This window comes from Polaromonas sp., from assembly GCF_029945895.1.
Taxonomy (GTDB): domain Bacteria; phylum Pseudomonadota; class Gammaproteobacteria; order Burkholderiales; family Burkholderiaceae_C; genus Polaromonas.
Window position 1 is genome coordinate 1 of sequence record NZ_JAQSDL010000043.1, and the last position, 227936, is coordinate 227936.

Consider the following 227936-nt stretch of genomic DNA (forward strand, 5'->3'; position numbering starts at 1 on the left):
TCGGCGTGATGCAGGCGCAGCCGCAAGGCAGCATGGACGAGTGGGTGGCCGCCGCCTATGACGACGTGAACCCGCGCATCTGGCCGGTGGCCAAACGTTCGCTGCTGGCGCATGTGGAGCGGATTCAGGCGCAGGGTTTGTTTAATTTGTAGGGTTTGCACAGCACGGTGTTGGCGCCGGTTTCAGAATGGTCGAAAAGACTTGCGATTGATGCTTGCCCGCACAGGACACGGCCGGTCGAAAGGACAAGTCTGCGCTGAAACCGCGACCGGTGCGACCCGGGGGCGGACGTCCCATGGCGAAGGCCGGTCGCCGCTAGGGCGTGAACTTCCTGCGCGCGAAGTCGGTGATGGCCGCCACGCAGGGATGTTTGATTCGTCGCTCCAGAGACACCGCAAAAAAGTGCTCAATGATTTCCTCGGTGTGGCCGACGACTTCCACCCCGTATTGCGCAATGGTTTCAGCCTCCAGAACGCTGGCGCCCATGAACACGCCCCGTCCTTCGCGGCCAAAAGACTTCATCAGCGGCAGATCGTCGAATTCACCAATGATCTCTGGCGTGATGTGGTGTTTGACCAGCCAGCCTTCGAGGGGTTCGCGTATGGATGCCGAGCGCCCCATGACCAGCATGGGCGCACCGTCCAGGCATTGCGGAAATTTGCCCTTGAGTGATCGCTTCAGCGTTGGGGCACAGAAAAAGCTCATGGCCGTGCTTCCGATCGCATGGTTGAACGCCTTGATGTTCGCGCGGCTGGTGACAGGCTCATCGGAAAGCACCATGTCAATCCGGTTCAGTCCGAGTTGCCCGAGCAGGTCCGGAAATTTGCCCTCACTGCACGCCAGCCGTACCGGCTGCTGCAGCGACAAAGCGGGCTCCAGCAGGCGATAAACCACAGCCTTGGCGAAGGAGTCGGTCACGCCAACACGAAATTCCAGCACGCTTTTTTTGTCCCTGGCCTGCCGCAAGGCGGATTCCATCTCGGCGCCCAGCCCAAAAATCTGCTCGGCGTAGCCCAGCGCCAGTTGCCCCTCGCCTGTCAGCTCCAGTTGCCGGCCGTTCTTGCGAAACAGCTGCAAACCCAGCGATTGCTCCAGCAGCTTGATCTGCCCGGACAAGGTCTGGGGCGTGGTGTGCAGTTGCTTGCCGGCCCGGACGATGCCGCCGGCCTTGGCCGTGACCCAAAAATAATGCAGGTGTTTGAAATTCATTGTTTTCCCCGAAGCGGGTGGAAAAAGCCTCGTCCGCCGGCCCGCTTCCAGATAGTTCGCGTTTTTCGAAATAAACCGCTTCCAAATACGAATTTACACGAGGTGACGACTCGCCTACGCTCCCCCTTCCAGTCGTGCGCAGCGCGGCCTGCCTGCCAAGCTGCTTCTGCACACCCGTTCGCCGGTCGCGACCCGCGCAAAGCAGGTTGATCGCCGCGCTGTCGTCTGCCACTTCACTGCTGCCCTTCATGCCGCCGCCCCTGTGGCGCGGTGGATCGGCGTTGATCAGCATTTTTTTACACAGGAGACAAGCCGTGACCCTCAGAATCAAAAGCCAGCCCGACTTTTACTCAGGACTCATGTTCATGGGGGCAGGCATCGCGTTTGCCTGGGGTGCCACCAACTACACCGTTGGCGAGGCTGCGCGAATGGGACCGGGGTATTTCCCCCTGATGTTGGGCATCCTGATGGCGCTGGTAGGCGTCGTCATCACCTTCAACGCCCTGGGGCGCACGGCACCCGGAGAGGAGAAGATGGGCCCCTGGGCCTGGCGACCGCTGTTCTACGTGATCGCCGCCAACGTGGTTTTTGGCGTGCTGCTGGCCGGCGTGCGCGGCTTCGGCGTGCCGGCTTTCGGACTCATTGTCGGGATCTACGCCCTGACCTTTGTGGCCAGCATGGCGCAGGCTGACTGGAGATTCAAACCGACGCTGATTCTGGCCACGGCGCTGGCCATCGGCAGTTATCTGGTTTTTGTCCTGGCACTGCGGCTTCAGTTCCCGGTCTGGCCCGAATTCATCACAGGCTGAGGATCACCATGGAATTGCTGTCACATTTGTCCCTGGGATTTGGCGTGGCCTTCACGCCCATCAACCTGGTTTATGCGTTTGTAGGCTGCCTGCTGGGCACACTGATTGGCGTGTTGCCGGGCATCGGTCCTGCGGCAACCATCGCCATGCTGCTGCCTGCGACTTACGCCTTGCCGCCGGTGTCGGCGCTGATCATGCTGGCCGGCATTTATTACGGCTCCCAGTACGGCGGCTCGACCACGGCGATTCTGGTCAACCTGCCGGGCGAGTCTTCGTCTGTGGTGACCTGTATCGATGGGTACCAGATGGCCCGAAAAGGCCGGGCCGGGCCGGCCCTGGCCGCGGCCGGGCTCAGTTCATTTTTTGCAGGTTGCGTGGGAACGGTCATGATCGCCGCCTTTGCCCCGGCGCTGACCGAGGTGGCTTTCAAGTTCGGGCCCGCCGAATATTTCGCCCTGATGGTGCTGGGCCTGATTGGCGCCGTGGTGCTGGCCTCAGGCTCGCTGCTCAAGGCCGTCGGCATGATCCTGCTCGGCCTGCTGCTGGGCCTGGTGGGGACGGACGTGAACTCCGGGGTGGCGCGTTTCAGCTTTGACGTGCCGGAGCTGACCGACGGGATTGGCTTTGTCGCCATCGCGATGGGCATTTTTGGCTACGGTGAAATCATCAGCAACCTGGCGCAACGCGAGGAGCAGCGCGAGGTGTTTGCGGTCAAGGTGCAGGGACTGTTCCCGACCCGCCAGGATTTCAGGGACATGACACCGGCGGTGCTGCGTGGCACCGCCCTCGGTTGCGCCTTGGGCATTCTCCCGGGGGGCGGTGCCTTGCTGTCTGCATTTGCGGCTTACACCATCGAAAAGAAGGTCAAGATGCGCGCAGGCGAAGTACCCTTTGGCGAGGGCAACATTCGCGGTGTTGCCGGACCGGAAGCGGCCAACAATGCAGGCGCACAGGCATCTTTTATCCCCTTGCTGACCCTGGGCATCCCGTCCAACGTGGTGATGGCGCTGATGGTCGGCGCGATGACCATCCACAACATCCAGCCGGGGCCGCAGGTGATGACCAGCAACCCCGAGTTGTTCTGGGGCCTGATCGCGTCGATGTGGATCGGCAACGCCATGCTGGTGATCCTGAACCTGCCGCTGATCGGCATCTGGATCAAGCTGCTGACGGTTCCCTACCGCTACCTGTTTCCTGCCATCGTGCTGTTCTGTGCAATCGGCGTCTACTCCACCAACAACAACACCTGGGACATCTGGGTGGTGGGTGTGTTCGGGATCGTCGGTTATGTCTTCCACAAGTTGCGGGCAGAACCCGCACCCTTGCTGCTGGGGCTGATCCTGGGGCCGATGATGGAGGAAAACCTGCGGCGGGCGCTGCTGCTGTCGCGCGGGGACTGGAGCGTGTTTGTGACGCGTCCGCTGTCAGCCGGATTGCTGGTGGCCTGCGTCCTGCTGCTGCTCGTCGTGCTGCTGCCCTCGGTCAGGAAGACGCGCGAGGTGGCCTTTGTTGAAGAGTAGCCACCGGGCCTGCGATGGCAGTCGCCGCCGCCTTGAATAAAGTGTGAAGCCCGCCGATAGGCCGGATTTTGTGCGGAACGGTTTCCTTGCGGTTGCCGCCCCGTGACTGCCATTAATCTGGGCCGTCTGTCACCAGACGGCTCGGTGCTACCTACCCGCACACTCCGGGGGCCCCGTCAACGTGTGCCTACTTGGTATTGCTGCGCGTAGAGATTGCTCGTTTCACCCGTCCCGGGTTGCCCCGGTCCGACTCGTCTCTGTAGCTCTGATCCTCACCTCACGGTGGACAGCTGTTAGCTGCTACGCTGCCCTTTGCAGTCCGGACCTTCCTCCAGTGCGGTGTTTCCACCCTTGCACCAGCGGCAGTCTGGCGTGCTTCACCCCCCTATTATCCCGGCAAATCGTTCGCTACTGATTTGATAGCTGCTTGCGCCCGCGATATATGGGCCAGGAGGCTAAAATGCTTCATAGATCCGAAATACAGATCCACGAGGTAACCCCCCATGATCCGCCTGACCGAGCTCAAGCTGCCGCTTGATCACCCCGAAGATGCGCTGCCCGCGCTGATTGTCAAGACGCTGGGCATCCAGCCTGCCGAGCTGCTGCGCCACAGCATCTACAAACGCAGCTACGACGCACGCAAACAGAAGCTGCTGCTGGTCTACATCGCCGATGTCGAAGTGGCCAGCCCCGAGCTGGAGCAAACACTGCTCAGGCACTTTGAAGGCAACCCCCACATCCGCCCCGCCCCCGACCAGAGCTACCACCTGGTGGCCAAGGTGGACAGCGCACCGGCTGTGCGCCCCGTCGTTGTCGGCTTCGGCCCCTGCGGCATTTTTGCGGCGCTGCTGCTGGCACAGATGGGTTTCAAGCCCATCGTGCTGGAGCGCGGCAAGAAGGTACGGGAACGCACCAAGGACACCTGGGGCCTGTGGCGCAAGGGCGTGCTGGACCCGGAGTCGAATGTGCAGTTCGGCGAGGGCGGTGCCGGCACGTTTTCCGACGGCAAGCTCTGGAGCCAGATCAAGGACCCGCGTTTCCTCGGCCGCAAGGTCATGACGGAATTCGTCAAGGCCGGCGCGCCGGAGGAAATCCTGCTGGTCAGCAAGCCGCACATAGGCACCTTCAAGCTGGTCAAGGTGGTGGAACACATGCGCGAGCAGATCACGTCGCTGGGCGGCGAGATCCGCTTCCAGCAACGCGTCAGCGATGTGCAGATTGAACAGGGACACATTCGCGGGCTGACCGTGCAGAACCTGCAGGACGGCAGCAGCTACGAGCTGCGCGCCGACCATGTGGTGCTGGCACTGGGCCACAGCGCACGCGACACCTTTGCCATGCTGCATGAACGCGGCGTCTACATGGAAGCCAAGCCTTTTTCGATCGGCTTTCGCATCGAACACCCGCAGGGCCTGATCGACCGCGCGCGGCTCGGCCAGCACGCCGGCCACCCGCTGCTGGGCGCGGCCGACTACAAGCTGGTGCACCACGCGGCCAACGGGCGCTCGGTCTACAGCTTCTGCATGTGCCCGGGCGGCACCGTGGTCGCCGCCACCTCCGAGGTGGGCCGGGTCGTGACCAACGGCATGAGCCAGTACTCGCGCAACGAGCGCAACGCCAACGCCGGCATCGTGGTCGGCATCACCCCAGCCGACTACCCGGGCGGGCCGCTGGCCGGCATCGACTTCCAGCGTGCGCTGGAATCACACGCCTTCACGCTGGGCGGCGGCACGTACGCAGCGCCTGGCCAGCTGGTCGGCGACTTTGTCGCTGGCCAAGCCTCGACGCAGCTTGGCAGCGTAGAGCCTTCCTACAAGCCCGGCGTGCTGATGACCGACCTGGCCAGCGCCCTGCCCGCCTATGCCATCATGGCCATGCGCGAGGCGCTGCCGGCCTTCGGCAAGAAGATCAAGGGTTTCGACATGCACGACGCCGTGCTGACCGGCGTTGAAACCCGCACTTCGTCGCCACTGCGCATCACGCGGGGCGACGACTTCCAGAGCCTGAACGTCCGGGGCCTGTACCCGGCCGGCGAAGGCGCCAGCTACGCGGGCGGCATTTTGTCGGCCGGGGTGGACGGCATCGAGGTGGCCGAGGCGGTGGCGTTGAGCATCACGGCTCAAGCTGCGAAGGCATAAAAAAAGCCGCTGCACCTGCAGCGGCTTTTCTGGTTCGTGACCCTGACAGCTCAGACCTGACCAGGCTGTGCGTTCTGCAGCGCGGCAATACGCTCTTCAATCGGCGGGTGCGTGGCAAACAGCTGGCCGATGCTGCCGGTGATGCCCATGGCTTCCACCGCCTTGGGCAGCTGGCCGGGCACCATGCCGCCCAGACGGGCCAGCGCGTTGATCATGGGCTGTTTGCGGCCCATCAGCTGGGCGGCGCCGGCGTCGGCGCGGAACTCGCGGTGGCGCGAGAACCAGGCGACCACGATGGCGGCGGCAAAACCGAGCACGATGTCGAGCACGATGGTGCTGACGTAATAACCGATGCCGGGGCCGGAGTTGCTGTCGCTGCCCTTGCGCAGAAAGCTGTCCACCGCATAACCGATGACGCGGCTCAGGAACACCACAAAGGTGTTCATCACGCCCTGGATCAAGGTCATGGTCACCATGTCACCGTTGGCCACGTGGGCAATCTCGTGCCCCAGCACGGCTTCAATCTCTTCACGCGTCATGCCCTGCAGCAGGCCGGTGGAGACGGCGACCAGCGCCGAGTTCTTGAAAGCCCCCGTGGCAAAGGCGTTGGGCGCGCCTTCGAAAATGCCGACTTCGGGCATGCCGATGCCGGCGGTGGTCGCCAGCTTGCGCACGGTTTCGACAATCCAGGCTTCGTCGGCATTTTGCGGTTCGTTGATCACGCGCACGCCAGAACTCCACTTGGCCACGGGCTTGCTGATCAACAGCGAGATGATGGCGCCGCCAAAACCGATGACCGCGGCAAAACCGAGCAGCATGCCCAGGTTCAGCCCTTGCGGCGTGAGGTAGCGGTTGACGCCCAGCAGGCTGGCGACAATGCCCAGCACCACCACAACGGCGAGGTTGGTCATGACAAATAAAACAATACGCTTCATGGATGCTCCGTAGAGAACGATAACGAACAGATGCTGCTGCAGGAAAGACTCATGCGGCACATGGGGAGGCTTCCGCCCAAAATCAAGATGGCGGGGCTGACCGTGGCGCAGGATTTTTTACTGGGTGTTGTTCACCGGCGCGGGCGGAATACGAAAGAGTCATCATAAAAGGAAAAGTTCTCGTTCTCCGGCCACCAGAGCGGCACACCGAGCACCGGCAAGGGCAGAAAGGGTTTGGCCGCCAGCCTTTCCGCACTCAGGTCGGCCGCCACCCAGGCGTCCAGATCCGCTATGGAATTCATAGCTGGCTGCGCCCGGTAGATATGGGCTGTGATCGGTTTTCGTGGGTAAACCAGCTTTTCCAGCAAGGCATGGCCAAACAGCACCAGCTGCGCCTGCTGCCAGAGCGGGCGCAGGTCAATAAACAGGCGCTGCCAGTGGCGTCCGGCCAGCGCATCCCACAGCGGCGCCGGTGCCGACAGAAAGGCCGCGTTTTCGTCGAACACCGTCAGTGCGTCGCGCACCGGCCCGCGCAGCGGCGCCACACCGGCCGCGGCGATTTCTGCCGCCTGCAGCTGGTTGAGCTTTTTCTTGGTCAGCGGAAAGCGCATCCAGCACAGCCCGTTGAAAAAGTCGTGCAGGTTGTCGCGTGTCGGAACGGTGCCGGTGTCAAAAATGAACTGCTCGTAAGCCTGCCCGTCGGGCAAGGCCGACTGCGGCACAAAACGCCGTGGCGCAGCTGGTTCGCGGTTCAGGGCTTCATGACACGACACACCGGCTGCAATGGCCTGGGCCACGCGCTCCCCGGGCTCGCGCCAGACGTTCAGCCAAGGCTGGGACCAATCAATCTGGACTACCGATACTGTCCCTGTCGCCGACGCTCGCACCTACAGACCGTTCAAAAGTTTCACCTTGTTCGGCTGTTTATCAGGAGTCAGCTCAAACCAACCTGGATACTTTTTGAAAAACTTGGTGGAAGTCGCATTCTTTCCCAGAAGTTTGGCGTCATGCAGCAATTTGACGACATCTCCGAGGGGCTGTGGCCGTCCAGTTTTCAATGTCGGCACAGCAGCGAGAATGTGCTGAACCTCAATTTTCACAGCGACATCAGCTTCTTTTCCCTTTACCGCCGCCACGGTCTTTTTAGCTGCGGTCTTCTTGGAAGGCGCATTTTTTTTTGCGACTTTCTTCGCTGAAACTTTTTTGGCAACTACTTTTTTGGCAGGCGAAGGGGCTAAAGATGCAGTTGGCCCGCTTAGCTCTGAGCTTGGCGACGACATCTCATGCGAGGCAGATTCTCGTCCAACCAAAATCACTTGGTCATACCAGTGTTCGGCTTCTGGAGACATCTTTCCCGGCTCCGAAACACAAACCATCCGGATACCGCGTTCGCGGAGCCTGACTACCAGAGGTACGAAGTCGGCATCTCCAGAACCGATAACAACTGTCGTGGGCATCGGCAATTGCCAAGACAGTTCCATGGCATCAACGGCTAGGGCAACATCGGTTGTATTTTTCGACATCGAGAGATTGGCGAATGGCCGTATCGCTCGAGCATGAAGCACCGAGGACATGCCTTTGAGCTTCTCAGCGCTACCGTAGGCTCGCCTAACCGAAATTCCACCTTCGGCTTCTTCAAGCTTCTGAAACGCCTCTTCGATCCATGCTGATGCACATAGATTGTCCGCGTCTATCAAGAATACGATCATGCTTTGCCTTTCTTGTCTTTGCATTCGTCAGAGCATTGTGACGTAAGCATTCAGGTCACCAACCTCCAGGCCAGCGCTTCGCCCGAACGCAGCGGCTTGAGTTCGGCCTCGCCAAAGGCAAAACTCTCGGGTGGCGTCCAGCGTTCCTTCTTCAGCGTGACGGTGCCCTGGTTGCGCGGCAGGCCGTAGAAGTCGGCCCCGTTGAAGCTGGCGAAGGCCTCGAGCCTGTCCATGGCGCCCACGGCATCAAAGGCCTCGGCATACAACTCCATCGCCGCGTGGGCGGTGTAACAGCCGGCGCAGCCGGTGGCGTGTTCCTTCAGGTGGGCCGGGTGCGGGGCGCTGTCGGTGCCCAGAAAAAACCGGGGGTTGCCGCCGGTCGCGGCTTCCACCAGCGCCACACGATGGGTTTCGCGTTTGAGCACCGGCAGGCAGTAATAGTGCGGGCGGATGCCACCGGTGAAGATGGCGTTGCGGTTGTAGAGCAGGTGGTGCGCGGTGAGGGTGGCCCCTAGAAAGCGGCCAGCGTCGCGCACATAATGCGCGGCCTCTTTCGTCGTGATGTGTTCGAACACGATTTTCAGCTCCGGAAAATCGCGGCGCAGCGGGATCAGCTGGGTGTCGATGAACACCGCCTCGCGGTCGAACAGGTCGATCTCGGGCGAGGTCACCTCGCCATGCACCAGCAGCAGCAGGCCTTCGCGCTGCATGGCTTCCAGCGTCTTGTAAGTCTTGCGCAGGTCGGTCACGCCGGCGTCGCTGTTGGTGGTGGCGCCGGCCGGGTAGAGCTTGAGCGCGACCACACCGGCGTCCCGGGCGCGTTTGATTTCGTCAGGCGGCAGGTTGTCGGTCAGGTACAGCGTCATCAGCGGCTCGAAGGCCACCCCTGCCGGCACGGCCGCCTGAATGCGCTCGCGGTACGCCATGGCCTGCGCCGCAGTGGTCACCGGCGGGCGCAGGTTGGGCATGATGATGGCGCGGCCGAACTGAGCCGCGGTGTGTGGCACCACGGTGCTCAGGGCATCGCCGTCACGCACATGCAGGTGCCAGTCGTCCGGTCGGGTCAGGGTCAGGGAAGTGGGGGTCGTGGGGGCGGCTGAGGTCATGACCTGAATTGTCTCACCGGCGGCCCTTGCTAGGCACATCCGCAGGCCCGGCACGGCCCTGACGCGGCTACAGCAGGTAGTCGCCGCTTTCTTCCGGCTGGAACAGGATGTCCACGATTTTCGCCGTAGCCGTGCCGCCGTCCGGCGTGGGCCAGCGGGCCATGCGTCCTTTCTTCAGGCCCAGCAGGCCTGCACCGACCGGCGACAGCACCGAAACAAATCCGGCCGCTGGATCCGCGTCGTGCGGGTAACACAGGACCAGCTTACGCTGTTCACCGGTCCGTGCATCCGCAATCAGGACCTGGGAATACATGGTGACGACGTTGGCGGGCACCTGGTACGAGGAAATCAGTTCTGCGCTGTGGATCAGATCCTCCACCTCGGCCTCCGTCTCCGGTGAGGCGCCCGGGCGCTGGAGCAGCTTGCTGATACGGATGTGGTCAAGCTCGGTCAGCAGACGCGCCGGCTGGTTGGAAAAAAACATGGGAACTCCTGAATCAAACGCCCGGGTCAAGGCTGGCCGGGCACGCCGCGCGGAAGGCGAGGGGCCCGGTGATCCAGAAATGCGCTAAAAGAAAAGGAAGGGGAGGGAGTTGGATCGCCGGGCTCAGGAATGTGCGACGGGCTGATGCGGCCACTGCACGTCCAGACCCGCGCATGCACCGGCCGCCACGGACACAAGGCCGGGCAACAGGCGCGCAAAACGCGGGAGGCGGTTCAAAGAGGCGGACATGGCTATACCGTACACCGGGGACCAGCCCCGGGTCAAGGCAAGACCTTTTAATGCTGCAGGATTTTGTTGAGGAAGTCCCGCGTCCGCTCCTGGCGGTTCTCGGGGTGGCTGAAAAATTCGTCCTTCGTGCAGTCTTCCAGGATCTTGCCGCCCACGTCCATGAAAATCACGCGGCTACCGACCTTGCGGGCAAAACCCATCTCGTGCGTGACCACCATCATGGTCATGCCTTCGACGGCCAGGCCCATCATGCAATCGAGCACCTCGCCGACCATTTCAGGGTCGAGCGCCGAGGTTGGCTCGTCGAACAGCATGGCAATCGGGTCCATGCTCAGCGCTCGGGCAATCGCCACACGCTGCTGCTGGCCGCCCGAGAGCTGGCCGGGGAACTTGTCCTTGTGCGCCATCAGGCCCACGCGGTCGAGGTACTTCAAGCCGTGCGTTTTGGCTTCTTCGGCCCCGCGGCCCAGCACCTTGATCTGGGCCAGGGTCAGGTTTTCCGTCACGCTCAGGTGCGGGAACAGCTCGAAGTTCTGGAACACCATGCCGACACGCGAGCGCAGCTTGGGCAGGTCGGTCTTGGGGTCGTGCACGGCCTGGCCGTCCACGTAGATCTCGCCCTTCTGGAAAGGCTCGAGTGCGTTGATGGTCTTGATCAGCGTCGACTTGCCCGAGCCGGACGGGCCGCAGACCACCACCACCTCGCCTTTCTTGATGCTGGTGCTGCAGTTGTTGAGCACCTGCACGGCGCCATACCATTTGGAAACTTCTTTGAGTTCGATCATCTTGTTTCTCCGGGAGCGGGTGCGATGGGTTGTTAGCGAATGATGGCGATCTTGTTTTGCAGCTTCTTGACGATGTACGACAGGCCAAAACAGATCACAAAATAAACCACGGCGGCCAGCAGGTAGGCCTCTTCGGGTCGGCCGTAGATCTTGCCCGCCGTCGTCAGGCCCTTGAGCAGGTCGTAGGCGCCGATGGCGTAGACCAGCGAGGTGTCCTGGAACAGGATGATGGTCTGCGTCAGCAAAATCGGCACCATGTTGCGAAAGGCCTGCGGCAGCACGATCAGGCGCATGTTCTGTGCGTAGGTCATGCCCAGCGCGCGCCCGGCGTTGACCTGGCCGCGCGAGATCGACTGGATGCCGGCGCGCATGATCTCACTGAAATAGGCGGCTTCAAACGCAATGAAGGTGATGATGGCCGAGATTTCGGAACGGTTGTTGGCGCCGCCGGGAATCATGTCAAAAAATGCGGCGGGCATCAGCAGGTAAAACCACAGGATCACCATGACCAGCGGCACCGAACGCATGCCGTTGACGTAAAAAGTCGCGGGAACCGTCAGCAGCCTGGTGCCCGAAAGCCGCATCAGCGCCAGCAGCGTCCCCAGAATGATGCCGCCTATGGTCGCAATCACCGTCAGCTCCACGCTGAAAATGAAACCCTTGATGACGAACTTGGAAATGATGTCCCAGTTCAGGAAGCTCATGTCGAGACCCAGCATGTCAGTGCCCCCCACCGGTGCTGCCGGCCACGATGTAGCCCGGAATCTGGACTTTTTTCTCGACAAAAGCCATGACGCGGTTCACGGCAAACGCCGATACCGCATACAGCACGGTCACAGCCAGGTACACCTCCACACCGCGCGAGGTTTCTTCCTGCGCCTGCATGGCGAACATGGTCAGTTCCGCGATCGACACCGCAAAGGCGACGGAGGAGTTCTTGAGCAGGTTCATCGACTCGCTCGTCAGCGGCGGAATGATGATGCGAAACGCCATGGGCAGGATCACGTAACGGTAGGTCTGGGCTGTCGTGAAGCCCATGGCCATGCCGGCATAACGCTGACCACGCGGCAGGGCCTGCACGCCGGCGCGGACCTGCTCGGCAATCCGTGCCGAGGTGAAAAAGCCCAATGCAAACACGACCAGCAAAAAGCTGGGTACCTGCTGCATGAAAGGGAACATCTTGGGAACAACGAAGTACCAGATGAAGATCTGCACCAGCAAAGGCACGTTGCGAAACAGTTCGACCCAGACATTGGCCAGCCGCACCAGCCACGGGCTGTTGGGCAGGGTGCGCAACGTGCCCATCAGGCCGCCAGCCAGCATGGCCACCACCCAGGAACTGCCCGCCACCGCCAGGGTCCAGCCCCAGGCGTCGAACATCCATTGCAAATACGTCCGGCCGCTGCCGTCGTCATTCAGAAAAACCTGCCAATCCCAGTTCATGTTCTCTCCCGCCAGGAATTTTTCAATCAATCCACCGGCAGCCGGCGCTGCATCGCATTCGCCAGGGCTGCCACCAAACAACAAACCCCGCCAGCAAGATCACAGACGGGGTTTGAGGTTCAGCTCAAGCCAGGATTACTTCTTGGCGTAGTCTTCCATCGGCTTGTCGTTCGGGTTGGCCCAGGCCGCCTTGGTGCTTTCGCTGGCTGCCAGACCGACACGGCTGTTCTTCGGGGGGATGGGCTGCATGAACCATTTGTCCCAGGTTTTGGCCATGTCGCCGGACTTGATCATGGCGGCGATGGTCTCACTACCCACCTTCTTGAGGCCGGCGTCATCCTTGCGGATCATGATGGCAATCGGCTCAACGCTCAGCACTTCACCGACGATCTTGAAATCGGCCGGATTTTTGGAAGTGGCGATGTTGCCGGCCAGGATGGAGCCGTCCATCACGAAAGCGTCGGCGCGGCCGGACTCGAGCAGCAGGAAGCTGTCAGAGTGGTCCTTGCCGAACACTTCCTTGAAGTCGATGCCGTTGGCGCGCTCGTTCTTGCGCAGGGTCTGCACGGACGTGGTGCCGGTGGTGGTAGCCACGTTTTTGCCATTGAGCTGGGCGATCGAGGTGATGCCGGAGTTGGCTTTCACGGCAATTCGGACTTCCTCAACAAAGGTCGTTGGCAGGAAAGACACGTCTTTCTGGCGCGTGGCATTGTTGGTGGTCGAGCCGCACTCGATGTCCACCGTGCCGTTTTGCACCAGCGGGATGCGGTTTTGCGAGGTCACCGGCAGGTACTTGATCTCGAGCTTGCGGCCCACGGCTTTTTCAACGTCGGCAATGACACGCTGACAGATTTCCACGTGATAACCGGCGTACTTGCCGTCACCCAGGGTGTAGGAGAGAGCGCCCGAGGAATCACGGACACCCATGGTGATCACGCCGGAAGCCTTGACTTTGGCGAGCGTGTCGGAGGCCTGGGCAAATGCGCCGCTGGATGCCAGCAATGCGAGAGATAAAGCGGCCAATTTGAGTTTCATGGGGAGTTTCCTTCGGGTTAAGTGAAAAGTTGGTGAATACCATTCTAAGGAGGGGGTACTGGGGCGAACCCCTTGGTTTACCCCAGCACTGGAAGTGGCATCGAATGGACGGACTCGTTCCAGAAAGAGGTCAACGCAGAGGAAGCTGGCAACACGTGGGAAAAGTCCGAAAGGTCCGGAAAGTGGTAAGTCATCAGCGGATCAAACAAAAGGCAGTCCCCAAGATAGTGCGTACGTTGATTCAACGGAACATGGACGAGCTGACTAGCAGTCTTTGTGCCACCTCCGACTGGCCTTCGCAGGTCTCGCCAGAGGTGACGCCAACTGCCTCGGCAGAACGTGACGGACTGTAAATTTACGGTGTGTGAAAAGCCAATGCTGTTTGGGCGAACCATTATGCATATTATTTATAACCACTAAGGGTTGCCCCCAAGGCGTGGTTTGCCTGTCACCTTCGGCTGGGCCTGGCTTTCCAGGAATTGCCACAGCGCCTGCGCGGGGTTTTTGGCTGCCGCCTTGCCGGTCGGCCGCTCACGGTAGACGCGCACGTCCATGGTCATTTCCAGTCCCTCGCCGGCACTGACCAGCTTTTTGGCCCGCAACTCCTTCTTGACGGCGCTGAAGGGCAAAAACGCAATGCCGTGGCCCTCCAGCGCCATGGCTTTCAGACCCTCGGCCATGTCGGTCTCGTAGACCCGGTCGAGGTGGATGGCGGTGTTGGACTGCTTGAGGATCAGATCCACCATGCGCCCCAGGTAAGCCCCGGGGGCATAACCCAGGTAAGGCAGGGGCTGGCCGGCGCGGCCTGGCAAGCGAAACAGCGGCGCGCCGTCGGCCTCGGCTTTCACGAAAGGCGCCAGCACCTCCTGCCCCAGGCTGATCATCTCGTAACGGTCAGCGTCCAGCTGGAAGGGTTGTGAGTCATGGTAGTAGGCAATCAGCAAATCGCAACTGCCTTCCACCAGACGCAGCACGGCGTCGTGCACATTGAGCGCAATCAGCCGGCTTTTGATGGGACCGAACTTCTCGCGCAGGCTGCTGACCCAGGCCGGGAAGAAGGTGAAGGCCAGCGAATGGGGCACGGCGAATTCAATGACGTCATGCGCAGCCGAGTTGTGGCCGCGCAGCATGGCACGTGTGGACTGCAGACCCTGCAGCATCTCCAGCGACTGGCTGTACAGCGTTTCGCCAGCGGGCGTCAGGCGCGTGGGATAGGAGCTGCGGTCCACGAGGTCGGTCCCCGCCCAGGCTTCCAGCGCCTGGATGCGGCGCGAAAACGCCGGCTGCGTCACGTGGCGCAGCGTGGCCGAGCGGCTGAAGCTGCGGGTTTCAGCGAGACTGACAAAATCTTCCAGCCATTTGGTTTCCATGCTTTTTATTATGCGAGCGCGGCGTGCGCTTGTGTCTACGGGAATCCCTCATGAACGGGAACAATGGCAAGGCGGTCTGACTTCGCTACCAATTTGATAGCTGTCAGCGCACGCCCGACAAGGGCTACAGGCCTAAAACATTCACAAATTACTCGGAACTCTGCTGCAATGCCCACATCGAGGCGTAGCGCCCGCCCAGGGCCAGCAAGGCAGTGTGGGTGCCCCGCTCGATGATCTGGCCGGCTTCCATGACCAGGATTTCATGCGCCTCCACCACGGTGGACAGCCGGTGCGCCACCACCAGCGTGGTCTTGTTTTCGGCGATGCTGCGCAGTTCGGCCTGGATGGCCCGTTCGTTGGCCGAGTCCAGCGCCGAGGTGGCCTCGTCAAAAATCATGATGGGCGGGTTTTTCAGCAGGGTGCGGGCAATCGCCACGCGCTGCTTCTCGCCGCCCGAGAGTTTCAGGCCGCGCTCGCCGACCATGGTGGCGTAACCAGCGGGCGTGGAGCTGATGAAGTCATGGATACGCGCCGCGCGCGCAGCCTCTTCCACCTCCGCACGGCTGGCGCCGGGCTTGCCGTAGGCGATGTTGTATTCGACCGTGTCGTTGAACAGCACGGTGTCCTGCGGCACGATGCCGATGGCCTGGCGCACGCTGGCCTGGGTCAGCTGCTTGATGTCCTGGCCAGCGATGGTGATGCGGCCCCCAGCCACCGAAGGCCGGCCTGGAATGCCCACGTCGTAGAAACGGAACAACAGGCGCGCCAGGGTGGACTTGCCGGCACCTGACGATCCAACCACGGCCACCGTCTTGCCCGGCGGTATCACGAAGCTGATGTTGTGCAGGATGGGCCGGGACGCCTCGTAGGCAAAACTGACATTTTCAAAACGCACTTCCGGCGAGGCCTGCAGGACGAGGGCCGGCGCGCCGGGCTGGTCGGCGATCTCGCGCTCGCGCTCCATCAGGTTGAACATCTTGGACAGGTCGGTCAGGCTTTGCTTGATCTCGCGGTACAGCACGCCCAGAAAGCCCAGCGGAATGTAGAGCTGGATCATGAAGGCATTGACCATGACCAGGTCGCCCAGCGTCATGCGGCCGTCCACCACACCTTGCGTCGCCCGCCACAGCATGGCCACCAGGCCGGTGGCAATGATCAGCTGCTGGCCGGTGTTGAGCAGGCTCAGCGTGGTCTGGCTCTTGACGGCGGCGCGGCGGTAACGCTTGAGGTTTTCGTCGTAGCGCTGCGCCTCGAACTCTTCGTTGTTGAAGTACTTGACGGTTTCGTAGTTGAGCAGCGAGTCGATCGCGCGGCTGTGCGCCGAGGAGTCGAGCTCGTTCATCTCTTTGCGGAACTTGGTACGCCATTCCGTCACGGTCACGGTGAAGGTGATGTAGAACACCAGCGCAATGATGGTGATGCCGGCAAACCAGACATCAAACTTGACGGCCAGCAGCGTCAGCACCAGCGTGACTTCGATCAGTGTCGGGATGATGCTGTACAGGGAATAGGAAATCAGCGAATGCACGCCGCGGGTGCCGCGCTCGATGTCGCGTGTCATGCCGCCGGTCTGGCGTTCCAGGTGAAAACGCAGGCTCAGCGCGTGCAGGTGGCGAAACACCTCCAGCGAGATGCGGCGCGCTGCGCCCTCGGTGGCCTTGGCAAACACCAGCTCGCGCAGCTCGGTGAACAGCGAGGTCGACAGCCTGAGCAGCCCGTAACCCACCAGCAGCGCGACCGGCACGATCAACACGGCCTCCACCGCGCCGGGCTTGAAACTCATGGCGTCGACCAGGTTTTTCAGCAGCAGCGGAACGCCGACGTTGGCGAGTTTGGCGCCCACCATGAAGGCCAGCGCGGCCATCACGCGCCACTTGTAGTCCCAGAGGTAGGGAAACAGGCGCCGCAGGGTCGCCCAGTCAGAGCGGTTCAGTTCGGGTTTGGGAGCTGCGCCCGGGGCGGGCGGCGTTTCGGTGGCGGGGGCATAGGAGCGCATCGGAGACAATTGTCCTGTTGTTTTACTTTTCCACTACCGATTGTGCCTATGTCCATCGAATCCAGCCTTCCCAATGCCCCCTTGAGCGTCAAGTTGCCTCTGGACAAGGAACTGGTACTCAAGGTGATCCCGATGCCGGCGGACTGCAACGCCAACGGCGACATTTTTGGCGGCTGGGTCATGGCCCAGGTCGACCTGGCCGGCTCGGTGATTCCCGCGCGTTACGCTGGCGGCCGCATGGCCACCGTCGCGGTCAACGAGTTCATTTTCAAGCAGCCGGTGCGAGTTGGCGACATCCTGTCCTTTTATTCCGAGCTCACGCGCATAGGCCGCACGTCAATGACGGTCAAGGTCGAGGTGTATGCCGAACGTTTTGGCTCGCAGGGCAGCTACATCAAGGTGACCGAGGCCAGCGTGACCTATGTGGCGATCGACGAACAGGGCCAGCCGCGTCCGGTGCCGCCGTCGTCGCTACCGCGGCCCTAGGATCGCTACAATTTTTATAGCTATTTCCGCTCGTCCTGCATGGACTGGCAGCCGATTTGACTCCTAGAATTTGCCGTGCCGGCCCTGGCCATCGGCAAACCGGGCCGCGCCCTGCAGACCCTCGCCGATACACTGCATGCCGCGCTCCCACTCCTGCTTGAGCGCCTGGGGCAGGGGCAAATCCCACTGGGTGTAAGCGCTCTGACGATCGGCCAGCATGGTCTTTTGCGGAAAGGCCGCGAGTTGGCGCGCCAGCACCAAGGCCTCCTCGCGTGCCGTGCCTTTGGGCACGACCCGGTTGCACAGGCCCATTTGCAGCGCTTCAGCGGCCTCGACCTTGCGCCCAGTGAGGATCAGGTCCATGGCATGGCCCATGCCGACCAGGCGCGGCAGGCGAACCGTGCCGCCGTCGATCAGCGGCACGCCGAAACGGCGGCAATAGACGCCGAAATAGGCGTCGTCGTCCATCACCCGCATGTCGCACCACAGGGCGAGCTCCATGCCGCCGGCCACAGCCGCGCCGCTGACGGCCGCAATCACCGGCTTGGACAGCAGCAGGCGCGACGGGCCCATCGGGCCCAAGGGGTGCTCGTCTTCCGGCTGAAAGTCCAGATCGGCAAACACACCCGATTCGCCGCCCCGGGTTTCGCGCAGCATCCTGGCGCCGAACTGCAAATCCCAGCCAGCGCAAAAATGCCCATGCGCGCCATGAAACACCGCGACTTTCGCGCTGTCATCGGCATCAAAAGCCAGAAAAGCGTCGTACAGCGCACGCGCATGGTCGCTGTCCACCGCGTTTCGCACGTCAGGGCGGTCCAGCGTGATGACCGTGATCTCGCCGTCCTTGTCTACATGAATACTCATGGTTTGTCTCCCCACCAGCCGACTCGCGGCGCAGCTACACAAGCGGCGAGCTCATCGGCGCTGACATCAATGTCCATTCGCAGCAGCGCCGCCGCCATGGACTTGCCCAGGTTGTCCAGACGCAGGTTGCGCGCGCCGCCGCCCTGCAACGCATCATGCAGCACCAGCTTGATCGCCAGGATATTCGGTAAATACCAGCACTCGACTTTGCCCGGCAGCCAGGGGGCAAAGTGGGCCTGCACGCGCTCTGCCGTGACCTCGCGCGCCAGCACGGCGTAACCCGCTTCATTCCAGGCAAACAGGCCGAAGTCCACCCAGTCGGCCTTGTCGCCGCTGCGTGCATGGGCCAGCCGGACGAGCTGGATTTTTTGAGTGGGCGTTGTCATGTCTGCAACAGCTCCACACGGGTGTTGGGCTCCACCAGGCGGCGGTCGATCAGGGCTGGCCAGATGCCCAGCAGCTCGCTGGTGTTGTGCAGGCCGTGAAAGCCGCAGGTGTAGGCCGGCCCGCTCAGTCCCATCCACGGAAACAGCCGGCCGAAACCATCGGCCGCTTTTTTGTCGCGCGTGCGCAGCACCATGCGCACCCAGACCTCGTTGAGCTCGGCCAGCGCCTGTGCATCGGGCAGGGGCGCCAGCGCGCCGTGCGCCGAATTCAGACCCGGGAACTCGACAAAGAGGGCCTCGTGTGGCACCGCCTTGTCGGCCAGCTGGCTCTTGACCATCTCCACCGCCGCCAGCGCCTTGTCATAAGCGTCCGGCCAGCTGAAGCCCCAGGTCACCTCGGCCTTGAAGCCGTCCCGGTAGCCACCGACGACCTTGAGCTGGTCGGTGCGTGGCCGGCCGGTGGCGCCCGTCAAACGCACACGGTCCTGGCCCAGGTCCTCGAGATGGATGGTGGACAGGTCCAGCACCACATCGGGCGAGACATAGGCATGCGGGTTATGCACTTCGTACAGCAGTTGCTGGCGCACCGTGTCGAAGTTGATGCGCCCGCCGGTGCCCGGCGCCTTGGTGATGACTGCGCTGCCGTCCTCGCTGACCTCGGCGATCGGGTAACCGATGTGGGCCAGGTCGGGAATGGCTTTCCAGGCCTGGGCGCTGCCGAAGTTGCCGCCACTGCCCTGGCCCGAGCATTCAAGCAGATGCCCGACCGCAAGGCCTTGCGCCAGACGGGTCAGGTCGGCCGGTGTCGGTGCATCTTCTGCGTCGCCGAGATTCCAGTTGAACTCGTGCACCAGCGGCGCAAGGAAGAGCGCGGCATCGGCAACGCGGCCGGTGATCACGATGTCGGCCCCCTGCTGCAGCGCAGAAACGATGGGGCGCGCACCGAGATAGGCATTGGCAAACACCATGCGCTCACGCACGGCATCAAACGGGGCGCCGCTGAACATGTGCGCCGGCGCCAGCCCGCTGACCTGTTGCAACACCTCGTCACCTGTCACAACGGCGACGCGGGCAGTCCACCCTTTTGCCGAAAAAGCCTCGCGGACGGCCGCCGCGGCACCGGCCGGATTGAGCCCGCCGGCATTGCAGATGAAGCGCACTTTTCGCTGCACCATCGCAGGCCACAAACGCAAAAGCATGGGCACCACGTCCCTAGCGTAGCCAAGGGAAACATCACGCTGCAGATCCTTCTGCAGAATGGCCAGTGTGAGCTCCGCGAGGTGGTCGCTGGCGATGTACTGAACCCCTCCGCGCTCGATGCTTGCGAGCACCGGTTCCCATGCGTCTCCGTAGAAACCCAACCCGGCACCAATCCGGATTGATTTTTTCATTGAATGCAGCTCATGATCACTCCCGTCAGATTCGAGTCAGAAAAAAGCAATGGGTTCCGCCGGCGGCCTGTTGCTTTATTTTTACCAAGCACCTGCTTTGTAAAATTTATTGTGGAGTAAAAGTGCAGTTATTGCAATTGATCATCAGCGGCATCGCGCAAGGTTGCATCTACGGGCTCATTGCCCTGGGTTTTGTCCTGATTTACAAGGCCACCGAAACCGTGAGCTTCGCCCAGGGCGAGCTCATGATGCTGGGCGCGTTTGGCGGCCTGGCCTGCATGACCATGCTGGGTTTTCCGTTCTGGCTGGCCATCCTCAGCGCCATCGCCGGCATGGCCCTGTTCGGTGTGCTGCTCGAGCGGCTGGTGATACGGCCGATCCTGGGTCAGCCGGCGTTTTCCATCGTGATGCTGACCATTGGTGTCGGCTACGTGGCGCGCGGCCTGATCACCATGATCCCCGGCATAGGCACGGAAACCCACACCCTGCCGGTGCCCTACAAGGACATGATCTGGCAAATCGGCGGCGACGCCAATGCAAAGGGTGCCCTGATTCTGAATGTTGAGCAGATGGCCGTCATCGGCAGCACCGCGGTGTTGTGCGTGCTGCTGTTCGCCCTGTTCAAGTACAGCAAGCTCGGCATCGCCATGCAGGCGTCCTCGCAGAACCAGCTGGCCGCCTACTACATGGGCATTCCGGTCAAGCGCCTCAACGGCCTTGTCTGGGGCCTGGCTGCCGCCGTGGCGGCGGTCGCCGGTCTGCTGCTGGCCCCCATCACCTTTGTGCACGCCAACATGGGTTTCATTGGCCTGAAGGCTTTTCCGGCGGCCGTGGTCGGCGGCTTCGGCAGCCTGCCCGGCGCCATTGTGGGCGGCCTGATCATCGGCATTGTCGAATCGCTGGCGGGCTTTTACGCGCCTGACGGCATCAAGGACATCGCGGCCTACGTGGTGGTGCTGATCATGCTCATGGTCAAGCCCAACGGGCTGTTCGGCGAAAAACTGCGGAAGAAGGTATGACCCCCACGCCTGTCGCTTCGCGTACTGCGCTGCACCCGGAGGGGGCCGCTGCGCCTGCGGCCCGGCCAAGCCGGACCCGCGGCCCCTGCTTGAAAAGTCAGTTGCCCCCCTGCTCGCTCGCTGCGTGCAATTCACTGCAACCAGAAAAATAAAATTCATGAGATTCATTTTTAAAACTGACTACGGGCAGGACATCAATCTTGCCAAACACGGCGGCCACATCTTCTGGTACAGCGCCCTGATGCTGTTGCTGGTGGCAGCACCGTGGCTTTTCGCCGAATATTGGCTGGCACAGCTGACCTTCATCCTGATTTATTCAATCGCTGGTCTGGGGCTGATGCTGCTGGCCGGATTCACCGGTCTGTTTTCGCTGGGGCATGCGGCCTTTCTCGGAGTGGGCGCCTATACCCAGGCGGTGATGACCAACGCCGGCGTGCCCTTCCCGATTGCACTGGCGTGTGCGGCGGGGCTGTCCGCTGCCGTAGGTCTGGTGGTCGGGCTGCCGGCGCTGCGCGTCAAGGGCATCTATCTCGGCATTGCCACACTGTCCTTCGGCTTCATCGTCGAAGAAGTGTTTGCGCGCTGGGAGTCCGTCACGGGAGGCAACTCGGGCATCCACATCAAGGCGCCCGACCTGTTCGGCTGGAAGTTGAACAGCGGGGAGGAGTTCTATTTCCTCTGTCTGGTGATTGCCATTGGCGCCACGCTGGCGATTCTGAACCTGCTGCGCTCGCCGACGGGCCGCGCCTTTGTTGCCATCCGCGACTCGGAAATCTCGGCACAAAGCATGGGCATTCACCTGGCCCGGTACAAGACGCTGTCGTTCGCGCTGTCCGCCGCACTGGCCGGAATTGCGGGAGCGCTCTACGCCCACAAGCTGCAGTTCATTTCGCCCGACCAGTTCAACATTCTGCAATCGATTGACCTGCTGCTCATGATTGTGGTCGGCGGCCTGGGGTCGGTGCACGGCGCTTTCCTGGGCGCCATCTTCCTGATTTCCATGCCGCAGGCCATTGCGCTGGTCAAGGACTACCTGCCAGCCTTCATCGGCCAGGCGCCCGGCCTGCAGGGCCTGGTGTACGGCCTGGTGCTGATTGGGTTTGTCCTGTTTGAACCCCTGGGTCTGTACGGGCGCTGGCTCAAGATCCGTACCTACCTGCAGACATTCCCGTTCTATCGAAAAGGCATGTTCAAACGCCAGAAATCCTTTCAAAAATCGGATCGACTCAAATGAGCGCCCTACAACCATCCGCCATTCAGCCCCTGCTGTCCGCAAAAAATCTAAGCGTCCGTTTTGGCGGCGTGCTGGCGGTCAACAATGTCAGTTTTGATGTCAAGCAGGGCGAGGTCTTTACCCTCATCGGTCCCAATGGTGCCGGCAAGACCACGGTGTTCAACCTGATCAGCCGCATCTACACGCCGACCTCCGGCGAGATCGACTACCTGGGAAAAAAGCTGACCGACCAGCCGCCGCACAAGATTGCCGCGCTAGGCATCGCCCGCACCTTCCAGAACATCGAGCTGTTCGAACACGCCACCGTTCTGCACAACCTGCTGATTGGCCGGCACACGCACCGGCAAACCGGTTTGTGGAGCGAGATTTTTTTCACCAAAAAAACCCGCGAAGCCGAAATTCAGGCGCGAGAAAAAGCCGAGCAGATCATCGACCTGCTGGACCTGCAGCATCACCGCGACTCCTATGTCGCCGGCCTGCCCTATGGCGTGCGCAAGGTGGTGGAACTGGCGCGTGCGCTGTGCACCGAACCCAAGCTGCTGCTGCTGGACGAACCTTCATCCGGCCTCAACGTGGAGGAAACCGACGACATGGCCTTCTGGATTCAGGACATCAAGAACGAACTCGGCATCACCGTGCTGATGGTCGAGCATGATATGACACTGGTCTCCAAGGTGTCCGACCGCGTGCTGGCCATGAACCAGGGGGAGGTGCTGGCCATGGGCACACCCCGCGAGGTACAGAACGACCCCGGTGTCATCGAGGCCTACCTTGGGTCCATCGACGATGTGTCCTCACTGCGCCGGCAACACAAGGCTGTCGACTTGCACGCAGAGGTCCGCTCATGAGCGCTGTGCCACCCCCCGTGAGCGACCAGCCCGTGCTCAAGCTGCTCAACGTCGAAAGCTCCTATGGCCCGATCAAGGCGATACGCGGCGTGAGCCTGCAGGTGCGTCGCGGTGAAATCGCCACCGTGCTGGGCTCCAACGGCGCGGGCAAGACCACCATTCTGAAAACCATCTCCGGCATCATTGATCCGCGCAAGGGCTCCATCGAATTCAAGGGCGGCAACATCACCGCGCAGGACCCGGCCTATATCGTCCAGCAGGGCCTGAGCCATGTGCCCGAGGGCCGCGAAGTGTTTCCACTGCTCAGCGTCCGCGACAACCTGTTGATGGGCGCCTACACGCGCAAGGACCGCGACGGGGTGGCACGGGACATTGAGGTCGTCTTCGGCTACTTTCCCATCCTGCGCGAGCGTGCGCTGCAGGACGCCGGCCTGCTGTCCGGCGGCCAGCAGCAGATGTTGTCGATCTCGCGCGCCCTGATGGCCTCGCCGGACCTGATCCTGCTGGACGAACCCAGCCTGGGCCTGTCCCCCAAGCTGACCAAGGAGATCTTCGAGATCGTGGTGCGCATCAACCGCGAGCGCGGCACCACGATATTGCTGGTGGAACAAAACGCCAACATGGCCCTGAACGCCTCCGACTACGGCTACGTGCTGGAAAACGGCCGCATCGTGATGGAAGACACCTGTGCCCGGCTGCGGGAAAAGGAAGACATCAAGGAGTTCTACCTGGGCATGAAGGAAGACGGCGTGCGCAGCGAGCGCCGCTGGAAGAAAAAGAAAACATGGCGGTAAATAGGACGCCCCCCCAAGCGGCCTTCGGCCGCCTCCCCCCACTGGGGGACGCCGCTGGCGGCCCGGCAAAGCCGGTTCCGCGGCGGCCTGGAATTAATTCAACTGCCGCATCTGGCTGTGGAGCTCGAAATGTCTAATCTTTGGGACTTGTCCCACATCCAGCCAGAGACCCGCGTGGTGCTCGAAGGCCAAACCATTCCCGAACTGTTCTGGAACGGCGTGGCGCAGCGGCAGGACCAGGTCTGGATGCGCCAGAAAAAACTGGGCATCTGGCGCAGCTGGTCCTGGAACCAGACCGGTGAAGCCGTGCGCGAGATCGCCGGCGGCCTGATCAGCCTGGGCTTTGCCCCCGGCGAATGCGCCTCCATCCTCTCGAACACGGTGATCGAATGGGTGCTGGCCGACCTCGCCGTGCTCAGCTGCGGCGGTGTGGCCAACGGCATTTACCCGACGGACGCTGCTTCCCAGGTGCATTACCTGTGCGAAGACTCGCGCACCACCCTGCTGTTTGTTGAAGACGACGAGCAGCTCGACAAGGCCCTTGAGGTGCGCAGCGCACTTCCCGGCCTGCGCAAGATCGTGGTGTTTGACATGGAGGGTTTGCGCGACCTTGACGAGGCTGATGTCATCAGCCTGTCTGCCCTGCGCGAGCTGGGACGCAGCTACCTCGCCGCTCACCCCGGCGTGGTGGATGAACGTGTCAAGGCCTGCCGGCCCGAAGACCTGGCCATTCTGGTCTACACCTCGGGCACCACCGGAAAGCCGAAGGGGGCCATGCACAGTCACCGGGGCCTGGTGTTCACCGCGCGCGGCTACAACACCCTGGTGGCGCAGGACGAAAACGACGAACGCATGTGTTTCCTGCCGCTGTGCCACATCGCAGAACGCATGGGTGGCGAATACTTTGCCATGTATACAGGCGCCAAGCTCAACTTTGTCGAGAACCCCGAAACCATTCCGGAAAACGTGCGCGAAATCGCGCCTACCGTGTTCACCGCGGTGCCGCGCGTCTGGGAAAAGTTCTACTCGGGCGTGATGATCGCGCTCAAGGAAGCCAGCCGCCTGCAGCAGGCGGCCTACGCCTGGGGCATTGGCGTGGGCAGCGAGATCGCCGAGCTGGTCATGGCCGGCCAGCCGGTCAGCAGCTGGCTCAAGCTGAAATTCACCATCGCCCGGTGGATCGCGCTGGACAACGCGCGCAAGCTCATAGGCATCCACCGCGCCCGCTTTTGCGTGACCGGCGCAGCACCCATCTCCCCGGAGCTGGTCAAGTGGTACATGGCGCTGGGTGTGCCAATGCTGGAGGTCTGGGGCATGACGGAAACCTGCGGCGCTTCGACCGGTGTTCCTGCCAGCCGCATCAAGCCGGGCTCCATCGGGCCGGCGGCCGGCTACAACGAGATGAAGCTCGATCCGGCCACCGGTGAAATCATGGTGCGCGGCACCAATGTCTTCATGGGCTACCTGAACCTGCCTGAGAAGACCGCAGAAACCATCGATGCCGACGGCTGGCTGCATACCGGCGACGTCGGCCTGGTGGACGGGGAAGGTTTTTACCGGATCACCGACCGCATGAAAGACATCATCATCACTGCCGGCGGGAAAAACGTGACCCCCAGCGAACTGGAAAACGAGTTGAAGTTTTCGCCCTACATCACCGATGCAGTGGTGATCGGCGACAAGCGCCCTTACCTCACTGCCATCATCATGATCGACCAGGAAAACGTCGAAAAATATGCGCAGGACCATGACGTTCCCTTCAGCAACTACCAGAGCCTGACGCGCTCGGCGGAAGTCCAGGAGCTGATTCAGGCGGAGCTGGACCGGGTCAACAAGAAGTTCGCGCGGGTCGAGCAGATCAAGAAATTTTTCCTGCTTGAAACACAGCTGAGCGCGGAGGACGAGGAACTGACGCCGACCATGAAGCTCAAGCGCAAGCTGGTCGAAAAAAAATACGCCGACACGATCGAAGCGATGTACCGCTAGGCCGAACCCACCGCCTCGCAGAGGCCTTCCCCCCTTCTTTTTAACCGTCGCCAGAAGAACCCAGCTGGCGGCAATGGCTTTGCCATGCCCATTTTTTTAGAGACGCCCCTTTTAGCTGCTGCATCCTGATCTGACTGCTGGCGTCAGGATGCCAGGCGTGACCGCGCCTGACACGTGCCAGCGATAGACCATTCATCAAACGGAGACCTCAATGAATTTCAGAACCACCGCAACCCTTGCCCTCCTGGCGCTCAGTGCCGGCCATGCCATCGCCCAGCAGGGCGTCACCAAGACCGAAATCACCCTCGGCTCCATCCAGGACCTGTCCGGCCCCCTGGCCGGCTTCGGCAAGCAGATCCGGCTGGGGATGATGCTGCGTGTGGACGAACTCAACGAGCAGGGCGGCGTCAACGGACGCAAGGTCAAGCTGCTGATCGAAGACTCCGGCTATGACCCCAAGAAGGCCATCCTGGCCGCGCAGAAACTGGTCAACCAGGACAAGATTTTCATGATGGTCGGTCACCTCGGCACGGCCCAGAATCTGGCGGCCATGCCGGTGCAGTTCGAAAAGAATGTCATCAACTTCTTTCCAATCACCGCCGCACGCGAGATGTACGAGCCACTCGACCGGCTCAAGTACGCCTTCGCCGCGACCTACTACGACCAGATCCGCATCGCAACGCCCAAGCTGATGAAGGACAGAAACATCAAGAGCGCCTGCATCATTTACCAGGACGACGACTTTGGGCAGGAGGTTCTGCGCGGTGCTGAAGCGGGCCTCAAAACCATAGGCGCGACTTTTGTTGAAAAGACCTCGTACAAACGCGGTGCAACTGATTTTTCATCCCAGGTTGCCAGAATGAAAGCCTCCGGTTGCGAAATGGTTGTGCTGGGCACCATCATCCGCGAAACCATAGGCACCATTGGGGAATCTCGCAAGACCGGTTTCAACCCCGTCTTTCTCGGCTCCAGCGCGGCCTACACCGACCTGATCCACAAGCTCGGCGGCAAGGCCATGGACGGACTGTTTGCCACCATGACATCCCAGCACCCCTACCTGGACGCCGCGGAGCAGCCAGTGCGCTTCTGGGCCAACAAGTACAAGACCAAGTTCAACGATGAGCCGACAGTTTTCTCGGTTTACGGCTACGCCGCCATTGATGCTTTCCTCCGTGGGGCCCAGAAAGCCGGGACCGATCTCACCACCGACAGCTTCATCAAGGCCATGGACACCATGGTGATCCCGCGCGACATGTTCGGCACGGCAGAGGCCAGCTTCAGCCCGACCAAGCGCCTGGGCAACAACTTCTCACGGCTTTCCCAACTGCAGGAGGGCCGCTGGAAAGTGGTGTCCGAATACGTGGCGTTCAACGGTCTGCGCCCCGTGCTGCAGAAAAACGGCACGTGGAAGATCAGCGCCGACCAGTTCAAGGACTAGGAATTGCTTCCGACACAGCCCTCGGATCAGGAACAACCCTGACAGGGTCGCGCATGTGACAAGGCCGCCCTCGGGCGGCCTTGTCGTTGATGAAGGCACGAACAGTGATGGCAGGGCTGCCCCCTAAGTGAATACGCCAGCTTGACAGGCGCGGGCGAAGGTTAAGAATGCCAAGCTGCAAGCACCTTCGTTTTACAGGAGACATCCATGAAATTCAAGACCACTCTGGCGCTGGCCGTCCTGGCACTCGGCACCAGCTACGCCACCGCCCAGCAGGGCGTGAGCAAGACCGAAATCACCCTGGGTTCCATCCAGGACCTGTCCGGGCCGATCGCGGGTTTCGGCAAGCAGGCTCGGTTGGGCATGCTGCTGCGGGTGGACGAGATCAACGAACAGGGTGGCATCAATGGCCGCAAGCTGAAGATCATCGTGGAAGACTCGGCCTACGATCCAAAGAAAGCCGTGCTGGCGGCCCAGAAGCTGGTCAACCAGGACAAGATTTTCATGATGGTCGGTCACATCGGAACAGCGCAGAATCTGGCAGCCATGCCGGTGCAGTTCGACAAGAACGTCATCAACTTCTTCCCGATCACCGCCGCGCGTGAAATGTACGAACCCTTTCACAAGCTCAAATACTCTTTCGCCGCCACCTATTTTGACCAGATCCGGAATGCCGCACCCAAGCTGGCCAAGGAAAAAGGCATCAAGAAAGTGTGCACCATGTACCAGGACGACGAGTTCGGCCTGGAGGTGATGCGCGGCGGTGAGGCGGGCCTCAAGACCATTGGCATGGAATTCGCCGAAAAAACCTCATACAAACGGGGCGCAACCGATTTCTCGTCGCAGGTGGCGAAGATGAAAGCGTCCGGCTGCGAAATGGTGGTGCTCGGCACCATCATCCGTGAAACCATTGGCGCCATCGGGGAATCGCGCAAGACCGGCTTCAACCCCGTGTTTCTCGGCTCCAGCGCGGCTTACACCGACCTGATCCACAAGTTGGGCGGCCCGGCCATGAACGGCCTGTACGCCACCATGACGGTGCAGAACCCCTACCTGGATGAAGCTTCGCAGCCCATCCGCTTCTGGGCCAACAAGTACAAGACCAAGTTCAATGAAGACCCGACCGTCTTCTCGGTCTATGGCTACAACATCATCGACACCTTTGCCAAGGCGGCACAGAAGGCTGGTCCCAACCTGACAACCGACAGCTTCATCAAGGTGATGGACACCATGACCATTCCGCCCGACATGTTCGGTAGCGCCCAGGCGACTTTCTCGCCGACCAAGCGCCTGGGCAGCGACGTGTCACGGCTGTCGCAGATTACCGATGGCAAGTGGAAGCCCGTGTCCGAGTACATCAGGTAAGCCGCAACGGGCCATCCCAACAAGCCACCTTCGGGTGGCTTTTTTCATGACACGATGTAGGCGCCCGCCCCGGTGGACAACAGCTTGCCGTCCGCACCGAGAAACTCCATACGGGTGGACGCAACGCGCGAACCCAGGCGCAGGACCTCAGCGCGCAGTTCGAAAAACTCGCCGATGGCAGGGCGCAGGTAATCGACTCGCAAGTCAATGGTGCCCAGTTTGGAGAAGCGGTGCATGCGCTGCTCCGGCGACTCACCCATGTGGCGCGCACCTATCGCAGCCATGATGGCCAGCCCCGCCATCGCGTCCAGCCCCGCGCTCACCACCCCGCCATGGATGCGGTTGTAGGCGTAGTGACCCACCAGCGATGGCCGCATGTCGATGCGGCCAACAACACCTTCGGGGCGAACCGACACCACCTTCAGACCCAAAGCCTGGTTGAAGACAATTTTTTCTTCAAAAAGTGTTTTCAGGGCAGCGATGAACTCGGGCTCGAATTCAACGATGGCGGCCGGCGGTGGGGTGGTTCGGGTCATAGGCCCAATTGTCGTGCAGCCAGGTCCTTCATGATTTCTTCGGCGCCTCCGCCAATCATCATGACCTTGACTTCACGGTAGATGCGTTCGCTTCTGGTGCCGCGCATGAAACCCATGCCGCCGAGAATCTGCACCGCCTGATCCGCGCAGAACTGCATGGTCTGCGTTGCGTGGTTCTTCAGCATGCAGACATGGGCCACCCAGTCGGCGCCGTGGTCGCCGGCATCGGCACGGTCGGCCACCGCCTCGACCCAGGCCTGGGTCGAGGCGATGCGCATCTGCATGTCCACCAGCTTGTGGCGAATCACCTGCTTGTCGACCAGCGTACTGCCAAAGGCCTTGCGCTGGCGCGCCCAGTCCAGCGCCTCGTCGTAACAAGCCTGGGCAAAACCCAACGCGGCGGCCGACATCGCCAGGCGTTCGCCGTTGAAGTTGCCCATGATGATCCTGAAACCACCGCCCTCTTCGCCGAGCAAATGGCTGGCCGGCACCCGCACGCCATCAAAGCGCAGGTGGGCCGTGTCCGAACACCACCAGCCCATTTTCGCCAGCCGGGTGCGAGACAGCCCCGGGCTGTCGCCGGGCACGAGAATCATCGAGATGCCACTGGACCCTTTGGCGCCGCCGGGCCGCCCCAAGGCGCCAACGCCCCCTTGGGGGGCAGCGAAGCGTGGGGGCTCAGTTGTGCCGCCGTCGCCGGTGCGCACCGCCACCGTGATGAAGTCCGCGCGCATGCCTGAGGTGATGAAAACCTTCTCGCCGTCAATCACATAGTCTGCCCCGTCGCGCCGCGCTGTGGTGCGCAGCGCCGCCACATCGGAGCCGCCGCCGGGCTCGGTAATCGCCAGGGCGGCAATTTTTTCGCCACGCAGCACCGGTGGAATGACCGCCTCCTGCAAGGCCGCAGAGCCATGGGCCAGCACCGGCGGCAGGCCGATGTTGTGCGAAAACAGACTGGCCAGCACACCGCCGCTGCCGCCGTAGCGGCACAAGGCCAGCGTCATTGCGTTACGCAGCCGCCAGGACGCGGGGGTCCCGCCCAGCGCCTCGGGGTAACCCAGCGCCAGCAGGCCCAGCCCGGCCGCCTGGTGATACAGGGCGCGCGGAAACTCGCCGGCGTCGTCCCACTGGCTGACATGCGGCGCGATGTCGTTCTGCGCAAAACGCCGGACCGACGCGGTGACCTCCACCAGCATATCGAGATCGGCGGAAGAAGAATTCATGCTTCAAACCTCAACAAGACCTGGCCTGGCGCCGTCTGCTGGCCGGGTGCCACCGCCACGACCGCCACCACTGCATCACGCGTCGCACACACCGCATGTTCGAGCTTCATCGACTCGATGACCAGCAAGGTGTCGCCGCGCCTGACTGATTCGCCGGCGCTCACCTGGACGGCGATCACCTTGCCGTTGAACGGGGCCCGCAGTTCCATGGACTGGTTGCCTGGGGTCAGCCCGGCCGCAGGCTCGAAACTCGCGTCTCTCAGCCACACCTCCGTCTCGCCGACCTGCACATGCCAACGCCCGCCGGTCACCTGACAGGCCTGTACCGTGTGGCTCAGGCCATCGACCGTGACACGCATTCGGCCGTCGCTGCCACGCACACACACGACCGCGTGTTGCTGCGTGCCCGACGAAACTTCCAGCCCACCCGCTCCGGTTTCCGTCACGGTGATGGCCAGCACCTGTTCGCCATGCACCACCCGCAAGGCCTTGCCGAAGGGGCAGGGCAAGGCCAGCGCAGCGCCGCCGCTGCCCTGAAAATACATCCCCACGGCCGCTGGCAACAACACCTGCGTTTGCCCGTGCTGCAGGGTTTTGCGAATGCCGTCACCGTGTTCGGCCAGAAAGGGAATCAGCGCCTGGCCGGCGCGGAAAACCGGGTGTGCCAGGCATGCCGCCAGAAAAGCGCGGTTGGTCGGCAGCCCCAGCACCTGCGTGCCGGCCAGCGCTGCGATCAGCCGGTCAATCGCCTGCGCCCGTGTCGCCCCACGCACGATCAGCTTGCCCAGCATGGAGTCGTAAAACGGCGTGACCTCGCCAGCGGCCTGCAGCGCATGGTCAAAACGCGCGTGCGCAGGCTCCATGAAGTGCTGCACCCGCCCGGCATGTGGCGAAAAATTTTCGTCCTCGGCGCACAGGCGCACCTCGATGGCATGGCCGCTGAAGGTGATTTCTTCCTGGCGCAGCGGCAGCGACTCGCCCTGGGCGATGCGCAACTGCCACTCGACCAGGTCCAGGCCAGTGACGGCTTCGGTGACCGGGTGCTCGACCTGCAGCCGGGTGTTCATCTCCATCAAAAAAAATTGAGCCGCCCCGCTTTTCACTTCGTGTAATACGCTGCCCCCCGGGGGGGTGCCGCGCCTGCGGCCCGGCGAAGCCGGTTCCGCGGCCCCGGCTGGTGGAGAGGCAGCCTCCACTAAAAACTCTACCGTGCCAGCGCCTACATAGCCCGCCGCCTGCGCCAGCGCCACTGCGCAGGCGCCCATGCGTTCGCGCAGGTCAGCGTTCACTGCCGGACTCGGCGACTCTTCAATCAGTTTCTGGTGCCGCCGCTGTACCGAGCAGTCGCGCTCTCCGAGATGGATGCAGTCACCATGCGCATCGGCGAACACCTGCACCTCGACGTGGCGCGGATTCAGGAGCGCGCGCTCCAGCAGCAGGTCGCCGCTGCCGAAGGACGAGAGCGCTTCGGAACGCGCGCTGTCCAGCGCTGCCTGCAAAGCCGAGGCATCCGTCACCAGACGCATGCCGCGCCCGCCACCGCCGGCCGTGGCTTTCACCATCAGCGGGTAGCCCACTTTCTCCGCCTCGGCGGCCAACCCCTCATTCGACTGGTCGGCGCCCTGGTAGCCCGGCAGGCAGGGAACGTTCCGCGCCAGTGCAAGCTGTTTGGCAGCGGCCTTGTTGCCCAGGGCGCGGATGGCAGACGGCGGTGGCCCGACCCAGGTCAGGCCGGCATCAATCACGGCCTGCGCAAAATCCGCGTTTTCGCTGAGGAACCCATAGCCGGGATGCACCGCATCGGCGCCGGCGGCCTTTGCGGCAGCCAGCAACTTGTCGATGCGCAGGTAGGAGTCGGCCGAGAGCATGCCGCCCAGCGCCACCGCACTGCCCGCTTCCTGCACATGCAGGGCCTGCGCGTCAGCGTCGGAATACACGGCCACGGTGGCGATGCCCATGCGGTGTGCGGTGCGGATGATGCGACGGGCGATTTCGCCGCGGTTGGCGATCAGCAGGCAGCTTATGGGGGCGGTCGGAGTCGTGGTGCTCATGCTGCCCACCCGGGCTTGCGCTTTTGCGCAAAGGCCGCCAGGCCTTCAGCAGCTTCCGGGCTGCGCAGGTTTGCTGCAAATTTGATAGCTGCTTGCGCAGGCAGGTCAAGGGTTGGCAACTGATTTAGCATGTAAATCAGGGCCTTGGTGTGGGCCACAGCGCCCGGGGCCGACCGGCGCAGCGCGCTGATGCGATGGGCCACGGCGGCTGGCAGATCATCGGCAACCTCGTCCACCAGACCTTGGTCCAGCGCCTGCTGTGCGGAAAGTTTCTCCCCGGACAACATCAGCTGCCGCGCCAGCCTGTCACCCAGCCGCCTGTGTACAAATGGCGCAATTTGCGCCGGCACCACACCCAGCGTGACCTCAGGGGTGGCAAACACGGCGGCAGGTGTGGCCAGGACAAAGTCACCGCAACACAGCAGCCCCAGGCCGCCACCCATGGCCGGGCCGTCTACCGCCACCAGCAAGATTTGCGGCAAGGCACACAGTTTGCCGAGCAGGTGGCCAAAGCCTGCGTTCATGGCAATCAGCGGATCGATTTGCCCGGGCGGCAAGGTCTGCCCTATCGACCGGGCAAAGCCGCCCAGACTGCCACCCGCACAAAACGAGCCACCGCTGCCTTGCAGCACGACAAAACGCAAGGCGGTGTCCTGTGCGGCGCGTTCGCAGGCCTGTGCCAGCGCGGCCACCACCTCATCGGTCAGCGCGTTGCGTGTGGCCGGATCGTTCAGGGTCCAGTGTTCGACTTCCCCCAAGCGGGTGATCTGCAGCTTGTCGCTCATGGCTGTGGTCATCCTCAGGCGGCAGGTTTCTTGCTGCTTTTGGCCAGGCCCATGTACTTGGCGATGATGCCCATCATCACCTCGTCGGCACCACCGCCTATCGAGGCCAGCCGGCCGTCGCGAAACATGCGCGCCACCTTGTTCTCCCAGGTGAACCCCATGCCGCCCCAGAACTGCAGGCAGGTGTCAGGCACCAGCCGGTTCAGCCGCCCGGCCTTGAGCTTGGCCATGGAGGCGAGCTCGGTCACGTCCTGGCCCTGCACATACAGCTCGCAGGCGCGGTAGGTCATGGCGCGCAGGCTTTCGACCTCGGTCTTCATCTCGGCCAGCTTGAACTGCACCCACTGCTGGTCGGCCAGCGTGGCGCCGAAAAGCTTGCGCTCGTGCGCCCACGCCACCGTCCAGTCAATGCAATTCGTCAGCGACTGGATGCAGCTGGCCGCACACCAGAGACGCTCTTCCTGGAACTGCATCATCTGGTACATGAAGCCCGAACCTTCGGCGCCTATCAGGTAACGCTGCGGCACCCGCACTTCGTCGAAATAGATCAGGCCGGTGTCACTGGCATTCATGCCAATCTTCCTGATCTTTTTGCCGACTTCGATGCCCTTGCGCAGCTTGCCGCCTTCACGCATCGGCACCATGACCAGGCTTTTGTTCTTGTGCTGGGGCCCCTCGCCGGTGTTGACCAGCATGCACATCCAGTCGGCCTGCAGGCTGTTGGTGATCCACATCTTCTGGCCGCTGATCACATAGTCGCCGCCATCCTTGCGCGCATGGCTTTTGATGGACGCCACGTCACTGCCGGCGCCCGGCTCGCTCACGCCAATGCAGCCGACCATGTCACCTGCAATCGCCGGAGCCAGGAATTCACGCTTGAGCTCGTCACTGCCGAAACGCGCCAGCGCCGGCGTACACATGTCGGTCTGCACACCAATGGCCATGGGGATGCCGCCGCAGTCGATATGACCCAGCGCCTCGGCCATGGCGACGCCGTAGGAGTAGTCGAGACCTGCACCGCCATACGCTTCAGGCTTGGTCAGTCCCAACAAGCCGAGATTGCCAAGTTTCTTGAAAACCTCGTGAGCGGGAAAGATCTCAGCCGCCTCCCATTCGTCCACATGCGGGTTGATCTCGGCGTCGACAAATCGCTTGAGGGTCTTCTGGATTTCGAGGTGCTCGTGGGTGTATTGCATGCTTGTCTCCTTGGGTCTGTCCATTCACATGCGCGCCACGCCAAACTGCATGGGCCGCAACTGCCGGATGTCGGCCTCGGCACACATGGCCAGGCACTGCACCAGCACCGCCCGTGTATCGCGCGGATCAATCACACCGTCGTCGAGCAGCAGGCCGGAGGTGTAGAAGGCATCGGCCTGCGCCTCGAACACGGCGACGATCTTGTCGAACTGGGCCTGCGACTGCGCCGCATCAATGGGGACGCCTTTACGCACCATCGCGGCCTCCGTCACGATCTGCATGGTGCGCGCGGCCTGTTCGCCACCCATGACCGCGGTTTTGGCACTCGGCCAGCTGAACAGGAAACGCGGTGCATACCCGCGACCACACATGCCGTAGTTGCCGGCGCCAAACGAGGCGCCGCACTGGATGGTGATCTGCGGCACGGTGGCATGGGTGACCGCCTGGATCATCTTGGAGCCGTGTTTGATCATGCCGCCCTGCTCCGCGTCCTTGCCAACCATGTAGCCGGTGGTGTTCTGCAGGTAGACGATGGGATGGCCAAGCTGGCACATCAGCTGGATGAAATGGGTGGCCTTGTTCGCGCCCGCCACGTCGATGGGGCCGTTGTTGCTGATGATGCCCACGGCGTGACCGCCAATCGCCGCCTGCACACAGACTGTGGCAGCACCGTACAGCGCCTTGAAGGGCAGAAAGTCCGAGCCATCGACCAGCCGTGTTATCACTTCATGCATGTCCACCGGCTGGCGCAGATCGCCGGCCATCAGCCCGAGCAGGTCTTCGGCCGGGTACAGCGGTTCTCTTGCTACTGAATTAATAGCTATTTGCGCACGTCCTGCCTGGGCTGGAGGCCGATTTGACCATGCAGTCCGGGCCACGACCTGGCGCGCCAGGCCCAGCGCGTGACGGTCGTCCTCGGCCAGCTGTTCACCGAGGCCCGACACACTGGTGTGCATGGCGGCGCCGCCGAGTTCCTCTTCGGTGGCCACCTCGCCGGTGGCCGCCATCAGCAAAGGCGGGCCGGCCAGAAAGGCGCGCGAGCGGTTGCGCACCATGATCACCACATCGCTCAGGCCCGGCATGTAGGCTCCGCCCGCCGTGCCGGAGCCGTGCTGCACGGTGATGACCGGAATACCCGCCGCCGACAGGCGCGCGAGGTTGCGGAACAGGGCACCGCCGTGGACAAAACCCTCGACGCGGTAACGCATCAGGTTGGCGCCGGCGCTTTCCACCAGATGAATGAATGGCAGCTTGTTCTGCAGCGCGATCTCCTGCACCCGCAGGATTTTCTCCAGCCCCATGGCCTGAATGGCGCCGGCCTCGATGCCCGAGTCGCTGGCCACGACCATGCAGCGCGCGCCCTCGATGAACCCGATGCCCGCCACAATGCCACCACCGGGCACGGAACGTGCCCCCACGCTCCCCACTTCGTGTGGTTCGCTGCCCCCCGAGGCGGCCCTCGCGCCTTGGGGCGGCCCGGCGTCGCTCGCCGCAGGGTCCTTGTGGTCCTGCATGAACCCGGCCAGCGAACACAAAGGCAGCCAGGGCGCGCCCGGGTCCAGCAGCAGCGCCACCCGTTCACGCGGCAGCAGCTGGCCGCGTTTGTCGAACACCGGTTTTGATTTCGCAGAAGCCTGGGCGGCACGGCCCTCCAGCGCGCGCAGCGCCGCGATTCGCCCCAGCATGGCGTCGCGCCTTTGCACGGCGACGCTGCCTTCGGCATTCCAGGCGGTCTGAAAAACCGTCATTTCTGGAAAACCTTCGGCGTCGTGGCCAGATGAAACCCATCAAACGGTTTCACGGCACCGCGCTGCTGCGCCTCGGCATCGGGCAGGCGCATGGGCCAGCCCAAACGCACCTGCGGCCGCGCGCCGTCCACCCGCAACACGCTGCCGCTGATGAAGCTGGCCGCCGGGCTCAGCAGAAACACAATGGCGGCCGAGGTTTCCGCCTCGGTGCCGAAGCGGCCCAGCGGCACCGTGCTGCGCATCTCGCGCAACATCTCCCCGGCCTCGGGCGGGTAGTGGTCCATGCCGCTCGATGCGATGTAACCCGGCGCCACCGCATTGACCCGCACGCCGCTGTGCGCCCACTCGGCGGCGGCGGTTTCGGTGAAGCTGACCATGCCGGCCCGCGCCGCGCCGCTGTGGCCCATGGAGGGCATGGAACCCCAGATGTCGGCCACGATGTTGACAATGGCCCCGCCATGCGCTGCCATCGCCTGCAGGTAACACTCGCGCGCCATCAGGAAACCGCCCGTCAGGTTGGTGTTGAGGACCGCTTCCCAGCCCTTGGCGCTGATGCTTTCCAGCGGCGCAATGTACTGCCCACCCGCGTTGTTGACCAGGCCATCGATACGGCCGTGGGCCAGCACGATGGCAGCGACCGTCGTCTGCACGGCAGCCTCCTGGCGGATGTCGCAGGGGTGGAAACTGGCGCGGCCTCCGGAGGCCACAATCTCGCCGGCCACCTCGTGCAGCTTCTCGATCTTGCGGCCAATCAGCACCACATGCGCGCCCAGGGCTGCCAGCTCGTGCGCCGTGCAGCGGCCTATGCCGGAGCCGCCACCGGTGACGACCACCACCTTGCCGGCAAACAGGCCGGCGCTGAAAACGGAACGGTAAGTCATGCTCGGGCTTTCCTTGTGGGGGGCGTCCGCTCGTCGCCGATGAACAGCGCCATGGCTGCGTCGGCCAGCTCATCGAGCGACGCGCCTTTTTTGGCGTCAAACCACTGCGCCGACCAGTTCAGCGCACCAAAAATCAGCAGCCGCGCCAGCTTCACCGGTGCCTGTAGCCGGCCCTGGTTGCTCAGGGCCTGGAGCACCGGCTCCCAGACAGACTCGTAGTCGCCCTGCAGCCTGGCCAGCGATGCGCGTTGCCTGGCGGTGATGGAGCGCGACTCGTACAGCATCACGGGAATGAAGTCGCTGCCCGGGCCCAGCAGCACGTCAAAATGGTTGCGGATCAACACGCGCAGCAAGGCCGCCGCGTCGGGTGTGGAGGGTGCCGCCGCCTCCAGCGCCGCCGCCTGCCGGGCCATGGCCGAACGCATACCCTCCTCCATCACGGCATACAGCAGCGCACCCTTGCTTTTGAAGTGATAGAAAGGCGAGCCGCTGTGCATTCCGACGGCTGCCGCGATATCGCGCGTGCTGGTGCCGTCAAACCCCTTGCGGCGAAACAGCCGCGCGGCGGAGTTGACCAGCTCCACCCGCCGGTTGCCGTCGTCGCGTTCGCCGGGCGTCTTGCGTGGCCGGCCGCGCGGTCGCTTTTCTGCCACTTCGACAGCAGCAACCGGCAGGGCCAGCGTCCGCCCGGCCGGTCGGGTACGAGCAGGTGTTTTGTCCATGGAATGCGACCATAACAAAAGCTGTTATTTTTAGCAAGCGCGTGCTTTGTAAAAATAGGCGCCAACTGCGGCACCGGGGCGCAAGCCCGGCTGACTACACTGGGGACCTCCCCAAAACAAAGTCGAAGCATTGATGGACCTCCTTTTTCTGGCGCTCATGATCGCCGCCGGCGCCTATGCGCTCAAATCGGGCTACGAACGCAAGCGCATCGCCTTGCTGGGCAGCCACCTCGGCCAATACCAGATCGAAAAGCTCATGGAAAGCCTGGTGGAAGGCTATATGCGCGCACTTCGTGAGGACGACCCGCAGCGCCGCGAAAGCATCTGGAACCTGTTGACGAGCACCGAGACCCAGCTGTGCGAGCAGTTCAACAACTTCGTGGCCGGGTTCTCCCGCGTGGAAGGCGCTGCCGCACGCGTGAGCCGGCTTCCCCTCCCCCTGCCCTACGCCGACAGGCTCTTTCCCGCAGCGACTTTCGACTTGCGCCAGGTCCTGCTGGTGCATGCAGAAGGACTCACGCGAGCCGCCAAAGGCACGTCCGGACAATCGCCCAAAGCCAAGGCCTTCACCCTGTCCGCCGAGATGTTCCTGATGCAGCACAGCTGCCACTGGTTCTGCAAATCCAGGGCCGTCGCCTCTGCCCGGCTGCTGGTTCGCCACAAGACGACTTACGAGCAGGTGCTGGCGTCGGTGGCGCCGGAAACGCGCCGCGCCTACCTCGCGCTGGTCGGCTCTTGAATCAATGCCATCAGGGGAGCAGCCCCTGTGCACGCTCGAGCAGCAACTCGCGCTCGCGCAGGTTGCCCGCCAGCGCCGCGGCGCGTTCAAATTCATGGCGCGCCTCGTCGTTGCGGCCCAGCCTGGCGAGCAGGTCGCCGCGCACGCCGGGCAGCCACTGGTAGTTCTGCAGGGCTTTGTCGCCACGCAGCACGTCGATGATGGCCAGCCCGGCCGCCGGCCCGAAGGCCATGCTGACCGCCACGGCGCGGTTGAGCTCCACCACGGGTGAGGGTGCGGTTTGTGCCAGCGCGTCGTACAGGGCGGCAATACGCACCCAGTCGGTCTCCGCGGACGTTGGTGCGCGGGCATGGCAGGCGGCGATGGCGGCCTGCAGCGCATACGGCCCCAGGACGCGGGCTGACGACTCGGCCAGCGCCAGCGCCATGTCGAGCGCGGCCAGCCCCCTGCGGATCAGGAGATGGTCCCAGCGCGCCCGGTTCTGGTCGGCCAGCAGTATCGGCCGGCCGGCGGCATCGACCCGGGCGGCCATGCGCGAGGCCTGCAGCTCCATCAGTGCCAGCAAACCCTGCACCTCGGACTCGCCCGTTGCCAGCCCGGCCAGCATGCGGCCCAGACGCAACGCTTCGTCGGTCAGTGCGGGCCGCATCCAGTGGTCGCCGGCGGTGGCGGTGTAACCCTCGTTGAACAGCAGGTAAACCACCTCCAGCACCGAAGCCAGACGTGCGCCCAATTCATCCCCGCGTGGTACTTCGAACGGCACCCGTGCCTCGGCCAGGGTGCGCTTGGCGCGCACGATGCGCTGGGCCATCGTGGGCTCAGGCACCAGGAAGGCGCGGGCGATTTCATGCGTGCTCAGGCCGCCCAGCAGCTTGAGCGTCAGCGCCAGCCGCGCCTCGGTGGAAAGCACCGGGTGGCAGGCAGTGAAGATCAGGCGCAGCAGGTCGTCGCCGATCTCGTCCTGCCGGGCCTCGTCCAGCGCGTCCACGAAATCGGGCACGACCAGCACTTCCAGCGCCTGCAGCTCATGGCCGATCTGCTCCAGCTTATCGCCCTGCATCTTCTGGTGCCGCAGGTGGTCCAGCGCGCGGTTTTTGGCCACCCGCATCAGCCAGGCGCCGGGATTGTCCGGCACACCCTTGCCAGGCCAGCTTTCCAGCGCGGAAACCAGCGCGTCCTGCGCCAGCTCCTCGGCCAGCCCGATGTCGCGCACCATGCGCGCCACCGAAGCCACGATCTTCGCGGACTCGATGCGCCAGACGGCGGAAATCGCTTCATGGGTGGAAGAATGCATGAATCAATGGTAACGGCATGCCTCAGGCGCCAGGCGCAACGAGCGGCACGGAATGAGTGAGTGCTGGACCTCTTCAATCAAGCAGGGCGCGGGTCCGGCCTTGCCGGCCCGCAGGCGCAGCGGCCCCCTCGGGGGGGCAGGGCGCTACACGCAGTGAGCAACCGTGGGGGGTCAACTGGCCATCCAGAAAACCTCCCAGACGTGACCGTCCAGATCGGTGAAGCCGTGGCTGTACATGAAGCCATGGTCCTGCGACGGGTTGGGCGCGCTGCCGCCAGCGGCCAGTGCTTTCTTCACCAGCTCATCCACTTCGGAGCGGCTTTCACATGAGAGGGCAATCAGCACCTCGGTGGTCTTTGTGGCATCGGCAATCGGTTTCTTCGTGAAGCCCTGGAAGAAGGACTCGATCAGCAGCATCACGTAGTTGTGATCCTCGCTGATGACCATGCAGGCGCCCTGCTCGTTGGTGAACTGCGGGTTGAAGGAAAAGCCCAGGCTCTTGAAGAAGGCCTGGCTCTTTTCCATGTTCTTGATGGGCAAGTTGACGAAAATCTGGCGTGACATGGTTGTTCCTTTGAAGATGGTTTCAATAAGGCCGCGGCTCTCAGGCTTTGTCTGCTTTGGCCTTGAGATTGGAGAGGCCGGCTTCGAAATCTGCGCCGATCATCTTGTCCATGTTGAAAATCACACCCATGAACTTTGAAAGGAAGGGCGCAGGGCCTTGCATGGCCCAGGTGACCTGTGTGGTCTGACCTCCAGGTACCAGTGAAAAGGTGATCAGGTTGTTGGTCTTGAAGGGTGCGGTCATGTCGAGCCGCATCTGTACCTGCGAAGGCGCCATGGCCTGCACGATTTCAAAGCTGCCGCTGCCTGACTTCCTGCTTTCGAAATCGTAGTGGGCGCCGGGCCCGATGAACGGACCGCTGTAGCGGCCTGTCATCTCCGGGTCTTTCAGCGCATACGGGTTCCAGGTATTGAAAGCCCGGACGTCGTTCACCAGCGGGAAGATTTTTTCAGCCGCTGCGGCAATGCTGGTGCTGCGAGACACACGGAAAGTGTCGGGCCGTTGCAAAGCAATGACCGCAACGACAGCGATGGCCAGCACAATCAGCCCCAGCAGGGTGAGCAAGGTGGTTTTGATCATGGCGCGCCTCTTACTTCAGGCTGGGCGTGTTCATCTCGCGGAAACGCTCGACCTGCGCACTGGGCTCGAAGTCGTCGAGTTCATACAGCTGGCGGACCTCGATCACGGCCGGCGCGTTTTCGCCAACAGGGTTGGGAAAGCGTCGCGACCACTCCAGCGCCTCCTCGCGGCTGCGCACCTGGATGGTGGTGAAGCCGGCAATCAGTTCCTTGGCTTCCGCGAAAGGGCCGTCAACCACGGTGCGCTTCTGGCCGTCGTAGTGGATGCGCCAGCCCTTGCGGCTGGGCTGCAGCCCACTGCCATCGAGCAGCACCCCGGCCTTGACCATTTCCTCGTGGAAGTCGGCCATGGCAGCCATCAGTTTTTCGTCGGGGGTCTGCGGGGTGGTCTCGGCCTCGAACTCGGGTGTCGATTTGACGATGATCATGAATCGCATGGGGTCGCTCCTTTTTCAGTTGGATGGCAGGCTTTTTGCGGCCCGTACCCACACGACGAAGCAAAGCATGCGAGATCGACATGCCGAATCTGAAAAAAAATGTAACGAAGAGCGGTGGAGCCCCGACTCCTCTGCCAAATCAGGCCGGCGCCATTATTCTGTGGGCGCCAACAGCTATCGATTCAGGATCAATTCAGATGAAGCAGGGGCCGGTGGCCCTTATCTCCAGGGTGGCCCACTCGGCCGCAGGGCACTGGCCCGCAATCGCGACCGCCTCCTCGCGGGTCTGGCAATCAATCAGAAAAAAACCTCCGACCATTTCCTTGGCTTCGGCGAAAGGTCCATCCAGCACATGCGTCCGATCCCCGCGGACCTGGACCCGCGCGGCCTCATTCTGCGACGCCAGAGATTCGGTGGCCAGCAACAGACCACGCGCCTTCAGGTCTGCAGCAAAGTCCAGCATGCGCCCATACACGGCGCGGCCTTCGTCCTCGGTACGCATCAGCCGCTGGCCGACCTGCTCATGAATTAACAACATGTAAGCCATGGTTTTCCTCAGTCCACAAAAAAGTCAGGAATGAAATTTTTTGTGCCCGGTGTCACCGAGTATTTTTCCAGATCGGTCACGCCATGTGCGGCCAACAGCTCGTCGTCAATGTAGAAATGACCGGTGGCCGGGTTTGGACTGGTCAGGATCAGCCAGGCCGCGTCCGAAAGAATCTCCGGCTTGCGGCACAGCTTCAGGTCCACGCCGGGAATCATCTGCAGTGCCGCCGTGGCAATCGCGGTGCGCGGCCACAGGCTGTTGACGGCGATGCCGTATTTTTTGAACTCCCCGGAATGACCCAGGGTGCACATGCTCATGCCGTACTTGGCCATGGTGTAGGCCGTGTGGTTCTCGAACCAATGAGGCTTCATGCTCAGCGGCGGCGACATGGTGAGCACCTGTGGCTTGCGCCCGGCCAGCGCGGATTTTTTCAACTCCGCCAGACATGCCTGGGTGCACAGGTAAGTGCCACGCGCGTTGATACCGTTCATCAGGTCATAACGCTTCATCGGTGTGTGTTCGGTGTCGGTCAGGCTGATGGCGCTGGCGTTGTTGACCAGGATGTCGATGCCGCCGAAAGTGTTCACCGCCTTGGCCACTGCCGCCGTCACCGCGTCTTCATCACGGATATCCACCGCCAGCGGCAGCGCCTGGCCACCGGCGGCCTTCACCGCTTCGGCCGCGCTGTAAATCGTGCCCGGCAGCTTGGGGTTGGGGTCGGTGGTTTTGGCCAGGATCACGATGTTGGCGCCGTCGGCCGCGGCACGGGTGGCAATCGCCAGGCCAATGCCACGCGAGGCGCCAGTGATGAACAGGGTTTTGCCTTTGAGACCGGGTACTGAACTCATGATGCCTCCTGAATGCTACATAATTAATAGCTGCTTGCGCATACCGAATAAGGGCCCCAGGCCAATTTGACCTCAAACCTTGGAGAAATCCGGCTTGCGCTTCTGCATGAAGGCGCCAAAGGCCTCGCGGGCGGCCGGCTCCTTGAGCATGCGGCCAAAACTCACGCCCTCCTCGGCCATGCGCTCGGCAACCATGCCAGCCTGGCCCTTTTTCATCAGGCGCTTGGTTTCCACCAGTGAGCTCAGCGGTTTGGCCGCAAGTTTTTGCGCCTGGCGCTGCGCCAGGGCATTGGCTTCGGCAGGAGGAACGATGCGGTTGATCAGGCCCATCTCGAGCGCCGACTCGGCGGTGAACGGCTCGCCGAGCAGCAACGCTTCGGCCGCGCGCGCGTAACCCATGAGTTGCGGCGCCAGAAAGCTCGACGCCGCTTCCGGGCACAGGCCCAGATTCACAAACGGCATGGAAAAGGCAGCATTGTCGCCGGCATAAACCAGGTCGCAATGCAGCAGCAAGGTGGTGCCTATGCCCACCGCGGGGCCGCACACGGCAGCCACCAGCGGCTTGGGAAAGGTGCTGATGCCGCGCAGAAAGCGGAACACCGGCGACTCGGGGGTGGCGGGCGGGCCGTTGAGGAAATCACCGATGTCGTTGCCGGCCGAGAAAATGCTTTCATGGCCCTGGATCACCACGGCGCGCACCGCAGGGTCCGCGTTCGCAGCGTCGAGCGCGTCGGCCATGGCGGCGTACATGGCCGAGGTGATGGAGTTTTTCTTCTCGACCCGGCTCAGGGTGATGGTCATCACCGCGTTGTCGGTGTGGACCAGGATGTCTGTACTCATGTGGTGCTTTCCAGTTTTTGTTTGACGAAACAGATACAGACGCCAACCCTTCCAGGCCAACCGGGGCCGCGGATCTGGCTTTGCCAGTCCGCAGGCGCAGCGGCCCCTCTTCTTCGTTCAAGGGGCAGCGCACCGCCGTAGGCTCGCGAAGCGACAAGCGTGGGGGCCATCTTCATTCCTTGTAATAAACGACCTGGTGTGTCGTCACCAGCAATTGGCCGGCTTCGTTCCATAACTGCGCCGTCTGGTCGAAATAGCCGCTGCGAAAGGCCTGGGCCTGCGTCTGCCCCAGCAGGTAGCCGCTACCTGTGGCTTGCAGCAGGGCTGCATCGGCATGGTAATACACCGTCATCGACACTGTGCCGACGGGAACCAGCAGCGGACGTCGCTTCCAGACGCGCGGGTAAAACACATCCGACAGCGCCGTGAGCGAGGCGAAATCGAGCGGCCGGGGCGGGTCGTCGCGCAGCCACAGCAGGGTGCGGCTTGCGCCCTGGTCCGCCCCGTGCCACTCGACAGGAATGGCGCCTTCGGCAAAACGCATCTCATACCGCTTGACCCACTCGACCCGGGTCGGGCCGCCGGCGCGGGCTACATCGGCAGGGGCTGCGACGGCCGGCATGGCGTGTTCGTCGGCGCCCCAGGTGTCACGCCGCAGGCCGAAAAAGGCGGTGCCGGTCAGCACCGTCGCGCCGTCTTGCTGCATCTCGATCACCCAGTGCTGGGTAGACCGGTTGGTGCGCGCGGGGCGCGCGCTCACGGTGAACGGCCCATCCGCCAGCGCGGCGGCGAAGTTGACGGTCAGCGAAATCGGATCGCCCAGGCGCTGCGGATGCTGCAGCACGGCATTCAGGGCCTGCGCCGCCGTGACACCACCGAATGGGCCGACCATGTTGGCATACGCCGCGCTGGTGTGGCCGAGACATGTCCCGTCGGGCTGCGCCTGCAAGGCCACCGCGGTATCAAAAGGATGAAAACTCATGGTCAGAGTATGCCGCCGACATCGGTTTCAGGCAGTCGTACCGGGGACGCCAGCCACCAGGCTGGCCCGGCGCATGCGCTCGAGCATCTGCACCGTGCGCGGCCACAGGTTCTGGCGGAACTGCTGCCTGAAAAAGCCGAAATGGCCGATGCGCTTGACGCCCAGCTCGTCAGGCGTGATGCGCTCGAAACTGCGCGAGGCGCCGCTGTACAGGTTGATCAGGTTTTGCGTGCCGCGCCAGGTCATCAGCTCATCGTCGGTGATGGAGAGCGCCAGCACCGGAAACCTGGCCTGCGCATAGGCCAGGCGCGCGCCTTCGCCTTCGGCACCCACGCTGTAAAGCGGATCCAGGCACCACTTGCGCCACTGCAGCATCACACCCGCCGGCAGGTCGCCCACTTTTTTCAGTTTGCGCCCGGGAAAATAGCCGCACAGGCGTGTGGCCAGCGGCACCAGCACGTACCAGAAATAGAGAATCATGCGTCTGAGCTGCGGCGCGTTGTCGCGCCAGTAACCACTGCCGGCGGCAATGCTGACCAGCCCGTCCACCTTGCCCTGGTTTTTCAGGAAGCCCGGCAGTTGTGCGCCCAGGCTGTGGCCCAGCAGGTAGAGCGGTGCATCCGGTAAGGCGGCCTTGGCCGAATCGACAACCGCCTCATAGTCGCTCGCCCAATCAAAGAGATCGGCCCGGAAGCCACGCAGCGATCCATCCGGCGTACCGGGCAGCGACTCGCCGGAACCGCGGTAGTCAAACGTCGTGACCCGAAAGCCCTGGCCCGACAACCATTCGGCAAACGGCGCGTAATAGTCCTGTCGTACCCCCATCGCCCCGCCAATCACCACGCTGGCCCGCGCAGGCGTGCCGGCGTGGTAAACCCGCAAGGCGAGTTGGGAAGTGCCCGATTCCAGAACCTGTTGTTGCATGACTCGTTTCCTCCAACAAACCACCATTCCCGACGGCGTAGCGAGCGGGATGCAGTGCGAGGCGCGGGTGCCCGAAGAAAACCGGAGCGACCTTCAGGGTCGTGAGGATTTTCTTGGGGCTGCAACGACGCAATGCGCCCGCGCAGTAGCCGTCAAACTCTCTCGAAGATGCCGGCGGCGCCTTGTCCCATGCCCACACACATCGTCACCATGCCGTACTTCAGCTGGTGCCGGTGCAGCGCATGGATCACGGTCGCGGCGCGGATCGCACCGGTGGCGCCCAGCGGGTGGCCCAGCGCAATCGCGCCGCCCATCGGGTTCACTTTCGCCGCATTCAGGCCCAGCGTGTTGATAACCGCCAGCGATTGCGCGGCAAACGCTTCATTCAATTCATACCAGTCCATGTCGTCCTGCTGCAGGCCGGCATAACGCAAGGCGGCGGGAATGGCCTCGATCGGGCCTATGCCCATGATGTGCGGCGGCACACCCTTGGCCGCGTAACTGACAAAACGCGCGAGTGGCTTGAGGCCGTGTTCCTTGACCGCCTTTTCGCTGGCCAGGATCAGCGCACCGGCGCCATCCGACGTCTGCGAGCTGTTGCCCGCCGTGACCGAGCCGCGCGCAGCGAACACGGTCTTGAGTTTGGCCAGCCCTTCGAGCGAGGTGTCGGGGCGTGGGCCTTCGTCCAGGCTGACGGTGCGGGTTTTGCTGATGACTTCGCCGCTCTCCAGGTCCGGCGAGCGGTCGGTGACCTCGACCGGCGTGATCTCGGCGGTGAACTCGCCGGCCTGCTGCGCCTTGATCGCCTTCTGGTGCGACTCGACCGCAAACTGATCCTGCGCCTCGCGCGAGACTTTCCACTGCTGCGCGACTTTTTCAGCCGTCAGGCCCATGCCATAGGCGATGCCGATGTTCTCGTCGTTGGCAAACATGGCCGGCGACAGCGAGGGCGAGTTGCCAGACATGGGCACCATGCTCATGCTTTCGGTGCCGGCGGCAATCATCACGTCGGCCTCGCCGACACGGATGCGATCGGCCGCCATCTGGATGGCGGAGAGACCAGAGGCACAAAAACGGTTGACGGTGATGCCACCGACGCTGGTCGGCAGGCCGGCCAGCACCGCGCCAATACGCGCAATGTTCAGGCCCTGCGGGCCTTCGGGAATGGCACAGCCGCAAATGAGGTCTTCGATGGCCTTCGGGTCCAGCGTCGGCACTTGCGCCAACGCCGCCTGTAGCGCGCGCACCAGCAGTTCGTCGGGTCGGGTGTTGCGGAAAAACCCCCGGTGCGAGCGCCCGATGGGCGTGCGCGTGGCGGCGACGATGTAGGCTTCCTGGACTTGTTTGGACATGATGTCAGTTCCTTTGATTCTTTAATTTTTTCGCGGGCCGGAAGGTATCCAGGCCCAGACAAATTCACACTCGACCGGCTCCACGCCGGCCTCGTCGGTCACCGTGACGGCAACCGTTACTTCGCCCTTGTCGCTGGCCTGCATGGCGGCGCGCTGCTCGTCGCTCAGGGTCGCCACGGCGCGCAGCGCGCCGGTGGCGCGCTTTTTGAAGGCCATCTTCAGCTCCTTGGCCAAAGGGATGCAGTCGTCCCGCACATTCATGCCCACCACCATGCCGGTGGCGGTTTCGGCCAGCAGGTTCATCGCCGAAGCATGGATGCCCCCGATGTGGTTCTGCACCTTCTTCTCGTTCCTGATACCGATCTCAACAAGGGCCGGCGTCATCTGCAGAAAGTCCAGCCCCGCCGTTCCGGTGAACGGCACGGCGCGGTGCATCACCACACCGCGAAACCAGGTGCGCGCAAAAGCCGGCACGTCGGACAGGCGCTCCAGCTGGCGTTCGAGGCGATTGGGGTTGTTGTGTGGGGTCGTCATAAAGTTGCGGTTCGCGATTGAGAAAGCGTAGCGAGGAGGCATCAGGCTAGGCGCGGGCGCCCGGAAGCACTTGGCCCGTACTTCTGTACGTGAGGATTGGTTCTGGGCTGCAACGACGCATGATGCCTCCGCAGTAGCTTTATCAATTACGAACAGGTTTGCCCGTGCTCATCATGCCCATGATCCGCTCCTGCGTTTTGGGATGCTCAAGCAACGAACAAAAGGCCTTGCGCTCCAGCGTCATCAGGTACTCTTCGGTCACCAGCGAGCCGGCATCGACATCGCCGCCACAGACCACGTTGGCGATCAGGCTGGCAATGTGGAAGTCGTGCGCGCTGATGAAGCCGCCGTCGCGCATGTTGACGAGCTGGCCCTTGATGGTCGCCAGGCCGCTGCGCCCCACTACCGGGAACAGCCGCTTGTGCGGTGCGCGGTAGCCGGAATTGAACAGTGCGCGTGCCTCGTTGAGCGCCACATGCAACAGCTCGTCCTTGTGGGGCACGATCACATCGCTGTCGAGCAAGTAGCCAATCTTGCGGCTCTCAATGGCGCTGGTGCCCACCTTGGCCATGGCCGCGGCAGTGAAACCCTCGGTCAGGAAAGGCAACACGTCCTTGTTGGTGGACGTTGCGGCGTTTTCAGCCGCCCGGCGCGCAATATAGGTCAGGCCGCCGGCACCGGGCACCAGGCCGACACCAACCTCGACCAGGCCGATGTAGCTTTCCATCGCAGCCACCCGTTTGGCCGAATAAACCGCGAGTTCGCAGCCGCCGCCCAGGGCCAGGCCGCGAACGGCCGACACCACGGGAACAGCCGCATAACGCAGCTTGAGCATCACGTTCTGCATCTCGGCCTCGGCGCCCTCCACGGCCGAAACACCGGCCATCATGAAGGCGGGCAGCATGGCCTGCAGGTCGGCACCGGCAGAAAACATCTCGTCGTTCGACCAGATCACCAGGCCCTTGTAACTTTTCTCGGCGAGGTCCACACCCATCGCCAGGCCTTCGACCACATCGGGGCTGATGGCGTGCATCTTGGTCTTGATGCTGGCGATCAGCACGTCGCCCTGTTCACCAGCCAGCGTCCACAAGCGGATCGCGTCGTCTTCGTGCAGCGTCGTGCCGGCTGTCGTGAAGTCGGGCAGCGCCTCGCCGAGCAGTTTTTCAGGGAAGTGCTGGCGCTCGTAGACCGGCAGCGCGCGGCGCGCCACAAATTTGCCGGCCGAAGCGCTCCATGAGCCCTGCGCCGTGTGCACGCCGCCGGCCTCGGCCACCGGACCCTTGAAAACCCATTCGGGCAGCGGCGCCTTGCACAGCGCCTTGCCTGCCGCGATGTCCTCCTGGATCATCGTCGCCACGGCGAGCCAGCCGGCTTCCTGCCACAGCTCGAACGGACCCTGTTTCATGCCAAAGCCCCAGCGCATGGCCTGGTCCACGTCGCGCGCGTTGTCGGCAATGGTGGCCAGATGCACGGCAGCGTAGTGAAAGCTGTTGCGCAGGATGGCCCAGAGGAACTGGCCCTGCGGTCCTTCGGCGTTGCGCAACAGCCGCAGGCGTTCGGCTGCCGGCCTCTTGAGCATGCGGGTGTACACCTCGTCGGCCTTCTGGCCGCCGGGCACGTACTCCTCGCTCTCCAACTCGAAGCGCAACACGTCACGCCCCACTTTCTTGTAGAACCCGGCTTTGGACTTCTGGCCCAGGTTGCCCAGTTCCAGCAGTTTTTTGAGCACATCGGGCGTGCCGAAACTGGCGTAAAACGGGTCGCTCTTTTCGTCCAGGTTGTCCTGCAGCGTCTTGATGACGTGGGCCATGGTGTCCAGGCCCACCACGTCGGCGGTGCGGAAAGTGCCGCTGCTGGCGCGGCCCAACTTCTTGCCGGTGAGGTCATCGACCACGTCGTAGGTCAGGCCGAAATTCTCGACCTCTTTCATCGTCGCCAGCATGCCGGCAATGCCGACGCGGTTGGCCACGAAGTTGGGCGTGTCGTGAGCGCGGATCACGCCCTTGCCCAGGCCGCTGGTCACAAAGGCTTCGAGGTCGTCGAGCACCTGGGGATCGGTGGTCGGTGTGTTGATCAGCTCGACCAGCGTCATGTAACGCGGTGGGTTGAAAAAATGGATGCCGCAAAAACGAGGCTTGATGGACTCGGGCAGGGCTTCGCTCAACTTCGTGATCGACAGGCCCGAGGTGTTGCTCGCGACGATGGCGCCTTCACCGATGAAAGGCGCGATCTTGTGGTACAGATCGGTCTTCCAGTCCATGCGTTCGGCAATCGCCTCGATGATCAGGTCGCACTCCCTGAGAACCTCCATGTGTTCCCCGTAGTTGGCCTGCTGGATCAGGGCCGCATCTTCGGGCACGCCCAGCGGTGCGGGCTTGAGCTTTTTCAACCCTTCGATCGCGCGGCTGACGATGCCGTTTTTTGGCCCCTCTTTGGCGGGCAGGTCAAACAGCACCACCGGCACCTTGAGGTTGACCAGATGGGCCGCAATCTGCGCACCCATCACGCCGGCACCGAGCACGGCGACTTTTTTGACTTGGAAGCGGGACATGGTTTCTCTTTCTTTTCTATTCCGTTCGGGCTGAGCTGGTCGAAACCATGGGCGATTTCGTGAAGCCCCTTCGACAGGCTCAGGGAGAACGGATGTTGATGGTTACGGGATGCGGACCCAGGTCTGGGTGCGGCCGAAAGGACCGAACGAGCCCCGGACTTCAAGCTTTTTGCCGCCCTCGACGGGCGTCAGGCGCAGGGTGTAGTTGCGTCCGTTTTCCGGGTCCAGGATCTTGCCGCCCTCCCACACCTCTTTGCCTTCGGCCTTTTGGGCGCCGCGGATGATCTCCAGGCCAAGAATCGGCTTGTCCTTGCGGTCATCGCTGCACTTGTCGCAGACGTCGTCAGGCTTGACGTCCTTGCCCAGACGCGTGGCGATCTTGCCGCTGAGCACACCGGCGCTCTCGACAATCCGGATCTCGGCCTTGGCCTCCCCGGTCTTGTCGTCCACATTGCGCCACAAGCCGACCGGCGTCATCTGGGCCAGGGCGGGGAAAGCCAATGCTCCCAAAACAATAGCTGTCAGCGCACGGTACATAAGGGCTCCAGGGCTAAAATGCATATAAAAAACAGGCGCCAGCCGCTCAAGCCAGCGCGGCGTCCGTGTCCATCAGCGCGTTGCTGCCGCTGCGCGCGGTACGCATCAGCGTCGCGGTCTCGGGGAACAGTTTCGCGAAGTAAAAACGCGCCGTCTGCACCTTGGCCAGATAGAAGGGATCGGTGTTGCCGGCAGCGATTTCGCGCAGCGCGGTTTGTGCCATGCGCGCCCAGAAGTAGCCAAACACCAGGTGACCGGCCACGCGCAAATAGTCCACCGCGGCGGCGCCGACTTCATCCGGGTTCTGGAAACCCTTGAAACCCAGCTCGGTCGTGAACTTGGTCATCTGGTCGGCCAGGTAGGCCAACGGGTTGATGAACTCGGCCATCTTCTCGTTGACGCCTTCTTCGGCAATCAGCGCGCCAATGATCTTGCCGAATTTCTTCAGCGTGGCGCCATTGTTTCCGAGAACCTTGCGGCCCAGCAAGTCCAGCGACTGGATGGTGTTGGTGCCTTCGTAAATCATGTTGATGCGGTTGTCGCGCACAAACTGCTCCATGCCCCATTCCTTGATGAAGCCGTGGCCGCCAAAGACCTGCATGCAGGCGTTGGTGGAAATATGGCCGTTGTCGGTCAGGAAGGCTTTCACAATGGGCGTGAGCAGCGCGACGATTTCGCCGGAATCCTTGCGGACCTTTTCGTCGGGGTGGTGCAGCTCCTTGTCGAGCAGCATCGTGCAGTAGATCGCCAGCGCGCGGCCGCCTTCGGCATAGGCCTTGGCGGTCAGCAGCATCTTGCGCACATCGGGGTGCACGATGATGGGGTCGGCCGGCTTGTCTTTGGCCTTCACGCCCGACAGCGAACGCATCTGGATGCGGTCCTTGGCGTAGGCCAGCGCGTTCTGGTAAGCCACCTCGGTGAGGCCCAGCGACTGGTTGCCGACACCCAGGCGGGCGGCGTTCATCATCACGAACATGGCAGCCAGGCCCTTGTTGGGCGCGCCCACCATGGTGCCGACGGCGCCCTCCATCACGATCTGCGCGGTGGCGTTGCCATGGATGCCCATCTTGTGCTCCAGGCTGGCGCAATAGATGCCGTTGCGCGCACCAATGGCGCCGTCCTTGCCGACATTGAACTTGGGGACGGCAAACAGGCTGATGCCCTTGCTGCCCTGCGGTGCATCGGGCAGGCGCGCCAGCACCAGGTGCACGATGTTCTCCGTCATGTCGTGTTCGCCGGCACTGATGAAGATCTTGTTGCCGGTAAGTTTGTAGCTCCCGTCAGCTTGTGGCTCGGCTTTCGTGCGCAACATGCCCAGGTCGGTGCCGCAATGCGGCTCGGTCAGGCACATGGTGCCGGTCCACTCGCCGCTGGTGAGCTTGGGCAGGTAGATTTTTTTCTGTTCGTCGGTGCCGTGGGCATGCAGGGCCTCATAGGCGCCGTGCGACAGGCCGGGGTACATGGTCCAGGCCTGGTTGGCGGAATTCAGCATTTCGTAGAGGCACTGGTTCACGACAAAGGGCAGACCCTGGCCACCGTACTCGGGGTCGCAGGACAGCGCTGCCCAGCCACCTTCGACGTACTTGGCATAGGCTTCCTTGAAGCCCTTGGGCGGCGTCACCTCGTGCGTGGCCTGGTCCAGCTTGCAGCCTTCCGTGTCTCCGCTGATGTTCAGCGGGAAGGTCACTTCGGTTGCAAACTTGCCGGCCTCCTCGAGCACGGCATTGATGGTGTCCGCGTCCACATCGGCGTGTTTCGGCAGGGCCTTGAACTCGTCGGTGACCTTGAGCACTTCGTGCATGACGAACTGCATGTCGCGCAGTGGCGGGTTGTATTGAGGCATGGAAGGGTCCTTTGATGGGGAGGGATTAAAGGGGAGAAACGGAGGAAGCGGAGGAATCAGGTACCGGCCGGGCGCTGCCGCCGGTCAGGGATGCCGAGTCAATGAGCGGGGCCATCGCGCCGGCGGCGTCGCTGCCATAACGCGCCAGGATGCTCTGGAAGGCGCGCAGTGTCCGGTCGATGGAGCCGGGCGTCTTGAGAAAGCGGGCTTCGTAATGCAGGGCCAGGATCAGGCCGTGGATTTCGAAGGCAATCTGGCGCTCGTCGGCGTCTGCCCGCAGATGGCCAGCCTCCTTGGCCAGTACCACGGCACGGTACATGGCGGCCAGCCAGGTCTGCACCGAGGTGGCCAGCGCGTCGCGCACCGGACCGGGCCGGTCGTCAAATTCGACGGCGCCACTGATGAAGATGCAGCCCGACTGCAGCTCGACCGCCACACGTTTCATCCAGTTGCCGAACAGGGCCTGCACACGCGGCAGGCCTTTGGGCTCTTTCAGTGCGGGGTAAAAGACCTCTTCTTCGAACCGCGCGAAATACTCGCGGATGACCGAGATCTGCAATTCTTCGCGAGAGCCGAAGTGGGCAAACACGCCCGACTTGCTCATGTGCATGACTTCGGCGAGCGCGCCGATGCTCAGGCCCTCCAGGCCAATCTGCGTGGCCAGCCCGAGAGCGGCATCGACGATCGCAGCCTTGGTCTGCTGGCCTTTTTGCATGCCGGCGTGCGCAGCGCGACCACTTTCCCGGGGTCCCGGGCGGGCTGCCTTGACAGGAAGTTCGGTAACAGACATGGAAAGCCAGACAAAAAAGAACGACCGTTCTATTTTGCCGCAAAACCCGCCACGTTCAAGCCGACAGCCCGTAAATCCCGGTTTATAGGGTTGAGGCCCTAGGTCAAATCAGGGTAAACCCGTATCAATTTGAGGCGCAGCGAGCGGGAATTCTGCGATCCAGTCAGAAAGCTGTTGTGGGTCGAAGGGCTTGGTCAGGTGGCGATTGAAGCCTGCTGCCATGGCCTTCTGCCGGTCGTCGTCCTGGCCCCATCCAGTCGCCGCGATCAACAGCGGGCGGCCGCCCCAGGGCTGGGCGCGAACCATCTGCGCGACTTCGTAACCATTGAGGCCAGGCATGCCGATATCGAGCACCAGGACATCGGGCTGCAGCCGCGTCGCCAGGTCGGCCGCCTGCCGTCCGTCGTTGGCCGTGTGCACGAGGTAGCCATCCATGCGCAGCAGTTCGGCCAGCACCTGCACCGCGTCGCGGTTATCGTCGGCGAGCAGCACGGTCCGGGCCTCAGGTTGACGCAGTGCCGGCAAGGGCGCAACAGGGCTGGCGACGACCGTTTGCCGGTCGGCGCAATAAGGCAGCTTCACGACAAAGCGACTGCCGCGGCCCGCGCCGTCGCTGGAGGCCGACACCGTGCCGCCATGCAGTTCGACCAGCCCCTTGGCCAGCGCCAGCCCGATGCCCAGTCCGCCTTCCGAGCGGTCCAGCGCGGATTGTTCCTGGGCGAACATGGTGAAGATGTTTTCGATGGCCGCCGGACTCAGGCCCATCCCGCTGTCCGACACGGTGAAGCTCAGCCAGCGCCCCTCCACCTGCACGTCGAGCCTGATCCGCCCGCCCTCGTCGGTGTATTTCACGGCGTTGTTCAGCAGGTTGGACAGCACCTGCGCCAGTCTGAGCGGATCGGCCACCAGCTGCAAGCCGTCGCCGCCGATCGTGGCCACCAGCCCATGCCCCTTGGCCTGCGCCAGGGGACGCACCGTTTCCAGGACGGTCTCGACCAGATCGTCAACGGCCAGGGGCACTTTTTTGAGGATCACCCTGCGCTGGGTGATGCGGGCGACATCAATCAGATCGTCCAGCAGGCGTGCCATGTGGCCCACCTGGCGTCCGATCACCTCCACGGCATGTTCGCGCGCCTCCGGCCGGGAAGCCGGAGAGCCCAGCAGCTGCACGGCGGCCCGAATCGGCGCCAGCGGGTTGCGCAGTTCGTGCGCCAGCGTCGCCAGGAACTCGTCTTTCTGCCGGTCCGCATCGCGCAGCGCCTGGTGGTTCTTTTTTGCGTCCTCAATGTCAGTGGTGGTGCCGAACCAGCGCAACACGCGACCGGAGGCATCAAGCTGCGGTACCGCCCGGGTCAAAAACCAGCGGTACACCCCATCGTGGCGGCACAACCGGTACTCGACCTGCCATTCGATGCCCTGTTCACGCGCGGCCACAAAGGCTCGCCCCGGCGCGTCGCGATCCTCGGGGTGAAGCGCGCCCGTCCAGCCATGGTCGAGTGCGGCCTCGGCGCTCTGACCGGTATAGACCGACCATTGGGAATTGAAACGTTCCAGGCCACCGTCGACCCTGGCCACCCAGGCCATCGCGGGAATGCTGTTGGAAAAAACCAGCAGGGCCTCCTGCGCGCGCTGCAGCTCCGTCACTTCATGGCCATGCACAAAAACGCCTTCGACCTGCCCGGTCAGCCCCCGCAGCGGATGATAGACAAAATCAAGGTAAGCCTCCGTCTGGGGCGCACCGGGTACGCTGTTGAGCAGCACTCGTACCGAGCGGCCAACATAAGGTTCGCCAGTGGCAAACACCTGGTCGAGCAGGGCCACAAAACCCTGCTCAACCACTTCCGGCAGCGCCTCAGCCACCGGTTTGCCGATGACCTCGCGAAAGCCGGTCAGCTGCAGGTAGGCGTGGTTGGCGATCTCGAAGACATGGTCTGGTCCCCGCATCACCGCGACAAAGCCGGGCGCCTGACTGAACAACGTCTGCAGACGCTCCTGCTCTGCGCGCTGGTGCTGTTCGGCCAGCACCATGGCCGTGGTTTCGGTGCAGGCGCAATACAGGCCGGCAATCGCATCGGCCTCGTCCCGCACGGGCGAATAGGAAAAGGTGAACCAGGTGTCTTCATCGTAGCCATGGCGGCGCATGCGAAGCGGCAGGTTTTCGACAAAAAAAGCCTCTCCGCCCAGCGCACGTTGCACCAGGGGCTCAATGTCGGCCCGAATGTCGTGCCAGGCCTCGTAAAAAGGCCGGCCCAGCGCCTGCGGATGCTTGGCGCCCAGAATCTCGGCGTAGGCATCGTTATAGAGCAGGGACAGGGTCGGTCCCCAGGCCACAAACATCGGAAAGGCCGAGCCCAGCATGAGGTTGACTACCGAGCGCAAGGACTGCGGCCACATCCCAGGCGGGCCCAGCGGCGAGCCGGCCCAGTCCTGTTCGCGCATCAGCCGGGGAACGCCGGTATCTCCGGTCAGAAATGCAAGCGGGGAGTCGGCACTCATGGGTTTAAGTGTAGCCTCGGCTGGAGCAAGTCAGCCCCTGCGCGCGCAGGAAACCGGACCGTCCTGCGCTCAAGCCGGCGTCACAGCTTGAAAGGAAGCACCACCTGGCGCTGTTCGCCCAGGCCTTCAATGCCCAGGGTCATGACGTCGCCCTTTTTCAGGAACAAGGGCGGCTTCATGCCCATGCCCACGCCGGGCGGTGTGCCGGTGGTGATCACGTCGCCGGGCATCAGCGTCATGAACTGGCTGACATAACTGATGATTTTGGCCACGCTGAAGATCATGGTTTTCGTGCTGCCGGTCTGCGCCCGCTGGCCATTGAGGTCCAGCCACATCGCCAGCTTCTGCGGGTTCGGCACATCGTCGCGGGTGACCAGCCAGGGGCCGATCGGACCGAAGGTGTCGCAGCCCTTGCCCTTGTCCCAGGTGCCGCCGCGCTCGATCTGGTACTCGCGCTCGCTGACGTCGTTGATGGTGCAATAGCCGGCCACAAAATTGAGCGCGTCTTTCTGCGAGACGTAACGCGCGCGGGTGCCGATCACCACGCCAAGTTCGACCTCCCAGTCGGACTTGACCGAGCCCTTGGGCAGCATGACCGGGTCGTTGGCCCCCTGGATGCAGGTGGTGGCCTTCATGAAAACGATGGGCTCTTTAGGAATCGGCAGGCCCGACTCCGCCGCGTGGTCCGCGTAGTTGAGGCCGATGGCGATGAACTTGCCGACGCTGGCGACCGGGCTGCCCAGGCGCGGCTGGCCCTTGACCAGCGGCAGGTTCGCCGTCTTGAGCTTGCGCAGTTTGGCCAGTGCGGCATCACCGAGCTGCTCGGGGCCAATGTCCTTGACCACTGCGCTGAGGTCGCGCAGTTTGCCCTCGGCATCGATGAGACCTGGTTTTTCCTTGCCGGGTTGGCCGTAACGAACGAGTTTCATGGTTTTCCTTCTGGTTAAAACGAATCAGTATGTAGAACGGCCGCCGGACAGGTCAAACACGGCGCCGGTTGAAAACGAACATTCTTCGGTGCAGAGCCAGCCCACCATGGCGGCCACCTCCTCGGGTGTGCCGAAGCGGCCCATCGGAATTTTCGACAGCATGAAAGCGATGTGTTCGGGGCTCATCTGGTCGAAGATTGCCGTCTTGACCGCAGCCGGGGTGACGCAATTGACCCGTATGCCCGTGTCGGCGAGTTCCTTGCCCAGCGATTTTGTCAGCGCAATCACGGCCGCCTTGCTGGCGCTGTAGGCGCTGGCATTCGGGTTGCCGTCCTTGCCGGCCACCGACGCGATGTTGACGATGCGGCCGTAGTTGTTGGCGCGCAGGTGCGGCGCCCATTCGCGGCAGCACAGGAACAGGCCGTTGAGGTTGACGGCCATCACCTGCTCCCACGCATCAACCGGGTAGTCCCAGAGCTTGACGTTGGGGCCAGTCACGCCGGCGCTGTTGACCAGCGCATCAACCTTGGGGGCCAGCAGCAAAGTCGCCTGGACCGCCGCGCGCACCGAGGCATGCTGCGACACGTCCACCGCCACCGCCGAGGCCCGCGGGCCCAGCGCGGCCGCCGCCTGCCCAGCCGCCGCCTCGTCGCGGTCCCACAGCGTGACACTGCCGCCGGACTGGATCAGCCGCTGTGCAATCGCGTAGCCCAGACCGGTGGCGCCACCGGTGACCACGGCGTGCCGACCCTGGAAGTCGAGCTGGTTCATATGGTCATGCCACCATCGATGTTGTAGTGCTGGCCGGTAACAAACGCCGCTTCGTCGCTGGCCAGAAAGGTCACGACGGGTGCAATCTCGTGGGCCTGCGCGAGCCGGCCCATGGGCTGGCGCGCAATGAAATTGCGGCGCGCCTCGGCCGGATCTTCGTAAACATTGATCCGGTCCTGCAGCGAGGGTGTGTCGACGGTGCCGGGACAGATGCAGTTGCAGCGTACGCCCTGCATCACGTAGTCGGCCGCCACACTTTTGGTCAGGCCGATCACCGCCGCCTTGGACGCGCCGTACACAAAGCGGTTCGGCAGCCCCTTGATGCTGACCACGCTGGCCATGTTGATGATGCTGCCGCCCCCCTTGCCACCGTTGTTTGCAAGCATGCGCGGCAAGGCCGCCTGGATGGTCCAGAACTGCGAACGCACGTTGAGATTGAAGGCGAACTCCCACTCTTCGTCAGTGGCCTGCAGGGCGGTGCCCGCGTGCACAAAACCCGCGCAGTTGAACAGCACGTCGAGCGCGGGCATGTCAGCGATGACCTGGCGAATCGCCGCCTTGTCGAGCACGTCCAGCGGCAGGGCACGGATGTTGGGCATGCCCGCGTAACCGTCGAGCAGCTTCGCATTGACGTCGGTCGCCCAGACCTGGGCGCCTTCTGCCGCCATGGCCAGTGCACTGGCCTTGCCGATGCCCTGCCCGGCGGCGGTGATCAGCGCGGTTTTCCCTTGAAGTCGCATGTTTTTTCCTTGGTTGATTTATTGATTCAGGGTGGTGTCGGCAAGCTGCCGTTTTTTGATGACAGGCCAGTCCCACGTGATGCCCAGGCCCGGCGTGTCGGGCGGCCAGGCATAACCGCCCTCGACCCGGATGCGGCTGGTCGTGATGTCGTCAAGCTGCGGGATGTATTCAACCCAGGCGGCATTGGGAACCGCGGCGCACAGGCTCACATGCAGCTCCATCAGGAAATGCGGACAGACGGGCACGCCAAAACCTTCGGCCAGATGGGCCACCTTGATCCATGGCGTGATGCCGCCTATGCGGGCCACATCGGGCTGGACAATGCTGCAGGCGCCGCGCTCCAGGTATTCGCGGAACTGGCTCAGGTGGTACATCGACTCCCCCACGGCCACCGGAATGGCCGTCTGGGTGCGCAGCTGGCTGTGCCCCGACACATCTTCGGCCGCCATCGGCTCCTCCAGCCAGGCCAGGTCCAGGCCCGCAAAGGCAACCGCGCGACGCAGGGCTTCCGGGCGGTTGAAGCCCTGGTTCGCGTCGACCATGATGTCAAAACCCGGGCCGACGGCGTCCCGCACGGCGGACAGCCGCGCCACGTCCTCGCTGACGTGCGGCCTGCCGACCTTGATCTTTGCCCCCCGAAAACCCTGGGCCTGGGCCGCCAGCGTCTGCGCCACCAGTTCGTCGGCATCCAAATGCAGCCAGCCACCCTCGGTGGTGTACACCGGCACGCGTGTTTGCGCGCCACCGAGCAGCTGCCACAGCGGCAAGGCCTGGCGGCGGGCGCGCCAGTCCCACAAGGCGGTGTCCACACAGGCCAGCGCCAGGCTGGTGATGGCCCCCACGGCGGTGGCGTGGGTGTGAAAAAACAGGTCTTTCCAGATGGCCTCGACATGCAGCGGGTTGCGGCCCAGCAGACGCGGCGCAAGGTGGTCGTGCAGCAGGGCCATGACCGACGAACCGCCGGTGCCTATGGTGTAGGCATAACCGGTGCCCTCCACGCCGTCGCTGCAGCGCAAGGTCAGCAGCAGGGTCTCCTGTGTCACAAAGGACTGGATGGCATCGGTGCGCACGACCTTGGGCGGCAGGTTGACCTGACGCAGGCGGATGGACTCAATCGTGACAGACGCTGTCATGGGCGGACGCGGGGGAAAAACATTACAGGAACCATTACAGGGTTTAGCCGGATGGCAGCAAAGGCTGGAATCATGGGATTATCAATTGGCCTTACCACTTGTCCACTTCTGGCTAACCCTTAATACCTCTCCTTGCTGAAAAAATGCCGCTGCAAGCCGTCGAACCGCAACGCCTTTACCGCCAGATCGCCGAGCAGCTGCGCTCGCTGATCAGCAAGGGGGAATTTGCGGCCGGCACGCGCCTGCCGGCAGAACGCGACCTGGCCAAACAGCTCGGTGTGAGCCGGCCGTCGGTGCGGGAAGCTTTGATTGCCATGGAAGTCGAGGGCTGGGTCGAGGTGCGCACCGGCTCCGGCGTGTATGTGCTGGACCGGTCCATGCGTGCCAGCCGGTCCGCGGGGCCGCAGGTCACGCTGACCGAATGGGGACCGCTGGAACTGATACGCGCGCGCCGCGTGGTGGAGGGTGAGATCGCCTCCATGGCCGCTCTGCAGGCCAGACGCAAGGACATTGACGCCATGCGCGCCGCCATCGACATGATGGTCACCGACGCCAACCGCGGCGTGTTGCCGCTGGACGGCGACCGGGCCTTCCACAGCGCGATTGTCGAAGCTTGCGGCAACGTGGTGCTGATCGAAACCGTGCAGAGTTTCTGGGACTCCCGCCGCGGCCCGCTGTTCACGCGCCTGACCGGCTATTTCGAGACGATGAAGTCTTGGCAATCGGCGATTGCCGAGCATGAAGCGATTTTTGCGGCCATCTGCGCACATGACGGCCCCGCCGCCCGCACGGCCATGCATGCCCACATGGACAAGTCCCATTCCCGATTCAGCGCGAGCTGGCGCCGCGCGAAGACAAGCTGAAGAAAGCGCCCGGCAACTCCCCTTTTCTTTCAACCTTTAACCGAGGAGACAACATGACAAAACGATTCGCTCTGAAAAAAATAGCATGCTGCGCAATCATCGCGGGCACCCTGGGCACATTTGGCATTGCCCACGCGCAAACCAAACTGAAGTGGGCACACGTCTATGAAACGTCCGAGCCTTACCACAAGTGGTCGGTCTGGGCGGCCGACGAGTTCAAGAAACGCACCAACGGCAAATACGAAATCCAGGTCTTCCCGGCTTCCAGCCTGGGCAAGGAAAGCGACATCAACCAGGGCCTGCAGCTGGGCACGGTGGACATCATCCTGACCGGCGCCTCCTTTGCCTCCAACTCCTATCCGCGCCTGGCCGTGAGTTATTACCCGTTCACCTTCCGCGACGCCGACCATGTGGTCAAGTACGGCAAGAGCGATATCTTCAAGGAGCTGACCGAAGGCTACAAAAAGGCCACCGGCAACACGGTGACGGCCCTGACCTATTACGGTGCGCGCCATGCCACCAGCAACAAGCTGTTCACCAACTGCGACCAGATGAAGGGCTTGAAGATGCGCGTGCCGGACTCCCCGGCCTACACCGCCCTGCCACGCGCCTGCGGCGCCAACCCGACGCCGATTGCCTTTGCCGAGGTTTACCTGGCGCTGCAGAACGGCACCGTGGACGCGCAGGAAAATCCGCTGCCCACCATCGAGGCCAAAAAATTCTTCGAGGTTCAGAAGAACATCATCCTGACCGGCCACATCGCCGACGCGCTGCTCACGGTGATTGCGCCCAGCCTGTGGGGCAAGCTGTCCCCGGCCGAGCAGAAAATCCTCACCGACGTGACGCAGGAAGCCGCCGTCAACGCCACCAACGACATCCGCAAGCGTGAAGGCGAACTGGTGGAAGAGTTCAAGAAGAAGGGCAACAACGTGGTGACGGTGGACCGCGCCGACTTCCAGCAACGCGTGCTCAAGGCGATCACCTTCGAATCCATGAAGCTCGACAAGAAGGACTGGGACCGCATCATCGCGATCAAGTAAGCCACGACAACGACCGGGCTGCCCGACTGCGGCAGCCCGCCTCTTCTCTTGCCAGCTCACCAGCCGACCAGCCCAGGATCATCAGACCATGAAGATAGAAACCATTGACGACATGGCCCCCGTGATGGGGGCGGACGGACAGTTCCACGCGCAGGACGACGCAGTGGATCTCTCCGACACCAAACTGGAAGCCTGGGTGGCGCTGGGCTTCTTCTGGATCCTGGGCGCCACGGTGTTCTACCAGTTTTTTACCCGCTATGTGCTCAACGACTCGGCGGCCTGGACCGAGGAGATCGCGCGTTACCTGCTGATCGCTGTGGTCTTCACCGGAGCCACCATTGGTGTGGTCAAGAACAACCACATCCAGGTGGACTTTTTCTACAAGTTCATGCCCGGGCCCATGGCGCGCGCCATGGCCACCATGGTTGATGTGCTGCGCGTGGGCTTCTTCGCCGCCGCCGCCGTGCTGACGGTGATGATGATGCTCAAGCTGGGCAGCAATTCGCGCATGACCATGGTCGACCTGCCCATGAACTGGGTCTACGGCGTCTGCCTGCTGGGTTTCGCCGCCATGGCCTTCCGCTCCGTCCAGGTTGCGCTGTTTCACCACCGGCGCGGCTACTCCGTCCTGGAACGCCCCGAGTCCTCGATGGACGACAAATAACACCCACACACCATGCTCAAAATCATTTTCCTGCTGCTCATGAGTGGCGGCATTCCGGTAGCCATGGCGATGGCGGGTTCCGCCCTGCTGTATATCTGGTGGACGGGCAACCTGCCGGCCTTCGTGGTGATTCACCGCATGGTCAGCGGCATCGACAGCTTTCCGCTGCTGGCGGTTCCGTTTTTCATTCTCGCCGGCAATTTGATGAACAATGCTGGCATCACCAACCGCATCTATAACTATGCGCTGGCGCTGGTCGGCTGGCTCAAGGGCGGCCTGGGCCACGTGAATGTGGTGGGTTCGGTGGTCTTCGCCGGCATGAGCGGCACCGCGATTGCCGATGCCGCCGGCCTGGGCACCATCGAGATCAAGGCCATGACCGACCACGGCTACAGCAAGGAGTTCGCCGTCGGCGTGACGGCCGCCTCGGCCACGCTCGGGCCCATCATTCCGCCCAGCCTGCCTTTCGTGATCTACGGGATGATGGCCAACGTCAGTGTCGGTGCGCTGTTTCTGGCGGGCATCCTGCCGGGCATCCTGATCGCGGGCCTGATGATGCTGACCGTGGCCTGGTTCGCGCACAAAAACGGGTGGGGCGCAGACATCAAGTTTGAGTGGCCCCGCGTGATCAAGGCCCTGACGGAGACCGTGGTGGTGATCGGCTGGCCGCTGGCCCTCTGGCTGCTGATCACCCAGGCGGGCTTTCCGCCGCAGATCACCGTGTTCGCGGGTTTGATCGTGCTGTTTGCCGCCGACAAGTTTTTCAAATTCCAGGCGGTGCTGCCCATCATGACGCCGGTGCTGCTGATAGGCGGCATGACCACCGGCATTTTCACGCCCACCGAAGGCGCCATTGCCGCCTGCCTCTGGGCCATGGTGTTGGGGCTGGCCTGGTACCGCACCCTGAACTGGAAAATGTTCGTCAAGGTCTGCCTGGACACGGTGGAAACCACCGCCACCGTGCTGTTCATCGTGGCGGCGGCCAGCATCTTCGGCTGGATGCTCACTGCCACCGGTGTCACCGCGGCGATCTCCGAATGGGTGCTCGGGTTCACCAAGGAACCCTGGGTGTTCCTGCTGCTGGCCAACCTGCTGATGCTGTTTGTCGGCTGCTTTCTCGAACCCACGGCCGCCATCACCATCCTGGTGCCGATCCTCGTGCCGATCTGCCAGCAACTGGGCATTGATCTGGTCCACTTCGGCCTGGTGATGGTGCTCAACCTGATGATAGGCCTGCTGCATCCGCCCATGGGCATGGTGCTGTTTGTGCTGGCACGGGTGGCCAAACTCTCGGTCGAGCGCACCACCATCGCCATCCTGCCCTGGCTGGTGCCCCTGCTCGGATCGCTGGCCATCATTACCTACTTTCCGAAACTGGTGCTCTGGCTGCCGAAAATGTTCTATTGATCGCAGGTATTTTCATGACCCCCTTTATCCGACTCCATCCCGCCGATGATGTGCTGATTGCCCGCGCCCAGCTGGTGGGCGGCACCCAGGTCGAAAACATCACCGTCAAGGGCCTGATCCCGCCCGGCCACAAGGTTGCCACCCGCGCCATCGCGACCGGCGAGGCGGTGCGGCGCTACAACCAGATCATCGGTTTTGCCAGCAAGGCGATTCCGCCCGGTGAGCATGTGCACACACACAACCTCGACATGGGCCCCGACAAGGGCGACTTTGCGCGCGACTATGCCTTTGGTGCCGACGTCAAACCCGCCGCCCCGCTGCGCGAAGCCACCTTCATGGGCATCAAGCGGGCCGACGGCCGCGTGGCGACGCGCAACTACATCGGCATTCTGTCCAGCGTCAACTGCTCGGCGACTGCGGCGCGTGCCATTGCCGATCATTTTTCGCGGCAAACCAACCCGGCCGCGCTGAAGGACTTTCCCAACGTGGACGGTGTGGTGGCGCTGACACACGGCACCGGCTGCGGCATGGCCACCGAGGGCATGGGTATGCAGATCCTCGAGCGCACGCTGGCCGGTTATGCCACCCATGCCAACTTTGCCGGCGTGCTGGTGGTAGGCCTGGGCTGCGAGGCGAACCAGATCAACGCCTGGCTGGCGCACAGTGCGCTGCGCGAGGGCGACAACTTCCGCGTTTTCAACATCCAGGACACCGGCGGCACGCGCAAGACGGTGGACAAAGGCATCGCGCTGATCAACGAGATGCTGCCGCGCGCCAATGCGGTGAAACGCGAGCCCTGCAGCGCGGCCCACATCACCATCGGCCTGCAGTGCGGCGGCTCGGACGGTTATTCCGGCATCAGCGCCAACCCTGCGCTGGGCGCGGCGGTGGACCTGCTGGTGGCGCATGGTGGCACCGCCATCCTCAGCGAAACGCCCGAAATCTACGGTGCCGAGCACCTGCTGACACGCCGCGCCGTGCGGCCCGACATCGCCGAAAAACTGATCGCCCGCATCAAGTGGTGGGAGCACTACACCGAAATCAACGAGGGCGAGATGAACAACAACCCTTCACCGGGCAACAAGGCCGGCGGCCTGACCACGATTCTTGAAAAATCGCTGGGCGCCGTCGCCAAGGGCGGCACCAGCAACCTCGAGGCGGTGTACGAATATGCCGAGCCGGTGGACACGCACGGCTTTGTCTACATGGACACGCCAGGCTACGACCCGGTCAGTGCCACCGGCCAGGTGGCTGGCGGCGCCAACATCATCTGCTTCACCACCGGGCGCGGCTCGGCCTACGGTTGCGCGCCCTCGCCTTCGCTCAAGCTCGCCACCAACTCGGCGCTGTGGCAACGCCAGGAAGAGGACATGGACATCAACTGCGGCGAGATCATCGACGGCGGTGTGTCTGTGCAGGAGATGGGCCAGCGGATTTTCGAGATGGTGCTGGCCACCGCCTCGGGTGCGCAGAGCAAAAGCGAGCAACACGGCTACGGGCAAAACGAATTTGTGCCCTGGCAAGTCGGCGCCGTGATGTGATCCTGATTCTTCTTATATGCAAAAAACACTTCCAGCCCAAGCACTGCAAGCGCAGGTAGCTACTGTTTTAATAGCAGCCGGAAGCGCTGCCGATGAGGCCGCTGCCGTCGCGGCCAACCTGGTGCTGGCCAACCTGAGCGGCCATGACTCGCATGGCGTGGGCATGTTGCCGCGTTATGTGGACGCGGTGCTCGAGGGCGGCCTTAAGCCCAACACCGGCGTGAAAGTGGTGCTCGATGCCGGTTCGCTGCTCACGCTGGACGGCCAGCGCGGCTACGGCCAGGTCGTCGGCCAGCAAGCCATGGCGCTGGGCATGGCGCGCGCCAAGACCCATGGCAGCTGCATCATGACGCTGGCGAACGCGCACCACCTGGGGCGCATCGGGCACTTCGCCGAAATGGCGGTGGCCCAGGGGCTGGTGTCGCTGCATTTTGTCAATGTGTTGTCGCGCCCCGTGGTCGCACCTTTTGGCGGCGCCGACGGGCGTTATGGCACCAACCCTTGCTGCATCGGCATTCCGCTGAAGGGGCACGAACCCTTCATTCTCGACTTCGCCACCAGCCGCGTGGCGCAGGGCAAGATGCGCGTCGCCCACAACGAAGGCCGGCGCGTGGCGCCGGGCACGCTGATCGACGAACACGGCCGGCCCACCACCGACCCCGGCGTCGTCGTGGTGCCGCAGGGCAATGGCCTGTTCGGCGCGCTGCTGGCCTTTGGCGAACACAAGGGTTACGGCATGGCTGTGGCCTGCGAACTGCTGGGCGGCGCGCTGACCGGCAGCGGCACCTGGCACAAGCCGACCGACCCGGCCGTGCGCGCGGTGATCAACGGCATGCTGACCATCCTGATTGACCCGGCGAAGCTGGGCACCCAGGCCAGTTTTGAGCAGGAAGCCCTGGCTTTTGTCGACTGGCTGCAGGCCGGGCCGGTGGCGCCGGGATTTGACGCGGTGCAGATCGCCGGTGACCCGGAGCGGGCTTACCGCGCGCAGCGACAGGACCAGGGCATCGCGGTTGATGCCCAGACCTGGCAGGAGATCGTGGCCGCGGGGCGCAAGGTCGGGGTGTCGCTGCCCGACTGACGCCTTCCGCCTTCCGCCATCGGCTATCGGCTATCGACCACAGAGATACTATGAAATTGATAGCTGTCTGCGCTTGCCTGGTAAGGGCTGAGGGCGAAAATGACCATGAATTTCGCTGAAGCGGCGACCCCGCTGGGCAGCGCCTGCCTGCCCGCCCTCGCCGCGCGCGGCATCCCGGTTCCGGCCTACCCACGCCAGGGCGTGCCCGGCGTTGTGCACCTCGGGCTGGGCGCCTTCCACCGCGCCCACCAGGCGCTGGTTTTTGACACCTTGCTGCGGCGCGGCGACACGCGCTGGGGCGTGCTCGGCGTGGCCATGCGCAGCACGCAGCTGGCCGATGCCTTGGCCATGCAGGACGGCCTGTACGCGGTGCAGGTGGCCAGCCGCGCCGGCAGCCAATGGCAGGTCGGCGGCGCGATCTGGCAGACCGCCGTCGCCGCGCGTGAGCCGGCGCAGGTGGTCCAGGCCATCGCCGCGCCGTCCACCCGCTGGCTGACGCTGACGGTCACCGAGAAGGGCTACGGTCCCGAGCTGGGCCGGCTGATCGCGCAGGGCCTGGCCGCGCGTCATGCCGCCGGCCTGCCGGGCCTGACCATTGCGTCCTGCGACAACCTGGCGCACAACGGCCGCCAGCTACAGGCCCTGTGTGTGAACGCCGCGCGGCCACGGAGCCCAGCGCTGGCGGACTGGGTTGAGCGTGCCTGCGCCTTTCCCAACAGCATGGTGGACCGCATCGTCCCCGCCGCCACGCCAGAGCGGCTGGCGGCCGCCGCGCAGGCACTCGGCGTGGCGGACCAGGCAGCGCTGGGCACCGAGGCCTTCTGGGAATGGGTGATCGAACGGCGTTTTGCCGATCCGGGCGACGCCGAGGTGCTGGCCGCCGCTGGCGTGACCGTGGTGGACGACGTGGCCCCGTTCGAGGACGCCAAGCTGCGCCTGCTCAACGGCAGCCACACCGCCATGGCCTGCCTGGGCGCGGTGGCGGGCTGGCCGGTGATCGGCGAATGCATCGCGCAGCCGGCCGTGCGCAGCTTCATCCACGGCCTGATGACCCACGAGGTCGGGCCGCAGCTCAGCCGCCCGGACTGGGCCAGCTACCGGGACGCCCTTCTCGCACGGTTTGGAAACCCTGCGCTGCAACACAGCGTGCACCAGATCGCCACCGATTCCTCGCAGAAAATTCCCCAGCGCTGGCCGCCGTCCGTGCTGGGTGCGCTGCGCGCCGGCCTACCGGTGGACCGTCTGGCGTTTGCGGCCGCGGCCTGGATGCGTTATGTGCGCGGCAGCGACGAGCAGGGAAACGCTTATGCGATGAACGACCCGATGGCCGGCGAACTGCAGGCGCTGGCGCTTGCCCATGCCGGTGATGCCGCAGCCAGCGTGCAGGCGCTGGGCACATTGCCGGTGATCTGGGGCGAGGTCCTGCCGCACAACGCGCGCTGGCTGGCGCTGGTGGCCCGGCAATTGGACCGCATCGACCAGCTCGGGGTTCTGGCAGCGCTGGCGCAGTTGCAGGCCGACCTGGACGACGCCTGAGGCGCTGGCGAGTACCCCGTATTTTTGAACAAAATTGGCCCTCAGCCCTTGCGGGGCGGGCGCAAGCCGCTCTTTTTTTGGGAGTAAGTTAACCCAGCACCACGGCCAGGCTGGCGTCAAGGTGTTCGGTCGGCAAGCGCTTGAAGCCCGAGCGTGCGAAACGTTGCAGGCGGCCCATCATGAAGGCCACAATGACCGAGGCCTGCACCTGCGCCTGGACGGTGGGTGTGGCGGCGCCGTCGGCTCCGGCCGCATCGCGCAGGTTCTGCTTGAGGCTGGACTCGAGCTTGTCGAAAAACTGGTTCATGCGCTCCTGCAGGCGCTCGTTCTCAAACACCAGGGCGTCGCCGGCCATGACGCGGGTCATGCCCGGGTTTTTCTCGGCAAACTGCAGCAGCATGATGACCAGCCGGCGGGTACGTTGCGCCGGGTCGGTCTCGCGCTCGGCGATCTGGTTGACCAGCGTGAACACGGTCTGCTCGATGAACTCGATCAGGCCCTCAAACATCTGTGCCTTGCTGGCGAAGTGACGATACAGCGCCGCCTCGCTGACCTCCAGCCGGGCTGCCAGGGCCGAGGTGGTGATGCGCTCCGCGCCGGGCTGCTCCAGCATGGTCGCCAGCGCCTGCAGGATCTGCACGCGGCGCTCGCCCGGCTTGGGGCGCTTGCGCGGCGCAGCCGGCGTGGAGAGCTCGGGACTCACATCAGACTCAAACTCGGACATAGGGCATGGCGTGCGTTGTTGTAAGAGATGTTTCAAAAAATCGGCGGGCGCTTTGGATTCTCGCACAGGCCGAGGGGGCTTTCGGACGACGCCAGTCAGGGGCAAACCCGCGTACCCAGCCCTGCAGCAGCGTGTTTTTTTGGCAGGGTCAGACCGGCGAACGCATCACCAGCCGCACCCGCAGGCCGCAGGCGGCGCCGTTCCGGCTGACGGCGGCCTCCAGCGTCAGCTGCGCCCCGTGCGCCCGTGCAATCTCGTCAGCAATGGCCAAGCCCAGGCCGTTGCCCTCCCCGCCGGTGCCGGGCACCCGGTAAAAACGCTCCAGCACCCGGGCGCGCTCCGCAGCAGGAATGCCCGGCCCATCGTCTTCCACCTCGAGAAAAACCTGTTCCTCGCCCGCAGCGCCCTGCGCCTCCAGCGGGCCGCAGCGTATCGTGACCGTACCGCCTGGCGCCGTGTATTTCACAGCGTTGTCCACCAGATTGCCGAGCAGCTCGCGCAGCAGCCATTCGTGGCCGGAGACCTGGGCAAAACGCACCTCCAGCCCCAGGTCAATGCCTTTGGCCGAGGCTGCATCCAGGTGCAGGGCCAGCACCGACTCGCACAGGTCTTTGAGGTCCACCCGATGCACCGGCTGACCCGCCATCTGGGAGGCATCTGCCCGCGACAGGGCCAGCAACTGGTTGGCCAGCTGCGAGGTGCGCCGGGTGGCGCTGCGCAGTGCCATGATCCTGTCGGCCGACAGGGTCAGCTGCCTGCCTGCCGCGGGCGCCAGGGCCGCCTGCGCCCAGGCTTCCACCTGGGCTTGCAGCCCCGCCAGCGGGGTGCGCAGCTGGTGCGCGGCATCGGCCACAAAGCGGCGCTGGCCCTCGGCCTGGTCGTTGACCAGCGCAAACAGGCGGTTCAGTGAGGCGACCAGCGGCCGCACTTCGCCTGGCGTGCTCTGCGGGTCGATCGCGCTGAGGTCGCGCGGGGACCGCCGCTCGACCGCTTCCTTGAGCGCCAGCAGCGGCCGCAGGGCCCGCGTGACGGCCCAGTTGACGGCCAGGGCCGCGGCCAGCACCAGAATCAGGTTGGGCAACAGCACCTTGACGACGACCGAGCGCACCCACTGCTGGCGCGCATCCGAGCCATCGGCCAACTGCAGGATGAGTTCGCCCGCCGCGGTTTTGACGCGTTGCACCACCACCCGGTAGGTGACGCCGTTTTCCTCCATGCTGTGAAACTCGGGCTCGCGGGTAGTGGGCACCACCATGCTGATCCAGGCGTCACCCCCCAGGAAACGGCCGTCGGCATCCGACACCCGGTAACCGGCAAAGCCGGCACGCGCCTTGAGGAATTCCTCGACCGGTGGCGCCAGCAGCATCACGGGAATGTCGTCGGCCGAGCGGCCGGGCGCGAGTACCGAGTCGGCCAGCAGGGGCGCCAGGCGCCGCAGTTGCTGGTCTTGTTGCAGGGCGGCATTGCCCGCCGCTTCGTAGTCGAAGTAGATGCTGATCAGGGCAAACAGGGCCAGGGGCGCCAGCAGCAGCAGCAGCAGGCGGCGTTGCAGACCGGATTTCATGGCTGCTGGCACGCTCAAGGCGGCGGCTTTTTCCGCGACAGCCGCCGTGGCCGGGTCAGCGCCGGTGTTCTCGGACATTGAGGCAGTTTATCCGGCCGGCGCGTCCAGCGACTCGCCGCCCACTAGCTCCAGCCGGTAACCGAAGCCGCGAATGGACCGTAGTGCGATGCCGTGCGGCTCCAGCTTGCCCCGCAGGCGTGAAACGTAAACCTCGATCGCATTGGGGGTGATTTCCTTGTCCCAACCGGTCAGCGCCGCCAGCAGTTTTTCCTTGCTGGCCGGTTTGGGCGCGTGGATCAGCAAATACTCCATCACCGTCCATTCGCGCGGCCCCAGGTCAATCAGCTGCCCGTTGGCGCGCGCCTGGCGGTTCGCCGAGTCGAGCTCCAGCGGACCGAAACTCAAGATGGCGCTGGTGGCTGCCTGCGAGCGGCGCAGCAACGCGCGCAGACGCGCCAACAGCTCGGGCAGTTCAAAGGGCTTGACCATGTAGTCGTCCGCCCCCAGGTCCAGGCCCTGCACCCGGTCTTCCAGCGCGTCGCGCGCCGTGAGGATCAGCACCGGCATGGCCAGCCCCCGCACGCGCAGCCGGCGCGTGAGCTCCAGGCCGTCAATTTTGGGCAGGCCGATGTCGATGATGGCAGCGTCAAAACTCTCGCCCTGCAGCACCTCTTCGGCACGCTCGGCGCTGCCGACCCAGTCGACCGCGTAACCGGCGTCCGAAAGCCCCAGCTTGATGCCGCTGGCCAGCATGACGTCGTCTTCAACCAGGAGAAGTCTCATAGATCACGAGCATAGGGGCCGCGGCAGACCACATTCATGGGGGATTACACCAGCAGCGGCACATCCGACAGCCCGGCGTCAGCAAGGGCAGCCCCCGGGCAAGCCGTCAATGCGACCGGATCATCGTGCCGTACGCCTGGTCGGTCAGGATCTCCAGCAGCATGGCGTGCGGCACGCGGCCGTCGATGATGTGCACCGAGTTCACCCCACTTTTGGCCGCATCCAGCGCGCCCTCGATCTTGGGCAGCATGCCGCCCGAGATGGTGCCGTCGGCAAACAGCTCGTCGATTTCACGGGCACTGAGGTCGGTCAGCAGTTCGCCGGCCTTGTTCAGCACGCCGGGCGTGTTCGTCAGCAGCACCAGCTTTTCGGCCTTCAGCACAATAGCCAGCTTGCCTGCCACGACATCGGCATTGATGTTGTAGCTCTCGTTGTGCTCGCCAAAGCCAATCGGGCTGATCACGGGGATGAAGGCGTCGTCCTGCAGCGCCTTGACGACGCTGGGGTCGATGCTGAGGATGTCACCGACAAAGCCGATGTCGTGCTCTTTGGCCGGGTCGTCCTTGTCGACCATTTTGAGTTTCTGCGCCCGGATCAGCCCACCGTCGCGCCCGGTCAGGCCCACCGCCTTGCCGCCGGCCTGGTTGATCAGGCCCACGATGTCCTGCTGCACCTGGCCCGCCAGCACCCACTCGACCACCTCCATGGTTTCTTCGTCGGTCACGCGCATGCCCTGCACAAATTCGCCTTTCTTGCCCAGGCGGTTAAGCGCGGTCTCGATCTGCGGCCCGCCGCCATGCACCACCACCGGGTTCATGCCGACCAGTTTGAGCAGCACCACATCCTCGGCAAAGTCCGCCTGCAAGGCCGGGTCCGTCATGGCATTGCCGCCGTACTTGATGACCAGCGTCTTGCCGTGGAACTTGCGGATATAGGGCAGCGCCTGCGCCAGGATCTCGGCCTTGTCGCGCGGGCCTACGTGGGAGAGGTCGGGGTCGGGAGAAGAGGTGGTCGTCATTGCGGCTGGCCTTGTGTGAGGAAATAATGGTGGATTGTGCCGGAGACCGATGCATCAGGCCTTGATGTCGGATCCGCACCGCCTTTCGGCCACCTGACAGCTAAGAAAAGTCTGATCAAGTCATAAATTTGCGCTTGAGATTTCTGCAAGTCTCATTCATTCGCGAAAGTGGCTTTTTGCTGAGGATTTAATGCCGCGGGGCGCACTTTCTTGCGTCCCACGCTACGTTCGGACGCATTGCTCCCTGAATCGCCATCAATTGCCGTCGCACCATCCACAGGTCGACAGCGCGAAGAGGATGATGACGTGTGCGGTGTTCTTCTGCAGTCCCTTGAAGCGCACCTTCACCAGCCCGAACTGTCTTTTGGTCAGCCGAAACGGATGCTCGACTTTGGCGCGGACGCTGGCGTTGCCGTGCTCCTGCTTCTGCACTTTGGCCTTGGCTCTGCATTGCGGCATCCTGGCAATGCCGGTGGGCCTAGCCGCGGTGTGCCATTGCAGATCATCATGATTGACCCGCCCCGGCGCACTCCGGTAGCACGAGTCGGCATACACGTATTCTTCCTTGCCGTGTAGCAGGTCGGCTACGTGATTCAAATCCGCGTCGTTGGCCGATGTGGTCGTGACTGTATGCACCAGGCCGCTTTCAGCGTCCACGCCAATGTGGGCCTTCATGCCGAAGTACCACTGCTCACCTTTCTTGGTCTGGTGCATCCAGGGGTCACGCTCGCCGTCGGCATTCTTGGTGGAGTTGGGCGGCGCGATGATCGTGGCGTCCACGATGCTTCCTCCCCTGAGGAGCGCGCCTTTGCGGGCCAAGTTCGTGTTCACCGGTTTCAGAATGTCCTCAGCCAGCTCGTACTCTTCCAGCAGATGCCGGAAGTTCAGGACGGTGGTCTCGTCGGGATCGCCTCTGCCAGGCTCAATCGCGCAAACGTGCGTAGCGACGCGATTTCATGCAGCGCCTCTTCCATCGCCGGGTCGCGGTACACGAACCAGTTCTGCATCAGATGCACCCGCAGGATCGACTCCAGTGGGGGTAGGGCCTGCGACCGCGCCCGGCCACCGGGTAGAACGGCTCAATCAGCTTGAGCAACCGCTTCCACGGAATCACCAGATCCATTTCATCCAGGAAGATCTCCCGGCGGGTCTTCTTCCTCTTGCCAGCATATTCGGCATCCGTCAAACTGATCTGATTTATCGCTTCGACTCCTTTGCGCATATCAACGGTTCACAGGCAGGATCGGTGGACTTATTCAGACTTTCCCTAAAGCCGAAGGCCAGCAACACTCCTATAGCTAAGCAAAAAAAATCACCAATATACGCGTCATATAGAGAAGAATTGAAAAGGCAGGATGCGGCAAACGCCGCCAGCACTGACAAACCAGCCCGGGCAATGGGGCGCTTCATCTTGAGAAAATCCAGTGCAGTCATAATAAAAAATGCGAAAAAAAGAAAGATTCCACCTACGCCCAACTGAACGCCCCATAACAAAAATTCTTGGTGAGGATTGCGTACGGTATCAACCCCCCGCCCTGCTGAGGAACTGTTGACGAACTCTATGCGCTGATACTCTGTGGCCCAACTGCCCACGCCTGATCCGAGCCAAGGCTTTATCCCTATCGCTTGGAGAGAAGTTCTCCAGAGTCGCAGCCGTACGCCCGAAGAAGTGGCCGCTTCTGGGTGAGTGGCGTAAGTATTAACCTCTGCGGCAACACCTGAAAATCGCTGCGAAACTTTATCAAAGCTAAAGAAAGCCACTACACATATTAGAGGGGGGACTATGACCGCTGCAAGACGATAGCGCCCGGGCAGCGCCCAGAAAATTGCCAGTGAAACCACTATCACGCCGACGATATGACCAGTGCGGCCCACGAAAAGAATATAAACAGCTCCCAACGCCAACAAAGACAACGCGATCGCAGCACAAAAAAGGAACCGATTAGGCGCTAAGCTTTTCAAATGCCAAAAAACTGCGGCAACCACCGCACTAATGATTCCTTGATCCAGATAACTCGAAAATACTGAATAAGAGGCTTTGGCCATGTTCGAGGTAGCCCATGGCACCTGAACACCTGCAAAGAGCAGCCAAGAGCCTGCAAGTAAAAAAATCTGTGCCCCCAAAAATGTTGTCAGAATCCAACTCGCATCCCGGCGGGTGCGCACGAGCACCAGCAAGGCTGGAATCACCAGAAACTTACCGTATTTTCCCATCGCACCTAGAGCCTCGGCCATGGTTGCAGTGGTCCACAAAAGGCTGACGGCAAATACGAACAAAATTAACGCCACCAGCCTCGGCGTCCAGAGAGAACGCAACGGATCAACATATTCCTCGTATCCCTCTGCTCGACTGCCACGCCGCAGTAAAAACACGAGTGCGGTAACCAGCAGAGAGATTTTTGCTAGGCTAATAATGACAAGGGACAGGCCTGAGGAACCTGCGGAAGTGCATATAGTAATCAATCTCACGCTGACGCGGTCTGTAGTCATTTTCAGCTTGAAAGTTGAATTGAAGAAAGCAGCAAATGTGGCGAAAATGCCACCGAGCGAACAGCACGGACCTCCCTGTGACGCATCTCAGGTACGTCCCTCGTAAATTTAAAATCCTGCTACGCTGCCGACTCACCGCCATACCCTTGAACGCAGGCGTGAAGAATCAACTTGATTTGCGCTATATTTCCCTGCTCTGCGGCCTGCCATAAGGTCTTGAGATGGATTTCCAATATCTCCCAAGGCAGGTAATCTTCATGTGCTTTCATAATACGAGAATGCGCTGTGGGCGTCGGATTGTCACCTATGAGCAACTCTTCATATAGTTTTTCCCCTGGACGCAAGCCGGTGATGGCAATCTCAATATCCCCCGTTGAATTGACGTCATCGCGCACCGTCAGTCCAGACAACTCCACCATTCGGCGGGCAAGATCCATGATTCTGACGGGCTCGCCCATGTCCAGCACAAACACTTCCCCGCCCCCAGCCATAGCACCCGCTTGCAGCACCAGCTGAGCAGCCTCGGGAATGGTCATGAAATACCGGGTGACTTCCGGGTGCGTTACCGTCAACGGGCCGCCACCGGCGAGCTGCCTGCGAAACAGGGGAACCACACTGCCGCTGGATCCCAGCACGTTGCCGAAGCGAACCATGCCAAAACATGTAGCCGACTCTCCGGCTTGCCCAGCCAAGGCCTGCAAGACAAGTTCGGCCATGCGCTTGCTGGCTCCCATGACGTTTGTGGGGCGCACAGCCTTGTCGGTAGACACGAGTATGAACTGGGCGACTCCGCTCTCCATAGCTGCGCGCGCCATGTTGAGCGTACCGAACACATTATTGGTAATGCCTTCTGCCGGATTGGACTCCACCATGGGCACATGCTTGTAGGCCGCCGCATGGTAAACCGTAGCAGGTCGGTAAGTGTGGCAGATTTCCTGCAAGCGCCGGGGGCTGGCCACACTTCCCAACAGCGGCACCAGTTCGCAGCCGAATCCTTGGGCAACACACAGACCCTGCAATTCCTGGTGAATGCTGTAAAGACCAAACTCGTTATGGTCCAGCAACAGCAACTGACGAGGATACTCAGCCAGAATCTGCCGACACAACTCACTGCCGATGCTTCCACCCGCACCAGTCACAAGAACTACCTTGTCTGCCAGATTGCGCGCCAGCAAGTCGGTGTTGGGCGGCACTGTGTCGCGGCCTAGCAGATCTTCAATGTCAAGTTCCTTGAAATCCTGTACCGTGACGCGCCCAGTAGCCAGATCGGCCAAGCCCGGCAAGGTGCGAATATGAACAGGCACCGAGCGCAGGCTGTCGATGATCCGGTTGCGCCGTGCGCGCGAGGAACTGGGCAAAGCCAGCAAAATGTCCGTCACCCCCAGCCGGGCCACCAAGCCAGGAACGTCCGGCGGGGCGAACACCGGCACACCGTTGATGCTACGGCCCACCTTGGCCGCGTCATCATCGACAAAACCCAGCAAGGAAAATTGCCTCGATATTCCCATCGCGGAGGCTGTTTGCACACCCGCTGTGCCCGCGCCGTAAATCAGGAGGCGGCCTTCGGCCTGCCTTTGTGCACTTCCCAGACCCGCCAGCCAGAATCGGGCCACTGCCCGGCTGGCTCCCACAAGCAGCAAAAAGATCAATGGCTGTAATACACCCAAGCTACGCGGCACACCAAGCCACTGCTGCCACAAAAGCACAGCCATAAAGACCATGCCGAACACAACCACAGCCTGCCCGGTGGCCTTCAACGCCGCTTGCCCTGTGTACCTGAAGATGGCCCGGTAAAGACCAAACTTGACGAATACAGGGATCGCCAGCAGCGGCGCCAGTCCATACACCCACCATTGCGCATCGCGGGGGGAATGCAATTCATCCAGTCTGAGCGTGAACGCGATCCAGGTGGAAAGCAATGCCAAAACAACGTCGACCGCAATAACCACCGCCAGCTTGACCACCCGTGGCCAGCCTAAAATTGTGCTCTGCATTTTATTTCCGCCCCGCGATGCCCATTAGCTTTTAATGGCAAATTCTTCTTTGGTTTTCCCCTGCGCCAGAAGCGAGGACAGCCAACGCGGCGTCAGACCCCGGCCACTCCAAGTTTCCCCCGCCGGCCCCTGATATTTGGGCGAAATAGTCTTATCCTGCTTTTTGGCCTGCGAACGCGACTTTTCGTTAGTATCTCCCGCCTTGGGTTTCTGCTTTGCCTTGCTGGTACCCGTGTTATTAGGGCGCAAGTCCTTTATCGTGATGCCATATGCATGCATCTTGGCACGGATTTCCTCAACGGTTTTCTGAAACTCCTTCACCTTGATGTCGGATGCCTTTTTTTGAAGCTCTTCGATCTGTTTTTGAATATCAATCAAATTGTTCATATTTTCTCCTAGGTATAAAGAAAATCAGCCATGGATTATTGCCCCGTCAATGGGCAATGCTATCCTGCTTGATGACCTTGATGGCGGTGCAAAATATTATCTTCATGTCAAACCAGAATGATTGCCGCCGAACATACTCTGCGTCCAACTGGACTTTCTGGGGGAGGGGTAATCCGTCACGGCCGTTGACCTGGGCCCAGCCCGTCAGGCCAGGCACGAGTTCATGCACACCATACTGCATCCGCAGAGCGATCAGGTCATGTTGATTGAAAAGCGCGGGGCGCGGGCCGACAAAACTCATATCGCCTTTGATAATGCTCCACAGTTGCGGCAGTTCATCCAGGCTGGTTTTTCGCAATATGCTACCCACTGGCGTGAGGAATCTGTCCGGGTTGTTCAGCAAATGGGTTGCCACCGCCGGTGTGTCCAGTTTCATGGTGCGGAATTTGGGCATCCTGAAAATGACATTGCGGCGTCCCACGCGGTCAGACCAATATAGCACCGGTCCCCTGGACGTGGCTCGGACGAGCAAGGCCACGAGTAACAGGGGCAACAGCAGGCACAAGCCCGCCACCAGCCCCAGCACGAGGTCAAACAGACGTTTCACGATCCCTTCCTTCCCGCAACCGTTTGTTGAAGTGCGTCTGCCACCCCTAGCGGAGGCGCCCAATCCAGAACATGACGCGCCTTGGAAATATCAAGCTGCAGATTTCCGCAAAGACGCTCGAGGGCGTCCCTTTTTCCAAGCAGCGCGGCGCCCGCCTGCAAGGCCCACAGCGGCACCGACGGCACCCGCGCAGACACGCCTGCCGCTCTTGCAAGACCATGGACCAGCCCGGGAGTGGAAAGATCGTGTCCGTCACTGACAAAAAAGGTCTCGTTGGCGGCCAGCGGATGGTCCGCGCAAGTGAAAATAAAATCCACCAGATTGTCAATTGCCACGAAGCTGCGGAGGTTTTGCACCGCTCCCAGGGGCAGGAGCCGTCCCTTTTGGATGGCGCCCAGAAGCGCGGCAAAGTTAGCCTTTACCCCCGGCCCGTAAACGAGTGGGGGGCGGATGATCGTCACCTCCATACCTGTCCGGACCGCCAGTTCGCGCAAACCCTGTTCGGCCTCCAATTTTGATACACCATAAGCGTCGGCAGGCAACGGGGCATCGCTTTCGGAAAACGGTTTTCCCGGCGGTGTAGCCTCCCCGTTGACCTTGATTGAGCTGACAAAGACAAAACGTCGCACACCAGCAGCGGCCGCCTGGCGCGCCAGATTCAGTGTGCCCTCCACATTGACGCGGCGAAAACTGCCCAAGGGGTCAGCGGAAGACTCGCGCATCACGTGGACCCTGGCGGCTAGGTGAACCAGGACATCACAATTCACAAGGGATGGCCCCCACTCTGTCGCGCCATCGATATTCCCCACAACAACATGGTCGATCCCCGGCGACATGTCACACGCCGCGCGGGTGACGGCGCGCACATCACGCCTGCGAGCCACGGCCTCCGTGCACGCGGCCCGTCCGACAAAGCCTGTGGCACCGGTGATTGTCAGGAAAGGCATGTGTCGACCATGTTTTTGCCCCGCAACAGCGCACCGTATTCCTGCGCAACCTGCAAATTGACTTTCTCAGCATCGAACAGCGCCTGCGCCCGCCGCCTGGCGGCCTCGCCCATGCCTGTCCGCAAGGACTTGCTTTCTAGCATGCGATGGAGCGCAGTCGCGAGCTCCCCGAAATTTTTGGGAGGCACCAGCAATCCCGTTTCCCCATTGACAACGGCATCTGTCAGACCGTAAATAGCACTTCCGACCGTCGGCACCCCCATGGCGGCGGCTTCAATAACCACGGTTCCGAAGCCCTCCCGGTAGCTCGGCAGGCAAAGAACATCAGCAATGGCCATATAGCTTTCCGGACAATCCGTGTACCCGACGCAATGCACATCTTCAAGCTGCGAGAGATCCTCATGCGAGAGGCTGCCGCCCACCCCGCTTTCTTCATCCGCAGGACCAACAAGAACCAAGTGGACCTCAGGAAACCCGGGCTTGAGTGCACCAAATGCCTGCAACAGCTCCCTAACACCCTTTTCCTGGGTGATGCGTCCTACAAACAGAAGCACGCAGGCGACCTCGGGAATCCCAAGCGAACGTTTCAGAGAGGCCCTGTCTGCCGGAGAGAACCGTGTGCGGTCGAAGCGGCGCATATCAACGCCTGCCAGCGAGCCGGCGCCGATGACAGCCAGCCGGTCAGCACCCATGATTTTCTGGTCGATTAGGAATTCCCGCTGGCTTGCACTGTCGGCATAACATCGTGTGTTGAGCCTGCCCACAAGTACATCGCTCCATCGCGCGACTCGCCCCTTGACACCCCTCATGCCGACCCAAGGCTGTCCCGTGAAGGTATGCAACCGAACCGGCACACGCGCCAGAAACGCAGCGATGGCCGTCAACAGCCCCGCCTTTGGCGTGGTTGAATGCGCGATTTGCGTGCGGTTTTTCCGGAAGAAAAGAAACAGCCGCAACAGCGCCACCGCGTCATGCCCCGGGGATATGGCGCGCCGGATGTCGATGATCTCGCAACGAACGCTGCCCATGCTCCTGAGCACCTCCATCCCGGCGCCGGCGCTGGTGGCCACCGTCACTAGCGCGCCAGACTGCGCAAGCATGGCGATCTGGTGCTTGAGCTGTGTCACAACAAAAAAAGGGACGGTGGATATCCTGGCAATTCGTATGCCGGACAACGCCAAAACGTTCGCAGGAGGGGCCGAGATCGGCATGTTGATCAACTCCCTGGGGTCGCGCATGATCGCCTTGTCGTGTTCGCCTGCCTGATCGTCAATATCACCTGGTCTCCCACCAGTTCATCAGCCGCCTGAGGTAAACCCGGCCGATCTGGAGTGCGAGTGCAGTTACAAAGGCAAGGCGATCCAGAATGATGGGAACGATGCTCCTTCTCTGGAGCGTCGAAGCATTCCCTCCATGCCTGATGAAGTCCATCAAGGGCACGGGCACGAAGCTGATCTTGTACCCAAAATATTGGGCCAGCACCCCAATCCAGGCGTCGTGGAATATACCGATATGCGGGGAGATCGGCAGCACATCCCGGAGGATATTCCGCCTGAAAGCCATGCAACACCCGGTGAAAGTATTGCTGACGATGTTCTTGATCACGCCCGGTGAACTGCCAGCCATCTCAAAGAGAGAAGCGTGAAGAACCTGCCCGCCGCGCATCACCACCGCATCGTGAACGACCAGGTCGAGCTTGCCGGCTTCCAGCATTTTCACCACCGTGGCGACCTTTCCATCGTGCCAGCGATCATCCTGATCACTGAGAAAAACAATATCTCCGCCGGCTTCCTGCAACGCGCGATTAAACGTCAGCGCGGCTCCCACGTTTATCGGGTTGATGATTAGCTGGATGCGTGCATCTCTGAAATTCCCGATGATTTCCACCGTGTTATCGGTCGACTTGTCATCCACAACAATCAGCTGATCTGCGTCATTGAGCTGTTTGAGAATGGAAGATATCTGGGTCTCGACATGCGCCGCACCATTATAAGTAGCCATGCACACGGATATTTTCATGGGCTTCCTTCAACTGCAAAAGGAATCTCGGTCACACGCGATCGTGCAGGGGACGCGCATCGTTTTCCTGGGCCCTGCGGTCAGGCTTGTCTGCTTTACCGCTCAGGTAATAAAAGATGAAGAAATACACCAGGAAATCCCATGATTCGAAAAAGATGCCCGTGTCCGTCGACCACCGGATAATCACGGCGGAAAAAAGCACGAAGAACAGCTTGTTGTTTTTCCAGAATTTGAGCAGCGAAAACCCGACCAGGGCAATGACCACCAACCCCATCAGTCCGGTCTGCGAGTGAAGGCTGATCCAGGAGTTGTGATAGTTGTACCCAAACTCCTCTCCTTGCGGCCATGGGTCCGTGAAGATGTTTGCCCCGAAAACAAGCCGGAAAAAATCCAGATTGTTCAGGTAATTGCCCCACATCACCAATCGCGGAGATTCCTCATCGGCGCTTCTTGCTGAATAATTGTCAACCGCATTTCCGAGAAGGACATTGTCTTCAGACAGTGATCCCAGATTATCGAAAAACAGGTATGCAAAAAAGAACACCAATCCCAAGACGAAGATGTAGACATAGCGACTACGGATCCGTCCCTGCAGAGTGATCAGCGCGAGTCCTCCCAGCAAAAAAACACTTGAAAGAATGCCGGAGCGTCCGATGGCCCAGATGCAGAGTAAGGCAGTGACCAGCGCTGGCTTTAGATCAATTTTCCCGCCGTCCACTCCAAGCACGATGTACAGAGAGATACAGGCCGCGAGCAGCATCATGGAAATCCCGTTGTAGCTGGTCGCTGTCAGCGCGTCCCTCGCATCGACGCCGGTAACAATCAGGGCAACAAAACAGACGGCTAGGGTATAAAAAACAAAATACGCGCCTGCACGCGGCACGCAGCCCTTGACCAGGAGCAGCGCTATTCCCGCATTGGCAAGAATGAATAGGACAACATGACCCAGGCGGTCTGTCCTCGCCGACACAAACAGGGATGAGACCAGAAACGAAAAAAGGAACAAACCAATAAATGAATATATTTTGAGATATTTTTCCTCGATGGTTTTGCTCGTCAGCACAAGGGCAAGCAGTCCCAGGGTAGACAACACAAATGACATCAATAGCTGGGCCGGCCACACGAAGCGCGCCAGAGACAATGCAAGATAGAACGAAAACAGCAGGCCGAAGAGCAGCTTGTTCGGTCTATGACCTACGGCTTGGCCTTGCCGGGGGTACAAGACAACGGGTGATTGCTGATCGAGACTCATGGTGTCACCACATAACAATAGGGAAGCGTGTTTCGGGCAGACGGCATGGCACTGGCCAATTCGCGAAGTTTATTTGGTCGCTGCAAAAAAACGCTTCCAGTTGAACTTGCTGTTTTCCAGATCAACGAGGGTCAACCGGGCATTGGGGCGCCTTCTGCCAAGAGAGGAGAAATACATGGAAAACAACAGGTTGAAAAACGTGGCCGAAATCCTGGAGATCGCGAAGGCGACCAAGCGCTGTGCAGTGGTCATGCGGTCTTTGAGGAATTTTTGATACTCACGTGCCGAATACAAGCCCCTGGCGCGGTAAAGCATCAGCCTGGCCTTATTGCGCCACGGTTCCCGCTCGCAGACTTGCGCTTTGGCCGCATCGGCAATACCGGCAAAAGACCATACCAGTTCTGGCCATTTGAAGAGTGACACCTCAAACCCCTTGTCCGTCCACATGGCATTGCCGTATCTGATGGCAATCATCGGAGCGGCCAGAACGATGGCGCCCTCGGCGATGGGCTGCTGGAATATGACGCCCATGTGTACAAACAGGGTGCCGTAGTAGGACTTTTTATCTCTGGCGCCCCACATGGAACGCCTGACAACCACACAACCAATGAACGAAAGAAAATTTCCTGTGTCCCGAAACAGCCGGTCGGCCTCATCTTTGGTGTAGGTGGTGTTTTCCGTAAGGTCAAGGCTGCCCGGCTTGAGGGTTTGAGTGAGATCGGCATTTTGAATCTCTGCATTCACAATCACCAATCCCGGGCTGGTTTGCAAAACGCCTAAAACAGCTTCAATCGCTCCCGCCTTTATGATGTCGTCATCAGAGAAAAGCCAGCAGTACTCACCATTCGCCAGTTCCACGGCGCGCGAGTAGTCTTGATCCACCCCACCCTTCTGCGCAAGGCGCGTATAACGCACGTTGGCATATCGTTGCCGGTAGGATAGGACGACCTCCTCGGTGTTGTCGGTGGAGGCGCCATCCACAATGACAATTTCCACCTGCTCGGTCAGTTGGGAAACGATGCTGTCGAGTGTCTGTCCTATCAGCGCGCCGCGGTTTAAGGTCGCTATACAAATCGACAGCTTGATCATGGAATCCATCTTATTTTTCTGTTCCGGCCATTTCCAGGACCAGTTTTTCAATACGCGCAGAAGCCAAGCCATCGGGTTGGTGGGAAATCTCCTGGAGATATGCACTGCGCGCGCCACCCAGCTCGGCTTTTTCCTTCAGCAGATTCCCGGTTTCCAGCTTCCTGAAGAGTGCCATTAGGTCCTCCCCTGATTGTGGCACCAGAACCGCACCGGAATCCCTGAATACGTCGCTGAAGGGCCAGCCGGGAAAGATGGGGCACACAGTCAGCTTGTCAGCGATCAGTGCATCGATCGTCGCCGTCGAGCCGAATGAAATAAAGGCATCGCAAACGGCAATCACCGCGCGAATATCCGATGTTTGCTCCGCGAACACCACATTTTGACAGTTCCCACACAGTGCGCGGGTTTCATCGACGTTCTCATGTGGATGGGGTTTGACGATAAGCAGCAGCCCCGGCGAGCAGTCCGCAGCCCTGAATATCGCAAGCTTCATTCCCCGAAGAATGCCTGGGTCGGTGTAGTCACCGTGAGCGCTGTCGGTGTAGGTAGAAGCCAGGACCACGATTTTCCGGGTCCCTGTCTGGCCAAATGTGGCGCGAAAAGAATCAAACGCTGCGGCAGGCGGGTTCACTAAAATGTCGTGACGGGGCGAACCCGTGACATGAATTTTTTCTTCAGCAACACCATGTTTGATCAGAAATCTCTTCGAACTGTCGCCCCATACGGCAACGCGGCTTGCGGCAAAAAAACGCCACTCTATCGCCTCATCGCCGGTCAATCCGAATTGGACATCCAGACAAGGGATTCCCATCCTTTCACAAAGCAGGGCATACACCCTCGTACGCGAGTCAGCCGTATCGGGTGAAAGGACGATGGCCGGTCGATGCTTTTCCAGGATATGCCTTGCCAGCACGGCTTGCGGTGCCATCAGGGGGATATGCCCCTTGAACAGAAGATGGAACAACTGCTCCACTGCAGAGCTCAGGCTGGAATCAAGGCCCACCTGCAATGCGGCAAGCGCCCCGGAGCTTTTGAACCGCTTCTCCAGCTGGGCCAACGCGCGCGTGAGATGCCGAAGCCGGTCTTCCACATGCACATCCCAATGCTGGGACGTAGTCTGGTAGACGCGTACACCCGCCGAACCGGAACGCTTTCCGGATTGAGCAAGCTCCGCCAGCACCACGGCACCGAAAGCGTTGTGTGTGATGACACGCTCAACCACCGGCTCCAGTACATCACGGTACATGCGCTCGGTAAATCCAAGGCACAGCATGGTGTTTCCTGCAGGCCAGCTTGAGCAGCCCTCGGCCGTCCGGCGCCTGCTTGCGGCCTTGATCCAGTGCCTCAGCCGGAGAAGGTAGGGCCGCAAGCCCTGTTTGGTTCTTGCCAGGGGGCCGACTGACGCTACAGCGGTCGTCAAATGGCGATAAGCCAGTTCAGTGGCAAAAATCTCCCAAAAGGGCAGATCGTCGACAGTCAGGGCTTCAGAAAGTGTTTTCCCCCAGGGGAGCGTAGTCGCGCCGAGACCTTTGATCAAGGAAGCGTACCCGGTCTGGGTTTCCGTAAATGTTGGCGAGGTGCCTTTGGAATTCATATCACAGTATTTTCGGTTCCTGCCGGCAGAAACAGAACCCACCCGTTCTGATCACTTACCAGCGCAACGAAATCGTTTTTTAATGTGGAGACTTTTAATGCTGAAACGTATTTGTTGCCAGTGCCAAGTCATGGGCCACCATCTGGCAGACCATCTCCTGAAACGTTATCTGCGGTGTCCAACCGAGTTGCCTGCGCGCCTTGCCTGCATCGCCTACAAGCAACAAGGGCTCGCTCGGGCGAAACAAGGCCGGATCCTCACGAACATAATCCCGATAATCGAGATCCAGTTCTTCAAACGCAATGCTGCAAACTTCCCGCACAGAATGCGACGCCCCTGAAGCCAGCACATAATCGTCTGGCTGCGGTTGCTGCACCATCAACCACATCCCGCGTACATAGTCAGCTGCGTGGCCCCAATCTCTACGCGCATCCAGATTGCCAAGCGTCAGTTCCTGCGCCAGCCCGAGTTTGATATTGACCGCGGCGTGAGTGATTTTTCGTGTGATGAAAGAAAGGCCTCGCCGTGGACTCTCATGGTTGAAAAGAATTGCAGAGCTTGCGAACAGTCCATACCGTTGCCGATAAATGCGGATCATCGCATCTGCGTACATCTTTGCGGCGCCATAAGGGCTGCGCGGGTTTAACGCTGTCAGTTCCGTTTGGGGACTTTCAGTTGCTTCACCAAAAACTTCACGGCTCGAGGCCTGGCAAAAGCGAATGGCCGTATCCACCCCGAGGATGGCCTCCAGTATTTTCACCACTGCAAGGCCGTTGACCTCTCCGATGCCTACCGGGTCGTCGTACATTCCGCCGCCCGTTGAATAAGCTGCGAAGTTGAAGATTTTCGCCGGTCGATGTGCCTCCAGGATGCCTCGAATGGCCGCCGGATCGGCAAAGTTCCAGTACGTCAACTCGACGCCGCGCTCAAGCAAGTCCGGTAATTGCGATCTTGCACGGGAGAGGTCCCTGGCGACACCGACAACGCGATAGCCTTCGGAAAGCGCGAGTTCTGCCAAATACGAGCCGTCTTGGCCGGTTATTCCAGTAATACAGACCGTCTTCATCACCCACCACGGCACCAGCGCCAACAAATAAACACACCCATGGCCCGTCCGGACCATGGCCAGAAGGCAGCCAGCATAATGAATCTGGGGGAAAGGACTTGCTACGCCTTCTTACGCGCAACCATGACCCGTTCAAATCCCTTGACGATACCGAGCTTGCACAAGAATCTGTCAATTCCGACAACCACCTTGGCAGCCGCATAGCGAAATCCGTCCGAGCCGCTTATCCTCATGACCGGCGTACCGGCAAATGCATTGTGGCGCAAACTCAAAATGACCTCGAATTTATTATTGAACACATCTGCAATTTCATCCACAGCAGAATGTTTTGCCTCTTCCATGGGACTAAATATCTCTTCCCGATATTTTCTCTTACCCGTCAGCAGATTAAAAACGGTGCTTATCTTTTGGGGATAGGAGAGCGAATAAGTTGGCAAAATAAACTCGAAGAAATATTCCAGCCCCTGTTCCAGCCGGCCTCGCGGCATGTCATCCATGGTGGCCACAATGCCACCTGGCTTCAAGGCGTGAAAAACCCTGTCCATGAAGACAGGAACGTCAGGCATATGATGAAATGCCGACCAGCCGGATACCGCGTCATACTTGTCCAAGCCCAGATCCAGTTCGCTGACATCCTGCAGGTGATAAGTTACAGATCCAAATCCTTCTTTGTACGGATTTTCTTCAAGCATTTTTCTCGCCAGCGCAATGGCTTTTGGCGATATGTCGTAGGCATCGACATGGCATCCATTTCGGGCGAGTTCCAGCGCCAGCCAGCCTGATCCGCAACCTATATCGAGTACCCGCGAACCCGGTTTGTGCGATACCCATTTGATATATTGGTCACGGGCTCCGCCCTCGAGTATTTCCGTCATTTTGGGATCGATGAGGAATCTCTTTTCGCCACGCTGGGGAATGTACTTCGTGGCCCGGCGGATGTCCGCTTCCATCGCGATCTGCTCGGATTTTGAAGTGCGTATATCGGCAATTTGGTCGAAAAAATCGGCTTCAGCCTTTTTCAATTGGTCAAGGTTTTCTTGTTGCATATATCCATTCCCCATCTAATTTACGTATCAAATTTGTCTTCAAAAAAAGACAGCTTTATTTCTCTCATGACCCGGTTTTACAAGGAAAACCTGTTTTTCAGCAGGCCCATGAGATCCTCTGCCACCCAAATGCTGTGATCAATCTTTCCTGCAAACACCGAGAAATAGCCATCATCATAATTCGTCACCATCGAAGGGCGGGCATCAGACGCATCTTTTTTTGCCAGGACCATTCTCGGGCCCTCGAGAAACCCCACAAGCTCCGCATTACCAAGGGACGGCATGTACTCACTGCACATGCGTACCATCTTCTTGAAAAAAGCACTCTTGTCCATCCCGGAAAATGGCGCCGTTTCGGGCGAAAGCCACCTTGAATCCAGAAGTCTGGCAACACTGCTGGCGACGACGCTTTGAGCAACGTTGTACAGGAGGAAATTTTCGGATTTTCCGTGCGGGAGAACCGTCATGAACGGGCCATCCATGATGGTTACTCCAACCCGCGGCATATCCATTTTGATGATCGGCACCGCAGTATATTCATAGAGATTTTCGTCCACCACATGACCGAGCCCTTCGGTCAAACGATTGATGTCACCGTAGGATGCGTTGATCACAGCATCGGCAAAAATGGTTGTTTGGCCGAGGGTTTCCAGTCGATAACGCCCCCCCTGCCTGGAAAGTTTGGTGACTCTTTCTCCCAGAGACACCTCAACATGTTTTTGCCGGAGTTTTTGCTTCACCAGATCACGCAATATGGCGCAGTCATAAACGACTTCTTCGCACAAAATGCCGGTATCAGCTCCGCGGATGGGAACAGAAAAATTCTTGGCGTCGATTTTCTGGAAGGGGACACCGAGTTCTTTGCAAAATTGCAAATATGAAGCCGGAGTTGTCAGCGATCCGCTGTTGGCTATGAAATAAGCATTCAGAAAATCACTTTGAATGCACTCTGCATAGTTCTGCCTGAAAGCATCAAACCCCCGTATGGATTGCCGTCCGGTTTCCAGATCACGGGGATAATGAAATCCCAAGTGCAGCCGGTTTTGATTGTTCATGGAAGCGCCGGATAAGATATCGGATTTCGCCTCCAGAACCTTGACGCTCAGCCCACATGCGCTTGCTTTAAGTGCAATCTCTGCACCAAATATGCCACAGCCGATCACGGCCACATTGAAAACGTTAGTCATGAATAGGCGCTATATGGAAAATCCGTCATCTACGACAAGATTTTGCCCGGTCAAATATTTTGAGGCATCTGACAACAAAAACAACAACACGCTGGAAATATCTTTACCCTCCAGCATTCCCTTTGAACTGCAAAACGCCCTGTAATTCCGAAGGAATGACTCCGGCTGCTGATCGAGCACGCCTCCCGGGCTCAGGCTATTTACCCGGATGTGATCGTTCTTGAAATATTGCGCGAAGTAGCGCGTCAAATGAATGACCGCTGATTTAATCGCGGCATACTCGACGGGCATGGTCATTTGGGTGTCGGAATATATCTCGAAGCGCGGAGCCATGACCCCATAAATGGACGCCATGTTAATGATATTTCCCTTCTGCTGGTTCCGGAAAAACAGCCCGAACTGCTGCGCCACAAGGAAATAGCCGCCCAAATGAAGCGACAAGTTCTGGCAGAAATCCTCATAGGTCACATTTTCCAGCTTGCGCCCATAGTGGGAATTGCGCGGATAGGCATTGTTTACAACGGAATCAATCCGGCCAAACCGCTCAAAGGCGGCGGATATAAGCGCGGCCACGGATGCCGTATCGGTTATATCCAGCTGCATTGCATACGCACGATCCGCGTATTGTTCAGGCAACTCGCTTACAAACTTTACGGCAGCGGCCATATCGATGTCGGCGACAACTGCGATTCCTCCGTGCTGCACAATATCGCGCACAAAAACGCGCCCGAGCAGTCCGGCACCACCGGTCACAACGACAACGGTTTCGTCAAGCATCATTTCTAACCGACAACTTTCTTGAAGTAGGCGATGGTTTTCTGCAAGCCTTCATCGAGTTCCACTTTTGGGGACCAGTCAAGTTTCGCCCGGGTCCTCGATATATCCGGCTGACGTTGCCTGGGGTCATCCTGAGGCAAGGGCAGAAAAACAAGCTTGGACGTTGAACCGGTGAAGTGAAGCACTTTTTCAGCCAGTTCCAGCATCGTAAATTCACCGGGGTTTCCCAGATTCAGGGGTCCGGTGGTTTCTGCAGCAGAGTTCATCATTCGGATCAGACCGTCTACCAAATCATCCACGTAACAGAAACTGCGTGTTTGCTGGCCACTACCGTAGATGGTGATGTCCTCGCCCCTCAGCGCCTGGACAATGAAGTTGCTGACGACCCTGCCATCATTGGGATGCATGCGCGGGCCATATGTGTTGAAAATACGCACTACCTTGATCGGGAGCTGATATTGACGGTAGTAATCAAAAAATAGGGTTTCGGCACAGCGCTTGCCCTCGTCATAACAACTTCTTATACCGATGGGGTTGACCCGGCCCCAATAGTCCTCGGTTTGAGGGTGGACTTCAGGATCACCGTAGACCTCGGAGGTGGAGGCCTGAAGAATACGGGCTTTGGTCCGCTTGGCAAGTCCAAGCATATTTATTGCTCCGATCACCGACGTTTTTGTAGTCTGTACGGGATCCATTTGATAATGGACAGGACTGGCCGGACATGCCAGGTTGTAGATCTGATCGACTTCGACGTATAGCGGAAAAGTTATCTCGTGACGAACCGCCTCAAAGTATGGGTTACTGAGCAGGTGCGCTATATTTTCCTTGCTGCCTGTGAAATAGTTGTCAACACAAACGACATCATTTTCCTCCCGCAGCAGCCGCTCACACAAATGTGACCCGACAAAGCCGGCACCACCAGTCACCAGAATCCGCTTTTTCATAATCACCATTCTTTATTTTTTAGATCTTTGGTGAGCCAAGGCCCACGATGTGATCACAGGTCGACGACAACAATACCAGCCCAAGCCCTTATTGACAGGCCAGGGGAATTCATTTTTCAAACTTGTACATTTCAAGTTTTTCCGATTCGGTCAGCTTGTAAGCTTCCAGTCCCACGGAAGTCTCTCCGGGACGCGGCAAGACATAGGCGACAACTTCGTCCAAAAAACCCATCCGAACGCCTGCGCCGTGAATGCGCAGGGATAAATCCACATCCCAAACCCTGTTCCATTCCTTGCGCCAGCAATTGACGTTGTAACGCATGAAGCGCAAGTAGGATCGATACAACCAGGTGGATACGCCGCCAATCTTTGGGCTGTCATCTACACCGGCCACGGGGCGGCGGGTGTAGTAAGGGTCGAGCGCTCTGACGCCATCCACAACTTTTCGCTCTCCGAATCGCTCTTCCTCGTATAAGCCCGACACGAACTCATACTGTCCCTGCTGGGCGAAGCGGAGAAGCTTCTCGATATGATCCGGCGACCAGGTGTCGTCGTCGTCCACACGGGCAATCCACTGACCGCGCGCCAGCTCCATGGCCGTGTTTGCGGGCGTGGCGCCGCCGACAAACCAGTGGTTCTCCACCGTTTGCCGGTAATTCCTGCTGCGACTTGGCAGGTTATAAAAACGCAGGCGGGGGTCTTTAATTTCAGCAAGCAACTCCGCCGTATTGTCGCTGCAGTGATCACCAACGATCATCAATTCAAGATTGGTGTAAGTTTGCGACAGCACTGAAGCAACCGCCCGCTCTATCAGCAAGGGACCACGATTGTAAGTTGGCACGCAAACCGTGACCAGCGGCTCCTGATGGGGGTGATCGTATTCTCGCGCGTGTTTCAAGCGCGCAATCTGCAGTTGCACGGGCTCAATAAGGGCGAATCTGCTGCTGTTAAATCCCGCGATGACGCGATCTTCCATCGTTCGCGCATGAGTTGACGGGCTATCGGACATATTGCCCTCCATTCAGGTCGATGCAGGCTCCGTTGAGATGCGCCCAGTGAGGCTGACATATGTCGAAAACAATGTCGGCTAGGGCCTGCTGGCCGAGCAACTGTTGTGAGGGCACTTGTTTTCGATGAAACTCCTGCCTTTGCACTGCCATCTCGACGAACATAGCACTGTCTTGTATCAATCCCGGAGCAACCGCATTGATGCGCGCGCCGGAGGGTAATTGGGTACACACCGATTTGACGAATGAAAGCAATGCCCCCTTCGAGGCCGCATAAATTGGATCAAAACTGCCACGCTGGGCAGAGATTGAGGAAAACATCAGTAAGCGCGAGCGTTCCGTCAGGAGAGGCAGCATTCTCATAAGCACTTTGGCCTGTCCGCTGAAATTCACCGCCATCACCTCATCCACTTCCTCAAACGCATATCCTTTCAAGTCCTTGCCTGGCAGTATTCCAGACAAGAAAATAACAACATCGATCCGCAAAGAGATTTTCTTGAGTTGCTCTACGAACCGCTCGATGCTCAAATCTTCACGCAAGTCCAAGTGGAAGGCATTGTGCTCGTCCGACCCTTCGGGCATTCGGGAGGTATACGTCGTAATGACGCGATCAGCCACTGAAAACCGTGAAGATATCGCCCGGCCAATGCTTGAGGACGCCCCAACAATGACAACCGTCTCCATTGCGCCCGAGCTCACGTCAGCGTCTCCCCGGAAGGGCCAGATCCCAGAACCACCAGTTCAGACCCGGAGAATGTCTTTCCTGTTTGTTGCCTTATCCACTCGATAATTTCAGCTTTGTAGCGCGGCGCACAAATGACCAGCAACTCGCTGTTCCTGATGTGCTCAATGGAATTTTTGGGTTCCAACACGCCCAGCCCATCGTTCTCAAGATGGTTTTGACGGCGCGGATCGGAGTCAACCACCGTCACCGACTCCGGCAGGGTGAAGCCGGCCAGCAGACGGCGAAGGAAATCCGTCACCGCCCACAAGGTCACTTTTTTTCCGCTTTTTCCCATGATGGCAAGTTGTTGCCTCACGATCTCAATCTGCAGCTCTGCACGCCGGATCTGCTCCAGCCCGCCGCGAACGCACGCCAGAGCATCAATAAATTCACAGCGGCCTCCAGTGTCGGGCACGACGTCCAAACCCTCCTTGCGAAATACCGAAAGAAATCCATAGGGCCGGCTGCAAACATGACCGAGTTCTATGAGGCTGAGGCCCGCTTTTTCGGCAATCGCATTGAGCGTTGCAGCTGAAAAGTGATTGACGTGTTCAAACTCAAGCAACAGCAGATTGCGCGGATACAGCCGGAGATCGGGCACTTCACAGATCATGACGCCGCCCGGACGCAATGCGCGACAACAAGCGACCAGGAATTCCGTAACCTCTGACACATGTTCCAGCACGTCGTAGTGCGCCAATACATCGACGGAGTTTTCGGGCAGATCATGCACACTACGGAGTTCTGCTGGTGTATCTTCTGAAATTTCGACGACAAGCTGTTTTCCGAAAAGCGGCGAACAACGTCGGTGGAACTCACCCGGCTGGTCACCACCAATTTCTGCGAATACGCCGTCGGGCGCGCTATAGCGCTCAAGTACCGCCATTCGTGCATCCACAGAGTACGGAAGCCCGATCTCCTTGTGGCCAGCCAACCCGTCTGCATGGTAACGCGCAAGATCATCACGCTTGGGCCCGGGGGAGGCGAAGCAAAAACCGCAGTGGCGGCATACCGCAACATTAAAAGGAAATTTCCACGTATTCGTGGCGCGGGTCACGATGCTCTGGCTGGACCACACAGGTTCCAGATCGTTGCCGCCGCAACACTCGCACGAACGTGGTTCAAGGGATATCTCAAGCACTTTTTTTCCAGTAATTCTCAAAGGGATCAACGTAAAGCCAGAAGGCACTCTGCAATTCGGAAGTCCAGAAGTGTGTCTATATCCAGTGCGCGTTCCACTGGGACGTGGACTTGACGCACCCTTCCCTCAAAAGCGGCACTGCGCGCGATAACAAACTCCGGCCGGGCGACATATGCCACGGTGGTCATGTCGAAAACTTGTGGGGCATCCTGCCGGCGCGACACCGCCGACTCCGGCGGGATGACCAGGCCGACTGTTCCGTCAGGATGAATTTTCACCATATTGAAATACGGACTGCGATGCGCATCGGTCACAGTGATGACTATGTCCGCATCGCCCTTCTCGTATTCATCCAGGCAATTTTCGATGTCTTCAGGCAGCCTCAACGGTGCCGTGGTGGGCACGGACACCATTGCATCAGGCAACACCCCATCGCTGTCCAGCAGGTAATTGAGCCCATGTCGCCAGGCCAACCATTCCGGACTGTCATCGCCTGCCAGCTCGCTTGGTCTGATAAAAGGCACTTCTGCGCCATGCGCACGAGCCACTTCGGCTATTTCAATGGAGTCGGTTGACACTATCACCCGCGTTATGCGTTTGACAGCCAGTGCGTGTTCAATCGCCCAGGCTATCAAAGGTTTCCCGCCGAGAGACCGGATGTTCTTCCCGGGCAAGCCCTTGGAGCCGCCCCGGGCGAAAATGAAGGCTATCGCTTTCAAGCTTTCCCCTCTGTCGCTGCATGGTCCTTGATGACAATTCGGCCACCCGTCCCCGATGCCTGGCGAACAGCGTCAATGATCTGCATCACCTTGAAACCGTCTTCCCCACTGACGAACGGTTTCGATTTTCCTTCTACACAAGCCAAAAAATTTCCCCACTGCGCACGATAGCTGTCCTCGCGTTGATGCTGATAGCGGAAAAGCTCACGCCAGTTCTTCGCCCCTGCTTCAAACAACTCCACCGTACCTGTCAATCCGTCCCAGCGCAGGCTGCCCAGTTCTCCGATGGAGGTACACAGCCGTGTTGTATCGTGACGCACCAGATCCATGCTCAAGGTTCCAATCAGTTGATGACTGTCTGCCTCCGGAGCAAAACCCAGCATCAGATGGACCGTATCTTCGACATCAATTTCCAGGCGACTCTGTCGAGACAGACAAGCTTCCACCCAATCGATCTCACCAAAAATCCAGCGGAGATAATCCAGTTCATGGCTGAGCTCAAGCAATGCGCCGCCGCCCAGATCATGTCGTGCCGACACCCCCTGCCTATAGTCAACGTCCGCGCGCCAAGACGGCAGATATTGCCCGATCTCACAACGCACGGAGAGAACCTTTCCGATCACATTCTGCTTTAAGAGATCGCGAAAACGTTGCAATGAAGGCAGGAAGCGCAGGTTGTAGCCGGTCAGCAGGACCAGCCCACCTGAGCGACAGGAATCAATCAGGCCCTGCACTCCTTCAGCGGCAATTGACAAAGGTTTCTCAACCATCAGATGCACGCCTGCATCTGCCAGTGATTGGGCCGCGCTGAGGTGAAATGGAGCCGGATTGGCGATGACCGCCATTTGCGGCCGAAAAGCAATGGCCTGATCCATTCTGGAAAAGCCCCCATTGGCCTGCTCTGCAAGCAACGCCCCTTCTTCACGGCGCAGGACCCTTATATCCGCATGGGGAAGAAGTTCCCTGGCCAAGCGCAAATGAAGCTTGCCAATGCTCCCCAACCCCACGACAAGGACACGACTAACTGACACAGAACCTTCGAAGGATCTTCAAGCCCACTTCCCCGCTCTTTTCAGGGTGAAACTGGCAGCCGGTTATCTGGTCGCGGCCAATCACGGCTGGAATTCCATGCCCTCCATACATGCAATCGGCAATGCGATGCACAGGATCGGTGGGGACGGCCATAAAGGAGTGCACGAAATAGGAAGCGTCACCCGGACGGTTATCCTGCAGCAAGGTCCCATTCCAATCAAGGCGTGTACTCGATGGCAACATGGCGTTCCAGCCGATGTGGGGTACCTTTTGAGCATCGCCTGATGTCGATTGAACCGGAACAGCGACGACACGACCTGGAATCAAACCCAGTCCGGCAGTAATTCCAAACTCATCGCTTTCGTCAAGCAGGAGTTGCATCCCCAGGCAAATACCAAGCAGAGGCGTCTCTCGCCGGCCAACCTCCTTGATCACGCCAACCAGATTGAGTGCGCCCAGGGCCATCATGGCATTTTCAAACGCCCCAACCCCAGGCAATACGACCCGCTTGGCAGAAAGAATTCGCTCCGGATCTGCAGTCAATGTGACTTTGGCGCCGCAATGCTCAAGCCCGCGCTGCACGCTCAACAAGTTACCCACACCGTAATCAATGACGGTGACTTCAGGTGCGCTCATAATTTCTCACTCCCAAGCCCTCTGCCATGGCCACAGCCCTGATAATCCCAACTTCCGAGCGCTTGTAATGCAGGATGTCCGCCATGGCCACAGCATCTGCGCCACCCTCTCGAACAACGTCCACCAAGTCCTCCGGCTTGCCCATGCCTCCGCTCGCAATGAGCGGGACAGACACCTCCGCCGCAACAGCTCGTACCAGCGATATATCAAAACCTTTGCGAGTGCCTTCACGGTCGACTGATGTGAGCAAAACCTCCCCAGCTCCCAAGGCCACGCCACGTTTTACCCACTCGACCACATCAAGTCCTGTGCGCTCGCGGCCATTGTCGGTGTAAACCTCCCAGCGCTCATGGCCCACCTGCTTGGCCTCCACCGAGAGCACCATGCACTGGCTCCCAAAACGGCGAGCTATGTCCGTAACGAGTTGGGGATTGCTGACTGCTGCGGTATTGATGGCGACCTTGTCCGCCCCGGCCCGCAGAATCTGTGTGGCATCTTCCACCGAACGAATTCCACCACCTACAGTCATCGGTACAAAGATATCCTTGGCTGCGGCGCTGACTATGCTTCCCAGGTGGTTACGGCCATAAAGGCTCGCCACGCAATCCATATAAATCAACTCATCAATACCTTGCAGGTAATAGCGTAAGGCATGCTCGCCCGGCGATCCGATAACCCGCAAACCTTCGAGATGGATGCCTTTGATCAGGTTTGGACCTTTGATATCCAGACGAGCAATGATGCGAACGTTCCTCACCGTATCCTCTTATTCTTTTTCGTTTGAAACTGGGTGGCGCAACTTCCATTCGCCATTTTCCTGATACCAAAGATGAGGGGACCGAAACTGATCCGTCAGCAGGCGGAAATACTCACGATCCATCAACGGCTTTTCGAACATCTTGCTGGCTTCCGGGAACTCCTTCTCCGGCAAGCTCAAATATTGAAACATTTCCTCAATAAATCGCTCGGGGTACTCATGGTCAAAGCGCTTGACCAAGGCAACCCCTTCCTCGCGATTGATGTCCCTTGAGCGGATCTCCTGCGCCGCATCATAGCTGGCCCGTCCAATACCGAATTTCGTCCCCGTGGTGTAGTAATGAAGATCATCAATGCGGTCATCAATGCTGTTGTACTTCGAGTAAGTTCCGGGTGTCCGTTCAGGGGAGGCCTGAAAACCTCCGTGTTCGACCGCATAGTAATAACAGGACTGCGGGTGCCATTTCAGATAGTAGCCAAGATAATGCACCTCAATATTCTTTTCGGAGATCTGGTTGGGGTCGGCTGGCAGATAAGGCTGCAGGTCATTCTGATCCAATCCAAAATTCCCTTTCAAATCTGCGACGGAAACACCGCCGAGATAGATTTTCGACTGATCTTCTGCCGCGAAATAAGACCAGTCACGTTTTGCGGTATCCGTGTCCCCAATCGGGTTACCATATTCCGCTTCATTTTCGCCGTAGAAGACCAGGGGAATGTTAAACAGCAGCGCCATTTTGGGGGCAAGTGCCTTTTGCCCAAACATGAACGCCTGGAAGGGATGGAAAAGCAGTTCCGTCGAGAGCCGCGTTAACAACCTGTGCACGCGGCCATTGGGCGTCATCAGATAATTGTCGTGTCCAGCATGGAGCCAGGACTGGAAGTTCTTCCAGCCCCATTCGGTGTAGACGTGGGGCGCCCAAGTGACAGTGAGCGGGTGCATGCCGTATTTGGTCTTCAGGATATGGGATGCGTAAAAGCTGTCCTTTCCCCCTGAACCGGGGACGATGCAATCATAGGAACCGTCATTTTTGCGATGCTTGTCGCAAAGGTCCCGCAATTGCTTTTCACGTTCAGCCCAATCAATGCCGTGATGCTTGCGCTCGGCAAAGTTACAGGCGTCGCAAACACCATTTTCGTCAAAATGGATGGTCGCCTTCTTGGTGTCTTTGGTGTGCTTGTACTCCACTGCAGAGTTTGGACGCTGGTTGGAGATGACGCACTTCTTGCAGTAACTAACCGTTTCCGGCAGTCCATAACGAGCGCTTGGATTTTTTGCATCTTTTGCGAACAGGCTCAAATCGACAGGCTGGGGATACTTTATTTTTTCCATTTCTGAATCCATGTTTAAGTTTAATTACTATTTTCGGTGTTTGCGCGATTCAAATCGTCCGGGCGGCCTACATCCAGCCAGGGTTCGTGCATGGGGTATGCAACTGTGCGCATGGCCTTCGCCTGAAGGCGTTCAAACAGGGTAGGCATGTCGCAGTGTGCGTCTTGGCTCAGCAGATTTAACGCGACCGGCTCGAGTGCATAAACGCCTGCATTGATGTGGCTGCGGGCCACCGGTTTTTCCTCGAATCCTACAATTTCGATACCCCGAGTCTGCACAACACCAAAAGGGTGCTGCCATTCGTGCATGCGAACCGCCATGGTCGCCATGGCGTTATGACGGATGTGGAAGTCCAGCAATTCACCATAGTGGATATCGGTAATGACATCCCCATTTGTCACAACAAAAGGGGCCCCCGGCCGCGGACTCAGAAGACCCAGTGCACCGGCGGTTCCCAACGGCGATTTCTCGTTCAGATAGTCTATCTGTACCCCCAGCTGCCCTCCATTGCCAAAATGACTTTGAATCATATGCCCCAGGTAATGAACAGCGAGCACGAAATGACTAAAACCCTCGAGTTTGGCTCGCTCGATGATATGTTCGAGCATCGGTTTGCCCGCTACGGGCAATAACGGCTTTGGGCAGGTCTCCGTGTAGGGGCGCAGACGTGTGCCCATGCCGCCCGCCATGATGATCATCAGATTGGAGCGCGCCGGCAACGTGGTGATCTCGTCCCAAAGGTGCACACCCACTACCTGACGCAACTCATTCACGATAGGTATCTGCTGTATCTTGTTGGCGCCCATAAGCTGGAGCACCACATCGCGCCCCATTTCTGGAGTAACCACCAGGGCATTCCGATGGATGACGCTGGCAATAGGACTGCTGAGGTCAAGCCCCTTGAGCAAACCGCGCCTTATGTCGCCATCGGAAATCGTACCTTCCAGTTCGCCGGCCTCATTAACAACCATGACAATTTTGATGGACGCCTGGTCAAGGCTGCGTATCGCATGCTGTATGGAGGTTTTGACAGGGAGAATGGCTTGGCGCCAGCGTTCTTCAGTGGGGCTCACTTGTCACACCTTGCTTGGTTGCTGCAGATCATGAAAAAACTTCTTTGCAATGTGTCCGATGGGATGCTCCTTGAGAATTCTGAGCACCTTCTCGCTGGCGCCACCCTCCCCGTAGGGATTGCGTACCTGCCTCAAGCTCGTTTGGAAGCCTGCGGAATACAGCCGCTCCAGCGCGGCCGTAATATCCCCTCGCTCAGGTGCGCAGTTGATGATGCTCGCCGCCTGCAGCCTCCCGCGCTGGCGGTCGCCAATGTTGACTGTTCCCTTTTTGAAACTGGGAACCTCCGCCAAGCCGCTGGATGAGTTGCCCACCACACCATCAACCTGGGCAATGCAAGATAAATACCGCAATTGGCCAAGCGATACATAAAGGCGAGCATTGGCGTGCCGTTCAACAAATTGCGTCACCATCTGGATAAGAACCCGGCCCTCGGTATCTGCATTTGGCAAGGTAAAAACAAGCTGGGTATCGTGCAGTTCATCCAGTGAGGCCAACAGTTCCGCCATTTGATCGGCCGCTGCGTGGGTCTCAAGAGTGGCTGGATGAAAGGTAATGAGCAAGCTCTTCTCGCCAAGGCTGAACTCGAGCGATGCTTCAAGTGCAGCTCTGTCCAGAAGATGGATTCGTTTGATGCTATCGACGCCAAGACCGCCGACCAGAAACACGCGGTCTGGCTGTTCCCCCAGCTGAATCACTCGTTGCCTGTACTCTTCCGCTGCCACAAAATGCAAATGAGACATCTTGGTGATGGAATGGCGAAGGGCTTCGTCAAAAGCGCCCTCGGTGAGTTCGCCGCCATGCAAATGTGCAACCGGCACGCGCGCAACCAGGGCAGCGGCTACCGCAGCAAAAATCTCAAACCGATCGCCGAGCACCACGATCAAATCGGGCCGCAATTCGCTCAGCGCCTGACCGAACCCGATCAAGCCCAGGCCCATGGACTTGGCAATCGCAGCCGGCGTATCGGCGCCCACAAGGATCTCGATCTTGCGATCAATCTGGAATCCATGTTGCTCGATCTCTCGATAGGTGAGGCCGAACTCGGGAGACAGGTGCGTACCCGTAGCGACGACCTGAAGCACCAGATCAGGATCGTCCTTGATGCCTTGCATTACCCAGCGCAGCAAGCCGTATTCGGCCCGGGTGCCGGTAATGACACAGATTTTGCGGCTCATAACTCGATCAATTCGTCTGCGGAATAATCACGCGCCGCGCGGCGCCCGATGACCTCATCCCAGCGCATGGGGGATATGCCGGTACCGGGCCGCTTGGCAGTGATATTTTCTGCGCTGAACAATTCACCTGCCTTGATGGACCGGTTGCTCACCAGCGATTTGCGTGCGATGGGCTTGTTTCTGAGTTCGCTGGAAGTCAGCCGTTTTATCCCGTCACCCAACGCCACTTCGATGTTGCGAATTGCCGTGACCATCGCCTTGAATTCGCCGGGCTCCAAGCTGGCCTTGTGATCAGGACCTGGCAGATGGTGGTCCACGGTCAAGTGCTTTTCGATGACGAGCGCACCCATGGCGACCGCGGCAATAGCCACCTCGATGCCGGCCGTATGGTCTGAATACCCGACCGCCACACCAAACGCAGCTTGAATACTTTGCATGGCGCGCAGGTTCACTTCGGCCATGGGCGTAGGGTATTCCGTGGTGCAATGCAACACCGTGATGTTGGCACGCGGCGTTCCGGCCTGTTCGAGCACGGCGATAGCGGCCTCGATATCACCCAAAGTTGCCATGCCAGTCGAAAGAATAACCGCCTTGCCAAGGCGGCCGACGTGGCGCAAATATGGCAAATTGGTAATTTCCCCGGATGGGATCTTGAAGTGATCCTGCCCCAAACTCAAAAGCAGGTCGATGCTCTCATTATCGAATCCGGTAGAAAAGAAACCGATATGGGACTTGGCACAGTGTGCGACGAGCTCCTGGTGCATTTCAGGACTGAGTTCCAAACGGCGCAGCATTTCATGCTGTGACTCCTGACTGTCGGTGGTCTTGTTCTGATAGTCGGCTTTTTTCGCACCACGCGTGACCAGGCGGTTTGCATTGAAGGTCTGGAACTTCACCAGGTCGGCGCCGGCTGCCGCAGCAGCCTCAATCAGCTGCCTGGCCAGATCGAGATCGCCGTTGTGATTCACGCCCGCTTCAGCAATGATGAGAGTTCGTTGTTTCATGATCTGTCTATCCTACGAAGCGGGTTCCACTTGCTTGACTGTGCCGCACGGACAGCCCCATGCCGACCATGCAACCCTCGCCCAGCGCAATGCCCTCCCTGATGACGCTGCCACTGCCAACATAGCTCCCTGCGCCAACGCGGGTATTGCCATTAAGAATGGCACCGGTCGAAATATGGCAGTTGGCCTCCACTATCGCGTCATGCTCAACAAGCGCCCGGGAGTTGATGATGCAGTTGTCCCCCACCTCGGCGCCGGCATTGACGACTGCACCGTGCATAACGATGCTGCCCACGCCAATAGTGGCATGACGAGAGACATAAGCCGCTGGCGAAATGACGGTCGGCAGTTGAAAGCCCAATTCAAGGAGCCGGAAATAAAGTCTGATGCGGACATCGGGGGACCGAATCTGGCCAACGCTGATAAAGGCATGCCGATATTGCCCGGCCAGTTCATGCAGATCGGCGTCAGTTGCGATAACAGAATACCCAATATGCAAGGAATCCACTTCGTCGGGCATGCCGATCAATCCCGCAATCTGGTAACGCCCCTGCTGCTCGATGACGTCAATGCACGCGTGCGCGTGCCCACCCGCACCAACGAGGATGAGGCCGGGCTTGCTCATGGACCGACGGGCACCAGACCCGCGCTGCTCGGAATGTTGATCAGGCGCTGTGCCAGCGAAAGGGCACCAGACAGATCCATACGCTGGCTATCCTTGAACGGCGTCAACTCATGCATGAGAATCCAGACCGGGCGCGTCATGAGACCCGCGTCATTGGTTGCCTTCAATATCAGATCGCGTTGATCCGATTGCGCCACGTCCAGCAACAAGGCCTGCAACCAGTAGTTGCTACGACATTGTTCAGGCTCCTTCACCAGTTCGACACCGGGCACCTGCGAAAAAGCGGCTTGGTACCTTTCAAACAATGCCCTCTTTGAAGAAAGCATGTCGGGCAATTTTTCCAGCTGAGCACAACCCAGGGCCGCGTTCAGGTTGGGCATTCGGTAGTTGTACCCCACCTCGTCATGCCGATACTCCCACGCGTGCGGCACCTTGGCAGTTGTGGTCAGGTGCTTGGCACGAACCGCGAGTTCTGCGTCGTTGGTCAGAATCGCGCCTCCTCCGCCGGTAGTGATCGTCTTGTTGCCGTTAAAGCTCAAGGTTCCCAATTTTCCAAACGTCCCGGTATGTTGTCCGTGGTAATAACTTCCCAGCGACTCGGCTGCATCTTCCACCAGTGCAAGATTGAAGTCGGATGCAACGGAAAGAACGCCATCCAGGTCAACCGGATGACCAAAAGTGTGCATTGGCACCAACGCCCTGATAATGCGACCAGTAGCACGATTAACGCATTGGCCGAGGCGTTGATCGGTGTGATTGCGAAGGTACTCTCTGAGTTTTGCGGCATCTACGCCCAGGTTTCGGACATCGCTATCGATCAAATGGGGGGTGGCCCCACAATAGGTTACCGCGTTGGCAGTAGCTGCAAAGGTAAGAGCCGGGATCAGGACCTCATCGTCGGCTTTGACACCGGCCAGCTTCAAGGCGATATGCAGAGCCGCGGTCCCATTGACAACCGCGACCGCGTGCTTGGCGCCTGTAAACGCCGCCAGCTCAACCTCAAATCGGTCAACAAACTTTCCCACCGAGGAAACGAATGTGGAATCGAGACACTCCTTGAGATATTGCCATTCGTTTCCGGAAAAGCTGGGCTCGTGCAGGACCGCAGGCCGGGCTCCGACAACGCTCTTAATGGCAGCAACAATTTCCTCAGCAAGAAGCGGCGATGTGCTCATGTCATTCAAAGGTTGTAAATGTCCGTCTTGTAAGCACGCAGATTGTCTGGCTTTGTGAACCAGACGGCAGTCTCAGCCAGACCGCGCTTGAATCCCTCGCGCCCTCCGTATTCAGGTTGCCAGCCAAAGAGTGCCTTTGCCTTGGCGTTGCCGGCCCATAGTCGCTCGACTTCCGAGTTTTCGGGGCGCAAGCGGGCTTCGTCAGTCAGAATCTCGATCTCCGCATTCATGACTTCGGCGATTAGCCGGGCGGTCTCACCAATAGAGATTTCGAAATTACTGCCGAGGTTGACAACCTCGCCCAAGCCCTGATCTGAATTGAGTATGGCGATAAAACCCGCGACCGTGTCCTGCACGAAATTGAAATCGCGCGTAGGAGACACCGCACCCAGCTTAATCTGCCGTTGCCCTTTGGCGATCTGAGTAATGATTGTCGGAATTACGGCGCGCGCGGACTGGCGCGGTCCATACGTGTTGAAAGGCCGCGCAATAACCACGGGCAGCCCGAAGGATGCGTAGAACGAATACGCCAGCTGATCTGCTGCTATCTTGGTGGCAGAGTACGGCGACTGACCTTGCAGTGGATGCTCCTCGGTGATGGGTACAAAACGTGCTGTGCCATAGACTTCGCTGGTTGATGTATGGACCACCCTTTTGACGCCAAGCTCGCGCGCCGCCTGCAGCACGTTCAGAGTTCCCTTGATATTGGTATCCACATAGGTGTCAGGCGAGTGATAGGAATAAGGGATCGCGATAAGGGCTGCCAGATGAAGTACCACGTCACAATCCGTCATTGCCATTTTGACGCCGTGCGGGTCACGAATATCACCGGAAAAAACTTCGATCTTGTCTTTTACATCCGGCGCGCACTGATCAAGCCAGCCCCAGGAATTGAAGGAGTTATAGAGAACGAAAGCGCGCACCGTATGTCCCTGCCGCACCAGCTCCTCGGTCAGGTGGGATCCGATGAAACCGTCCGCGCCGGTGACGAGAATTCTTGATGTTTTAGACTGGATGTTCATTTGTACTTACTGTCTGCTCGACAATATCCTGATAACTGCCGCTGCGCTTGATTTGGCCGTCGCTCAAGTCGACGACATGGGTGCAGTTCTGGAGAGTTGTAAGGCGATGGGCAACGATGAGCACCGTAATTTCTTCACCCAGATTCTCGATTGCTTCCATAACCGCCAATTCGGTCTCGTTGTCAAGCGCACTCGTAGCCTCGTCAAACACGATAACGTCAGCCTTCTTATAAAGTGCACGGGCAATGCCTATGCGCTGCCGCTGCCCTCCTGACAGACGCACGCCCCGCTCACCGACGACCGTGTTGTATTGCTGGCTCCAGGAATCGATGTCCTGGGCAATCTGGGCTTTCTGCGCTGCTTGCCTAACTCGGGCGTGATCAATTTGATCCAGCGGCATCCCAAAGGCAATATTCTCCGCAATGGTGGCGTCAGCCAGAAAGATGGCTTGAGGCACATGCGCAATATGCGACTGCCAGGCGCGGTGATTTTGAGCGGTTATGTTCACACCGTCGACGGCCAGGCTGCCCGCGACAGGATGGAGCAAACCCATGATGAGGTCCAGCAAGGTGCTTTTCCCACTTCCCGTAGTCCCCATGAATCCAATGCGACTTCCTTTCGGGATATCGAGATCCACGCCCCGCAATACCCACGGTGTCCCGAGCGTGTAACGAAAGGCCAGCTGGTTCAGCGTAATTCTGTCCCTGAATGCAAGAGGCGAAACGGGCGGTGCATCGGCATGCGCGGGAAGCGGTTGATCAAGCAAGTCCAGCGCATCACTCAGCGAAGCCTGGGCACCAAGCATGGAGGTCCAACTGGAATAGGCTTGCTGCAATACAGGCAACAGGCGCTGCGCGCCAAGCGCGAGTGCGCCAAGAACAGGGATGGCATTGGCAATACCGCCCGGCCGGCCAACCATCGAAAAGGCAAGCGCGGAAATGAGAACCATCCCCAACGCTTCAATGGCGAAGCGAGGACTGCTGCTTATGATTTGCACGTTTGCAGTGGCGCGGCGTAGCGGCAAGTCCGCACTACGATAAATATTGCAATATGCAGCTTGCGTGCCGTCGATAAGAACGTCACGAATTCCACCCAAGCCCTCCTGCAAAGCCTTGACAACTTGATTCTGCTCACGGCTGATGCGTTGCCCATCTCGCATGAGGCGTTTCTTGGTGACAAGAATTACCAAGGCATAAATGACGCCAAAACCCACAAAGGCGGCAAAAGCAATCAGCGGTTCAATTGCAAGCAAGGCAACCAAAATGGTGAAGAGCATCAAGCTGGAGCTGAGGATGGTGAGTGCGGGAAGCACCATCTGATGGACGACGATGTTTGCCTTGTTGGTAATTCCTGCGATGACCTCACTGCTATTGCGTGCGACATGCACTGCATAGGGTTGATACAAGGTTCTTCGGTAAATGCTGATGCTGAAGTCTGCCCCGACGGCATGACCCAGCCGGATTTGGGCCCACAACAAAACCAGTCGTATGACACCTGAAAAAAGTGCTCCCATGGCAAAGGCGATGGTCAGGGGCAGCAGCAGTTGTTTTGGCTCGGTAAGGCCCAGGGCCTGGATAAACGGTTGGGTAAGCGGGTGAGCGAACACCCTCTCCGGTGCTGTGAGCACCCCCAAAAAGGGCAGCACGGCACCAATGCTCACGGCCTCGGCAAAGGATGCCAGGATCATGAGCAAAAACAACAAGCAGAATTGCACGCGACGCCGCGGATCAATGTGATGCCAAAGGCGACGGAGCAACGCGGAAATGGGGTGAAAGTGCTGCAAGTTAATTAGGAGATGTAAATTAGTCTGACTCCGTCAGAACGCACTGCTCTGACGCGTCAAGACCCATACGAAGCAAGCCTGCGCCGCAATCAGATTTTAACAATCTCAAATTTGGGTAATGGGAAAACGAGACTCCTGCCTTTCATCGATGGCAGGGATTCAAAAAAAGCTCTGAAATGCCAGGGCAGTACCAGCAGGTAATCAGGGTCCGATGCCAGCACCTGCTGCTCCGGCACCAGCGGAATATGAGTCCCGGGAGTAAAAGACCCGAACTTGTCCTCATTGACTTCACCAATTTCGCGGACCAGGTTTTCATCTATTCCAAAATACTGCAGCAGGACATTTCCTTTGGTGGACGCACCCAATCCACAAACCGTTTTACCGCTTCTTTGAGCTTCCTCAAGGAAACTCATCAGGGCAGCACGTGCCTCCTCCACACGAAGCTTGAACGCATCAAACGCCTGGGTGCTGTCAAGTCCCAGAGCCACTTCATCCTCCAAAATCTTGTTGAGCCACTCGGCATTGACCGGGCGTTGCGAGTCACGCTTGGCTGCCACGATGGAAAAGCTGCCGCCGTTGACCTCATTGAACTCAACATCCAGAACCTTGAGACCCGCTTTGTCGGCTATCCAGTTGATCTGCTTCAGTGCATAAAACTCAAGGTGTTCGTGGCAAATGGTGTCGAAGGAATTGGTTCGGAGCATCGCCGGCAAGTAACTTTGCTCGAATATCCAGACTCCCTCGTCTGCAAGCGATCCTTCAATTTCACGGGCAAAGGCAATGGGATCCTCCAGGTCATAAAACATGGAGAATGAAGTGATGACTTTGGCCTTTTTGTCAGCCAGTTTGGCAGCGATTGCCTTGGCGGAAAAGAAATCGGCGATGAGTGTTATTTCAGCGGGGTAATACGAAGCGAACTTGATGCCCGTCGGGTCCACCCCGATGAGGCGGTATTGATCCTGCGGATAGGCGAGCAGGGTTGTGGCGTCGTTGCTGCCGATGTCAACGACCATGTCACCGGGTTCCAGGACTCCCATTGCCAGAATTTTTTTAACCTTTGAATGCAGGTGGCGAACCATGCTTGCATTCAATCCCGAGCGATAGCCGTAATTGAGGCCATACATTTCGCTGAGATCGTAGCTTTGCTTGAGCTGCACCAGGCCGCATCCATCCACGGCAGAGCACTTGACCAGTTCAACCGGACCAGATGTAACGCTCTCAGAGCGGGAATTGGGAAACACACCAGTCAAGGCTTGCTCCCCCAAAGTCATCACTGTCGTCAACTGCGCGCCGCCACAGATACGGCACTTCGAAATGGTTGTAAACATCGCTTAATTCCTAAAATTGATGGCAGCAGAAGATGATTTATTCATGGTAGTCCAGCGACTGGTAGCCATGACGCTTGACCAGTTCGTCCCGTTCTGCCGATTTGAGATCTTCCCTGACCATCTCTGCTACAAGTTCTTTAAATGTGATTTTGGGTGTCCAGCCGAGCTTTTCCTTTGCTTTGGAGGCATCACCAAGCAAAGTTTCCACCTCGGTAGGTCGGAAGTAACGGGGGTCCACCGCCACGATGCACTTTCCAGTGGCGTCGTAGCCCTTTTCCTCCACACCCTCCCCCTCCCAACGCACATTGATACCAAGTTCCTCGGCTGCAAAATTCACAAAATCCCGCACGCTGTACTGCATGCCGGTGGCAATGACGAAGTCCTCAGCCGTATCCTGCTGCAACATCAGCCACTGCATTTCTATGTAATCTTTTGCGTGCCCCCAATCCCGCTTTGCATCGAGGTTTCCCAGATACATTCGGTCCTGCAAACCCAGCTTGATGCGGGCCATGGCTCGCGTGATTTTCCGGGTAACGAAATTTTCGCCACGTACCGGTGATTCATGGTTGAAAAGGATTCCGTTGCACGCGTAAATTCCATATGCTTCGCGGTAATTGACGGTGATCCAGTAGGCATAGAGTTTGGCCACGGCATAGGGGCTGCGCGGATAAAACGGCGTCGTCTCACGCTGCGGAATCTCCTGAACCAATCCGTACAGTTCGGAAGTGGAAGCTTGGTAAAACCGCGTTTTACGCTCCAGGCCCAGAATGCGAATCGCCTCAAGAATGCGAAGCGTGCCAATTCCATCGACATCTGCCGTGTACTCAGGACTTTCAAAGCTCACGGCCACATGGCTTTGCGCAGCCAGGTTGTAGATTTCATCGGGCTGAGTCTGCTGAATAATCCGGATCAAGTTAGACGAGTCAGTCAGATCACCATGATGCAGAAACAGGCGCACCCCTTGCGTGTGAGGATCCCGATATAGATGATCTATGCGCGCTGTATTGAAGGAAGAGGCCCGGCGCTTGATGCCGTGCACGATATAGCCCTTCTCCAGAAGAAATTCCGTCAGATACGATCCGTCCTGCCCGGTGATGCCCGTGATCAGCGCGATCTTTGGTTTCATGTCATTCACCTTTTAGTTTCGTCCGTAAGTATCTTCAAACCGCAAAATATCATCCTCACCCAAATAACTGCCGGACTGAACTTCGATTATTTCCAAAGGGATACTCCCGGGGTTGACCAACCTGTGCATCTCACCCAGGGGGATATAGGTCGACTGGTTCTCTGTGAGGAGAACGACCTTGTTGCCGCAGGTCACCTCTGCAGTTCCCTTGACCACAATCCAGTGCTCAGCCCGATGGTGGTGTTTTTGCAAGCTCAGACTCGCACCCGGCTTGACCATGATGCGTTTGACTTTAAAGCGTTGGGCTTCGTCGATGCTGTCAAACCAGCCCCAAGGGCGGTGAACCTTTCGATGCAGGCCAAGTTCAGCACGTTTTTGGGCATCCAGCAGTCCCACAATTTTCTTGACATCCTGGCTTTGTTTGCGATCTGCCACCAGCACAGCGTCGGCAGTTTCGATAATGACGAGGTCGCTGACACCGACTGCGGTCACCAGCCGGTTGCTGGCGTGGACAAGCGTGTTGCTGGTATCTACCAGCAGGGTATCCCCTTGAGTTACATTGCCATGTGCATCCTGGACACCGACTTGCCAAACGGCATTCCAGGCTCCCAGATCGCTCCAGCCGGCATTGAGCGGAACCATGTGCGCCGGAAAGGCCGAGCCAGGGCATTTCTCCATCACCGCGTAGTCGATTGAATCACCGGGAACTGCCGTAAAAAGGGATTTGTCCGGGCGAATAAAACGCGAGTCTATCGTTCTGCCTGACCACGCCCTCTGGGTTGACTCGGCAATATCTGGCCGGAAATGCGTCAGCGCCTTGAGCCAGACACTCGCTCTCAGCACAAACATGCCACTATTCCAGAAGAAATTGCCGCTCGCCAGATAGCTGATGGCAGTTTCGATATCTGGCTTTTCTACAAATTTGGCCACCCGATATCCACCCTGAGTGCTCGCCACTTCTTCATGCTGGATATAGCCGTACCCGGTTTCGGGTGTATCCGGTGTGACGCCAAGCACAACAATAGCGCCATCGGCAGCGGCACGAATGCCCTGCTGCAATGCAGTCGTAAAGGCAACCATGTCGGTCACGGCTTGATCGGCCGGGCTCACCACCAAAATGGGATCGTGTCCATTTTGCGAAGCCTCCAGGGCGGCCAGCGTTAACGCGGGTGCAGTATTTCTGCCCGCTGGCTCAAGCAACAAGGTGGCGTCATTTTGTTCAATGTCGCGCAATTGATCCAGCGCGAGAAATCGGTGCTCTTCATTGGTGACAACCAACGCTTGCCCTAGGAGAATATCGTCCGCCTGTAGTTCGTTGATACGCAGAAGTGCTTGCTGAAACAGGCTGTGAGTCCCCGAGAGAACCAGGAACTGTTTGGGAAAGCCTGCGCGCGATAAAGGCCAAAGACGAGTACCCGAACCACCACAGAGTACAACCGGCCTTACTGAAAGAACTGTCATAGGGTCATTTTTTTCAACTCGGCGCCCCGACGGCCCCCCCGAGCGCCCACCGGCGCCGGTGCGCACTCGTTTGATCGGCCAGCTTCGCTTGTAAAAATTGTCATGAATCGCTCCCAAACAAGTCGCGGGTGAAAACTTTAGCCTTCACATCCGATAGCATAGGCGTCATCCGATTAGCAATTATTACATCCGACTCGCGCTTGAAAGCCTCCAAATCATTTACCACGCGGGAATGAAAGAACTCGGTTTGCTTGAGTACGGGCTCATGCACGATGACCTCAACGCCCTTGGCCTTGATTCGCTTCATGACGCCCTGGATGCTGGAGGACCGGAAGTTGTCCGATCCCGACTTCATGGTCAGGCGATATATGCCAACAGTTTTCGGATTTTTCCGGAGAATCGAATCAGCGATGAAATCTTTCCGCGTGGTATTCGACTCAACGATGGCGTGGATAAGACTCTGCGGCACATCGCGGTAATTCGCCAAAAGCTGCTTGGTGTCTTTGGGCAAGCAGTAGCCCCCATAGCCAAACGACGGGTTGTTATAGTGAGTACCAATGCGTGGATCTAAACCCACTCCGTCAATAATCTGCCGCGTGTCCAGCCCATGCATCGCCGCATAGGTGTCCAGCTCGTTAAAGTAGGCAACGCGCATGGCGAGGAAAGTGTTGGCAAACAGTTTGATTGCCTCCGCCTCCGTACTGTCTGTCAATAACACTGCGATATCGGTTTTTAGCGCCCCTTGTTTCAACAGGCCGGCAAAGGTTTGGGCTCTTGCAGACTTTTCCCCCACGACAATGCGCGACGGATATAAATTGTCGTACAAGGCGGTGCCTTCACGAAGGAATTCGGGGGAGAAAATTATGTTTTCACAGTTAAATCGAACCTTGACGCCGGAGGTGTACCCGACGGGCACCGTGGATTTCACAATCATCACTGCCGTCGGATTGATAGCCATCACATCCCGGATGACTGATTCGATGGATTCGGTATTGAAGTAATTGGTTTCTGGATCGTAGTCTGTGGGAGTTGCAATAACCACAAAATCCGCATCCTTATAAGCATCATTTTTGTCGAGTGTGGCGCGAAGGTTGAGAGAATGGTTTTGCAGGTAGCTTTCAATTTCGACGTCCTCAATCGGTGACAATCTTCGATTGAGAAAATCCACTTTAGACGCAACAATATCCAGCGCAACGACTTCGTTGTGCTGAGCCAATAAAACAGCGTTGGCCAATCCAACGTAACCGGTTCCAGCAATGGCGATTTTCATCATTGATTCTTTGTTTGAGTTCGCCAAATAGGTTTGTGCAATCCCTTTGGGTAAAAACTTCGATTTTCGCGAATAAATCCAAAAATCGCGCCTTTGTCGCGGATGGTCGCTTTGCCACGCATGTCACCCTTGGGCTCGCACACCACCGGCAGTGCTGATTCCATTAAGAGACTGATATCGCGCCACGCTAGAGCGGTGCAATGCAGAAACGCGGAAACCGCCCGAGAAAAAACAGTAACGTCACTCACCAGATTAACGACTCATATATGTGTCAGCGGCAACTCAGACTGCCAAGAGCCAGATAAGGGACTAAGTGAATGAGTACTGAATTTGCCGGCATAGACACCGCATTCGAAGCAACTCACTTTGCAGCTGGCACCGGCATTACATATGGGCATCATGAAAACGACAGACGCCCCACTTCATGATTTATTTACTCAGCCCCAACGAAGCAAGAAGGCGCATTTGTTTTTTTGCCACCTCCGGATCTTTCGCAGCCTCGCGCCAAGCATGAAGCAAGAAAATCCACAGCAACAATGCAACTCCGCTTCCAAGCGCCGCGAGCACTGCCATCACGCTCTTTTTCGGTGCGACAGGATGCGTGGGTAATGTAGGCGGCTGTACCACCGTGTCACGCGTAAACCCCTTGAGAGACCGGGTAAAGGTGAGCACATCTGCTTGATAACGTGCCTGCAACTCACCCACCGCCACCATGCCGAGTCCGGCCTCACCAAACGTCAGAGGTTTATTCAAGGCGGTAGCCCCCTGCGCAGTTAGCCTACCTAGAAGGTTGTTAACCGACTTCAGCGACTCGTTCGCAAATACCAGTCGCCGCTCCAGCTCAGCGCGCTCCTGCTCTCCTGGCACGCTACTTTTAAGCCAGCTGTCAATAACCGCATTTGCGATGCCTTGCGCACCGCTGGGTTTATTGGCAGTCACTTCGAGGCGAAGCAATCCATCCTTGCCTACCGTAGTCTTAATTTGACCCGCCAAGTCCGCTCTGGCAAATTGCAGCGGTTGTCCAGCGTATAACTTAAGCGACTCAATGACCGGATCCAATACTACCGGCGAAACCATAAGCGCGGCGGCTTGCGTAGTCTGTGCTGCCGTCACTGCCGCGCTTGCTGTTGGCGTAGCTAGAGACAAGATCGCCTGACTGGTAAAGCTCTGCGGCAACGTGTAACCAAAACCCAACGTCAAAAGCCCAACAGCAATAGGCCCCAAAATCAACAACTTGAGATTTTTTGATGCCACGATCAATAAATCAAGCAGGCTCAGACCTTCTTTTTCTGTATCCAATTCCATTATTCACCCCTAACTGCTTATTATCTACGGAAACCAGATCACTCAAACACTCGAGACTCCGCTGAGAGAGGTGCCCTCCTGATCTTTGATCGACAGCTTTGGAAGGCTACCACCCAAAGGCCACTCGATAGCCAAAACAGGATCATTCCAAGCGATGCAGCGTTCATGACGTGGGTTGTAGTAGTCACTGGTTTTATACAAAAAATCTGCTGTGTTGCTCAAAGTAAAAAATCCGTGCGCAAAGCCTGGAGGAATCCAGAGTTGGCGGCGATTTGCTTCCGACAGCTCTACGCCCACCCACCGCCCAAACGTGGCCGATGACCTGCGCAGGTCGACCGCCACATCGAACACAGCGCCACTTACAACCCTCACCAATTTTCCCTGTGATTGCTCTACCTGGTAGTGCAAGCCACGCAGCACGCCCCTCCCTGACCGCGAGTGATTGTCTTGCACGAACTGAACGCCCATCCCCGTGGCGTCTTCAAATGTCTTCTGATTGAAGCTCTCGAAGAAGAACCCGCGCTCGTCACTAAATACTTGGGGCTCAAGAATCAGAACATCTGCGAGACAGGTCGCTGTCACTCTCATACCGGCTCACCCTCCCGAAGCAGCCCGGTCAAATATTGCCCATACCCGCTTTTGGCGAGAGGCTCGGCCAGCCTTTCGAGTTGTGCGTTGTCAATAAATCCGTTGCGCCAGGCTATTTCCTCTATGCAGGCAATTTTGAGACCCTGCCGATGCTCCAGCGTTGCAATGAACTGCCCAGCCTCCATCAGGCTGTCGTGGGTTCCCGTGTCCAGCCACGCGTAGCCCCGCTGCATGATTTGCACCTTGAGCTGAGCCCGCTCGAGATAGGCCTGATTGACGGAGGTGATTTCAAGTTCGCCGCGCGCACTGGGTTTAATCGATTTGGCGATCTCGACAACCTGATGATCGTAGAAGTACAGGCCGGTGACGGCGTAATTACTTTTCGGTCGCAGCGGTTTTTCCTCGATGCTAACCGCCTTTCCGGCCGCATCGAAAGATACGACGCCGTAGCGTTGGGGGTCCTGTACGTGATAGGCAAAGACCGTGGCGCCAACTTCCTGCAGGTCGGCATTCATCAGCAATTTGTGCAGGTCGTGTCCATAAAAAATATTATCGCCGAGCACGAGCGCGCTGGGCGCGCCAGACAGAAACTCTTCGCCAAGGACGAAGGCCTGCGCCAGTCCGTCGGGACTCGGTTGTACAGCATATTGAAGCTTCATGCCCCATTGCGAACCATCACCCAGCAGTTGCTCGAAGCGCGGGGTGTCCTGCGGCGTACTGACGATGAGCACCTCGCGGATACCCGCAATCATCAGCGTGCTCAGCGGGTAATACACCATGGGCTTGTCGTAGACCGGCAGCAACTGCTTGCTGATGGCTAGGGTGGCCGGGTGAAGGCGGGTGCCGGAGCCGCCGGCGAGGACAATGCCTTTGCGTTGAGTCATGGATAGGTCGTCAGATAATTTCTGCCAGCATGCGGGCAACACCTTGCTGCCACGCGGGAAGCTGCAGGTCAAAGCTGGCCTGAAGTTTAGCGGTGTTCAGGCGGGAATTACGCGGACGCATGGCCGGCGTCGGAAAAGCTGTGGTTGGAACCGGGGCCACCGCGGAAGATGGTGCCTTGAGAGCCAAGCCGGATTTCGACGCGTAATCAATGACGAAGCGCGCGTAACCGTGCCATGAAGTTTCACCGGCAGCCGCCGCATGATACGTCCCCGCAAAATCACTCACACCGTCGCGCAGTGCGCTGCGCACCATGTGAGCCGTGACATCAGCAAGCAAATCTGCGCCGGTTGGCGCACCGTACTGGTCATTGATGACAGACAGCTGATCGCGCTCAGCAGCCAGACGCAGCATTGTTTTTGCAAAGTTGCCACCCTTCGCCGCATAAACCCAACTAGTGCGCAAAATCAGGTGCTTCGCGCAACGGGCTGTAATGCGCTGCTCGCCTTCGAGCTTGGTCCGGCCATACACATTGAGCGGCCCAGTTGGGTCGTTTTCTTCCCACGGCTTGCTGCCGGTACCGTCAAAAACGTAATCGGTCGAATAATGAACCAGCCACGCACCGACGGCGCTGGCGGCGTCGGCGAGCGCTCCCGGGGCTTCTGCGTTTACCAGATGTGCGGTCGCCGCATCGCTTTCCGCTTTGTCAACCGCAGTGTAGGCGGCGGCATTGACAATGACATCAGGCCGCACTTGGCGCACTGTGGCGCTGATTCCGGCCAGATCAGCGAGATCACCGCACAAATCCATGCTGCGCCGGTCCAGTGCGATGATTTCACCCAGAGGCGCCAGGCTGCGCTGCAACTCCCAGCCAACCTGGCCGCTTTTTCCAAGAAGCAGGATTTTCATGCGGCGGTCACGCCGGCGTAATGGGCGTCCACCCAGTCCCTGTATACCCCGCTTTGAACATGCGCCACCCACTCTGCGTGGGCCAGGTACCACAGCACAGTCTTGCGTATGCCGGTTTCAAATGTTTCTGCAGGCGTCCAGCCGAGCTCACGCTGGATTTTTCCGGCGTCGATGGCGTAGCGGCGGTCATGGCCCGGGCGGTCCTTGACATAGCTGATCTGCTCACGGTAATGCTTTCCATCGGAACGCGGCCGAAGTTCGTCGAGCAGGTCGCAGACGATGTTCACAATGGCGATGTTGGGCTTCTCATTCCAGCCGCCGACGTTGTAGACCTCGCCCGACTTGCCGGCTTCGAGCACACGGCGGATTGCGCTGCAATGGTCTTTCACGTAAAGCCAGTCGCGCACCTGCATGCCGTCGCCATAGACCGGCAGGGGTTTGCCGGCCAGCGCATTCACAATCATCAGGGGAATCAGTTTTTCGGGGAAATGACAGGGGCCGTAGTTGTTGCTGCAGTTGGTAGTGAGCACCGGCAAACCATAGGTATGGTGGTAGGCACGTACCAGATGGTCGCTGGCGGCCTTGCTGGCGGAATAGGGGCTGTTGGGCTCGTATCGGTGCGTTTCCGTAAAGGCGGCCTCACCTGGTGCAAGTGAGCCGTATACCTCGTCAGTGGAGACATGCAGGAAGCGGAAAGCCGCTTGGTCAACGCCCTCACCCCCAGCCCCTCTCCCGCTTGCAGGCGAGGGGAGCGAATTCCAATAGGCCCGAACAGCCTCCAGCAAGCGGAAGGTGCCCACAATGTTGGTCTGGATGAAATCTTCCGGGCTTGAGATGGACCGGTCGACATGGGATTCGGCCGCAAAATTGATGATGGCGCGCGGCTGGTGCCGCACCAGTAGCTCACCCACCAGCGCGCTGTCACCAATGTCACCTTTGACAAAAATATGCCGCGGATCGTCCCGCAATGTCGCCAGGGTTTCCATGTTGCCGGCATAAGTGAGTTTGTCCAGGTTGATGACCGGTTCGTCGCGCCCGGCCAGCCAGTCAAGAACAAAATTGCCGCCAATGAAGCCCGCGCCGCCCGTAACCACAATCATGAGCCAGTCCCTCTATCTCTCCATACACCTGCGCCGCTTGACGCCCGATTGCATTATGCCTTTGGCGCTCACGCCAACACCTGTCTTCGCCGCCGGCTGCACAAACAAAAAAATCGCTCACCTGGAGCGATTTTTTCGGGCAGTCGCCAGAGCCGTCAGAAATGTATCCCGCGCATCATCTGCTGCAAAGCCACAGCTTCGGGTGACAGCGTCTGCTTCACCGGCTTGTCACCCGGCTTCGCGCCCTTGGCGGCCGATGAGTCAGGGAACATGCGAAAGCTGGTGTTCATGGCGATCTGCGCCACGCGCGGCAACAGCGCGTGCAATACCTGGCCAGCAATACCCAGTCGGGTGGCGATGCGTACCGGCTTGAAGATGCAGGCCTGGGCGACCAGGTCGGCGGCTTCCTCCGGGCTCAGGGTCGGGACGTTGTTGTACAAGCCGGTTGGCGCAATCATGGGGGTGCGCACCAGCGGCATGTTGATAGTGGTAAAGGTGATGCCTTGGTCGGCGAATTCGCTGGACGCGCAACGCGTCCAGGCATCCAGTGCCGATTTGGACGCCACATAGGCCGAAAAGCGCGGCGCATTGGTCAACACACCGATCGAGCTGATGTTAACCACATGGCCCTTGTGTCTGGCGACCATGCCGGGCAAAAATCCCATGGTGACGCGCAGGCAGCCGAAGTAGTTGAGCTGCATGGTGCGTTCGAAGTCATGAAAGCGGTCATAACTGGCTTCGATGGCGCGGCGAATCGACCGGCCCGCGTTGTTGATCAGGAAATCAACGCCACCGTGTTTTTCGATCAGCGTCTGCACAAATCGGTCGCAATCGGCCATGTCGGCAATATCGACCGGGTAGGCGATGAAGTGGTAACCCTTGGCCCGGGCCTCCTTGCAGGCTTCGTCGAGCTTGTCCTGGTCGCGCCCGCAGATGAGGGTGATGGCGCCGGCTTCCGCAAATTTGTGGGCCGCCGCCAGACCGATGCCGGAGGACCCGCCGGTGATCAGCACCACCTTGCCGCTGACGGTACCCTTGAGCGAGCGGTCGATGTGCAGATCGGGGTCAAGGTGACGCTCCCAATAGTCCCACACGCGCCAGGCGTAGTCTTTCAGGTTGGGACATTCGACACCCGAGCCCTTGAGTGCGGCCAGGGTTTCGCGGCAGTCAAAACGCGTGGGGTAGTTCACAAAGGTCAGCATGTCCTCGGGCAGGCCGAGGTCGGCCATGATGGCATTGCGTACGCGGCGTACCGGTGCCAGGGCCATCAGGCTTTTCTTGACACTGCGCGGGATGAAGCCGAGCAGGGCCGCATTGACGAACAGGTTCATCTTGGGCGCATGCGCAGCCCGGCTGAAAATGTCGAGCACATCGCCGACGCGGTAGCCCACCGGGTCGACGAGGTGAAAGCACTTCTTGGCAATGCTGGTCTTGTGACTGATGACGTCCAGCGCATCGACCACAAAATCGACCGGCACAATGTTGATGCGTCCACCTTCCAGGCCGACAGCCGGCATCCACGGCGGCAACAGCTGGCGCATGCGCTGGATCAGCTTGAAGAAATAATAAGGTCCGTCGATCTTGTCCATCTCGCCGGTCGTGCTGTCGCCCACCACCATGGCAGGGCGGAACACGGTCCAGGGCACCTTGCACTCCTTGCGCACGATTTTTTCGCTCTCGTGCTTGGTCATGAAATACGGGTGTTCGTAGTTCTCGGCCTCCTCGAACATGTCCTCGCGGAACACGCCTTCGTACAGGCCAGCTGCGGCGATGGAACTCACATGGTGGAAATGCCCGGCCTCAATGGCCTTGGCGAACTCGACCGTGTGGCGGGTGCCGTCCACATTGACGGCAATCTGGCTTTCCTCGTCGGCACTCAGATCGTAAACAGCCGCGAGGTGGTAGAAGTGGTCGATCTGGCTCTTGAGCTTTTTGACATCGTCGGCCGAGACGCCCAGTTTCTTCGCCGTCAGGTCGCCATGGACAGCCACGGCTCTGGCGGCGCTGACACCCCAATAGTCAAGCAAGGCTTCGACCTTGCCGGCACTTTCCTTGCGGATGAGGAAATACACCGTCGCACCCTTGCGCGCCAGAAGCTTCTTGACCAGCCGTTTACCGATGAAGCCGGTGGCTCCGGTGACGAAATACTGCATTGTGTTCTCCGCAAGACAACTTTGGACCAGCGTCGATTCTTGCCCAAGCCCTGCCCTCTGCCGGTCAGCAGAAACCCGCGATCGGCCTGTTTCCCGTTGTTTTCCAAGAGGGCTGGCTACTGGCGTTTTAGGAGCGAACACCTAAACCTGTACGACCGCAACGCTTATATTTTGCTGTACCCGTCGCCGATGGCGACACCCCCGCCATCCACCTATCGACAGGAGTCTCCCCATGGTCAAGAAACTGCAAAAAATGAGCGCCGACAAAAAATCCGGCCCCCAACTCTCGGGCGCCGTGAAGGAATCGGCCCAGCAGATCTGGCTGGCCGGCCTGGGTGCTTTCTCCAAGGCTCAGGAAGAAGGCGGCAAGGTTTTCGAGACCCTGGTCAAGGAAGGCCTGTCCATCCAGCGCAAGACGCAGGCTGTTGCCGAAGAGAAAATTTCCACCGCCACCAACAAGATGGCGTCCATGGCGACGGACATCACCTCGAAAGCCGGCACCCAGTGGGACAAGCTGGAAAACATTTTTGAAGAGCGTGTCGCCAAAGCCCTGAACAAGCTGGGCGTGCCCTCTGCGAAGGATGTGGATGCACTGATCGCGCGGATCGATGAGCTCAACAAGAATGTGCAGCAGATGGGCGCCAAGTCGGCCGCCCCCAAGGCAGCGCCACGCGCCGCAGCAAAAACCGCCGTCGCGGGAAAAACCGCAGCACGCAAGCCAGCCGCCAAACGTGCGCCGGCTCGCAAGTCGGCCTGACACCTGATGCCTTGAGCCCCAAAAGGACGTTGATGCGTCCTTTTTTTTCGTCCACGCCTCTCCGGAGGATTGCTGCATCGCAGCAAATTCACGAGAACCCCCGGTCTACACTTCCGATCCATGACTTCAGCCAGGCATCCCAGACAGCGTCAACCAGCCACCAAAGTGAATAGAGCGGCTCGGACCGCCACCGCGCCGCGTATCGCTCTGGCCTTGGCCGGCGGCGGGCCGTTGGGCGCGATTTATGAAATCGGTGCGCTGTGTGCGCTCGACGAATCGCTGCAAGGTTTGTCGCTGACCAAATTGCATCACTACGTGGGCGTATCGGCCGGTGGTTTTATCGCGGCGGGCCTGGCCAACGGCATGACACCACGCGAGCTGTGTGCCGCTTTCATTGAAAACGATCACCAAGCCTCCGAAGTGTTCGATCCGGCCTGGCTGATGGTGCCGGCCTACGGCGAATTCTTGCGGCGCAGCATCATGCTGCCCGGCCTGGCGGCGCAAGCCCTGTGGCGCGCCACTGTCGGGCGCAAGCCCCTGCTGAGCGCGCTCGAAAAGCTCGGCCCGGCACTGCCGACGGGCGTGTTCTCCAACGAAGAGGTCGACAGACGCCTGGCCCTCCTGTTTTCCAAGGCGGGGCGAACCAACGACTTCCGCCAGCTCAAGACGCGGCTCACGCTGGTGGCCACCAATCTGGACAGCGGCGACGCCGCGCCTTTTGGCCAGCCTGGCTGGGACCATGTACCGATCTCCAGGGCGGTACAGGCCAGCTCGGCCTTGCCGGGGCTGTTTCCCCCGGTGGAGATCGACAATCACTACTACGTGGACGGTGCGCTGAAGAAAACCCTGCACGCCGGGGTGGCCATGGACGGCGGCATTGACCTGATGTTGTGCCTCAATCCGCTGGTGCCATTTGACGCGACCAGCCCGCCCGGGCTGTCGATGGGGCAACGCGTGATGCAGCGCGGCTTGCCCAGGGAAAGGCAGGGCATCCCGCGCATCGTCGATGGCGGCCTGCCGGCGGTGCTGAGCCAGACCTTCCGTTCCATGATCCATTCCCGACTGGAGCTGGGCATGAAACACTACGAACACGCCTATCCCGACACAGACATTGTTCTGATCGAGCCGGACCACCGCGACGCCGAGCTGTTCCTGGCCAACACCTTCAGTTATGCCCAGCGCCGCCAGCTGGCAGAACACGCCTATCAGAAGACCCGCGACATGTTGCGCTCGCGCAAAACCACGCTCTCGGCCAAGCTCGCACGCCACGGCATCTCGCTCAACCTCAAGGTGCTGGAAGACTCGCGCCGCCATCTGGTCAACGAACGCCCCCCAGCCTCCCGGTTTGGGCGCGCCATCCATTCCCTGGAGGAAATCATGGAGGACCTGAGCCACGCCCTGCAGGCACCTGCGGCCCGTGCCGCCAGACGCTCGACTTCCCTACTTCCAACCCCCGGATGAGTGGGTTAGAGTCGAACAAAAATACGAGGTAGACACCATGGCGAAAAAAGCGCCGCGCCGAACTGCTGAACGCATCCTGGAAGTGACGCTTGATCTGTTCAACCGTTTTGGCGAACCCAATGTCTCGACCACGCTGATCTCGGCCGAGCTGGGCATCAGCCCCGGCAACCTCTACTACCACTACCCCGCCAAAGACGAGCTGATCAACTCCCTCTTTGACCGCTACGAACGCGCCCTGAGCGAGCTGCTCAATGCCAGCGACAGCGTGCGCGATGTCGAGGACGCCTGGTTTTTCATGCACACGCTGTTCGAGCTGATCTGGCAATACCGCTTTCTGTACCGCGATCTCAACGACCTGCTCAGCAAGAACCGGCGGCTTGAGACCCATTTCCAGTGGGTACTGAAAAACAAGACCCGCTCGGTCAAGACCATGCTCGACAGCATGAGCCGGGCCAACACCGTCAGCATCGACTCGCGCGAAGTCGAGGCCACCGCCACCAGCATGGTGGTCGTGCTGACCTACTGGCTGAGTTTTGAATACGTGCGGGATCCGCGCAATGCACTGGAGCCGGAAAACGCCCAGGCGGCCCTGCTGCGAGGTGCGCACCATGTCCTCAACCTGCTGATTCCCTACCTCGAGCAGGGCCAGCGCATGCACTTGCAGGCCCTGGTGGGCGCCTACACCAGCCCGGCCTGACCCCTTCTTTCAGCCGACCAACAATAAATTCAGGAGACGACCGATGCCCAAATGGACTGCCTTCCCTCACGCTGGTGACTATGAATTTGATGCCGCCAGCCTGAAGAAAAACTGGGCCCGACTGCATCAGGGGGACTGCGAGCCCCTGCCCAGGGACGCCGCCGTGCTGCAGGCCTGGGTGCTGTTTCACAATGGCGAATTCCAGAAGGCTGCCGAAGCGGGCCTCAAGGCGGGCGGCGCGGGCATCACCGTGGCCAACAAGGCCACGTCGATCTACGCCAACTACCTCGAGAACAGGGAAAAGACAAAACTCGAGCTGTTCATGGAAGTCGCCCAGCGCGCCGAGGCCCAGCAGGCCGCCGACCCCCAGAACGCCAACGCCTGGTACTGGCAGGCCTACGCTCTCGGGCGCTACAGCCAGGGCATCAGTGTGGCCAAAGCCCTCGCACAGGGTCTGGGCACCAAGGTGAAAAATGCCCTTGAGCAAGCCATCAAGCTCTGCCCCAAACATGCTGACGCGCACATTGCGCTGGCCGCCTTTCATGCCGAGGTGATTGACAAGGTCGGCTCCCTGATTGGCGGCATGACCTACGGTGCCAAGAAAGACGCGGGCCTGTCCCTGTTCAAGGAGTCCCTCAAGCTCAACCCCGGCTCAGCCATCGCCATGATCGAATATGCCAACGGCATGGTGATGCTCGAGGGCGACAAGCGCATGAAAGAAGCCACCAAGCTCTACGAACAGGCCGCCGCCAGCACACCGATGGACGCGATGGAGCGGCTTGACGTGGAGATGGCCAAGGCTGAACTGGAAGACTGAGCCACAAAAAAAGCGCAACCGCTATATTTTTGATAGCTGGTTGCGCCCGCACATCAAGGGCTGAGGCCCGAAAAGACTATGAAGTCAGGCCATCCACCGCCTGGAACAGCGACTCCCGCGCCTGGCTGATGATCTGTTCTTTCCACGCGTCGGTGTCCACGTAAAACGCATCCATCATCTGCTGCTTGATCTGCGCAGCCAGCGCCGGTGGCGCGTCGCGGTGGACATTGAGCCAGTGTTCGGCGCGCAGGGCCTGCATCATCTCGAAGGGAGGCAAGGTGCCGTACTCCATCGCAATGCCGGTGTATTCCGCGTCGGGGCACTCGTCGTAGATCGAGGTCCACATCAGACCCGTCAGGAAGGCCGAGCTCGACGATCCGTCGTAAATCGAGGTCACCGGGGTCGCACCGCCGCCGCCCCACCAGGTGCGTGCCCGGGCCAGCGCTTCCTTGTCATCGCGGCAGGCGCAGATGCGTTCACCAACACCGCTGGGGCCCAGGCCGGTGTGGATGTCAATCCATGCCACGCGACTGGCCTGGCGGGCATAGGTCCGCAACACGTCGCGCAGGGTCTGGTTGCTCCAGGTCGGCGCGGTACCGCCGAAAAACAGGCCCTCGGGAAATTCATGCTGGCCGCGCGTGATGGCCGCCTGGTAGGCATCCATGCCGCGGCTGCCGATGTAGTGGTCGGTGGCCACCTTGTTGTCGTCGTTGGGCGGCCACTGCTCGGGCAGCAACAGCGGCTGCAGTTCGCGGTAGGCCTCGTTGACGGGCAAGGTCTGCGAGAAGTCATGGAAGTTGCGGTTCAGATCCACGTTTTCATGGGTGGTGCGACGGATATGCGAAAAGCCATAAGGGTTGAGCGCATGCACATACAGCACCGCCACGCCCTGCGCCCTGGCCTTGGCGCGCCACTCGGTGTCCTGCAGGGCAGCCACCTGCACGCCGGAGCCGCAATAACCTTCGACGCCATGGCAGGCGCTGGTGAGAATGAGCAGCGAACGGGCATCGGCCGGGCCGTCCAGCACCACGTCCATGGCCAGCACTTCCCCCTCGCGGCCGGCTTCGGGGTGCCGGTGGGAATCGACCTGCAGGCCGGCCGCAGCGGCCGCGGTCAGAAATTTGCCGCGCGCCTCGGCATAAGTGCCGGAAAAAGCTTCAGTGACTACGCTCATGCTGCGTCCCTGGCCAGCCAGCTTTCGCTCAGGCGCACCCAGAAGGTGGCGCCCAGCGGGATCAGGTCGTCGTTGAAGTCATAACTCGGGTTATGCAGCATGCACGGCCCGCCGCCATGGCCCATCTCGCGGTGCGCGCCGTCGCCGTTGGCGATGAAGACATAACTGCCAGGCTTGGCCTGCAGCATGTAGGAAAAGTCTTCGGCTCCCATGGTCGGCTCCTGGGCGATCACGTTGGCCTCGCCCACGATCTCGGCCATCACCTTGCGCGCGAACTCGGTTTCCTTCGCGTGGTTGATGGTGGGCGGGTAGTTGCGCACAAACTCGAATTCGCACTGGGCATCATGGGCCGCGCAGAGGTGCTCGGCGATCTGCTTCATGCGTTTTTCGATCAGGTCCAGCACCTCCAGCGTGAAGGTGCGCACCGTGCCCTGCAGCTCGCAGCTGTCGGGGATCACATTGGTGGCCTCGCCGGCATGGATCATGGTGACTGAAATCACGCCGGCATCCACCGGCTTCTTGTTGCGGCTGATGATGGTCTGGAAGGCCTGCACCATCTCGCAGGCCACCGGCACCGGGTCGATCCCGTTGTGCGGCAGCGCGGCATGGCCGCCCTTGCCGCGAATGGTGATCTTGAACTCATTGCTCGAGGCCATCACCGGGCCGGTGCTGGCGGCAAACTTGCCGACCTGCGTGCCCGGCCAGTTGTGCATGCCGAAGACCGCGTCCATGGGGAACTTGTCGAACAGGCCGTCCTTGATCATCTCGCGCGCACCGCCGCCGCCCTCCTCGGCCGGCTGGAAAATCAGGTAGACCGTGCCGTCAAAATTGCGGTTTTTTGCAAAGTGCTGCGCGGCGGCCAGCAGCATGGCGGTGTGGCCGTCATGGCCGCAGGCGTGCATCTTGCCCTGGGTCTTGCTGGCGTGTTCAAAGGTGTTGAACTCCTGCATCGGCAGCGCGTCCATGTCGGCACGCAGGCCGATGGCGCGGCTGGAGGTGCCGTTCTTGATGATGCCGACCACACCGGTGGTACCCATGCCGCGGTGGATGGGAATGCCCCACTCGGTCAATTTTTGCGCCACCACATCGGCAGTGCGGACTTCTTCGAAACACAGCTCGGGGTGAGCGTGGATATCGCGGCGCACAGCGGCAATGCCAGCGGCCTGGGTGACGATGGAATCAATGACTTTCATGAAAACCTTTGGGTGATCAGGCTCGCCCTGCCGGCCGGTTTCCGGATGGTGGGCGAGCCCAGGGTTGACCTTGGTAGTGCGCATAGTCTGCCAGATTTAGCAGCGGCACGTCGCCGCGCGAATCGCCATAGGCATGCAACACGACCGACTCAGCAGCGACGCCGCGGCCCGCCAGCCAGGCCTGCAGGCGCAGCACTTTTTCCTCGCCGTGGCAGTTGCGCGTCGCCATGCGACCGGTGAGCGTGCCGTCCCGGACCTCCAGCTCGGTGCAGAGCACCGCATCGATGCGCAGTACCTCACCCACACCGTGCAGGTAAATGCCGGGCGAGGCGCTGACGATCACGCAGGCATGGCCCTGCTGCTGGTGCCAGCGCAACCGTGCCAGCGTCTTTTCCTGCCATTGCCGGGGCAGGTAATGCGTTACAAAGTCGGCCGACCAACGCTGGATCTGCGCCGCGCTGCACCCGCCCAGACTGGCCTGCAACAAGCACGCCTTCGCCCGGTGATTGCTGATGAGCCGGCAGGCGTAGGCCGCCAGCCAGGGGCTGCTGCGCAGCACGGCGAGCAGAAACCGCGGCCAGCCCAGGCTGCGGCGCAGGTAGGGAAGCAGGGTGTCGCGCCGGGTGAGCGTGCCGTCGAAATCAAAAGCCGCGACTTCGACGACCGGGGGTTTGCCTGCGGCCCCTATTTCGTGCATCGCACCTGGCCGCACAGGCGCTCGCAGAACGGGCAGCCGGTCATGGGCAACCAGACCGGGATGTTGTAGTAGCGGCTGTAAATGCTGGCCAGCACGCCGGTTTTGTAGGCAGCGTACTTGAAGCCCCGGCCCTCGACCGCGTAAAAGGGCACGCCGTCCTGCGAAAAGCTGAGCACCTGCACGCTGTCGAAGTAAGGCTGATACTCTTCAATGCGCGGCGCGTCCATGCGCAGGATGCGCACGGTTTTCCCCTGGTACAGGGAAAAATCCACCAGCATGTCGTCCTGCCGCGCATGGAAATTGCCCGGGCCGAACACCGGCACGTACTTGCGCAGCGAGTAGCCATAAATCGACGCGGGCGTGTAGGCACTGGCCATCAGTTCCACGCCGGGGGCTGCCACCTGCTGCAGCATCTCGGCGGTTTTGTAGCTGCGGATGATTTGCGGATAAAGCCGGGTGCTTTTCCAGTTTTCGAGCGAACTGGCGTAAAGGCCGGCGACCACCAGCACATGCAGGCCCGCGAACACGGCCATGCCCAGTGCACATGTCTTGAGCTTGTCGCGCGGCAGGGCAAAGGCCAGCAGCGCAAAACCGAAGGGATAAAACGACAGCACCCAGTGCAGTCCCACCACCTTTTTCAGCGACAGCAATGCAAAAAACAGCAGCGGCACGACCACCACGCAGGCCAGCAGCCGTTGCTGCCGCGCAGCGGCGGCCAACGCCCCGCGCTGCTTCCAGGCCAGCCAGGCCGCCACCGGCGTAACCAGGTAGACCAGCATGGCCAGGTAGAGCAGCGGCTTGTTCCAGGCAAAACTCTCGCCTTCGTTCCGGTTGTAGAGGTTGAACATGATGTTCGACCAGCCGTGCGACATGTTGTAGGCAATGTTGATGGCGGGGCCGGGCAAGGCGCACAGCACCAGCAGTGCAAACGCGCCCCAGCGTTCGCGGCGGTAGACCGCGAAATACACGAAATAGGTCAAGCCCAGCACGACAGAAAAGTACTTGGACAGGAAGGCACAACCCAGCGCCAGGCCTGACAACGCGTACAGCCCCCAGGCCGTGCGGTCCATGCGCCCGCGCCGCTCGGCACGCAGCAGCAGGGCCACCGACAGCACCGACCAGAAGATCAGCGGGGTGTCGGTGGTGATCAGCACATTGAGCCAGTTGATCGGGGCCAGCCAGAAAAACAGCACGGCCCAGGCCGCACGCACGCGGTCCAGCGGAGCCAGCGCCCACCCGACCAGGCCGCCGAGGGCCAGCGGCAGCAGGACCACCGGCAGGCGTATCGCCCAGGTGGTGTCGCCCAGCGTCGCGCGCAGCAGCGCAATCAGCCAGCCGACCATGGGCGGATGGTCGTAGTAGCCCCAGTCGGGGTAGACGCCCCACCAGTAGAAAAAGGCTTCATCGCCGGTGATCGGGAAGGTGGCGGAGATCCACAGCCGCAAAGCCAGCGAAAGCGCACCGGCGGCGACCAGCCAGCGCACCAGGAAAGGGGAAAGAAGGGGGGCAGCCGGGGCGGCGGAGCGTTCAAGCATGGGCAGGAAGAATTATCTGAAACTGATGTCGCGAATGGCGGCACTATAGGCCAGCGCCAACGCACCGATGGCCACGGCCAGCCACAGGGTCAGCACCCGGACCAGCACGGTGATGCCCAGCGCCTGCGCCGCACCGGCGCCATGGAGCACCAGGAGGCCGGTCAACAGCGCCTCCATGCCGCCCAGGCCTGCCGGCAACAGGGAAAGCGCGCCGCCGACCATGGCGACGGCATAAAAACCGGCGGCCTGCAACATGCCAATGGACAGGCCCGCCTCACGGCACAGCAGCCAGACGGCCAGGCCCTGCGCGGCCCAGGCCACGCCGGTCAGCGCCAACCAGGTAGCGGGACGGGTCGCCAGGCACTGCCAGGCATCACGCAGCCAGGACAGCCGCAGCAACAGGCGCCGCCGGAACACAAAAAGAAACACCAGCAGGACGAGTGCAGCAACGCCGCTGCCCAGCGCCAGGCGGTAAGCCATCGGGCTGCCCAGCGCCGCCAGCCACCAGGCCACCGGCAGGCACATCAGCAGCAGGCAGAGCAGGTCAGCCAGGCGTTCCGCACCAAAAATCGCCAGGCTTTGCGCGGCGCCCAGCGGATGGCGGGCCAGCATCAGACCACGCGCCGCCTCGCCGATGTTGCCGGGCGTCGGTGTGAAGGTGTATCCCGCCAGGTACAGGCGCAGTCCTTCCGCAAGACCGAGTACACGGCCGTAGCGGGCCATCCACATGCGCCAGCGCAGGCCGCGCAGCAGGTAGTTGAGCAGGCACAGGGCGGCCGCCTGCAGGCCCGCGAGCGAACCCAGCCGCTGCAGGGTCGCCAGGGCGCTGCCTTCGCCAAACACCGCCAGGGCCACCGCATACGCGGTGGCGGCCAGCCCCAGAATCAGCAACAGCGGTTTGAGCGACAGGCGCGGCGCCGGCCCGGCCGGCGGCTTCAAAAGCGGCGCCCCAGAAACACCAGCAGCCAGACCGCCAGCGCCGCCAGAATCCAGGGGTCTCGCACCAGGTCGCGCGAGACGTCTTCACCGCGCCCCCTGTGCACCTGGTAGGCGTAGCGCAACATGGCAAAAACGACAATCGGCACGCTGTAAACCAGCCGGTTGCCGTGCTGCAGTTGCGCTTCGGCGCTGGTGGCAAACAGGCCATAGGTCATGAGGCTGGCCGTCATGGTCACGGCCATGAACATGTCCAGCAGGGCCGGTGGATAGTGATCAAGCACGGCGCGCTGGGCGGTCTCGTCCTGAAAGGTTTCGGCCTTGCGTTTTGAAAACCCCAGGAACAAGGCCACAAACAGGCCCGCCAGCAGTAACCAGCGCGAAGGCGGAATCCCCACCGCCAGGGTGCCGGCCAGCAGCCTGAGCATGAAACCCGAGGCAATGATGGACACATCGACCACCGGCACCTGTTTGAGGCGCAGGGAATAGGCCAGGTTCAGCGCCACGTAGAGGCCCAGCAGCACCAGCAGGGTCACGTTGCCGGCGGCAAAGGCCAGGCCCGCAGCCAGCAGCAGCGCTGCCAGCGCCAGCGCCATGGCGGGCGACACGGCACCGCTGGCCAGCGGCCGGTGGCGCTTGACCGGATGGCGGCCATCGCTGGCGCGGTCCAGCCAGTCATTGAGGATGTAGACCATGCTCGAAAAGCAGCAGAACGCGGCAAAGGCCCTCAGCACCTTGAAGGCCATGGGCCCCTCGCTCCAGCTCTCGCTGAACACCAGCCCGGCGAACACAAAGGCATTTTTCAGCCATTGGTGGGGGCGCATCAAGGTGACGAGGCTGGACAATAAACGCATGGGCAGAAGAAAAGTCGGTTGGGGCGGTCGGGCGGGCAAGCATAGACCACGTGGGCGCGGTCGGGTTCAAGCATAACCGCCTCCGCCGCAGGCGCAATTGGGCCAGAATCAGGCATGACCGCCCCCAACACCCCTCCCCTTTCCGTCCTGTCTGCCCCGGCCCTGGCGCTTGCGCAGACGCTGGTGCGCATGAACACCGTCAGCCGCAACTCCAACCTGGAGTTGATCCATTTTGTGCGCGACACGCTGAAAAAATCCGGCGTGGACAGCCGCATCACCTGGAACGCCGATAAAACCAAGGCCAACCTGTTTGCCACGCTGGGAGAAGGCAAACCCGCCGGCGTGATCCTGTCGGGCCACACCGACACCGTGCCCTGGGACGGGCAGGACTGGTCGGTCGACCCGCTGTCGGCGCTGGTCCGCGACGGCAAGCTGTATGGGCGCGGAAGCGCCGACATGAAAAGTTTCATCGCACTGGCGCTGGCCCAGACGGACTCCTTTTTGAACAGCTCCGCGCCTTTTGCGATTCACCTGGCACTCAGCTACGACGAGGAGGTCGGCTGTTTTGGCGTGCGGGAGCTGGTGGCCGACATGAAGGACGCCGGCATCGCGCCGCTGGCCTGCATCGTGGGCGAGCCCACCAGCATGGTGCCGGCCATCGCCCACAAGGGCGTCTACCGCTACCGCTGCTGCGTGCGGGGCAAGGAAGCGCATTCGTCGCTGACCCCCCAATCGGTCAACGCCATCGAGATGGCCGCGCGGGTGGTGGGCAAGCTGCGCGACATGGCCGAGGGTTTCGAGCGCGACGAGCCGCGCTACGAAGGTTTCGATGTGCCCTTCAGCACCGCCAGCGTCGGCCAGTTCCACGGCGGCATTGCCGACAATGTGGTGCCGCGTGATGCCGAGTTCCGCTACGAATTCCGCGACCTGCCCACGGCCGACGCGGCCGCAATGCAAAAAGAGGTGCTGGCCTACGCCCGGCAAGCGGAACCAGCTATGAAAAAGATAGCGCCGGAGGCCGGCTTCAGCTTCGAGACGATTTGCGAAGTGCCGAGTTTTCTGGGCTCCGCCAGCGACGCGGTGACGCGGCTGGCGCAGCGCCTGAGCGGCGAGTCACGCACCACGCAGGTGGCATTCGGCACCGAGGCCGGCATCTTCAAGAACTCCGGCATTTCCACCGTGGTCTGCGGACCGGGCAGCATCACGCAGGCACACCAGCCCGATGAATTTGTCAGCCTGGAACAGCTCGCACGCTGCGAGGCCTTTTTGCAAGGCCTGGCGGCCACGAGCGAGCTTCGCTAAGCGGCGGGCTTTCGCGCAGGCCGCCACGGAACCGGCTTTGCCGGGCCGCTGGTGGCGCCCCCTTGAGGAAGAGGAAGAGGAAGAGGCAGCCGCAGGCTGCTTCGGCGCGAGTCAGGTTCTGACGCGCCCGTCGCCGGTCAGCATGGACAACTCCACAAAGCTGGAGGCCACATGGTCGGTCGGCGAGAAGGACACGGAGAAACCGCCCAGCGACTGGCTGCCCAGGCCCTCCAGGCCGGCAATCAGCGACTCGCGGCTGAGTTTGCCACTGGCACGCTTGAGGCCTTCGACAAACAGCTTGGCGGCCACATACCCTTCCATGCTGGAAAAATTGGCTTGGGCATCCTTGCCGGCTGCCTTGACGGCATCGGCAAACTCACGCGCAATCGGGCGTGCCGCGTTGTAGGGTGAAGGCATGACCTGGGACACCACCACACCGGCACCGTCCTTGCCCAGCTCGTCGGCCAGCGCCTGCGTGCCGACAAAAGACACGTTGTAGAACGTGCCGCCATACCCGGCCTTGCGCGCAGCGCGAATGAAGGCGGCACAGGATTTGTAGGCGCTGATCTGCACCACGGCATCAGGGGCCGCGGCGACCAGGGTCTGGACCGCTTTGGCCACATCGACGGAATTGCGCTCCACCGTGGCCTGCGCCACGGTTTTGAGACCCAGACCGTTCAGGGCCAGGGTGACGCCGTCCAGGCCGGCCTTGCCGTAGGCGTCGTTCTGGTAGAACACCGCAATTTTTTTCAGCCCCAGGCTGGTCAGCTGCTTGACGATGAGGCCGGTTTCGTCGTTGTACGACGCGCGGACGTGAAAGGCGTATCTGTTGAACGGCTCGCGCAGGCCCATGGCGCCGGTGAAGGGGGCAATGAAAGGCACCTTGTCCTTGGTCGCCAGCGGCAGGGCCGCCAGGCTGGTCGGGGTACCGATGTAGCCAAACAGCGCAAACACGTCGTCTGCAATCAGCTTGCGGGTGTTCTCGGCGCAGCGATCCGGCTCATAACCGTCGTCCAGGTTGCGGATTTCAATCTGGCGCTTGCCGACGCCGCCCTGGGCGTTGACCTGGTCAAAATAGACCTTGGCGCCCTGGTAGAACTGGATGCCCAGCTGCGCGGCAGGCCCGGTAAAGGCGGCCGACTGGCCGAGGATGATCTTGCTGTCGGACTGGGCCCGGGCAATGTTGAATCCGGCCAGCATGGCGGCGCCGGCGGTGAGGGAAAGTTTTCTGCGAGATATAAGCATGCTTACATTCTCGCCAAAGACGAGGCCGGGCTAATCGCGTCCGGGACGCGCCACCTTTCGCTTTTCAGAAAATCGGTACTTTAGTTCTAGGAATTAACCAGAATACGGGTAAACCCTTTGTTTTTCGTCAGAAATTCGTCAGCCTTCTGTCGCGCGGCCCCCACTATTCGCGCACCCGCCCCTGCGAATCGATCAACCCGAGCTCGACCAGCCGGGAACCCACGCGGTCGTCCAGAAAGTGGACCCGGAAGCCGCCGACGCTGACGTCGTCCATAGCATCGATCGCCTTGCGGAGTTTGGCCCGCGTCACGTCCTTGCCGGTACGCCGCAGCGCTTCGGTATACACGCGGGCGGCGATGTAACCTTCGAGCATGTACACATTGGGTTTGCCCAGCTTGGCAGCGGCCGCATCGGTCTGCAGTTCACGCACCAGGGCCACCTTGCTGCTGTCGCTCTTGGGCACCACCCGTGCCACCACCACGCCGGCCCCGGCCTTGCCCAGCTGCTCGGCCAGCAGGCTCTCGCCGGTATTGGAAAAGCCGTAAATCGGCCCGCGAAAGCCCTTGGTGCGCAGGTCGCGCACAGCGTTGGCAGCGCCCGCGGCGTCACTGATGACCAGCACCGACTCCGGACGCTCGGCCAGTGCCTTGTCCACGCTGCCGGCCAGACTGCCGCTGGCAAAGGCAGCATTGGCCACCAGGTTGGCGCCCAGACTCGTCATGGTGCGCTGGGCCGAGTCGAGGGCGGCCATGGATTCGCCGTCGCTGGCATGCAGGATGGCCAGCTTGCGCGCGCCCAGCGTGGCCGCATGTTTGGTGATGGCTGCAGCCTCTTCCGAGTAACCGGGACGCAGGGAGTAGACATTGCCATACAGCGCGCCGCGAAACTCGTCGGCCGCCGCCATGGGCGCAAACAGCAACACGTCGCCGTCCTTGATCAGGGGGTAGGCCGCGGTGACTTGCGGCGAGCCGTAAAAGCCAAACAGCGACAGCACGCCCTGCTCGAGCAGCTTCTTCGTGTTGGCAGTCGTGTTGGCCGGGTTGCCCAGGTCGTCCAGCGTGACCAGCTCGATCTTGCGGCCGTTGATGCCGCCGGCTGCGTTCACGTTGTCGAAGTACAACTTCGCGCCCTGGTGAAAGGGCTGGGCCAGCGAGGAGCCCGGGCCGGTCAGCGCCAGGGACTGGCCGAGCACAATGCCGGTCTTGCTCACGCCGTCCTGGCTGCGCCCCGCTGTACCTGTCAGCAGCAAGGCGGCTACGATGAGGGTCTGTCCGAGAGTCTGTATTTTTTTCATGTTGTTTTGCCCTGACTGATTCGCAGCCAGGGCGGTTCCTTTCCCGAAAATGTAGTTCTATTCATGCCAGCTTCCATCAGCATCTCCCCTAGGCCCGGTTCCGCGAAAGACGCCATCAAGGTGCGGGGCGCGTGTCCGCACGACTGCCCGGACACCTGCGCCCTGCTCACCACGGTGGAAGCTGGCGTGGCTGTCAAGGTCCAGGGCAACCCCGACCACCGGCACACCGGTGGTGTTCTCTGCACCAAGGTCTCGCGTTACACCGAGCGCAGCTACCACCCTGAACGCATCCTGCAGCCGCTCAAGCGGGTGGGACCCAAGGGTTCGGGACAGTTCGAGGCCGTGAGCTGGGACAGCGCGCTCGGCGAAATTGCCGCGCGGCTGCAGGCCATCGCGCAGCGCGACCCGCAGGCCATCGCCCCCTACAGCTATGCGGGCACCATGGGCCTGGTGCAGGGTGAAGGCATGGCGGGGCGCTTTTTCAACAAGCTGGGCGCATCGCTGCTGGAGCGCACCATCTGCTCGGCCGCCGGTACCGAAGGGCTGACGCAAACCCTGGGCGGCAAGGTCGGCATGAAGGTCGAGTTTTTTGCCGAAGCCAAGCTGATCCTCATCTGGGGCAGCAACTCGATCGCCAGCAACCTGCACTTCTGGCGCCACGTGCAGGAGGCCAAGCGCCAGGGCGCAAAAATCATCTGCATCGACCCGCGCAAGACCGAAACCGCCGAAAAGTGCCACGAACACATTGCGCTGCAGCCCGGCACCGACGCCGCCCTGGCACTGGGCATCATGCATGAGCTGATCGTCCACGACTGGCTGGACCACGCCTACATTGAAAGCCATACCATCGGTTGGCCCTTGCTGCGTGAGCGCGCGCTGCTATGGAATCCGGAGCGCGTGGCACAGGTCTGCGGGATTCCGGTGGAACAGGTGCGTGCGCTGGCGCGTGACTATGGCGAGTGTTTCGTCAACGGACAACCGGCGGCGATCCGCCTGAACTACGGCATGCAGCGTGTGCGCGGCGGCGGCAACGCCACGCGGGCCGTGGCCTGCCTGCCGGCCCTGATTGGTGCCTGGCGCCACCGTGCTGGCGGCGTGTTGCTGTCCAGCTCGGGCATGTTTCCGGTCAACCAGGCTGCGCTGCAGCGGCCCGAGCTGCGCGCCGGCCGCCAGTCGCGCACCCTCAACATGATCACCATCGGCGACGACCTGCTGAGAAGCAGTTCCGCAGACTTCGGCCCGAAGATAGAAGCACTGATTGTCTACAACAGCAACCCGGTCGCGGTGGCCCCGGACTCGGGCAAGGTGGTGCAGGGTTTTGCGCGGGAGGACCTGTTCACCGTGGTGCTGGAGCATTTCCAGACCGACACCGCCGACTACGCCGACTTCATCCTGCCGGCCACCACCCAACTGGAGCACTGGGATGTACACGGCGCCTACGGCCACACCGACGTTCTGCTGAACCGCCCCGCGATCGCGCCCGTCGGGCAGGCGCGTACCAATACCGAGATCTTCCGCGGACTCGCGGCCCGCATGGGCTTTTCCGAACCGTGTTTTCTTGAAGACGACGAAACCCTGTGCCGCACGGCCTTCAGCCACCCGGACGGCGACAGGATAAATTTCGACGAACTGCTGGACAAGGGTTTTGCCACCCTGCCCGGCCCCGACGCACCGTTTGCCGAGGGCCGCTTTCTGACCCCGTCGGGCAAATGCGAATTTTTCAGCGCGCGGCTCGCCGCGCAGGGACTGGACGGCCTGCCCGACCATGTGCCCAATTACGAGGCGGCCGGCAGCTCGGCCAGCTACCCGCTGGCAATGATCTCGCCGCCGGCGCGCAACTTCCTGAACTCCACCTTTGTCAACGTCAAAAGCCTGCGCGACATCGAGGGCGAGCCGCTGCTGGAGATCAACGCGCAGGACGCCGCCGCGCGCGGCATCAGCACCGGCAGCGTGGTGAAGGTGTTCAACCAGCGCGGCAGTTACCGCTGCAAGGCCAGGGTGTCCGATCGGGCGCGCGCCGGCGTGGTCCACGGCCTGGGTGTCTGGTGGCGCAAGTTCGGCCTGGACGGCACCAATGTCAACGAACTGACCAGCCAGCACCTGACCGACCTGGGACGCGGCCCGGTGTTCTACGACTGCCTGGTCCAGGTGCAACTTGACGCCGGATCAGTACTCTGACGGAAATGACCTCCTTCCGGCCGTCGCCCCGAACCGTCGCCCTGCTCACCGCCGTGTTGCTGGGCCTGTCCGGTTGCGCCAGCCTCGGTTATTACTGGCAGTCGGTCAGCGGTCACCTGCAGCTGATGAACGCCGCCCGGCCCATTGATGACTGGCTGCAGGACAGCGAGACCCCCGACAAACTCAAGGCCCGGCTGGCGCTGACGCAGCAGATCCGGCGCTTTGCGGTGAGCGAACTGAAGCTGCCCGACAACGCCAGCTACCAGCGCTACGCCGACCTGCGGCGCAAGGCCGTGGTGTGGAATGTGTCGGCCGCGCCCGAGTTTTCGCTGACCCTGCAGACCTGGTGTTTTCCGGTCACCGGCTGCGTGGGCTACAAGGGCTATTTTGACGAGGCACAGGCGCGCGCCGAAGCCGACAAGCTGCGCGCGCAGGGGCTGGAGGTCAGCGTTTATGGTGTGCCGGCCTACTCCACCCTGGGCTGGATGAACTGGGCCGGTGGCGACCCGCTGCTGAGCACCTTCATCGGCTACCCCGAGGGCGAACTGGCGCGGTTGATCTTTCATGAGCTGGCGCATCAGGTGGTGTATGCCGCCGACGACATGGACTTCAACGAATCCTTTGCCACCGCCGTGGAACGCCTGGGCAGCGCGCGCTGGCTGGACACCCACGGCAGCGCCGCCGTGCGCAAGGAATACGCGCTGTACAGCGAGCGCCGCCAGCAGTTTCGCGCGCTGACGCTGGGGCTGCGCCGCGAACTCAGCGAAATTTATGAGCCAAAAGAGGCTCCAGCCCTTGACCACCGTGCGCAAGCCGCTATGAAAAGCGTAGCAATGCAGACCTTCCATGCGCGTTACGCCGCCCTCAAGGCCGGCTGGGACGGTTATGCCGGTTACGACTCCTGGGTGGCCCGCACGAACAATGCCTCGCTGGGCGCACTCGCCGCCTATGACGAACTGGTACCAGGCTTCGAGGCGCTGTTTGCGCGCGAAGGCAGCAACTGGCCGCGGTTTTATGATGCGGTCAGGCGGCTGGCCGCCCTGCCCAAACAGGCGCGGCACGACGCCCTGCGCCCTTCCATCACCACGAAAACAGAGGAGACACCCCATGGCTGACATCCACATCGAACGCGAGCACAGCTTGGGCCTGGCCCAGGCCCGCAAGATCGCATTCCAGTGGGCCGAGCAGGTCGAGGAAAAGTTCGACATGAGCTGCACCTACGAAGAAGGCGACAGCTGTGACGAAGTCAGCTTCACCCGTTCGGGCGTCAGCGGCACGCTCAAGGTGAGCGAGGACGTTTTCGAGCTGGACGCGAAGCTGGGCTTTCTGCTCGGTGCCTTCAAGGACAGGATCGAAGGCGAGATCGTGAAAAACCTCGACACGCTGCTGGCGCAGAAAAAACCCGCCGCCAAAAAGAAGCCTGCAGCGAAATGACCGCCGCAGCCCCCGCAGGCCCCCTGGCGGGCCTGAAGGTGGTGGAGCTGGGCCAGCTCATCGCTGGCCCCTTTGCCGCCAAGACGCTGGCCGACTTTGGCGCCGACGTCATCAAGATCGAAGCACCGCGCACGGGCGACCCGCTGCGCAAATGGCGGCTGCTGAAAGACGGCACCTCGGTCTGGTGGCAGGTGCAGTCGCGCAACAAACGTTCCGTGGCGCTCGATTTGCGGCAGGCGGAAGCGCAGGAAATTGTGCGCAAGCTGGCCACGGACGCCGACGTGCTGATCGAAAACTTCCGCCCCGGCGCCATGGAAGGATGGGGCCTGGGGCCTGAGGAACTGCTGGCCTTGAACCCCCGCCTCATCATGCTGCGCATCAGCGGCTACGGGCAAACCGGCCCCTACCGCGACCGCCCAGGTTTTGGTGTGGTGGCCGAAGCCATGAGCGGCCTGCGCCACCTGACCGGCGAACCCGGCCGCGTGCCGGTGCGTGTCGGCGTCAGCATAGGCGACACGCTGGCCGCGTTACACGGCGTGATCGGCATTTTGCTGGCGCTGCAACACCGCCATGCTTCGGGCCAAGGTCAGGTTGTTGATGTGGCGCTGTACGAGGCCGTCTTCAACTGTATGGAAAGCCTGCTGCCCGAATACAGTGCTTTTGGCGCCGTGCGCGGCCCGGCGGGCAGCGCCCTGCCCGGCATTGCGCCCAGCAATGCCTACCGCTGCAAGGATGGCGGCTACGCGCTCATTGCGGGCAATGGCGACAGCATTTTCAAACGACTGATGACAGTGATGCATCGGCAGGACCTGGGCAACGACCCCGCGCTGTCCGACAACGCCGGCCGCGTGGCGCGTGTGCAGGAGATCGACGCCGCGATCGGCCAATGGACGGCGGGCCTGACGGTGGACGAGGTGCTGGCAGCACTGGAAGGCGCCGAGGTGCCCGCGGGAAAAATCTACACCGTCGCCGACATCGCCGCCGACCCGCACTACGCCGCGCGCGGCATGCTGCAAACCGTGCAGATGGACGACGGCTCGCAACTCGCCGTGCCCGGCTTCGTGCCCAAACTCTCAGCCACCCCCGGCAGCCAGCGCCGCAATGCGCCGGCCCTGGGCCAGGACACCGATGCGGTGCTGCGTGAGGTGGGGCTGACGGAAACGCAGATTGCCGCACTGCGGGAACGTGGGGTGGTGGGGTGAGGGGCGAAATGCTATGTTATTAATAGCTGGTCGCGCTTGTGGGGTAAGGGCTGACAGCAGATTTTTCGACTAATTCAGGTTAAACCTAGAATCGCGGTGCTAGCTTGCGTTTTAACTACACGACGGGAGGCTTCGATGCATAAACACTCTGGGCGCAACAAGGAATTAGCGCAATATCAGCAAACGGAGTTACGTCGCAGGCTGTGCGACATATATTGAGGCACATCATGTCGCAACAACTTGCACTCACAATTGCCGCCGCAGCCATAGGCTTCGTGGCTGCGGTTTATTTCTGTGTCGGCAACGTTATGAATACACCCACCGCCATCGTTGCCCAAGCTACGCCACGCTGGGACTTCAGTGAACCGCTAGCTCGCACCTTTGCAGCACAGCGAGCCCAGTACGTCGTTGGCGCAATTTTGCTCGTTGTTGCATTCATGCTGCAGGTCGCCGCCGCGCTTGCCTCGTCTACGTCTGCCCTGCCGCTTCCTGCAATGCTGCAGTCATGGCCGGCGTTTCTTATCTCGGTACTATTGCTCGTCGGTGGTGTCTCAAGCATTGGCGCGTTATTCCTGCACAAGTCAACCCTTGAAAAAGTGCTGGCACTTGGCATGACCGCGCAAGATGGAAGTGCCGCCTAATCAAACGATAACGCACATGGACTGGAGACTCGCCATCTCACTCTTGGTCCCTGAAGCTGTCGTAGTTGCAGGCTGGTTCGTGGTCCATCGCTTCAACTCAGCGAAGGATTTCGCTGCCCGAAGGCGAGAGCTGATTGTCGGATACCTGATAGATGCATACCGGAAACTAGAGAAATCCGCAGATCCGATAGAGCCGCAGGAATCATGGAAGGACATGGAGTCTGCCATCGCCGACATTCAGCTCTTCGGATCTGGCGAACAAGTCAATCTTGCTCAGCAGTTCGCCAGGGAAATTGCGCAGAGACAGACCGCGTTTGCTACAACCTTGCTTGAAGAGTTGCGCAGGTCGCTGAGATCCGAGCTAAAGCTTGCCCCTGTTGCGGAGCCCATCATCCATCTGCGCTTTCGTCGCAATCTGCTGCGAAAAAAACCCTAACTCTTTCCAGCCAAGTTGGTTTGCAACTCGGCCTCCTTAGGAGGCTCGCAGCCCACAGCCAATCAGCTCAACGACTCAATCAAATCCACATACTGCTGCATCGCATCTTCCTGCGATGTGCCCTTCAGGTTGTTCCAGGCATCCCACTTGGCGCGCGCCACCATGTCGCTGAAGCCGGGCTTCTTGTCGGTGTTGTCGCCCGTGCTGCCCTGCTTGTACAGTGCATAAATTTTCAGCAGCGTGGCGTTGTCAGGCCGCTCGCTGAGGTTTTTGGAATCGGCCATGGCCTTGTCGAATGCTGCCTTGATGTCTGCCATGAGAGTGCTCCCTTGTGGTTGAAGATCAGAATGAATTCGGGTAACTGCCCGGTATCTTAGCCACTGCCTTGCCTGCAGAATAGGGAATTCACCCCATCCGGGGTGTCGGGTACACGGAGTTTTCATGGTCACACGCGTTTCGGCCCAGGCAACGGGCAAAAAGGTCGCAAAGAACGTCCAGAAAAACGTCAAGCGCGCGGTCTCGGGCACGCTCGGCCTGTCGGGCGAGCGCATGAGCAAGGTGGACACCGCCTGGCTGCGCATGGATACACCGTCCAACCTGATGATGATTGTCGGCGTCTGGCAGCTCACGCCGGGCGTGAGCCACGCGGCGGTTTGTGAGCGCATGGAGAACAGCCTGCTGAAGTACGCGCGCTTTCGCCAGCGCGTGATGGAAGACGCCGCCGGCGCGACCTGGGTCGAGGACCGCTACTTCGACCTGCAGAACCACGTGGTGGCCGACAGGCTGCCGAAGGCGGCGAAAGGCAAGGAGCAGGAAGCGCTGCAGGACCGGGTGGCCGAACTCGCCATGCAGCCGCTGGACCGCAAGCGCCCGCTCTGGCAAATTCACCTGATCGAGGACTACACCGGCCCCGATGGCGTCAAGGGCAGCGCCATGATTGTGCGCATCCACCACTGCATCGCCGACGGCATTGCGCTGATTTCGGTGACCATGTCGCTGGTGGACGGCGGGCTGGCGCCTCCTGAACGCCGGAAAAAGGAAACCGGTGGCGGCGCCGAAGACTGGATTGCCGATACCCTGCTCAAACCGTTTACCGACCTTGCCGTCAGGGCCTTGGGCGCAGCCGGCGAGGGCGCCGCCCGGTCGCTGAACCTGCTGAGCGACCCGCACAAGGGCATGGCCGGCTCGCTCGACATGGCCAAGGTCATGCTGCAAGTACTGAAAGACAGCGCCGCCCTGGCCCTGATGCCTGACGACTCCAAAACCCGGCTCAAGGGCAAGCCGGGCACCACCAAGAAGGTGGCCTGGTGCCAGCCGATCCCACTGGACGAAGTCCGTGCTGTCGGCAAGGCGCTGAACTGCTCGATCAACGATGTGCTGCTCAGTTGTGTGGCCGGCGCGATTGGCGAATACCTCAAGTCGCACGGCGACGACGTCAAGGGACAGGAGATACGCGCCATGGTGCCGGTGAACCTTCGGCCCATCGAGCAGGCCTACAAGCTGGGCAACCGCTTCGGCCTGGTGCCGCTGGTGCTGCCCATCGGCGTGGACAACCCGGTGGAACGTGTGTACGAGGTGCGGCGCCGCATGGCGGCGCTCAAGGGCAGTTACCAGCCGTTGCTGGCCTTCAGCCTGCTGGCGATTGCCGGGCTGCTGATCAAGCCGGCGCAGGACGCGATGCTCAACCTGTTCTCGAAAAAGACCACGGCGGTGATGACCAATGTGCCGGGCCCGCGCGAAAAGCTCAGCTTCTGCGGCGCCACGCTGGAGCAAAGCATGTTCTGGGTGCCGCAGTCGGGCGATGTCGGGCTGGGCGTGTCCATCCTCAGCTACGGCGGCGGCGTGCAGTTCGGCGTGATCACCGACAGCACGCTGTGCCCGGAGCCGCAGCGCATCATTGACGAGTTTGTGCCCGAGTTTGCCAAGCTGTCGATCGTCACCCTGATGCTGCCCTGGGGCGACGCTGCGTCGTGATTTTCAGTGCTTCAGGGCCTCAGCCCTGATGGGGAAAGCGCAAACAGCTATTGAATTGATAGCAATCGATACTGCTTTCAGACCGAGACCGCCAGGCGCTGCGCGGCAATTTCCAGCAGGCCGTCGAAAATCAGGCTCTCGACCAGCTCCACCTTGACCGACATGCTGGGCGCCATCTTCCAGCCCGCGCCGCCGGTCATGATGCATTCGGGCGCCTCGCCGCAATGCCGGGTGGTGTTTTCCACCATGCGCTGCACGGCGCCGGCAATCGCAAAGGTGCCGCCGCTGGTGAGCGCGTCGCTGGTGTTGGTGGGGAAGTCTTTCACCTCGCCCGTGGGCACATGCAGCCCGGCCGTGCCGGATTCAAGCGCACGCAGCATGATGCCGTGGCCTGGCAGGATGATGCCGCCCAGGAACCTGCCGGAAGCGTCGATCGCCTCGACCGTGACCGCCGTGCCCACCATCACGACCACGCAGGGTTTGCGGATGCCGCGGCCCAGAAGGCGGTGCCGCGCACCTATCATGGCCACCCAGCGGTCGGCACCCAGACGGGTCGGGTGGTCGTAGCCGTTGGTCACGCCGGCCTCCTGGGCGCTGGAAACAACCCAGCGCGGCAGGACATCCCAAAGCTCCATCTGTTCCTCGACGCGGCGTTTGACCGCGTCGCCGGCCACGATGCAGCCCAGGATGTGTGACGGTGTGGGCAGGCCACACCACTCCTCGTCCGCCAGCTTGTCGATGTTTTCCAGAAACACCGCGCCATGGGCCAGAACGGGCGACCCGACCACCGGGGCCGCGTAATGGGCCCACTTCAACCGGGTGTTGCCCACATCGAGTGCTAAAAAAGTCATGCCACCCGATTATGAACAGCTTCCGGGGCCAGGGACGCCGGCAGGCCTAGAGGTTTTCCAGTAAGTGGTGGCGCACGCCGCGGCAGCCGTTGGCCGCAGGCCCTTCATGAGGCGAGCGCCACCGGTCGCTTGAAGTCAACACCGGCAGGCCGTGCGGCCTCGTACGCACGCGAGGCGCGCAGCACCAGCGCATCACCAAACATCGGTCCGACAAACTGCAGGCCGATGGGCAGGCCGGCTGCGGTCAGGCCACAGGGCACCGTGCTGGCCGGCTGCTGCGTCAGGTTGAAGGGGTAGGAAAACGGCGTCCAGCCCAGCATGGCTGCCGGGTTCATGGGACTGTGTGCGGCCGGCCGCGCCTCGAAAGCCGGCACGGCCACGCTGGGCGTGACCAGCAGGTCGAAACGCTGCATGAACTGGCGCATGTGGGAACCGAGCGCGCCGCGCTGCAGGTGCAGTCGCTGGATGTCGAGCAGGCTGAACTTTTCACCGAGCAGCGCCTGGGCGCGAAAGTCGGGGTCGGTCAGCGCCTGCTGCGCGGGGGTGAGGGTGTTCCATACGGTCCAGGCACCAGCAAACCACAGGCCGGTGGTGATCTCCAGCGGGTCTTCAAAGCCGGGATCAACCTGTTCAACCAACGCGCCGAGCTCGGCCAGCAGCGCCACGGCACGAGCCACAGACTGCGCGACTTCCGGATCCACGTTGCGCGCATAACCCAGCGCCGGCGACCACGCGATGCGCAGGCCGCGGATGCCGTCTTCCAGCCCCTGCAGGTAATTGCTGCTGTCAGGCGGCAGCGAGGTCCAGTCCCGGGCGTCCGGCTTTTTGAGCACGTTCATCATCAGCGCCGCGTCACGCACGCTACGGCTGTGTGGGCCCAGGTGCGCGACCGAGCCGAACGGCGACAACGGGTAAGCCGGCACACGGCCGAAGCTGGGCTTGAGGCCGAAGTTGCCGCAAAACGCCGCCGGAATACGCACCGAGCCGGCGCCGTCGGTGCCTATGGCCAGCGGCCCCATGCCGGACGCCACCGCCGCCGCCGCGCCGCCGGAGGATCCGCCTGGTGTTTTCGACAGGTCCCAGGGGTTGCGCGTGATGCCGGTGCGCGGTGAATTGGTTTCGCCCTTGCAGCCAAATTCGGGCGTGGTGGTTTTGCCGAGGATCACCCCCCCGGCTTCACGCAGCCGTGCCGTCACCGGCGCGTCCACGTCCCAGGGCTGGCTGGCGTCCACCGTGTGGCTGCCGCGCAAGGTAGGCATTCCGCGGGTCAGGATCAGGTCCTTGATCGACACCGGCACCCCGTCGAGCTCGCCGCAGGGCGCACCACCCTGGCGGAATTTCTGCCAGCGCGCCTCGCTGTCCCGCGCGCTTTGCAGCGCGGACTCCTGCGCCACCAGGCAAAAAGCGTTGAGACCGGGGTTGAGCGCATCAATACGTGCCAGCACGGCGCGCGTGGCTTCTACCGGCGAGGCCTGGCCACTTCGGTACAGCTGCAGCAGCTCGGTGGCGGTGCAATCAGCCAGATCAGGCAAGGTGGGCAAAGTGGGGGAAGGGGTCATCAGCTACTCCAGTCGTGGCCAGGTCCGGTCGAGCCGTCCCTCAAGGACGCCGCCGGATCGCGTCGGGCAGGTTTTTCCAGGGCAGATCGGCCGGGTCCGCCGCCATCGGCCCGGCGGCTTTCGCAATCAGGATGTCGGTCGCCGCATTTTCCACCAGCGGCGTGAAGTCCGCGCGGAAGTGGTTGGAGCTCTTGACCACGATGATCTTCATCGCCTCGGACGTGATGCCGACCATGCGGAACAGCTCGCGGTCCAGCATCTGCTTCTTGCCGCTGCTGACGGCCACCAGCACCCCGTCGATCTCCAGGCAGGCGCAGGGGCCGAGGTGCACAGTGAGCCCGGTCATCATCAGGCCCTTGAGCGTGACGGTGCCATCGTGGACCGCGCGCACCTTGAACGAACCGGAAACGGGCGGATCGCTCAGGTGCCCGGTGAAGGTCGGCACCGCCGTCCCCAGCGTGGTGTTGATCGTCGCACCCACCCCGGCCGCCACCGCCATCGCGGCCGCCGCAGGGTCGAACATCAGTCCCAACGCCACCTGCCCGGGAAAGCGCCGCCCGGCGCCCTGCTGCAGCAAGGCATGCAGCAGTCCGGTTGTATTGCTGTCGCCGCCCGCGCCGGGGTTGTCCTGGGTGTCGGCCATCACCACGGGCTTGTTGCGCCTCGAGGCCAGCGCCATGGCATGGACCACGGCGTCAGGCGCGTCCAGTGTGCTCAGCCGCCACTGGGAGGGCTCGGACACGCGTTCGCCCAGACGCTGCACAGCCTGCTCTGCGTGTTCGCCATAAGCCCAGACCATGGGCGCGCACTCCGCAAAATCCGCCGCCGGAAACGCCATGCAAAAGCTCAGCACCGAACCGAAGTCACGGTCCAGCACCAGCAGTTCTTCGTAGATGCTTTTGGCCGGTTCCATCCAGGTGCTTTGCGCATTGAGCGGAATCAGGAAGGGCAGGCGCCGGAAATGCAGCGGCTCGCGCCGCCCGAGCTTGAGCCGGCGCGCCAGCAACTGCGCCGCCAGCTCGCCGGTGGCGGCCATGTCCACGTGGGGGTAGCTGCGGTAGGACACCAGCGCATCGGCCTGCTGCAGCATGCACCGGGTGACGTTGGCGTGCAGGTCCAGACTGGCGATGATGGGGACATCGGCCCCCACCACGCGGCGGATGCGCGTGATCAGCTCGCCCTCGGTATCGGCCACATGTTCGGCCACCGCCGCGCCGTGCAGGTCGAGGTAGACCGCGTCAAAGCCGCCTTTGTGCACGTCGGACAGGATGGACGCGCTGATACGCTCAAACGCGTCCTCGGTCACATAGGACGAAGGAATCGCGCCGCACCAGCTGCTGGGCACGAGCTGCCACCCCAGGGTCCGCGCCGCCTCGATGAAGCCGCCGATCGGAATGTTGACGCCGGCGAGCTTGTCCAGCATGGCCTGGCCATGGATGAAGGCGGGAAAGGAGTCGCCCCGGTTGAACGCCGCCCAGTCGGCCCGGGTGGGTGCAAAGGTGTTGGTTTCATGCTGGTAACCAGCAACAAGGACTTTCAGACTTTTCAAAATATCGCTCCGGGCGCGGCCGCGAAGAGCCGGCGTGTGTAGTCGTGTTGCGGGCTCGCATACAGATCGGTGGTCGGGCCCTCTTCCACAATTTCGCCCTGGTGCATGACGATGACGCGGTCGCACAGCTGCGCCGCCACGCGCAGGTCGTGGGTGATGAAAAGCATGCCCAGGCCCAGTTCGGTCTGGATCTCGCGCAGCAGTTTCAGGATTTGCGCCTGCACACTCACGTCAAGAGCGCTGACCGCTTCGTCGGCCACCAGCACACGCGGCCGGCAAGCCAGTGCGCGGGCAATCGCGATGCGCTGGCGCTGCCCGCCCGAAAACTGGCTGGGGTAACGCTGCAGGCCTTCGGCGGGCAACCGGACCTTTTCCATCAAAATGGCCGCCAGCTTCATGGCTTCGGCGCGGGTGGCTCCGAAATTCATGGCGCCTTCGATGATGGAATCACCCACCTTGCGGCGCGGGTTAAGCGAGCGATTCGGGTCCTGGAACACCACCTGCACCTGGCTGCGCAAGGGCCGCAGCCGCCCTTCGCTGAACCGGGCCACGTCGAGCAGGGCATCGTCCCCGCCCCGCGAATCCTGGCGCCACAAAACCTGGCCACCGGTCGGGTCGATCAGCCGGATCAGGCAGCGCGCCAGCGTCGACTTGCCCGATCCGGACTCGCCCACAATGCCAACGGTCTCACCCGCCGACACGGCCACCGACGCAGCCTTCAGCGCATGGGTCAACCGGCTGCGGCCCAGCCAGTCACGGGCGCTGTAGGTTTTGCTGACCTCCTGGCCGCGCAGCAAGGGCGCACCCTGCGGCGCCGGCCGGGCCGGCGGCGGTGTCATGCTGGGAACGGCTGCCAGCAGCATCCTGGTGTAGTCGGCCTGCGGTGTCTGCAGCACCGCATCACGCGTGCCGTATTCGACCGCCCTGCCCTGATGCATGACCAGCACGTCATCGGCAATCTCGGCCACCACACCCATGTCGTGCGTGATGAAGAGCACGGCACAGCGGTGGCCGCCCGACAGGTCCGCTTGCAGCTCCTCGATCAGCCGGAGGATTTCCTTTTGCGTGGTGACGTCAAGTGCGGTGGTCGGTTCGTCGCAGATCAGCAGGGCAGGCTGCAAGATGACGGCCATGGCAATCACGATGCGCTGGCGCTGACCGCCCGAAAGCTGGTGCGGGTAGCTGCGCATCATGCGTTCGGGTTCCGGCAGCTTGACGCGCCGAAGAATGTCCAGCACCGCTTCACTGCGCCGCTTCGCGCCCCAGTCGGTGTGTTGCCTGAGCAGCTCGTCAATCTGGTCGCCACAGGTCATGACCGGGTTCAGCGCGGTCATCGGCTCCTGGAACACCATGCCCATGGCCTGGCCGCGCAAGGCGCGCAGACGCGGGTCCGAAGCTTCCAGCAGCGACTCGCCCTGCAGCACAATGCGGCCCGGGCCGGGCTGGAGCTCGCTCGCCAGCAGACCCATCACCGCCGTGGCCATGACCGATTTGCCGGAACCTGACTCACCGACCACACACAGGGTTTTGCCGGCATGGATGCTCAGGCTGATGTCTTCCACCGCATAGGGCCGGTCACTGCCGGGCGGCAAAGCCACATGCAGTCTGTCGATGACCAGGACAGGTGCCAGGTTGTCGGTCATGAAGTACGTTTCGAAAATTTCGGGTCCAGCACATCGCGCAACCCGTCACCCAGCAGGTTGATGGCCAACACCGTGGGCACCAGGAACAGCGCGGGGAACAGCACATTGCCCGGGTACTGGGTGAACTGCACCCGGCCCTCGGCCATGATGTTGCCCCAGGTAGGGATGTCGGCCGGCAGGCCCAGGCCGAGAAAACTCAGGATGGCTTCGGTCAGCACGGCGGAGGCCGCCACAAAAGTGCCCTGCACGATCAGCGGCGCCATGGCGTTGGGCAAAATATGCCGCCACAGGATCACCGGTGTGGGGGTGGCCAGCGCGCGTGCTGCTTCCACAAACGGCTCTTCGCGCAGGGTCAGCACCATGGCCCGCACCAGGCGTGTGACGCGCGGAATCTCGGGAATCGCAATGGCCACCACCACGGTCCACAGCTGCGCGCCCAGCGCCGCCACCAGTGCAATCGCCAGCAGAATGGCCGGTATGGCCATCAGTCCGTCCATGAAACGCATCAGCACGGCATCCACCATGCGAAAGTAGCCGGCCAGCATGCCCAGCAGGGCACCCACGCCAATCGCCACCGCTGCGGTAAAAGCCGCCACCAGCAGCGAGGTGCGCGTGCCGTACAACACGCGGCTGAAAATGTCGCGGCCGAAGTTGTCAGCGCCCATCCAGAAGGTGTGCGCCACCACCGTGCCGTCAAGCTGCGCAAACTCGCCGCGCACCCCGGCAGCGGTGTTGATATGCGCCGAGTCCATGGCCGCCGGGTCCACCGTGCCGAGAAAGGGCGCCAACGCGGCCAGCGCCAGCAACACACCCAGCACCCCCACGCCGAAGCGGAAAGCGCTGTTGCGCCAGAGGCGCCGGGAAAGAAGTTGCCAGAACTGCATCAGTAGCGGATCCTCGGGTCCAGAAACAGGTAACTCACGTCCACCAGCAGGTTCACGCCCACATAAAGCAGGCTGAAAAACAGCACCAGCCCCTGGATCACCGGAAAGTCGCGGTTCAGCACAGCGTCCACCGTCAGCGAGCCGAGGCCGGGAATGGAGTACACCGTCTCAGTGACCACCACGCCGCCTATGAGCAGCGCGACGCCGATGCCAATCACGGTGACGATGGGCACCGCCGCATTGGCCAGCGCATGCCGCATCAGTACGGCCGATTCGGTCAGGCCCTTGGCCCGGGCCGTGCGGATGTAGTCTTCGGTCAGCGCCTCGGAAACACTGGCGCGGGTGACGCGGGCAATCAGCGCCACATAAATCATGGCCAGCGTGAGCCAGGGCAAGGCCAGCTGGCGCGCCCAGGCCCAGACGCCCTGCCCATCGGCACCGAACAGCCGGCGGTAGCCCTGCACGGGGAACCACTCCAGTTGCACCGCAAAGATGTAAATCAGCAGGTAACCGGTGACAAACACAGGAATCGAAAACCCGGCCACCGAAAAGCCCGATAACACCCGGTCCAGCCAGCCCCCCATGCGCCAGGCAGCGATGGTGCCCAGCGGCACCGCCACCAGCACCGCCAGCACCAGCGTGCCCGCCGCCAGACTGAGCGTTGGCTCCAGCCGCTGGATGATCAGGTCGGTGACGGGTTTGTTCAGGTAGAAGGAGTAACCGAGATCACCCTGCAAGACACCGCTGAACCAGATCCAGAACTGGGTCAGCAGCGGCTTGCTCAGGCCCAGGGTCTCGCGGATCTTTTCGATGTCGTCGTTGGTTGAGTTGTTGCCGGCAATCACGGCGGCCGGATCGCCCGGCGTCAGCCGCAGGATCAGGAACACCACGACGGCCACGACCAGCAATACCGGAATGGTCGCGAGCAGGCGCTGGAGCAGGAATCTCAGCATCGAAGACGAGACCAACGAACGTGGTCTCTCCTTTCAAACAGGAGCCGCGGGTCCGGCTCTGCCGGCCCGCAGGCGCAGCGCCCCTCTTCTTCGTGCAAGTGGCAGCGAGGTGCCGAAGGCTCGCGAAGCGACAAGCGTGGGGGCCTTAGTTCTTTTTGATGTTCCAGTACACCTGCGCGCCACCGGGCACCAGCCCGGAGATGTTGGAGCGCAGGGCCGCCGGGTTGTTGTACTGGCCCAGATGCACATGGGTGGCGGTCTCGATCGCACGCAGCTGCAACTGCTCGGCGAGTTTCTTCTTCTCGGCCTCGGTGCCGGCCTGTGCGAACTTGACCTTCAGCTCCTCAATGACCTTGTCATCCTGCCAGCCAAACCAGCCCTTGTCGCCGGTGGCGTTGAGCATGGCCATGGTCAGCGGGTTCTGGATGTCGCCGGCCGTCCAGGCCGTCATGAAGGCGTTCCAGCCGCCCTTGTCCGGTGCATCTTTCTTGGCGCGGCGGGCCAGCAGCGTGGCCCAGTCGGACTGCTGCATGTCCACCTTGAAGCCCGCAGCTTCGAGCTGTTGTTTGGCAACCAGCGGCAGCTTGGCAATCGAGGCCAGGTCGGTCGGCCGCATCAGCACGATGGGCTCGCCCTTGTAACCGGCATCGGCCAGCATCTGCTTGGCCTTGGCCGGATTGGCCATGCCGGTGTAGATGCCGGTGTTGTCGCTGGCATAAGGCGTTCCGCACGGGAAAATGCTCTTGCAGAACTTGTACATGCCGGGCGCACCCACCTGGGTTTTCAGGAAAGCTTCCTGACCCATCGCCACCATGGCCGCCTGGCGGATCTTCACGTTGTCAAACGGTGCATGCAGGTGATTGAAGCGGAAAATGTACTGCAGGCCGGCCGGCTGGGCATCGACAATCTGCACATCCTTGGCAGCCTTCAGCGAAGCGTATTGCTCGAAGGCGGGCTGCTCGATGATGTCGACCTCACCGGCGATCAGCGCATTGAACTGGGTCTGCGGATCGCGGATGATGATCCACTCGACCCGGTCCAGGTACACCACCTTGCCGCCGGTGGTGCCGTCCGGCGCCTCCGCACGCGGCTTGTACTTGTCGTTCTTGACGTACACCAGTTTCTCGCCCGGCTTGTACTCGGCCGTGACGAACTTGTAGGGGCCGGAGCCGATGTTTTCCTTGATCTGCTCGCTGCCGGGCGTGGCTGCGATGCGGGCAGGCATGATGAAGGGCACGTTCGACGAGGGTTTGCCCAGCGCCTCGAGCATCACCCCAAAGGGCTGGTTGAACTTCACAACAAAGGTCTTGGCATTGGGGGTTTCGTAACTCGCCAGGCTTTTGGCCATGACGCCGCCGAAACTGTCGCGGCTGGCCCAGCGCTTGAGCGATGCCACCACGTCCTCGCTGGTGACGGGTTTGCCGTCGTGGAACTCCAGGCCGTCACGTAGCGTGAAGGTCCAGACCTTGTTGTCCTTGGAAGCGCTCCAGGTGTCCACCATCTGCGGCTTGACCTTGCCGGCCAGGTCGGTCCCGAACAGCGTGTCATAAATCATGTAGCCGTGATTGCGGGTCACAAAGGCGGTGGTCCAGATCGGGTCCAGAATGGTGATGTTCGAATGCGGCACGACCCTGAGCGTCTTTGCCTGGGCTTGGGCCGCAGGCGGCAACAGCAAACCGGAAACCAGGGCCACCGAAGCGGCCAGGGTGAAAAGGGAGCGACGTTTCATGACAATTTTTCCTTGGCAACAAGAGTTGGGGAGAGTCAGGCAGCAATCACAAGCTGCTTTGTAATGTAACCACAGTTCTGATGCAATATTCAAGCCATATGAAAATCAGCACACAGCCCGCCGGCCCGGTCACCGCATGGTCCGCCACCGAACTGTCCAGCGTCATCCATACACGCAAGGTCTCCTGTCGCGAAGTGATGCAGGCCTACCTGGAGCGCATCGCCCAGGTCAATCCGATTCACAACGCGCTGGTCAGCCTGCAGGAACCGGGCACGCTGCTGGCGCAGGCCGACGAACGCGATGCACAGCTGGCGCCCGGCAAATCGCGCACCGGCAGCATGGGCTGGATGCACGGCATGCCGCAGGCCATCAAGGACCTGGCCGCCGTGCAGGGTCTGCCCACCACACTGGGCTCACCGTTGATGCGGGAGTTTGTCGCCCGGGAGGACGGGCTCATGGCGTCCCGCATGAAGGCCGCCGGCTGCATCGTGATCGGCAAAAGCAACACCCCCGAGTTCGGCCTGGGTTCGCACACCTTCAATGAGGTATTCGGCGTCACGCGCAACGCGTACGATCCCTCAAAAAGCGCGGGCGGCAGCAGCGGCGGGGCAGCAGTGGCGCTGGCCACACGCATGCTGCCGGTGGCCGACGGCAGCGACTTCATGGGCAGCCTGCGCAACCCTGCCGCCTGGAACAACGTGTTTGGCCTGCGGCCCAGCCAGGGCCGTGTGCCGATGTGGCCGGTGCAGGACGCCTGGCTGAGCCAGCTGGGGACAGAGGGCCCGATGGGCCGCACCGTCGAGGATGTCGCCCGGCTGCTCAGCATCCAGGCCGGCTGGGATGCGCGCTCACCGCTGTCGATCGCCGAAGATGGCGCCCAGTTTCTGACCCTGCCCGCGCTGGACACCACCCAGCTACGGATTGGCTGGCTGGGAGACCTCGACGCCTACCTGCCGATGGAGCACGGCATCCTGGACACCTGCGGGCAGGCCCTGCGGCGCTTCGAGCAGCTCGGTTGTGCGGTCGAACCCACGGCGCTGGGCACGCCCGCCGACCGGGTCTGGCAGGCCTGGCTGGTGTGGCGGCGGGCTCTGGTCGCCTCGCGCATTGCGCCGTTCCTGATCCAGGGCAGCAACCGCGAAAAGATCAAGCCGGAAGCACTGTGGGAATACGACCAGGCCCAGGGCCTGAGCGCCAGCGGCTTTTCGGCAGCCAGTGCGCAGCGCACCGCCTTTTATCAGCACATGCTCACGCTGTTCGAGCGGTACGACTTTCTGGCCCTTCCTGCGGCGCAGGTGTGGCCTTTCGATGCGGGCGAACGCTGGCCCCGGCAGATCAACGGTCACACCATGGACACCTACCACCGCTGGATGGAGGTGGTGATTTACGCCACCTTCGCCGGCCTGCCCTGCATCAGCGTGCCGGCGGGCTTCAACTCGCAGGGCCTGCCGATGGGCCTGCAGCTGATCGGCAAACCGCGCGGCGACCGGGCGGTCCTGCAACTGGCGCAGGCCTACGAAGAGGTGGCGCAGGACATTCTTCAGATCACGCCGAGCCAGCAGGCGCGCTGAATCGCCGACATCTTGTTGTCCACCTTGAGTTTGGCCATGGCATTGGACAGGTGGTAGTTCACGGTACGTTCGGCGCAATGCATGCGCTCAGCGGTCTGGCGTGCCGTCAGGCCTTCAAAGGCCAGCGCCAGGCATTCGCCCTCGCGCGGACTCAGCGGACTGCTGGCCTGAGCCATCGTGCGCTTGAACAAGGGCCAGATATTGAGGGCCGACCAGACCAGCGCCGCAGCCTCGGCGCGGTCGTGAAACTGCCGTGGGCTGAAAATGAAACACTCGAAGGCCCGCCCTGATGGCAGGGGAAACTCGATGCGCACCACGCTCTGAAAGCCGTGGGCCAGCCACAACAGGCGCCAGCGGCTGGTGTTGCCGGCCTCCGCCTTGCCAATGTGCTGCCAGGCCACAAGGGAGGCATCTGACTCGCGCCACGGCGCACCGAAGTCCTGGCTTTCTGCCAGCGCCAGCGCAGCGTCGATAAACCGGGGCGGATGGACCGCCGCCACCAGACGGTCCTGCCGCTGGCCAAACGGGTCAGGGCTCAGCACCACCACCGCCTCGACGGAATATTCGCGCAATGCGGAGATCCAGTCACTCAACATGCTGTCCAGCGCAATACTGTCAAAGTTGACAGGGGGACGCATCGTCATTTTTGCTCCGGAACTGTGACAATGTATTGTGATATGTTCGAAAATTTAAGCATGACTTCCGGAGTACCCGCCAGGATCAAACAAATGATTCGCACGCTGTGGATCAGCCCCGGCGCGTGGGTGCGGCTGTGGAGTAAGCGAATCAGGACTGAACTGCTCCAGGAGCAGCTGGTGCTCATTTTGCACCCGTCTCGCTGGCGTCTGCGCTGGCTCGGACTGTTCACGCTGGTGGGGCATCCCCTGTTTGGATGGATCTGGGGACAGTGGTTGCCGCAGCCTTACGAGAGCCCCGCGCTTCGCGCTGTCATGGGCACGCTGGGCCTGCTGCTGATCTCGGAGAGCATCACCAACGATCCCTCCAGCAAACTCTCGGCACGGATTTTTTCCGTGGTTTTCTGGATCCAGCTGCCGGTCTTTTTCAGCTGGATGTATCTTTGCAACAACGGCAACACTGTCTGGCTGGCCAGCTATTGCGCCATGGTGCTGATTTATTACCACGTGACCGACTGGCGTGCGGCCACTCTGGGGACGGTCAGCGGCGCTCTGCTGGCCTGGGCACTGTTTCAGGCATTCGGCCCCGCCGTTCTTCCCCTGAGCGAGCAGCAGTTTTCCATCAACGCTGTTGTCATCGCGTTCAGCTGGGCCAGTGCGCTGTTGCTGGGGCTGTCATCAGCCAACCTGCGGCGCGAGCACCTGCAACACACGCTGACCACCATGGGCATCATGGCGCACGAACTGCGCACGCCGCTGGCCACGATGTCGCTGATCGGCGACGCCGTGCGCAATGAAAGCCGCCAGGTCAAGGAGCCCGGTGGCGGAGAGCGGCTGGACCAGCTGGTCGTCAGACTGCACACCCTGGTGCGCAACATGAACCAGCAGATCGACACACAGATTGCCAACGCCCGCCTGCTGCGGCTGCCGACACACCGGGAATCCGTGGCCGCGGCCGCACTGCTGCGCAATGTGGTCAAGGACTACCCCTATCGCAATTCACGGGAGCGTGAAAGTGTGGTGCTGGTGCTGCGCAAGGACTTCTCCTTCGAGTCGTCCTACCGGCTGTTCGCGCAGGTCATCAACAACCTGCTCAAAAACGCCTTTCGAGCGCTGGCGGCTACCAGTTCCGCCCCCAAACCCGGCGACCTGCGCATTGAAGTCGGGGTGCTCAACGGCTACGGACGCATCATCGTCACCGACCAGGGGACCGGCATCGCGCCTGAATTGCAGGCCCGCATCTTCGAACCATTTTTCTCGACCGATCGGGGCACCGGTCACGGCTTGGGACTGGCTTTTTGCCAGCAGGTCGTCGAGGGCTCCGGCGGCACCATCCGGGTGAAGTCGGAACCCGGGCGCGGCGCCATCTTCATCATCGAGCTTCCGACTCTCAGGTAACCCAACCCGACGCGCATTCATGAGTTTTCCCCTGTTCCACCGCCCGGGCGCCATCGTTTTTCTTGACGATGACCCGGCCTATCTGGAGATGCTGGCGATGGTGTTGCCGCGCCAGTGGCACGTCAAGCTGTACCTGCGGCCGCAGACCTGCATCAACCAGCTGCAACAGGAACCTCCGCTGTGGGAGGCCGACGCATGGACGCAGCAGGAAATGATCGAACGCTGGCGGGCCGGTCGACCGCTGATTCCGCAAGTCCTGAACTACTGGGCCAGCCATAGCGAACGTTTCGGACTGGCCCGGGTCTGCGTGTTCGACTACGCCATGCCCGGCATGGATGGCCTGCAGGCTCTGGGCGAGTTGACAGACTGGCCCGGTGGCCGGGTGCTGCTGACCGGACAGGCCGACGAACATGTGGCGGTGAGCGCCTTCAACCGGGGGCTGATCGACCAGTTCATTGCCAAGCAGACCGTCGACATTTCCCAGCACCTGATCACCGTCATCCAGCGCATGCTGGCGCAGCCACAAATGCGTCATTCGCAGATCTGGCGCGCCGCACTGACCCAGCCCCAGCACGCGCTGCTGCAGGTGCCGTCGGTGGCCCGCCAGCTGGCCAGCCTGGCCAGCAGCCACTGGGTCGAACATGTGGTCATTGGCCAGCCCTTCGGCGTCCTGGGCATGGACGCGGACGGACGGGCCAGCTGGCTGCAGCTGGAGTCTGCCGCGGGCCTGGCCGACCTGGCAGAGCTGGCTGAGTCCCAGGGCCTGAAGGCGGCTGCCGCTGAAGACATCCGGGCCGGTCGCCACCTGGTCGACCTTGAGCTTCAGCAAGCCCTGGGACAACCCGGACCGGCGCGGCTGATTCCGGCTTTTTCCATCGGCCACGAAGGCACGTTGCTGGGGGCCCTGTTTCCGGTCGAGCTGGCCGCCAGTCCGCCGGGATTGACCGGTTACAAGCACTGGCTCAAAAAACACGGCCGGCGCACCGTGCGGGACTGAGGCGCCCCGCCGGCACCGGCCTCAATTCGTTTCAGCCGTCCTCGCCCGACGCGCAATCGGCCAGTCCCAGGGCTTGACCAGTGGCGCGATCTCGTACGCCACCGCCTCCACGTGGCTGAGTTCCGCATCGGTCAGCCCGGCATGCAGGGTCAGGCGCACCATGGCCCGGTTGCGGCTGGTTGCGGGGGCGCAGAACACAGCGCCAAAAACACCGCGCTCCTCCAGATGGTCGCGCAGCACCATGGTGTCGGGCTCGGTGCCGGCCTCCAGGGAAATGATCTGCTCCGTGCCCTGGTGGATCGGGTAGCCCATGTCAGACAGGCTGCCGCGCAGCCGCAGCGTATGGGCCCGCAGACGCCGACGCTGTTCGTCGCGTTTGCCGATCACGGCGAGCGTGGCGCCGAGGCCGGCAATCTCGTGGGGCAGCAGGCAGGAGCTGAAGATATTGGGGTAGCTGGAACTGAGGATGTAGTAACGCAAGTCAGCGGGCGCCGTGAAGAAACCGCCGCGCCCGGCAAAGGCCTTGGCCAGGCTGGCTGTGATGAAATGGACCCGGTCCGTCAGACCGAGTTCGGCGCACAGGCCGGCGCCACCGGGTCCGTGGGTGCCGAGCGAATGCGACTCGTCCACCAGGATCATGCAACCGTGGCGCTCGGCCACTTCCACCATCTCGCGCAACGGACACAGGGCACCGGTGGTGCTGTACACCGAGTCGACCACCACCACGCCCGGCCCGTGCCGCGACAACACCCGGTCCAGGTGGGCCGGATCGTTGTGGCGAAACGGATGCGCCGGTGCGCGCGCCGCATGTGCACCTTCCCACAGCGAGGTGTGCGCCAGGGTGTCGAGGTACACCGGGGTTTGTGGATCGGCAATGGCCTGCAGCAAGCCGACATTGGCGGCATAGCCGGACTGGCAGACAAACCCGTCTTCCTTTCCGACCCACTGGGCCAGGGACTTTTCCAGTGTCCGGGCGGGATGCTCGCCATGTACAAACACGCCGGACTGGATCACGAACTCCCGGTCATTGCGCAAGGCTGCCACCTGGGCGCTGACGATGTCGGGATGCCCGGTCACGCTGAGGTAATCGTTGCCGTCAAGACGGACGGCATCCGGACCGGCGGTTCTGCCGTGAAGAACAAACTTGCCGCCCCACTGCTGTTGCCAGCGCGGTGTGAATTCGCGCGCAATACGCTGCTGCAGATGCGGCGAGAGGCCAGGGTTGACAACAGTTTTTGTTACGAGTTGTGCAGGAAGTTTTTCGAGAAGTTGAGCGTGCATGGTGGTTACCTTGTGAAAAAGTACCACCATTGAAGATGAATTTGACAAAATCGGGGGTTCCCCCCCTGTCAACATTGACAGGGGTCGGCCCCGGAAAGTCGGATTCGGGTGTAGCGATTGTCTTAAATCACTACCTTGGTATTACTTTGATGTTGCCTGGCCACCACTGGTCAGGCTCAAAGCGGCCAATGCCATGATCTTCGCGCTGTCCACCAGCTCCTGGATGCCCACATATTCGTCAGGCTGGTGCGCAAGATCGAGGATGCCCGGACCGTAGGCGATACATGCATCGAGCTTGCCTGTGCGCACGATGTGTTTCTGGTCGTAAGTACCCGGACTGGAGATGTAGCTGGCATCGCGGCCCAGTACCCGGGCGATCGCACGCGCGGTGGCCAGCACCACCGGTGCATCCCTGGGCGTGGCTGTCGGCACAAAACTCATGATGTCCCGGATGCCGTAGTCAAACCCGGGCCGGCTGCGCTTGAGCTCGTCGAGCATGGCCACGATCTCGGCCTTCACGGCCTCCAGGTTTTCCTCGGCAATGAAACGCCGGTCCAGCACGGCGCGGCAGGAGTGTGCCACCACCGGCGAAGGCAAGTCACCGGTCGGCCGGCTCAAAGCGTCCATGGAGAACAACTGCTCGACCTGGCCGCCATGCAGGCTGTTGATGTTGAGTGTGCTGACCCGCGCGCCGGGGGGCTCCACAGGCTCGGCCGTGTGGCGCTGCGACAGGCGTGGCTGCAATTGCGTTTCCAGCAGATGGAGGAAGGCGCTCATGTGGTTGATCGCGCTGTCGCCCAGAAAAGGCATGGAGCCATGGGCGATGCGGCCCAGGGTTTCGACCTCGCCCCACCAGACACCGCGGTGACCCAGGCAGATGCGGTCCACGCCGAGCGGCTCGGGGATGATCACATGGTGCACGCGCGGCTTCGTGAAGTACCCACGCTCGGCCAGGTAGCCCACACCCGCGAAGCCACCCGACTCTTCATCGACGGTGCCGGAAATTTCCAGCGCGCCGGCAAAGGGCAGGCCTTCTTCAAGAATCGCCTCGCAGGCGATCACGCTGGAGGCCAATCCGCCCTTCATGTCGCAGGTGCCGCGGCCGTAGACCTTGCCGTCCCGGACCTCGCCGCCGAACGGGTCGGTGGTCCAGCCGGACCCGGCCTCCACCACGTCGATGTGGCTGTTGAAGTGAACACACTCGCCACCCGGTGCGCCTTCGTAGCGGGCCACCACATTGATGCGAGGATGGGAGTTGCGGTCGCCCGGTGCGCCGTCGGCCCGGATGTATTCGACGGCAAAGCCCCGTTTTCTCAGCCGCTCCCCGAGCAGGCGGGCGCAGGCTTCGTAAGCGTCCCCCGGCGGGTTGATGGTGGGAATGCGAACCAGGTCCTGGGTGAGCGCAACCACCTCGTCGCGTTTCGATTCAATGCGCTTGAGCAGACTGTCATTGTTCATGCAGCCAGTTTAGGGGAACCCAGCCGCGCTGTCTCGCGGTCTCGGCGCTTGTATTTTCAAGCAGGGGCCGCGGGTCCGGCTCCGCCGGCCCGCAGGCGCAGCGCAGGACACGAACCACAAGCGCAGGGGGCACGTTCTCTTTACCAACAAGGGCCGCGGATCTGGCTTTGCCAGTCCGCAGGCGCAGCGCCCCCTCGGGGGGGCAGCGACCACACGACGTGGGGAGCGTGGGGGCTCTATTGCTGCCGCCACGGCAGGCCGCGATAACGCCAGCCACCGCGTGCACCGCGATGTGCCTGCGCATCCGGGTCGCCCTCAAAGCCCTCCAGGATGTTGTAGGCCTCCAGCCCCAGTTCAGTGGCGCGTCGGGCGGCGGCGATCGAACGCACACCACTGCGGCACAGCAGCACAGCCTTCTGGCCCGCCGGCACGGCGGCCTGCAGACCCTGGTCGAACTGCGGGTTCATGACCATGCCGGGCCACTGTTTCCAGGCCAGCGGCACCGCCCCAGGCACAAAACCCACCCATTCACGCTCCGCGTCGGTGCGCACATCGACCAGCACCGCCTGGCCCGTCTGCCACCATTGGCAGGCCAGCTCGGGCGACACATTGCCGGCATAACCCTCGGCCGGCAGAACCTGGAGCGCGTCGGCCCCACCGGCATCGTGACGGCCGGCCCCCATGCCGGAACTCTGGTTGGCGGGGACCGCCTCGTCCATGCGCGCGGGCCGCGGCAACTGGAGCTGCGCCATGGTGGCGACAAACCCGGCCAGGCTTTTTCCCGCGATGCGGGCATTGCCGGCCTTCTCGGCACCAATCGTTGAATGGGTCCGGCCCTGGTAGTCGTGACCCGGCCAGACCACGGTGTCGTCCGGCAGCGTGAACAGCCGCCCGGTGATGCTCTGGTAGAGGTCTTCTGCGCTGCCGGACTGGAAGTCGGTGCGGCCGCAGCCGTTGATCAGCAGGGTATCGCCGGTGAACACATGGTTGCGCCAGAGGTAACTCACGCTGCCGGCCGTGTGCCCCGGGGTGTTCAACACGCGAACCTGCTCTGCGCCGACCTGCAACACCTCACCATCGCCAAGCTGCCGGGCGGCCGTGGCAATGCCGCAGCCTTGCGGTGCCGCCGTCCGGGCGCCGGTGTGTTCCGCCAGCTGCCCGGCGCTGGTGATGTGGTCGGCATGGGCGTGCGTCTCCACGGTCCACAACAGCGTGAGCTGGTGCTCGCGCAACACCTCGAGGTCGCGATCGACCTGCTGGTCCACCGGATCGATGATCAGGGCCTCGCGCGTGAACGGGTCAAACAGCAGGTAGGTATAGGTGCTGGAGGCTGGGTCAAAAAGCTGAACAGGTGTCATGGCAGGCTTCCGTACGGGGGCAGGCGACAGGCCGACCGGCCTGCATGACAAGTTTAGAACCTCAGGGCCTTCTGCCGCAAAGAGGGACCTCGGCTCTATCTGCTCTCTTTTTTATAGCTTCTCGCACCCGCCAGATAAGGGCTGAAGGCCAAAATGATTCATAACGCTCGTCTGGCGCACCTACTGGGGAAGTGGCCACGCGAAGGCTACGAAGCTTGACGAAAAGCTGACGAAACAGCATTTGAGAGAGCCCTGATAAACAGTTTCACCCCAATTAGGCGCAATCTGCGACGGGCCGTTGGTAAAAACCCTCTTACGTGCAAAGCGTCGATGACAAAAGATAGTGCGCTAACGTTATTTTTACAACAGGAGACAAGCCATGACCGATATCAAGACCCCTCGCCGCCGCAGCCTGCTCAAGGGCGCAGCCGTCGCCGCTGGCGCCGGTGCCATGTCCGCACCGATGCTGGCAACCGCGCAAACCGCCACCACGCTGCGCTTTCAGAGCACCTGGCCAGCCAAGGACATCTTTCACGAATACGCCAATGACTTTGCCAAGAAGGTCAACGACATGGCCGGCGGAAAGCTCAAGATTGACGTGCTGCCCGCCGGCGCCGTGGTGCCCGCCTTCCAGCTGCTTGATGCTGTCAGCAAGGGCACACTCGACGGCGGCCACGGTGTGGTCGCTTACTGGTACGGCAAGAACTCCGCGCTGGCTCTGTGGGGCTCCGGTCCGGGTTACGGCATGGACGCCAACATGGTCCTGGCCTGGCACAACTACGGCGGCGGCAAGGCCCTGGTCGACGAGATCTACAGGAGCCTGAACCTTGACGTGCAGTCCTATCTGTATGGCCCGATGCCCACACAGCCGCTGGGCTGGTTCAAGAAGCCCATTTCCAAAGTCGAGGACTTGAAGGGTCTGAAATTCCGCACGGTCGGCTTGGCGGTGGACGTGTTCACCGAAATGGGCACGGCGGTGAACCCCTTGCCCGGCGGTGAAATCGTTCCGGCCCTGGACCGCGGCCTGATCGATGCAGCCGAATTCAACAACGCAACTTCTGACCGTATCCTGGGTTTCCCCGACGTGGCCAAAAACTGCATGCTGCAAAGTTTCCACCAGAGCGGCGAGCAGTTCGAGATCCTGTTCAACAAGACCAAGCTGGCGGGGCTGCCTGCCGAGCAGAAAGCCATCATCGACTACGCCGTCCAGGCGGCCAGTGCCGACATGAGCTGGAAAGCCATCTCGCGCAATTCGGAAGACTATGAGGCACTGAAAAAACAGGGCATCAAGTTCTACAAGACGCCGGACGCCATCCTGCGCGCCCAATTGGCAGCGTGGGACAAGACCATTGCCAAAAAATCCGCCGAGAACCCGATGTTCAAGAAAGTGCTGGAGTCGCAAAAGGCCTTTGCCCAGCGCGCCGGCCAGTGGCAGAACGACTACACCGTCGACTTCAAGATGGCGTTCAACCACTACTTTGGCCGAAACGCCAAGAAGGCCTGATCAGCCTGTGACCTGAAGGGGGGCACCCATCCCGGTGCCCCCTTTTGTTTTTTGCAACCACGCAACGTCGTGCCTGGAGTTGAAATGCAATCAGTTTTGTTGTCGGTGGACCGTTTTTCCACCTGGATAGGTAAAGCCTTCGCGTGGAGCGTGGTACTGCTGACCCTGTTGATCAGTTGGGAGGTGTTCTCCCGCTATGCGCTCAACAAACCTCACGCCTGGGTGCTTGACGCACAGATCATGCTCTACGGGACGCTGTTCATGACCGCCGGCGCCTACACGCTGAGCAAGAACGGCCATGTGCGCGGCGACGTGTTGTACGGCTTCCTGAAGCCCCGCACGCAGGCCGTCATCGACCTGACGCTTTACCTGATCTTTTTCCTGCCCGGCGTGGTGGCACTGACCTGGGCCGGCTGGGTTTATTTCCAGGAATCCCTGGCCATCAACGAACAGACTTTTTCTGCCGACGCCCTGCCCCTGTACCCGTTCAAATTCGTGATCCCGCTGGCTGGCAGTGTGCTGCTGCTGCAGGGCGTGGTCGAGATCATCCGCTGCATCCTCTGCCTTCAGACAGGCGCCTGGCCGGCGCGTGACGGCGACGTCGAGGAAGTCAACGTCGAGCAACTCAAGGCCATGGTGCATGTGAAGGACGAAGACATGGCCGCCCTCGAGCGCGAGCTGGCCCTCAAGGAGAGCGGCAAATGAAAATCCGCAAAGAACTCTGGTTTGGCCTGTCTTTCATGGCCGTGGTGATCATCGGCGCATGCGCCTTGCTGCTGAGCGTCGAAAAAATCACCAATGGCCACCTCGGGCTGCTGATGCTGTCGCTGGTCGTGACGGCCATCATGCTGGGTTTCCCGACGGCGTTCACGCTGATGGGCATGGGCATGATTTTCACCTGGCTCGCCTACAACCGGGACGCGACCAAAACGCTGGACCTGATGGTTCAGGCGGCCTACAAAACCATGGCCAATGACGTGCTCATTGCCGTGCCGCTGTTTGTCTTCATGGGTTACCTGGTCGAGAGGGCCAACCTGATCGAGAAACTGTTCAAGAGCCTGCATCTGGCCATGGCCCGGATACCGGGCTCCCTTGCGGTCGCCACCCTGGTCACCTGCGCGATTTTTGCGACCGCGACCGGCATCGTTGGCGCCGTGGTCACCCTGATGGGGCTGCTGGCCCTGCCGGCGATGCTGCGCGCCGGCTACAGCGTGCCGCTGGCGGCAGGCTCCATCACCGCCGGCGGCTGCCTGGGCATCCTGATCCCGCCGTCGGTGCTGCTGATCGTCTATGGTGCCACCGCGGGTGTTTCTGTTGTCCAGCTCTACGCAGGCGCCTTTTTTCCGGGCCTGATGCTGACCGGCCTGTACATCCTTTATGTGGTCCTGGTCGCCAAGCTCAAACCGAAGTGGGCACCGCCCCTGTCGGCAGCGGACCGTGTGGTCACACTTCCGCCGCTGACACAGCGCCTGACGACTGACACCTCCAGCCACGCACTGACCAGCCTGATCGGCGCCATGAAGGGCAAGCGCAACACCGATGTGCCCATGGGTCATCTGATGCGGCAGCTGGCGATTGTGGTGCTGCCGGGCCTGCTTTTCCTGCTGGTGCTGGTCACCAGCTATCGCGCGGTGACCACCGTGGAGGCCGAAGCGGTTTATGACATCCAGCAGATCGGCTCGAATTCATCGGAGCGCGCCAAGGACACCGGCGGTTTGCAGGAGCCCCCCAGCCAGGGTCTGCAGGAACCGCCCGCCGAAGGCGGCTTGCAGGAACCCCCATCGGGCGACGTAAAAGAGCCACCATCCGGGGATGTGAAGGAGCCGCCGTCCGGCGCCGTGCAAGAGCCCGCCGGCACAGCAGCAGCATCGTCCGGACCGGCCGCAGCGGCGGTGGCCGAGCCTCCGGCTGCGTCATCCGCCACGGCGGACAACACACCGGCCGGCGCCACCACACGTGATGCACCGACCTGGTGGTGGGTCTGCTTTGCGATCCTCGGCGCGCTGGTGGCCATGTTCTACCTGTTTCTGAGTTTTGCGCGACTGGAGATCTTCAAGATGCTCCTGTCGTCCTTCTTCCCGCTGATGATCCTGATCGTTGCGGTGCTGGGCTCCATCGTCATGGGCCTGGCCACGCCGACCGAGGCGGCCGCGATGGGCGCGCTGGGGGGCTTTTTGCTGGCAGCAGCCTACCGGCGACTGACGCTGTCGGTGCTGCAGGAGTCGGTGTTCCTGACGGCCAAGACCTCGGCCATGGTGTGCTGGCTGTTTGTCGGCTCGGCCATTTTCTCGGCGGCGTTTGCGTTGCTGGGGGGCCAGGAGCTGGTCGAGACCTGGGTGCTCAGCATGAACCTGAGCAAGACGCAGTTCCTGGTGATGAGCCAGGCGATCATTTTCATTCTGGGCTGGCCGCTGGAGTGGACCGAGATCATCGTGATCTTCATGCCCATCTTCATTCCGCTGCTGGACAACTTCGGCGTCGATCCACTGTTCTTCGGCCTGCTGGTGGCGCTGAACCTGCAGACGGCTTTCCTGAGCCCGCCGGTGGCCATGGCCGCGTTCTACCTCAAGGGCGTGGCACCCAAACATGTGACACTGAACCAGATTTTCCTGGGCATGCTTCCCTTCATGGGCATCCAGATCCTGGCCATCATCCTGCTGTACCAGTTCCCGGCCATTGGCCTGTGGTTGCCGCAGTTGCTGTACAAATAAGCGAGCGGCGCCCAGCTGTGAGCAAACAAAGGGGGCGCGCAGGCGCCCCCTTTGTTTTGAAAAAACGGTAAGATTGACGTTTACGTAAACGTCAATCACCCACACGGAGACAGCCATGTCCAACGGCAACAGCAAGCGCGCGGCCCTGCTGGCCCCCTGGCAACCGCCCACCACCGGGCGGGGCCGGCCGTTTGGGCTGTCCGGACTCCAGCCCTCGGCCAAGCCCTTTTCCAGCGGGGCCAAAGCCGACGACAAGGCCGCCGTGGAAGCCCTGGCCATGGAGCTGGACGGCCTGCAAGACCTGTTTTACGCCGACAAGCGCTACAAGCTGCTGGTCCTGCTGCAAGGCACCGACACCTCCGGCAAGGACGGCACGATTCGCGCCGTGTTCAGCCGGACCAGCCCGCTGGGCGTGCATACCGTCGGCTGGAAAGCGCCAAGCGAGGAAGAGCGGGCGCACGACTACCTGTGGCGCATCCATCGCCAGATGCCCGGGGCGGGCGAAACCATGATTTTCAACCGCAGCCACTACGAAGACGTGCTGGTACCGGTGGTGAAGGGCTGGATCACCCCGGAGCAGACCGCGCAGCGTTTTGCCCACATCAACGAGTTCGAACGCCTGCTGGCAGAAACCGGCACGGTGATCCTCAAGTTCATGCTGCACATCAGCTTCGAGGAACAAGGCCAGCGCCTGCAGGAGCGGGTGGACGACCCGACCAAGCGCTGGAAGTTCAGCATGGGCGACCTGGAGGTCCGCAAGCAGTGGGCCGACTACCAGACGGCCTACGAGGCGCTGCTGGGGGCGACCAGCACCGCCTGGGCGCCCTGGACGGTGGTGCCCGCTGATTCCAAGACCCACCGCAACCTCATGGTGGCCACGCTGGTGCGCGACAAACTCAAGTCGCTGGACCTGCGCTACCCGCCTGACGATCCGGCGCTGGCCGGACTGAAGATCGAATAATTTCACACCAGCCACGAGACAACCCTCCAGAGAGCGCCGCCATGACCGATCTGTCCGCCGAATACCAGGCCCTTGCCAGCTACCGCCCCACGCACAAAGTGCGTTTTGTCACCGCTGCCTCGCTGTTTGACGGCCATGACGCGGCCATCAACATCATGCGGCGCATCCTCCAGGGCATGGGCGCCGAAGTCATTCACCTGGGCCACAACCGCAGTGTGGACGAAGTCGTCACCGCGGCGCTGCAGGAAGACGCGCAGGGCATTGCCATCAGTTCCTACCAGGGCGGCCACGTCGAATACTTCAAGTACATGGTCGACCTGCTCAGGAGTCGCGGCGGCGAGCACATCCAGGTCTTCGGCGGCGGCGGCGGCGTGATTGTGCCGCCCGAGATCCGCGAGCTCCATGCCTACGGCGTCTCGCGCATCTACAGCCCCGAAGACGGCCAGAAAATGGGCCTGGCCGGCATGATCGGCGAAATGGTCATGCGCTGCGACAAGGACCTGACCGGTTTCGCTCCCACCGACCTGCAGGCGATCGAAGGCCATGGCGAAATGGCCTGGCGCGCGCTGGCGCAGCTCATCACTTCGCTTGAAAATGACAAAGCCAATCCGGCGTTGGTCGAGGCATTGCAAGCGCAGGCTGCTATTAAAAAGATACCGGTGCTGGGTATCACCGGCACCGGGGGCGCCGGCAAGTCCTCGCTGACCGACGAGCTGATACGCCGCCTGCGGCTGGACCAGAACGACCAGCTGCGCGTGGCCGTCATCAGCATCGACCCCTCACGGCGCAAGAGCGGCGGCGCGCTGCTCGGTGACCGCATCCGCATGAACGCCATCAGTCCCTGGAGCTCACAAGCCCCCACGCTTGTCCCTTCGGGAGCTGCGCTGCCCCCCGAGGGGGCCGTCCCCGTCTTGGGGCGGCCCGGCGACGGGGGTCAACGTGTTTTCATGAGGTCACTCGCCACACGCGAGTTCGGCAGCGAGATCAGCAAGGCACTGCCCGAGGTGATTGCCGCCTGCAAGGTAGCGGGCTTTGACCTGATCGTGGTCGAAACCTCAGGCATCGGCCAGGGGGATGCAGCCATCGTGCCGCATGTCGATGTGCCGATGTATGTGATGACCCCCGAATTTGGCGCCGCCAGCCAGCTCGAAAAAATCGACATGCTGGACTTTGCCGAGTTTGTCGCCATCAACAAGTTCGACCGCAAGGGCTCGCTCGACGCCCTGCGCGACGTGGCCAAGCAGGTGCAGCGCAACAAGGAAGCCTGGGGCACGGCCCCCGACCAGATGCCGGTGTTCGGCACCATGGCCGCGCGGTTCAATGACGACGGCGTCACCGCCTTGTATCAGGCCCTCAAGCCGCGCCTGGCAGAACTTGGGCTGACACTGTCGGAGGGTGCCCTGCCCACGGTCAATGTGCGCCACAGTACCAACCAGACGCCGGTGGTGCCTGCCGCGCGCACGCGTTACCTGGCCGAGATCAGCGACACCGTGCGCGGCTACAAGAAGCGCGCCCGCGAACAGGCCCGGCTGGCGCGCGAAGTGCAGCAGCTGCAGGCCGCGGCCGCCATGCTGAAGATCGACAAGCCAGACCGCGCACCCGCCGCCGAGGCCGCGCTGGACCTTGCAGGCAAACGCAAGGCCCGCATGGACAGCGATGCGCGGCAGCTGCTGGCCCAGTGGCACGACATGCAGCAGGCTTACGCCGGCGAGGAATACGTGGTGAAGATCCGCGACAAGGAGATTCGCACGGCGCTGACCACGAAATCCCTTTCAGGCACCACGATCCGCAAGGTGGCGCTGCCGCAATACGAGGACCACGGCGAAATCCTCAAGTGGCTGATGCTGGACAACGTGCCGGGCAGCTACCCCTACACAGCCGGCACCTTTGCCTTCAAGCGCGAGGGCGAAGACCCGACCCGCATGTTTGCCGGCGAAGGCGATGCGTTCCGCACCAACACACGCTTCAAGCTGCTGAGCCAGGGCATGGCCGCCAAGCGTCTGAGCACGGCTTTTGATTCGGTCACGCTGTACGGCAACGACCCTGACCTGCGGCCCGACATTTACGGCAAGGTCGGCAATTCGGGCGTCAGCATCGCTACCCTGGACGACATGAAGGTGCTGTACGACGGGTTCGATCTGTGCAGCCCCAGCACGTCTGTCAGCATGACCATCAACGGCCCGGCGCCCACCATCCTGGCGATGTTCATGAACACCGCGATCGACCAGAACATCGACAAGTTCAAAAAGGACAACGGGCGCGACCCGACCCCGACAGAGCTGGAAAAGATCCGCGAATGGGTGCAGGAAAACGTGCGCGGCACGGTGCAGGCCGACATCCTGAAAGAAGACCAGGGCCAGAACACCTGCATCTTCTCGACCGAGTTCAGCCTGAAAGTCATGGGCGACATTGCCGAGTATTTTGTGCACAACCGCGTGCGCAATTTCTACAGCGTCTCCATCAGCGGCTACCACATCGCCGAAGCCGGGGCCAACCCGATCAGCCAGCTGGCCTTCACGCTGTCGAACGGTTTCACCTTTGTCGAAGCCTACCTCGCGCGCGGCATGCACATCGACGACTTCGCGCCCAACCTCTCCTTCTTCTTCAGCAACGGCATGGACCCCGAATACACGGTGATGGGGCGCGTGGCGCGCCGCATCTGGGCTGTGGCCATGAAGGAAAAATACGGCGCCAACGAACGCAGCCAGAAGCTCAAGTACCACATCCAGACCAGTGGCCGCAGCCTGCACGCGCAGGAGATCCAGTTCAACGACATCCGCACGACGCTGCAGGCACTGATCGCGATTTACGACAACTGCAACTCGCTGCACACCAACGCGTTTGACGAAGCCATCACCACGCCGACCGAAGAGTCGGTGCGCCGCGCGATGGCGATCCAGCTCATCATCAACCGCGAGTGGGGCCTGGCGAAAAACGAAAACCCGTCCCAGGGGGCTTTCATCATCGAGGAGCTGACCGAGCTGCTGGAAGAAGCTGTCCTCTCAGAGTTTGAGCGCATCGCCGAGCGCGGCGGCGTGCTGGGCGCCATGGAAACCGGCTACCAGCGCGGCCGCATCCAGGACGAGTCGATGCACTACGAAATGCTCAAACACACCGGCGAGCTGCCCATCATCGGCGTCAACACCTTCCGCAACCCGCATGGCGACGCGGTACAGGACAAGCTGGAGCTGGCGCGCTCCACCGACGAGGAAAAGCGGAACCAGCTGGCCCGTCTGCAGGACTTCCACCAGCGCCACGCCAGGGAAGCGCCGGCCACCCTCAAGCGCCTGCAGCAGGCGGTGATTGCCAATGGCAACGTGTTTGAGGTACTGATGGACGCGGTGCGCGTCTGCTCACTGGGGCAGATCACCCATGCGCTGTTTGAAGTCGGCGGGCAGTACCGGCGCAATATGTAAAGGCGCCACGAGCGGGTGGATTCACTATGCTTTTGATAGCTGCTCCCGCCCGCCCATTGCGGGCCAGTGGCCAATTTCGCCTGTCATCCTGACGCCTCGGCCATTTCTTCAGCCCCTTGCCGCCGGCGGGCAGAAAAAAGCCCCGCGAGCCGGGGCTTGCTGCAATCGACCCCCCTCAGTGGATCATGAGGGAAGGTGTTGCCGCGAACGGCTTAACCGCCTTTGTGCGGGCGCTTGCCGGGGTTCTTTTTGCTGCGGGTCCAGGTGCCGCGCTCCAGGCTGATCTTCTGGCCGCGGCCGGCCGTGCGGGTCATGCCGGGGGCGGGAACGGGCTTGGGTGCGCAGATGTCGGCTTCGACGCGGATTTTTTTGGACATGGAAGACTCCGGATTAAAAATTGGCAGAACCCGACATTTTAAGCTACCGCGCCGCGGTCGGGTCCGTGCGGGGCCAAGCGGCCGTCCGGACCCGATTTACATCGCCCCCTTCAGCGGCAGGTTCAGCAGAAGATTCTGCGGTTTCAGCTTCAACACGTCCTCGGCATTCATCATCAGGCCGAGGTAGACCGGCTTGCCGGCCACATCGGCGCGCATCTCCTGCGGCTCCGCAAAATCCAGCCTGAAGAGGCTGAGCAGGCGCTGCATGCGCCCGGCCTCCACCTCCCTGCCCTCGTACAGGTCATTGAGCAGCGCCGTCGCTTCCACGTCCAGCCCCACATGCCAGCGCCAGGCCTCATCTTCAATTTTCTGCAGAGGCTTGACGCTGACAGCAACACCCAGGAAATGGGCGACCCATTTCTCCAGCACCCGCGCCAGCGCGGTCAGGCCCGAGCGGGCGCGCGTCATGGTGAATACCAGGCCGTGGCTCAGGTCGTTGCTGATTTCATGGGTCAGGTCGAGCAAAAAGCTGTGGCGGTCACTGGCGGGCCAGTAGTCGGGCGCGTTATCGTCCGACAGCACCTGCATGTTGATGCTGCGCAGCGGCGCTTGCGCTTCCGCCAGGAAACGCCCAAAGTCGCCCAGGCCGCCGGTTTCGTTGAACATGTCGAGCACATCACGGTCGCCGGCCAGCACCTGGCCGTCCTGCGTGCTGATGCGCTGGACGCGGAACAACATTTCAGCAGCACGCACCTCGTAGGCATCGGTGGCGTCGTCCAGCACCTGGCGCAGGATGGCCTGGGCCAGCAGGTCGATGAACAGCGGCGGAATAGCGATGCTGCCGCTGCGGAACAAGCCCAGGTAATAAGCCTCCAGCGTGCCGGCCGCCAGCAGCCCATCGCGAAAGCGCAGAAACAGCCCGTAACTCTCGCGGGCGTCTGGGTCCTGCAGGGCCTGCAATTCCGCCTCGGCCACCTGCCCCGACGGTGCGGCCAGCAGGGCCGCGTGCAAAGCATGCTCAGCCGCGCAGGACTCGGGCACCAGGGCCAGTTCGGGGCGGTTCAGGAAGAGGCGAAGGTAATCGTCGGTGGGGGCCAGCCAGCCCCGCGGGGTGATCTGAAGCTGGCGGAAGCCGCTGGAAGGCCAGAAATTTTGCATGGGGGCAATCGTCGCACATTGCGTATGATGGCAAATTGCTATTAATTAAATAGCTGCTTGCGCCCGTGGAATAAGGGCCCACAGCGTATTTCTTATGTAAGGACCCGAAAAACCGGATCGACACTGACTGGCCCTGGTAAAAACTGCCGAAGCAGCCCACCCCGTCCAGCGTCCGGGTTGCCGACGCTGTTTTTCGCTTTGCGTACAGTAGGGTGTTGAAATGCGCCGGGCGCACAGATGGAGACACCTATGAGCACAACGCTGAAACCACGCAAATACCGGGCACGCATGCTGCCCTGGCCAGTCGCCAGCCTGCTGGTGCTGGCGCTGGCGCCCGCCTGGGCGCAGTTGCCGACCGTCACCACCCGGACCGAAACCTGGACAGGAACAGGGTCAGGCCCGCCGTCCGACTACAGCGCCATCGAGCGGGCGCAGTGGGAACAATGGCAGATGCAACGCGAACACGAGCGCCGGCAGCGCGAGCTGACGCGCCAGCAGGACGCCCAGATCCGGCAGAGCCAGGAAAGCCTGGGCGAACGTGCGCTGCGGGAGCAGGCGCAGCGCAACGGCACCTGGCAGCCCCAGCGCCCCGGCCCGAGCGACCAGGAACTGGCCTGGCGCGAACAGCAGCAGTTGCAACGCGACGCATGGCGGCAGCAGCGCGAGCTGACACGCCAGGACGACCAGCGGCAACGGCAAAGCGAGGAGTCGCTGGGCCAGCGCGCCCTGCGCGAGCAGGCCCAGAACCGGCGCGAACAGGGCCGCCTCTCCAGCGGCACCCAGCGCTAGAGCCTGCTAGGCCACCTCGGGAACAGAACTCGGTGCACCCCGGTAACGGGTGGCCTGGTCGTCGAGCCAGGCTCGAAACAACGCCAGCACCGTGTTGTCGGACTTCTGCTCCGGGTAAATGAGGTAATAACGCCGGTCGCTGACGAACGCGTGCTCGATCAGCGGCACCAGCCGGCCCTGCTTCAGATCCTCTTCAATCAGGAAACGCGGGACCAACGCCAGGCCTTGCCCGTGAATGGCCGCCTCGGTGGTGATGGAAAACAGCTCCATGCGCGCGCCGGCCAGGTCGTTGTCGATCTGCAGGCCCAGCGATTCAAACCACTGCCGCCACGCGTAAGGCCGCGTGCTCATCTGCAGCAGCGGCAGCTGCGCCAGGTCCGCAGCTTTCAGCGTGCGCCGCGTCTTGACCAGCGCCGGGCTGCCGACCGCCACCAGCTGCTCGTCCATCAGGAAACAGGACTCGGTGCCCGGCCAGCCGGCGTCGCCCGCAAAAATCGCCGCATCCAGCGCGGTATCGGCAAACAGGAAGGGCCGCGTGCGCGACGACAGGTGCACGGCAATATCGGGGTGCTGGCGCTGGAAATCGCCGAGCCGCGGCACCAGCCATCTGGCGGCAAACGTCGGCACCACGCCGAGCTCCAGCGCACCGCCGGCGCCGCCCTTGGCCATCAGGGCCAGCGTATCGCGTTCCACATCATCGAGACGGGCACGTACGTTGCGGGCGTAGTTGGTGCCCGCTTCGGTAAGCAGGACGCCGCGTTTGGTGCGCCGGAACAGCTTGACGCTCAGGAAGTCCTCCAGGCCGGCGATCTGACGGCACACCGCACTCTGGGTGACGGCGTGCTCCTGCGCCGCCTGGGTAAAACTCTGATGCCGCGCCGCTGATTCAAACAGCGCCAGCGCCGTGGTGGAAGGGATTTTTCGTCGCATGGCGGGCTCCTGCGGGGGTGGCTTGGTTGGAGTTCCATTTTTGCACAAACCCGTTCCAAATCATCGGTTGCGCCGGGGCGCGGGCTGAGCGTATGCTTTACCCATCGCCACGCGTTCGCCGGTCTCCTGAGTTGCGATTTATGCACACAGACAGGCCTTACCAATCCTTTTCCCTTTGGAGATTCCCCATGCGCACCAGCCCCCAAAAAGCCAGCTTCCACTGGGCCGACCCCCTGTTGCTCGACCAGCAGCTGAGCGACGACGAACGCATGGTGCGTGACACCGCCAGCGCCTATTGCCAGGAGCAACTGGCACCGCGCGTGCTGGAAGCCTTCCGCCATGAAAAAACCGATGTGGCGATTTTTCGCGAGATGGGCTCGCTCGGCCTGCTGGGCAGCACCATTCCCGAAGCCTACGGCGGCGCCGGCCTGAACTACGTCTGTTACGGCCTGGCCGCGCGTGAGGTCGAACGTGTCGACTCCGGCTACCGCTCCATGATGAGTGTGCAGTCCTCGCTGGTGATGGTGCCGATCAACGAGTTCGGCAACGAAGCCACGAAACAGAAATACCTGCCGAAACTGGCCACCGGCGAATGGATCGGCTGCTTCGGCCTGACCGAACCCAACCATGGCTCCGACCCCGGCAGCATGATCACGCGCGCCAAAAAGGTGGACGGCGGCTACAAGCTCTCGGGCGCCAAGATGTGGATCACCAACAGCCCGATCGCCGACGTGTTTGTGGTCTGGGCCAAGGACGACGAAGGCTCCATTCGCGGCTTTGTGCTGGAAAAAGGCTGGAAAGGCCTGAGCGCACCGGCCGTGCACGGCAAGGTCGGCCTGCGCGCGTCCATCACCGGCGAAATCGTCATGGACGAGGTGTTCTGCCCCGAGGAAAACGCCTTCCCCGAGGTGCGTGGCCTCAAGGGCCCGTTCACCTGCCTGAACTCGGCCCGTTACGGCATCGCCTGGGGCGCGCTGGGTGCAGCGGAAGATTGCTTTCACAAGGCGCGCCAATACACGCTGGACCGCAAGCAGTTCGGCCGCCCGCTGGCCGCCAACCAGCTGATCCAGAAAAAACTCGCCGACATGGAAACCGAAATCGCACTCGGCCTGCAGGGTTGCCTGCGCCTGGGCCGCATGAAGGACGAAGGCACGGCCGCGGTTGAAGTCACCTCCATCATGAAACGCAACTCCTGCGGCAAGGCGCTGGACATTGCCCGCATGGCGCGCGACATGCTGGGCGGCAACGGCATCAGCGACGAGTTCGGCGTGGCGCGCCACCTGGTCAACCTCGAAGTCGTCAACACCTACGAAGGCACACACGACGTGCATGCGCTGATCCTGGGCCGCGCCATCACTGGCATCGCCGCGTTTTCCTGAAGTCATGACAGACCCCGCTGTTCGCCCGCCGCCGCTCGCCGGCGTCCGGGTGCTGGATCTGTCGCGTGTGCTCGCCGGCCCCTGGGCCGGGCAACTGCTCGCCGACCTGGGTGCCGACGTGGTGAAGGTGGAAAAACCGCAGGGCGGTGACGACACGCGCGCCTGGGGCCCGCCCTACCTGAAAGATGCGGCGGGCCGCGACACCACCGAGGCCGCCTATTTTCTTTGCGCCAACCGCAACAAACGTTCGGTTGCCATCGACATGGCCACACCGGCAGGCCAGGCACAGGTTCGCGCCCTGGCGCAGCAGGCCGACGTGGTGCTGGAAAACTTCAAGGTTGGCGGCCTCAAGCGCTACGGGCTGGACTACGCGAGCCTGAGCGCGGCCAACCCGCGCCTGGTGTATTGCTCCATCACCGGCTTCGGCCAGACCGGCCCGTATGCGGCGCGCGCGGGTTACGACTTCCTGATCCAGGGCATGGGCGGGCTGATGAGTGTGACTGGCCAGCCCGATGGTGAGCCAGGCGCCGGCCCGCAGAAAGTCGGCGTGGCACTGACCGACATCATGACCGGGCTTTATGCCACGATTGCCGTGCAGGCGGCACTGGCAGAGCGTGAAACATCCGGCCTGGGACAACACATCGACCTGGCGTTGCTGGACGTGCAGATTGCCTGCCTGGCGAACCAGGCGTCCAACTACCTGGCGGGCGGGCTGGTGCCGCGCCGCATGGGCAATGCGCATCCGAACATCGTGCCCTACCAGGCCTTCCCCACGGCCGATGGCGACATCATCCTGGCCATTGGCAATGACGGGCAGTTTGTCAAATTCTGCGAGGTCGCGGATCACCCCGAATGGTCGGCAGATGAGCGTTTTTCCACCAACGCGCAGCGTGTGGCCAACCGCGCCGTGCTGGTGCCCCTGCTGCGCCAGGCCACGGTGATGCGGACTTCGGCCGACTGGATTGCAGCGCTGGAAGCCGCCGGTGTGCCCTGCGGCCCGATCAACCGCATTGATGAGGTGTTTGCCGACCCGCAGGTGCAATCGCGCGGCCTGCACATCAACATGCCGCACGCGCTGGCCGGCAGTGTGCCGCTGGTGGCCAATCCGATCCGCCTGTCCGGCTCGCCGGTGGCTTACCAGCGGCCGCCGCCGCTGTTGGGCGAACACACGGCCGAGGTGCTGGCGCAGTGGCTTGGCGTGTCAAAATAAGCTCTAGCCCAATACTGGCGTGCGCCAGCAGCTACTTATTCGATAGCAAACCAGCTGTACCCTCATGGCTTCCTGCTGTGGCGCGCAAGCGGGACACGGCGGCCGGCAGGTCTTTCCAGGCAGGCTGCCCCGGCGCAAACCGGCTGCGCATGTAGCTTGCCAGCGTGGCAATCTGGTCGTCGTCCAGGCTGTGGCGGAAAGCCGGCATGAAACCAATCTCTGTCGTTGCGGGCGCGCGAATGCCGTCCAGAATCACGCGAACCAGGTTGTCAGGCCGCTCGCTGTGCAGCTTGCTGTTCAGGGCCAGCGGTGTGTTGACACCCAGCAGCTTGGGGCCGTCGCCGTCATGGTGGCAGGAGGCGCAGGCGCCGTTGAACAGGCGCTGGCCAGGACCGGGCAGCGCCGCGCCGCTTTGCTGCGCCGCCAGCACCACCTGCCGTACACGTTCAGCACTTTCGGGCTCGGCCAGGGGGCGATTGAACGAGCTCAGGTAGCTGGCCATGGCGCGGATATCGTCATCGGGCAAGGCCCCGAGTTCTCTGACCACCGGACCCATGGGCCCCGCAGCGGCGCCGTGCTGCAGGCTGTAGCCGCTGCGCAGGTAGCGGTACAGCTCGCCCGAGGTCCAGGGTACCGGCGCGCGTGACAGGGCCGTCAGCGCGGGCGCCTCCCATCCATCGACCACGGCACCGGAGAGGAAGGCCGGGCCGTCACGTTCGGCGCCCAGCGCATTGCGCGGCGTGTGGCAGGCGCTGCAATGGCCCAGGCCATTGACCAGGTAGGCGCCGCGGTTCCATTCGACGGTTTGGGCCGGATTCGCCTGGTAGGGCGACGGGTCATGGAACATCGCATTCCACATCGCCATCAGGGGACGCACATTGAAGGGGAATGTCAGCTGCGTGGCGGGCGTCTTCGAAGACACGGCCGGCTGGACCATCAGCCAGGCATACAGCGCGGTCAGGTCGTCGTCACTGGTTTTGGCAAAGGCCGTGTAGGGAAAAGCCGGGTACAGGTGGTGGCCATCGCGCGAGATGCCTTCACGCATGGCACGCTGGAAGGCGCTGAAGGACCACAGGCCGATGCCGGTCTGGGCATCGGGCGTGAGATTGGTGGTGACTATTTTTCCGAAGGGCGTGTCCATGGCGCGGCCGCCCGCATTCGGGATGCCACCGGGCGCGGTGTGGCACACCACACAATCACCAGCCGCCGCCAGTTGCCGGCCACGTTCAATCGTCGCCGCGGTGTAAATCGATGAACCGCCGGACAACACCGGCGCAATCGCAGGACGCCAGCCCAGCAGCGCAGCGGCCAGACCAAACACCCCTGCCAGCATCGCGCCGGCACGCGACCACCGGCCCAGGCCCCGGGGCCAGGGCGCGTTGTCGGGCGGGCGGACCAACGCGGGCGGTGCGACCAGGGCCGGCGCCACAGAGGTCACCGGATCGGGCGCCGGCTGTAACGCGGCACGCACCACTTCCGCGGTGAAAGGTGGCTGGCGAAAGCGCACGCCGGTCGCGTCAAAAATGGCATTGGCAATGGCGGCGGTACCCGGCACCGACGAGGACTCTCCCGCGCCCAGCGGCGGCTCGCCCGGGCGCGCCATGGTCACCACCTCGATCACCGGTACATCCCGGAAACTCAGGATGGGGTAGCTGCCCCATTCCAGGCTGGCCACGGTGTTCGTCTTCGGGTTCAAGGTCACCTGCTCGGTCAGCGCCCGGCTGGTGGTCTGCACCACGTTGCCATGGATCTGGTGCTGCACTCCTGCGGGGTTGATCAGGGTGCCGGCGTCATGGCCCACCACCACGCGCCTGACCTGCACCTCACCGGTTTTCCGGTTGACCTCGACGTCAGCGACCCAGGCGGCCCAGGCCGCCCCATAACCCGGCCACTTGCTGTGCACATAACGCGCGTAAGCCACACCCTGGCCGTGAACGATGTCGGACGCCTCGCCTTGCTCCCCCGCCTGTTGCTGCGGCTGGGTATGGACTTTCCAGCCGGCGCGGTCGGCCGTGGCGCGCAGCAGTTCGGCGGCACGTGGCTCGCTCAGGTAACGCAGCCGGAACTCGACCGGGTCCACGCCGGCGGCCGTGGCCAGCTCGTCAATGTAGGACTCGTGCGCAAAGGAATTGGGCAGGGCCGACACACCACGCAGCCAGGAGGCGCGCAGCATGGGCGGCATGTCGTTGACCGACACGCGCAGGTTCTCGTAGTCGTAAGGCGGGCGGGCGCTGCGGTCGCCCATCTCGTAGGCGCGCGCCACCGGCTCGACGGTGCGTGTGAGCAACAGCGCCAGCGTCGGCGCCCCATTGGACGGGTAAGAGGTCTGGAAGTCGTAAGCGGCGACCGAGCCGTCGGCATTCAAGCCGCCGTTGACCTGCATCAGTTGGGCCGCGCCCTTGGGCTCCCAGGCATGCTCCTGCTCGCGCGTCAGTTGCACCCGCACCGGCGCACCGACCGCGCGCGAGAGCAGGGCCGCATCGGCCGCCACATCGTCGGCGCAGTTGCGTCCGTAGCAGCCAGCCGCCTCCATGCGGATCACGTCGATGGCCGTGTCCGGCAGGCCCATGAGGCGCGACAGGTCGGCGCGCAGCACGTGCGGGTTCTGGCTACCGGCCCAGACTGTCAGGCGGTGTTCCGCCGCCGGGCCGCTCCCAAGCCGGGACGCGGCCCCCTCGGGGGGCAGTGAGCCACACACAGTGGGCGAGTGTGGGGGCTCTTTAGCCTGCCAGTCCGCCAGCGCGCAAGACGGGCCGATGGACCCGTGCATTTGATAAGGCCAGACGTAGTTGCGTGGCAAACGCTGTGCCGCGCCCGCCATCGCGGCATCCACATCGCCTTCGTCAATCAGCTTGCGCTGCGTTGCCGGGTTGGCGCGGATGGCGCCTTCCAGATCATCGAGCTTCGTCAAACCTGGCCATGGCTTCCACTGGACGCGCAGCTCGCGCAGTGCCTGCTCGGCGTGTTCCTCGCGCTCAGCGACGATGCCGATGAAATCGCGGATGACCACGACCGCCCGGATGCCTGGAATGTGGGCGATCGACGATTCGTCCACAGCCTCCAGCGTGTTGCCAATGAAGTCGCCATGGTCGGCCCCGGCATAGGGCGGGCGCACCACGCGGCCGTGCAGCATGCCCGGCACGCGCATGTCGTGAACAAAGGTCAACGCTCCGGTGGCCTTGGCTGGTATGTCCACCCGCGCCGTGCTGGTGCCGACGATGCGGTAGTCCTGCGGGGACTTCAGCGGCGAGTCCAGCGCCAGCGAAAGCTCCACATGCTGCCCGGCCACCAGCGCGCCGTAAGCCACTGACCGGCCGTCACTGCCGATCACCGACACCTGGCCGTCACGGACCGTCAGCAGCGCCCTGTCCACCTGCAGCACACCGGCGGCCCGGTCCACCAGCCAGGCGCGCGCCTGGGCTGCCGCCGCCCGCAGCGGCACCGAGTGAATCTGTATCGATGCACTGGCAATCGTGGCGCCCTGGTTCGGCGCGCGGCTGGTATCACCCAGCACCATGTTGATACGGGCCAGCGCCACATCGAGCTCTTCCGCGACGATCTGGCCAAGCGCGGTGCGAATGCCGGTGCCCAGGTCCACGTGGCCGTTCAGGGCCGTGACGCTGCCGTCATCCCAGACAGCGAGCAGTATCTCCACGCCCTCCAGCGGATTGCCACTGACCAGCGCGGGCTGGCCCGGCGCGGGCGCCGGCGCAGGTGGGGGCTCGCGCGTGACCAGCAACACACCCCCTGCCGCATGAAAGTCGGCACGGGTGAGCGGGGTGTCCGCGCGGCGCGTCATGGCCGGGGGCCCGGGGCACCAGCCCGCCGCAAGAGTTCTGCCGCACGCCGCACCGCATTCATGATCTCCAGATGGGTACCGCAACGGCAGAGGTTGCCGGACAGTTCGCGGCGTATCTCTTCATCCGTCGGATCCGGCTTGCGCGCCAGCAGCGCCACCGTCATCATGATCATGCCGCTCAGACAGTAACCGCACTGGGCCGCCTGCTCGTCGATAAAAGCCTGCTGCACCGGATGCAGCGCCTCGAGAGACCCCAGGCCTTCCAGCGTGGTGATCTCGCGGCCGGCCACGCCGCTGGCCGGGATCACGCAGGCGCGCGCGGCCACGCCGTCCACCAGCACCGTGCAGGCTCCGCATTCACCCAGGCCACAGCCGTATTTGGGGCTGTTGAGTTCCAGGTCGTTGCGCAGCGCCCCCAGCAGAGAGGCCTGCGGCGAAACCGTCAGCGTGTGCGTCAAGCGGTTGACGCTAAAGGTCACGACCTGCGGATTCATTGAATGCAGGAGCAAGTCAGGTCGCGCTTCAGGCCAGGTCGGTGGACTGGATGCGTTTGACGCCCTTGGCCGTCATCTGTTTCCAGGCTGCGGCCAGCGATCCGTTCAGGTCAATGGCGCGCGTGGCATCCTCGATCACATAGACTTCGAGGCCCGCCTTGCGCGCATCCATCGCCGTCCAGGCGACGCAGAAATCGGTCGCCAGCCCGGTCACAAACACCTTTTTGATGCCGCGCTGTTTGAGGTAGCCGCCCAGGCCGGTTGGTGTCTTGCCGTCGGCTTCGGTGAAGGCCGAATAGCTGTCCACTTCCTGGTGGTAGCCCTTGCGCACAATGACCTGGGCCGTGGGCAGCGACAGGTCCTTGTGCAGGGCCGCGTCGTCCGTCCCCTGCACGCAGTGGTCAGGCCAGAGCACCTGGTTGCCATAGGCCAGTTTTTTGACTTCGAAGGGCTTCTTTCCCGCGTGGGTGCTGGCAAAGGACGCATGGCCCTTGGTGTGCCAGTCCTGCGTGATCACGATGTTCTCGAAAGCCGCGGCGAGTTTATTGATGACCGGAACCACCTCTTCGCCGCCCTTGACCGGCAGCGTGCCGCCGGTCACGAAACAGTTCTGCACATCAACAACAATCAGCGCGCTTTTGGCGTCAGGCTTGATGCCGGCGGCCATGGCCACGCGGCCTGCCAGGCCGGCAGCCGCCACGAGGCCGGCGCCGGACAGGGTTTTCAACAGGGTTCTGCGGGTAGCTGGATGCATGATGGGATCTCCTTGAAACGGGTTAAGACAACACGACACCGGCGCACTAAACGCTGAGATAGGCGCGCCGCACCTCTTCGTTGGCCGACAGTTCGGCCATGGAACCCTCGTAACGGATCTGGCCCTTCTCGAGCACATAGGCCCGGTCCGACACCAGCTCCGCAAAATGCATGTTCTGTTCAGACAGCAGGATGCTGACGCCCTGCGACTTGAGCTCCAGGATCATGTGCGCCATCTGCTCGACAATCACCGGCGCCACCCCTTCGGAGGGCTCATCCAGCAGCACCAGGTAGGGGTTGCCCATCAGGGTGCGCGCTACCGTCAGCATCTGCTGCTCGCCGCCGCTCATGCGGCCTCCCTGGCGGTCCGGCATCTCGCCGAGGTTCGGGAACAGCTTGAACAGCCGCTCGGGCGTCCAGACCGGCGCTTCACTGCCGTCCGGCCAGCGGCGTGGCGGCTGGCGCCCCACTTCCAGGTTCTCCATCACCGTCAGGTCGGTGAAGATGCGCCTGTCTTCCGGCACAAAACCCAGACCCATGCGCGCCGCATGGTGGGGTTCGCTTTTTGAAATGTCGGTCCCGAGGAAGGAAACACTGCCGCGCCGCTTGTCCAGCATGCCGATCAGCGTTTTGAGCGTCGTCGATTTCCCGGCGCCGTTGCGCCCCATCAGGGCCACCACCTCGCCACGCCGCACCTCGATGCCCACGTCATAGAGGATCTGGGCGGCGCCATACCAGGCGCACAGGCCCTGGGCCTGCAGCAGGACTTGATTCACGGCGCTCATGAGGCGGCATCCTTTTCCAGTGTCTTTTTCTCGAAGGTTTTTCCGCTGCCGAAATAGACCTCCTGGACTTTGGGGTGGTCGCGGATTTCCAGCGGCTTGCCTTCTGCAATCAAGCGCCCCCGGGCCAGCACAATCATGCGGTCGGCATAGGCAAACACCACGTCCATGCTGTGCTCCGTGAACAGCACCGCCATGCCGCGGTCAACGACCAGTTGTTTGGTCAGGGCCATCAGTTCGTTGCGCTCCCTGGGCGCCATGCCGGCCGTGGGTTCGTCCATCAACAGCAGCTTGGGGTTGTTGGCCATGGCCATCGCGAGCTCCACCCGCTTGACGTCGCCATAGGCCAGCACGCTGCAGGGTCGGTCTGCCTGGGTCTTCATGTTGACCTGGTCGAGCAGCACCAGCGCCTCGTCGCGCTTGTGGCCAGACGCGCGGCGCCACATGGAAAACAGCTTGCGGTCCGACGACAGCAAGGCCATCTGCACGTTCTCCACCACCGTCAGCGAGGAAAAGGTTTCTGCAATCTGGAAGGTCCGGCTTACACCGAGCCGCCATATGTCGCGCGGGGCCAGGCCAATCAGTTCCTGGCCGCCCAGTTCGATGGAACCGGCATCGGCCCGCAACTGGCCGTTGACCATGTTGAAGGTGGTGGACTTGCCGGCGCCGTTGGGCCCGATCAGCGCCAGCAGCTCGCCGGCCGCCAGCTCGAAACTGATGCCGTCGACCGCCTTGACGCCCCCAAACGATTTACCCAGACCGGATACTTTGAGCAAGCTCATGACTGCCCCTCTTTCGCGCCGCGCAGGCGCGACAGCAGCTGTTGGACAAAGCCGGCAATCCCTTGCGGAAACAGCAGCACCAGGATCAGGATGATGGCACCCAGCATGGCGCGCCAGTAGTCGGTGTTGCGCGCCACCGTGTCGTGCAGCCAGGTGAAGGTGACGGCGCCGACGATGGGCCCCACCAGCGTCTGCACACCGCCCAGCAGCACCATGACCAGCCCGTCGATGGATTTGCTCACATGCAGACTTTCCGGGGAAATGCTGCCTTTGGAGAAGGCATACAGCGCACCGGCCAGGCCTGCGAAGGTGCCGGCGATGACAAAAGCCACCCATTGCATGCGTTTGACGTCGATGCCGATCGCGTCGGAGCGAAGCACTGAATCGCGCGCAGCACGCATGGCGTAACCAAAGGGTGAATAAAGCATGCGATGCATCATCAGCACAGCTCCGGCCACCAGTGCCAGCGTCAGGTAGTAGTACATTTTTTTGTCGGCCAGCCATTCGGACGGCCAGACGCCGGTGAGGCCGTTGCTGCCGCCGGTGAAGGCGTCCCACTGGTAACAGATCGCCCAGGTGATCTGGGCAAACGCCAGTGTCAGCATGGCCAGGTACACGCCCGACAGCCGCACGCAGAACCAGCCGTAGATGAAGGCGCCCAGTGCCGCCAGCGCAGGCGCAACAACCAGGGCCACCTCCATCGGCAGGTTCAGGCTGCGCACCAGCAGGGCCGCGCCATAGGCCCCCAGGCCGAAATAGGCCGCATGGCCGAAGGAATGCATGCCGGCCGGACCCATGATGAAGTGCAGGCTGGCCGCAAACAGCACGGCCACCAGCAGGTCGATCAACAGGACCGTGACGTAGGGCGACTGTGCGGTCAGCGCAGGCATCAGGACCAACAGGGCCAGCAGGGCTGCGCCGCCGAATTTGTAGAGGCGATCAGGCGGCCGCAGCGGCTCCTCGGCCGTGCCGGCATGGCGGCTGGTCGCCTGGGGCCGGCCGAACAGGCCCCAGGGCCGGGCCACCAGCACAACGGCCATCACGAGAAACTCCACCACCAGGGTGAGTTTGGAAAACGAAATGCTGACGCCCCAGATTTCCACCAGGCCCAGCCAGATGCAGATGGCCTTCAACTCGGCAATCAGCAGCGCCGCCACATAGGCGCCCGGGATGGAACCCATGCCGCCGACCACCACCACCACAAAGGCGGCACCAATGATGTTGAGGTCCATCTCGAGGTTGGCGGGTTCGCGCGGCAGCTGCAGCGCACCGCCCAGTCCTGCCAGCAACGCGCCCAGTGCAAACACCGCGGTGAACAGCCAGGCCTGGTTGACGCCGAGCGCGCTCACCATCTCCCGGTCCTGCGTGGCGGCGCGCACCAGCGTCCCCCAGCGGGTTTTGGTCAACAGCAACCAGAGCAGGCCCAGCACCACCGGGCCAGCAACAATGAGGAACAGGTCATAGGAAGGAAACTGCCGGCCAAGGATGGACACCGAGCCTGTCAGACCGGGCGCCCGCGGGCCCAGCAACTCCTCGGGTCCCCAGAACCACAACACCCCGTCCTTGATCACCAGGCCCAGCGCAAAGGTGGCCAGCAGCTGGAACAGCTCTGGTGCACGGTAGATGCGGCGCAGCAGCAGGACTTCAACCAGCGCACCGAGCACACCAACGGCGAGTGCCGCCAGCAGCAGCGCCGGCCAGAAGCCAACCGTGCCGCCCAGTGTGGCCACCAGCGAATAGGCCACATAGATGCCGACCATGAAAAATGAGCCGTGCGCGAAGTTGACGATACGCGTCACGCCAAAGATCAGCGACAACCCGGCCGCCACGAGAAACAGCGACGACGCACCGGCCAGACCGTTGAGCAACTGGACGACAAAGCCTGAAAAGCTCATGAATTACCTTTTTTTACGGGAGGAGACAGCTTCTTGCAGGCGCCGTGGCAGGCATGGGCCGCGATGCGGGAGTCCGTCGCCGGCGACACCTCCGGCCGGCACCCGCGCGCAAGGCGCGGGACCGAACATGGTGTCGCCGTGCGCCAGCCTGCTCAGTCGGCTGGGCGCAGCTTCTTGACTTCTGCGGCCGACGGCTGGAATTTCGCGCCGTCCATGTAGCGGTAGTCCACCATCACACCCTTGCCACCCTCGTTTTTGGTGCGTCCGACGTAGGCGCCCATCGTGGACTGGTGATCTTCAGGACGGTAGACCACCGGGCCAAAAGGCGTGCTGACCTTCAGGCCGCTGAAGGCCGCGATCATTTTTTCGGTATCGGTCGACTTGGCTTTTTTCATACCTTCGGCCAGCGACTTGATGGCGCTGTAGCCCACCACGGAACCCAGGCGCGGGTAGTCCTTGTACTTGCCGTGGTAAGCCAGGAAGAAGGCCTTGTGCTCGGGCGTCTGGATGCCATACCACGGGTAACCGGTGACCAGCCAGCCGTTGGGCGTCTCGTCTTTCAGCGGATCCAGGTACTCGGGTTCGCCGGTCAGCAGGCTGACCACTTCGCGGCCCTGGAACAGGCCGCGGGTGTTGCCCTCACGCACGAACTTGGACAGGTCGGCGCCAAAAAGCACATTGAAGATGGCGTCCGGCTTGGCATCGGCCAGGGCCTGAACCACACTGCCGGAGTCCACCTTGCCCAGAGGCGGTGCCTGTTCGGCGACGAACTCCACATCGGGCTGCGCCTCTTTGAGCAGCTTCTTGAAGCTGGCGGCCGCCGACTGACCATACTCATAGTTGGGGTAGACCACGGCCCAGCGCTTTTTCTTCATCGCAGCCGCGTCGGGCACCAGCATGGCCACCTGCATGTAGGTGGAAGCGCGGAGGCGGTAGGTGTAGCGGTTACCGTTTTGCCAGACGATCTTGTCGGTCAGCGGCTCGGCAGCGAGAAAGAAAAATTTCTTCTGTTTCGCGAAGTCCGTCAGCGCCAGGCCGATGTGCGAGAGAAAGGAGCCAGTGAGCACGTCCACCTTTTCGCGCGAAACCAGCTCCTCGGCAGCACGCACCGCATCACCGGGGTTGGCGTTGTCGTCACGGACAATCAGTTCAACCTTCTTGCCATTGACGCCGCCGGCGGCGTTGATTTCCTCGACAGCCAGCTCCATGCCCTTTTTGTAGGGCTCGAGAAAGGCGGGCTGGGCCTTGTAGCTGTTGATCTCGCCGATCTTGATGACCCCCTGCGCGTGGGCGGTCCCCAGCGAGGCCATCAGACCCAGAAATGTCATGGTGCCCAGCACCCTGTATTGCATCTTCATAAAAACTCCTGCTTGTCGTGGATCGGAATGGTTGTTGAGGAGCGCTGCTTAGCGGAGCCCGTCCTCGCCCTTGATGTCGTGGACTTGCAAGCCGCCCACGCGCGGTAGTGGTCGGCCGCTGTCTGTGACGACGACAGCAACCACAATTTCATTGGCACGCGGTGCATCGGCGACCCGCGCTTCCATGGCGTCAAAATGGCTGCGCACAAAAGCCGCGTCCTTGTGCCCGAGCGGAACGTCGATCGCGGTACCCAGGCCGCCCCGCTTCTTGCTGGAGGGCACAAGGGCCGCGCCTTTTTCGACCGCCAGGCGCAGGGGCGCCCCGAGCTTGGGATGCAGGATGGCTGCAGCGTGCTCCAGTTCTCCGGCCTCGCCGACAATCGCCGCCTTGCCGTAACTTTGTGCCTGGGCGGGCGAGATGCCCAGCGCCTGCACACATTTGGCGCCCAGCAGGCCGCCAAGCTCTTCACCGATGGCGATCAGCTCGTCGAGGTTCTCGACGTACTTGCCGGCAAACGGGTTGGCGATCACCGCCATGGCCAGCGCCCGCCGTGTCGGCGGGTGGACCGCTTGCCCCATTTCCATCCGGGTCTCGTCGACCTGGACGATGATTTTTCTGATGCTGGCTGTCATGCTGATTCTTCCTTGCTCAGGGTTGTTGTGTCGATGGCGCCTCAGCGCAGGCCGTCCCACTTGCTGATGGCGTGGGCTGCCAGCCCACCCACCCGCGCATGGACACGGGGACCGGTACTCATGGCAAGAATAAAGACAATTTCGTCCGGCAGCGGGGCGCCGGGCACGCGAACTTCGATCGCGTCAAAATGGCTGCGCACATAGACGGCATTGACATGGGTCAGCGGAACGTCCAGCGCCGTGCCGGGCGCACCTACCTTTTTGGTCGAAGGCACGATGGACAGGGCGTTGCCGGGCTGACCGGTTTTCTCCTCGCCCTGACCCTGGGCATAAGCCTTGGGATCACCCTTCCAGCCCAGCAGTTCGCGCATGGCATAACCACCTGGCACATGCCAGAGCGCACCATGCTCCAGTTCACCAGCAGCACCCACAATGGCGCCCTTGCCATAACCCTCGATACTTCCGGCGGGAACGTCCATCGCGGCGCGCAGTCTCTGCGCCATATCCAGGCCGACCGGGTCCAGTGCAGCCATCATCGGCAGGATGTCGGGCTCGTAACGCCCTGCGAAGGGGTTGGTCAATACAACACCAATCGCCCCGCGCAGCAGCGGCACCGGGGCGACCGGGCCAAACTCGTGCCAGATCTGCTCCACATGCGTGAAGATACGTCGTATTTCAATCATCGCTTGGCGTCCATCCATTTCATTAAGCAAATACTGAACCAAGTTGCATTCTGCGACCGTCGGAAACCCGATTTTTCAGGGTAACCCGTTCCGCCGCATCGGTGGTCATCACCTGATTCTGGCAAACCAGCGCGGCCGACCAGATCAGACCCGCGGCGCGCAAGGCCTGCGCGCGCTTCAGGCCTGCCCGCAAGGCCTGATGCACCAGCGCCGGCTCCAGTGGCGGGACATCCACCGTGACGGGAATCGCGCCGAGGTCGCAATCATCCTTCAATTCGCAGGCCGGCCGGCGGCGGATGCGGTCATCCTGCAGATTGACCGCATTGGCAATGACGGTGGCCGCGGCGTCGGCCTCGGACGCGGTGCGTGCGAGAACCGTGACGCTGTCGGCGATGCCGAGTGAAAAGCTGCGACCGCGCCAGCCGCTGGTGGCGACACCGCGCACGGGCAGCATACTGTCCACCTCGAACTGGCCATCGGTCTGCACACCATCCAGGATTTCGCCCATGCTCAGGCGCGAAAGATCGGCATAGAGGCCGATGCGCACCGAATGCGAGGGGGTGAGATGCAGGGCAATGTCGCCGCCATTGTTGACCCAGGCACGCGTCACGCCGCTGAGGGCGTAAGAAGCGATCAGCTCCTGGGCCACGGCGCCGGCCACCGCGGCCATCGGTGTGATGAAACTGCTTTTGTAGGGCTGGCAGGCATGCCACATGCGCCGTGCGATGGGTCCCCGCAGGGGGCAGTCGCCGTTCACGGGTTGCCGCAGGACGGCGAGCTCCTGCACCAATTCATCCAGCATGCCGGTGAAACGCTCCCACGCCGCCGCATGGGCAGCCTCGACACTGGCCGGGCGGCCGCTGGCCCCAATGACGATGTCCATCGGACCGTGCTGAAAATGCCAGCGGCCGTCGGGCAGTTGCGTGCGTTGGGCATTCATACGTCGCCCGCCTCAGCCCAGCAATGGCGGCCGCGCGAGCGGCCACGGATTGGCGGCGGGCAAGGGCACCCACTTGCGGGACATGGGCGCACCTTCGTTGTGCCAGGCTCCCCGGCGCAGTGCATCGTCCAGCGTACGCACATGGTCCATGTGGCCGCCCAAGGCACGGTAGTCATCGAGCCTCATGCTGAATTCGATGGGTGCGACGATGGCTGGTGTCGGTACGGTGCCGAAGCTGTTGTCCGGCATGCGCATGACATCGACCATCACGGTGATTCCGCCGCCGGGCCAGACATAGGCCGGCGCGCCGCCGCAGGTGACATTGACCAGCGCCTCCTTGATGGCGCGCGTCAGCAGGACCGGGTTTTCGGTAACGCCGGCACGCAGGCTGCCGCCGGCGCCGCCCAGGAACAGCACGGTGGCCAGGGAGGGTTCGCAGTTCTCGCCGATGCGCTCGACGATGCGGCGCACGTCTTCGGGCATAGGCTGCTCCACCGGCTGAAGCAGGTCATCCAGCACATACCAGCTCGCGTGCTCGCCGGTGGTCGATGTCATGAGCAGGCGCAGGCCAGGCCAGGCCGCCTCGGCATCCCAGCGCTCGATGATCGCCAGCGGATCGGCGATATCCGTGCCGCCCCACCCTGTTCCGGGGTTGGCCACCTGGAAGTAACGTCCCGGCGTGGATTTGCGGCCCCGCATGCGGATGCCTGAGGGGCGCATGTCCAGGCAGCGGCCGGCCTGGTGCTCGGTCAGCACACCGGTGATGTGGTCGTCGACCACCACCACCTCGTCGAGCTTGCCAAAAAACTGTTTCGCAAAAATGCCGATGGTGGCCGACCCGCAGCCCACCCGCATGCGTTTTTCCTCCACCCCGTTGACGATGGGTGCCCGGCCGGCCTGGATCAGGATCTGGGAGCCGCCGTCGATCGTGAGTTCGGCCGGCTGCTTGTTGCCCAGCGCCATCATCATCTCGACGGTCACGCGGCCCTCTTTCTTGCTGCCTCCGGTCAGGTGGTGCACGCCACCCAGCGACAGCATCTGGGAGCCGTACTCCGCCGTGGTCACATGGCCCACCACTTCGCCCTTGCAGCGTACATTGGCCTGTTCAGCGCCGAGGAAGCGGTCGGTGTCTATCTTCACCTTGAGGCTGCAATAACTGAAGATGCCCTCGGTGACCACCGTCACGAGGTCCACGCCTGCCGCCTGCGAGGAAACGATGAACGGCGCCGGCTTGTAGTCGGGATAGGTGGTCGAGGAACCGACGCCGGTGATGAACACCTCGTCGGCCAGCAGCAGATCACCGTTCCAGGATGTTTCGTCGGGCGCAGCATCCGGCGACGCGGCCGGATCAGGCCCACCCGCGACAACGGGACGGCCGGTGAACGGCACGACCACCGGCTCGGCGCCGCCCAGGGTGCGACGCAGCAGCAGCACGGGGTCGACCCGGACCAGCGTCCCGCCCTGGTTGGCATACCGGTCGCAAGCACCGCTGCGGCCATCGGAAATCTGGCACAGGACCGGACAGGCGTTGCATTCGATCTTCTCGCTGTTCATCCGCTCGCTGCGTGGCCGGGCCTTCTCCAGCATCTGGGGAAGTTCCGGGGAATCCATGCCTGGTAAGCCGTCCGTCTTTGTATGCTCGGTCATCGTGTTTGCCTTCGTCCTGCGCGCCACTGCGGATGTAGCGCTTGCTCAACTTTGATGTTGCACTTGCTACATTTGAAATCAATGTAGCGCATACGCGGGGGCCGCGCAATAGTGTTTACACGTCCAATCCGCAATCCGGCAAAAAATGTCGGGGACACTACATTTAAATGTTGCGTTCACTACATTTGTATGGCACATTGAAGCCATCGACCGCCGGCAGCCTCCCCGGCAGACCCCCTCAAGGACCTCATGACCCACGTCGTCACCGATGCCTGCATCAAATGCAAATACACGGATTGTGTGGACGTCTGTCCGGTGGACTGCTTCAGGGAGGGCCCGGACTTTCTGGTGATTGATCCGGACGAGTGTATTGACTGCGCCGTGTGTATTCCCGAATGTCCGGTCACCGCCATTTATGCGGATGTGGACATGCCCGCGCAGTTCGAACCCTTTTCCGAGCTCAACCTGCGCCTCGCCCGACAATGGCCCACCATTTCCAGGCGCATCGCGCCCCTGGCAACGGCGGAGCAATGGAAAGACAAAACCGGTAAGCTGGCGAGCATTCATCTCGACGGCTGAATCATCCAACCCGAACCCTCAGCCTACCTTCACCACCATGAGCGCCTTTAACGAAGAACGTGTCCTGTCCGTGCATCACTGGACGGACCGCCTGTTTACTTTCACCACCACCCGTGACCCCTCGCTGCGCTTCAGCAACGGCCATTTCACGATGATAGGCCTGCGGGTCAACGACAAGCCGCTGCTGCGGGCCTACAGCATCGTGAGTCCCAACCATGAGGAACACCTGGAGTTTCTGAGCATCAAGGTGCCCGACGGTCCCCTGACGTCGCGTCTCCAGCACATCAAGGTGGGCGACACCATCATTGTCGGACGCAAGCCGACCGGCACCCTGGTGATCGACTACCTGCTTCCAGGCAAGCGGCTTTACCTGCTGTCCACCGGAACCGGTTTGGCGCCCTTCATGAGCATCATCCGCGACCCGGCAACTTACGAACAGTTCGAGCAGATCGTTCTGGTGCATGGCGTGCGCCAGACCGACGAGCTGGCCTACCACGACCTGGTCGTGGACCATCTGCCGCAACACGAGTTCCTTGGCGAGATGGTGTCCAGACAGCTGCTGTATTACCCGACCGTGACGCGCGAGAGTTACCGCAACATGGGCCGCGTCACCGACCTGATGGAAACCGGCAAGATGTTTGAAGACCTGAAGCTGCCTGCGCTGGACCCCGCTCAAGACCGCGTCATGATCTGCGGCAGCCCGGGCATGCTCAAGGACCTGAAACACATGCTTGAGAAACGCGGCTTTGTGGAGGGCAACACCTCCAGACCCGGCGACTTCGTGATCGAGCGTGCGTTTGCCGAACAATGAAATGGCCCCCACGCTCGTCACTGCGTGTACTTCGCTGCCCCCCGGGAGGGCGCTGCGCCTGCGGATTGGCCAAGCCAGATCCGCGGCCCCGGTTGGTAGGGAAAGAGCCCCCACACTTCACGAGAGCCCATGACTGCCAAGACCACCAAACCCCGACCGGCAGCAGTCAAACGCGCACCTGCCAAACGAACGGGTGTGCGGGAGCAGGCCGCGCAAACCACGCGCGACAACATCCTGCGGGCTGCCACCAAGGTTTTTGCGCGGTATGGCTACGAAGGCGGCAGCGTGGAAAAGATCTCGCAGTCGGCCAAGTCCTTCGACCGCATGATTTACTACTACTTCGGCAGCAAGGAAGGCCTGTTCATCGAAGTGCTGGAAGACATGTACCGCCGGATGAACGATGCCGAGCTGGAGCTCGATCTTGACCTGGAACAGCCGGTAGACTCGCTCAGGGAAGTCATCCGTTTTGTCGTGACCTATTACAGCAAGAACCCCGAGTTCATCACGCTGCTCAACACCGAAAACCTGCACCGCGGCAAACACATCTCCAAGTCCATGCGCGCCCGGGAGTATTCGTCGCCCGCCATCGCGATCATCCAGAAGCTGCTGGAAAGTGGCGTGAAGAAAAAGGTGTTTCGCGCTGATATTTCCGCACGCAATGTCTACCTGTTGATTGCCGCAACCGGCTATTTCTACATCTCCAACCGCCACACACTGTCGGCCTTCCTGGGGGAAGACCTGCAGACACCCGAAGCCCTGGCCGACTGGCAGGCTTTCATCACCAGCACCGTGCTGCGCACAGTGAGGCTCAACCCCTGACACCTGCGCGCCGCCAGCGGACACTCCCACCCACGACCTTTGAGAGGGCAAACAACATGGCAGAAGCTGTATCGACCGGAAAATCCGGAAAAGTGGTGATCAGGAACATCGGACTGCTGCTGTCCGGGGACATCGACCAGCCGATTCTGGACGCCGACACGATTGTCGTGAACGACGGGCTGATCGTCGCCGTCGGCAAGGCCAAGGACTGCAACACCGAGGGCGCGCAGACCATCATCGATGCGCACCAGACCTGTGTCTGCCCGGGCCTGATCGACAGCCATGTCCATCCGGTCTTCGGGGACTGGACGCCACGGCAAAACCAGATTGGCTGGATTGATTCGACCATGCACGGCGGCGTCACCACCATGATCTCGGCCGGCGAAGTGCACCTGCCCGGCCGGCCCAAGGACATCGTCGGGCTCAAGGCCCTGGCCATCACCGCGCAGCGGGCTTTCGACAACTTCCGACCCGGTGGCGTCAAGGTGCTGGCTGGCGCCCCCATCATCGAAAAAGGCATGGTCGAGGACGATTTCAAACAGCTGGCAGAAGCCGGGGTGACCCTGCTCGGCGAGGTCGGACTGGGCTCGGTCAAGGCCGGCTACGAAGCCAGGGAGATGGTGGCCTGGGCCCGCAAGTACGGCATCCAGAGCACCATCCACACCGGTGGCCCGTCGATTCCCGGCTCCGGCCTGATCGACAAGGACGTGGTGCTGGAAGCCGACGCCGACGTGATCGGCCACATCAACGGCGGCCACACCGCCCTGTCCGAGCAGCATGTCTGCGAGCTCTGTGAAAAGTCCTCGCGCGCCATCGAGATCGTGCACAACGGCAACGAGAAAGTCGCCATCGCGGCGGCGCAGGCCGCGCTACAGCTCAAATGCCCGCACCGCGTGATCCTCGGCACGGACGGGCCCGCCGGCTCCGGCGTGCAGCCGCTGGGCATGTTGCGGCTCATCGCCCTGCTGTCCAGCCTGGGCAACATTCCGGCCGAACTGGCCTTCTGTTTTGCCACCGGCAATACGGCGCGCATTCGCCAGCTCAACTGCGGCCTGATCGAGGTCGGCCGCGATGCCGACTTCGTGTTCATGGACAAGGCCCAGCATTCATCCGGCCTGAACCTGCTCGACAGCGTCCAGCGCGGCGACATCCCCGGTGTGGGCATGGTGATGATCGACGGCATTGTGCGCAGCGGCCGCAGCCGCAACACGCCGCCGGCCACGGACATCCCCAGCGTCGTCACCCCGGCCTGAACACCGGCGCCCAGCATGCCGCATCTGCCGTCTCCGACCAGGGAGGAGCTTGCCCGGCTCGAGCCCCTGGCGCAGCTTGGCTTGCCCGATATTTTTGTGGTCTCGACGCGCCAGCAGGCCGAGGAGGCCTTCCAGGCACTGGCGGGCAGCACCGTGCTGGGTTTTGACACCGAATCGAAACCCACCTTCTTCCGCGACCAGGTATCCGAGGGCCCGCACGTCGTGCAGTTTTCCACCCTGCACAAGGCCTGGGTGTTCCAGTTGCATGACGCGGGATGCCGCGACACCGTGTCGGCCCTGCTCGAACTGGAAACAGCCGCCAAGGTGGGTTTCGGGCTGGCCGGCGACCATCAGCAGATCCGGCGTACGCTGGGTGTCTCGCCGCGCAACGTGCTGGACCTCAACGTCGTGTTCAGGAGCCGCGGCTACGCGAAAGAGCTCGGCGTCCGCGGAGCGGTGGCCGTGGTGTTCAACCGGCGTTTCATCAAGTCGAGAAAAGCCACCACCTCGAACTGGGCGAACCGCCAACTCACCGAAAGCCAGATCGTTTATTCAGCCAACGACGCCTGGGCGGCAATCCAGGTCTTTCACGCGCTGGGACTGCCGCCGCCGCAGGCTTGATTCCTTTTCTACATCATTCGTGAACGCGAAGGCGAAGCGACGACAGCACAGACGTACGGCTAGCGAAGCCGACAACGTGCACGGATGATTTAGAAATGGAATGAGGCTCAAGCGGCCACGAAACGCTGCCTGAAGGCGGCGCAGAACTGCGGGCTGCCGCCCATCGACAGGGTCAGCGTGTACCAGCGCTCGCCCGCCTCCTCTTCCTGCTCCTGCAGATTGAAGTCCCACTCCCCGCCATCGTCCAGCGGCGCCTGCAGGCCGGGAAAGGCCGAATGCGCCCACTCCAGCACCTGCACGATTTCCGCGCGAACGGCCGCCACCTGGTCGGGCCGGACCGACGCCATGGCGTCAAAAGTCCCCACACCCTGCGCGTCTTCGCTGTAGTCGAACTCGAGAAAATGCAAGGGAAGCTTCAGGACGAAGCGTCCTGCCCATCCCTGCTTTCTTCGGGTACGCCAACGGGCCTGGCCGTGCGGCGCCCCTCTTTGGCGAGCAGTTCGAGGTAAAACGCAGCGCCGCCTTCCGCGGCAAGCGCGTCGATCAAGCCCATGATGGTCGCAAAATGCACCACGGCGGCCGTTTCCGGGCTGCTGCCGAAACGGCAGTCGAAATCCCAGTAGTCCACGCCCTCGGGCAGCGGCACGCGGCGCTGCCTTTTGACGTATTTGCGGATGTCGTGCTTGACGGCGTCGAGCACGCGATCCCGGTTTTTGCCTTCGATGTTGAGCTGGAATGTCTTTTTCACGCTTGCCTTTCGGGGGGTCTGGTATCAGCCCGGACGGACGTGATTCGCAAGCCTTCGATTATGCGGCCCCGACGGCGGCCCCTTGTGGCGCAACAGCTTAAACTGGGCCTTTGCCGCCGCCCCCTCACAAAGCCCTACTTCATGCCTTTTTCTTCCCTGGGCCTGTCCCCCGCCCTGATACATGCCGTCAGCAACAAGGGTTATCTGGCGCCCACACCGGTTCAGGCCGCCGCCATCCCCGCCATCCTGCAGGGCCGGGACGTGCTGGGTTCGGCGCAAACCGGTTCTGGCAAGACGGCGGCCTTTGTGCTGCCGCTGCTGCAGCAACTGCTGACCGGCCCGCACGAGAAGCCGCGCAGGGTACGTGCGCTGGTCCTGGTTCCCACACGCGAACTTGCGGCGCAGGTTGGCGAGACCGTCCGCAGCCTGGCGCAGCAGCTGCCGCAGGCCCTGAAGGTGGCGACTGTGTTTGGCGGCGTGTCCATCAACCCGCAGATGATGAACCTGCGCGGCGGGGCCGACATCGTGGTCGCCACCCCCGGCCGGCTGCTGGACCTGGTGGACCACAACGCACTGGTGCTAACCAGCGTCACGGCGCTGGTGCTGGACGAAGCCGACCGCCTTTTCGAGCTCGGTTTCGCCGACGAACTCCGGCGCGTCCTCGCCCTGCTCGCGCCGCAGCGCCAGAACCTGTTTTTCTCGGCCACCCTGCCGCCCGCCGTGCAGGCCCTGGCGCAGACGCTGCTGCGCGAGCCGGTCCGCATCGACGTGCTGGCCGGGCCCGAGCAGGCACCCGACATCGTGCAGCGGGCCATTGCCGTGGACGCCGGCCGGCGCACCCAGCTGCTGCGCCACCTGATCCAGACCAAGGGCTGGCGCCGCGTGCTGGTCTTCGTGGCCACCAAACATGCGGCCGAAATCGTGGCCGACAAGCTGCGCAAGGTGCGGATCAACGCCGAACCCTTTCACGGCGAGCTGAGCCAGGGCAAACGCACGCAGGTGCTGGCCGACTTCAAGGCCTCGCGGCTCAAGGTGGTGATCGCCACCGATGTCGCGGCCCGCGGCCTGGACATTGAGCAGCTGCCGGTGGTGGTGAACTACGACCTGCCGCGTTCGGCGGTGGAATACATTCACCGTATTGGCCGCACCGGCCGCGCCGGGGAAAGCGGCGGCGCCCTGAGTTTTGTCAGCGCCGACACACTGGCGCACTGGCGCCTGATCGAAAAACGCCAGCAGCTGAGCCTGCCGCTCGAGCAGATCGAAGGCTTTGAACCGCTGCAGGTGCAGGTATCGACTGACGAGGCCGGCAGCCCGCCTGCGACGGGCGGCATCAAGGGCAAACGCCCCAGCAAGAAAGACAAACTCCGGGCCGCCGCAGCGCGAGGAGACTAGGTTTTTCAGTGACCGGCGCCGTTGACGCTGGTGATCGCATATCCTTTTTCGGCAATTTGCTGCTCGGGGCGCGGAATCGCGTACTGGCTGATCCTCTCGGCGCTGGCACCCATTTCCACCGCCCTGGCTTCGGTCTCCCAATCACTGTTCGTGGCCTCCTCGGGAATCAGCCGCCCTTCGGGCACGGCGAGGTAGGAAAACTGGCGATTGGCTTCGGCCCGGCGGTAAATGTCGACACGCATGAGGTCTCCTTGGCAGATGGCTGAGTCCTCCACCTTACCCCCGCCCGGCTCCCGCCTGGCGGAAAGCCCCTGCTGGGTACCCGGACTCCCCTGCGTGGCTGGTCTGGCACGGACGGACGATCCCGCCGCGGGATCTCACACACTCCTTTTTTGATAGCTGTCTGCGCTTGTACATCAAGGGCTGGAGTCGTTTTTTGCCATAAGAATCAGGCGTCTGCCGCCCCGGGCCGTGCAGCGCAGACACGCAGGCGACGCCTTCGCCGCCCCAGGGGCGATAAGCTGCCTGGCAAGCCTTCACCTCACCACCCCAGCCAGGAGCCTGCCATGAACGATCTTTTTTCCCTCCAGGGCCGCACGGCGCTGATCACCGGCGGGTCGCGCGGCATCGGCCGCATGATTGCCGCCGGCTTCCTGGCGCAGGGCGCGCGGGTCTACATCTCGGCGCGCAAGGCCGCGGCCTGCGACCAGACCGCCAGGGAACTGGCCAGCCTGGGACACTGCGTGTCGCTGCCCGCCGATGTTTCGACGGTCGAGGGGGCCAGGGGCCTGGCCGCGGCTTACGGTGCGCTCGAACCGCAGCTCGACATCCTGGTCAACAACGCCGGCGCCGCCTGGGGCGCCCCGTTTGACGAGTTTCCCGAAAGCGGCTGGGACAAGGTGATGGACCTGAACCTCAAGACGCCCTTCTTCCTGACGCAGGCACTGATCACGGCCCTGCGCAAGTCCGGTGAGCAGCGCCCGGCCAAGGTCATCAACATTGCCTCCATCGACGGCATTTCCGTCAACCCCATGGAAACCTACTCCTATGCGGCGAGCAAGGCCGGCCTGATCCAGCTGACCCGGCGCATGGCCTTGCGCCTGATCCAGGACAACATCGTGGTCAGCGCGATCGCCCCCGGCGCCTTCGCCTCGGACATGAACAAGGACGCCCGTGACCATGGCGAGGCGGTCGCCGCGCGCATCCCGGCCGGCCGTGTCGGGCAGGACGCCGACATGGCCGGCGCCGCCATCTACCTGGCCTCGCGCGCTGGCGACTACGTGGTCGGCTCCACGCTGGTGGTCGATGGCGGCGTGACCCACGCACGCTAAAAGGCCGACACCCGTTCTGCAGAAAACCGGCCAGCGCGGGCGGCCGCCTATTCTGACAAAACCCTGACGCAGCCGCCGGCCCGCCCCATGCTTGAGGCGGCTTGCCCTGCGTGTTTTTCCTCCGGTAGCCCGGCACGTAAAACTACCTAAGTCCTAACCCGCTCACGCGCCACAACGCGACTCGTTAGCATGCAGTTCTCTGTGACGGGCCCGTGCGCCCGCCATTTCAATGTCTGTAGCCGGAGAGCAATTTGTCAGCGGAGTTCATTCTTGAAACGCGTGGGTTGACCAAGGAATTCAAGGGATTCGTGGCCGTCAACCAGGTGGACCTGAAAGTCCAGCGCGGCCATATCCACGCGTTGATCGGGCCCAACGGCGCGGGCAAAACCACTTTCTTCAACCTGCTGACCAAATTTCTGCACCCGACCACCGGCACCATCCTGTTCAACGGCAACGACATCACGACCGAAAAGCCGGCGCAGACGGCAAGGCGCGGCATTGTCCGTTCCTTCCAGATTTCGGCGGTGTTTCCGCACATGACCGTGCTGGAAAATGTGCGCGCGGCGCTGCAGCGCAACCTGGGCACCTCGTTTCATTTCTGGAAAGCCGAGAGCACGCTGTTTCCCCTGCATGAACGCGCCCGCCAGCTGCTGGCCGAGGTGGACCTGCAGGACTTCGCCGACGAGCTGACCGTCAACCTGCCCTACGGCCGAAAACGGGCACTGGAACTGGCCACCACCCTGGCGCTCGAACCCGAGCTGATGCTGCTCGACGAACCGACACAGGGCATGGGCCACGAAGACGTGGACCGCGTGACCCAGCTGATCAAGAAGGTTTCTGCCGGGCGCACCATCCTGATGGTGGAACACAACATGAACGTGGTGTCGTCGATTGCCGACCGCATCACGGTGCTGCAGCGCGGCGCCATCATTGCCGACGGGCCGTACGCCGAAGTGTCCAAAAACCCGCTGGTGATCGAGGCCTACATGGGCACGACCAACACCGAACTGCAGGGAGCGCACTAGATGTTGACCCCCACGCTTTTCACTGCGTGTAATACGCTGACCCCCGAGGGGGCGCTGCGCCTGCAGGCCGGCGGAGCCGGTTCCGCGGCCCCTGCTGGCAAAGAGGGCTCCCTCACCATTCTCGGGAGCTTCGCATGACCAAAGAACTCCTGAAAATCGAGAACCTGCACGCCTGGTATGGCGAGTCACACATCCTGCATGGCGTCAACCTGACGGTGCACGAAGGCGAGGTGGTGACGCTGCTGGGCCGCAACGGCGCCGGTCGCACCACGACCATGCGCGCCATTGTCGGCCTGACCGGCTCGCGCAAGGGCTCGATCCGCATCAACGGTGAAGAAACCATCAAACTGGCGCCGCACAAGGTGGCACACATGGGGGTGGGTTACTGCCCTGAAGAACGCGGCATCTTCGCCAGCCTGACGGCCGAGGAAAACCTGATGCTGCCGCCCACACTGGCACCGGGCGGGATGAGTATTGACGAAATCTACGCCATGTTTCCCAACCTGAAAGAGCGCGCATCCAGCCCCGGCACGCGCCTGTCGGGCGGCGAGCAGCAGATGCTGGCCGTGGCACGTATCCTGCGCACCGGCGCGCGCCTGCTGCTGCTCGATGAAATCTCCGAAGGCCTGGCGCCCGTCATCGTGCAAAAGCTCGCCGAGATGATTCTCACGCTCAAGGCCAAGGGTTACACCATCGTGCTGGTCGAGCAGAACTTCCGCTTCGCCGCGCCGCTGGCCGACCGCTTCTACGTCATGGAGCACGGCACCATCGTCAAGCAGTTTGCGCAGAACGAGCTGACCCAGAACATGGGCATGCTGCAGGAATACCTCGGCGTCTGACCGCAGCCAGGCCAGACCCTTTCCCCTTTTTTCGTTTTCGACCACAACCCAAGGAGACTCCATGAAACTCAAAACCCTCGTCGCTGCACTGGCCATCGGCTTCGCCGCCGCTGCCTCCGCGCAGAACACCGGCCCCGTCAAGATCGGATTCATCACCGACATGTCCAGCCTCTACGCCGACATCGACGGCCCGGCCGGCGGTGAAATGGTCAAGTGGGCCGTGCAGGACTTCGGCGGCAAGGTGCTCAATCGCCCCATCGAAGTGCTGACCGCCGACCACCAGAACAAGGCCGACGTGGCGAGCTCCAAGGCCCGCGAATGGATGGACAAGGACAACCTGTCCATGCTGATCGGCGGCACCAACTCGGGCACCGCGCTGGCCATGGCCACGGTCGCCCAGGAAAAGAAGCGCCCGTTCATCGCCATCGGCCCCGGCTCGGCACGCCTGACCAATGAAGCCTGCTCGCCTTACACCGTGCATTACGCCTACGACACCGTGGCCCTGGCCAAGGTCGCCGGCGGCGCCCTGGTGAAGTCCGGCGCCAAGAACTGGTTCTTCCTGACGGCTGACTATGCGTTCGGCTATTCGCTCGAAGGGGATGCCTCGACCGTGGTCAAGGCCAACGGCGGCACCGTGGCCGGCGCCGTGCGCCACCCGCTCAATGCCTCCGACTTCTCGTCCTTCCTGTTGCAGGCGCAATCGTCCAAGGCCCAGGTGCTGGCGCTGGCCAATGCCGGCGGCGACTTCACCAACGCCATGAAAGCGGCCAAGGAATTCGGCATCAACAAGACCATGAAAGTGGCCGGCCTGCTGGTGTTCATCAACGACGTGCACAGCCTGGGCCTGGCCAATACCGAAGGCCTGCAGCTGGCCGACAGCTGGTACTGGAACCAGGACGATGCGTCGCGCAAGTTTGCCAAGCGTTTCTTTGACAAGTACAAGCGCATGCCTTCGAGCCTGCAGGCCGCCGATTACTCGGCCGCCACCAACTACCTGAAGGCCGTGCAGACAGCCGGCACGACCGACGGCGACAAGGTCATGGCCACGCTCAAGGGCATGAAGATCGACGATTTCTACCACAAGGGCCAGATCCGCGCCGATGGCCGCATGATCCACGACATGTACCTGTTCCAGGTCAAGTCGGCCAAGGAATCGACCACGCCATGGGACTATTACAAAACCGTGGCCAAGATCCCCGGCGACCAGGCCTTCACCACGGTCGCCGAATCCAAGTGCGCCCTGCTCAAGAAGTAAGCTGACCCCAAAGTGGTCGGTCGCAGCGCGGCCGGCCACTTTTTTCTTTGATATTGTTTGTACTCTCACAGCGTGAACTGACGGGTCTCCATGGAAATTTTCGGTATTCCCCATCAAGCCTTTCTGGGCCAGCTGCTGCTGGGCCTGGTCAATGGCGCGTTTTACGCCATGCTCAGCCTCGGGCTCGCGGTGATCTTCGGCCTGCTGGGCGTGGTCAATTTTGCGCACGGCGCACTCTACATGCTGGGCGCATTTGCCGCCTGGATCATGCTCGACAAGTTCGGCATCAATTACTGGGCGGCGCTGATCCTGGCGCCGCTGCTGGTGGGCGCGCTTGGCGTGGTCATCGAACGTCTTTTCCTCAAACACCTGTACAAGCTCGACCCGCTGTACGGCCTGTTGCTGACCTTTGGTCTGGCGCTGATTCTCGAGGGTGTGTTCCGCGAGCTCTACGGCGCGTCGGGCCAGTCCTACAACGTGCCTGAACTGCTCTCGGGCGCGACCAACCTGGGCTTCATGGTCCTGCCGAACTACCGCGCCTGGGTGGTGCTGGTGTCGCTGGTGGTCTGCCTTGGCACCTGGTACCTGATCGAGCGCACCCGGCTCGGCGCCTACCTGCGCGCCGGCACCGAAAATGCAGCGCTGGTGCAGGCCTTCGGCATCAACGTCCCCATGATGGTGATGCTGACCTACGGCGCCGGCGCCGCGCTGGCCGCGCTGGCCGGTGTGCTGGCCGCGCCCATCATCCAGGTCAACCCGTTGATGGGCTCCAACCTGATCATCGTGGTGTTTGCCGTGGTCGTGATCGGCGGCATGGGCTCCATCATGGGCTCCATCCTGACCGGTCTCGGCCTGGGCATCGTCGAAGGGCTGACACGGGTGTTCTACCCCGAAGCGTCCAACATCGTGGTGTTTGTCATCATGGTCATCGTGCTGATGTTCCGGCCCGCTGGCCTGTTCGGCAAGGAGGCCTGAGCCATGAGCCCTGCCATCACTTCCCCTCATGACAACAAGCAGATGACCCAAGCCGCCAAACTCATTCGAATCACCTACATCGCGCTGCTGATCCTGGCGCTGGTGGCACCCATGCTCGGGCTCTACCCGGTGTTTGTCATGAAGCTGCTGTGCTTCGCCATTTTTGCCTGCGCCTTCAACCTGTTGCTGGGTTTCACCGGCCTGCTGTCGTTCGGCCATGCGGCATTTTTCGGTTCGGCCGCCTATGCCACTGGCTGGGTCGTCAAGTCGCTGGGATGGACGCCCGAGCTGGGCCTCCTGGCCGGTGTGGTGGCCTCGGGCCTGATTGGCCTGGTGGTCGGCCTGGTCGCCATCCGGCGCCAGGGCATCTACTTCGCCATGATCACGCTGGCGATTGCGCAAATGGTGTATTTCGTCTGCCTGCAGGCACCCTTTACCGGGGGTGAAGACGGGCTGCAGGGCGTGCCGCGCGGCGCGCTGTTTGGCCTGTTCTCGCTGGAATCGGACATTGCCTTGTATTACCTGGTAGTCGCGGTGTTTGTCGGCTGTTTTCTGGCCATTTCACGTATTGTGCGTTCGCCTTTCGGCCAGGTGCTCAAGATGATCCGTGAGAACGAGCCGCGCGCGATTTCGCTGGGCTACCAGGTGGACCGTTACAAGCTGCTGGCCTTTGTGCTGTCGGCCGCGCTGGCCGGCCTGGCCGGATCGCTCAAGACCCTGGTCATGGGTTTTGCCACCCTGTCCGACGCGCACTGGTCGATGTCGGGCGAAGTGATTTTGATGACGCTGCTCGGCGGTGTCGGCACCTTCTTCGGCCCGGTGTTCGGCGCCGGCATCGTGATCTCGCTGCAGAACATGCTGGCCGACAAGGTGGGCTCGTGGGTCACGGTGATCATCGGCGTGATTTTTGTGATGTGCGTGCTGGCCTTCCGCAAGGGTGTGGTCGGCGAGTTGCAGGCCTATCTGGAGCGGCGCCGGCGCGCTGTGGCGGCGCCCGACGCGTAAGCCGCGCACGGGTCCGGCAGGCCCGCCCGGTCAAGATGGCCTAGTTGTCTGCTGGTGCGTCTGCTGCTGCGTCGGTCGACAACGCCTCCGCAACATGCTGGGGCACCACCAACTGGCCCTGGTCATCGGGCAAGGCCTCGATGCTGATCACCGGCGCCGAGGAGCTGACCCCGCCGAACATGGTTGCAAACGCGGCATCTGCCGCGTCGCGTCCGGTGGCCAGGCGCACAAAACCCATCGGAATCGCGGTGCCTGAGGGATCGAACATGTACCAGCGGTGGCCCACATAGACCTCGACATAGGCGTGAAAATCGGTCGGACCGAGTGCCGGATCGGCGCCGTAATCAATGCCGCTCACAAACCTCGCCGGAATGTTGACCGCGCGGCACAACGCAATCATCAGGTGCGCAAAGTCGCGGCAAACACCGGCCTCGTCGATCAGCGTGTCGATGGCCGTGGTGTTGCCAGTGGAGCTGTTGGACATGAAGGTCACGCGCTGGTTGACCCAGTCACGGATGGCCTGGACCCGGCTGTAACCCTGGCGCAGCTGGCCAAACTCCTTGACGGCCAGCCGGTGCAGGCGGTCGGACTGGCAATAGCGGCTGGGGTAGAGGTAGGGCAACACCGCGCCTGGCAGCTGCAGCACCCCGACTTCAGCGACCTGATCGGGTTGCGCCACATGGTGGCGTATGTCCACCGTCGCGCCGTAACTGACCGTCAGGGGACCGGGCAGAGCCCTGAACTTGAGGTAGCGATTGCGGCTGACCGCATCGGTATAAAACTCGGGCTGCAACACCTGGCTGATACCCAGGGTTTCGCTGACCACCGCCTGTTCGCGCGTGTGGGCCGCCTGGATGTTGAAGAGGAAATCGCAGCCCGCATCGGCGACCTGGTAACCCAGTTCAATCGAAAATTTAAGCCTGACCATACAGTGTCTTCCTGAAGTGATGCGGCAGCCCCGCCTGCTATACGCAGGCTGCGTTCGCAGAGAAATGGCGGGGGCGTGACTACGGAAGACCGCTGACATCGCCGCGTTACATCGATTGTGGCGCGCAAAAGCCGGCAGCGGACTGCAAGGGGCCGAACAGCCATGATGCTGGCGATGTAGGCGCATCTTCGAACGGCGCAAGGGCTGACGCGCACCAGGTGCGGCCACCTACAGACACACGCGGGGCCCGCAACGGACGCTCGGCCGGCGCTCGGGTGAAACCCGATTTGCTTCTGTTTTTATAGCTGCCTGCGCAATACCGATGGGGGCTAGCGGCCTTTTTGACTTAAAAACTCAAAAGGGCAGAAGCTGTCCGCGGTAGTCCAGCAGGGCCCCGGTATGGGTTGGGGCCAGACCAGCAAGTACAGCCAGCAGATCACTGGCAGCTTCCTGCGGCGGGCGCACCGTGAGCCCGGTTTTGACAAAGGGCTGGCTCAGTGGCGAGTCCACCGTACCCGGGTGCAGCGCCACGCAAATACTGTCCCTGTTGCTGCGCGTCAGCTCGATGGCCGCAGTCTTGACCAGCTGGTTGAGCGCCGCCTTCGAAGCCCGGTAGCCATACCAGCCACCCAGCGCGTTGTCGCCTATGCTGCCGACCTTGGCGGAGACAAAGCCGGCCACGCAGCGTCCCTGCCGGGGCAGCAGCGGAAAGAAATGTTTGACCAACAGCGCCGGGCCCAGGGTGTTGACCAGGAAGACCTGCTGCAGGTAGCCGGCATCGAGGTGGCGCCAGCCGCGTTCGGGCTGGCCTTGCGGGCCATGCAGAAAACCGGTCGCGACCAACAGCAGGCGCAGCGCCAGCCCCGACTCGGCACAGATCCTGGCCACAGCCTGCGCCGCAGCGGCGATGCTGGCCTCCTCCGCATAGTCGATGCGGATCTCGCTGGCGCGACCCAGGCCCAGCACGCGGCCGTAGTGCCCCTCCTGCTGCAGTTGCACCTGCAGGGCCGCGCCCAAGGCCCCGCTGGCGCCCACCACCACCGCCAGACCGGGTCGGGACTCGCTCACAGGACTGCCACTCAGGCCTCGTCCATGAACCGCACCTTGACACTTTTGCCCTTGACGCCCCCATTGGCCAGCTTTTGCTGCGCCTGGCTGGCAATCGCGCGGTCTACCGCGACATAGGTGGAGAACTCATTGACGTTGATCTTGCCGACCTGCTCGCGCGTGAAGGGCGGCACATGGCCGGCCTCGCCGGTCAGCGCGCCCAGCACGTCGCCGGCACGGATTTTTTCCTTGCGGCCACCGACGATCTGCAAGGTCACCATGGGCGGCAGCAGCGGCTCATTGCTGGCAGGCAGCAGTTCGCTGAGCTTGTGCCACTCGGACTCGGCCTTCTGCAGCACTTCAATTTTTCCGACGTAACCCATCTCGTCCATGCTGGCCAGGCTGATGGCCCAGCCCTCTTCGTCGGCGCGGCCGGTGCGGCCGATGCGGTGAATGTGCACTTCGGCATCCGGCGTCACGTCAACGTTGATGACCATTTCGAGCTGCGTGATGTCCAGCCCGCGCGCCGCCACGTCGGTGGCCACCAGCACGGAGCAGCTGCGGTTGGAAAACTGCACCAACACCTGGTCACGTTCGCGCTGCTCGAGCTCACCAAACAGCGCCAGCGCGCTGAAGCCCTGGTCCTTCAGATAAGCCACGAGCGCGCGGCACTGCGACTTGGTGTTGCAGAACGCCAGCGTGCTGGCCGGCCGGAAATGGCGCAGCACCTGCGCCACAGCGCCGAGCCGGGCTTCGTCGTGGTCGCTGTCGGGCACCTGGTACCAGCGCTGCTGGATCTTGGTTTTTTCATGCTGCGCCTGGACCGTGATGGTTTGCGGCGTCTTCATGAACTGCTGGCTGATTTTCGCAATGCCTTCCGGGTAGGTGGCCGAGAACAGCAGGGTCTGGCGCTCTTTCGGGCACTGTTTGGCAACCGTCACGATGTCCTCGAAAAAGCCCATGTCCAGCATGCGGTCGGCTTCGTCGAGCACCAGCGTGTTCATGGCTTCCAGCGTCAGGTTGCCGCGCGCCAGGTGGTCCATGATGCGGCCCGGCGTGCCGACGACGATGTGCGCGCCGTTTTCCAGGCTCGCGGTCTGGTTGCGCAACGGCACGCCGCCGCAGAGCACCACCACCTTCACGTTTTCCTCGGCGCGCGCCAGGCGGCGGATTTCGGTGGCGACCTGGTCAGCGAGTTCGCGCGTCGGGCACAGCACCATGGCCTGCACCGCAAAACGCCGTGCATTGAGGTTGGCCAGAAGGGGGATCGCGAAGGCGGCGGTCTTGCCGCTGCCGGTTTTGGCCTGCGCAATCAGGTCCTTGCCGGCCAGCGCCAGCGGCAGGCTGGCCGCCTGGATCGGTGTCATGGCCAGGTAACCCAGGGTTTTCAGATTGGCCTGCATTGCAGGATTGAGTGGCAGCGTGCTGAAGTCAGTGCTTGCTGCGCCGGAAGTGGAAGGGGAAGAAGTCATCCCCTGATTATCGGCGCTGGGGCTTTTCCGACCCGCTGGCGCACCTGGAGAGCCCCCGGCCGGTACAGGTAGCCCCCCGCCGCGAGCGCTCCAAATATCAGTCAAAACAGGCATCAGCCCTTATGTAGCAAGCGCCACCAGCTACTGTATTTATAGCATGCAGGCGCTCGCCAGGACCGGCGCAGCTTCCCGTCCCCGGAGGCCCGACACGGCGTAAGCTTGCCGGAATGCCTTTCTTGTTTGCCCGCCACCCCCTTCCCGCCCGCCATGCCCTCAACTGATACTTCCGCCGCCCTGGTCCAGGCCTTGGGCCAGCAGGGCCTGACGCTTTTCCTGGCGCTGCTGACCTTGCTGCTGCCGGTCACTGCCCTGCTGTGGTGGCTGGTGCAGCGTTACGCGGTGCCTGACAAGACCAGCACACTCCCCGCCGGCGCCTTTCTTCTGATCCGGCTGGCAGCGGGCTTTGCCGTGCTGGTGGCGGCAGCGGCCGTTTTTGCCGAAATTGCCGAAGTCCTCGGTGACGGACCCCGCGCCGGCCAGCTCGACCAGCTGTTTTCGGACGCGCTTCGCGGCAGCACTGCCAGTTGGGCCCTGCAGGTTTTCGCGTGGATCACGCGGCTCGGCGACACCGCCATCCTGGCGACCTGGGGTGGGGGGGTGGCAACGGTGCTGCTGCTGCGCGGTCGTCGCTGGCTGGCCCTGGGCTGGGTGCTGGCCGTCAGCGGCAACGCTCTGCTCAACACCACCCTCAAGGCACTGTTTGAACGAACCCGGCCGGTGCACGACAGTGCCCTGACGCACGCCAGCGGCTGGAGTTTCCCGAGTGGGCACAGCTCCGGGTCGGTGGTCGTCTACGGCATGCTGGCTTATGTGCTGATTCGCAGCCTGTCGCCAGCCATGACGCGTCTCGCCAGCCTGCCGCTGGTGCTGCTGGCCGCCGCCCTGGCGTTTTCGGTCGGCTGCAGCCGGGTTTTTCTCCAGGTCCATTTCGCCACTGACGTACTCGCCGGATTTGCTTCCGGCACGGCCTGGCTGGCCGTGTGTGTGAGCAGCATCGAGCTGACACGCCACTATGGCCGCCCCCAAGCCGCCGCCTCAAGATAAGGACAAGGCCGGGCCCATCAGCATCGGCCACAGGCTGTGCGCCTGCATCACTTCAGCGGTGACAGAACACGGGCCGGCGCTTTTCCACGAATGCGTCAGTTCCCTCGCGCGCATCCGGCGAAGCCACCGCAATCATGAACTGCGCCGCTTCGATGGCCAGGCCCTCGTCGATGGACACATTGAGCCCCCTCGTCACGGCGCGCAGCGAGGCCGTCACGGCCACGGCGGAGTTTTCGGCAATGCGATCGGCCATCCGCAGACAAGCCGTCAGCAGCTCATGGGCCGGCACCACATGGTTGACGAGGCCGAGCAACAGGGCTTCCTCGGCGCTGATGGCGTCGCCGGTCAGGATCATCTCGTTGGCGCGTTTGCGGCCGATGTGGCGGGGCAGGCGCTGCGTGCCACCGAAAGGGGGAGGAAAGCCGAGCCGGATTTCAGGTTTGGCAAAGCGCGCATGTTCAGCCGCGATTGCCAGGCTGCAGGCCTCCATCATTTCGCAACCGCCGCCGAAGGCGATGCCGTTGACGGCCGCGATGACGGGCTTGGGGTAATTTTCGATGCGGCGCGTCATCGCCTGGCCGCGCATGACGAAATTGCGCCAGGCCGTCTCGGGCGATGCCGCGACGTCGGGGGCGAAACCCGCAATATCAGCGCCCGCACTGAAGGCCTTGCCGCCCTGCCCGGTCACCACCAGGCAGCGCACGCTGTCGTCGCGCTCCAGGGCGTTGAGCCTGTCCATGAGTTCGTCTATCAGTTCATAACTCAGCGCATTGAGCTTCTCGGGGCGGTTGAGGGTGAGCACCACATGGTGGCCATGGCGTTCGGTTTCTATCAGCATGTTGTTTCCATCGGGTGTGGGGCAGGGGTAGAGAGGGACGAAAATGACAGGACGCCCCAGCCACGCGGGGCACCCACAAAGTAGATCGCCGCTTGCGGCGTGACAAAGGACTGACGGCTTTCGAGCACGACGTCGCTGTCCCGGCGCCCGGCCAGCGCATCACTGGTGATCCAGAGGCAGCCCCCGGTGCAGGTCAGGATCTGGCCGCGGCGCAGGCGCAGGGGTTTCGGGATGGACCCGAGCGTCAACGGGGGTTGGGCAACACACATGGCAGTCTCCTTGAAAAGTGTGGTTTGATTCTTCCCTCGTCCCGGCCCGCGCGGCCGGATGGTTTGTCATCCGGGGTATTCCTGCCATTCATGCCATGCTGAGTCCTTCTTCTTCCCATGCCCTGCGCGCCATGTCACTGGACGCGATACGCGGCTTTGAATCGGCGGCGCGGCACCTGAGCTTCACGGCAGCGGCCGAGGAGTTGTGCATCACGCAGTCGGCGGTCAGCAAGCAGATCAAAACCCTGGAAGACGCGCTCGGCACAGCGCTCTTTCTGCGCGGCGGCAAGGGGTTGAGCCTGACGCCGCAGGGCCGTGAGCTTTATGAGGCGGCCCGCGCTGCGCTGGCGCAACTGACCTCGGCCGTGGACCGCCTGCTGGCGGTCGACCGGGCGTCGGTAGCGGTCACCACCACGCCCTCATTCGCCGCGCTGTGGCTGGCGCCCAAACTCGCGAAATTCCAGCGCCTCGAACCCGCCATTGACGTGCGGGTCGATGCCTCGGAAGCCCGGGTGAACCTGGAGCGCGAAGGCATGGACCTGGCCGTGCGGCTCAAGCCTGTCTTGCCCGCCGGCGAAGGCCCGCCGCCCTTGCTGCAGGAACAAGCGCTGCTGGTCGCGGCGCCCGCCGTGGCGGCGCGCATCCGCTCGGCCACCGACATCCTGCACACGCCGCTGCTGGTGTACCACGACCCGGCCATGCGCTTTTCGTGGATGTCCTGGACGGCCTGGTACGAGCGCCTGGGCCTGCCGCCGTCGGCCCGGCAGCCTTGCCTGTATTTTTCGCAGTACGAGCACGTGCTGGCCGCCGCCGTGCAGGGCGCCGGGGTCGCCATCGGTCGCACACCGCTGGTGCTGCCACTGCTGGGCAGTGGCCAATTGAATGTGGTCCTGCCCGGCCAGACGGTGGCGGGTTTGGGCTACCACATCGTCACGTCGACTCATGGCGGGGAACGGCCGGCGGTGCAAAAATTCCGTGCCTGGCTGGAGCGCGAACTCGCACAGGAAGCCATCGGCTGAGGCGAATGACCATGGAGGCCGGAACAGGCTCCTAGGCCCAGGCGCCGGTACCTTCGAGCGCCGGCGACAGGATCGCCTTGCCCCAGCGCAGGGGCAAAGAGGACTCTACCAGGCGCATCGATTGCACGCTGAAACGCATCAGGCGCTGCGCGCCGGCAAAGCATTGCAGTTCCGGACCGTCCCAGATGATGTCGGCCGTGACCGCCAGGTAAAGCAGGTCGCCCCTGGCGAAATCCATGAACAGCAGCCCGGCGCGCGGATTCACCACCAGGTTGCCCAGCGTGTTGAAGAAATGGTTGCCGGCGAAGTCCGGCACCGTCAGCACGTCGTCCCCGTCCAGCCGTACAAAGCCGGGCTTGCCGCCGCGGTGAGACACGTCCACGCCTCCGGCGCGGCCCGCCTGCACGCTGTCGCCGGCGTAGGCCGTGGCGATAAAAAACGTGTCGGCACCGGCGATGATCCGGCGCGCCGCAGCGTTGAGTTTCAACAGCTCGTGCACCACTGGCGCGGCACTGCTTCGGTCGCCCGGATGCACTGGCTCGCGCGCCTGGATGTATTTGGGACAGTTGCCGAAACTCTGGCTGACCTCCACCGTGAAACCCGCAGCACCCACCCCGTGCAACACGCCGTTCATGCGATTGCGCCGGCGCGTGTGCGGCGTGATGCCGAGCAGGCCGATGGGGGCGCCTTCTGCCAGGTTGGCTGCCAGCGGATCACCCGCCAGCGGCTGCGCCTGGAGAACCAGATGCTGCGGATCCGGGGAACGGATAAATCCCGGTGCTTGCACCAGCACCGAGGCCCAGGGCTGGGCGTCGGTGTCCAGGGTACCGACAATGACCCATGGCAGCTGTTCAAAAAAATCCCGATGCTGATCCGGCATGAAGTTGCGGATCACCTGCGGGCCGATCTGAGTCAGGCGCTCCTGCACGCCCACGCGCGCCTGCACTGCACGTTCGCCTTCGTGAAACACGGGCGGGGTCATGAAATCCCCCCTGCGGTATTCACCCCGGAAACAATCCTTCGTTTCATGCTGCCAGCCCAACAGGGGTCCTCACCATCGGCACAAAACCCGGCAAGGCCTCAATACGGGCCAGCCAGGCGCGCAGCGCCGGATAGGGATCCAGCGACACCTTGCCTTCAGGCGCATGCGCCACATAGCTGTAGTTGGCGATGTCGGCCAGCGTCGGCGCGCTGCCGACCAGAAAGGGGGCGCGGGCCAACTCCTGCTCCATCACTTCGAACAGGGCATGGGCACTTGCCACGGCCTCGGCATTTTCCGGCCGTTTGAACAACTGGTTGACGCGCGCTGCGGCCGGGCCGAAAGCGAGTTGTCCTGCGGCGACCGACAACCAGCGCTGAACGTTGGCGGCGGCCAGTGGCTCGCGCGGCAACCACTGATGATCAGCCCCAGCGGCATACCGACCTGCAAGGTACACGAGGATGGCATTGGAGTCCGCCAGGGTGACCTCTCCGTCCTGAATCACCGGCACCTGACCAAACGTATTCATGGCCAGAAACGCCGGCGCTTTATGCCCTTTGGCCATCAGGTCGATCTCGATCAACTCAAAAGGCAGCTTGAGCAGGGACAGGAAAAGTTCGACCCGGTGAGAGTGCCCGGAAATGACGACGCGGTGGAGTTTGATGGGCTGCGCGGGGGCGACCGTGTGGTGTGTGCTCATGCATATTCCTTCGAAAATGAGTTCAGGTGAAGGTATTTTGTTTGATCCGATAACATGAATAAATACTCAAAATTGGATTTAACTCATCCAAAATTCGGAGTAATTCATTTAGCATGAGCCCATGGACAAATTCAAGGCCATGCAGGCATTTATCCACATCGCGGAAGAAGGCAGCCTGACCGCCGCGGCGCGGGTCATGGAATCGTCTTTACCCGCCATGGTGCGCACCCTCGCCAGTCTCGAGAGCCACCTGGGTGTGCGGCTTTTCAACCGCACGACCCGGCGCATCGCGCTCACAGACGAGGGGCGCCGCTACCTGATTTTTTGTGAGCAGGTACTCGCAACGGTGCAGGAGGCCGAGGCATCGGTAAGCCCCCAGATGGGGGAGCCACGCGGCCAGCTCGTCATCACCGCGCCGGTGTTGTTTGGACAGATGTATGTGGCGCCTGCGGTCACCCGATTTGTGCAACGCTACAGCGAGGTGGGTTGCCGGGTGATGCTCCACGACCGGGTGCTCAATCTCCTGGAAGAGGGAATCGACGTGGGCATCCGCATCGGCGAGCTGGAAGACTCTTCACTGGTAGCGCAGAAAGTCTTCGGGATACGCCGCCTGGTGGTCGCCAGCCCGGACTACCTGCGCAAACACGGTGTGCCGGGACATCCGCGCGACCTGCGGTCTGCCAATTGCGTTCGGTTTACCGCGCCGACGGGCCCGTGGTGGACTTTTCACGAAAAGGGGAAAACCTTCACGGTACCTGTCACTGGCAATCTCGAATTCAACAACGCTGCGCCTGCGGTCGAGGCCTGCGTTGCAGGGATGGGTTTTGGCATGTTCATCTCGTACCAGGTCGCCCCCTACGTGCAGCAGAAAAGGCTCACCGTGGTGCTCGACAGTTTTGAGCCGCCGCTGCGTCCGGTCAGCGTGGTTTATCCCCACTCGCGCCTTCTGCCGGCGCGCACGCGGATTTTCATTGAATGGATCAAGGCCGAACTGTTGCAGCTCAATCACGCTGCCCCGCCTCAGCCGCATCGGGAACGATGACCCCCGCCGGGCATGGGCGACGGACCGGTGGTAAGGTCGGCGCCAACTCTTTCCAATGATGGCAACCCATGAAAAATTTCGACTTTGACCTGTTCGTCATAGGCGGTGGCAGCGGCGGCGTGCGCGCTGCACGCATGGCCGCGCAGCGCGGTGCACGCGTGGCGCTGGCCGAGGTGGCGGCCATGGGCGGCACCTGCGTCAACGTCGGTTGCATTCCGAAAAAGTTGTACAGCTACGCGGCACACTATGCCGAAGCCTTTGAAGAATCGCGCGGCTTTGGCTGGACCGGCGAGGCGCCAGTGTTCGACTGGGAGCGGCTCAAGACCAACCGGGCGCTGGAAATCTCGCGCCTGAACGGCGTCTACATCCAGCTGCTGCAGGGCTCGGGCGTCCAGATCATCGAGGGCTGGGCCACACTGGCCGACGCCCACACGGTGGAAGTGGAGGGCCGTCGCTACAGTGCGAAACACATCCTGGTCGCCACCGGCGGCCGGCCCAGCCTGCCGGAGGTGAAAGGCCGCGAGCTCGTCATCACCTCGGACCAGATTTTCGACATCGCTCCTTTTCCCACGCGCCTGCTGGTGGTGGGCGGTGGCTACATCGCCTGCGAATTTTCCTCCATCTTCAACGGCCTGGGGGCGAAAGTCACCCAGCTGTACCGCGGCGCCCAGGTGCTGCGCGGCTTCGACGCGGAAGTGCGTTCCTTCGTGGCCGCGGAAATTGTCAAGACCGGCGTGGACTTGCGGCTGCACGCCGACGTGGCGGCCATCAGCCGGGCGGCGGACGGGCTGCATGTGCAACTGCAGGACGGCAGCAGCACCACGGTGGACGCGGTGCTGTACGCGACGGGCCGCCTGCCGAACGTGGCCGGCCTGGGCCTGGAAAACGCGGGCGTCCCGCTCAACCACCAGGGGGCGATTGAGGTCAACGCGCACTACCAGACGGCGGTGCCGTCCATCTACGCGCTGGGCGACGTGACCGCACGCATCCAGCTGACGCCGGTGGCACTGGGCGAGGCCATGGTGGTGGTTGACCACCTGTTCGGCGCCGCAGCCGGCAAAAAGCCGCGCCACATGAGTTACGACTTCATCCCGACCGCGGTGTTCACCCATCCGAACATTGGCACCGTGGGTTATTCGGAAGCCGATGCGCGCAAGGAATTCGGCAAGGTCAGCATCTACCGCAGCGAGTTCAAGGCGCTCAAGCACACGCTGAGCGGCAGCACAGAACGCACGCTGATGAAGCTGGTGGTGGACGACGCCTCCGACCGTGTGGTCGGACTGCACATGGTGGGCGCCGACGCGGGTGAAGTGGTTCAGGGTTTTGCCGTGGCCATGAAGGCCGGAGCCACCAAGGCCGTTTTCGACAGCACCATCGGCATCCACCCGACGGCGGCGGAGGAGTTTGTCACGATGCGCGAGCCGGTGAAAGAGCCGGCGCGCGGTCCCTGAGCAAGCCGGCGGGCACGCGGTGCCGCGTTCCCGCCGGCAGACTCAAAACGCGCGCACGCCCTGGTGCCAGGCCGCCCGCACAATGGGCATGTCACCGCTCATGCGGACCCGGATCAGGTCCGCGCGCAGGCCGGGGGCCAGTTCTCCGCGGTCTGTCAGGCCGATGGCGCGGGCCGGGTTGCGTGTGACGGTGTTGACGGCCTTGGGCAGGCTCCAGCCGGCCGTATCACGCAGCAGAAAGGCTGACTGCAGCAGGCTGGCGGGCACATAGTCCGACGAAAAAATATCGAGCAGGTCGAGCTGCGCCAGTTCCGCCGCCGACACATTGCCCGAATGCGAGCCGCCCTTGACCAGGTTGGGGCCGCCCATGACGATGCCCATGCCCGCCGCGCGGGCCGCCCGGGCGGCCGCCACAGTGGTCGGAAATTCCGAGATGGCGATGCCTTCCTTGCTGGCCTGCTCGACATGCGCCACTTCCGTGTCATCGTGGCTCGCCACCGGCAGGTCCCGGGCGCGGCTGCCGGCAATGACAGCCGCCCGGTTGGGAATGGCAAAACGCTCCTGATGTGCCCGGCGTTCCTGCACCAGGGTCTCATATTCCGCGTCATTGAAGCTGCCGTAACGCTCGGCATAACGCCGGTACTTGCCGAGGTCGCGCCACTGACGCTGGCCCGGCGTGTGGTCCATCACGCTGACCAGTTCGAGCAGCGAGTCGTCGGCATAGTGTTCGAACACTTCCACGATGTCGGGAGCCGAGACCTCGCAGCGCAGGTGCAGCAGGTGCTCGACCCGCAGCAGGCCTTCGGCGCGGCACTCGTGCAAGGCCTCGATCGACACATGCTGGGTCTGGCTGCGTGTACCGCCCTGGTCCATGTCCCCGATCACCACGGAATCGAGCACTGTCATGATGCCAGCGGCCGCGCACAGCGCGTCATGCATGACCGTGGCGGAGTGGGCGTTCCACAACACGCCCGGACGCGGCACCAGGTGTTTTTCGAGGTTGTCGGTGTGCAACTCGACCAGGCCGGGCAGCAACCAGTCGCCGGCCCAGTCTTCCGCCCCGGTCACCGAGGTGTCACCGCGCTCGACGGATCGGATGAGGCCAGCTTCGACCACCAGACAGCCGGTGAACTCTTCGTCAGCCGTGACAATTCTTGCGTTTTTGATGATTTTCTGCTTCATGGAGATCTTCCGGTTCAGTTTGATTTTCGATAGTTTTCAACATCCAGGCAGCGGCTGGCCACCGCTTCGCGCACTTCGTCGTCATGAAAGATTCCGACCACGGCGGCCCCACGCGCACGCGCCGCATGAATCAACTCCACCACGACGCGGCGGTTGTCGGCGTCCAGCGAGGCGGTTGGTTCGTCGAGCAGCAGCACGGGGTGATTGGCGATCAGGCCATGCGCGATGTTCACACGCTGCTGCTCACCGCCGGAAAAGGTCGCGGGCGGCAGGTGCCACAGACGCTCGTGCAGGTTCAGGCGCGCCAGCCACTGTGCGGCCTGGTCGCGCGCCTCGTCTGCGGCCACGCCGAGGCGCCGCAGCGGCTCGGCCACGATGTCCAGCGTCGAGACCCGTGGAATCACGCGCAGGAATTGCGACACATAACCGAGCGTGCGGCGGCGCACATCCAGCACCTCCCGCGGTGGTGCCGCGGACAGGCTGATCCACTGCGCCTGGTGGCGGATGCGCACCTCCCCGCTGCTGGCGCTGTAATTGCCGTACAGGCAACGCAGCAAGGAACTTTTTCCGCTGCCGGAATGGCCGGTCAAGGCCAGGCACTCACCGGAGGCGACGCTCAGGCTGATGCCGGAAAAAACAGGCAGCGCGATGCCGCCTCGCGCGTGCAGGGTGAAGGTCTTGGAGAGATCGCTGGTTTCTAGGACAGATGTCATGGTGATGTTCGGGTGGCGAATCAGGGGGTGAGAACGGAAGACACCAGCAGCTGGGTGTAGGGATGCTGCGGGTCGTCGAGCACACGGTCGGTCAGGCCCTGCTCGACCACGCAGCCGTCTTTCATGACCAGCATGCGGTGCGCCAGCAGGCGCGCCACCGCGAGGTCATGCGTGACAATCACGGCCGCCAGGTGGAGCTGGTCCACCAGTTCGCGCAGCAGATCAAGGAGCCGCGCCTGCACCGAGACATCCAGCCCGGTGGTCGGCTCGTCCATGAAGACCAGCCGCGGATGGGTCACCAGGTTGCGCGCAATCTGCAGGCGCTGCTGCATGCCGCCCGAGTAGGTGCCGGGCAGGTCGTCGATGCGGTCCACATCGAGTTCGACCCGTTCCATCCAGCTCAGGGCCTCGCCGCGCAGCTTGCCGTAATGGCGCGCCCCCAGGGCCATCATGCGTTCGCCGATGTTGGCGCCGCCGGAAACATTCATGCGCAGGCCGTCGCGCGCATGCTGCTCGACAAAACCCCAGTCGGTGCGGGCCAGCCAGCGCAGCCGCGCCTCGGACAGCCCGGCCAGATCCACCAGCCCGGACGCACCGCGTGCTGCGGCAACGCCGCTGCCGGCCTCCTCCCGCAGGTCGTAATGGACCGACCCTTCGTCACACGCCAGGCGGGATGCCAGCAAACGCAGCAGCGTGGACTTGCCGGAGCCGGATTCACCGACGACCGCCAGCACCTCGCCGGGGTAGAGGTCAAAACTCACACCGCGGCAGGCCCAGCGCAGGCGCTGGCCCTGCATGAACTGCTTGCCGGCGTCGCGTACGGACAGGAGGAGATCGTCGCTCATTGCGCGCCCCCCACTGCCTGGCGCGCCAGCGCGTCCGGCATCTGTACGGCCTGCTGCAGGCCCACATGCCCGGCCTCACGGCGTCCGCTGCAGAAGTCACTGTCCGAACAGACAAACAGGCGGCTTCCTTCGTCATCCACAATCATCTCGTCGAGAAAACTCTCCGCCGCGCCACACAGGGCGCAGGCGTGCTCCCAGCGCTGCACTTCAAACGGGTGGTCTTCAAAATCCAGGCTGCGCACAGCGGTGTAAGGCGGGATGGCGTAAATGCGTTTCTCCCGCCCTGCGCCGAACAGCTGCAGGGCCGGGTTCATGTGCATCTTGGGGTTGTCGAACTTCGGTATCGGCGAAGGAGAGGTCAGGTAGCGCTCGTTGACCAGCACCGGATAATCGTAGGTCTTGGAGATCGCGCCGAGCTGGGCGATGTCCTCGTAGAGCTTGACGTTCATCAGCCCGTATTCTCCCAGCGCATGCATGGTGATGGTTTCGAGGCGGCGCGGCTCCAGCCGGAACAGCGGCTCCGGCATGGGCACCTGGTAAACAATGGTTTGCGCTTCAGTCAAGGCGGCTTCCGGAATGCGGTGCCGCGTCTGGATGATGGTGGCCTTGGCGGTTTTTTCCGTCGTCGGCACACCGGTGGTGCGTGCGAAAAAACGGCGGATGTTGACCGCATTGGTGGTGTCGTCGGCCCCCTGGTCAATCACCTTGAGCACATCCGTTCGGCCGATGATGCTGGCCGTGACCTGAACGCCACCGGTACCCCAACCGTAGGCGAAGGGCATTTCACGCGAGCCGAAAGGCACCTGGTAACCCGGAATGGCGACCGCCTTGAGCATGGCGCGGCGGATCATTTTTTTGGTGCGTTCGTCAAGAAATCCGAAGTTGTAATGTTCGTCCATCATGCTGCTTTCTGTATCGCCGGTTCGGGGTGAGGGGCCGGGGCTCGATGGCCCGGGTCTGCGTTTTTTTCGTCCTGCCCCTGCTGCGCGTGGGCAGCCCGCAGCCGGCGCACCAGTTCCAGCTCGGACTGGAAGTCCACGTAATGCGGCAGCTTCAGATGCTGCACAAAGCCGGAGGCCTCCAGGCTGTCGGCATGGGACAACACAAACTCTTCGTCCTGCGCCGGCGCCACGGCCAGCTCGCCCAATTCGCGGGCACGCAGTGCGCGATCGACCAGCGCCATGGCCATGCTTTTGCGCTCAGCACCGCCAAAGGCCAGCCCATAACCCTGGGTGAACTGCGGCGGCACCTCGCGGTTGCCGGCAAACTGGTTGATCATCTGGCACTCGGTGACTTCCACCTCACCGATATCTATCTCGAAGCCCAGCTCGTCGGCCAGAATTTCCACCGACACCGTACCGCGCCGGATCTCACCGGCAAAGGGATGGGCATTGGCATACCCGCGCTGGGTGGAGTACCCCAGGCCCAGCAGCCAGCCCTCGTCGCCGCGCGCCAGGGCCTGCAGGCGCAGCGGCCGGTCCGCAGGAAACATCAGGGGCTCACGCGTCAGGTCTCCCGGCTCGCTGTCTGCGACGGGTCGCGGTGTCTCCATCAGGCCTTCACGCGCCATCAGTTCATTGACACGCGGCATGCTGGCCGGCAAGGGCTGCGCCACGGGCTGCGGCGCTGCCGGGCCCTGCGCGCTGTCACCTTCGGCCAGCAAGGCGAAGTCAAGCAGGCGCTGGGTGTAGTCGTAGGTGGCGCCCAGCACCTGGCCCCCGGGCACATCCTTGAAAGTGGCCGAGACGCGACGCGTCAGCTTCATCTGTGCCGTGTCCAGCGGCAAGCTGTAGCCGAAACGCGGCAGCGTGGTGCGGTAGGCACGCAGGAGAAAAATCGCCTCGATCAGGTCGCCACTGGCCTGCTTGATCGCGAGGGCGGCCAGTTCGGGGTCGTACAGGGAGCCTTCGGACATGACGCGATCCACTGCCAGCGACAGCTGCGTGCGGATCTGCGCCACCGACAGTTCCGGTAACGAGAGATCACCGCGGCGCTGCGCGGCAAGCAGCTGCCAGGAGTTCTCGATCGCGGCGGTACCGCCCTTGACTGCTACATACATGGTCGAGACTCCTGCCGAACTGCCTCAAGGGCGGCCTGCGCCCCCTCGTGGGGCAGCGAAAAAATGTGAGCGAGGGGGTTCATGTGACTCCTTCCAGACGGCGTACGCGGGTCGTGCGCGGCAGCCCCAGCGCCAGGCCTGCACAGGTAAAAACAATGTCCACCCCTTGCGGAAACGCGGCATGGTTGGCCTGCCACTGCGTCCAGAAGGGGTCGGGCAGGCCGGCAATACGCACCGTCTGCATGTCCTGGATGCCGGGACCGCGCCACTCGACGGCCGGGCCGCCGTCCAGCGAGGGGACTTCCACCAGCAAGGTGGCCGAGCGTTCGGGCGCCTGCGCCGAGCCTGGCGCAAAGCTGTCTAGCGGCGGCATGGCCTCCGCATCAACCAGCACGGCAAAGGTGGCCTCCTGCGGTGCGGCAGCCCGACCCGCCCCCGTGTGAAACCGCAGCCAGTCCGGAGCGGCCCCCTCAGCGCGTTGCCACCATACCGGGGTGTCGTCATCGGTCAGAGCAAGCAGCAGATGCGCCATGGCCGGGCCCAGAGTCAGGCCCTGGACCTGGGCGCCTAGCACGAAAGGCCGGCCCGGCCGCGACAGCGCATCGAGCACGCGGCGAAAGGCGGTTTGCGCGTCATGCACCGGATCAGCGAAACCGGCACTCATCAGAGGGGCCTGCTTCATGCCTGGCCCCGCACAAAGGTGAAAAATTCAACTTTCGATGCCGCCGCGGCGCGGCTGGTCGCGTCCTGCTGTGCGGCCTGTTGCCTGGCCAGCGGCTCAAGCACCTCGCGCATGAGGTCCGCGTGGCGTGCGGGGTCCTGCAGGAGTGCATCAAGCACGGCAATCAGTTCGGCCTTGCGGCGGTCGCGCCCCAGCGCGTAACCCACGCCGAGCGCGCCCGAACCGACGCGCAGGGCACAACGCGTCACACTGGCCTCCCCGAGGTTGAAGGCGTCGCCGGTGCCCCCGACCCGGCCGCGCAACATGACCATGCCAGATTCGGCAGGGCGGACATGCGCCAGCGGCGGCACGACGCCCAGGAGCGACCACGCCTTTTCAAGTTCGGGCCGGCTGGCACGTGCCAGCACGGCCAGCCAGCGCCTGCGGGATTTGTGGTTTGGGTTGATTGACTCGTTTGTCATACAGATGTCTAAATCAGTCACTAGAGTTGGGTGTGTCAGTAAAAACAACCACAAGGGTTGCAGCAAGACCCTAGTTCAACCGGACAACATGACCAAATGATGACAAGCGAACGCCCTCTTTCCAGCGCGCCCGGCCGGCGCAGCGGTGTGGCTGTGTGGAAGCAGATTGCCGACACACTGGGCACCGAAATCCGTGACCGCGCCTTCACGGCAACCGGACGCCTGCCCAGTGAAAACGAACTCTCCACACGTTTCGGCGTGAACCGCCACACGCTGCGTCAGGCAGTCGCGACGCTGCAGGTCGATGGTCTGGTGCGGATCGAACCGGGCCGCGGCACCTTTGTCCAGCACGAGCTGCTCGATTACGTGTTGTCGCGCCGTACGCGCTTCAGCGAAAACCTCCAGCGCCAGGGGCTGTTGCCGAGCAAACAGCTGCTTACCGCCCGGGAAATGCCCGCGCCCGAGCGTGCGGCGCAGGAACTCAGGCTGGACCGGGGCGGCAAGGTGCTGATGGTGGAAATGCTCGATGAGGCCAATGAACAGCCGATCGCGCTGGCCACGGCCTACTATCCCGCCGGGCGATTCGCGGGGCTGCTCGACATGCTGGGGCGCGGCACCTGCACCACCGACATCCTGCGGCACTTTGGTGTCGAAGACTACGTCCGCGCCGAAAGCCGCGTCACCACCCAGATGCCGTCTGCTGAAACCGCACGGCTGCTGAAGCAGGCGCTGACGCGGCCGGTGCTGTGTGTCGAATGCCTGGACGTCGACATGGCCGGCGTCCCGATCAAGTACGGAGAAACCGTGTTCTGTGGCGACCGGGTCCAGCTGGTGATCAATGCAGGAAATGAAACGGGAGCGGTCGCATGAGCGCGCGTTACGCCATTTATTTCGCCCCGGACCGGCATTCGCCATGGTGGACGTTTGGCGCGCACTGGCTGGGCCGCAACGAACACGACAACACAGCGCTGGCCCAACCCTTGCCGGAAGGATTGTCACCCGCGGAGTTTGCCGGCATCACCGCTGAGCCGCGGCGTTACGGGTTCCACGCCACCCTGAAAGCGCCGTTCCGGCTGTCTTCCGCGCACGACGAATCCGATCTGGTGGCGCGCCTCGGCAGGCTGGCACAGACACTGGCCCCCGTGCCGCTGGGCTCGCTGCATGTCGCAGCACTGGGCAACTTCTTGGCCCTCGTTCCGACAACTGAACCCGAGGGCCTGCAAGCGCTGGCCGCGGCCTGCGTGACCGGACTGGACGACTTGCGCGCCCCTCCCGAAGCGGGGGAACTGGCCCGCCGGCGCGCCGCCCCGCTGGATGCCCGCGAGACCGAGCTGCTGGACCGTTATGGCTACCCCTACGTGATGGACAGGTTTCGTCTGCATCTGACATTGACCGGCCCCGTCGATGCGCCCCTTGCACGGCAGGTCTGCCAGGCGGTCGCCGCAGACGTGGACCGCCTCAACACCCAGGCCCCCCTGGTGCTGGACCGGCTCTGCCTGTTCGTCGAACGAAGCCCGGGAACGCCGTTTCAGCGTGTCATGGATGTCAGGCTGGGGTCATGAGCGGCCTTTGGGTGTTTGTCTGCGGACCGTCCGGCTCCGGCAAGGACAGCGTGATGGATGCAGCACGCCGGTCGCTCGGCGCCCGGTCCGACATCGTGTTTGCGCGCCGCATGGTGACGCGCCCCATGCAGCCGGGCTCCGACCACGACCCGGTGACGGCGTCCAGGTTTGCGCAACTTCTGCAGTCGGACGGCCTCTGCTGGCACTGGCAGGCCCACGGGTTCTGCTATGGCATTGCCAGCTCTTACGCCGATGCAGTCAGGGCCGGATGCCTCGTGATCGTCAACGGCTCGCGTGCACATGTCAACAGTTTGCCGCTTTCACCTGATCTGCGGGTGGTCCGGATCAGCACCGACCCGGGCCGTCTGGCCGTCCGCCTGGCACAGCGGGGGCGCGACAGCGACGCGGCCGTTGCAGAGAGACTGGCGCGCAACGCTACTTTTTCCGGCATGGCCGCCGACTGCGTGATCGTCAACGATGGAGAGTTGCAAATTGCCGGCCAACGCCTGGCGGACTACCTGACCGCGTCAGCCAGGCCGGCAGAGGCGGCCTGTTCCAGAACATCGAGGTAGTGATCCCAGCCGGGCGGTGTCGCCGCCGGGTCCTTGGCGTGGTCGTCCCAGCGCCGCAGCGCCACCGCATCGGCGGCAAAGGCCTGTGCCATGAAGGTGGCGGCTTCCTCTCCGGAAAACGGGCCGCCCTGCAATGCGAGGCTGCGCTGCGACGCCGGTGACAGGCTGGCGTGGTAGGCGCTGTCCGCCTGACAAAGATACCGCTTGGCGTCCACATGCATGCGAATGGGTTCGAGCACAGCGTCCGTAAAAACACCACGCAAAAACGGCAGCGCCATGAACTGGTGCAGGTCATCAACGCCTGACTGCTTCGCCGGTTCCCGCTGGACAAGCAAATGACCGAGGTCGTGCAGCAGGGCGGCCGCCACCAGTTCGGAGGATGCGCCCGACCGCTTGGCCAGATGGGCACATTGCAGCGCATGCTGCAACTGGTTGATTGCCTCGCCGCCGTACTGCACGGCGCCCCGCTCCTGAAACAGCGCGGTGATCTCTTCAACTTTCAATGCCATGGCGGCTCCCAGGGCCTGTTCACTCCCTTGACGGAAGTGTGCACAGGCGTTAACTAAACCAGCGCTTTACGAATACGCGCCGAAATCAGGTCGATCACACTGACGGTGACCACGATGATGATCATCACGGCGCAGGTCTCTGCGTATTGAAAGCCGCGGATGATCTCCCACAACACCACACCGATGCCGCCGGCGCCCACCATGCCCACCACCGAAGCCGAGCGCACATTCGACTCAAAGCGGTACAGCGTGTAGGAGATCCACAACGGCAACACCTGCGGAATCACACCGTAGAAAATCTCCTCCAGCGCATGGGCACCGGTGGCGCGTATGCCTTCGACAGGTTGCGGATCAATCGACTCCACCGCTTCCGAAAACAGCTTGGCCAGAATGCCGGTGGTGTGAATCCACAGTGCCAGCACACCGGCAAACGGCCCCAGGCCCACAGCCACGATGAACAGCATGGCAAACACCATCTCGTTGATGGCGCGTGCCGCATCCATCAGCCGGCGCACCGGCTGACGCACCCAGAGCGGGGCAATGTTGGCCGAAGACAGCAGGGCCAGCGGCACCGCACAGACCACGGCCAGCGCCGTTCCCCACAGCGCGATCTGCACGGTGATCACCATCTCGGCGAGGTAGATGCGCCACTGGCTGAAGTCGGGCGGGAAGAAGCTGGCCGCGTATTCGGCCATGTTGCCCGAATCGCGCAGCAGATCCAGCGGGCGCATGTCGGCACCCTTCCAGGACAGGGCCAGCAGTGCAAGCAACACGCCCCAGGCCATCAGGCCCAGCAAACTGGCGCGCGGCACCTGCAGCGGCGCCGGCGGCACCGGGATGGATAGGTGGACTGGGGTCGTCACAGCCGGCCTCAGTTCCTGGACAGCTCGGCGAGCCGGCGGTCGATTTCCGCGACCTTGGCTTGCTTCTCCGTGGCCGGGAGCGTCGCATCGGCTTCGAACTTGTTGCGCTCCTTGAACAGCTCAAGCTGGCGGATCGGGATCAACTGGGCATTGGTAGAGGGTTTGAAAGCCGACAGCTTGGAGATCTTCATCAGCACATCCTTTTCCTGCTGGCCACCTTTGCCGTAGCTGTAGAAAAAGTCCTTGAGCTTCTGTTTTGTGGCTTCAGGCAGGTCCTTGCGCATCACCAGCGGGTCCAGCGGGATGAGGGGCGAAGTCCAGACCACGCGGATCTCCTTGAACTTCTCGGGCATGCGGTCCTTGATCTTGTCCAGCGCCTCACTGTTGGTCACGGCCACATCGACCTGCTTGTTGATGGCGGCCAGTGCATTGGTTTCGTGGTTGGCACTGCGGGTGACCCTGAAGGCCGTTTTTGCGTCGATCTTGTTTTTCGCAAAGACGTAGTAACCAGGGACCAGGAAGCCGGAGGTCGAGTTGGGATCCCCGTTGCCGAATGACAGGTTTTTGGCGTTCTGGAGCACATCGTCCAGCGTCTTGAGCGGGCTGTCCTTGTTCACCACAAAGTGAGAGTAGTAGCCCTGCGTGCCGTCCGCATTGACCATCTGGGCAAACACCTCGCCGCCGGCGCGGTCCACTGCCTCCATGGCCGACTTGTTGCCGTACCATGCCAGATGCACCTTGCCGAAGCGCATGCCTTCGATGATGCCGGCATAGTCCGGCGCGAAGAAAGCGTTGACCTTGTAACCGGTCCTTTTCGCCATGTCTTCCAGCAGGGGCTGCCAGTCCGACTTCAGGTTCTGCGACGACTCGGTCGAAATGATGCCGAAATTGATTTCCTTCAGGTCCTGGGCATGGACGGGCGCCAGGGCGACCAGCGCCGTGGCGGCCAGTCCGGTCAACAGTTTTTTGATCATGGTGATTTCCTTGGGAGGGTGGGTGAAAAGGATGAACTCAGGCAGCCTGCGCCATCGGTGTTGGCCAGGCGAGGTGGGGAACGGGTTTGACCTTGTCTTCCAGGCTGGAAATGGCATCGCCCAGGGACAGGATGTCGTCGGCTTCGGCGCCGTACAGGTCGCGCAACACGGCGGGCGTCAGACCGACCGAAGGGCCGTCGTACACCACCTTGCCCTGGTGCAGGGCGATGGTGCGGGCGCAGTACTTCATGGCCACATTGACCTGGTGCAACGACACCACCACGGTGCACCGGTCTTCGCGGTTCACGCGGGCCAGGATGTCCATGACCTTGCGCGAGGATTCCGGATCCAGCGAGGCAATCGGCTCGTCGGCCAGCACCACTTTGGCGCCCTGCACCATGGCCCGCGCAATCGCGGCACGCTGCTGCTGGCCGCCCGACAACGTGGACGCACGCTGTGCACAACATTCGGCAATACCGACGCGGCGCAAGGCTTCGATGCCCCTGGCCTTCTCTTCAGGCGTGAACCAGCGGATCAGGCTGCGCCACATCGGCACCTTGTGCAGGGTGCCGGCCAGCACGTTGACAATCACCGGCAAACGGCCGACCAGGTTGAACTGCTGGAAGACAAAACCAATGCCCGAGCGCACGGAACGGATGTTCGACGCGATTTTCCCGTTGCGCTGCACAGTCCTTCCGTGGATCACGATGGACCCTTCCCCGGATGCGTCGCCGGCCATCAGCCCGGCCATGTGCCGCAACAAGGTGGACTTGCCGGAGCCGGAAGCTCCGATCAGCGCAACCATTTCGCCGGGCGCAATACTCAGGTCGATCTGTTGCAGGGCCTTGCGGCCATTGCCAAATGTCTTGTTCAGGGTGTTGATCCGGATGGCAGCGTCCATGGTCTCTCCAAGTGGTGTTGCCGTTGAATCTAGGGTCGCAATGTGTCGGTTTCGTGTCAGCAGCCGCCAAAAACCTCGTTTCGGGGAGCGGGGCACAATAAGCCCATGCCTTACCTGCCCGCCTTCATCGCGCCCACCCGTTACACCGACCCAGCGGCCGCGCTGGCCCAGGTTCGCCTGATTTATGACCAGCAGATCACTCACCTGCGGGATGCCATGCACCGTTACGTGGCCGGCGAAACCCTGCCCGGCCACGTGCGAGCCTGTTACCCCTTTGTGCGGTTGCACACCGAAACCGTGGCCCGCGCGATTCTGGAGACCCCCGACATCTCCCAGCTCAGTTATGGGTTTGTCGCCGGACCCGGCCGTTTTGAAACCACGCTGACACGCCCCGACCTCTATGGAAACTACTTCCTGGAACAGTTCAGCCTGCTGATGCAGAACCATTCGGTGGAAATCGAGGTGGGCACCAGCACCCAGCCCATTCCCGTGCACTTCTCGTTTGCCGAACACGACCACATCGAAGGCAACCTGAGCGCCGACCGGCGCATGCTGATGCGCGACGTGTTCGACCTGCCCGACCTGGCTGCCATGGACGACGGCATCGCCAACGGCACCTACGAACCCCGGCCGGGCGAGCCGCAGCCACTGGCGCTGTTCACGGCGGCGCGTGTCGACTATTCGCTGCAGCGGCTGCGCCACTACACCGGCACCTCGCCTGACTGGTTCCAGAACTTCGTGCTGTACACCAACTACCAGTTCTACATCGACGAGTTCGTGCGCCTGGGCCACGCGGAGATGGCCAAACCCGACAGTGAGTACATCGCCTTCGTCGAGCCGGGCAACGTCGTGACCCGGCGCACCGGACTGCCGCCCCTTGCCGGCGACGAGCTGGGCATGGCGCCGCCGCGCCTGCCGCAGATGCCCGCCTACCACCTGATGCGCGCCGACCGCAGCGGCATCACCATGGTCAACATCGGCGTCGGGCCGGCCAATGCCAAAAACATCACCGACCACATTGCCGTGCTGCGCCCGCATGCCTGGATCATGCTCGGCCACTGCGCCGGCCTGCGCAACAGCCAGCAGCTCGGCGACTACGTGCTGGCGCACGGCTATGTGCGGGAGGACCATGTGCTGGACGAAGAGCTGCCGCTGTGGGTGCCGATCCCGGCGCTGGCCGAAATCCAGGTGGCGCTGGAGCGGGCGGTCAAGGACGTGACCCGGCTGGAAGGGCCGGACCTCAAGCGCATCATGCGCACCGGCACGGTGGCGTCCACCGATAACCGCAACTGGGAACTGCTGCCCGGCAACCAGCCGCAACGCCGTTTCAGCCAGAGCCGGGCGGTCGCGCTGGACATGGAAAGCGCCACGATTGCGGCCAACGGCTTTCGCTTCCGCGTGCCCTACGGCACCTTGCTGTGTGTCAGCGACAAGCCGCTGCACGGCGAGATCAAGCTGCCCGGCATGGCCAACCATTTCTACCGCGAGCGGGTCGACCAGCACCTGCGCATCGGCATGCGCGCCATCGAGCTGCTGCGCGAGCAGGGCAGCAGCCAGCTGCACAGCCGCAAGCTGCGCAGTTTTTCAGAGGTGGCGTTTCAGTAGATCAACGGTCATTCGCAAATGCTATCAACTTGGTAGCTGCTTGCGCTCGCTGCTAAAGGGCTGAAGGCTCAAATGGCTTTGTTTTTTTCGGAGCTTCCCAGTTCAGCACGCATCAACGGCAAGTGCTGCGGATACTCACGCTGCATGAAATCGACCAGTCCCTCGCGTACATGGCAGCGCAGATCCCAGTTGCGGCCGGAACTGGCCGAAGTCACCAGCAGGCGCAGTTGCATGGCCCCCTCCCCCGCTTCGGTCACCTGCAGCTTGCACAGGCGCTGGTCCCAGTCGGGTGAGGCTTCGCACAGACGCTGCGCTTCGGTGCGCAGGGGCGCCATCGGCATGCGGTAGTCCACCCACAGGAAAACCGTGCCGATGATGCTGGCGCTTTTGCGGGTCCAGTTCTGGAAAGGATGCTCGATGAACCACTGCAGGGGAATGATGAGCCGGCGCTCGTCCCAGATCTTGAGCACCACATAGGTCCCGGTGATTTCCTCGACGCGGCCCCACTCGCCCTCCACGATCAGGACGTCGTCAAGCCGGATGGGTTGCGCCAGCGCAATCTGCAGCCCGGCAATCAGGTTGCTGAAGATCGGCCGCGCGGCAATTCCGACCACCAGGCCCACCACGCCCGCCGACGCCAGCAGGCTGGTACCGAATTGCCGTGCTCCAGGGAAGGTCATCAGCATCAGGGCCAGCCCGGCCAGCAGGATGGTGAACATCGCGATTCGGGCCAGCATGCGGGTCTGGGTGTGAATGCGGCGCGCGTGCAGGTTGTCTTCGACATCGACCGGGTGCAGGCTGGTGACACCGTGCGCCACACCGCGAACGGCACGCAGGCCCAGCCAGGTCAATGCGGTGAGCAGCAGCAGGGCATTGGCGTGGCGCACGCCGCCCATCAGCGCAAGGTCCTCGGGCGCGCCCTGCCAGACAGCCTGCAGGGCGATCAGCGGCAGCAGCAGCTGGGCTGGCGCCCTGCAGTGACGGACCACCTCCGCAGCGACCGGCATGGAACGTGTCAGTCGCAGCAGCACGGCCAGGCCCACACGGTGCACCAGCAGGGCCAGCACCACGGCAATGCCCGCCACCAGAAGAAGCCGCAGCGACGAATCGTCCGCCCAGGCCAGCATTTCCATCAGTTCCGGGTATTTCACAGACGGTCTCGTCAAGCCATGCGGGGCTTGACCCGCGAAGCGGCCAGCTTGGCATGAGCCCGCGCTGTCTCCACATCGTCATCAAAGGCCAGAACGACGCCCATGCGGCGCTTGACAAAACTCTCCGGCTTGCCGAACAGGCGGATGTCCGTGTTGGGCACCCGCAAGGCGTCGGCCACACCGTCGAACACAATGCCCTGGGCATCCACGCCGCCGTAGATCACGGCACTGGCACCCGGGGTCTTGAGCGCGGTGTTGACCGGCAGGCCGAGGATGGCGCGGGCGTGCAGCTCGAACTCGTTTTGCCACTGCGTGCACATCGTCACCATGCCGGTGTCATGGGGCCTCGGGCTGACCTCGCTGAACCAGACCTCGTCGCCCTTGACAAACAGCTCGACGCCAAACAGGCCCAGGCCGCCCGGCTTGCCGTCATGGCCCAGCCCCAGGTTGTCGGTCACCGCCTTGCAGATGTCGCGGCTTTTCTGCAGGGCCACGGAGGCCATGGGCTGTGGCTGCCAGCTTTCCACATAGTCGCCGCTGACCTGTACATGGCCGATGGGCTCGCAGAAATGGGTTTCGATGTTTCCATTCGCGCCCATCGCACGCACCGTGAGCTGGGTGATCTCGTAGTCGAAGTCGATAAAACCTTCGACAATCACCCGGCCATGACTGACGCGGCCGCCGGCCATGGCGTGGTCCCAGGCGGTCTTGACGTCGGCGGGGCCGGAAATCTTGCTCTGGCCCTTGCCGGAAGAACTCATCACCGGCTTCACGACGCAGGGGTAACCGATCTTCGTGTCGATGGCCGCCTGTAACTCGGCCAGTGAATCGCAGAACACGTACGGGCTGGTCGGCAGGCCCAGGGTTTCAGCGGCGAGCCGGCGAATACCCTCGCGGTCCATGGTCAGCCGGGCGGCACGCGCGGTCGGCACCACACGCACCACACCGGCGGCTTCGAGTTCTTCCAGCATGGGCGTGGCAATCGCCTCGATTTCAGGAACCACCAGGTGCGGCATTTCCTTTTCTATCAATGCCTTGAGCTGGGCCGGGTCGCTCATGGTGATGGTGCGAGCATGGTGCGCGACCTGCTGGCCCGGGGCGTTGTCATACCGGTCGGTGGCGATGGTCTCCACGCCCAGGCGCTGCAGCGCGATCAGCACCTCCTTGCCAAGCTCGCCAGAGCCGAGCAGCATGACTTTGGTTGCGTGGGGGGACAGGGGGGTACCGAAGGTGGTCATGGGAAGTGCAGAAGGTAGAGGGGTAGGAGGCCAGGTTGCCATGCAAACGCGCCGGGGAGCGAAGCGCTGTAACCAACACTTTACTTCACCCGGAAAAACGCCCTGCTCCGGGTACGGTCCGCCTCGGCAGATGGCCCTACGAAATACGGACGAGCAGGTTCTGGATGAAAATCGTTCGCATTGACGCCCCTTCTTCAGAAAGCCTTTCTTGACCCATCCCATTTCACCCCTCACACGCGCACAGGAAGAGTCCAGCCCTGCGCCTGTTCGCAAACGCCGTCCGCCGCGCCGCGTGGAAGTCAGCCGCATCACCGTCCTGAGCCCGGCCATGCGCCGCATCACGCTCAAGGGCGCAGAGCTCGAGGGCTTCGCCCCGGCCGGACCCGCCAGCTATATCAAGCTCATCTTCCCGGAGCCGGGGCAAACCGAGCCGACCCGACCTTTGCCGGACGGCCCGCGCGCCGTATCCATGCGCACCTACACGCCGCTGGCGGTGCGGCCGGAGGCGCTGGAAGTTGATGTCGATTTTGTGCTGCATGGCGAAGGCCCGGCGTCGACCTGGGCAGCCCAGGCCACCGTCGGCCAGGTGCTGTTCCTGATGGGGCCCGGACCCGGTTATGCCGTGGACACCGCCGCCACGCAGCACCTGCTGATCGCGGACGACAGCGCGCTGCCGGCGGTCGAGACCATACTGGCCGCGCTGCCCGCCAGCGCCCGCGCACAAGTGCTGCTGGAAGTCATCAGTGATGCCGAGCAGCGGCCGCTGCACAGTGCGGCGCCGCTGGACGTGGTCTGGCTGGCGCGCGGCACCGACCACCGGGCGGCCGGACAAGCCCTGGAAAAGGCGCTGCATGCGGTTGCGCCGATAGGGCCCGGCACCCGTGTTTACCTGGCCTGTGAGGCCGCTGCGATGCGTCGCGTTCGCCAGTTGCTGATCACGGATCTGGGCGTGAACCGCAACCACATCGTGGGCCGGGGCTACTGGAAACTGGACGTGGTCAACCACCCCGACCACGACTACGGCGACGACGCCTGAGTCCAGGCCCTCCAGGCTGCCGCACAACGCGGCAGAAGCCCGCTGTCGATAGGCAACAATAGCCGCATGAATTCTCCCCTTCTCCAGATCCGGGGCCTGACCAAACACTACGGCAGCGCCGTGGTGGTCAATGACCTGTCCTTCGAGATTGCGCCCGGTGAATGTCTGGGCGTGATCGGGCCCAACGGCGCCGGAAAAACCACCACCCTCCGCATGTGTCTGGGCCTGACAGCGCCGGACAGCGGCGACATCACCTATTTTGCGGGCGCTCAGGACCGCGGTTTGCGCATGCCCGGCGACGCGCTGGCCATCAAGGCCAGGCTGGGCGTGGTCAGCCAGTTCGATACGCTGGACCCGGACTTCAGCTGCGCTGAAAACCTGCAGGTCTATGGCCGCTATTTCGGCATGAAAGCGGCGCAGGTGCGCGCCCGTGTGCCGGCGCTGCTGGAATTTGCCTCGTTGTCACACAAGGCGACCAGCAAGCCCGGCGAACTGTCGGGCGGCATGAAGCGGCGCCTGAGCCTGGCGCGCGCCCTCGTCAACGACCCGAGCCTGCTGCTGCTCGACGAACCCACCACCGGGCTGGACCCGCAGGCACGGCACCTGATGTGGGAGCGGCTGCAACTGTTGCTGCACCAGGGAAAGTCGATTCTGCTGACCACCCACTTCATGGACGAGGCCGAGCGCCTGTGCTCGCGCCTGCTGGTGCTGGACCACGGCAAAAAAATCGCCGAAGGCAAGCCGCGCGAGCTGATCGCACAGCATCTGGAACCCGACGTGGTCGAGGTGTATGGGGTCGGCGCGCTGGAGCTGGCCCGGTCGCCCGGCCATGCCGGGCTGCGCGCGCTGGCCGCACGGGTGGAAGTCAGCGGCGAAACCGTGTTTTTCTATACCCAGGATGCGCGCCCGCTGCTGGACAGCCTGGCGGCCCACGGCAGTTTGCGCACCCTGCATCGACCCGCCAACCTGGAGGACCTGTTCCTCAAACTGACCGGCCGCCAGATCAGGGAGGAAGGATGACTCCCCCCCGTAGCGGCCTGCGAAAAGCCCGGCACCCCTGCCGGAGGCAGGGGCCCTTCAGAGCGTCCAAGCCTGCGCAGGCAGACTTGGAGCCGCGCTCCTCAGCCCCTCGAGGGGGCGCCACCTGCGGCTTGGCAAAGCCGGTTCCGCGATGGCCCTGGAACAGACATCCATGAAAACCTCTTCTCCCTCCTCTCCTCCTTCCATATGGCGCGCGCCGGACCTGTCGGCGCGCTGGTGGCCCGTCTTCATGCGCAACCTGCTGGTCTGGCGCAAGCTGGCCATTCCCAGCCTGGTCGGCAACATAGCCGAGCCGCTGATGTGGCTGGTGGCTTTTGGCTACGGCATGGGCGCACTGGTGGGCGAAATCAACGTGGGCGGCGACGGCGCGGTCAAGGTGCCTTACATCCTGTTCCTGGCCAGTGGCTCGATCTGCATGAGCGCCATGAACGCCGCCAGCTTCGAGGCGCTGTATTCCGCGTTCTCCCGCATGCATGTGCAGAAAACCTGGGACGGCATCATGAATGCCCCCATCAGCCTGGACAGCGTGCTGCTGGCCGAAATGCTCTGGGCCGCCTTCAAGGCGCTGTTCACCGTGACCGCCATCCTCGGCGTGATGCTGGCCCTGGGCATCAGCCACAGCCCCAAGCTGCTGCTGGCCTGGCCGATCCTGCTGCTGGTCGGCATGATGTTTTCTTGCATTGCGCTGATCTTCAACGCGCTGGCCAAGGGCTACGACTTCTTCACCTACTATTTCACGCTGGTGCTGACACCCATGATGTTCCTGAGCGGCATCTTTTTCCCGCGTGAGCAGTTGCCGCCCCTGGTGCGAATCATCTCCGACTGGCTGCCGCTGACCAACGCGGTGGAGATCATCCGCCCGATGTTCATGGACCAGTGGCCGGCGTCGCCGTGGCGCCACGGGCTGGTGCTGGTGGGTTACACCTTGGCGGGTTTCTGGGTGGCGCTGGCGCTGACACGCCGGCGGTTCCGGGCATGAGAGCGCACTTTCACCCCAACTATTGATCGTTTTCGGCCTTCAGCCCTGATCCGACGGTCGCTATCAGCTATTGAATTCATAGCAAGTCGTTGACCCGTCAGGCTGTTCAGCTTGCGCGGGCTAACGCCTAACCGCCGGTCGGCAGTGCAAAACGCGCCGTGAGTTCACCCAGGTTCAGTTCTGCCAGCACCTCTTGCAGCCGCGCCTGCGCCTGACGGGTTTTCGCGCCGTTTGGCGATGGCGGCCGGCTGGCAATGATGAGCTCGTTTTTCATCGAATGCTCCCAGCCCACCAGCTCGGTCACCGTGACGTCGTAGCCATGGGCTTCGAGTTGCAGGCAGCGCAGCACATTGGTGATCTGGCTGCCGAATTCACGCGTGTGCAACGGGTGCCGCCAGAGTTCGGCCAGCGGGGTTTTTGACAGGCTCAGCGCCTTGTTCTTGCGCAGCACACCGGCCACCTCGGCCTGGCAGCAGGGCACCAGCACCATGTGGCGCACATGTTTGTGCAGGCCGAAGGCAATGGCGTCGTCGGTGGCGGTATCGCAGGCATGCAGGGCGGTGACGATATCCACCTGCGCCGGCAACTGCTCCGATGTGGTGGCCTGCTGCACCGACAGGTTGAGAAAGGTCATGCGCTCAAAACCCAGACGCTGCGCCAGCGCACGCGACTTGTCGACAAGTTCGGCGCGGGTTTCGATGCCGTAAATATGCCCGCCGGTTTTCCCGCCCGGGTGCGCCACATTGAAAAACAGGTCGTAAAGAATGAAGCCGAGGTAAGACTTGCCGGCGCCGTGGTCGGCCAGCGTGAACGGCCGGCCGCTGGCCGAAACTTCCTCCAGCAGCGGCGCGATGAACTGGTAAAGGTGGTAGACCTGCTTGAGCTTGCGTCGCGTGTCCTGGTTGAGCTTGCCCTCGCGGGTCAGGATGTGCAGCTCCTTGAGCAGCTCGATGGACTGGCCGGGCCGGAGCTCTTCGATCACCTGCGCGATTTGGGCGGGGGGTGCGAGGCGGGCGGGCTTGCCGGAACCGGCGGAACGGGAATGTTGCATGGCCCCAGTTTAGTAGCCGGCACGCAGCACCGGCGGAACCGCTACAAAATCCTTGCGGCACCCGTTCATCGTTTTATATTGCACACAATTTAATTGTTCGCTATAATTCAGGCATGACAAGCAAAACCATCTCCGCCGACGCCATGCTGCGGCTGGACAACCAGCTCTGTTTTGCGCTGTATTCCACCTCGCTGGCCATGACCAAGCTGTACAAGCCGCTGCTCGACGAACTGGGGCTGACCTACCCTCAGTACCTGGCCATGCTGGTGCTGTGGGAAAAGGACGGCCTCACGGTGAGCGAGCTCAGCGAGCGCCTGTTCCTGGATTCAGGCACGCTGACCCCCCTGCTCAAGCGCCTGGAGGCGTCCGGACTCGTGTCTCGCCTGCGCGATGTCCAAGACGAGCGCCGCGTCCACATCACCCTGACCACTGCGGGCCGCAAGCTCAAGAGCCGGGCTGCCGGCATTCCGGGCTGCGTCCTGAGCGCCACCCAGTGCTCGATTCCCGAACTGGTGACGCTGACGCAGCAGGTGCAGGCCCTGCGCCAGCGACTGGTGGCATAAACCCTTCATTTTTCAACCCGCTTCACCCCTGAAGCATTTTTTCAAGGAAATCACCATGGCAACCCAACTCGAAAAAGTCCTTTACACCGCCCACGCCTACACCACCGGCGGCCGTGACGGCAAGTCCAAAACCGACGACGGCCGCCTGGACGTCACGCTGAGCTCGCCCGGCACCGCCGGCACCGGCACCAACCCCGAGCAGCTGTTTGCAGCCGGTTACTCCGCCTGTTTCATCGGCGCCATGAAGGCCGTGGCCGGCATGAAAAAGATCGCGCTGCCCGACGACCTGAGCATTGACGCCAGCGTGGACCTGGGCAAGATCCCCGCCGGTTACGGCATCGCTGTCCGCCTGGACATCAGCTTGCCCGGCATGGACCGCGCCGCTGCCCAGGCGCTGATCGACGCCGCCCACCAGGTCTGCCCCTACTCGAA

The 227936-nt window shown here is 62.2% G+C and carries 214 protein-coding genes, 1 other RNA gene and 2 pseudogenes (1 of these 217 running past the window's edge); 68 read left to right on the forward strand and 149 right to left on the reverse strand.

The window, feature by feature from the left end; genetic code table 11:
* On the forward strand, positions 1 to 152 hold a 152-nt coding region (locus tag PSV33_RS05310), incomplete at its 5' end, for a hypothetical protein (RefSeq protein WP_300560024.1).
* A 163-nt stretch (positions 153 to 315) separates the two neighbouring features.
* Here PSV33_RS05310 and nhaR read toward each other — a convergent pair.
* Positions 316 to 1209 carry a transcriptional activator NhaR gene (gene nhaR, locus PSV33_RS05315; RefSeq protein WP_300559611.1) on the reverse strand — a complete coding sequence of 298 codons (894 nt, stop codon included), beginning with the start codon at positions 1207 to 1209 and terminating at the stop codon, positions 316 to 318.
* 359 nt (positions 1210 to 1568) lie between these two features.
* On the opposite strand from nhaR, the gene PSV33_RS05320 reads away from it, so the two are divergent.
* Together PSV33_RS05320 and PSV33_RS05325 are read left to right on the forward strand one after the other, a co-directional pair.
* Positions 1569 to 2018 (forward strand): tripartite tricarboxylate transporter TctB family protein, encoded by a 450-nt coding sequence (locus PSV33_RS05320; RefSeq protein ID WP_300560027.1) that lies wholly within the window; start codon positions 1569 to 1571, stop codon positions 2016 to 2018.
* A gap of 8 nt (positions 2019 to 2026) precedes the next feature.
* The gene (locus PSV33_RS05325) at positions 2027 to 3538 is read left to right on the forward strand and encodes a tripartite tricarboxylate transporter permease (protein ID WP_300559613.1); all 1512 of its coding nucleotides are present in this window, start codon (positions 2027 to 2029) and stop codon (positions 3536 to 3538) included.
* 41 nt (positions 3539 to 3579) lie between these two features.
* Here PSV33_RS05325 and rnpB read toward each other — a convergent pair.
* Positions 3580 to 3917: RNase P RNA component class A (gene rnpB, locus PSV33_RS05330), an RNA gene on the reverse strand.
* 124 nt (positions 3918 to 4041) lie between these two features.
* On the opposite strand from rnpB, the gene PSV33_RS05335 reads away from it, so the two are divergent.
* The gene (locus tag PSV33_RS05335) at positions 4042 to 5676 is read left to right on the forward strand and encodes an NAD(P)/FAD-dependent oxidoreductase (protein ID WP_300559615.1); all 1635 of its coding nucleotides are present in this window, start codon (positions 4042 to 4044) and stop codon (positions 5674 to 5676) included.
* A gap of 50 nt (positions 5677 to 5726) precedes the next feature.
* Here the strand turns inward: PSV33_RS05335 and htpX are convergent, their stop codons facing one another.
* The 11 genes from htpX to PSV33_RS05390 form a co-directional block, all read right to left on the reverse strand.
* On the reverse strand, positions 5727 to 6611 hold the full coding sequence (gene htpX / locus PSV33_RS05340; protein ID WP_300559617.1) for a protease HtpX: 885 nt from the start codon (positions 6609 to 6611) through the stop codon (positions 5727 to 5729).
* A 131-nt stretch (positions 6612 to 6742) separates the two neighbouring features.
* A complete protein-coding gene (locus PSV33_RS05345; protein ID WP_300559619.1) occupies positions 6743 to 7408 on the reverse strand; it encodes a DUF3025 domain-containing protein in 666 nt (221 codons plus the stop codon).
* A 90-nt stretch (positions 7409 to 7498) separates the two neighbouring features.
* Positions 7499 to 8320 carry an NYN domain-containing protein gene (locus PSV33_RS05350; RefSeq protein ID WP_300559620.1) on the reverse strand — a complete coding sequence of 274 codons (822 nt, stop codon included), beginning with the start codon at positions 8318 to 8320 and terminating at the stop codon, positions 7499 to 7501.
* 50 nt (positions 8321 to 8370) lie between these two features.
* Positions 8371 to 9426 carry a dihydroorotase gene (gene pyrC, locus PSV33_RS05355; protein ID WP_300559621.1) on the reverse strand — a complete coding sequence of 352 codons (1056 nt, stop codon included), beginning with the start codon at positions 9424 to 9426 and terminating at the stop codon, positions 8371 to 8373.
* Positions 9427 to 9493: 67 nt separating this feature from the next.
* A complete protein-coding gene (locus PSV33_RS05360) occupies positions 9494 to 9910 on the reverse strand; it encodes a GreA/GreB family elongation factor (protein ID WP_300559623.1) in 417 nt (138 codons plus the stop codon).
* A gap of 296 nt (positions 9911 to 10206) precedes the next feature.
* Entirely contained in the window at positions 10207 to 10944 is a 738-nt protein-coding gene (locus PSV33_RS05365; protein WP_300559625.1) for an amino acid ABC transporter ATP-binding protein, read from the reverse strand.
* 32 nt (positions 10945 to 10976) lie between these two features.
* A complete protein-coding gene (locus PSV33_RS05370; protein WP_300559626.1) occupies positions 10977 to 11663 on the reverse strand; it encodes an amino acid ABC transporter permease in 687 nt (228 codons plus the stop codon).
* 1 nt (position 11664) lies between these two features.
* A complete protein-coding gene (locus PSV33_RS05375; protein ID WP_300559627.1) occupies positions 11665 to 12387 on the reverse strand; it encodes an amino acid ABC transporter permease in 723 nt (240 codons plus the stop codon).
* A 135-nt stretch (positions 12388 to 12522) separates the two neighbouring features.
* Positions 12523 to 13422, reverse strand: a complete 900-nt coding sequence (locus PSV33_RS05380; protein WP_300559628.1) for a transporter substrate-binding domain-containing protein — start codon at positions 13420 to 13422, stop codon at positions 12523 to 12525.
* A gap of 416 nt (positions 13423 to 13838) precedes the next feature.
* A complete protein-coding gene (locus PSV33_RS05385; protein WP_300559629.1) occupies positions 13839 to 14792 on the reverse strand; it encodes a LysR substrate-binding domain-containing protein in 954 nt (317 codons plus the stop codon).
* 148 nt (positions 14793 to 14940) lie between these two features.
* Positions 14941 to 16788: an ABC transporter ATP-binding protein/permease gene (locus PSV33_RS05390; protein WP_300559630.1), complete on the reverse strand. Its 1848-nt coding sequence runs from the start codon at positions 16786 to 16788 to the stop codon at positions 14941 to 14943.
* A 48-nt stretch (positions 16789 to 16836) separates the two neighbouring features.
* Between PSV33_RS05390 and PSV33_RS05395 the strand changes: the two genes are divergently transcribed.
* Complete coding sequence (locus PSV33_RS05395; RefSeq protein ID WP_300559632.1) at positions 16837 to 17274, forward strand: acyl-CoA thioesterase; 438 nt, start codon at positions 16837 to 16839, stop codon at positions 17272 to 17274.
* 63 nt (positions 17275 to 17337) lie between these two features.
* Here PSV33_RS05395 and PSV33_RS05400 read toward each other — a convergent pair whose 3' ends face one another.
* Genes PSV33_RS05400 through PSV33_RS05410 form a run of 3 tightly spaced genes read right to left on the reverse strand, consistent with a single transcriptional unit; the run spans position 17338 to position 19915 of the window.
* Positions 17338 to 18138 (reverse strand): crotonase/enoyl-CoA hydratase family protein, encoded by an 801-nt coding sequence (locus tag PSV33_RS05400; RefSeq protein WP_300559633.1) that lies wholly within the window; start codon positions 18136 to 18138, stop codon positions 17338 to 17340.
* Positions 18135 to 18524 (reverse strand): hypothetical protein, encoded by a 390-nt coding sequence (locus PSV33_RS05405; protein WP_300559635.1) that lies wholly within the window; start codon positions 18522 to 18524, stop codon positions 18135 to 18137. Before PSV33_RS05405 ends, PSV33_RS05400 begins: the two co-directional genes overlap by 4 nt.
* The gene (locus PSV33_RS05410; protein WP_300559637.1) at positions 18521 to 19915 is read right to left on the reverse strand and encodes an acyclic terpene utilization AtuA family protein; all 1395 of its coding nucleotides are present in this window, start codon (positions 19913 to 19915) and stop codon (positions 18521 to 18523) included. Before PSV33_RS05410 ends, PSV33_RS05405 begins: the two co-directional genes overlap by 4 nt.
* Before the next feature lie 122 nt (positions 19916 to 20037).
* Between PSV33_RS05410 and PSV33_RS05415 the strand changes: the two genes are divergently transcribed.
* The 7 genes from PSV33_RS05415 (at position 20038) to PSV33_RS05445 (ending at position 28599) form a co-directional block, all read left to right on the forward strand.
* Positions 20038 to 20934 carry a branched-chain amino acid ABC transporter permease gene (locus tag PSV33_RS05415; protein WP_300559639.1) on the forward strand — a complete coding sequence of 299 codons (897 nt, stop codon included), beginning with the start codon at positions 20038 to 20040 and terminating at the stop codon, positions 20932 to 20934.
* Positions 20935 to 21091: 157 nt separating this feature from the next.
* The gene (locus PSV33_RS05420; RefSeq protein WP_300559640.1) at positions 21092 to 22168 is read left to right on the forward strand and encodes a branched-chain amino acid ABC transporter permease; all 1077 of its coding nucleotides are present in this window, start codon (positions 21092 to 21094) and stop codon (positions 22166 to 22168) included.
* Positions 22165 to 23016, forward strand: coding sequence for an ABC transporter ATP-binding protein (locus PSV33_RS05425; protein ID WP_300559642.1), 852 nt, complete (start codon positions 22165 to 22167; stop codon positions 23014 to 23016). The genes PSV33_RS05420 and PSV33_RS05425 overlap by 4 nt, the downstream gene beginning before the upstream one ends.
* Positions 23013 to 23810 (forward strand): ABC transporter ATP-binding protein, encoded by a 798-nt coding sequence (locus tag PSV33_RS05430; RefSeq protein ID WP_293593829.1) that lies wholly within the window; start codon positions 23013 to 23015, stop codon positions 23808 to 23810. The genes PSV33_RS05425 and PSV33_RS05430 overlap by 4 nt, the downstream gene beginning before the upstream one ends.
* Positions 23811 to 23939: 129 nt before the next feature.
* Positions 23940 to 25796: a long-chain fatty acid--CoA ligase gene (locus PSV33_RS05435; RefSeq protein WP_300559645.1), complete on the forward strand. Its 1857-nt coding sequence runs from the start codon at positions 23940 to 23942 to the stop codon at positions 25794 to 25796.
* 211 nt (positions 25797 to 26007) lie between these two features.
* Positions 26008 to 27234 carry an ABC transporter substrate-binding protein gene (locus PSV33_RS05440; RefSeq protein ID WP_300559647.1) on the forward strand — a complete coding sequence of 409 codons (1227 nt, stop codon included), beginning with the start codon at positions 26008 to 26010 and terminating at the stop codon, positions 27232 to 27234.
* Between the two features lie 207 nt (positions 27235 to 27441).
* The gene (locus tag PSV33_RS05445) at positions 27442 to 28599 is read left to right on the forward strand and encodes an ABC transporter substrate-binding protein (protein WP_300559648.1); all 1158 of its coding nucleotides are present in this window, start codon (positions 27442 to 27444) and stop codon (positions 28597 to 28599) included.
* A gap of 44 nt (positions 28600 to 28643) precedes the next feature.
* Here the strand turns inward: PSV33_RS05445 and PSV33_RS05450 are convergent, their stop codons facing one another.
* From PSV33_RS05450 to PSV33_RS05485, 8 genes are read right to left on the reverse strand one after another with little or no spacing between them, the layout of a single operon-like run.
* Entirely contained in the window at positions 28644 to 29135 is a 492-nt protein-coding gene (locus tag PSV33_RS05450) for a thioesterase family protein (protein WP_300559650.1), read from the reverse strand.
* Positions 29132 to 30358, reverse strand: a complete 1227-nt coding sequence (locus tag PSV33_RS05455) for an acyl-CoA dehydrogenase family protein (RefSeq protein WP_300559652.1) — start codon at positions 30356 to 30358, stop codon at positions 29132 to 29134. Before PSV33_RS05455 ends, PSV33_RS05450 begins: the two co-directional genes overlap by 4 nt.
* Complete coding sequence (locus tag PSV33_RS05460) at positions 30355 to 32409, reverse strand: biotin carboxylase N-terminal domain-containing protein (RefSeq protein WP_300559654.1); 2055 nt, start codon at positions 32407 to 32409, stop codon at positions 30355 to 30357. The genes PSV33_RS05455 and PSV33_RS05460 overlap by 4 nt, the downstream gene beginning before the upstream one ends.
* Complete coding sequence (locus PSV33_RS05465; protein WP_300559656.1) at positions 32406 to 33194, reverse strand: enoyl-CoA hydratase-related protein; 789 nt, start codon at positions 33192 to 33194, stop codon at positions 32406 to 32408. The genes PSV33_RS05460 and PSV33_RS05465 overlap by 4 nt, the downstream gene beginning before the upstream one ends.
* Before the next feature lie 14 nt (positions 33195 to 33208).
* The gene (locus PSV33_RS05470; protein WP_300559658.1) at positions 33209 to 34390 is read right to left on the reverse strand and encodes an acyl-CoA dehydrogenase family protein; all 1182 of its coding nucleotides are present in this window, start codon (positions 34388 to 34390) and stop codon (positions 33209 to 33211) included.
* 24 nt (positions 34391 to 34414) lie between these two features.
* Positions 34415 to 36139, reverse strand: coding sequence for a carboxyl transferase domain-containing protein (locus PSV33_RS05475; RefSeq protein ID WP_300559660.1), 1725 nt, complete (start codon positions 36137 to 36139; stop codon positions 34415 to 34417).
* Positions 36136 to 37020 carry an SDR family oxidoreductase gene (locus PSV33_RS05480; RefSeq protein WP_300559662.1) on the reverse strand — a complete coding sequence of 295 codons (885 nt, stop codon included), beginning with the start codon at positions 37018 to 37020 and terminating at the stop codon, positions 36136 to 36138. Before PSV33_RS05480 ends, PSV33_RS05475 begins: the two co-directional genes overlap by 4 nt.
* Complete coding sequence (locus PSV33_RS05485) at positions 37017 to 37742, reverse strand: TetR/AcrR family transcriptional regulator (RefSeq protein WP_300559663.1); 726 nt, start codon at positions 37740 to 37742, stop codon at positions 37017 to 37019. Before PSV33_RS05485 ends, PSV33_RS05480 begins: the two co-directional genes overlap by 4 nt.
* A gap of 133 nt (positions 37743 to 37875) precedes the next feature.
* Between PSV33_RS05485 and PSV33_RS05490 the strand changes: the two genes are divergently transcribed.
* Positions 37876 to 38481 carry a hypothetical protein gene (locus tag PSV33_RS05490; protein WP_300559664.1) on the forward strand — a complete coding sequence of 202 codons (606 nt, stop codon included), beginning with the start codon at positions 37876 to 37878 and terminating at the stop codon, positions 38479 to 38481.
* Positions 38482 to 38491: 10 nt separating this feature from the next.
* Here PSV33_RS05490 and PSV33_RS05495 read toward each other — a convergent pair whose 3' ends face one another.
* The 20 genes from PSV33_RS05495 to PSV33_RS05590 form a co-directional block, all read right to left on the reverse strand.
* Positions 38492 to 39775, reverse strand: a complete 1284-nt coding sequence (locus tag PSV33_RS05495; protein ID WP_300559666.1) for an RNA polymerase sigma factor — start codon at positions 39773 to 39775, stop codon at positions 38492 to 38494.
* Positions 39776 to 39946: 171 nt separating this feature from the next.
* A complete protein-coding gene (locus PSV33_RS05500; RefSeq protein WP_300559668.1) occupies positions 39947 to 40339 on the reverse strand; it encodes a VOC family protein in 393 nt (130 codons plus the stop codon).
* A gap of 40 nt (positions 40340 to 40379) precedes the next feature.
* Positions 40380 to 40919 (reverse strand): SRPBCC family protein, encoded by a 540-nt coding sequence (locus PSV33_RS05505; RefSeq protein WP_300559670.1) that lies wholly within the window; start codon positions 40917 to 40919, stop codon positions 40380 to 40382.
* Positions 40920 to 40929: 10 nt separating this feature from the next.
* Positions 40930 to 41355: a YciI family protein gene (locus PSV33_RS05510; protein ID WP_300559672.1), complete on the reverse strand. Its 426-nt coding sequence runs from the start codon at positions 41353 to 41355 to the stop codon at positions 40930 to 40932.
* A gap of 193 nt (positions 41356 to 41548) precedes the next feature.
* A complete protein-coding gene (locus PSV33_RS05515) occupies positions 41549 to 41902 on the reverse strand; it encodes a YciI family protein (RefSeq protein WP_300559674.1) in 354 nt (117 codons plus the stop codon).
* Between the two features lie 8 nt (positions 41903 to 41910).
* Complete coding sequence (locus tag PSV33_RS05520; protein WP_300559676.1) at positions 41911 to 42750, reverse strand: NAD(P)-dependent oxidoreductase; 840 nt, start codon at positions 42748 to 42750, stop codon at positions 41911 to 41913.
* 72 nt (positions 42751 to 42822) lie between these two features.
* A complete protein-coding gene (locus PSV33_RS05525; RefSeq protein ID WP_300559677.1) occupies positions 42823 to 43590 on the reverse strand; it encodes an enoyl-CoA hydratase in 768 nt (255 codons plus the stop codon).
* Positions 43591 to 43762: 172 nt separating this feature from the next.
* Entirely contained in the window at positions 43763 to 44572 is an 810-nt protein-coding gene (locus PSV33_RS05530) for a thioesterase family protein (protein ID WP_300559678.1), read from the reverse strand.
* 27 nt (positions 44573 to 44599) lie between these two features.
* Positions 44600 to 45496: an alpha/beta fold hydrolase gene (locus tag PSV33_RS05535; RefSeq protein WP_300559680.1), complete on the reverse strand. Its 897-nt coding sequence runs from the start codon at positions 45494 to 45496 to the stop codon at positions 44600 to 44602.
* Positions 45497 to 45648: 152 nt separating this feature from the next.
* Positions 45649 to 46848: an acetyl-CoA C-acyltransferase gene (locus tag PSV33_RS05540; protein ID WP_300559682.1), complete on the reverse strand. Its 1200-nt coding sequence runs from the start codon at positions 46846 to 46848 to the stop codon at positions 45649 to 45651.
* A 21-nt stretch (positions 46849 to 46869) separates the two neighbouring features.
* On the reverse strand, positions 46870 to 47382 hold the full coding sequence (locus PSV33_RS05545; protein ID WP_300559684.1) for a DUF4442 domain-containing protein: 513 nt from the start codon (positions 47380 to 47382) through the stop codon (positions 46870 to 46872).
* Positions 47383 to 47524: 142 nt separating this feature from the next.
* A complete protein-coding gene (locus PSV33_RS05550) occupies positions 47525 to 49933 on the reverse strand; it encodes a 3-hydroxyacyl-CoA dehydrogenase/enoyl-CoA hydratase family protein (protein WP_300559685.1) in 2409 nt (802 codons plus the stop codon).
* A gap of 102 nt (positions 49934 to 50035) precedes the next feature.
* The gene (locus PSV33_RS05555) at positions 50036 to 50470 is read right to left on the reverse strand and encodes a DUF2147 domain-containing protein (RefSeq protein WP_300559686.1); all 435 of its coding nucleotides are present in this window, start codon (positions 50468 to 50470) and stop codon (positions 50036 to 50038) included.
* A 46-nt stretch (positions 50471 to 50516) separates the two neighbouring features.
* The gene (locus tag PSV33_RS05560) at positions 50517 to 52313 is read right to left on the reverse strand and encodes an acyl-CoA dehydrogenase C-terminal domain-containing protein (RefSeq protein WP_300559687.1); all 1797 of its coding nucleotides are present in this window, start codon (positions 52311 to 52313) and stop codon (positions 50517 to 50519) included.
* Positions 52314 to 52338: 25 nt separating this feature from the next.
* Complete coding sequence (locus PSV33_RS05565; RefSeq protein WP_300559688.1) at positions 52339 to 53103, reverse strand: TetR/AcrR family transcriptional regulator; 765 nt, start codon at positions 53101 to 53103, stop codon at positions 52339 to 52341.
* Positions 53104 to 53211: 108 nt separating this feature from the next.
* Positions 53212 to 55599: a PAS domain-containing protein gene (locus tag PSV33_RS05570; protein WP_300559690.1), complete on the reverse strand. Its 2388-nt coding sequence runs from the start codon at positions 55597 to 55599 to the stop codon at positions 53212 to 53214.
* 80 nt (positions 55600 to 55679) lie between these two features.
* On the reverse strand, positions 55680 to 56528 hold the full coding sequence (locus PSV33_RS05575; RefSeq protein ID WP_300559692.1) for a fumarylacetoacetate hydrolase family protein: 849 nt from the start codon (positions 56526 to 56528) through the stop codon (positions 55680 to 55682).
* 24 nt (positions 56529 to 56552) lie between these two features.
* Positions 56553 to 57299, reverse strand: a complete 747-nt coding sequence (locus tag PSV33_RS05580; RefSeq protein WP_300559693.1) for an SDR family NAD(P)-dependent oxidoreductase — start codon at positions 57297 to 57299, stop codon at positions 56553 to 56555.
* The gene (locus PSV33_RS05585) at positions 57296 to 58039 is read right to left on the reverse strand and encodes an SDR family oxidoreductase (RefSeq protein WP_300559695.1); all 744 of its coding nucleotides are present in this window, start codon (positions 58037 to 58039) and stop codon (positions 57296 to 57298) included. The genes PSV33_RS05580 and PSV33_RS05585 overlap by 4 nt, the downstream gene beginning before the upstream one ends.
* Positions 58040 to 58057: 18 nt before the next feature.
* Positions 58058 to 59173 carry a mandelate racemase/muconate lactonizing enzyme family protein gene (locus PSV33_RS05590; protein WP_300559697.1) on the reverse strand — a complete coding sequence of 372 codons (1116 nt, stop codon included), beginning with the start codon at positions 59171 to 59173 and terminating at the stop codon, positions 58058 to 58060.
* Positions 59174 to 59316: 143 nt separating this feature from the next.
* On the opposite strand from PSV33_RS05590, the gene PSV33_RS05595 reads away from it, so the two are divergent.
* The 7 genes from PSV33_RS05595 (at position 59317) to PSV33_RS05625 (ending at position 67305) form a co-directional block, all read left to right on the forward strand.
* A complete protein-coding gene (locus PSV33_RS05595) occupies positions 59317 to 60036 on the forward strand; it encodes a FadR/GntR family transcriptional regulator (protein WP_300559700.1) in 720 nt (239 codons plus the stop codon).
* Positions 60037 to 60089: 53 nt separating this feature from the next.
* Positions 60090 to 61076, forward strand: coding sequence for a sialic acid TRAP transporter substrate-binding protein SiaP (locus PSV33_RS05600; RefSeq protein ID WP_300559702.1), 987 nt, complete (start codon positions 60090 to 60092; stop codon positions 61074 to 61076).
* An 88-nt stretch (positions 61077 to 61164) separates the two neighbouring features.
* Positions 61165 to 61740: a TRAP transporter small permease gene (locus PSV33_RS05605; protein WP_300559704.1), complete on the forward strand. Its 576-nt coding sequence runs from the start codon at positions 61165 to 61167 to the stop codon at positions 61738 to 61740.
* A gap of 12 nt (positions 61741 to 61752) precedes the next feature.
* Positions 61753 to 63147: a TRAP transporter large permease gene (locus tag PSV33_RS05610; protein WP_300559706.1), complete on the forward strand. Its 1395-nt coding sequence runs from the start codon at positions 61753 to 61755 to the stop codon at positions 63145 to 63147.
* A gap of 14 nt (positions 63148 to 63161) precedes the next feature.
* Positions 63162 to 64688, forward strand: a complete 1527-nt coding sequence (locus tag PSV33_RS05615) for a UxaA family hydrolase (RefSeq protein ID WP_300559708.1) — start codon at positions 63162 to 63164, stop codon at positions 64686 to 64688.
* Positions 64689 to 64704: 16 nt separating this feature from the next.
* Positions 64705 to 65769: a malate/lactate/ureidoglycolate dehydrogenase gene (locus PSV33_RS05620; protein ID WP_300559710.1), complete on the forward strand. Its 1065-nt coding sequence runs from the start codon at positions 64705 to 64707 to the stop codon at positions 65767 to 65769.
* A 105-nt stretch (positions 65770 to 65874) separates the two neighbouring features.
* The gene (locus PSV33_RS05625; protein ID WP_300559711.1) at positions 65875 to 67305 is read left to right on the forward strand and encodes a mannitol dehydrogenase family protein; all 1431 of its coding nucleotides are present in this window, start codon (positions 65875 to 65877) and stop codon (positions 67303 to 67305) included.
* A gap of 88 nt (positions 67306 to 67393) precedes the next feature.
* Here the strand turns inward: PSV33_RS05625 and slmA are convergent, their stop codons facing one another.
* The 46 genes and pseudogenes from slmA to PSV33_RS05855 all read right to left on the reverse strand — a co-directional run bounded on the left by slmA (position 67394) and on the right by PSV33_RS05855 (position 116121).
* Entirely contained in the window at positions 67394 to 68029 is a 636-nt protein-coding gene (slmA, locus tag PSV33_RS05630) for a nucleoid occlusion factor SlmA (protein WP_300559713.1), read from the reverse strand.
* 148 nt (positions 68030 to 68177) lie between these two features.
* On the reverse strand, positions 68178 to 69593 hold the full coding sequence (locus PSV33_RS05635; RefSeq protein WP_300560029.1) for a sensor histidine kinase: 1416 nt from the start codon (positions 69591 to 69593) through the stop codon (positions 68178 to 68180).
* Positions 69594 to 69680: 87 nt separating this feature from the next.
* The gene (locus PSV33_RS05640; protein ID WP_300559714.1) at positions 69681 to 70376 is read right to left on the reverse strand and encodes a response regulator transcription factor; all 696 of its coding nucleotides are present in this window, start codon (positions 70374 to 70376) and stop codon (positions 69681 to 69683) included.
* 106 nt (positions 70377 to 70482) lie between these two features.
* On the reverse strand, positions 70483 to 71394 hold the full coding sequence (gene argB, locus PSV33_RS05645; RefSeq protein WP_300559716.1) for an acetylglutamate kinase: 912 nt from the start codon (positions 71392 to 71394) through the stop codon (positions 70483 to 70485).
* A gap of 187 nt (positions 71395 to 71581) precedes the next feature.
* A pseudogene (locus PSV33_RS05650) lies at positions 71582 to 72595 on the reverse strand (IS5 family transposase).
* A complete protein-coding gene (locus PSV33_RS05655; RefSeq protein WP_300559718.1) occupies positions 72592 to 73884 on the reverse strand; it encodes an O-antigen ligase family protein in 1293 nt (430 codons plus the stop codon). Before PSV33_RS05655 ends, PSV33_RS05650 begins: the two are co-directional and overlap by 4 nt.
* A gap of 119 nt (positions 73885 to 74003) precedes the next feature.
* Entirely contained in the window at positions 74004 to 75878 is a 1875-nt protein-coding gene (locus PSV33_RS05660; protein ID WP_300559719.1) for a nucleoside-diphosphate sugar epimerase/dehydratase, read from the reverse strand.
* 24 nt (positions 75879 to 75902) lie between these two features.
* Positions 75903 to 76265 (reverse strand): H-NS histone family protein, encoded by a 363-nt coding sequence (locus tag PSV33_RS05665; protein WP_300559721.1) that lies wholly within the window; start codon positions 76263 to 76265, stop codon positions 75903 to 75905.
* Positions 76266 to 76311: 46 nt separating this feature from the next.
* A complete protein-coding gene (locus PSV33_RS05670) occupies positions 76312 to 76872 on the reverse strand; it encodes a sugar transferase (protein ID WP_300559722.1) in 561 nt (186 codons plus the stop codon).
* Complete coding sequence (locus PSV33_RS05675; protein ID WP_300559724.1) at positions 76869 to 77819, reverse strand: SDR family oxidoreductase; 951 nt, start codon at positions 77817 to 77819, stop codon at positions 76869 to 76871. Before PSV33_RS05675 ends, PSV33_RS05670 begins: the two co-directional genes overlap by 4 nt.
* Complete coding sequence (locus PSV33_RS05680) at positions 77807 to 79057, reverse strand: glycosyltransferase family 4 protein (protein WP_300559726.1); 1251 nt, start codon at positions 79055 to 79057, stop codon at positions 77807 to 77809. Before PSV33_RS05680 ends, PSV33_RS05675 begins: the two co-directional genes overlap by 13 nt.
* A gap of 37 nt (positions 79058 to 79094) precedes the next feature.
* Positions 79095 to 79838 carry a glycosyltransferase gene (locus tag PSV33_RS05685; RefSeq protein ID WP_300559728.1) on the reverse strand — a complete coding sequence of 248 codons (744 nt, stop codon included), beginning with the start codon at positions 79836 to 79838 and terminating at the stop codon, positions 79095 to 79097.
* A gap of 31 nt (positions 79839 to 79869) precedes the next feature.
* Entirely contained in the window at positions 79870 to 81090 is a 1221-nt protein-coding gene (locus PSV33_RS05690) for an O-antigen ligase family protein (protein WP_300559729.1), read from the reverse strand.
* Between the two features lie 69 nt (positions 81091 to 81159).
* Entirely contained in the window at positions 81160 to 82188 is a 1029-nt protein-coding gene (locus PSV33_RS05695; protein WP_300559731.1) for a glycosyltransferase family 2 protein, read from the reverse strand.
* Position 82189: 1 nt separating this feature from the next.
* Positions 82190 to 83773: a CDP-glycerol glycerophosphotransferase family protein gene (locus PSV33_RS05700; RefSeq protein WP_300559733.1), complete on the reverse strand. Its 1584-nt coding sequence runs from the start codon at positions 83771 to 83773 to the stop codon at positions 82190 to 82192.
* Positions 83774 to 83867: 94 nt separating this feature from the next.
* On the reverse strand, positions 83868 to 84866 hold the full coding sequence (locus PSV33_RS05705) for a GDP-mannose 4,6-dehydratase (protein WP_300559735.1): 999 nt from the start codon (positions 84864 to 84866) through the stop codon (positions 83868 to 83870).
* 74 nt (positions 84867 to 84940) lie between these two features.
* Positions 84941 to 85885, reverse strand: coding sequence for a methyltransferase domain-containing protein (locus PSV33_RS05710; protein ID WP_300559736.1), 945 nt, complete (start codon positions 85883 to 85885; stop codon positions 84941 to 84943).
* A gap of 77 nt (positions 85886 to 85962) precedes the next feature.
* Positions 85963 to 87072: an FAD-dependent oxidoreductase gene (locus PSV33_RS05715; RefSeq protein ID WP_300559738.1), complete on the reverse strand. Its 1110-nt coding sequence runs from the start codon at positions 87070 to 87072 to the stop codon at positions 85963 to 85965.
* 9 nt (positions 87073 to 87081) lie between these two features.
* The gene (locus tag PSV33_RS05720; RefSeq protein WP_300559739.1) at positions 87082 to 87852 is read right to left on the reverse strand and encodes an oxidoreductase; all 771 of its coding nucleotides are present in this window, start codon (positions 87850 to 87852) and stop codon (positions 87082 to 87084) included.
* Between the two features lie 2 nt (positions 87853 to 87854).
* Complete coding sequence (locus PSV33_RS05725; protein WP_300559741.1) at positions 87855 to 88802, reverse strand: UDP-glucuronic acid decarboxylase family protein; 948 nt, start codon at positions 88800 to 88802, stop codon at positions 87855 to 87857.
* A 100-nt stretch (positions 88803 to 88902) separates the two neighbouring features.
* Complete coding sequence (locus PSV33_RS05730; protein ID WP_300559743.1) at positions 88903 to 89802, reverse strand: glycosyltransferase family 2 protein; 900 nt, start codon at positions 89800 to 89802, stop codon at positions 88903 to 88905.
* Complete coding sequence (locus PSV33_RS05735) at positions 89792 to 90499, reverse strand: SDR family oxidoreductase (RefSeq protein ID WP_300559745.1); 708 nt, start codon at positions 90497 to 90499, stop codon at positions 89792 to 89794. The genes PSV33_RS05730 and PSV33_RS05735 overlap by 11 nt, the downstream gene beginning before the upstream one ends.
* A complete protein-coding gene (locus tag PSV33_RS05740; RefSeq protein WP_300559746.1) occupies positions 90496 to 91665 on the reverse strand; it encodes a methyltransferase domain-containing protein in 1170 nt (389 codons plus the stop codon). The genes PSV33_RS05735 and PSV33_RS05740 overlap by 4 nt, the downstream gene beginning before the upstream one ends.
* 26 nt (positions 91666 to 91691) lie before the next feature.
* On the reverse strand, positions 91692 to 92384 hold the full coding sequence (locus PSV33_RS05745) for an acylneuraminate cytidylyltransferase family protein (protein WP_300559748.1): 693 nt from the start codon (positions 92382 to 92384) through the stop codon (positions 91692 to 91694).
* Positions 92381 to 93415, reverse strand: coding sequence for a Gfo/Idh/MocA family oxidoreductase (locus PSV33_RS05750; RefSeq protein ID WP_366945584.1), 1035 nt, complete (start codon positions 93413 to 93415; stop codon positions 92381 to 92383). The genes PSV33_RS05745 and PSV33_RS05750 overlap by 4 nt, the downstream gene beginning before the upstream one ends.
* Positions 93405 to 94052 carry an imidazole glycerol phosphate synthase subunit HisH gene (hisH, locus tag PSV33_RS05755; protein WP_300559750.1) on the reverse strand — a complete coding sequence of 216 codons (648 nt, stop codon included), beginning with the start codon at positions 94050 to 94052 and terminating at the stop codon, positions 93405 to 93407. Before hisH ends, PSV33_RS05750 begins: the two co-directional genes overlap by 11 nt.
* Positions 94039 to 94809 carry an imidazole glycerol phosphate synthase subunit HisF gene (locus tag PSV33_RS05760; protein ID WP_300559752.1) on the reverse strand — a complete coding sequence of 257 codons (771 nt, stop codon included), beginning with the start codon at positions 94807 to 94809 and terminating at the stop codon, positions 94039 to 94041. The genes hisH and PSV33_RS05760 overlap by 14 nt, the downstream gene beginning before the upstream one ends.
* 9 nt (positions 94810 to 94818) lie before the next feature.
* Entirely contained in the window at positions 94819 to 96153 is a 1335-nt protein-coding gene (locus PSV33_RS05765) for an N-acetyl sugar amidotransferase (RefSeq protein WP_300559754.1), read from the reverse strand.
* Positions 96154 to 96161: 8 nt separating this feature from the next.
* The gene (locus PSV33_RS05770) at positions 96162 to 97214 is read right to left on the reverse strand and encodes a nucleotidyltransferase family protein (protein ID WP_300559755.1); all 1053 of its coding nucleotides are present in this window, start codon (positions 97212 to 97214) and stop codon (positions 96162 to 96164) included.
* A 3-nt stretch (positions 97215 to 97217) separates the two neighbouring features.
* Entirely contained in the window at positions 97218 to 98390 is a 1173-nt protein-coding gene (neuC, locus tag PSV33_RS05775; RefSeq protein WP_300559757.1) for a UDP-N-acetylglucosamine 2-epimerase, read from the reverse strand.
* Complete coding sequence (neuB, locus tag PSV33_RS05780) at positions 98387 to 99394, reverse strand: N-acetylneuraminate synthase (RefSeq protein ID WP_300559758.1); 1008 nt, start codon at positions 99392 to 99394, stop codon at positions 98387 to 98389. The genes neuC and neuB overlap by 4 nt, the downstream gene beginning before the upstream one ends.
* Before the next feature lie 7 nt (positions 99395 to 99401).
* A complete protein-coding gene (locus PSV33_RS05785) occupies positions 99402 to 100019 on the reverse strand; it encodes an acetyltransferase (protein WP_300559760.1) in 618 nt (205 codons plus the stop codon).
* On the reverse strand, positions 100016 to 101194 hold the full coding sequence (locus PSV33_RS05790) for a LegC family aminotransferase (protein ID WP_300559761.1): 1179 nt from the start codon (positions 101192 to 101194) through the stop codon (positions 100016 to 100018). Before PSV33_RS05790 ends, PSV33_RS05785 begins: the two co-directional genes overlap by 4 nt.
* 5 nt (positions 101195 to 101199) lie before the next feature.
* Positions 101200 to 102216, reverse strand: coding sequence for an NAD-dependent 4,6-dehydratase LegB (locus PSV33_RS05795; RefSeq protein WP_300559763.1), 1017 nt, complete (start codon positions 102214 to 102216; stop codon positions 101200 to 101202).
* Positions 102200 to 103930 (reverse strand): ABC transporter ATP-binding protein, encoded by a 1731-nt coding sequence (locus PSV33_RS05800; RefSeq protein ID WP_300560033.1) that lies wholly within the window; start codon positions 103928 to 103930, stop codon positions 102200 to 102202. Before PSV33_RS05800 ends, PSV33_RS05795 begins: the two co-directional genes overlap by 17 nt.
* 158 nt (positions 103931 to 104088) lie before the next feature.
* Positions 104089 to 105327 (reverse strand): class I SAM-dependent methyltransferase, encoded by a 1239-nt coding sequence (locus PSV33_RS05805; RefSeq protein WP_300559765.1) that lies wholly within the window; start codon positions 105325 to 105327, stop codon positions 104089 to 104091.
* Between the two features lie 37 nt (positions 105328 to 105364).
* The gene (gene gmd / locus PSV33_RS05810) at positions 105365 to 106453 is read right to left on the reverse strand and encodes a GDP-mannose 4,6-dehydratase (protein WP_300559767.1); all 1089 of its coding nucleotides are present in this window, start codon (positions 106451 to 106453) and stop codon (positions 105365 to 105367) included.
* A 12-nt stretch (positions 106454 to 106465) separates the two neighbouring features.
* The gene (locus PSV33_RS05815) at positions 106466 to 107914 is read right to left on the reverse strand and encodes a mannose-1-phosphate guanylyltransferase/mannose-6-phosphate isomerase (RefSeq protein ID WP_300559769.1); all 1449 of its coding nucleotides are present in this window, start codon (positions 107912 to 107914) and stop codon (positions 106466 to 106468) included.
* A 100-nt stretch (positions 107915 to 108014) separates the two neighbouring features.
* Positions 108015 to 109184, reverse strand: coding sequence for a nucleotide sugar dehydrogenase (locus PSV33_RS05820; RefSeq protein ID WP_300560035.1), 1170 nt, complete (start codon positions 109182 to 109184; stop codon positions 108015 to 108017).
* On the reverse strand, positions 109184 to 109432 hold the full coding sequence (locus tag PSV33_RS05825; RefSeq protein WP_300559770.1) for a hypothetical protein: 249 nt from the start codon (positions 109430 to 109432) through the stop codon (positions 109184 to 109186). Before PSV33_RS05825 ends, PSV33_RS05820 begins: the two co-directional genes overlap by 1 nt.
* Before the next feature lie 181 nt (positions 109433 to 109613).
* Positions 109614 to 110489 carry a hypothetical protein gene (locus PSV33_RS05830; RefSeq protein WP_300559772.1) on the reverse strand — a complete coding sequence of 292 codons (876 nt, stop codon included), beginning with the start codon at positions 110487 to 110489 and terminating at the stop codon, positions 109614 to 109616.
* 42 nt (positions 110490 to 110531) lie between these two features.
* Positions 110532 to 111077 (reverse strand): dTDP-4-dehydrorhamnose 3,5-epimerase, encoded by a 546-nt coding sequence (gene rfbC / locus PSV33_RS05835; RefSeq protein WP_300559774.1) that lies wholly within the window; start codon positions 111075 to 111077, stop codon positions 110532 to 110534.
* Positions 111074 to 111961, reverse strand: a complete 888-nt coding sequence (gene rfbA / locus PSV33_RS05840) for a glucose-1-phosphate thymidylyltransferase RfbA (RefSeq protein ID WP_300559776.1) — start codon at positions 111959 to 111961, stop codon at positions 111074 to 111076. The genes rfbC and rfbA overlap by 4 nt, the downstream gene beginning before the upstream one ends.
* 10 nt (positions 111962 to 111971) lie before the next feature.
* On the reverse strand, positions 111972 to 112868 hold the full coding sequence (gene rfbD / locus PSV33_RS05845) for a dTDP-4-dehydrorhamnose reductase (RefSeq protein WP_300559778.1): 897 nt from the start codon (positions 112866 to 112868) through the stop codon (positions 111972 to 111974).
* On the reverse strand, positions 112865 to 113968 hold the full coding sequence (gene rfbB / locus PSV33_RS05850) for a dTDP-glucose 4,6-dehydratase (RefSeq protein WP_300559780.1): 1104 nt from the start codon (positions 113966 to 113968) through the stop codon (positions 112865 to 112867). The genes rfbD and rfbB overlap by 4 nt, the downstream gene beginning before the upstream one ends.
* A gap of 155 nt (positions 113969 to 114123) precedes the next feature.
* Positions 114124 to 116121 carry an SDR family oxidoreductase gene (locus tag PSV33_RS05855; protein ID WP_300559782.1) on the reverse strand — a complete coding sequence of 666 codons (1998 nt, stop codon included), beginning with the start codon at positions 116119 to 116121 and terminating at the stop codon, positions 114124 to 114126.
* 232 nt (positions 116122 to 116353) lie between these two features.
* Between PSV33_RS05855 and PSV33_RS05860 the strand changes: the two genes are divergently transcribed.
* The 4 genes from PSV33_RS05860 (at position 116354) to PSV33_RS05875 (ending at position 119853) form a co-directional block, all read left to right on the forward strand.
* Positions 116354 to 116878, forward strand: coding sequence for a phasin family protein (locus PSV33_RS05860; RefSeq protein WP_300559784.1), 525 nt, complete (start codon positions 116354 to 116356; stop codon positions 116876 to 116878).
* A 165-nt stretch (positions 116879 to 117043) separates the two neighbouring features.
* Positions 117044 to 118339, forward strand: coding sequence for a patatin-like phospholipase family protein (locus tag PSV33_RS05865; RefSeq protein ID WP_300559786.1), 1296 nt, complete (start codon positions 117044 to 117046; stop codon positions 118337 to 118339).
* Between the two features lie 37 nt (positions 118340 to 118376).
* Positions 118377 to 119036, forward strand: a complete 660-nt coding sequence (locus tag PSV33_RS05870; protein ID WP_300559788.1) for a TetR/AcrR family transcriptional regulator — start codon at positions 118377 to 118379, stop codon at positions 119034 to 119036.
* Between the two features lie 43 nt (positions 119037 to 119079).
* On the forward strand, positions 119080 to 119853 hold the full coding sequence (locus PSV33_RS05875) for a hypothetical protein (protein ID WP_300559789.1): 774 nt from the start codon (positions 119080 to 119082) through the stop codon (positions 119851 to 119853).
* Between the two features lie 76 nt (positions 119854 to 119929).
* Here PSV33_RS05875 and PSV33_RS05880 read toward each other — a convergent pair whose 3' ends face one another.
* Genes PSV33_RS05880 through PSV33_RS05905 form a run of 6 tightly spaced genes read right to left on the reverse strand, consistent with a single transcriptional unit; the run spans position 119930 to position 126242 of the window.
* The gene (locus PSV33_RS05880) at positions 119930 to 121027 is read right to left on the reverse strand and encodes a M14 family metallopeptidase (protein WP_300559790.1); all 1098 of its coding nucleotides are present in this window, start codon (positions 121025 to 121027) and stop codon (positions 119930 to 119932) included.
* Entirely contained in the window at positions 121024 to 122220 is a 1197-nt protein-coding gene (locus tag PSV33_RS05885; protein WP_300559792.1) for a M20 aminoacylase family protein, read from the reverse strand. Before PSV33_RS05885 ends, PSV33_RS05880 begins: the two co-directional genes overlap by 4 nt.
* Before the next feature lie 16 nt (positions 122221 to 122236).
* Complete coding sequence (locus PSV33_RS05890) at positions 122237 to 122917, reverse strand: HAD family hydrolase (protein ID WP_300559793.1); 681 nt, start codon at positions 122915 to 122917, stop codon at positions 122237 to 122239.
* A complete protein-coding gene (locus PSV33_RS05895) occupies positions 122905 to 124452 on the reverse strand; it encodes a glycosyltransferase family 39 protein (protein WP_300559795.1) in 1548 nt (515 codons plus the stop codon). Before PSV33_RS05895 ends, PSV33_RS05890 begins: the two co-directional genes overlap by 13 nt.
* A 12-nt stretch (positions 124453 to 124464) precedes the next feature.
* Complete coding sequence (locus tag PSV33_RS05900) at positions 124465 to 125391, reverse strand: lysylphosphatidylglycerol synthase transmembrane domain-containing protein (RefSeq protein WP_300559796.1); 927 nt, start codon at positions 125389 to 125391, stop codon at positions 124465 to 124467.
* Positions 125388 to 126242, reverse strand: coding sequence for a decaprenyl-phosphate phosphoribosyltransferase (locus PSV33_RS05905; RefSeq protein ID WP_300559798.1), 855 nt, complete (start codon positions 126240 to 126242; stop codon positions 125388 to 125390). Before PSV33_RS05905 ends, PSV33_RS05900 begins: the two co-directional genes overlap by 4 nt.
* Positions 126243 to 126356: 114 nt before the next feature.
* Here PSV33_RS05905 and argE point away from each other — a divergent pair, with 114 nt between their 5' ends.
* On the forward strand, positions 126357 to 127544 hold the full coding sequence (gene argE / locus PSV33_RS05910) for an acetylornithine deacetylase (RefSeq protein WP_300559800.1): 1188 nt from the start codon (positions 126357 to 126359) through the stop codon (positions 127542 to 127544).
* Positions 127545 to 127655: 111 nt separating this feature from the next.
* Here argE and PSV33_RS05915 read toward each other — a convergent pair whose 3' ends face one another.
* On the reverse strand, positions 127656 to 128789 hold the full coding sequence (locus PSV33_RS05915; protein ID WP_300559802.1) for an ABC transporter substrate-binding protein: 1134 nt from the start codon (positions 128787 to 128789) through the stop codon (positions 127656 to 127658).
* 163 nt (positions 128790 to 128952) lie between these two features.
* The gene (locus PSV33_RS05920) at positions 128953 to 130083 is read right to left on the reverse strand and encodes an ABC transporter substrate-binding protein (protein ID WP_300559805.1); all 1131 of its coding nucleotides are present in this window, start codon (positions 130081 to 130083) and stop codon (positions 128953 to 128955) included.
* Positions 130084 to 130146: 63 nt separating this feature from the next.
* Between PSV33_RS05920 and PSV33_RS05925 the strand changes: the two genes are divergently transcribed.
* The 6 genes from PSV33_RS05925 to PSV33_RS05950 all read left to right on the forward strand — a co-directional run bounded on the left by PSV33_RS05925 (position 130147) and on the right by PSV33_RS05950 (position 135974).
* A complete protein-coding gene (locus tag PSV33_RS05925; protein WP_300559807.1) occupies positions 130147 to 132261 on the forward strand; it encodes a molybdopterin oxidoreductase family protein in 2115 nt (704 codons plus the stop codon).
* A gap of 5 nt (positions 132262 to 132266) precedes the next feature.
* The gene (locus PSV33_RS05930) at positions 132267 to 133376 is read left to right on the forward strand and encodes an aminopeptidase (RefSeq protein ID WP_300559809.1); all 1110 of its coding nucleotides are present in this window, start codon (positions 132267 to 132269) and stop codon (positions 133374 to 133376) included.
* Entirely contained in the window at positions 133369 to 133695 is a 327-nt protein-coding gene (locus PSV33_RS05935; protein ID WP_300559811.1) for a polyhydroxyalkanoic acid system family protein, read from the forward strand. Before PSV33_RS05930 ends, PSV33_RS05935 begins: the two co-directional genes overlap by 8 nt.
* Complete coding sequence (locus tag PSV33_RS05940) at positions 133692 to 134897, forward strand: CaiB/BaiF CoA-transferase family protein (protein ID WP_300559813.1); 1206 nt, start codon at positions 133692 to 133694, stop codon at positions 134895 to 134897. Before PSV33_RS05935 ends, PSV33_RS05940 begins: the two co-directional genes overlap by 4 nt.
* Positions 134898 to 135124: 227 nt before the next feature.
* Complete coding sequence (locus PSV33_RS05945) at positions 135125 to 135538, forward strand: hypothetical protein (RefSeq protein WP_300559815.1); 414 nt, start codon at positions 135125 to 135127, stop codon at positions 135536 to 135538.
* Positions 135539 to 135554: 16 nt separating this feature from the next.
* Positions 135555 to 135974: a hypothetical protein gene (locus tag PSV33_RS05950; protein WP_300559817.1), complete on the forward strand. Its 420-nt coding sequence runs from the start codon at positions 135555 to 135557 to the stop codon at positions 135972 to 135974.
* 62 nt (positions 135975 to 136036) lie between these two features.
* Here PSV33_RS05950 and PSV33_RS05955 read toward each other — a convergent pair whose 3' ends face one another.
* Positions 136037 to 136291, reverse strand: a complete 255-nt coding sequence (locus PSV33_RS05955; protein ID WP_300559818.1) for an acyl-CoA-binding protein — start codon at positions 136289 to 136291, stop codon at positions 136037 to 136039.
* Positions 136292 to 136415: 124 nt separating this feature from the next.
* On the opposite strand from PSV33_RS05955, the gene PSV33_RS05960 reads away from it, so the two are divergent.
* Complete coding sequence (locus PSV33_RS05960) at positions 136416 to 137948, forward strand: wax ester/triacylglycerol synthase family O-acyltransferase (protein ID WP_300559820.1); 1533 nt, start codon at positions 136416 to 136418, stop codon at positions 137946 to 137948.
* Between the two features lie 77 nt (positions 137949 to 138025).
* On the opposite strand, the gene PSV33_RS05965 is transcribed toward PSV33_RS05960, so the two are convergent.
* The 7 genes from PSV33_RS05965 to PSV33_RS05995 all read right to left on the reverse strand — a co-directional run bounded on the left by PSV33_RS05965 (position 138026) and on the right by PSV33_RS05995 (position 147116).
* Entirely contained in the window at positions 138026 to 138799 is a 774-nt protein-coding gene (locus PSV33_RS05965) for a type III pantothenate kinase (RefSeq protein WP_300559822.1), read from the reverse strand.
* 104 nt (positions 138800 to 138903) lie between these two features.
* Complete coding sequence (locus tag PSV33_RS05970; protein ID WP_300559824.1) at positions 138904 to 140358, reverse strand: amidase; 1455 nt, start codon at positions 140356 to 140358, stop codon at positions 138904 to 138906.
* A gap of 40 nt (positions 140359 to 140398) precedes the next feature.
* Positions 140399 to 141898 (reverse strand): M81 family metallopeptidase, encoded by a 1500-nt coding sequence (locus PSV33_RS05975; RefSeq protein WP_300560037.1) that lies wholly within the window; start codon positions 141896 to 141898, stop codon positions 140399 to 140401.
* 5 nt (positions 141899 to 141903) lie between these two features.
* Positions 141904 to 143550: an ABC transporter ATP-binding protein gene (locus tag PSV33_RS05980; RefSeq protein WP_300559826.1), complete on the reverse strand. Its 1647-nt coding sequence runs from the start codon at positions 143548 to 143550 to the stop codon at positions 141904 to 141906.
* Positions 143547 to 144434 carry an ABC transporter permease gene (locus PSV33_RS05985; protein WP_300559828.1) on the reverse strand — a complete coding sequence of 296 codons (888 nt, stop codon included), beginning with the start codon at positions 144432 to 144434 and terminating at the stop codon, positions 143547 to 143549. The genes PSV33_RS05980 and PSV33_RS05985 overlap by 4 nt, the downstream gene beginning before the upstream one ends.
* A complete protein-coding gene (locus PSV33_RS05990) occupies positions 144434 to 145387 on the reverse strand; it encodes an ABC transporter permease (RefSeq protein ID WP_300559830.1) in 954 nt (317 codons plus the stop codon). Before PSV33_RS05990 ends, PSV33_RS05985 begins: the two co-directional genes overlap by 1 nt.
* 145 nt (positions 145388 to 145532) lie before the next feature.
* Complete coding sequence (locus PSV33_RS05995) at positions 145533 to 147116, reverse strand: ABC transporter substrate-binding protein (RefSeq protein ID WP_300559831.1); 1584 nt, start codon at positions 147114 to 147116, stop codon at positions 145533 to 145535.
* A 98-nt stretch (positions 147117 to 147214) separates the two neighbouring features.
* Here PSV33_RS05995 and PSV33_RS06000 point away from each other — a divergent pair, with 98 nt between their 5' ends.
* Positions 147215 to 148687, forward strand: coding sequence for an amidase (locus PSV33_RS06000; RefSeq protein WP_300559833.1), 1473 nt, complete (start codon positions 147215 to 147217; stop codon positions 148685 to 148687).
* Here PSV33_RS06000 and PSV33_RS06005 read toward each other — a convergent pair.
* Positions 148657 to 149331 (reverse strand): helix-turn-helix transcriptional regulator, encoded by a 675-nt coding sequence (locus PSV33_RS06005; protein ID WP_366945585.1) that lies wholly within the window; start codon positions 149329 to 149331, stop codon positions 148657 to 148659. The two genes, PSV33_RS06000 and PSV33_RS06005, sit on opposite strands and share 31 nt — an antisense overlap.
* 51 nt (positions 149332 to 149382) lie before the next feature.
* On the opposite strand from PSV33_RS06005, the gene PSV33_RS06010 reads away from it, so the two are divergent.
* Both PSV33_RS06010 and PSV33_RS06015 read left to right on the forward strand, forming a co-directional pair.
* Positions 149383 to 150720 (forward strand): HAMP domain-containing sensor histidine kinase, encoded by a 1338-nt coding sequence (locus tag PSV33_RS06010; protein WP_300559835.1) that lies wholly within the window; start codon positions 149383 to 149385, stop codon positions 150718 to 150720.
* Between the two features lie 19 nt (positions 150721 to 150739).
* Positions 150740 to 151717: a response regulator gene (locus PSV33_RS06015; protein WP_300559836.1), complete on the forward strand. Its 978-nt coding sequence runs from the start codon at positions 150740 to 150742 to the stop codon at positions 151715 to 151717.
* 21 nt (positions 151718 to 151738) lie between these two features.
* On the opposite strand, the gene cqsA is transcribed toward PSV33_RS06015, so the two are convergent.
* The 4 genes and pseudogenes from cqsA to PSV33_RS06035 form a co-directional block, all read right to left on the reverse strand.
* Positions 151739 to 152998, reverse strand: a complete 1260-nt coding sequence (cqsA, locus tag PSV33_RS06020) for an alpha-hydroxyketone-type quorum-sensing autoinducer synthase (protein WP_300559838.1) — start codon at positions 152996 to 152998, stop codon at positions 151739 to 151741.
* A 141-nt stretch (positions 152999 to 153139) separates the two neighbouring features.
* Entirely contained in the window at positions 153140 to 154456 is a 1317-nt protein-coding gene (locus tag PSV33_RS06025) for an acetylornithine deacetylase/succinyl-diaminopimelate desuccinylase family protein (RefSeq protein ID WP_300559840.1), read from the reverse strand.
* A gap of 236 nt (positions 154457 to 154692) precedes the next feature.
* Positions 154693 to 155139: a rhodanese-like domain-containing protein gene (locus tag PSV33_RS06030; protein WP_300560041.1), complete on the reverse strand. Its 447-nt coding sequence runs from the start codon at positions 155137 to 155139 to the stop codon at positions 154693 to 154695.
* A pseudogene (locus PSV33_RS06035) lies at positions 155137 to 155814 on the reverse strand (MBL fold metallo-hydrolase); the annotation flags it as partial. The gene PSV33_RS06030 and the pseudogene PSV33_RS06035, both read right to left, overlap by 3 nt.
* 379 nt (positions 155815 to 156193) lie before the next feature.
* On the opposite strand from PSV33_RS06035, the gene PSV33_RS06040 reads away from it, so the two are divergent.
* The 5 genes from PSV33_RS06040 (at position 156194) to icmF (ending at position 164406) form a co-directional block, all read left to right on the forward strand.
* On the forward strand, positions 156194 to 157318 hold the full coding sequence (locus PSV33_RS06040) for a TRAP transporter substrate-binding protein (RefSeq protein ID WP_300559842.1): 1125 nt from the start codon (positions 156194 to 156196) through the stop codon (positions 157316 to 157318).
* Positions 157319 to 157402: 84 nt separating this feature from the next.
* Positions 157403 to 158023, forward strand: coding sequence for a TRAP transporter small permease subunit (locus tag PSV33_RS06045; RefSeq protein ID WP_300559843.1), 621 nt, complete (start codon positions 157403 to 157405; stop codon positions 158021 to 158023).
* Positions 158020 to 160029: a TRAP transporter large permease subunit gene (locus PSV33_RS06050; RefSeq protein WP_300559845.1), complete on the forward strand. Its 2010-nt coding sequence runs from the start codon at positions 158020 to 158022 to the stop codon at positions 160027 to 160029. The genes PSV33_RS06045 and PSV33_RS06050 overlap by 4 nt, the downstream gene beginning before the upstream one ends.
* Positions 160030 to 160144: 115 nt before the next feature.
* Complete coding sequence (locus PSV33_RS06055) at positions 160145 to 160990, forward strand: PPK2 family polyphosphate kinase (RefSeq protein WP_300559847.1); 846 nt, start codon at positions 160145 to 160147, stop codon at positions 160988 to 160990.
* A gap of 41 nt (positions 160991 to 161031) precedes the next feature.
* On the forward strand, positions 161032 to 164406 hold the full coding sequence (icmF, locus tag PSV33_RS06060; protein WP_300559849.1) for a fused isobutyryl-CoA mutase/GTPase IcmF: 3375 nt from the start codon (positions 161032 to 161034) through the stop codon (positions 164404 to 164406).
* A gap of 212 nt (positions 164407 to 164618) precedes the next feature.
* On the opposite strand, the gene PSV33_RS06065 is transcribed toward icmF, so the two are convergent.
* Positions 164619 to 164783: a hypothetical protein gene (locus tag PSV33_RS06065; protein WP_168173476.1), complete on the reverse strand. Its 165-nt coding sequence runs from the start codon at positions 164781 to 164783 to the stop codon at positions 164619 to 164621.
* A gap of 96 nt (positions 164784 to 164879) precedes the next feature.
* Complete coding sequence (locus PSV33_RS06070) at positions 164880 to 165941, reverse strand: DUF6352 family protein (RefSeq protein ID WP_300559851.1); 1062 nt, start codon at positions 165939 to 165941, stop codon at positions 164880 to 164882.
* Between the two features lie 249 nt (positions 165942 to 166190).
* Between PSV33_RS06070 and PSV33_RS06075 the strand changes: the two genes are divergently transcribed.
* Positions 166191 to 166730 carry a hypothetical protein gene (locus PSV33_RS06075; RefSeq protein WP_300559853.1) on the forward strand — a complete coding sequence of 180 codons (540 nt, stop codon included), beginning with the start codon at positions 166191 to 166193 and terminating at the stop codon, positions 166728 to 166730.
* Between the two features lie 6 nt (positions 166731 to 166736).
* On the opposite strand, the gene PSV33_RS06080 is transcribed toward PSV33_RS06075, so the two are convergent.
* A complete protein-coding gene (locus tag PSV33_RS06080) occupies positions 166737 to 167660 on the reverse strand; it encodes a LysR substrate-binding domain-containing protein (RefSeq protein ID WP_300559855.1) in 924 nt (307 codons plus the stop codon).
* 188 nt (positions 167661 to 167848) lie between these two features.
* Here PSV33_RS06080 and PSV33_RS06085 point away from each other — a divergent pair, with 188 nt between their 5' ends.
* Positions 167849 to 169039 (forward strand): acyl-CoA dehydrogenase, encoded by a 1191-nt coding sequence (locus PSV33_RS06085; RefSeq protein ID WP_300559857.1) that lies wholly within the window; start codon positions 167849 to 167851, stop codon positions 169037 to 169039.
* A 4-nt stretch (positions 169040 to 169043) separates the two neighbouring features.
* A complete protein-coding gene (locus tag PSV33_RS06090; RefSeq protein WP_300559859.1) occupies positions 169044 to 170249 on the forward strand; it encodes a CaiB/BaiF CoA-transferase family protein in 1206 nt (401 codons plus the stop codon).
* A gap of 31 nt (positions 170250 to 170280) precedes the next feature.
* Here the strand turns inward: PSV33_RS06090 and PSV33_RS06095 are convergent, their stop codons facing one another.
* The 11 genes from PSV33_RS06095 to PSV33_RS06145 form a co-directional block, all read right to left on the reverse strand.
* A complete protein-coding gene (locus tag PSV33_RS06095; protein ID WP_300559861.1) occupies positions 170281 to 174048 on the reverse strand; it encodes a molybdopterin cofactor-binding domain-containing protein in 3768 nt (1255 codons plus the stop codon).
* A complete protein-coding gene (locus PSV33_RS06100) occupies positions 174045 to 174542 on the reverse strand; it encodes a (2Fe-2S)-binding protein (protein ID WP_300559863.1) in 498 nt (165 codons plus the stop codon). Before PSV33_RS06100 ends, PSV33_RS06095 begins: the two co-directional genes overlap by 4 nt.
* 28 nt (positions 174543 to 174570) lie before the next feature.
* Positions 174571 to 175296, reverse strand: a complete 726-nt coding sequence (gene pncA / locus PSV33_RS06105) for a bifunctional nicotinamidase/pyrazinamidase (protein WP_300559865.1) — start codon at positions 175294 to 175296, stop codon at positions 174571 to 174573.
* 46 nt (positions 175297 to 175342) lie between these two features.
* A complete protein-coding gene (locus PSV33_RS06110) occupies positions 175343 to 176080 on the reverse strand; it encodes an ABC transporter ATP-binding protein (protein WP_300559867.1) in 738 nt (245 codons plus the stop codon).
* Complete coding sequence (locus PSV33_RS06115; RefSeq protein ID WP_300559869.1) at positions 176077 to 176859, reverse strand: ABC transporter ATP-binding protein; 783 nt, start codon at positions 176857 to 176859, stop codon at positions 176077 to 176079. The genes PSV33_RS06110 and PSV33_RS06115 overlap by 4 nt, the downstream gene beginning before the upstream one ends.
* Positions 176856 to 178754, reverse strand: a complete 1899-nt coding sequence (locus PSV33_RS06120; RefSeq protein WP_300537733.1) for an ABC transporter permease — start codon at positions 178752 to 178754, stop codon at positions 176856 to 176858. Before PSV33_RS06120 ends, PSV33_RS06115 begins: the two co-directional genes overlap by 4 nt.
* Before the next feature lie 152 nt (positions 178755 to 178906).
* Entirely contained in the window at positions 178907 to 180082 is a 1176-nt protein-coding gene (locus PSV33_RS06125; RefSeq protein ID WP_300560043.1) for an ABC transporter substrate-binding protein, read from the reverse strand.
* Positions 180083 to 180160: 78 nt separating this feature from the next.
* Positions 180161 to 180745, reverse strand: coding sequence for an amino acid synthesis family protein (locus PSV33_RS06130; RefSeq protein ID WP_300559871.1), 585 nt, complete (start codon positions 180743 to 180745; stop codon positions 180161 to 180163).
* Between the two features lie 41 nt (positions 180746 to 180786).
* Positions 180787 to 181428: an amino acid synthesis family protein gene (locus PSV33_RS06135; protein WP_300559873.1), complete on the reverse strand. Its 642-nt coding sequence runs from the start codon at positions 181426 to 181428 to the stop codon at positions 180787 to 180789.
* A 22-nt stretch (positions 181429 to 181450) separates the two neighbouring features.
* Positions 181451 to 182368 (reverse strand): UPF0280 family protein, encoded by a 918-nt coding sequence (locus PSV33_RS06140; protein WP_300559875.1) that lies wholly within the window; start codon positions 182366 to 182368, stop codon positions 181451 to 181453.
* A 12-nt stretch (positions 182369 to 182380) separates the two neighbouring features.
* On the reverse strand, positions 182381 to 184015 hold the full coding sequence (locus tag PSV33_RS06145) for a 6-hydroxynicotinate reductase (protein WP_300559877.1): 1635 nt from the start codon (positions 184013 to 184015) through the stop codon (positions 182381 to 182383).
* Between the two features lie 249 nt (positions 184016 to 184264).
* On the opposite strand from PSV33_RS06145, the gene fdxA reads away from it, so the two are divergent.
* From fdxA to PSV33_RS06170, 5 genes are all read left to right on the forward strand, one after another.
* Positions 184265 to 184594 carry a ferredoxin FdxA gene (fdxA, locus tag PSV33_RS06150; protein WP_300559879.1) on the forward strand — a complete coding sequence of 110 codons (330 nt, stop codon included), beginning with the start codon at positions 184265 to 184267 and terminating at the stop codon, positions 184592 to 184594.
* Positions 184595 to 184631: 37 nt separating this feature from the next.
* Positions 184632 to 185405, forward strand: coding sequence for a ferredoxin--NADP reductase (locus PSV33_RS06155; protein WP_300559881.1), 774 nt, complete (start codon positions 184632 to 184634; stop codon positions 185403 to 185405).
* Positions 185406 to 185534: 129 nt separating this feature from the next.
* The gene (locus tag PSV33_RS06160; protein WP_300559883.1) at positions 185535 to 186224 is read left to right on the forward strand and encodes a TetR/AcrR family transcriptional regulator; all 690 of its coding nucleotides are present in this window, start codon (positions 185535 to 185537) and stop codon (positions 186222 to 186224) included.
* A gap of 56 nt (positions 186225 to 186280) precedes the next feature.
* Complete coding sequence (locus PSV33_RS06165) at positions 186281 to 187477, forward strand: amidohydrolase family protein (protein WP_300559885.1); 1197 nt, start codon at positions 186281 to 186283, stop codon at positions 187475 to 187477.
* Positions 187478 to 187492: 15 nt separating this feature from the next.
* A complete protein-coding gene (locus PSV33_RS06170) occupies positions 187493 to 188098 on the forward strand; it encodes a 3'-5' exonuclease (protein ID WP_300559887.1) in 606 nt (201 codons plus the stop codon).
* A gap of 107 nt (positions 188099 to 188205) precedes the next feature.
* On the opposite strand, the gene PSV33_RS06175 is transcribed toward PSV33_RS06170, so the two are convergent.
* Both PSV33_RS06175 and PSV33_RS06180 read right to left on the reverse strand, forming a co-directional pair.
* The gene (locus PSV33_RS06175) at positions 188206 to 188505 is read right to left on the reverse strand and encodes a hypothetical protein (protein WP_300559889.1); all 300 of its coding nucleotides are present in this window, start codon (positions 188503 to 188505) and stop codon (positions 188206 to 188208) included.
* A gap of 8 nt (positions 188506 to 188513) precedes the next feature.
* Complete coding sequence (locus PSV33_RS06180) at positions 188514 to 188846, reverse strand: DUF6172 family protein (RefSeq protein ID WP_300559890.1); 333 nt, start codon at positions 188844 to 188846, stop codon at positions 188514 to 188516.
* A 141-nt stretch (positions 188847 to 188987) separates the two neighbouring features.
* Here PSV33_RS06180 and PSV33_RS06185 point away from each other — a divergent pair, with 141 nt between their 5' ends.
* On the forward strand, positions 188988 to 190238 hold the full coding sequence (locus PSV33_RS06185) for a DEAD/DEAH box helicase (RefSeq protein WP_300559892.1): 1251 nt from the start codon (positions 188988 to 188990) through the stop codon (positions 190236 to 190238).
* Between the two features lie 5 nt (positions 190239 to 190243).
* On the opposite strand, the gene PSV33_RS06190 is transcribed toward PSV33_RS06185, so the two are convergent.
* Positions 190244 to 190480: a DUF6139 family protein gene (locus PSV33_RS06190; protein WP_300559894.1), complete on the reverse strand. Its 237-nt coding sequence runs from the start codon at positions 190478 to 190480 to the stop codon at positions 190244 to 190246.
* A gap of 324 nt (positions 190481 to 190804) precedes the next feature.
* Here PSV33_RS06190 and PSV33_RS06195 point away from each other — a divergent pair, with 324 nt between their 5' ends.
* The 6 genes from PSV33_RS06195 to PSV33_RS06220 all read left to right on the forward strand — a co-directional run bounded on the left by PSV33_RS06195 (position 190805) and on the right by PSV33_RS06220 (position 196668).
* A complete protein-coding gene (locus PSV33_RS06195; RefSeq protein ID WP_300559896.1) occupies positions 190805 to 191569 on the forward strand; it encodes an SDR family oxidoreductase in 765 nt (254 codons plus the stop codon).
* Between the two features lie 251 nt (positions 191570 to 191820).
* Positions 191821 to 192594, forward strand: coding sequence for an ABC transporter ATP-binding protein (locus PSV33_RS06200; RefSeq protein ID WP_300559897.1), 774 nt, complete (start codon positions 191821 to 191823; stop codon positions 192592 to 192594).
* Positions 192595 to 192728: 134 nt separating this feature from the next.
* Positions 192729 to 193433 (forward strand): ABC transporter ATP-binding protein, encoded by a 705-nt coding sequence (locus PSV33_RS06205; RefSeq protein ID WP_300559899.1) that lies wholly within the window; start codon positions 192729 to 192731, stop codon positions 193431 to 193433.
* Positions 193434 to 193494: 61 nt separating this feature from the next.
* A complete protein-coding gene (locus PSV33_RS06210) occupies positions 193495 to 194688 on the forward strand; it encodes an ABC transporter substrate-binding protein (RefSeq protein WP_300559901.1) in 1194 nt (397 codons plus the stop codon).
* Positions 194689 to 194778: 90 nt separating this feature from the next.
* Entirely contained in the window at positions 194779 to 195663 is an 885-nt protein-coding gene (locus PSV33_RS06215) for a branched-chain amino acid ABC transporter permease (RefSeq protein ID WP_096699924.1), read from the forward strand.
* A gap of 42 nt (positions 195664 to 195705) precedes the next feature.
* Positions 195706 to 196668 (forward strand): branched-chain amino acid ABC transporter permease, encoded by a 963-nt coding sequence (locus PSV33_RS06220; RefSeq protein WP_300560045.1) that lies wholly within the window; start codon positions 195706 to 195708, stop codon positions 196666 to 196668.
* A 40-nt stretch (positions 196669 to 196708) separates the two neighbouring features.
* Here PSV33_RS06220 and PSV33_RS06225 read toward each other — a convergent pair whose 3' ends face one another.
* From PSV33_RS06225 to dbpA, 3 genes are all read right to left on the reverse strand, one after another.
* The gene (locus PSV33_RS06225; RefSeq protein WP_300559903.1) at positions 196709 to 197596 is read right to left on the reverse strand and encodes a transglutaminase family protein; all 888 of its coding nucleotides are present in this window, start codon (positions 197594 to 197596) and stop codon (positions 196709 to 196711) included.
* 354 nt (positions 197597 to 197950) lie between these two features.
* Positions 197951 to 198664: an SDR family NAD(P)-dependent oxidoreductase gene (locus tag PSV33_RS06230; protein WP_300559905.1), complete on the reverse strand. Its 714-nt coding sequence runs from the start codon at positions 198662 to 198664 to the stop codon at positions 197951 to 197953.
* Between the two features lie 11 nt (positions 198665 to 198675).
* Positions 198676 to 200115, reverse strand: coding sequence for an ATP-dependent RNA helicase DbpA (gene dbpA, locus PSV33_RS06235; RefSeq protein ID WP_300559907.1), 1440 nt, complete (start codon positions 200113 to 200115; stop codon positions 198676 to 198678).
* A 267-nt stretch (positions 200116 to 200382) separates the two neighbouring features.
* On the opposite strand from dbpA, the gene PSV33_RS06240 reads away from it, so the two are divergent.
* Positions 200383 to 201219 carry a phosphatase PAP2 family protein gene (locus PSV33_RS06240; RefSeq protein ID WP_300559909.1) on the forward strand — a complete coding sequence of 279 codons (837 nt, stop codon included), beginning with the start codon at positions 200383 to 200385 and terminating at the stop codon, positions 201217 to 201219.
* Between the two features lie 52 nt (positions 201220 to 201271).
* On the opposite strand, the gene PSV33_RS06245 is transcribed toward PSV33_RS06240, so the two are convergent.
* Positions 201272 to 202057, reverse strand: coding sequence for a crotonase/enoyl-CoA hydratase family protein (locus PSV33_RS06245; protein ID WP_300559911.1), 786 nt, complete (start codon positions 202055 to 202057; stop codon positions 201272 to 201274).
* Positions 202051 to 202326, reverse strand: coding sequence for a DUF2917 domain-containing protein (locus PSV33_RS06250; protein ID WP_300559912.1), 276 nt, complete (start codon positions 202324 to 202326; stop codon positions 202051 to 202053). The genes PSV33_RS06245 and PSV33_RS06250 overlap by 7 nt, the downstream gene beginning before the upstream one ends.
* A 95-nt stretch (positions 202327 to 202421) precedes the next feature.
* Here PSV33_RS06250 and PSV33_RS06255 point away from each other — a divergent pair, with 95 nt between their 5' ends.
* Positions 202422 to 203345, forward strand: a complete 924-nt coding sequence (locus PSV33_RS06255; protein WP_300559914.1) for a LysR substrate-binding domain-containing protein — start codon at positions 202422 to 202424, stop codon at positions 203343 to 203345.
* A 31-nt stretch (positions 203346 to 203376) separates the two neighbouring features.
* Here the strand turns inward: PSV33_RS06255 and PSV33_RS06260 are convergent, their stop codons facing one another.
* Both PSV33_RS06260 and PSV33_RS06265 read right to left on the reverse strand, forming a co-directional pair.
* Positions 203377 to 204327 carry a pyridoxamine 5'-phosphate oxidase family protein gene (locus tag PSV33_RS06260; RefSeq protein WP_300559915.1) on the reverse strand — a complete coding sequence of 317 codons (951 nt, stop codon included), beginning with the start codon at positions 204325 to 204327 and terminating at the stop codon, positions 203377 to 203379.
* 43 nt (positions 204328 to 204370) lie between these two features.
* Positions 204371 to 205024 carry a glutathione S-transferase family protein gene (locus PSV33_RS06265; protein ID WP_300559916.1) on the reverse strand — a complete coding sequence of 218 codons (654 nt, stop codon included), beginning with the start codon at positions 205022 to 205024 and terminating at the stop codon, positions 204371 to 204373.
* 121 nt (positions 205025 to 205145) lie between these two features.
* Between PSV33_RS06265 and PSV33_RS06270 the strand changes: the two genes are divergently transcribed.
* Complete coding sequence (locus PSV33_RS06270) at positions 205146 to 206066, forward strand: LysR family transcriptional regulator (RefSeq protein WP_300559917.1); 921 nt, start codon at positions 205146 to 205148, stop codon at positions 206064 to 206066.
* 68 nt (positions 206067 to 206134) lie between these two features.
* Complete coding sequence (gene gorA, locus PSV33_RS06275) at positions 206135 to 207517, forward strand: glutathione-disulfide reductase (RefSeq protein WP_300559918.1); 1383 nt, start codon at positions 206135 to 206137, stop codon at positions 207515 to 207517.
* 42 nt (positions 207518 to 207559) lie between these two features.
* Here gorA and PSV33_RS06280 read toward each other — a convergent pair whose 3' ends face one another.
* From PSV33_RS06280 to phnG, 7 genes are all read right to left on the reverse strand, one after another.
* Positions 207560 to 208699: an alpha-D-ribose 1-methylphosphonate 5-triphosphate diphosphatase gene (locus PSV33_RS06280; RefSeq protein ID WP_300559920.1), complete on the reverse strand. Its 1140-nt coding sequence runs from the start codon at positions 208697 to 208699 to the stop codon at positions 207560 to 207562.
* Positions 208700 to 208713: 14 nt separating this feature from the next.
* Complete coding sequence (phnL, locus tag PSV33_RS06285) at positions 208714 to 209412, reverse strand: phosphonate C-P lyase system protein PhnL (protein WP_300559921.1); 699 nt, start codon at positions 209410 to 209412, stop codon at positions 208714 to 208716.
* A gap of 20 nt (positions 209413 to 209432) precedes the next feature.
* Positions 209433 to 210257 carry a phosphonate C-P lyase system protein PhnK gene (gene phnK / locus PSV33_RS06290; RefSeq protein ID WP_300559922.1) on the reverse strand — a complete coding sequence of 275 codons (825 nt, stop codon included), beginning with the start codon at positions 210255 to 210257 and terminating at the stop codon, positions 209433 to 209435.
* A complete protein-coding gene (locus tag PSV33_RS06295) occupies positions 210254 to 211159 on the reverse strand; it encodes an alpha-D-ribose 1-methylphosphonate 5-phosphate C-P-lyase PhnJ (RefSeq protein WP_300559923.1) in 906 nt (301 codons plus the stop codon). Before PSV33_RS06295 ends, phnK begins: the two co-directional genes overlap by 4 nt.
* Positions 211156 to 212316: a carbon-phosphorus lyase complex subunit PhnI gene (locus tag PSV33_RS06300; protein WP_300559925.1), complete on the reverse strand. Its 1161-nt coding sequence runs from the start codon at positions 212314 to 212316 to the stop codon at positions 211156 to 211158. The genes PSV33_RS06295 and PSV33_RS06300 overlap by 4 nt, the downstream gene beginning before the upstream one ends.
* Before the next feature lie 79 nt (positions 212317 to 212395).
* Positions 212396 to 212998, reverse strand: a complete 603-nt coding sequence (gene phnH / locus PSV33_RS06305) for a phosphonate C-P lyase system protein PhnH (RefSeq protein ID WP_300559926.1) — start codon at positions 212996 to 212998, stop codon at positions 212396 to 212398.
* Complete coding sequence (phnG, locus tag PSV33_RS06310) at positions 212995 to 213459, reverse strand: phosphonate C-P lyase system protein PhnG (protein WP_300559928.1); 465 nt, start codon at positions 213457 to 213459, stop codon at positions 212995 to 212997. Before phnG ends, phnH begins: the two co-directional genes overlap by 4 nt.
* 96 nt (positions 213460 to 213555) lie before the next feature.
* Here phnG and phnF point away from each other — a divergent pair, with 96 nt between their 5' ends.
* The 3 genes from phnF to PSV33_RS06325 are packed head-to-tail and all read left to right on the forward strand — an operon-like array spanning position 213556 to position 215593.
* A complete protein-coding gene (gene phnF / locus PSV33_RS06315) occupies positions 213556 to 214329 on the forward strand; it encodes a phosphonate metabolism transcriptional regulator PhnF (RefSeq protein ID WP_300559930.1) in 774 nt (257 codons plus the stop codon).
* Positions 214326 to 215021: a DUF1045 domain-containing protein gene (locus PSV33_RS06320; protein ID WP_300559932.1), complete on the forward strand. Its 696-nt coding sequence runs from the start codon at positions 214326 to 214328 to the stop codon at positions 215019 to 215021. Before phnF ends, PSV33_RS06320 begins: the two co-directional genes overlap by 4 nt.
* The gene (locus PSV33_RS06325) at positions 215018 to 215593 is read left to right on the forward strand and encodes a phosphonate metabolism protein/1,5-bisphosphokinase (PRPP-forming) PhnN (protein WP_300559934.1); all 576 of its coding nucleotides are present in this window, start codon (positions 215018 to 215020) and stop codon (positions 215591 to 215593) included. The genes PSV33_RS06320 and PSV33_RS06325 overlap by 4 nt, the downstream gene beginning before the upstream one ends.
* Here the strand turns inward: PSV33_RS06325 and PSV33_RS06330 are convergent.
* From PSV33_RS06330 to phnC, 4 genes are read right to left on the reverse strand one after another with little or no spacing between them, the layout of a single operon-like run.
* Positions 215536 to 216102 (reverse strand): phosphonate degradation HD-domain oxygenase, encoded by a 567-nt coding sequence (locus PSV33_RS06330; RefSeq protein ID WP_300559935.1) that lies wholly within the window; start codon positions 216100 to 216102, stop codon positions 215536 to 215538. The two genes, PSV33_RS06325 and PSV33_RS06330, sit on opposite strands and share 58 nt — an antisense overlap.
* Positions 216103 to 216155: 53 nt before the next feature.
* Complete coding sequence (phnE, locus tag PSV33_RS06335; RefSeq protein WP_300559936.1) at positions 216156 to 216965, reverse strand: phosphonate ABC transporter, permease protein PhnE; 810 nt, start codon at positions 216963 to 216965, stop codon at positions 216156 to 216158.
* An 8-nt stretch (positions 216966 to 216973) separates the two neighbouring features.
* A complete protein-coding gene (phnD, locus tag PSV33_RS06340; protein ID WP_300559938.1) occupies positions 216974 to 217939 on the reverse strand; it encodes a phosphonate ABC transporter substrate-binding protein in 966 nt (321 codons plus the stop codon).
* Between the two features lie 37 nt (positions 217940 to 217976).
* A complete protein-coding gene (gene phnC, locus PSV33_RS06345) occupies positions 217977 to 218840 on the reverse strand; it encodes a phosphonate ABC transporter ATP-binding protein (RefSeq protein ID WP_300559940.1) in 864 nt (287 codons plus the stop codon).
* Positions 218841 to 218945: 105 nt separating this feature from the next.
* Here phnC and PSV33_RS06350 point away from each other — a divergent pair, with 105 nt between their 5' ends.
* On the forward strand, positions 218946 to 220445 hold the full coding sequence (locus PSV33_RS06350) for an AMP nucleosidase (RefSeq protein ID WP_300559942.1): 1500 nt from the start codon (positions 218946 to 218948) through the stop codon (positions 220443 to 220445).
* 68 nt (positions 220446 to 220513) lie between these two features.
* Here the strand turns inward: PSV33_RS06350 and PSV33_RS06355 are convergent, their stop codons facing one another.
* A complete protein-coding gene (locus PSV33_RS06355; protein ID WP_300560047.1) occupies positions 220514 to 221578 on the reverse strand; it encodes a mechanosensitive ion channel domain-containing protein in 1065 nt (354 codons plus the stop codon).
* Between the two features lie 29 nt (positions 221579 to 221607).
* On the reverse strand, positions 221608 to 222834 hold the full coding sequence (gene purT, locus PSV33_RS06360; protein ID WP_300559944.1) for a formate-dependent phosphoribosylglycinamide formyltransferase: 1227 nt from the start codon (positions 222832 to 222834) through the stop codon (positions 221608 to 221610).
* A gap of 208 nt (positions 222835 to 223042) precedes the next feature.
* Here purT and PSV33_RS06365 point away from each other — a divergent pair, with 208 nt between their 5' ends.
* From PSV33_RS06365 to PSV33_RS06375, 3 genes are all read left to right on the forward strand, one after another.
* The gene (locus PSV33_RS06365; protein ID WP_300559946.1) at positions 223043 to 223870 is read left to right on the forward strand and encodes a siderophore-interacting protein; all 828 of its coding nucleotides are present in this window, start codon (positions 223043 to 223045) and stop codon (positions 223868 to 223870) included.
* Positions 223871 to 223936: 66 nt separating this feature from the next.
* Complete coding sequence (locus PSV33_RS06370; RefSeq protein ID WP_300559948.1) at positions 223937 to 224890, forward strand: ATP-binding cassette domain-containing protein; 954 nt, start codon at positions 223937 to 223939, stop codon at positions 224888 to 224890.
* Positions 224891 to 225062: 172 nt separating this feature from the next.
* Entirely contained in the window at positions 225063 to 225890 is an 828-nt protein-coding gene (locus PSV33_RS06375) for an ABC transporter permease (RefSeq protein WP_300559950.1), read from the forward strand.
* 127 nt (positions 225891 to 226017) lie between these two features.
* Here the strand turns inward: PSV33_RS06375 and PSV33_RS06380 are convergent, their stop codons facing one another.
* Positions 226018 to 226941, reverse strand: coding sequence for an SAM-dependent methyltransferase (locus PSV33_RS06380; RefSeq protein WP_300559952.1), 924 nt, complete (start codon positions 226939 to 226941; stop codon positions 226018 to 226020).
* A gap of 113 nt (positions 226942 to 227054) precedes the next feature.
* Between PSV33_RS06380 and PSV33_RS06385 the strand changes: the two genes are divergently transcribed.
* Complete coding sequence (locus PSV33_RS06385) at positions 227055 to 227504, forward strand: MarR family transcriptional regulator (RefSeq protein WP_300559953.1); 450 nt, start codon at positions 227055 to 227057, stop codon at positions 227502 to 227504.
* A 55-nt stretch (positions 227505 to 227559) separates the two neighbouring features.
* Positions 227560 to 227936, forward strand: the 5' portion of a protein-coding gene (locus PSV33_RS06390) for an organic hydroperoxide resistance protein (protein WP_300559954.1). Its footprint extends 43 nt past the window's final position; the window shows 377 of its 420 coding nt (coding positions 1-377); it begins with the start codon at positions 227560 to 227562; its stop codon lies beyond the right edge, outside the window.

Excerpts from the sequence above, each read along its gene's own strand:
- PSV33_RS05465 (WP_300559656.1), bottom strand. The coding sequence starts at position 33,194 with ATGAGCGACAAGCTGCAGATCACCCGCTTGGGGGAAGTCGAACACTGG.
- PSV33_RS05530 (WP_300559678.1), bottom strand. The coding sequence starts at position 44,572 with ATGAGTTTTCATCCTTTTGATACCGCGGTGGCCTTGCAGGCGCAGCCC.
- PSV33_RS05405 (WP_300559635.1), bottom strand. The coding sequence starts at position 18,524 with ATGACAACGCCCACTCAAAAAATCCAGCTCGTCCGGCTGGCCCATGCA.
- PSV33_RS05440 (WP_300559647.1), top strand. The coding sequence starts at position 26,008 with ATGAATTTCAGAACCACCGCAACCCTTGCCCTCCTGGCGCTCAGTGCC.
- rfbD (WP_300559778.1), bottom strand. The coding sequence starts at position 112,868 with ATGAAAATCCTGCTTCTTGGAAAAAGCGGCCAGGTTGGCTGGGAGTTG.
- PSV33_RS06330 (WP_300559935.1), bottom strand. The coding sequence starts at position 216,102 with ATGGCATTGAAAGTTGAAGAGATCACCGCGCTGTTTCAGGAGCGGGGC.
- PSV33_RS05995 (WP_300559831.1), bottom strand. The coding sequence starts at position 147,116 with ATGAAACGTCGCTCCCTTTTCACCCTGGCCGCTTCGGTGGCCCTGGTT.
- PSV33_RS05495 (WP_300559666.1), bottom strand. The coding sequence starts at position 39,775 with ATGCATTCTTCCACCCATGAAGCGATTTCCGCCGTCTGGCGCATCGAG.
- PSV33_RS05430 (WP_293593829.1), top strand. The coding sequence starts at position 23,013 with ATGAGCGCTGTGCCACCCCCCGTGAGCGACCAGCCCGTGCTCAAGCTG.
- PSV33_RS05540 (WP_300559682.1), bottom strand. The coding sequence starts at position 46,848 with ATGTCCAAACAAGTCCAGGAAGCCTACATCGTCGCCGCCACGCGCACG.
- argB (WP_300559716.1), bottom strand. The coding sequence starts at position 71,394 with ATGACGACCACCTCTTCTCCCGACCCCGACCTCTCCCACGTAGGCCCG.
- PSV33_RS05940 (WP_300559813.1), top strand. The coding sequence starts at position 133,692 with ATGACCGCCGCAGCCCCCGCAGGCCCCCTGGCGGGCCTGAAGGTGGTG.
- PSV33_RS05520 (WP_300559676.1), bottom strand. The coding sequence starts at position 42,750 with ATGAGTTCAGTACCCGGTCTCAAAGGCAAAACCCTGTTCATCACTGGC.
- PSV33_RS05385 (WP_300559629.1), bottom strand. The coding sequence starts at position 14,792 with ATGGAAACCAAATGGCTGGAAGATTTTGTCAGTCTCGCTGAAACCCGC.
- argE (WP_300559800.1), top strand. The coding sequence starts at position 126,357 with ATGACCGCCCCCAACACCCCTCCCCTTTCCGTCCTGTCTGCCCCGGCC.
- PSV33_RS06375 (WP_300559950.1), top strand. The coding sequence starts at position 225,063 with ATGAAAACCTCTTCTCCCTCCTCTCCTCCTTCCATATGGCGCGCGCCG.
- PSV33_RS05990 (WP_300559830.1), bottom strand. The coding sequence starts at position 145,387 with ATGCTGAGATTCCTGCTCCAGCGCCTGCTCGCGACCATTCCGGTATTG.
- PSV33_RS06160 (WP_300559883.1), top strand. The coding sequence starts at position 185,535 with ATGACTGCCAAGACCACCAAACCCCGACCGGCAGCAGTCAAACGCGCA.
- PSV33_RS06100 (WP_300559863.1), bottom strand. The coding sequence starts at position 174,542 with ATGAATCCGCAGGTCGTGACCTTTAGCGTCAACCGCTTGACGCACACG.
- PSV33_RS05410 (WP_300559637.1), bottom strand. The coding sequence starts at position 19,915 with ATGAAAAAATCAATCCGGATTGGTGCCGGGTTGGGTTTCTACGGAGAC.
- PSV33_RS05960 (WP_300559820.1), top strand. The coding sequence starts at position 136,416 with ATGGTCACACGCGTTTCGGCCCAGGCAACGGGCAAAAAGGTCGCAAAG.
- PSV33_RS05510 (WP_300559672.1), bottom strand. The coding sequence starts at position 41,355 with ATGCGATTCATGATCATCGTCAAATCGACACCCGAGTTCGAGGCCGAG.
- PSV33_RS06050 (WP_300559845.1), top strand. The coding sequence starts at position 158,020 with ATGAAAATCCGCAAAGAACTCTGGTTTGGCCTGTCTTTCATGGCCGTG.
- PSV33_RS05925 (WP_300559807.1), top strand. The coding sequence starts at position 130,147 with ATGCCAGCTTCCATCAGCATCTCCCCTAGGCCCGGTTCCGCGAAAGAC.
- PSV33_RS06145 (WP_300559877.1), bottom strand. The coding sequence starts at position 184,015 with ATGACCGAGCATACAAAGACGGACGGCTTACCAGGCATGGATTCCCCG.
- PSV33_RS06265 (WP_300559916.1), bottom strand. The coding sequence starts at position 205,024 with ATGAGCACACACCACACGGTCGCCCCCGCGCAGCCCATCAAACTCCAC.
- PSV33_RS06095 (WP_300559861.1), bottom strand. The coding sequence starts at position 174,048 with ATGACGCGCCGCGCGGACACCCCGCTCACCCGTGCCGACTTTCATGCG.
- PSV33_RS05815 (WP_300559769.1), bottom strand. The coding sequence starts at position 107,914 with ATGACAGTTCTTTCAGTAAGGCCGGTTGTACTCTGTGGTGGTTCGGGT.
- purT (WP_300559944.1), bottom strand. The coding sequence starts at position 222,834 with ATGACCACCTTCGGTACCCCCCTGTCCCCCCACGCAACCAAAGTCATG.
- PSV33_RS06065 (WP_168173476.1), bottom strand. The coding sequence starts at position 164,783 with ATGTCCAAAAAAATCCGCGTCGAAGCCGACATCTGCGCACCCAAGCCC.
- PSV33_RS06170 (WP_300559887.1), top strand. The coding sequence starts at position 187,493 with ATGCCGCATCTGCCGTCTCCGACCAGGGAGGAGCTTGCCCGGCTCGAG.
- hisH (WP_300559750.1), bottom strand. The coding sequence starts at position 94,052 with ATGAGCGCACCTGAAGTCACCGTCATTGATTACGGTGTGGGTAACTTG.
- PSV33_RS05605 (WP_300559704.1), top strand. The coding sequence starts at position 61,165 with ATGAAGATAGAAACCATTGACGACATGGCCCCCGTGATGGGGGCGGAC.
- PSV33_RS06025 (WP_300559840.1), bottom strand. The coding sequence starts at position 154,456 with ATGAACAATGACAGTCTGCTCAAGCGCATTGAATCGAAACGCGACGAG.
- PSV33_RS05590 (WP_300559697.1), bottom strand. The coding sequence starts at position 59,173 with ATGACAGCGTCTGTCACGATTGAGTCCATCCGCCTGCGTCAGGTCAAC.
- PSV33_RS05930 (WP_300559809.1), top strand. The coding sequence starts at position 132,267 with ATGACCTCCTTCCGGCCGTCGCCCCGAACCGTCGCCCTGCTCACCGCC.
- phnG (WP_300559928.1), bottom strand. The coding sequence starts at position 213,459 with ATGACAAACGAGTCAATCAACCCAAACCACAAATCCCGCAGGCGCTGG.
- PSV33_RS06015 (WP_300559836.1), top strand. The coding sequence starts at position 150,740 with ATGAGTTTTCCCCTGTTCCACCGCCCGGGCGCCATCGTTTTTCTTGAC.
- PSV33_RS05515 (WP_300559674.1), bottom strand. The coding sequence starts at position 41,902 with ATGGCTTACATGTTGTTAATTCATGAGCAGGTCGGCCAGCGGCTGATG.
- PSV33_RS05595 (WP_300559700.1), top strand. The coding sequence starts at position 59,317 with ATGCCGCTGCAAGCCGTCGAACCGCAACGCCTTTACCGCCAGATCGCC.
- cqsA (WP_300559838.1), bottom strand. The coding sequence starts at position 152,998 with ATGCACGCTCAACTTCTCGAAAAACTTCCTGCACAACTCGTAACAAAA.
- PSV33_RS05400 (WP_300559633.1), bottom strand. The coding sequence starts at position 18,138 with ATGAGTATTCATGTAGACAAGGACGGCGAGATCACGGTCATCACGCTG.
- nhaR (WP_300559611.1), bottom strand. The coding sequence starts at position 1,209 with ATGAATTTCAAACACCTGCATTATTTTTGGGTCACGGCCAAGGCCGGC.
- PSV33_RS06370 (WP_300559948.1), top strand. The coding sequence starts at position 223,937 with ATGAATTCTCCCCTTCTCCAGATCCGGGGCCTGACCAAACACTACGGC.
- pyrC (WP_300559621.1), bottom strand. The coding sequence starts at position 9,426 with ATGACCTCAGCCGCCCCCACGACCCCCACTTCCCTGACCCTGACCCGA.
- PSV33_RS06030 (WP_300560041.1), bottom strand. The coding sequence starts at position 155,139 with ATGGGGGCCGGCCGTCACGATGCCGGTGGGGCCGACGCGCTCCAGGTT.
- PSV33_RS06090 (WP_300559859.1), top strand. The coding sequence starts at position 169,044 with ATGACAGACCCCGCTGTTCGCCCGCCGCCGCTCGCCGGCGTCCGGGTG.
- PSV33_RS05500 (WP_300559668.1), bottom strand. The coding sequence starts at position 40,339 with ATGTCACGCCAGATTTTCGTCAACTTGCCCATCAAGAACATGGAAAAG.
- PSV33_RS05765 (WP_300559754.1), bottom strand. The coding sequence starts at position 96,153 with ATGGATTCAGAAATGGAAAAAATAAAGTATCCCCAGCCTGTCGATTTG.
- PSV33_RS06185 (WP_300559892.1), top strand. The coding sequence starts at position 188,988 with ATGCCTTTTTCTTCCCTGGGCCTGTCCCCCGCCCTGATACATGCCGTC.
- PSV33_RS05570 (WP_300559690.1), bottom strand. The coding sequence starts at position 55,599 with ATGAGTGCCGACTCCCCGCTTGCATTTCTGACCGGAGATACCGGCGTT.
- PSV33_RS05895 (WP_300559795.1), bottom strand. The coding sequence starts at position 124,452 with ATGCTTGAACGCTCCGCCGCCCCGGCTGCCCCCCTTCTTTCCCCTTTC.
- PSV33_RS05890 (WP_300559793.1), bottom strand. The coding sequence starts at position 122,917 with ATGCACGAAATAGGGGCCGCAGGCAAACCCCCGGTCGTCGAAGTCGCG.
- PSV33_RS05320 (WP_300560027.1), top strand. The coding sequence starts at position 1,569 with ATGTTCATGGGGGCAGGCATCGCGTTTGCCTGGGGTGCCACCAACTAC.
- PSV33_RS05790 (WP_300559761.1), bottom strand. The coding sequence starts at position 101,194 with ATGAGCACATCGCCGCTTCTTGCTGAGGAAATTGTTGCTGCCATTAAG.
- PSV33_RS05560 (WP_300559687.1), bottom strand. The coding sequence starts at position 52,313 with ATGCCTCAATACAACCCGCCACTGCGCGACATGCAGTTCGTCATGCAC.
- gmd (WP_300559767.1), bottom strand. The coding sequence starts at position 106,453 with ATGAAACCAAAGATCGCGCTGATCACGGGCATCACCGGGCAGGACGGA.
- PSV33_RS05935 (WP_300559811.1), top strand. The coding sequence starts at position 133,369 with ATGGCTGACATCCACATCGAACGCGAGCACAGCTTGGGCCTGGCCCAG.
- PSV33_RS06210 (WP_300559901.1), top strand. The coding sequence starts at position 193,495 with ATGAAACTCAAAACCCTCGTCGCTGCACTGGCCATCGGCTTCGCCGCC.
- PSV33_RS06130 (WP_300559871.1), bottom strand. The coding sequence starts at position 180,745 with ATGACAGCCAGCATCAGAAAAATCATCGTCCAGGTCGACGAGACCCGG.
- PSV33_RS05490 (WP_300559664.1), top strand. The coding sequence starts at position 37,876 with ATGGACCTCCTTTTTCTGGCGCTCATGATCGCCGCCGGCGCCTATGCG.
- PSV33_RS06255 (WP_300559914.1), top strand. The coding sequence starts at position 202,422 with ATGCTGAGTCCTTCTTCTTCCCATGCCCTGCGCGCCATGTCACTGGAC.
- PSV33_RS05425 (WP_300559642.1), top strand. The coding sequence starts at position 22,165 with ATGAGCGCCCTACAACCATCCGCCATTCAGCCCCTGCTGTCCGCAAAA.
- PSV33_RS05905 (WP_300559798.1), bottom strand. The coding sequence starts at position 126,242 with ATGCGTTTATTGTCCAGCCTCGTCACCTTGATGCGCCCCCACCAATGG.
- PSV33_RS06190 (WP_300559894.1), bottom strand. The coding sequence starts at position 190,480 with ATGCGTGTCGACATTTACCGCCGGGCCGAAGCCAATCGCCAGTTTTCC.
- PSV33_RS05710 (WP_300559736.1), bottom strand. The coding sequence starts at position 85,885 with ATGCAACAAGAAAACCTTGACCAATTGAAAAAGGCTGAAGCCGATTTT.
- PSV33_RS05585 (WP_300559695.1), bottom strand. The coding sequence starts at position 58,039 with ATGCGACTTCAAGGGAAAACCGCGCTGATCACCGCCGCCGGGCAGGGC.
- PSV33_RS05945 (WP_300559815.1), top strand. The coding sequence starts at position 135,125 with ATGTCGCAACAACTTGCACTCACAATTGCCGCCGCAGCCATAGGCTTC.
- PSV33_RS06205 (WP_300559899.1), top strand. The coding sequence starts at position 192,729 with ATGACCAAAGAACTCCTGAAAATCGAGAACCTGCACGCCTGGTATGGC.
- neuB (WP_300559758.1), bottom strand. The coding sequence starts at position 99,394 with ATGAAACAACGAACTCTCATCATTGCTGAAGCGGGCGTGAATCACAAC.
- PSV33_RS06300 (WP_300559925.1), bottom strand. The coding sequence starts at position 212,316 with ATGTATGTAGCAGTCAAGGGCGGTACCGCCGCGATCGAGAACTCCTGG.
- phnD (WP_300559938.1), bottom strand. The coding sequence starts at position 217,939 with ATGATCAAAAAACTGTTGACCGGACTGGCCGCCACGGCGCTGGTCGCC.
- rfbA (WP_300559776.1), bottom strand. The coding sequence starts at position 111,961 with ATGACTCAACGCAAAGGCATTGTCCTCGCCGGCGGCTCCGGCACCCGC.
- PSV33_RS05680 (WP_300559726.1), bottom strand. The coding sequence starts at position 79,057 with ATGCGCGACCCCAGGGAGTTGATCAACATGCCGATCTCGGCCCCTCCT.
- PSV33_RS06080 (WP_300559855.1), bottom strand. The coding sequence starts at position 167,660 with ATGCGACGAAAAATCCCTTCCACCACGGCGCTGGCGCTGTTTGAATCA.
- PSV33_RS05575 (WP_300559692.1), bottom strand. The coding sequence starts at position 56,528 with ATGAAACTCGTTCGTTACGGCCAACCCGGCAAGGAAAAACCAGGTCTC.
- PSV33_RS05475 (WP_300559660.1), bottom strand. The coding sequence starts at position 36,139 with ATGACGGTTTTTCAGACCGCCTGGAATGCCGAAGGCAGCGTCGCCGTG.
- PSV33_RS05685 (WP_300559728.1), bottom strand. The coding sequence starts at position 79,838 with ATGAAAATATCCGTGTGCATGGCTACTTATAATGGTGCGGCGCATGTC.
- PSV33_RS06380 (WP_300559952.1), bottom strand. The coding sequence starts at position 226,941 with ATGCAACATTCCCGTTCCGCCGGTTCCGGCAAGCCCGCCCGCCTCGCA.
- PSV33_RS05820 (WP_300560035.1), bottom strand. The coding sequence starts at position 109,184 with ATGAAAATCGCCATTGCTGGAACCGGTTACGTTGGATTGGCCAACGCT.
- PSV33_RS05360 (WP_300559623.1), bottom strand. The coding sequence starts at position 9,910 with ATGTTTTTTTCCAACCAGCCGGCGCGTCTGCTGACCGAGCTTGACCAC.
- PSV33_RS05545 (WP_300559684.1), bottom strand. The coding sequence starts at position 47,382 with ATGACGACCCCACACAACAACCCCAATCGCCTCGAACGCCAGCTGGAG.
- fdxA (WP_300559879.1), top strand. The coding sequence starts at position 184,265 with ATGACCCACGTCGTCACCGATGCCTGCATCAAATGCAAATACACGGAT.
- PSV33_RS05715 (WP_300559738.1), bottom strand. The coding sequence starts at position 87,072 with ATGACTAACGTTTTCAATGTGGCCGTGATCGGCTGTGGCATATTTGGT.
- PSV33_RS05690 (WP_300559729.1), bottom strand. The coding sequence starts at position 81,090 with ATGAGTCTCGATCAGCAATCACCCGTTGTCTTGTACCCCCGGCAAGGC.
- icmF (WP_300559849.1), top strand. The coding sequence starts at position 161,032 with ATGACCGATCTGTCCGCCGAATACCAGGCCCTTGCCAGCTACCGCCCC.
- PSV33_RS06270 (WP_300559917.1), top strand. The coding sequence starts at position 205,146 with ATGGACAAATTCAAGGCCATGCAGGCATTTATCCACATCGCGGAAGAA.
- PSV33_RS05420 (WP_300559640.1), top strand. The coding sequence starts at position 21,092 with ATGAGATTCATTTTTAAAACTGACTACGGGCAGGACATCAATCTTGCC.
- PSV33_RS05455 (WP_300559652.1), bottom strand. The coding sequence starts at position 30,358 with ATGAATTCTTCTTCCGCCGATCTCGATATGCTGGTGGAGGTCACCGCG.
- PSV33_RS05380 (WP_300559628.1), bottom strand. The coding sequence starts at position 13,422 with ATGAAACTCAAATTGGCCGCTTTATCTCTCGCATTGCTGGCATCCAGC.
- PSV33_RS05860 (WP_300559784.1), top strand. The coding sequence starts at position 116,354 with ATGGTCAAGAAACTGCAAAAAATGAGCGCCGACAAAAAATCCGGCCCC.
- PSV33_RS06215 (WP_096699924.1), top strand. The coding sequence starts at position 194,779 with ATGGAAATTTTCGGTATTCCCCATCAAGCCTTTCTGGGCCAGCTGCTG.
- PSV33_RS05785 (WP_300559760.1), bottom strand. The coding sequence starts at position 100,019 with ATGAGCAAGCCCGGCCTCATCCTCGTTGGTGCGGGTGGGCACGCGCAC.
- PSV33_RS05720 (WP_300559739.1), bottom strand. The coding sequence starts at position 87,852 with ATGATGCTTGACGAAACCGTTGTCGTTGTGACCGGTGGTGCCGGACTG.
- PSV33_RS06320 (WP_300559932.1), top strand. The coding sequence starts at position 214,326 with ATGAGCGCGCGTTACGCCATTTATTTCGCCCCGGACCGGCATTCGCCA.
- PSV33_RS06085 (WP_300559857.1), top strand. The coding sequence starts at position 167,849 with ATGCGCACCAGCCCCCAAAAAGCCAGCTTCCACTGGGCCGACCCCCTG.
- PSV33_RS06355 (WP_300560047.1), bottom strand. The coding sequence starts at position 221,578 with ATGGAAATGCTGGCCTGGGCGGACGATTCGTCGCTGCGGCTTCTTCTG.
- PSV33_RS05460 (WP_300559654.1), bottom strand. The coding sequence starts at position 32,409 with ATGAGCACCACGACTCCGACCGCCCCCATAAGCTGCCTGCTGATCGCC.
- PSV33_RS06140 (WP_300559875.1), bottom strand. The coding sequence starts at position 182,368 with ATGAATGCCCAACGCACGCAACTGCCCGACGGCCGCTGGCATTTTCAG.
- PSV33_RS05970 (WP_300559824.1), bottom strand. The coding sequence starts at position 140,358 with ATGACCCCTTCCCCCACTTTGCCCACCTTGCCTGATCTGGCTGATTGC.
- PSV33_RS05920 (WP_300559805.1), bottom strand. The coding sequence starts at position 130,083 with ATGAAAAAAATACAGACTCTCGGACAGACCCTCATCGTAGCCGCCTTG.
- PSV33_RS05525 (WP_300559677.1), bottom strand. The coding sequence starts at position 43,590 with ATGAGTACAGACATCCTGGTCCACACCGACAACGCGGTGATGACCATC.
- rfbC (WP_300559774.1), bottom strand. The coding sequence starts at position 111,077 with ATGAGAGTGACAGCGACCTGTCTCGCAGATGTTCTGATTCTTGAGCCC.
- PSV33_RS06000 (WP_300559833.1), top strand. The coding sequence starts at position 147,215 with ATGAAAATCAGCACACAGCCCGCCGGCCCGGTCACCGCATGGTCCGCC.
- PSV33_RS06010 (WP_300559835.1), top strand. The coding sequence starts at position 149,383 with ATGACTTCCGGAGTACCCGCCAGGATCAAACAAATGATTCGCACGCTG.
- phnH (WP_300559926.1), bottom strand. The coding sequence starts at position 212,998 with ATGAAGCAGGCCCCTCTGATGAGTGCCGGTTTCGCTGATCCGGTGCAT.
- PSV33_RS05660 (WP_300559719.1), bottom strand. The coding sequence starts at position 75,878 with ATGCAGAGCACAATTTTAGGCTGGCCACGGGTGGTCAAGCTGGCGGTG.
- PSV33_RS05535 (WP_300559680.1), bottom strand. The coding sequence starts at position 45,496 with ATGCAACAACAGGTTCTGGAATCGGGCACTTCCCAACTCGCCTTGCGG.
- pncA (WP_300559865.1), bottom strand. The coding sequence starts at position 175,296 with ATGCATCCAGCTACCCGCAGAACCCTGTTGAAAACCCTGTCCGGCGCC.
- PSV33_RS06045 (WP_300559843.1), top strand. The coding sequence starts at position 157,403 with ATGCAATCAGTTTTGTTGTCGGTGGACCGTTTTTCCACCTGGATAGGT.
- PSV33_RS06070 (WP_300559851.1), bottom strand. The coding sequence starts at position 165,941 with ATGCAAAATTTCTGGCCTTCCAGCGGCTTCCGCCAGCTTCAGATCACC.
- PSV33_RS06280 (WP_300559920.1), bottom strand. The coding sequence starts at position 208,699 with ATGAAGCAGAAAATCATCAAAAACGCAAGAATTGTCACGGCTGACGAA.
- PSV33_RS05505 (WP_300559670.1), bottom strand. The coding sequence starts at position 40,919 with ATGATCAAAACCACCTTGCTCACCCTGCTGGGGCTGATTGTGCTGGCC.
- htpX (WP_300559617.1), bottom strand. The coding sequence starts at position 6,611 with ATGAAGCGTATTGTTTTATTTGTCATGACCAACCTCGCCGTTGTGGTG.
- PSV33_RS05370 (WP_300559626.1), bottom strand. The coding sequence starts at position 11,663 with ATGCTGGGTCTCGACATGAGCTTCCTGAACTGGGACATCATTTCCAAG.
- PSV33_RS05325 (WP_300559613.1), top strand. The coding sequence starts at position 2,027 with ATGGAATTGCTGTCACATTTGTCCCTGGGATTTGGCGTGGCCTTCACG.
- PSV33_RS05675 (WP_300559724.1), bottom strand. The coding sequence starts at position 77,819 with ATGCCTTTCCTGACAATCACCGGTGCCACAGGCTTTGTCGGACGGGCC.
- PSV33_RS06075 (WP_300559853.1), top strand. The coding sequence starts at position 166,191 with ATGAGCACAACGCTGAAACCACGCAAATACCGGGCACGCATGCTGCCC.
- phnF (WP_300559930.1), top strand. The coding sequence starts at position 213,556 with ATGATGACAAGCGAACGCCCTCTTTCCAGCGCGCCCGGCCGGCGCAGC.
- PSV33_RS05335 (WP_300559615.1), top strand. The coding sequence starts at position 4,042 with ATGATCCGCCTGACCGAGCTCAAGCTGCCGCTTGATCACCCCGAAGAT.
- PSV33_RS05830 (WP_300559772.1), bottom strand. The coding sequence starts at position 110,489 with ATGGAATTGGATACAGAAAAAGAAGGTCTGAGCCTGCTTGATTTATTG.
- PSV33_RS06385 (WP_300559953.1), top strand. The coding sequence starts at position 227,055 with ATGACAAGCAAAACCATCTCCGCCGACGCCATGCTGCGGCTGGACAAC.
- PSV33_RS05395 (WP_300559632.1), top strand. The coding sequence starts at position 16,837 with ATGTCCATCGAATCCAGCCTTCCCAATGCCCCCTTGAGCGTCAAGTTG.
- PSV33_RS05550 (WP_300559685.1), bottom strand. The coding sequence starts at position 49,933 with ATGTCCCGCTTCCAAGTCAAAAAAGTCGCCGTGCTCGGTGCCGGCGTG.
- PSV33_RS05600 (WP_300559702.1), top strand. The coding sequence starts at position 60,090 with ATGACAAAACGATTCGCTCTGAAAAAAATAGCATGCTGCGCAATCATC.
- PSV33_RS05470 (WP_300559658.1), bottom strand. The coding sequence starts at position 34,390 with ATGCAATACACCCACGAGCACCTCGAAATCCAGAAGACCCTCAAGCGA.
- PSV33_RS05950 (WP_300559817.1), top strand. The coding sequence starts at position 135,555 with ATGGACTGGAGACTCGCCATCTCACTCTTGGTCCCTGAAGCTGTCGTA.
- PSV33_RS05870 (WP_300559788.1), top strand. The coding sequence starts at position 118,377 with ATGGCGAAAAAAGCGCCGCGCCGAACTGCTGAACGCATCCTGGAAGTG.
- PSV33_RS05730 (WP_300559743.1), bottom strand. The coding sequence starts at position 89,802 with ATGTCCGATAGCCCGTCAACTCATGCGCGAACGATGGAAGATCGCGTC.
- PSV33_RS05965 (WP_300559822.1), bottom strand. The coding sequence starts at position 138,799 with ATGACTTTTTTAGCACTCGATGTGGGCAACACCCGGTTGAAGTGGGCC.
- PSV33_RS05375 (WP_300559627.1), bottom strand. The coding sequence starts at position 12,387 with ATGAACTGGGATTGGCAGGTTTTTCTGAATGACGACGGCAGCGGCCGG.
- PSV33_RS05640 (WP_300559714.1), bottom strand. The coding sequence starts at position 70,376 with ATGAGACTTCTCCTGGTTGAAGACGACGTCATGCTGGCCAGCGGCATC.
- PSV33_RS05885 (WP_300559792.1), bottom strand. The coding sequence starts at position 122,220 with ATGAAAGTCATTGATTCCATCGTCACCCAGGCCGCTGGCATTGCCGCT.
- PSV33_RS05555 (WP_300559686.1), bottom strand. The coding sequence starts at position 50,470 with ATGTACCGTGCGCTGACAGCTATTGTTTTGGGAGCATTGGCTTTCCCC.
- PSV33_RS06040 (WP_300559842.1), top strand. The coding sequence starts at position 156,194 with ATGACCGATATCAAGACCCCTCGCCGCCGCAGCCTGCTCAAGGGCGCA.
- PSV33_RS06155 (WP_300559881.1), top strand. The coding sequence starts at position 184,632 with ATGAGCGCCTTTAACGAAGAACGTGTCCTGTCCGTGCATCACTGGACG.
- dbpA (WP_300559907.1), bottom strand. The coding sequence starts at position 200,115 with ATGACTTCTTCCCCTTCCACTTCCGGCGCAGCAAGCACTGACTTCAGC.
- PSV33_RS05985 (WP_300559828.1), bottom strand. The coding sequence starts at position 144,434 with ATGCAGTTCTGGCAACTTCTTTCCCGGCGCCTCTGGCGCAACAGCGCT.
- PSV33_RS06115 (WP_300559869.1), bottom strand. The coding sequence starts at position 176,859 with ATGAGCTTGCTCAAAGTATCCGGTCTGGGTAAATCGTTTGGGGGCGTC.
- PSV33_RS05620 (WP_300559710.1), top strand. The coding sequence starts at position 64,705 with ATGCAAAAAACACTTCCAGCCCAAGCACTGCAAGCGCAGGTAGCTACT.
- PSV33_RS05635 (WP_300560029.1), bottom strand. The coding sequence starts at position 69,593 with ATGAAATCCGGTCTGCAACGCCGCCTGCTGCTGCTGCTGCTGGCGCCC.
- PSV33_RS06240 (WP_300559909.1), top strand. The coding sequence starts at position 200,383 with ATGCCCTCAACTGATACTTCCGCCGCCCTGGTCCAGGCCTTGGGCCAG.
- PSV33_RS06225 (WP_300559903.1), bottom strand. The coding sequence starts at position 197,596 with ATGGTCAGGCTTAAATTTTCGATTGAACTGGGTTACCAGGTCGCCGAT.
- PSV33_RS05485 (WP_300559663.1), bottom strand. The coding sequence starts at position 37,742 with ATGGACAAAACACCTGCTCGTACCCGACCGGCCGGGCGGACGCTGGCC.
- PSV33_RS05980 (WP_300559826.1), bottom strand. The coding sequence starts at position 143,550 with ATGACCGACAACCTGGCACCTGTCCTGGTCATCGACAGACTGCATGTG.
- phnK (WP_300559922.1), bottom strand. The coding sequence starts at position 210,257 with ATGAGCGACGATCTCCTCCTGTCCGTACGCGACGCCGGCAAGCAGTTC.
- PSV33_RS06245 (WP_300559911.1), bottom strand. The coding sequence starts at position 202,057 with ATGCTGATAGAAACCGAACGCCATGGCCACCATGTGGTGCTCACCCTC.
- PSV33_RS06055 (WP_300559847.1), top strand. The coding sequence starts at position 160,145 with ATGTCCAACGGCAACAGCAAGCGCGCGGCCCTGCTGGCCCCCTGGCAA.
- PSV33_RS05610 (WP_300559706.1), top strand. The coding sequence starts at position 61,753 with ATGCTCAAAATCATTTTCCTGCTGCTCATGAGTGGCGGCATTCCGGTA.
- PSV33_RS06260 (WP_300559915.1), bottom strand. The coding sequence starts at position 204,327 with ATGACCCCGCCCGTGTTTCACGAAGGCGAACGTGCAGTGCAGGCGCGC.
- PSV33_RS05350 (WP_300559620.1), bottom strand. The coding sequence starts at position 8,320 with ATGATCGTATTCTTGATAGACGCGGACAATCTATGTGCATCAGCATGG.
- PSV33_RS05480 (WP_300559662.1), bottom strand. The coding sequence starts at position 37,020 with ATGACTTACCGTTCCGTTTTCAGCGCCGGCCTGTTTGCCGGCAAGGTG.
- PSV33_RS06110 (WP_300559867.1), bottom strand. The coding sequence starts at position 176,080 with ATGAGCGCCGTGAATCAAGTCCTGCTGCAGGCCCAGGGCCTGTGCGCC.
- PSV33_RS06220 (WP_300560045.1), top strand. The coding sequence starts at position 195,706 with ATGACCCAAGCCGCCAAACTCATTCGAATCACCTACATCGCGCTGCTG.
- PSV33_RS06250 (WP_300559912.1), bottom strand. The coding sequence starts at position 202,326 with ATGTGTGTTGCCCAACCCCCGTTGACGCTCGGGTCCATCCCGAAACCC.
- PSV33_RS06165 (WP_300559885.1), top strand. The coding sequence starts at position 186,281 with ATGGCAGAAGCTGTATCGACCGGAAAATCCGGAAAAGTGGTGATCAGG.
- slmA (WP_300559713.1), bottom strand. The coding sequence starts at position 68,029 with ATGTCCGAGTTTGAGTCTGATGTGAGTCCCGAGCTCTCCACGCCGGCT.
- phnC (WP_300559940.1), bottom strand. The coding sequence starts at position 218,840 with ATGGACGCTGCCATCCGGATCAACACCCTGAACAAGACATTTGGCAAT.
- PSV33_RS06125 (WP_300560043.1), bottom strand. The coding sequence starts at position 180,082 with ATGACATTTCTGGGTCTGATGGCCTCGCTGGGGACCGCCCACGCGCAG.
- PSV33_RS05625 (WP_300559711.1), top strand. The coding sequence starts at position 65,875 with ATGAATTTCGCTGAAGCGGCGACCCCGCTGGGCAGCGCCTGCCTGCCC.
- PSV33_RS05435 (WP_300559645.1), top strand. The coding sequence starts at position 23,940 with ATGTCTAATCTTTGGGACTTGTCCCACATCCAGCCAGAGACCCGCGTG.
- PSV33_RS05955 (WP_300559818.1), bottom strand. The coding sequence starts at position 136,291 with ATGGCAGACATCAAGGCAGCATTCGACAAGGCCATGGCCGATTCCAAA.
- PSV33_RS05805 (WP_300559765.1), bottom strand. The coding sequence starts at position 105,327 with ATGTTTACAACCATTTCGAAGTGCCGTATCTGTGGCGGCGCGCAGTTG.
- PSV33_RS05875 (WP_300559789.1), top strand. The coding sequence starts at position 119,080 with ATGCCCAAATGGACTGCCTTCCCTCACGCTGGTGACTATGAATTTGAT.
- PSV33_RS05450 (WP_300559650.1), bottom strand. The coding sequence starts at position 29,135 with ATGACCCGAACCACCCCACCGCCGGCCGCCATCGTTGAATTCGAGCCC.
- PSV33_RS06350 (WP_300559942.1), top strand. The coding sequence starts at position 218,946 with ATGCCTTACCTGCCCGCCTTCATCGCGCCCACCCGTTACACCGACCCA.
- PSV33_RS05390 (WP_300559630.1), bottom strand. The coding sequence starts at position 16,788 with ATGCGCTCCTATGCCCCCGCCACCGAAACGCCGCCCGCCCCGGGCGCA.
- PSV33_RS05695 (WP_300559731.1), bottom strand. The coding sequence starts at position 82,188 with ATGGATTCCATGATCAAGCTGTCGATTTGTATAGCGACCTTAAACCGC.
- PSV33_RS06005 (WP_366945585.1), bottom strand. The coding sequence starts at position 149,331 with ATGACGATGCGTCCCCCTGTCAACTTTGACAGTATTGCGCTGGACAGC.
- PSV33_RS05445 (WP_300559648.1), top strand. The coding sequence starts at position 27,442 with ATGAAATTCAAGACCACTCTGGCGCTGGCCGTCCTGGCACTCGGCACC.
- PSV33_RS05725 (WP_300559741.1), bottom strand. The coding sequence starts at position 88,802 with ATGGTGATTATGAAAAAGCGGATTCTGGTGACTGGTGGTGCCGGCTTT.
- PSV33_RS05700 (WP_300559733.1), bottom strand. The coding sequence starts at position 83,773 with ATGAATTCCAAAGGCACCTCGCCAACATTTACGGAAACCCAGACCGGG.
- PSV33_RS06295 (WP_300559923.1), bottom strand. The coding sequence starts at position 211,159 with ATGATGGACGAACATTACAACTTCGGATTTCTTGACGAACGCACCAAA.
- PSV33_RS06135 (WP_300559873.1), bottom strand. The coding sequence starts at position 181,428 with ATGATTGAAATACGACGTATCTTCACGCATGTGGAGCAGATCTGGCAC.
- PSV33_RS05880 (WP_300559790.1), bottom strand. The coding sequence starts at position 121,027 with ATGAGCGTAGTCACTGAAGCTTTTTCCGGCACTTATGCCGAGGCGCGC.
- rfbB (WP_300559780.1), bottom strand. The coding sequence starts at position 113,968 with ATGATTGTGGTTACGGGCGGCGCGGGCTTCATTGGCGGCAATTTTGTT.
- PSV33_RS06195 (WP_300559896.1), top strand. The coding sequence starts at position 190,805 with ATGAACGATCTTTTTTCCCTCCAGGGCCGCACGGCGCTGATCACCGGC.
- PSV33_RS05655 (WP_300559718.1), bottom strand. The coding sequence starts at position 73,884 with ATGACTACAGACCGCGTCAGCGTGAGATTGATTACTATATGCACTTCC.
- PSV33_RS05795 (WP_300559763.1), bottom strand. The coding sequence starts at position 102,216 with ATGAACATCCAGTCTAAAACATCAAGAATTCTCGTCACCGGCGCGGAC.
- PSV33_RS05565 (WP_300559688.1), bottom strand. The coding sequence starts at position 53,103 with ATGTCTGTTACCGAACTTCCTGTCAAGGCAGCCCGCCCGGGACCCCGG.
- PSV33_RS05855 (WP_300559782.1), bottom strand. The coding sequence starts at position 116,121 with ATGCAGTATTTCGTCACCGGAGCCACCGGCTTCATCGGTAAACGGCTG.
- PSV33_RS05365 (WP_300559625.1), bottom strand. The coding sequence starts at position 10,944 with ATGATCGAACTCAAAGAAGTTTCCAAATGGTATGGCGCCGTGCAGGTG.
- phnL (WP_300559921.1), bottom strand. The coding sequence starts at position 209,412 with ATGACATCTGTCCTAGAAACCAGCGATCTCTCCAAGACCTTCACCCTG.
- neuC (WP_300559757.1), bottom strand. The coding sequence starts at position 98,390 with ATGAGCCGCAAAATCTGTGTCATTACCGGCACCCGGGCCGAATACGGC.
- PSV33_RS06120 (WP_300537733.1), bottom strand. The coding sequence starts at position 178,754 with ATGAGCTTTTCAGGCTTTGTCGTCCAGTTGCTCAACGGTCTGGCCGGT.
- PSV33_RS05915 (WP_300559802.1), bottom strand. The coding sequence starts at position 128,789 with ATGCTTATATCTCGCAGAAAACTTTCCCTCACCGCCGGCGCCGCCATG.
- gorA (WP_300559918.1), top strand. The coding sequence starts at position 206,135 with ATGAAAAATTTCGACTTTGACCTGTTCGTCATAGGCGGTGGCAGCGGC.
- PSV33_RS05665 (WP_300559721.1), bottom strand. The coding sequence starts at position 76,265 with ATGAACAATTTGATTGATATTCAAAAACAGATCGAAGAGCTTCAAAAA.
- PSV33_RS06325 (WP_300559934.1), top strand. The coding sequence starts at position 215,018 with ATGAGCGGCCTTTGGGTGTTTGTCTGCGGACCGTCCGGCTCCGGCAAG.
- PSV33_RS05580 (WP_300559693.1), bottom strand. The coding sequence starts at position 57,299 with ATGAACCAGCTCGACTTCCAGGGTCGGCACGCCGTGGTCACCGGTGGC.
- PSV33_RS05615 (WP_300559708.1), top strand. The coding sequence starts at position 63,162 with ATGACCCCCTTTATCCGACTCCATCCCGCCGATGATGTGCTGATTGCC.